We start from the raw sequence: 230,686 nt of genomic DNA on the forward strand, positions 1-230,686 counted from the left end.
CCCCGGATTGAACAAATTTTTGTGAATGCCCCTGCGGGCTGGCGTCCACGCGATATGGAACGCCGCCTATTTGTGGCGCGTCGCCGTATCGAGAAGCGGATTGCAAACGACAAGGATTTCTACGTTTGTAGCTTCTCTAATCTGGTTACGATCTATAAAGGCTTATGTATGCCTGCGGATCTGCCACGCTTTTATCTCGATTTGGCTGACCTGCGCCTTGAATCGGCAATCTGCCTGTTCCACCAGCGCTTCTCAACCAACACCGTGCCACGCTGGCCACTGGCTCAGCCGTTCCGCTATTTGGCACATAACGGCGAAATCAATACCATCGCCGGTAACCGTCAATGGGCGCGGGCACGTGCTTACAAATTCAAAACACCATTAATCCCCGATTTGCAGGATGCGGCCCCTTTCGTCAATGAAACCGGCTCTGACTCTAGTTCACTGGATAACATGCTGGAACTGTTCCTCAGCGGCGGTATGGACCTGATTCGTGCCATGCGTCTGTTAGTGCCACCGGCCTGGCAGAACAACCCGGATATGGACACCGACCTGCGCGCTTTCTTCGACTTCAATTCCATGCATATGGAGCCCTGGGATGGCCCTGCTGGGATCGTGATGTCAGATGGCCGTTATGCTGCCTGTAATCTTGACCGTAATGGCCTACGCCCTGCGCGCTACGTTATCACCAAAGATAAGCTGATTACCTGCGCCTCTGAAGTCGGTATCTGGGATTACCAGCCCGATGAAGTGGTAGAAAAAGGCCGTGTCGGGCCGGGCGAGCTGATGGTGATTGATACCCGCAGCGGCAAAATCCTGCACTCAGCCGAAACTGATAACGATTTGAAAAGCCGCCACCCTTATAAAGAGTGGATGGAGAAGAACGTTAAGCGTTTGGTGCCGTTTGAAGATTTGCCAGAAGATCAGGTGGGTAGCCGCCAGCTAGATGATTCTCAGTTGGAAACCTATCAGAAACAGTTCGGTTACAGCAGTGAAGAGCTGGATCAAGTCATCCGCGTATTGGGTGAGATTGGTCAGGAGGCAACAGGCTCAATGGGTGATGATACCCCGTTCGCCGTGCTCTCCAGCGGCCCGCGCATTATTTACGATTACTTCCGCCAGCAGTTTGCGCAGGTGACTAACCCGCCAATCGATCCGCTGCGTGAAGCGCATGTCATGTCACTGGCGACCAGTATTGGCCGTGAAATGAACGTGTTTTGTGAAGCTGAAGGTCAAGCGCACCGTCTGAGCTTTAAATCGCCAATTTTGCTGTTCTCTGACTTCCAACAGTTAACCACTCTGGAAGGTGAACACTACCGCGCAGATCGGTTGGATCTGACTTTTGATCCGGCTGAAATTGACTTGGAGCAGGCGGTGCTGGCCCTGTGTGACGAAGCTGAGCGCAAAGTGCGTGATGGCGCCGTGATGCTGGTGCTGTCAGACCGTGCTATCGCGCCAAACCGCCTGCCAGTTCCAGCACCAATGGCAGTCGGTGCCGTGCAGACCCGTCTAGTAGAAAAAAATCTGCGTTGCGACGCCAACATCATTGTTGAAACCGCCAGCGCCCGTGACCCGCACCATTTCGCCGTATTGCTCGGTTTTGGTGCCACCGCAATTTACCCTTATTTAGCTTATGAATCATTGGCTAAATTGGTTGATAGCCAAGCGATTGATAAAAAGTATCGCGATGTGATGCTGAACTATCGTAACGGCATCAATAAAGGGCTGTACAAGATTATGTCCAAAATGGGCATCTCGACCGTGGCCTCATACCGTTGCGCCAAACTGTTTGAAGCCGTTGGCCTGCATCGTGATCTGTCCAACCTCTGCTTCCAAGGGGTTGTCAGCCGTATTGGTGGGGCGAGTTTCAGTGATTTCCAACAGGATTTACAGAATCTATCCAAACGTGCCTGGCTGAAACGTAAACCACTGGATCAAGGCGGGTTACTGAAATTTGTCCATAACGGCGAATACCATGCGTATAACCCTGATGTGGTCAGCAGCTTGCAAACTGCGGTTCACAGCGGCGAATACAGTGATTATCAAGCCTATGCCAAACTGGTTAATGAGCGCCCGGTAGCCACTCTGCGTGACTTGCTGGCCATTAAACCACAAGGCACCCCGATCCCTGTGGACCAGGTCGAGCCAGCGGAATCGCTGTTCACACGCTTTGATACCGCCGCGATGTCTATTGGTGCATTGAGCCCTGAAGCTCACGAATCCCTAGCTATCGCGATGAACAGCCTCGGTGGGTTCTCAAACTCCGGTGAAGGCGGCGAAGATCCTGCGCGTTACGGCACCAATAAGGTTTCCCGTATCAAGCAAGTTGCTTCTGGCCGTTTCGGTGTGACACCAGCGTATCTGGTAAATGCCGATGTCATCCAGATTAAAGTCGCTCAAGGTGCGAAGCCCGGCGAAGGGGGTCAATTACCGGGTGATAAAGTCACGCCGTATATTGCCAAACTGCGCTATTCCGTGCCGGGTGTGACCTTGATTTCCCCGCCACCGCACCATGATATTTACTCAATCGAAGACTTGGCACAGCTTATTTTCGACTTGAAACAGGTTAACCCGAAGGCATTGATTTCGGTAAAACTGGTTTCTGAGCCGGGTGTTGGCACCATTGCCACCGGTGTAGCGAAAGCTTACGCCGACCTGATTACCATTGCCGGTTATGACGGTGGGACCGGTGCCAGCCCACTCTCTTCGGTGAAATATGCCGGTTGTCCGTGGGAACTGGGGCTAGTTGAAACGCAACAAGCACTGGTTGCCAATGGCCTGCGCCATAAAATCCGCCTGCAAGTGGACGGCGGCCTGAAAACCGGCGTCGATATTGTTAAAGCAGCCATTCTGGGAGCTGAAAGCTTTGGTTTTGGCACTGGCCCTATGGTAGCGCTGGGTTGTAAATATCTGCGTATTTGCCACCTGAATAACTGTGCTACCGGTGTGGCAACTCAAGATGAAAAACTGCGTCGCGACCATTATCACGGCCTACCTGAGCGTGTGGTGAACTACTTCCAGTTTATCGCCCGTGAAACTCGTGAAATCATGGCTGAGCTGGGTGTTAGCCAACTGGTTGATTTGATTGGCCGTACTGACATGCTCCTTGAGCTTGACGGGATCTCTGCCAAACAGAATAAACTGGACTTGTCGCCAATGCTGAAAACAGCCACGCCACATCCAGGTAAAGCGCTCTATTGTACCGAAAGTAACCCTCCGTTCGATAAAGGCTTATTGAACAAAGAGTTGCTGGCACAAGCTGAACCACATATTGAAGCTAAACACAGCAAGACATTTTACTTCGATATTCGTAACACCGACCGCTCAGTGGGTGCAGCATTATCCGGTGCGATTGCCACTAAACATGGTGATCAAGGCCTGGCAACGGATCCTATCAAAGCTTACTTCTCCGGTACTGCCGGTCAGAGCTTTGGGGTCTGGAATGCTGGAGGGGTCGAACTGACACTGACCGGTGATGCTAACGATTACGTCGGCAAAGGTATGGCCGGTGGCCGCATCGCGGTACGCCCTCCTGTAGGGTCTAACTTCCGCAGCCACGAGGCCAGCATTGTCGGTAACACCTGCCTGTATGGTGCCACTGGCGGTAAATTGTTTGCCGCAGGCCGTGCCGGTGAGCGTTTCGCCGTACGTAACTCCGGTGCTATCACGGTAGTTGAAGGTATCGGCGATAACGGCTGTGAATATATGACTGGCGGGATTGTGTGCGTATTGGGCCGCACCGGGATTAACTTCGGTGCCGGTATGACCGGTGGCTTCGCTTACGTCCTTGATGAAGATGGCGAATTCCGTAAACGTGTTAACCCTGAGCTGGTAGAGGTCTTGGATGTCGATCAACTGGCAATCCATGAAGAACATCTGCGTGGGCTGATCACTGAGCATGTTCAGTTGACAGGTTCTAGCCGTGGCGAAGAAATTCTGGCTAACTGGCCAGAGTGGGTGACCAAGTTTGCTTTGGTTAAACCGAAATCCAGCGATGTGAAAGCACTGTTGGGCCACCGTAGCCGTTCCGCAGCTGAGCTGCGGGTTCAAGCGCAGTAAGGGGTTGAAATGAGTCAGAATGTTTATCAGTTTATCGACCTACAGCGCGTAGATCCGCCGAAAAAGCCGCTGAAGATCCGTAAAATTGAGTTTGTTGAGATTTACGAACCATTCTCGGAAACACAGGCGAAAGCACAGGCAGACCGCTGTCTGTCTTGCGGTAACCCTTACTGTGAATGGAAATGTCCGGTACATAACTACATCCCTAACTGGCTGAAGCTGGCCAATGAAGGGCGGATTATGGAAGCGGCGGACCTGGCTCACCAGACCAACAGCTTGCCGGAGGTTTGTGGCCGTGTGTGCCCACAAGACCGTCTGTGTGAAGGATCTTGCACCCTGAATGACGAGTTCGGTGCCGTCACCATTGGTAACATTGAGCGCTATATCAGTGACAAAGCCATCGAAATGGGCTGGAAACCTGATATGTCTCATGTTCACCCGACCGGTAAACGTGTCGCGGTCATTGGTGCAGGCCCTGCTGGGCTGGCCTGTGCCGACGTATTAGCCCGTAACGGCGTACAAGCGGTGGTATTTGATCGTCATCCCGAAATTGGTGGCCTGCTGACCTTTGGTATTCCGGCTTTTAAGCTGGAAAAAGAAGTGATGATTAAGCGCCGTAAAATCTTCTCCGAGATGGGCATTGAATTCCAGCTGAATACTGAAGTTGGCAAAGACATCCAAATGGATGCACTGCTTAAAGAGTATGACGCGGTGTTCCTCGGTGTCGGGACTTACCAATCAATGCGTGGTGGTCTAGAAAACGAAGATGCATCCGGCGTCTACGATGCGCTGCCATTCCTGATTGCCAATACCAAGCAGTTAATGGGCTATGAAGCCACACCACACGAACCTTACATCAGCATGCAAGGCAAACGCGTGGTGGTACTTGGCGGTGGTGATACCGCCATGGACTGTGTGCGCTCCTCAATCCGTCAGGGGGCAACAGATGTCGTCTGCGCCTACCGCCGTGACGAGGTCAACATGCCGGGCTCTAAACGGGAAGTGAAAAACGCCCGTGAGGAAGGGGTCGAATTTAAATTCAACCTGCAACCACTGAGTATCGAAGTCAACAGTAATGGCAAAGTCTGTGGCGTGAAGATGGTTCGTACCCAATTGGGCGCACCTGATGCACAGGGCCGCAGTATGGCTGAACAGATCCCAGGTTCAGAACATGTGTTGCCGGCAGATGCGGTGGTTATGGCATTTGGTTTCCGCCCACACAGCATGGAATGGTTAGCGGCTCACGACGTCGCACTGGATAAGCAAGGCCGTGTCGTTGCACCTGAACGCACAGATAACGCTTTCCAGACCAGTAACCCAAAAATCTTTGCCGGTGGCGATATTGTCCGTGGCTCTGATTTAGTGGTAACTGCCATTGCTGAAGGCCGTAAAGCCGCAGAAGGCATTATGAATTACCTGGAAGTCTAAAAACCAGATTCTGGGAAAGACGCAAAATAACCAAGGGCTGGCTATCCAGCCCTTTTTACTACTTTTTTCCCCCGCATCACTACTCCCACTCAAGATTTTGTAACAATCTCAATCTGCCTTAATTGCAGCATTTTATGCGTGAGGCGCTATAGTAAAGCCCGAGTTCATGTTCACTGATGTTTTTGGGCCTACTTATCTGGCCCCACACAGCTATTTTCTTGTCCATTTTTTACGCCTTGTTTTAAAGAAAGGATCATCTGTTATGAAATCTCACTTACTTTTCATGGCTGGCGGCTTGCTGGCTATTAGTAGCAGCGCATTTGCTATGTCTCTTAATTATCAAGAAGTTGGTTACAATATTGAAGCGCGTGGCGCACGTGCAGTGGTTGCAGAACTGGCTCGGGCCGGGCAACTGCCCGCAGTAGAGAATAATATTAAGCTGGGTGATGATAACTGGATTGCTATGGCCCCTAAACTGGCCGATGGTGGAAATGCGAATTTCACTGCTGGCATAAAATCGGCCCTCTCTTCCGCGCTGATTTATAACCCAGCCGCAGTACTCAAAGCAGTAAGTGATAGTAAGACACTGACACTGTCAGAAATTTGTACCGCGCCAGCCGATGCCAAAGACAGTGCAGCCAAAGCCAGTTTCCAGCAACGCGCGTCTCATACCTTATCGACTATCAGAAATAGCGACATGATGAGCCAACGTGATAGCTGCCTGGCAGAATTGAAAAAGATTGGTTGAGATAACGAGTTAGATAGAAATGATAAGGGCGGCTAATGCCGCCCTTTAAATATCTCATTTTTGCCCGAAAGCACAGGCGATTACTTCACCACCCGTAATGCCGGACGGCCACCACTGCGTGGCGGTTGCGGTGGTTCATCATCAGGTGAATGCCCACCACCTTCAGGTGCCTGAGTATCATCCGTTACCAATGTCAGGCTTTCAGTCGACGCAGTTTCGATGCCTTCCTCTTCGATGCCGACAAAATTGCCATCAGCATCAGAATCGTAAGCTTCTTCAGGCTCAAACATCGTGCCCGAGCCGTTCTCGCGTGCGTAGATTGCCATCACCGCCCCCATAGGTACGGTGACCTGACGAGGGACACCACCAAAACGGGCATTGAAGCTCACGCCATCGTTGCCCAGCTCTAGATTACCCACAGCACGCGGTGCCACATTCAATACAATTTGCCCATCACGAGCAAACTCCATCGGCACCGAGACACCTGGCCGGGTAACATCCACAACCAGATGCGGAGTCAGTTGATTATCAATCAACCACTCATAAAATGCGCGCAACAGGTAGGGACGGCGCGGAGACATATCAGACATCTCCATAACAATTAACCTCGAGTTTTCAGATGCATTTCACGCTCAGCTTCAGTCAAAGAAGCCAAGAATGCATCACGCTCAAACACACGGGTCATATAGCCTTTCAACTCTTTAGAACCCGCGCCAATGAACTCGATACCTAGCACCGGCAAACGCCACAGCAGCGGAGCCAGGTAGCAATCAACCAGGCTGAACTCTTCGCTCATGAAGTAAGGTGTTTCATTGAACACTGGAGCGATAGACAGCAGCTCTTCACGCAACTGCTTACGTGCTGATTCTGCTTCCTGAGCATTGCCTTGCTCGATTTTATGCAGCAGAGAATACCAATCATGCTCAATGCGGTGCATCATCAAACGGCTGCTACCACGCGCAACAGGGTATACCGGCATCAATGGCGGGTGAGGGAAACGCTCATCCAAATATTCCATGATGATGCGGGATTCATACAGCGTCAGCTCACGATCAACCAAAGTAGGGACGGTACGGTAGGGATTGAGGTCAATCAGGTCCTGCGGCAGATTATCAGCTTCAACCTGCTCAATCTCAACACTGACACCTTTTTCCGCCAGTACGATACGCACTTGATGGCTAAAGATGTCGGTCGGGCCGGAAAACAGCGTCATTACCGAACGTTTGTTGGCAGCGACAGCCATGAAAACCTCCAAGATTATCTAGAAAACAATGCGAATAGCCCACGGTTACGTTGCTATCCTGAGTCGTTTTACCGCCGGTTCGCAATCTCGACAGCTGCTGCCGTAAATAAGCCTTGGTCGAGAGAATAATTCAGCCAGGGAGATACACGGACGCCAACAGTTCGCCGAACAGGCACAAAAGTGGATGATAGTTTACCAGATTTTGCATGTTTTGTGGGGATGGCGCTGCGATTTCGTGATCAATTGTCTATCAGACAACAGTTTAGCGATAAAAATAGTGTGTATAAAATGGTGGAAAGCTATTTTTCAGACATAAAAAAACCCGGTGAAACACCGGGTTTTTACCATTAATCTGATGCCATAAAGGCAAAAAATTAACGTTTGGAGAACTGTGGACGACGACGTGCTTTACGCAGACCCACTTTCTTACGCTCAACTTCACGCGCATCACGCGTTACGAAGCCAGCTTTACGCAGTTCACCACGCAGAGACTCGTCATATTCCATCAGTGCACGGGTGATACCGTGACGGATAGCGCCAGCCTGACCTGAAATACCACCACCTTTAACAGTGATGTACATGTCAAACTTGGTAACCATGTCTACCAGTTCCAACGGTTGGTTAACTACCATGCGGGCAGTTTCACGACCGAAGTAAACTTCGAGGCTACGTTGGTTAATAACGATTTTACCGCTACCCGGCTTAAGAAAAACGCGTGCAGCAGAACTTTTGCGGCGACCAGTGCCGTAGTATTGATTTTCAGCCATTGCCATAATCCCGATTAAATGTCCAGAACTTGCGGTTGCTGCGCCGCATGATTGTGCTCAGTACCTGCATAAACTTTAAGTTTACGATACATTGCACGGCCCAGCGGACCCTTCGGCAGCATGCCTTTAACCGCGATTTCAATCACACGCTCAGGACTGCGGGCAATCATCTCTTCAAAGGTCGCTTGTTTGATACCACCGATGTGACCGGTGTGACGGTAATAAATCTTGTCTGTACGCTTGTTACCGGTTACAGCAACTTTTTCTGCGTTCAGAACGATGATGTAATCACCAGTATCAACGTGCGGGGTGTATTCCGCTTTATGCTTGCCGCGTAGGCGACTAGCCAGTTCAGTAGCGAGGCGACCTAAGGTCTTACCATTCGCGTCAACAACATACCAGTCGCGTTTTACAGTTTCTGGTTTAGCTGTGAAAGTTTTCATTATAAAAGCTTACCCAATTAATAAGTTACACGTTGGTGAACACCCAAACGTTCAAAAACAGTTGAGGCTCACACGACCATCAGTCCAGCAAACCTACCCCTTCGAATAGCCAATGCTGGCACTATCAAAGTTTTTGGGAAAAAAAAACTTTGTTGTAACGTGGGGTCGCAAGATTATAGAGAAGTCGACGTTAAAGATCGAACTGTTTTTGACGAGAAAGGTATAAATTAAACATGTTAAGTAAGGGCGAAGGACGATCGCCCACAACAGAGTAGCATTTTAACAGGTAAAAAGTGAATAACAGCAGTGCAGATATCGTTACGGCAAATGCGGTAAAGAGAGATATTCTTCACTCTGCATCTCTTGTAGCCTCGATAAACAGCGCTGATATTCAAATTTAAGACGTTCACCGCAATAGATCTCAAACATGGATGTTTCAGCAGCAATAATCAGTTTTACCCGCCGCTCATAAAACTCATCGACTAACGCCAGAAAACGTCGCGCGGTATTCTCATCTTTTGTCGCCATCCGGTGAACATTGTGCAGCAATACCGTGTGATAGAGCTTGGAGAGCGCAATATAATCCAGCTGGCTGCGCGCCTCTTCACATAAAGTATGAAAATCTACCGCCAGAACCCCTTGTGCCGAGCAAATCGCCGGTAAGGAACGGTGATTAACCTCAAGTACGGGGGCTTGTTCCCCTTCTTTACCAGCCAATTTGACGAAAATGTCCTTCATGGCTTGCTCGGTTTGCGAACTCAACGGAGTCAGATAGAGATTGGCTTGAGTCAAGGTGCGTAAGCGGTAATCGATTCCCGCATCAACATTCATTACATCACAATATTGCTTAATGAGTGCGATGGCGGGCAGAAAACGAGCTCGCTGCAAACCGTTATGGTACAGATCATCTGGCGGAATATTAGATGTAGCCACTAGTGTGATACCACGGGCAAAGAGTGCTTCCAACAGTGTTGCCAGCAACATGGCGTCAGTGATGTCTGAAACAAAAAACTCATCAAAACACAGCACATCAGTCTGTTCCTTGAAGCCATCCGCAATAATTTCTAATGGATCTTCATGCCCCTGCAACACCATCAACTCTTGCTGTACCCGCAACATAAAGCGGTGAAAATGCAGACGAAGTTTGCGCTCACCTGGCAAACTGTGGAAAAACATATCCATCAGCCAGGTTTTACCGCGCCCAACGCCGCCCCACATATATAAACCCTGAGCCGGGTGAATTAATGTTCGCGGGGTCGAACGGCCTAGCAAACGCCCCAAACGTCTGCGCAAACCAGCGCGGGCCGGTGGCGTATTCTGGCGTTGATTCAGCTCCTGATATAGGGTGTCGAGCCGTGTTACAGTGCGCCGCTGCACATCATCGGGTTGGTAATCACCGGCATCAAGTGCCTGCTGGTAAAGTGCTATAGGTGAACTCGGTTGCATGTTTATCAACAATCCCTGATAAAATAGTTATCTACTTTTTGCGGTACTTTCTTGCTGATTTATCGGACAATCGCAGCATTTACCGACGCTGATATTGCGGAAAAAGCCTGATAACCATAGGCAAAGTTGCATCAGGATTCCACTCGGACAAGGTTAACGGTTATAGTGGGTATTATTAAGTGAAAAAGTCCTGCTGAACAATGAAGTCAAAAAAGGAGTCATCATGACCTGGGAGTATGCGCTTATTGGGTTAGTTGTTGGTGTTGTGATTGGCGCGGTAGCTATGCGCTTTGGCAACCGCAAATTGCGTCAGCAGCAAGTGCTGCAAAATGAGCTGGAGAAGAGCAAAACAGATCTGGAAGAGTACCGTCAGGAACTGGTTGGGCACTTTGCCCGCAGTGCTGAGCTGTTGGATAACATGGCTCGTGACTATCGCCAGCTTTATCAGCATATGGCGAAAAGCTCTAATAACTTACTGCCGGACTTGCCGTTGCAGGATAATCCATTCCGCTATCGTCTGACAGAATCTGAAGCTGATAATGATCAGGCACCGGTTAAAATGCCACCTCGTGACTATTCTGAAGGGGCATCCGGTTTGTTACGCCCAGAGCATCAGACCCGCGATTAAGCACATACCTATCATGCTGACTACGGTAGAGCTCCCGCTCTATCGTGCTCAGCACATTTACACTTCTATACTTACCTCTCCTTGAATTGCTTTACCGCGGCCCTTATATCAAGCGATATCTTAGGATGCTTATTTTTAGAACAGCAGTAGCCTTTTGAAATAAGTGAATTTTTCAGCTAATTCAGAGTCTGAATTTACAATGGGCCTGTAACAGCCATCCACCCTATTCATTCACCGTTAGGTATTGAGAGAGTTTAAATCAATGAAGAAAAAGTCATTATTTCTTAGTGCGCTGGCAATGAGTGTCGGCTTAGGTCTCGCGTCGGTTCCTATGGTGAACGCAGCAGCACTCCCTGCAGCCGTGGCTGGGCAATCAGTCCCTAGCCTGGCACCGATGCTGGAAAAAGTTTTGCCTGCGGTAGTCAGTGTTCACGTCTCTGGTACTCAAGCCCAGCAGCAACGTTTGCCAGAAGAGTTCAAATTCTTCTTTGGCCCGAATGCACCGACGGGTAAAGAGAGCAACCGTCCTTTTGAAGGTTTGGGTTCTGGCGTCATCATTAACGCCGAGAAAGGCTATGTGTTGACGAACAATCACGTTATCAATAACGCCGATAAAATTCGTGTTCAGCTCAATGATGGCCGTGAATATGATGCCAAACTGCTTGGTCGTGACGAACAAACCGATATCGCGCTATTACAGCTAACTGATGCCAAAAATCTGACCGCGATCAAAATGGCAGACTCAGATAATCTGCGGGTAGGTGACTTTGCTGTTGCCGTAGGTAACCCATTTGGTCTGGGACAAACCGCAACCTCCGGTATTATTTCAGCTCTGGGCCGCAGTGGCCTGAATCTGGAAGGATTAGAAAACTTTATCCAGACCGATGCCTCTATCAACCGGGGTAATTCTGGTGGTGCTTTAGTTAACCTGAATGGCGAATTGATCGGGATTAACACCGCCATTCTGGCTCCAGGTGGCGGCAACATCGGTATCGGCTTCGCTATTCCAAGTAACATGGCGCAGAACCTTAGCCAGCAGTTGATTGAGTTTGGCGAAGTGAAACGCGGCCTGTTGGGCATCCGGGGTAGCGAAATGACCGCAGATATCGCGAAAGCCTTTAATATTGATGCTCAACGTGGTGCATTTGTCAGCGAAGTGTTGCCAAAATCAGCGGCTTCTAAAGCGGGTATTAAAGCTGGCGACGTACTGGTTTCCGTTGATGGTAAAGCTATCAGTAGCTTCGCAGAGTTGCGCGCCAAAGTTGGCACTACCGGTCCGGGTAAAGCCATTAAAGTTGGCTTACTCCGTGATGGGAAACCACTTGAAGTCACTGTAACGTTAGAGAACAGCAGCCCAACTTCAACCAGCGCTGATACTTTGTCGCCATCATTGCAGGGCGCATCCCTGAGCAATGGCGAAATCAAAGGTGGCAGCAAAGGAGTCAAAGTTGAAAGTGTGACAAAAGGCTCGCCTGCTGCCCAATCTGGCTTGCAGAAAGACGATGTCATTATCGCCGTAAACCGTGTACGGGTGCAGGATATCGCGGAGCTGCGCAAAACCATCGATACTAAACCTGCAGTGATTGCACTGAATATTGTGCGCGGTGAAGAGAATATTTATCTGTTAATACGTTAATTTGCAGAAAAATCGGACACAGCACAATGCTGTGTCCGCCAAACTCATGCTATCCTCGCGTTATCTATTCATTCATGCCTTAAACTTCATGTTTCTTAAGCTATTGCGTTCTATTATTTTGGGGCTAATTGTCGCCGGTATTTTGCTGGTCGCAATACCTATGCTCCGTAGTCCGGGTCACTTTTTTTCCGGCAACGCCAATAGTGTCGATGAAGAGGCTCCTGCCAGTTACAATCAGGCAGTGCGCCGGGCGGCTCCAGCGGTTGTTAACGTCTACAACCGTAGCCTAAGTCCCAATCAGGAAGGGTTAGCCATTCGAACATTGGGTTCTGGCGTAATCATGAGTGATAAGGGCTATATCCTAACTAACAAGCACGTTATCAATAATGCTGAACAGATCATTGTGGCATTACAAAATGGCCGCATTTCTGAAGCATTGCTGGTCGGTTCGGATAACTTGACTGATTTAGCTGTCTTGAAAATCGATGCCGTCAATCTACCTGTCATTCCCATCAATATTAATCGTACTCCCCATATTGGTGATGTTGTACTGGCAATCGGCAACCCTTACAACCTCGGGCAAACAGTGACTCAGGGGATTATCAGTGCCACTGGGCGTATTGGGTTAAGTGATTCCGGGCGGCAAAACTTCCTCCAGACCGATGCCTCCATCAACCAGGGGAACTCTGGTGGTGCGTTAGTCAATACCTTGGGTGAGTTGATGGGGATTAACACTTTATCCTTTGATAAAAGCAGCAACGGTGAGACACCGGAAGGTATTGGTTTTGCTATTCCGACCGCACTTGCCACTAAAGTGATGGAAAAGCTGATTCGTGATGGACGAGTCATTCGTGGCTATATCGGTATTACCGGTGAGGAATATCCACCATTCAATGCCAGCAGCAATGGCGGCGATCGAATTCATGGTATTAAGGTGAATAAAATATCCCCCAACGGCCCAGCTGCGAATGCTGATTTACAAGTGGGTGATATCATTCTCAGTGTGAATAACAAGCCAGCGACATCAGTAATAGAAACCATGGACCAAGTAGCAGAAATTCGCCCAGGGACCACTATTCCGGTGCTGTTGCTGCGCAATGGTCAGCAAATCACGGTACAAATTACTATCACCGAATTAGATCAAAATGAAGTTCTTGGCCAGCAGCCTGCACAGTAATCGCTCTGTTTTGCTGCGTGATAAATTCGCTATTAAAAACACTCTTACTATCTGCCCGCATAAAAAATGCCAGCTCGAAAATATCGGCTGGCATTCTTCACATATTCAGCGAGTTATACACCAAAAATAATGAATAAGGGGGTTATTCGCCTTTCACACGCTCAATCTTGGCACCTAACGCGCGCAGCTTATCTTCGATACGTTCATAACCACGATCGATGTGATAAATACGGTCAACAATAGTTACCCCGTCAGCGATACAGCCTGCTAATACCAAACTGGCAGAAGCACGTAGATCGGTTGCCATGACCTGAGCACCAGACAGTTGCTCAACACCATAGCAAATCACGGTATTGCTCTCGATTTCTGCATGTGCGCCCATACGAATCAGCTCTGGCACGTGCATAAAGCGGTTTTCAAAGATAGTTTCAGTGATAACACCAGTGCCTTCAGCCACCAAATTCAATAAGCTGAATTGCGCCTGCATATCTGTCGGGAAACCAGGATGCGGTGCCGTGCGGAATGTAACCGCTTTAGGCCGCTGGCCATGCATATCCAGACTGATCCAATCTTCACCAATTTCTATATCCGCACCAGCTTCGCGCAGCTTAGCCAACACCGCATCCAGCGTATCTGGGCGAGTCTGACGACAAACCACTTTACCACCAGAAATAGCCGCAGCAACCAGGAAAGTACCGGTTTCAATACGGTCAGGCAGTACACGATAAACACCACCACCTAAGCGGGCAACCCCCTCGATGGTAATACGGTCAGTCCCGGCGCCAGTGATTTTGGCACCCAACGTGTTCAGGAAGTTAGCTGTATCGACAATTTCTGGCTCACGAGCGGCGTTTTCAATTACCGTGGTCCCTTCAGCCAAAGTTGCCGCACTCATAATGGTCACGGTTGCGCCAACACTGACTTTATCCATCACGATATGCGCCGCTTTCAGACGGCCATTAACGGAAGCTTTAACGTAGCCTTCTTCCAGCTTGATTTCTGCACCCAGTTGTTCCAAACCCGTGATATGCAAATCAACCGGACGTGCACCGATAGCACAGCCGCCCGGTAAAGAGACTTGCCCTTTACCAAAACGAGCAACCAGCGGCCCCAGAGCCCAAATAGAAGCACGCATAGTTTTCACTAAATCGTAAGGCGCACAAAATTCATCCACACCGCTGGCATCAACAAAAACAGAGCCTGAAGCATCACGCTCAATTTTGGTGCCCAATTGGCTCAGCAATTTAATCGTGGTATCAATGTCTTTTAGCTTAGGGACATTTTGCAACTCGACCGGCTCTTCAGCCAACAACGCAGCGAACAATATAGGCAATGCGGCGTTTTTCGCTCCGGAAATAGTGACTTCACCGCTCAGGCGAGTCCGCCCCTGCACACGAAACTTATCCATTGTGACCACTCTCTGTTGTCAATTCGAATTCACTGCCCGCCTTCGTAACTGCCTATCAATACAGTAAAAAACTGACCTGATGACAATTCTGGAGCCAACAGCATTAAAAGCCGTTTAGTTTGCGATCCCGCTGCCACTCTTGTGGCGTATAGGCCTTGATGGATAAGGCATGAATACGGTTATCAGCAATATATTCCATTAAAGGCGCATACACCGCTTGCTGTTTTTTCACCCGACTCATATCAGCAAATAGCTCACCAACAGCAATCACCTGAAAGTGGCTGCCATCACCGGTAACATGCGCTTCTTGTAATGCCAATGCTTGCATCAGCACGTCTTTAATTTCGTTGGTATCCATAAGATTCATTCTATTTTAAGAGGATAGTAATCAGTTGAACATATTAGTGGAATACGGCTTTCTCTGAAACTAAAGAAAAGCCCCTGTTTTGCTATTATGCACAGGGGCTTGAAAACTTTAGCTTTTTAAAAAAAACGTTTTTTGCTTTGATCATAAACGGCACAAGAGAGAACCGGCTTAAATCCAAGGGCTATATGTTGGCTGTTTTTATTAAGGTTACTGTTTCCACCGGGATGACTTGCCGAAGATTATACAGCTCTATCAAGGTTGACAGCCGATCACTAACACCAGCAATAGCGAGTGAGACACCCTGCTGACTCCGCAACTCACGAAAGTGAACCAGCAGCGCCAAGCCGGAGGAGTCGACACGCTGTAATTGGCTGACATCAATGCGCGTCTTGTCTGACAATAAAGCTTCACGCTGTTGCCACAAAGGCAACAGGGTTTCACGGTCCAATTCACCTTGCAGTACCAGCGTTTCCTGCTGTGACTGCCAGCTCAGTTCACCTGACATAATATCCATCATTACTGTTTATCTAATGTGATTGGCTGTTTCGCTGCAATCAGCAGTTGCTGAGTTAAACCATCAACCCCTTTCTGGCGCAGGATAGATGCCCACTCATTCTGCTTGGTGCTGATCATGCTGACGCCTTCGGCAATCATGTCATAGGCCTGCCATGCACCCGTTTGGCTGTTCTTACGCCATTGGAAATCCAAACGTACTGGTGGGCGGCCATTAGGGTCAAAGATAGTGACGCGAATGGCGATAATGTTGGCATCACCCAGCGGTTGGTCTGGTGCAACGTCGTAAGTTTGACCGTGATACAACGCCAATGCCTGACCATAGGCTTGTTCCAGATATTGGCTGAAAGCATTGAAATACGCCTCGCGCTGTGCAGGTGTTGCCGCTTTGTAGTAACTGCCCAGAACCAGCGCTCCAGCATACTTAATCTGGACAAACGGTAGCAGTTCTTCACGGACGATAGTGCGCAAATAGTCAGGGTTTTGCTTAATTTTCGGCTGTTCGGTTTTCAGGCGCGTAAATGTTCTTTGCGCTGCTTCATCCATCAAACGGTATGGATTGGTTTGATCGACAGCATTTGCCAATGGTGCAACCACCAACAACGCGACCATAAGTAAACGTTTAAACATTCGATACCCTCTTAAGGATGTTGAGTTGCAGGCAAGCTACCCGTTGCTGCAGGTGCCGCAGCAGCTGTAGGTTGGCTCGCAGGTGCATCAGAATTACCATTACCGTCGCTTTTGTACAAGAACTGGCCGATAAGGTCTTCCAGAACCAATGCAGATTTGGTGTCTTGAATGACGCCACCATCTTTCAAGATACTGGTGCCCATATCTGGATCTTCAAAACCGACATTCAGCGCCAGAAACTGCTCACCCAATAAGCCGGAAGTACGCACTGCTAATGAGCTGGTATCCGGAATATGGTTATAACGTTGCTGAATATCCATTGCCACTCGTGGGCTATAATTTTGAGTGTCTAAGGTAATTTCCGCCACCCGACCCACTACAACACCACCAATTTTCACTGGAGAATTGCTTTTCAAGCCACCAATATTGTCAAAGTTTGCGTAAATCCGGTAAGTCGGCTGATTGCCCACTGATTTGATATCCGCAACTTTCAGGCAGAGGAATATGACTGCCAGAATAGCGATCAGTATAAACACTCCTACCCAAACTTCACTTTTCTTCGTTTGCATCGACTCAGTTCCCAAACATCAGTGCTGTCAGCACAAAATCTAATCCCAATACCGCCAGTGACGAATGCACGACAGTACGGGTCGTTGCCCGGCTAATCCCCTCAGATGTTGGGATCGCATCATAACCATTGAACAGCGCAATCCAGGTCACGGTAATAGCAAATACCAAGCTCTTAATCAGGCAGTTCAGTAAATCTGTGCGCCACTCAACGGCACTTTGCATGGCTGACCAGAAAAAGCCGCCATCAATTCCTTTCCAATCGACACCCACCACAGAACCGCCCCAGATACCCACGGCGACAAAGATAGCGGTCAATAATGGCATGCTGATAAGACCGGCCCAGAACCGAGGTGCAACCACGCGCCGCAGAGGGTCTATAGCCATCATCTCCAGACTGGAAATCTGCTCAGTGGCCTTCATCAGCCCAATCTCTGCCGTTAGGGCTGAACCGGCACGACCAGCAAATAACAGCGCCGTGACAACCGGCCCGAGCTCACGCAGCAGTGATAGAGAAACCATCATGCCAAGGCTGGCTTCTGCACTGTAGGTCGTTAGAATCAAAAAGCCCTGCAATCCCAGAACCATGCCGATAAACAGGCCAGAAACCACGATAATCAATAGGGATTGCACCCCAACGCTATATAGCTGCTTGAGCAGTAATGGCCATTGCTTTCGTGGTTCAGGCCGCCCGACCAGCGCATTAAACAGCATTAAACCTGCGCGACCAAAGGATGCGCAGACATTAATGCCCTTGCGTCCTAAAGACGCTAACGCCTGTACTAACATGAAGACTCCATCACTTTGCGTCTAACAATTCAGTTTTATAATCCCCAGCCGGGAAACGGAAAGGCACCGGCCCGTCGGCAATACCATCGAGGAACTGACGTACCCGCGGATCATCATTGGCTTGCAACTGCTCAGGTGTTCCTTCAGCAATAACATGTTGATCAGCAACGATATAAGCATAATCAGCAATGCTTAGCACTTCAGGCACATCATGGGACACCACCACGCAGGTGACACCCAGAGCATGATTCAGCTCATCAATCAGTTTTACCAAGACCCCCATGGTAATAGGGTCCTGACCGACAAACGGCTCATCAAACATAATCAATTCGGGATCAAGAGCAATTGCCCGCGCCAACGCCGCACGGCGTGCCATACCACCGGAAAGCTCGGCGGGCATCAAATTGGCAGCGCCACGAAGCCCAACAGCTTCTAGCTTCATCATTACCGTGCTGTGCAGCAACTCCTCCGGTAAACGACTATGTTCACGTAATGGAAAAGCCACGTTCTCAAACACGGTTAAATCGGTAAATAAAGCGCCAGATTGAAACAGCATGCTCATTTTCTTGCGCACATCATACAAACGCTGGCGTGAAAGCGTTGGAATATTATCACCATCAAACCAGATTTCACCGGTATCGGGTGTCAGTTGCCCACCAATCAGGCGCAGCAATGTAGTTTTACCAATCCCTGATGGCCCCATAATCGCGGTAACTTTGCCACGCGGGACTGTCAGGTTGATATCAGCGAATATTGGACGCTCACCACGGGTAAAACTCATCCCGCGGATCTCTATCAAATTTGGCGCCAGTTGGTTCATTATCATTCGTCCCTTAGGCCTTTTTTACTCATATAACTGCCAATGCTACAGCAAATGGCGGTAACGAGCGCAATTGGGAAGTATTTTGGCAACTTATTAACGTTTTTTCGTAGCCAAAGTTGCCATAAGTTTTACTTTTCTGGCACTCACGGTCAAAATTAGGATGTAATTAAAAAGAGCGTAAAGCATTTTCAATGATGTTGACCAACGGATCGGGATTATACCTAATAAAGGACTCTGCATGTTTCTTGCGATAACACTATTAATCATTGGCTTGGTTTTACTGGTATACGGTGCCGATCGATTAGTTTACGGCGCGGCCGTGTTATCCCGTTCTTTCGGTATTCCGCCACTTATCATCGGGATGACCATTGTCGGTATTGGCACGTCACTGCCAGAACTGATTGTTTCGGTTACTGCGGCACTGAATAACCAAACCGATATGGCGGTCGGTAATGTGCTGGGTTCCAATATTACCAATTTATTATTAATTGTTGGCGGTGCGGCTCTGATACGGCCACTTACCGTGCGTTCTGAGATTTTACGCCGCGAATTACCCTTAATGTTGGTCGTAACGGTACTGTGTGGTTTTCTGCTGGCTGATAATCATCTTAGCCGCGGGGATGGCGTTATTTTGCTGCTTGCGGCAGCCGCTTTTATTATCCTGATGCTAAAAATTGCCCGTCTGGCCCATGCCGAGGGAAATGATATTCTAACCCGAGAGCAGCTAGCTGAATTACCGCAAGACAGTAACAATACCGTCGCATTACTGTGGCTGGTGCTGGCATTCATTATTTTGCCTCTGTCAGCCAAAATGATTATCGACAATGCCACGGTGATTGCCCGAGTCGCTGGCGTCAGTGAACTGGTTATCGGGCTGACGGTGATTGCCATTGGTACCAGCTTACCAGAACTGGCTACTTTCATTGCCGGTGCATTGAAAGGGGAAGATGATATGGCAGTCGGCAATATCATCGGTTCAAATATTTTTAATATTGTTATTGTGTTAGGCGTTCCCGCACTGTTATCCCCAGGGGATATCAACCCCGAAGCTTTCCAACGTGACTATTGGGTCATGCTCGGAGTCAGTGTGGTATTCACTGTGCTTTGTCTGGGGCGTAAACATAGAATCGGTCATGTGGCGGGCGCTCTGTTATTATGTGGCTTTATCGCGTATCTCGCGGTGCTATTTTGGGCGCCATTGAGCGCAGCGTAACCCATGTTGTTTACCAACATTGAGCGGGAACCAAGTATGTCCTCTTTTAATTTACAGCCGGGCGTTAATTCACAGTCAGATGTTGATTCACAGCCAAAAATGAATTTTCAGCAGGCGGGTAAACAAGTATTACAAATTGAGCTCGAAGGGTTGGCACAACTCGATCAATATATTAATGACGATTTCGCCAAAGCCTGTGAGGCAATATTTAACTGCCACGGCAAAGTGGTGGTGATGGGGATGGGGAAATCAGGCCATATTGGGTGCAAAATTGCCGCGACCTTTGCCAGCACAGGCACGCCGTCGTTCTTTGTCCACCCCGGCGAAGCCAGTCATGGTGACCTCGGCATGATCACCTCACAAGATATCGTGTTGGCCATCTCCAACTCAGGGGAGTCCAACGAAATCCTTGCATTGATCCCAGTACTCAAACGTCAGAAAATCCAGCTGATCTGTATGAGTAGTAACCCAGACAGCACTATGGGTAAAGCTGCCGATATTCATATATGTATTAAAGTCCCGCAAGAAGCATGTTCACTGGGCTTGGCGCCAACCACCAGCACCACAGCCACACTGGTGATGGGCGATGCGCTTGCCGTTGCGTTGTTACAAGCGCGAGGTTTCACTCAAGAAGATTTTGCGCTCTCCCACCCCGGCGGCGCACTGGGGCGCAAGTTACTGCTACGAATCAGCGATATCATGCACACTGGCGCTGATATCCCACATGTCAGTCCCGACGCATCGTTACGAGATGCATTACTGGAAATCACTCGGAAAAATCTGGGTTTAACCGTAATCTGTGACGACTTGATGATGATTAAAGGCATCTTTACCGACGGTGATTTACGCCGGGTATTTGATATGGGCGTAGACTTGAATAACGCGAAAATTGCCGATGTGATGACCAGTGGCGGCATTCGAGTTCGTCCAACTATGTTGGCAGTCGATGCACTTAATCTGATGGAGTCACGTCATATTACCGCAGTGTTGGTTGCCGATGGCGATCAATTGCTGGGCGTGGTGCATATGCACGACATGCTGAGAGCTGGCGTGGTTTAATTAAGGGTAAATTATGAGCAGTACCGTTTATCTGGATACCTGTTATGGACCCGTAGCTAACAGCGTCATGCTGCGTGCGGCAAATATTCGCCTACTGATTTGTGATGTGGATGGAGTGATGTCCGATGGCCTGATTTATATGGGTAATCAGGGCGAAGAGCTGAAAGCATTCAACGTGCGCGATGGCTATGGTATCCGCTGCCTGATAACCTCAGGCATTGAAGTGGCCATTATTACCGGTCGCCGCGCCAAATTAGTGGAAGACCGCGCCAACACCTTAGGCATTACCCACCTTTATCAGGGGCAATCTGATAAGCTGGTCGCCTATAACGAGTTATTGACAGCATTAAAATGCCAGCCTGAGCAAGTGGCTTATATTGGTGATGACCTGATTGATTGGCCCGTCATGGCCCAAGTGGGGTTATCTGTCGCAGTAGCCGATGCCCATCCATTGCTCATTCCCAAGGCGCATTATGTTACGCATATTAATGGCGGACGCGGTGCAGTACGCGAGATATGTGATTTGATATTATTGGCCCAAGGTAAACTCGAAGGTGCCAAAGGATTGTCGATATGAGTAAAACAAGACTATGGATAACCCTATCCTTAGCACTGATTGCGTTAGCATTGATTGGCTGGAATATGTCAGGTTTTAATCAGCAAGCCACTCAAACTGTGGTTGATGATACGGAGCCCTCATCACAAAGCCAGCATACCGTGACCGTAGTCTTTAATCCGGTTGGGCAGCTCAATTATAAATTGGTGGCAGAAGAGGTTCAGAACTTCGCAACACAGGAACTAACCTGGTTTACCCGGCCAGTGATGACCATGTTTGATGAGAACGCTGTCGCCACCTGGACAGTTCGGGCGGATCGCGCCAAGCTGACCAATGATAAAATGCTTTATTTGTATGGTCACGTTGAGGTTGATAGCCTGACCCCAGACGCCCAGTTACAAAAAATTAGAACCGATAACGCCCAGGTTAATTTGATCACTCAGGATGTATCCTCAGACGATGAAGTTACCCTCTTTGGTGTTGGATTCACATCTAACGGCATGAAAATGCGTGGGAACTTGCGGGATAAAACCGCCGAGCTGATTGAAAAGGTTAAAACCTCTTATGAAATCCAAAAATAAAATTTGTCATTTTTTGCTTGCCAGCTCACTTTTGGCCGCAAGCTTGCCTGCATTGGCTTTAACCGGTGATTCAGACCAACCCGTTCTGGTCGACTCGGTCAAACAAGCATTAGATATGACGGCGAATACCGTCACATTTACTGATAATGTGGTTATCAAGCAAGGTACCATTGAGATTAAGGCTGATAAAGTTGTTGTGACTCGGCCGGGCGGTGATCAAAACAAAATGGTCATCGAAGGTTTTGGTAACCCGGTGACTTTTTATCAGATGCAAGACAGTGGTAAACCCGTCAAAGGCCACGGGCAGAAACTGCGTTACGAGGTCGCTAACGACTTAGTCATATTGACCGGTAATGCCTATCTGGAGCAGCTTGATAGCAATATCAAAGGTGATCGCATCACGTATCTGGTGAAAAAACAGCAGATGGAAGCCTTTAGTAACAAAGGCAATCGCGTCACTACCGTACTGTTACCGTCCCAATTACAAGACAAAGGGCCAGCAGCTTCAGGCCAAAAGAAGAGTAAGTAATCATTTATGGCAACATTAATCGCAGAAAAACTGGCTAAGGCGTACAAAGGCCGTAAAGTGGTCGAAGACGTTAGCCTGACAGTAAAGTCCGGTGAGATTGTCGGCCTGCTTGGGCCGAATGGGGCGGGTAAAACCACCACTTTTTACATGGTCGTCGGCATTGTCCAGCGTGACGCCGGGCGTATTGTGATTGATGACGAAGATATCAGCCTCTTGCCGCTCCATGAGCGCGCCCTGCGCGGGATTGGCTATTTACCGCAAGAAGCCTCTATCTTCCGCCGCCTGAGTGTATTTAACAATCTGATGGCGGTACTGGAAATCCGTAAAGATCTCTCATCTGAACAACGTCAAGAACGTGCTGATGAGTTGATGGAAGAGTTCCATATTACTCATTTACGTGACAGTCTGGGCCAATCGCTTTCCGGTGGTGAACGCCGCCGGGTTGAAATTGCCCGTGCACTGGCGGCAAATCCTAAGTTTATTCTGTTGGATGAGCCTTTCGCCGGGGTTGACCCGATTTCGGTTATTGATATCAAAAAAATTATTGAGCATCTGCGTGACAGCGGCCTTGGAGTACTGATTACCGACCATAACGTCCGTGAAACATTAGACGTTTGTGAGCGGGCTTATATTGTAAGTCAAGGGCATTTAATTGCTCACGGCACACCACAGGAAATTTTGGCTGACGAACAAGTTAAGCGTGTTTATCTGGGTGAAGAGTTCCGTCTCTAATCTTCACTCGAAAGCCGTTTCGTCACCCATTAAGGGAAATTGATACCGTATTATGAAGCAAGGTTTGCAACTCAAGTTTAGCCAACAACTGGCAATGACTCCGCAGCTTCAACAGGCTATTCGTCTGTTGCAGCTTTCTACGCTTGAGCTCCAGCAGGAGATTCAGTTAGCGCTGGAGAGTAACCCCCTGCTTGAGCAAACTGATCTTCATGAAGAGGTTGATGCCAAAGAAACGGTAGACAGTGAATCGCTCGACACTCGCGAGGCGCTGGAACAAAAAGATATGCCGGAAGAGCTACCGCTAGATGCCACCTGGGATGAGATTTACACCGCAGGTACGCCATCAGGTATGGGCAATGATTACAGTGATGACGAACTACCGGTCTATCAGGGGGAAACCACCCAAACACTGCAAGATTATCTGATGTGGCAAGTAGATTTGACTCCCTTCTCAGAAACGGATGCTGCGATTGCAACCTCTATCGTCGATGCAGTTGATGAAACGGGTTATCTTACTGTTCCATTGGAAGATATTCTGGAAAGTATGGGGGATGAAAACGTCGCGCTGGATGAAGTTGAGGCCGTGCTTAAACGCATACAACACTTTGATCCTATTGGTGTTGCAGCTCGCAATCTGCGCGAATGTTTATTGGTGCAGTTGTCGCAATATGCTAAAGATACCCCTTATCTTGCCGAAGCGCGCTTGGTCATTAGCGATTATCTGGACTTGCTGGGTAACCACGATTTCCGCACGATGATCCGCTTAAGTCGGCTAAAAGAAGATACACTTAAAGAAGCCATCGCCCTGATTCAGTCATTGGATCCGCGCCCAGGCCAGTCTATCAATACCGGAGAGTCAGAGTACGTCATTCCCGATGTTCTAGTGCGTAAAGACAAAGGGCACTGGACGGTCGAGCTTAATGCCGATAGCATTCCACGCCTGAAAATTAACCAGCAATATGCAGCAATGGGTAACAATACCCGCAATGATAGCGACGGACAGTTTATCCGCAGCAATCTGCAAGAAGCAAAATGGTTGATAAAAAGCCTTGAAAGCCGCAATGAAACGTTGCTGAAAGTAGCGCGTTGTATTGTCGAGCAGCAAGTGGCGTTCTTTGACAGTGGGCCTGAATTTATGAAACCTATGGTACTGGCTGACATTGCTCAGGCCGTGGATATGCATGAATCGACAATCTCCCGCGTGACCACGCAGAAGTTCCTGCACAGTCCTCGGGGGATTTTCGAGCTGAAATATTTCTTCTCCAGCCACGTTAATACCGATAGCGGAGGTGAAGCTTCTTCTACCGCGATTCGTGCGCTGGTGAAAAAATTGGTTGCGGCAGAAAATCCTGCCAAGCCACTGAGTGACAGTAAGCTGACCACACTATTATGTGAACAAGGCATTATGGTGGCACGCCGCACTGTTGCTAAGTACCGAGAGTCGTTATCCATCCCGCCGTCAAATCAACGTAAACAGTTGGTTTGACCTGAACTGAGAAGGAAGACACTATGCAGCTCAATATTACCGGACATCATGTCGAAATAACCGAAGCATTACGCGAGTTTGTTACCACTAAATTTGCCAAACTTGAGCAATATTTTGATCGAATTAACCAAGTGTATGTGGTTTTAAGTATCGAAAAAGTAAAACAAATTGCAGAAGCCACGGTGCATGTGAATGGGGGCGAGTTGCACGCAAGCTCAGAGCAGGAGGATATGTACGCCGCAATTGATATTTTGGTTGATAAACTGGCCCGCCAGTTGAACAAGCATAAAGATAAATTGAAACAACATTAACCGATAAAGGTTCTACACTCGCTACATAATCTGATCCGGCGGTGGAGAGAAAATTTCCCCGCTGGTATCAGGTCTAAAACAGCGCTTAAGTGAAAGATGAGATGATCAACGATCCAGCATTGCAATTAAGCTCGGTATTAAATATCGAGTGCACCAAAAGCTCCGTACATTGCTCAAGTAAAAAACGGGCTTTGGAAATTATCAGCGAGTTAGCTGCCAAACAGCTTAACCTGCCGTCACAGGTCGTTTTCGATGCTGTATTGACCCGCGAACGTATGGGCAGCACAGGTATTGGTAGTGGTATCGCGATACCTCATGGCAAGTTGGAAGAAGATACTCTGCGTGCCGTAGGTGTATTTATCCGTTTGGAACAGCCGATCGCTTTCGATGCGATTGATAACCAACCGGTTGACCTATTATTTGCCTTGTTGGTTCCAGCAGATCAATGTAAAACTCACTTACACACTTTGTCTTTAGTGGCCAAGCGATTAGCTGATAAAACAGTGTGTCGCCGTCTTCGTGCGGCACAAAGTGATGAAGAGCTTTATCAGATAATTACTGAGTTACCACCAGAGACGGCGTAATCGTGCGAAACACCCTGCACTTCAAGAACGCAGGATATTGCCTAAAGTAATTGAAGTCGCGGGTAGGCAGCAAGCAAATGAGTCCCAATGAGCTTACTCAAGTAAGTGATTCGGGTGAAAGAGTGCAGCTAACACCCCTGCGGCTTCAAGTACGCAGGGCACATAAGATACCAAGGGGAGTCACTCACATGGTGCTGATGATTGTCAGCGGCCGTTCCGGTTCAGGGAAGTCTGTTGCTTTGCGCGCATTAGAAGATATGGGCTTTTATTGCGTTGATAACTTGCCTGTGGTTCTGCTGCCGCAATTGGCTAGTACACTTGCCGAGAGGAATATCTCCGCCGCAGTGAGCATTGACGTGCGCAATATGCCTGAGTCTCCTGAGGTATTTGAACATGCTATGACTCAGTTGCCAGATAGCTTCTCACCGCAATTGCTGTTTTTGGATGCTGATCGCAATACCCTGATTCGTCGCTACAGTGATACCCGTCGTCTGCACCCGCTGTCGACTAAAAACCTGTCATTAGAAAGTGCTATTGATGAAGAGAGCGTTCTGCTAGAACCTTTACGCTCACGGGCTGATTTGATCATTGATACCTCAGAAATGTCAGTCCATGAGTTGGCTGAAATGTTGCGCACCCGTCTGTTGGGTAAACGCGAGCGCGAGCTGACAATGGTGTTTGAATCCTTTGGCTTTAAACATGGTATTCCCATTGATGCGGATTATGTCTTTGATGTGCGCTTCCTGCCAAACCCACATTGGGATCCCAAATTACGCCCAATGACAGGTTTAGATAAGCCGGTAATCTCCTTCCTTGATCGCCATACAGAAGTGCATAACTTTGTTTATCAAACTCGCAGCTATCTGGAACTGTGGCTGCCGATGCTGGAAACCAATAACCGTAGTTATCTGACGGTTGCTATCGGGTGTACCGGTGGTAAACACCGCTCAGTCTATGTTGCCGAACAATTAGCTGATTATTTCCGCGCCCGCGGCAAGAATGTCCAATCACGTCATCGTACTCTGGAAAAGCGTAAATAATGACCGTCAAACAGACCGTTGAGATCAAAAACAAGTTGGGAATGCACGCCAGACCCGCCATGAAATTGTTCGAGCTGGTTCAGAGTTTTGATGCTGAAGTGATGTTACGCAATGACAGTGGTACCGAAGCCGAAGCCAGCAGTGTGATTGCACTGCTGATGCTTGATTCCGCCAAAGGTCGCCAGATTGAAGTGGAAGCCACCGGGCCTGATGAGATTCAAGCACTGACTGCGGTTATTGAGTTGTTTAATTCCGGGTTTGATGAGGATTAAGGTTCTCCATTCACATAACCGGTGATGGGCGAGGTTAGTTCAGATTTCGGTTGCTATTAGTTTAGTGCGATGAGTGCTCGGTTCAGTTGTCCAAATACTGGATCACGTTTCCAAACCACCACAACCCACCTAATTAAATTTATTTAAAATCAAAACAGACTAAGTAATCGTTTGCTAATCATAAAAAATGCAGTGTTCCCCCCTTGCGGAGAAATCACACGCGAGTATAATTCGCCACAATTTGCCGGGAGATATGATGAAAAGCCAAGTGCGTTTTGTTGAAAATGACCCTATCTATGGTCGACAAAATTGCCTGCCAGCAGGCAGCCAGCTGCCGTTCTTTCTCCCGTTGCTAAACCGATCCTGTAAGGCCCCTCATTGAGGGGCTTTTTTTTGTCTACTGATCGGTGCCAAATTCAACACTATGACAACTGATTAAAAATTCAGGTAGCCCGAGACCACGGGCAGCCACAGAGGAGAGCGAAAATGGCCAACCCGTTGTATCACAAACATATCATCTCAATTAACGACTTATGTCGCGAGGAACTGGAACTGGTACTGCGCACTGCTGCCAGCCTAAAAAGCCATCCGCAACCTGAGTTGTTGAAACATAAAGTGATCGCCAGTTGCTTTTTCGAAGCCTCAACCCGCACCCGTTTGTCATTTGAAACTTCCATTCACCGCCTGGGCGCCTCGGTCGTGGGTTTTTCTGACAGCAGCAATACTTCGCTTGGGAAGAAAGGCGAAACCTTGGCAGATACCATGTCTGTCATCAGCACCTATGTTGATGCCATCGTCATGCGCCACCCACAAGAAGGCGCTTCTCGCCTGGCTGCCCAGTTCTCAGGTAATGTGCCAGTAGTGAATGCCGGTGATGGTGCAAACCAACATCCGACCCAAACGCTACTCGATTTATTCACCATTCAAGAAACTCAAGGGCGGCTGGATAACATCAATATCGCCATGGTCGGTGATCTAAAATATGGCCGCACGGTACACTCACTGACGCAAGCGCTGGCAAAATTCAACGGTAACCGCTTCTTCTTCATCGCCCCAGATGCTCTGGCAATGCCTGCTTATATCTTGCAAATGCTGGAGGAAAAAGGTATCGAATACAGCCTGCACGAAAGTATTGAAGAAGTGGTACCGGAATTAGACATTCTCTACATGACCCGCGTACAAAAAGAGCGCTTAGACCCATCAGAGTACGCCAACGTCAAAGCGCAGTTTGTCCTACGTGCCGCGGACTTGAATGGCGCACGGGATAATCTCAAAGTGCTGCACCCACTGCCGCGGATTGATGAAATCACCACCGATGTCGACAAAACCCCTTATGCCTACTATTTCCAACAGGCTGGTAATGGGATTTTTGCTCGTCAGGCGCTGCTGGCACTGGTATTAAACCAAGAATTGGCTCTTTAAGGGGGGATTGAATATGACTCAGGATTATAAACTACAGGTTGAAGCGATTAAATGCGGCACCGTGATTGACCACATTCCGGCGCAAATCGGGTTCAAATTGTTATCGCTGTTCAAATTGACCGCAACTGACCAGCGCATTACTATCGGGCTGAATCTGCCGTCAAAACGCTCAGGCCGTAAAGATTTGATTAAAATAGAAAATACCTTCCTGACAGAACAACAAGCCAACCAATTAGCAATGTATGCACCAGATGCGACCGTTAACCGCATCGACAACTACGAAGTGGTGAAGAAGCTAACACTTAGCCTGCCAGAACATATTGACGCAGTACTCACTTGCCCTAACAGCAACTGTATTAGCCATAATGAGCCGGTGGATTCCAGCTTCAAAGTGACTGCTAAGCAGGGTGACATCTACCTTAAATGCAAATATTGCGAGAAAGAGTTCGACCATCAGGTGGTGCTACAAGCCGATTAATCCCCAACCCGGATGAATACTGCTGCCCGTAAATATTTACAGTTACGGGCTATAAGCAAACTTAGCCCGAGTGGGTTGCCGTAATCCCCCTCATCTTTATAATGGTGGAGATAATTCTTACCCCCCTACCATTACACGTAAATCAGGAGTCTACATGTCACGCATTATCAGCACTGAGCTCGCCCCTGCAGCTATTGGCCCTTATGTTCAGGGTGTCGATCTGGGCAGCATGATCATCACTTCCGGTCAGATCCCGGTTGATCCAAAAACCGGTCTGGTCGCCGATGACGTTTCAGCTCAGGCGCGTCAGTCACTGGAAAACGTGAAAGCCATCGTCGAAGCGGCAGGCCTGAAAGTTGCCGATATCGTGAAAACCACGGTGTTCGTTAAAGATCTGAATGATTTCAGTACAGTTAACGCCACTTACGAAGCTTTCTTCACTGAACACAGTGCGCCATTCCCTGCGCGCTCATGTGTTGAAGTTGCTCGTCTGCCAAAAGATGTCAAAATCGAGATCGAAGCTATCGCAGTGCGTCGTTAATTCTGATGTCACAGGGCTGGTAATCTGATTACCAGCCATTTGCTAATATTTCCTCGCTACCTTTCTCAATGCGCTATTGCAGATCATAATGATCAGTATGTGGCAATTTCCTGCTCAGTAATAAAGCACCCTGCTCACTACATGCACCCTAATAGTGCTGAAATCGCCCTAATTCCCCTTATTTTGCCTGTTTGACGAGCTGGCACAGTTTATGCGTGATCCCGAATACAGCCTGTTCTGTTAGCGAGGTGAGAATGCTGAACATCGACCTTTCCGTATCCAGATTTTTCGATGAAATGTTACTGGCTGAAGGGAAACACCGAGGCCATTACGACGCCTACTGGCAATGGTTGCAACAGGCCGATCAGCTCACCATTGCGCGCAAACGCGAAGAAGCGGCGCTGCTGTTCCACCGGGTGGGCATTACCTTTAACGTGTACGGTGACGATGACGGTGCAGAGCGGTTAATCCCGTTCGACAGTGTGCCGCGCATTATTCCCGCCAGCGAATGGCAAATGCTTGACCGTGGCATTCGCCAACGTGTTCAGGCGCTCAATGCTTTTCTGCATGATATTTACCACGAACAGCATATTCTCAAAGCGGGCATTATTCCGGCCGAACAAGTCTTGGCTAATGACCAATATCAGCCCTGTATGCAGGGAGTGAATCTGCATCGCAACATCTATGCACATATTATTGGCGTGGATATGGTGCGTAATAGTGATGGCCTCTATTACGTGCTGGAAGATAACCTGCGCACGCCATCCGGCGTCTCTTATATGCTGGAAAACCGTAAAATGATGATGCGACTCTACCCGGAACTGTTCGCTGAACAGCGCATCGCACCGGTTGAACGCTACCCTTCTCATCTGTTGCAAACCCTGCGTGAAAGCACGCCAGTTAACTCACCGACCGTGGTAGTCCTGACTCCGGGGCGCTTTAATAGCGCTTACTTTGAGCACAGCTTCCTAGCACAACAGATGGGCGTCGAACTGGTTGAAAGTGCCGATCTGTTCGTCAAAGAAGGGGCGGTATTTATGCGCACCACCGCCGGCCCTTGTAAGATTGATGTTATCTATCGGCGAGTTGACGATGCCTTCCTTGATCCACTGGCCTTCCGCCCTGATTCGATGCTAGGGGTTCCCGGATTGTTATCGGTATATCGGGCTGGCGGGGTGGTATTAGCCAATGCTATAGGTACCGGTGTCGCAGATGATAAATCTATCTATCCTTATGTGCCGGAGATGATTCGTTTTTATCTTTCCGAAGAGCCTATTCTAGCGAATGTTCCCACCTGGCAATGCCGCCAACCTGCTGATCTTTCTTATGTATTAGCCAATCTTGAAACCATGGTCGTCAAAGAAGTTCATGGTGCCGGAGGCTATGGCATGTTGATTGGCCCAGCGGCAACACAAGCTGAAATTGCCCAATTCCGCCAATTGCTACTGGCACGGCCACAAAACTACATTGCACAAGAGACCCTTGCACTCTCCACCTGCCCCACATTTGTTAACAGCGGGCTGGCTCCGCGCCACATTGATTTACGTCCTTTTGCTCTGTCTGGTGCGGAGATTCGCCTGGTTCCAGGCGGCTTGACTCGCGTGGCGCTGGCGCAAGGTTCGCTGGTGGTTAACTCCTCGCAAGGCGGTGGAACTAAGGATACCTGGGTATTGGAGGACGATGCATGCTAAGCCGAACAGCCAGCGAGCTTTATTGGATGGCCCGTTATCTCGAGCGGGCAGAAAACATCACCCGGGTACTGGATGTCACCAACCGGCTGTCGATGATGCCCACCAGCAATCGCGTGAATTTTGATTTACTGGTGCCGCTTAGCTTGAGTAATACCCAAGCGCTTTTTGCCGAGCACTATCCGCAGGTCTCGATGACCCACCTGCTGAACTTTTTCGTGCTCGATAGCAATAATCCCAGCAGTATTTTCAGCTGTTTACAAATGGCGTGGAATAACGCCCATGCGGTGCGGGGTAGCTTGTCATCTGAAGTGTGGGAAAGCATTAACGCCACTTGGATTGAGATGAAGCAGTTACGTCGTCAAGGGATCAGCGCCGCCGGAATTGATGCCTTTTTTGATTGGGTTAAGGAGCGCTCACACCTGTTTCGTGGTGCGGTGTATGGCACCTTGCTGCGCAGCGATGCGCTCTATTTTATTCGTCTGGGTACCTTGATTGAGCGGGCTGACAGTACCGCCCGTCTGTTGGATGTGAAAAATCAATTGTTGGACAGTGACGATGATCCGGTGCGCGAATATTACCGAATGGACACCCTGCTGCGAGCTGTCAGTGCCCGTGAGGCTTACCACAGTTTGTATAAGCAACAACTGAGTCGGGAAGCCATTGCTGAGCTGCTGATTTTACGTAATGAAATCCCACGATCTCTGTTGGCCTGTATCAATGATATGGAGCAACAGTTGGCATTGATTGGTGGCAATCGTAGCAATCAGCCTCGGCGATTAGTCAGTATCTTGCTTGCTGAGTTACGTTTTAGCAGCATCACGGATGTCATGGCCGATGGCCTGCACGTCTATCTGATGGATTTTTTAGGCAAGATAAATGCTATTGCTGACAGTATTCGTCAAACCTATCTGGAGGTCCAATGAGACTGAATGTCGATCACAGCACCCATTACACTTATGCACAATTGGTGCAGCACAGTACTCAGTATTTGCGTCTAACTCCGCAGGATTCAGCCCATCAGCGAATTTTGTCTTGGCAATTAACCTTGCCGGAAGATGCTATTTGTACCACTGATGCTTTCGGCAATGTACTGCATGTGCTGACCTTGGATAAGCCACATCAGGCCATAACCATTCAAGCTCAGGGCGTAGTAGACATTGAAGACAATGTTGAGGATGACAGCGGCGACCATCTCTCCCCACTGGTCTTTTTACGCCATAGCCCACTAACTCAACCCGACTCGGCCATCCGTCAATTTGCCGCAGGTTATTGTCGGGGCGTCACCAGTGCAGATGCGCAATTGGATTGTCTGACCCAAATGATGGGAGAGCTGCTGGCTAAAATGCCCTACAGCCCAGGCACGACAACAGTGCAAGACAGTGCAGCTCAAGCTTTTGCTGCCGAACAGGGGGTCTGTCAGGATCACACCCACGTCTTTCTTGCCTGTTGCCGAAGTTTAAATATTCCAGCACGCTATGTTAGCGGCTATCTTTATACAGAATCCTCTAGTCATGTGGCGACCCATGCTTGGGCAGAAGTGTGGCTGAATGGGCATTGGCAGAGTTTTGATGTCACCAATAATACCTGCAAACCGAATCAGCATCTAAAGCTGGCGGTGGGCATAGATTATCTGGATGCTTGCCCAGTGCGCGGAATCCGCCGTGGCGGTGGTTATGAAGATATGCAAACCATTGCTGCTGTGCATATGTTATCTCACCCGCGACAAGATATGTCGCAATAAACGCGCTTCTGACGGCCAATAACCAAATAGAAAAGGGTATCGTATTATGACCTACTGTGTGGCCATGCGGCTGTCGTCCGGGTTAGTGTTTGCTTCAGATTCTCGCACCAATGCTGGAGTGGATCATATTTCCACTTTCCGCAAATTGCATCTCTTTCAGCAAGATGGGGAACGAACGCTGGTGGTGCAAAGTGCAGGTAATCTGGCCACCACACAGAGTATTATTAGCCTGCTACAACGTCGCTGTTTGGACTCAGAACAAACTAACCTGATGAACGTGCATTCTATATACGAAGCCGCCACATTGGTGGGCGAGACAGTGAGGGAGGTGATTAACCGTGACAGTGGTGCACAACAAAACAGCGGCGGGACAGATTTCAACTGTAACTTGTTGTTAGGTGGTCAGATTAAAGGTGAAGGGCTACGGCTATTTCATATTTATCCGCAAGGTAATTTTATTGAAGCCACGCAGGATACACCCTATTTTCAGATTGGCGAAAGCAAGTATGGCAAGCCGATTATTGACCGCGTGTTAGGCTATGACACCGACTTGGAGCAAGCAATGCAGTGCGCGTTGATCTCGATGGATTCAACCTTGCGCAGTAATTTGTCAGTGGGGTTGCCATTGGACGTGATGATCTACCCACTCGACAGCTTTAGCACCCACCAGCAGTATCGGATCACCGAAGATCACCCCTATTTTATGATGATCCGCAAAGGCTGGGGCGAGGGGCTGGTCAGTATCTTTTCTCAGTTACCGCCACTAAAACTGGGGGCGTGATAATGGACGAGGCCTCTAGAGTTTAGTGGTGGTGACCAAGTTCGATGGTTAAAGCTTCACGGCTCACCTTATCTAGGATGAAGCAACCGCCAAAGGGGCCGGCTTGCTCTCCTGTTCGATTGAGGCGACGAAGCCTGCAAAAAGAACCCACCTCACATCAACCGAAACCTGATCCGAGCTGAACGAATCAACCTCGAAGCCAATAAATCCCCTCATACGCCCGCAGTGTCATCTCTTGCGGCTGGAAAGCACTTTCGCCGTAGCTACTCATCAACAATTGCCAGTTACCATCCCGTTCAATCCCCTCTGGTAACCATTGCTGTGGTTGAGCACTCAGATTCGCCACCACCAACAGCTGCTTACCTTGCCAACTGCGTAAATAGCACCATAAATCAGGGTGCTGCGGGCAAAGATCCTGATAGTCACCCAAGGTGAACACATCATGCTGTTTGCGCAGGGCGATAAGATATTGGTAGGCATAAAACACCGAGTCAGCATCAGCCAGGGCGGCATCGACGTTAATCTCAGTATAATGACTGCAAGGTTCAATCCACGGTGTCCCTTGACTAAATCCAGCATTACGGCTGCGATCCCATTGCATTGGCGTACGGCCATTATCACGGGATTTCGTCGCCAAAATCGCCAGTAACTCGTCAGGATCGCGCCCTTGGGCACTTAACTCAGCAAACATATTCAAACTTTCAACATCACGGTATTGATCAATCGAGCTGAAGTTTGGATTGGTCATCCCAATCTCTTCGCCTTGATAAATATAGGGCGTGCCCTGCATCCCATGCAGCACCATCGCCAGCATCTTGGCCGCAGGTAGGCGCAGCGCCCCTTCATCACCAAAACGCGACACAATGCGCGGCTGGTCGTGGTTACACCAGAACAACGCATTCCATGCCCGGTTATGCATGCCCTGCTGCCACTGGTTAAAAATCTGTTTTAACTCAACACGATCCGGTGGCATCAACGACCATTTTTCGCCATTGAGATAGTCCACTTTCAAATGGTGGAAATTAAAAGTCATCGACAGCTCATCACCCCCTAAGGCAGCATACCGCTGACAATGTTCAAGGCGGGTGGAGGACATCTCGCCCACGGTCATCAGACCACGCGGTTGAAACACATCGCGGCTCATTTCTTGCAGAAATTCGTGGATACGTGGGCCATCGGTATAAAAACGGCGGCCATCTCCTTCAAAGTCGTCTGGGAAATCTTGCTGTTTAGACACCAGATTGATGACGTCTAACCGCAGGCCATCTACACCGATATCAGCCCAAAACTCACACACTTTTTTCAGTTCGTCGCGCACCGGCTGGTGCTCCCAGTTCAGATCAGCCTGCTCGGTGGCGAATAAATGCAGATAATATTGACCACTGGCGGCGTGCCATTGCCAGGCATTCCCCCCAAATTTTGAACGCCAGTTATTCGGTAAGTTATCGCCCTCACCATCACGCCAAATATAAAACTGGCGATAGGGGCTGTTGCGGTCTTGCGATGCTTTAAACCAGGCATGTTCCGTGGAGGTATGGTTAAACACCATATCCATCACGATCCGGATACCACGTTGATGGGCTTGTGCCACCAGATGTTTAAAATCATCTAAAGTACCGTACGCCGGATCAATCGCGCAGTAATCCGCAACGTCATAGCCATTATCCACTTGCGGCGAGACATAAACCGGTGTCAACCAAATGGCATCAATACCCAGTTTTTGCAGATAATCCAACCGTTGCGTCACTCCCGCCAGATCACCGAAACCATTGCCAGTACTGTCCTGAAAACTCTTCGGGTAAATTTGATAAATGACGCCGTTTTGCCACCAAGGGATAGGATTATTCATAGCAGACTCTTATTGGTAGAAAAAAATCCCTCCGTCAGGTCATGGCCACTGGCGGAGGTTCATAACTTAGACCGGCAATTCGCCGCGGCTATCTTTACGTTTATAAACCAAGATGGTCAGCACCAACGGCACCACAATGGCCACGAGCATCGCCAGAGCATAAATCGCCCAGAATTGCGGTTTGATGGACAAAATACCCGGCAGCCCACCCACACCAATCCCGTTAGCCATCACGCCAGTTAGCCCGCAAATCAGGCCAGCCAGGGCAGAACCAATCATGGCGCACAACATTGGGAAGCGGTATTTCAAATTAATACCGTACATGGCTGGCTCTGTCACACCGAGATAAGCCGAAATTGCCGCCGGAACAGAGATTTCGCGCTCATTAACCTTACGGCTGATAATGATAATGCCCAGTACTGCAGAAGCCTGCGCGATATTCGACAAGGCAATCAATGGCCAAACCGGTGTTCCGCCCATGCTCTGAATCATCTGCATATCAATGGCCAGCGTGGTTTGATGCACCCCAGTAATGACTAATGGCGCATACAGGAAGCCAAACAGTGCCGCCCCAATAGGTGCGAAACTGCCGGTCATCACCGCTTTCACGCCCCATGCCACGCCATCACCAATCATGCGGCCAAATGGCCCTATCAGAGTGTGGGCAAGGAACACCGCCAGTAGCAGGGAAACCACCGGCACTACGACCAGATACAGATAAGCGGGAATAATTTTTTTCAGATTGGTTTCAATCCAGCCCAGTGCTAAGCCCGCCAGAATCGAGGGGATAACCTGTGCCTGATAGCCCACTTTTTCAATGGTGAACCAGCCAAAATTCCACACCTCTGGAATTTGTTGCCCCAGCAGATAGGAGTTCATTAACTGTGGTGAAACCAAGGTGATACCCAGCACAATCCCTAATACTGGCGTGCCGCCCATTTTCTTCACTGTCGACCAGCAAATCGCAACAGGTAGGTAGAAGAAGATGGCTTCACCCAGTAACCAAAGGAAGTCGTAAATGGTTTTCCACGCCGGATACATTTGTGCCAGCGTTTTGCCATCAGACATGGGAATGTCGCCGATCACATTCCTGAAACCGAGAATCAAGCCCCCACTAATCAGTGCCGGTAACAGTGGGAAGAAGATCTCGGCAAAGTGAGATATACCGCGCTCAAACCACGTCATATTCTGCCGTGCAGCCAGTTTGGTCTGCTCTTTATCCACTTCATTCAAGCCAATTTTAGCAATCAATGCTTGGTAGTAATCATCGACCTCTGGCCCGATAACCACCTGAAATTGGCCGGCATTGGTAAAGCAACCTTTGACCATCGAGAGCTTTTCAATCTCTTTAGGAAAAGCTTTCGATGGGTCATTTAACACAAAACGTAACCGGGTAATACAGTGACTGACGGTGGCAATATTCTCTCTGCCCCCCACCAATACGATCAACTGATCGATGTCTTGTTGTTTTACTTTGCTCATTTCAACGTACCTTTCGTAAAGGTGGAGTAGCATGCTGAGTGGTAAGGTTCTTTTTGAAATCTATCTGTTCTGGCTTAAATAAAAACAAATTAAAAATAATGGCCGATTAAATATTCAGCTCATTAAAGATTAGCTATGTATTTATTTTTATGGAATGGGAACGTTCCCAACTTGAGTTGAAGATCACAATTTGACAATTTTTTGTACAATTCTTCATCGGAAACGTAGGGTTGCACGACCACCAGCCACTCCCACCACTCAGGATGGGACTGTCAGCAACTTCAGGCAGAGAAAAGAGCAATTAAGCCAGTTGGCCGGGAATGATAATCTGTTGAATTTCTTGTCTATTATTGAGTTGACCTAACAGCTGTTGCGCAGCTTTAACCCCAGCGCTGCCATAGCCTAGCTCGACGGACAGGCTATTGGGGAACAAAAAGTGCAATAGTGGTGTATTACCGATACCGCAAACCTGAATATGTTGTTGCCCTTGCTGCTGCAAGTACTTACTTACCCCCATGGCGATGGTGTCAGAGGCACAGACTAACGCCGAGGTATCCGGTTTTATCACTTGCGGCGCTAACTGAAAGCCACTCTGATAACTCAACTCACCCAGTGCAACTGTGGGTATTAGGCCATGTTGTTGACTGTAATTGAGATAAGATTGGTGACGGCGCATACCGGTAGTCGCATCAGTTGGCTGCACACCGATATAGCTAATATGGCGATGCCCAGCCTGACGCAGCTTATCCATCAACAAGCGCACCGCACCTTCATCGTCATAACAAACAGAAGAAAAACCCTCATATTCCCGCGCTAATACCACCATTTTTTCCTGCCACGGTGACAGCATTTCGGCAGTTAAACCAGTGAAACCAAATAGAATCACACCATCGACATTACGCTGTTGCAGCATATGCAGATGCTCGCTAACAAGAGCGGGATCAAATTGGCTCTCCATCAGAATCGGGTCGTAACCTTGCTGATAGAACAGCGGCAACATGGTGCGCACCGCCTGATTTTCGGAGGGAGAATCCAGACGGGAGACAATAATCCCCACCACTTTGTCGCTCTGCCCCCGCATAGCACGGGCCGATTTAGACGGCGTAAAACCCTGCTGGCGAATCACCGCCTCGACTCGCTCGCGCGTCTGCGGGCTGACACTGCCTTCATTATTGAGTACCCGCGAAACCGTGGATTTTCCAACTCCACTCATGCGAGCAATGTCCTTAATAGTCAAACGGTTTTGCATGGTTTACCTAATGTTTAGGTTTGGATGCATATAATAAACTGATTATTTAAATAGCCAAAGTCGCGGCAAGTCTCGAATGCGTAGAATCAGACCCAGCGCATGATATCCCAGCGACCAGCAACATGTTGTTACCCTAACGGATGATATTACCGTCAGGGTGATTTCTGCCGTAGCCGCTATAGTAATGCGGTTTAGAGTTTGTATAGCTGTTTGAGTGTTCTATCCCCAAACAACCTGTTTTTCACTTACCGGAGGTTAATGACCCAGTGGACCCTGTTCCCATAACCTACACCCTTTGGGTGGGCCGGTAAGGTCAATCCCCGCCTGACGTGGTTGCCTTATCGGATAACAATCTGATAGGCAGTCACTGCGCACTTCTCTCGCGTTGGTTTCTGCTGCTGATTTTTGCCCTTGCTACGGCAGGTTTGCCGTGGGCGCAACTTGAAATAGTCCAAAACACGATTTCAGGGAATGACAGTAAGGTTTGAACCATGCCAGTTAAAAATTTCACCCGGCAGTTGCTCAACGTATTGAGTCGTAACCTGCCCCGCCGCCTGATCCGCCGGGAAACCATGCTAGAAGGAGTTTCAGCGGGAAGTGCAGCTAAAGATATCCCCGCCGACCTGACTCGGCAGCGTTTGCTATGCGCCAATGCAACGCCACCGCAACTTTATCAACGTTTTCAAAGCCATCCGGAAGGGCTAACCGAGCAGGAAGCTGAAGCCATTCGCTTGGTCAGTGGCAGTAATCTGATTGAAAATCAGCAAGCTGTCAGTGGGTGGGTTCACCTATGGCACTGTTATCGCAACCCGTTTAACTTGCTATTGACTATTCTGGCACTGATTTCCTATGCCACTGAAGACCTCACTGCTGCGCTAGTGATTGGTGCCATGGTGCTAATTTCTACCCTAATGCATTTTATTCAGGAAGCTCGCTCCAACCGCGCAGCCGATGCCTTAAAAGCCATGGTCAGCAATACTGCCACGGTGATCCGCAGTGATGCCCATACCGGTAAGAGCGAGCACCACGAGCTGCCTATCTCCCAATTGGTGCCTGGCGATATTATCAAGCTCTCCGCTGGCGACATGATCCCGGCAGATTTACGGATTCTGTTTGCCAAAGACCTGTTTATCAGCCAGGCCGCCTTGACCGGTGAATCCCTGCCGGTGGAGAAAGTCGCGCAATGCCGTGAGTGTGACGAACAGAACCCACTTGAGCGAGATACGCTCTGCTTTATGGGCACCAATGTGGTGAGTGGCTCGGCACTGGCCATCGTTATCGGAACCGGTAACCAAACTTATTTTGGTTTATTGGCTGAGCGCGTGACTCATCAGGATGAGCAACCCAATGCCTTTCAAAGTGGCATCAGTAAAGTCAGTTGGTTGCTGATCCGATTTATGCTGGTCATGACGCCGATTGTGTTGCTGATCAATGGGTTTACCAAAGGTGACTGGTGGGAAGCGGCGCTATTTGCTCTCTCCGTCGCGGTAGGTTTGACCCCAGAAATGTTGCCAATGATTGTCACATCGACATTGGCAAAAGGGGCTGTAAAGCTGTCAAAACAGAAAGTTATCGTCAAACGGCTGGATGCTATCCAGAACTTTGGGGCGATGGATATTCTGTGTACCGATAAGACCGGAACTCTCACACAAGACAAAATCGTGTTGGAGAGCCATATCGACGTATTTGGTGCCAATTGTGAGCGAGTGCTGCGCTATGCCTGGCTCAATAGCTATTACCAAACCGGGCTAAAAAATCTTCTGGATGTGGCGGTGCTTTCTTCGATGACCGACTCCGACATCGCGAAATCTCAGTCGACCGATACTCTGGCGGGTTATCGTAAAATCGATGAGATTCCCTTCGATTTTGAGCGCCGTCGTATGTCCGTGGTCGTCAGCGATCAGTCTGATTATCATGAGCTTATCTGCAAAGGGGCGTTGGAAGAGATGCTGTCTATTTGCCGCCATGTCCGACAAGGGGATGACGTTATCCCAATGACGGATGCATTGATGGCCCGTATCCGTCGTATTACTGATGAGCAAAACCAGCAAGGGTTGCGAGTTGTGGCGGTTGCCACCCGAATTTTACCGGCTTATCAGCGAAATTATGCTGTTATCGACGAATATGACCTTATTCTTGAGGGATATATTGCCTTCCTTGACCCGCCCAAAGAGAGTACCGCACCGGCACTTCTGGCGTTGAAAAAGAATGGCATCAACGTCAAAATTCTTACTGGTGACAATGAGTTAGTAGCACGTAAAGTCTGTAAAGATGTTGGGCTATCGGTTGACCGAGTCTTGCGAGGCAATGATATTGAACAGATGAGCGAAGCTGAACTGACGCAAGCCACCCGCACCACAACCGTGTTCGCCAAGTTGACCCCAATGCACAAAGAACGCATCGTAAAAAACATGCGGGATGCGGGCCATGTGGTCGGCTTTATGGGGGACGGCATCAATGATGCCCCAGCCTTGCGGGCCGCGGATATTGGGATCTCAGTCGATTCCGCAGTCGATATCGCCAAGGAAGCCGCTGATATTATTTTGCTGGAAAAGAGCCTGATGGTGTTGGAACAAGGAGTGATAGAAGGCCGTCGCACCTTTGCCAACATGCTGAAATACATAAAAATGACCGCCAGTTCCAACTTTGGTAACGTCTTCAGCGTGTTGATTGCCAGTGCATTTTTACCCTTCCTGCCCATGCTGCCACTGCATCTGTTGATCCAGAACTTGCTGTACGATATTTCTCAGATTGCCATTCCGTTTGATAATGTCGACGAAGAGCAACTGACCAAACCACAGCGCTGGAACGCCGGTGATTTGGGGCGTTTTATGGTGTTCTTTGGCCCGATAAGCTCCATTTTTGACGTTTTGACCTTTAGCCTGATGTGGTGGGTATTTAAGGCTAATACACCAGAAATGCAGACACTGTTCCAATCTGGTTGGTTCGTCGAGGGGCTACTGTCTCAAACATTGATTGTGCATATGATTCGTACTCGTAAGATTCCATTTATCCAGAGCCGCGCCTCATGGCCACTGTGTCTGATGACACTGGCGGTCGTTGTCGTCGGTATCGGGCTGACCTTCTCACCACTGGCTGGGTTCCTGCAATTACAGGCGCTGCCACTCTCCTACTTCCCATGGCTGATTATGATTCTGGCGGGGTATATGGTAACAACGCAGTTAGTGAAGGGATGGTTTGTCAGGAGATATGGGTGGCAGTGATTTGAGTTTTATTTCAAATTTACAGGGAGAGACTCAGTTTAGTTATCTGGTTCGGTTGCTAGGTATTGGAGCTATTTTCGGTTGATATTCGTTTAGTGCTCAACATCAAAATCCAAAAACATGGTTTTGACCTTCATGTTTAAAAACACATTTGAGCAGCCGAGTGAAGAGTGTAGCTAGGGCAACCCGCCATGGACGGCGGGTTGAGGCATCAGAGGTGAGATAACCGCTAATCTTATGTCAACCGAAACAAAAATCTAAATTCGACTCAAACAATCAATCGCAATAGCCTTAAAACTATCAAAATGCTGGCTACTCAATAAACGGCTCATCGAGCGCTCGCGCACAAAGGTCACGAACAGATCGTAAATCGCCATGGCTTCTTCATAATCGGTTTTACTGATAGCCAGCAGGAAAATAACATGTGCGACTTCGCCATCCCCCCAGGCGATACCATTGGGAGCCAGTAAAGTGACGACCACGGTTTTCTTGGCTAATAGGCCCAGTGAATGTGGCAGCGCAATTCCCTCGCCTAACATGGTAGATACAATCGCCTCGCGCTCGACCACTGAGGGGTAAAAATCCGCATCGACAAACCCTTCTTCTTCCAACTGATGACAGACTTTTTTGAACAACTGCTCCTGAGTCATCGGCTGGTCGATAATCATAAAATGGTGACTATCAAAAAACTTTTCCAGCATGTAAGGCCGGGTGCGATCAACCAAAACTAGCTTACCCAACTGCTCCAACTGATATTCCGTCGGGAATGGCGACATCACCACCACCGGCTTGTTCTTTTCAGCTAAGCGAGAGTTAGAAATAATAAAATCTTCGTCGATATGGTCAAGATTTTCGTATTCACGCAGGGAAATAGTCTGTGTCATCACAATCTGCGGATACTTACGGGAAATCTGCGCCTGAATCATACGAGTGGTAGAATTGCCCGTGTCACACACCAACATCACCTGCGGATGGCGTTGATAACCAATATTATAATGACGCTCCAGCCCGACCCCGATATGTAACACCAGATAGCCAATTTCATTTTCACTCAGACTGTAAGGGGTATATTTCCCCCAACTGGAAACCGCTGCCAATGTCACATCATAAGCCATCGGATAGTGCTGTTTAATATTAGATAACAGTGGGTTGGGAATGGTAATTTGATATTTCACCCTAGTTATCATGGTCTTGATATGGGTGAGTAAATCAATCCGCAGTTGCTTATCGCCCTGCAAATTATAGTTATAGTGATCATTGATATACGAGAGGATGTAATCCACCAGCGTCTCTTCGTCATCGGCATTGATTTCACTGGGGCGGCTGGTACTGGCCTGACTGGCCTGCACCCGGCGAGCCGCAATATTGACACGCAGGTAAGCCTCTTCTGCCGCCGAAATATCTTTACCCGATAAGAGTTTGAGCTCATTAGCCAGACGGCCAGACGCCAACTTAACTGCTTCATCCACATCTTCTGCATCAAAATCAGATAATGGATAACCATCAGTGATGCGTTTTATCGCCACTGCGCAGTAGAAAATCAGGTATTGCTCACCTTCGTCGGTTAACCGTACGGCATATTGCGCTAATAATGCGTGCAATAATCCAGTCAATTCCGGGATGGTTTGGATACTGAGAAACTCATTTTTTAATAATGGGTTATCGGCGTCTTGCAGTTGCAATTGGAACAATAAATCTGTCAGGCAGGTCCGAATCGCCAATTCGGTACCAAACAATTTCATGCCATAACGTGGTTTAGTTTCAATTGTCAGATGGTAGCGGTTTAGCCTTTCTCTCACCTCAGCCATATCATTTTGTAATGTGCCACGGCTGACAAACCATTCATCGGCTAAATCTTCCAGCTTCAATGAAAAAGCAGAGGTCAGAAAACGAATTAACAGATAGTGAACCCGCTCATTGGCAGTGCGTGGAGTCAGGTGCATTTTGCGATTTTGTTGCTGTAAAGCACGAAAGCGCTCGGCGTCATCAACCCTTAGCCGGTAGCCGAAGCCCCGGTTATGCACAAAGTGCGCGCCATAATGCTCAAGGATCTCATTCAACGCCGTGATATCTGCCCGTACAGTACGTGTCGAGACCGCAAAACGTTTCGCCAACTCCTCCTGAGGCAGCGTTTCCGATTGCAGTGCATCGAACATATAGGCCAGACGTTGATAGGGAAATCTCACTGCTCCACTCCGTTGTTTAGAAAATCATTATTCAGAAGATAGCCCCTGCCAGCATCACTGTCGGGGGCGCATCTCTCATATCACTTTTTCTGCACCGGCGGCACAAACACCATTTGTGATGGACTGCCGACGGCGGTATAGCCTGGAACAAAGGTCAATTTGCCACTTTGCTGATCAACTTTAAAGCGGGTTATGTTATCGCTACGTTGATTCATCGCGTACAGGTAGTGGCCTGTCGGATCGAGTACCAATGTGCGTGGGTAATCGCCCCGCGTCCACACCTCTTCCACTGGTTTAAATTTACCGTCACCCGTCACCGCAAACTGGCCGATACTGTTGTGCAGACGGTTCGCCACGTATAAGAATTTTCCGTCTTTCGATAACGTCAAACCCGCAGCAAAGCTAGTCCCACGATAATCTGCCGGTAATGACGATACTGTATTTAACGGTTTCAACGTGCCTTTTTGTGGGTCTAGTTGATAGCTGGTCAGGGTTGAGGCTTCTTCATTAATTAAGAATAGCGTCTTGCCGTTAGGATGGAACACAAAATGACGTGGGCCAGCGCCCGCTGATGATGCACTGATATACGGTGGGTCATTAGCTATCAACTGGCCATTGTCTGCATCAAAGCGGTATTGATAAATCCTATCCAGCCCCAGATCGGTGGAAAATACAAATTTACCGTTGGGGGAGCTGGCAACCATATGTGCATGGGGGCCATTGTGATCACTGATGGCAAAACTCCCTTCCACTGCTGCTGCCGGTTTTGCTGCACCCGCCGGGCCTTCATCTTGCTGTACAGCGCTGGCATCAGACAGTTTACCGCCACTTTGCACCGGGAAAACGGCCACCGAACCACTGATATAGTTTGCCACCAACAAATGGCTGCCAGAGGGCGTCAACGAGAGGTATACCGGCCCCGCCCCTTGAGAATCCACCTGATTAATCAGTGTCAAACTACCATCGACAGGGTTAATGCTGTATGCCGCAATAGCACCGTGCTTACCGCCATTGTAGTCAGCCACTTCGCTGGCAACATATAGCGTCTTGCCCTGAGCATCCACCACTAACTGTGCCGGATTGGCCAATGAGCTGACCAAGGTTTTCCCGGTCAATTCACCGGTTTTGGTATCGACTTGTAGGCGATAAACGCCTTCACCATTCGGATTATAAGTACCGACATAAGCGAATGATTGATTAGCTGTTTGCTCGGCATGTGCCAGCGGATTAAACAATGCCACCGTTGCCAGTGCGATACCCGCTGATAGGCTTTTTAAGCCAGTCAGGTCGGTTAAACCAGAATCTGTTGAGCTGCTATGCATATGGATCCTTACTCATAGGGAATGGCTATCGAATGGTATGGAACTATCCAACCTCACAGTCAGGGCACCCGGTTGGGCACCCTGTGGACACTGACTTTCCGTCAAACTTTATTCTAATAAATCAAAATGTTATCGCCAGACAATCGCGCTACCAGAGCAGGCAGTTACGGCACAATCCGCTTCACGATATCCATTAGGGTTTTCACATCTTCCGGGCGAGTATTGCCAGTTTTACTATCAATAATGGAGCTATAAATATGTGGAATAATTTTTGTCACGCCGGCATCCAACGCGATTTGTAGGATTTGCTCGAAATTCTCCAGATCAATGCCACCGGTGGGCTCTAGCCAGAAACCGGTAGCGGCGCAAGCCTCGGCGACATAACGATATTCGTCGATAGAATCCAGCCCGTTCATTGGGAAGAATTTCACTGAGCTGCCGCCCATATCTTTCAGCATGGCAATCGCTGTGGTGATGGGTACAATGGCGTCTTTCTGTTGTGAACTGAGCGGGCCGGTAGAAATCTTCACGTAACCCACTTTAGTGGTCGGTGAAATCAGGCCATTGACGACAGTATCGTTCTGGCCCAGCAAGGCTCGACTCGCGCCAACACCGGTAAAAACCTGGTTCACATGTTGTGGTTGAACCTGCTGCGAAATCTGGCTGACCATTACCGATTGCTTAGGGTCACCGGCTCCCAGACCAACAGACAAAGCATTATCGATAAGTGCGGCATACTCGCGCATATCTTTGACAGCGCTGTCGACATCCGGGTAATTCTTCGATAACACACCCACCAACACATGGCCTTCAGCAGCCTGATAAATCTCGCGCGCATTCTCTTTTGAACCGGCCAGCACATTCAGGCATACCCGGTCACGATAATAATTTGGCGTCAATTTCATGACTCAGGCTCCCTTAACCAAATGGTTAATACAGGTATAAATCGTCTCAAGTTGCGGTGGCGTCACACTGCGCACATCGACTTCAATCTTGCCTTCGTTGGCTTTATAGGCGCGGAAATAAATCGCAATATCACCATTTTTGAGCGCCTCAACCAATTCTGGCGTTGAACGACCAATTTTGGCTTCATCAAAACTGATTTCAGTCCGCGCAATATCACGCCCAGCCGCATCCCAAACCACTTGGGCTGAAATACCGTCGATGGTATTTAACTGACTGATAAACGGTGTCATTTTCTCAACCATTTGCTGGCCAGTTTCTTTCTCCAATGTCATGTAACTTTCAATGGCGCGGGTTAGGCCAAGAATACCCTCTTTGCCCACTTTCATCGCCCGACCAATGCCACTGGATTGCAACTTCACCCATTCGACATAGGTTTTCTTGCCTAATACCAAGCCACTGGTTGGCCCTTCAATGGCTTTAGCGCCGCTGTATATCACTAAATCAGCACCCATTTGGTAGTAACACTGCAAGTCTTCTTCTGCTGCCGCATCGACAATTAATGGCAATTGATGTTTGCGTGCGATAACCACTGCTTGTTCGACTGATAAAATGCTTTTTTGTACCGAATGGTGGGATTTTATGTACAGGATCGCCGCAGTATTCGGCGTAATCGCAGCTTCTAGCTGTTCAGGCAGGCACTCATTGGCATAACCAGCTTCTACCACTTTACCGCCACCCAATGTCACCATAGTATCGACTGGCGCACCAAAGTTAACGTTATGGCCTTTCGGCAGCACGATTTCATGGGGCACAGTGCGAGGGGCTGCATGCAGATTAACCAGTAAATTCGCATTGTCTTTGATAATCACGGCGGCAACCGATTGGGCAATCCCGGCCGATGCACAGGACACGACCACCGCACTTTCAACATTCAGTAAACCCGCAATGTAAGCACCGGTTTTATTCACCAGATCTTTCATTTCAAAGTAATGATTCAGCCCCAATTCCATGGCCTCGATCACATCTTGTCGTGGCGTCGAAACGCCCAGCATTGTCATGCGGCCAGAAGCATTAATCACCTGCTTTAACTGGTATTTTTCATAGACTGAAGACATCTTTTAACTTCCCTTCGTCAGTTAATACTAAGTCACCGGCAACGACCGCAGCCAGTGGCACCAGATACTTTTCACCGGTTACCGATTTGCCTTCTGAATCATTGAATACCTGAGGCTGCTGTTTCAGCTCAAAAATAGTCAGATCAGCGTCATAGCCCACATCCAATACCCCTTTATGGGTGAGACGCAGTGCCTGGGCGGCATTTTCTGTTACACAACCAATGACTTGCTCAAGACTCAAGCCGATGGTGAAAAATTTGGACATCACAGTCGCGAGGCTATGCACCGGTCCGCTAATACGGTTGCGGCAATAGATGTCGGAACTGATGGTGTGTGGGTAAATACCTTGCTTGATAGCAAGTTCTGCGACCTCGAAACTGAAGCTGGCACTGCCATGGCCAACATCTAATAATACGCCGCGTTTAAGTGCGCGTTGGATAGACTCACGCAAGGTACCTGCGGGGGTTAAAATTCGATTTGGCTTGCCGTTGTAGCAGTGGGTAATAATGTCGCCCTGTGTCAATAAATCGGCAATTTCATCCAGATCCGGCGGGTTATTACCAATATGCACCATGAGCGGTAATTGATTATTTTCTTGCTGAATTTCTTTAGCGCGTACCAGTGGTTTGATGCCGTTTTTACCCACTACACTGCTGCTCATTCGCGCTTTTATCCCAATAATAAAACCGGGATTACGGGCTATCGCCTGACTGACCGCTTGCTTATCAATCTGCGCCATATCGGCTAATTCGTTTTGCGTAACAATGCCGGTTTTTGCAATATTCAGGAAAGCATAAACGTGAGTTTTGGCAGCCCGAGTTAAGCGGTAAAAATCATCCACATCGTTGGAACCAGTACTACCCGCATCAACAACCGTAGTGACGCCGCTGGCAACGCCGACTAAATCAGCTTCATCATGATAAATAGGCGAAGCGGGATAACAGTGAACATGAGAATCAATCCAACCCGCACTGAGGTAATATTTCCCGGCCAGATCCAGCACTTTCCTGGCCGAACAAATCGGAGATTTTGTTTGATTGTCTTTATCCGCAGAAATAACGGCATTGATTGCCACTATTTTTCCGTCATTAATTGCGATATCAACCTGACGACCGTCAACTAATACCGCCCCGGTGATAATAAAGTCATACATTATCTTATCCCTTTTTTACTTGACGCCGCAGCGGGGTAAATATCCAGTTATTTGAATATTTACCCCGTAGTTCAGGAGATCGCGACTGGGAAAATAGAGCCTAAAATCATAGCTCCCAAAATTGCACCACCGGTGATAGGTTTATTCCACAGATAAAACAGTAATGCGCCAGCTAAAGAACCAATCCCAATAGGAATAGATGCGGTAATAGCTGACAGAATAATCAGTGGACCTAAGAAACGACCAGATGAATTACCTGCACCCATCATGACATCCGCACCGTATGTCGAATTACTTTGGTTAATCGTGAATTTACGCGCCAAAATAATCAGATAACCGATTGCTAAACCAATAACCAGACCGGTTACCAAGGATGCAGCAAAGTTAGCCACCGGGAACACAAACCCTGCACCCAGTAATAATGCTGGCACACCCAGACCAACCCCAGTCTGAATTGCACCACCGATATCCAAAATACCAACCAGTGAACCTTCAATAATACGAGCAAATAAGAAACTGGCACCAAACGCAGCCACTGCGCCATAAACCCCAGTATCCATTCCTGCCCGTAACATTGAAACAAAGGCCACTTCGTTAAATGCGCCAATACCATATAGGTAGTACATATGGGTACCAGCAAATACGCCGGAGGATAATAATCCTACAAAGATCGGAAATGACCAGTCGGCATACCAGAAATTATTCTTGGTTTGTTCATCCATCATCAAGCTCCTCTCGCTGTGTTATTTTCCGCTCAATGCGTTATGAATAGTTTCAAGCCACACTGGTGCACTCAGACTGAATGACTCCAGGAATTTCATATCGAATCCGCGGAAGAAACCACTAAGCACGAATAACAAAACAATGACTGTCATCATGATTTTAGTGACTTTATTCCAGCCGCTTTCTTCAACACCTTTACCAATTAAAATACCTAAAACCAGGCCCGGTACTGCGTTGCCCATAATCAACTGTGCCAAGCCGCCAAAAATAGTGGCCCAGAAGCCGGAACGTCGCCCTGCATCAATGGCCGCCAGCCAGAAAATAACAGGCATCACAGTGTTAACCAGAATATTCGCCGCTGGGACCAATACTTTAATTGCAGTGACCTGTAATGCCGCCGGAACCGCCGATGCAGTGGTATTTAGGAAGCTAACAACAATGACCCCAATAATCCCACAAGCAATCGCCATTTTTTTCGGGTTATGCATTGTCTCCGCCACATTGCGATTTTTAATCATCAATGCTGCGGCACCCCAGTTAGGAATAATGCGGTGGTCAACGTCCTGAGTAAAAGCACCTGCAGCAACTGAAGAGGCCCAGGCGTTGAAGAAGAACCCTAATCCAAAGGAGAAATGCGAAGCTGGATCACCCTCACACGAGTTCAACTCGCCCAAGGTACGAAACGCCCCCATTCCCTGTATGGTGGGCGCATGGAACATACGGGCGGCCCCAACACCAACCCCCACGCCAACCAGTCCGCCGATAATAATCGACTTAAAAAGAATGATTAGAAACATCAGTATATCCTTTTCGCTAATCGCAATAATCCAATGTTTTGGAATTGCGGCTTCAAGAATGAAGGTTGCATTGTTTTTATTTAGAAACGAAAACAACCTTATCTGTATTAATGATTGTTACGTTCACGGTAATATCGAGTTCAACGCTGTACGTCTTTCTTTCCCGAGGCAGAAAAAAGAATAAAAACTTTTCATTTTTTACTGATAATTCTGCTTTTAATACTTTTACGTCTTGTGGTTCAATCCGCAGTAAAATATTTTGTGTCGACTTCAACACAGTATTCTGGACATTACCGAGTGCATTGGCGAAGGCTTTGGCTTTAGTATCGCCTTTGCCTTTGACCTGCACTTGGGTGGTATATTGCTCTTTCATTATGGCTGACCATATTTCTTGATATAGGCTTCCACTAACTTCTGTCCTAATTCCTCTTTATCCATAAAGCCAAAGCCCAGTACTTTGCAGCCTTCATTTATTGCCGTCACACCTTCTTCGACTGAACGCATGCCGTACTTTGCTTTGTAACCATATTTATTTTGGGCGGTAATAGCACCGGCACCACCACTGCCACAGAATGAAATACCGAAATCTGCTTTTTCGCTATTCATCACATCACCCAATTTCATATCTGCGGCAACACCGGGAATAACCACCACGCGGCCACCAGCTAATTCAACGCCTTGCCCAACTTTCTGGCCTTTTCCTAAACGGTCGCCAATCACAACGGTAATTTGACTCATAGTCTCTTCTCCAGATCAGTATTTTATGGGTTATTATCTTTCGCTACTTCAAAATGCACCGACAACAAATAAGCTTCTTCAATAGGTAAATTGGCAAATTTATCGACCACCTGCTGCGCCATTTGCATCGAATGTGCTGAAATCTCATCAAATAATGATTTCTCCACTTCAGGTAATGGTTCGCCAGTTATTGAACGCAGCACCATGGCCCGAATATGTGATGTCAACATTTGCTGCTGAACGGCATTAGTAAAAATATTCTCGGCATTTAACATCGCGGTAATTTCAGCTAATACCCGCTCGGTGATGATAATTGCTTCCTCCATTCCAGGGTTCTCGGCTGCATTCAATGCGGCTACATCATTCACGCTGGCAATCCTCTATTCCTTGCTGCTACCACTTTCTGACTACAAAGATAAGTTCAGTTATTTATCTGTCGTCCCTTGCCTCTGCGCTATAACATCACCCTACCCGCAAGCGGAATAGGTGTGTAGCGGCATTTTTTCCAGTTCAAAGTGGAAATGTAATGTACCGGTGGGATCACTTTCGCAAAATACAGATGTTAGATAGCTAACTTAATCATTAACAACAAAATAACTTTCATATAAATACCCGATGAAAGCTGGCAGCGGAAAAAAGTTCGTGATCCGGATCTCTTTCTTTTCTAGCCGGAAGCGCCTAATATCAGATTAACATTAAGCTATTTTCTAACACCCCCTCTCCTATGGCGTGGGGGTGTTGTTTTTATGTTTTGCTGAAATTGAATTGGAGAGTGGTATGACCAAGCCAACCATCACGATTAACGAGCTAGATGCTGAACGTTTGGATGCGTTACTGGCGCAACCGGCTTTTGCCGGTTCTGTGGTCGCAACAGCGCTCAATGAAGAACTGGATCGTGCAGAAATCCTACCACCTAACGCCATTCCGGCTGATGTGGTGACCATGAACAGTCGCGTTCGTTTTCGCGATCTGAACAGCCAGGAAGAGCATATTCGCACATTGGTTTATCCCGCATCGCTGAAAGACAGTAACGAGCAACTCTCAGTTATGGCCCCATTAGGTGCCGCACTGCTGGGGCTGCACGTCAATGACGAAATTAGCTGGAAACTGCCGGGTGGGGATGAAGCCCGTATTACCGTGCTGGAATTGCTGTATCAGCCGGAAGCCGCTGGCGAGTATCACCGCTAAATCTGGCAAGCTATGAGTAGAGGGAATATCTATCCTATTTATAGCCAGCTAAAGAAGGGTAATGGCGATTGCTATTACCCTTGATGGCTAGGCTAGATTGAGGTTAACGGTATTTTTTATGGTAGGTATCGCGAGTGACTTTAAAGCCCTGCGCCGCTTTTTTTGCTTCATCCAGTTTGCCTTGATCCGCTAATGCCTTCGCCTGATCAATTTCGCCAATCAACAGATCTAAACCATGACGAAAATCTTTCACCTCTGCACTGCCTTCACCCAAACTTTTTAACTTAGTTGGGATGCCTTTCTGTGCATCCAGAGCCGCAGCCCGCATCGCAGCTAAACCTTGCTTCATCACATCAGTGGAGTCGGCTTTAAGTACCTTGCCATAATTCTCGGCAATGGTATCCATATTATCGGCCACACTGGCCGCCATCGCTAAACTGCTGGCGCTGAGTAATACTGCCGCCATTAACGCCATCATTTTCTTACCCATGCTCACATTCCTTATATACCCTTCGCTTTGGCGCTACCTGATTGTGGCGCCAATGACTCTGGGTAGGGTTATTGTTATCAGATCATTGGTACATTGCTCATACTTAACATAGGCAATGGATGGCAAAACTGACAACGATTTTTTATTGCCAGTTGAAAACGAGGGAATTATACAAATGAGGCAAAAGGTGAGAGAGGAGTTAGATATCAGCAATAAGCAGCAATTTTTTCTCTATTTTCCGCGATTAAGATGACGCCCCATTGAGTTGTATCGGGATGCTTGCTCCAGATTTTATCTTCTGGAATGCTGGCCCCATTATAAGGAACTCGATCGCCGCTATAGGGGTAAAACTCGCCGACTTCAGAATCGAGAATAAACACTGCCAGCTTATCTGACTCCCGTGCAATTTTCTGCCACAGCGCCTGACCGGCTTCATATTGTTTATTGTCGCTCATTAAAATAATACCGCACTTAAGCACTAAGACTTCATAAAATAGTGTTGCAAGCCCTTGACCACGTTCCTCCAGCTCAACCACCATCCCTTCTACTTGAAAGAGCCTGGAATCCTCCCAAAACCGCTTAACAGCAAGGGTTTTTTCACCAAACTCTTGCCTGGCTACCAGATCAAGACCCGCAATAACCCGATGACGCGGTATACCGTTAAAATCCTCCATTTTCATACGGATAATGGCTGCTTTCGGTACTTTTTCGTCAAAAATAACGCCATATTCTGTATTAGATAACTCAAATTCATGAATTAACGTAAATTCTCTGGCAACGGTTGCTGGGCTATAAGTACTTGGCATCACAATCATATTTGAACTTCCCCGCATCAATACCGGCATAATCATTATCCCTTTGACTATAAAACATCCATTTAAGTTGGGGAAGATTAGCATGTCAGGGAAATGAACAAACAAAACCGCCAGTATTGCTACTGGCGGCATATGGCACGAGAATATGACAGATAGGTTATTATTCGCCTGCTATCTTCATGGCGGGTAATAAGATAGAACCGCACTGAATGTTACTGCGGGTTTCAATATCACTGCCTATGCTGACGATATTGCGCAGCATGTCTTTCAGATTACCGGCGATGGTTATCTCACTCACCGGATACTGAATTTCACCGTTTTCAACCCAGAAACCTGCCGCACCACGGGAATAATCACCGGTAACGGTGCTAACCCCCTGGCCCATTAGTTCAGTCACGACCAAGCCTTTATCGAGCTGCTTAAGCATACCCGCGAAATCCTGCCCTTGACCGGCAATGCGCCAATTATGGATGCCACCTGCGTGCCCAGTGCTTTGTAGCCCCAACTTACGGGCAGAATAGCTGGTTAGCAGATAAGTTTGCAGCACCCCGTCCTTGACGATTTCCCGCTGCACCGTGCGCACACCTTCACTGTCAAATGGCGTTGAGGCCAAGCCGCGCAGTAAATGTGGATGCTCTTCGATAGTTAACCACTCTGGCAGAATTTGCTTGCCGAGATGGTCGAGCAGGAAGGTTGATTTGCGATAGATATTGCCGCCGCTGATGGCCGAAACCAAGTGACCAAACAGCCCAGTGGCAACTTCAGCAGCAAACAGTACTGGCGACTGCATAGTCGGTAATTTACGCGGTGATAAGCGAGATAAGGTACGACGGGCGCACTCTTCACCAACCCATTCCGGGCTGGTTAAATCTTCTATCCGCCGACCAATGGTATAGGCGTAGTCGCGCTCCATATCACCATTGTGCTCGGCAATAACACTGCTAGACAGGGAATGGCGGCTCGAACAATAGCTCTGCAGCATGCCGTGGCTATTACCAAAGACCTTGATGCCATAGTGACTGTTAAAACTGCCACCTTCCGTATTGGTAATCCGCTTATCTGCTTGCAATGCCGCCTGCTCTGCTCGAGCAGCTAACAAGATACCTTGCTCGGCATCTAAATCGCTCGGATGGAACAAATCCAGATCCGGAGCATCAAAGGCCAGCAAAGATTTTTCAGCCGGGCCGGCATAAGGATCTGGTGAGGTATAGCGAGCAATATCTAATGCCGCCTGCACCGTACGAGCTACTGCGTCTGGGTTTAAATCAGTGGTAGACGCACTGCCTTTACGCTGCTGGTGATAAACGGTAATACCCAGCGCGCCATCGCTGTTGAACTCCACGTTTTCCACTTCACCAAAGCGAGTGCTGACGCTGATTCCGGTGGTTTTGCTTACGGCTACTTCGGCCGCATCAGAACCCGCGCGGGCCAATTCCAAAGCCTGTGCAACTGCTTGTTCCAGCGTTTTACGCTGTTGTGCAACTTGAGTGACTACTTTCATCAGTCTGCCATAATTAATGAGATAATCGTTCAGGAAAGTGTCGTAATACGACCACTTACACGGATAAAATAGAGAACACCATGGTTCTGAGTCTATCAGAGATCTTTGTACAATTTCGCAGAAAGCCAACAACCTGCTACGATTAGCCTCTTTTTAAGGAATTTGACCATGAACAAACAGCCCGAAGACTGGCTAGATGAAGTCCCAGAAGATAAAAACGACGATGACGATGAGATCATCTGGGTCAGTAAAAGTGAAATTAAACGTGATGCCGAAGCGCTAAAAGACTTGGGTACCGAGCTGGTTGAGCTAGGTAAAAACGCTCTGGAGAAGATCCCATTGGATGAGGATCTGCTCGCAGCTATTGAACTGGCGCAGAAGATTAAGAAAGAAGGTCGCCGTCGCCAGATCCAGCTCATTGGTAAAATGCTGCGCGCTCGTGATGTAGAACCGATTCAAACGGCATTGGATAAGCTGAAAAACCGCCATAACCAACAAGTTTCGCTGTTCCATAAACTGGAAACACTGCGCGACCGTTTGGTTGAAGAAGGTGATGATGCCATCCCAACTGTATTGGAATTGTATCCAGATGCTGACCGCCAGCAGCTGCGCAGCTTGGTACGTAATGCTCAGAAAGAGCAAGCCACCAACAAGCCGCCGAAATCATTCCGTCAGATCTTCCAGTATCTGCGTGAATTAGCAGAGAAGCAGCAGTAATTGGGCAACAGATAGAATCTATTTATTAGGCGCTATTTTCGCAGACAGCTTGGGCACGGACAGCGCGCAGAACCCAGAGCGTACATATGGTCTTATCAAACCTGAGTACGTGAGGCGTTCGAGCACTGCCCAAGCTCAAGAGGGTAAAAATAGGCTAATCAGGCAATATTAAACCGTAAACTGCCCGCCAACTCTTCTTCGGCTTCTTCCAACAGCAGCACAATGGCCCCAAAACGGCGTTTCCGGCGGTGATTGAAATGGATAAACTCAATCTCTACCGGTAAAGCTATCTCGCCGGTTACGACATCCCACAACGCATCCAGATTGGCACCAAAACCTTCGTTCAGCGCAAACTGTTGGGAAAATGCGCGGTAAAATGCAGGAAGGTCCGGTATATGGTCAAAATCGAATACCACCTTTACCATCTTTTCACTCCATCCGAATGAAATGCTTGTAGTGATCCTGAGTCAGATAAATCAGGCCGTCATTGGAGTAAAGCAAACGATCACTACCACGATGCCCACAACGATAATTCACATCAGCTTCACGCCAATTACGGCCTTTAGCTTCGGGTAATTGACGTTCACGATTAGAAAAACGATCACCGCCAATTGCTCTGCCCGGTAACACTTTGCACAAATTACCATCCTTGGGATTCCAGCCCTTTTCACGCGCTTGTTGCTTGGTAATATAAAAGTCCGGCAGGCGATGATGCGCTTGCAAATATTTTGCAACCTGCTGGTGCTGGGTGAGTTGCTCAATAGAAACCGGGACCGATGACCGCGAGCGCTCCAGATCCGGAGACTGGCCGATGTCACGTGCCGTGACACCGTCAATACCCTGAAATGCGGCCACCGCCAGCAGCAGTATTGCCCCCAGAATAGTGATAAGTCGCTTATTCATGGTTCTCCTTAACCCTCAAGCTGCTACTCATTGCCATAATCTATGCCGTATCATCTGATTTATAAATTGCCCAGATGCAGAGTTTTAACTTCCATAAATTCATCTAAACCCAGCACCGAACCTTCACGACCCAGACCAGATTCTTTCACACCGCCGAAAGGAGCCAGTTCGGTAGACACCGAGCTTTCATTGACACCAATCATACCGCTTTCCAACGCATCTGAAACCCGAAATACCCGCTGCAAGTTCTGAGTATAGAAGTAAGCCGCCAGCCCGAATGGCGTGTTATTTGCCCGCTTGATCACTTCATCTTCGGTCTTGAAACGGAAACAGGCCGCCAGCGGGCCAAATGTCTCTTCAGAAGCCACTTTCATTTGCTCTGTTGCATCGGCAATCACCGTCGGCTGGAAGAAGTTTCCACCTAACTCATGACGACTGCCACCGGCTAACAACCGGCCGCCCTTCTCCAAAGCATCTTTTACGTGGTCTTCCACCTTCTCAACACCTGCCAGGTTGATAAGTGGCCCCATGTTGACGTCTTGGTCCATGCCATTGCCCACTTTCAGCTTGTTAACTTCGGCTGCCAAGCGGTTAACAAACTCGTCGTAAATACCATCTTGAATATAGAAGCGGTTGACACAAACACAGACTTGCCCGGCATTGCGGAATTTACAGGCCATGGCTCCGGCAAGTGCGGCATCCAAATCGGCATCATCAAACACGATATAGGGAGCATTCCCACCCAGTTCCATGGAGATTTTCTTCATGGTAGCTGCGGCATTGCGCATCAGAGTTTTGCCCACTTCAGTCGAGCCGGTAAAGGAGATTTTACGCACTTCAGGGCTGGCCATGATGGCGTCGCTGATAGCCTGGGTATCACCGGCAACCCCATTCAGAACCCCCGCAGGTACGCCTGCCTGCTGTGCCAATGCCAGCAAAGCAAAAGCAGATAATGGCGTATTGTTGGCCGGTTTAATCAACCCGGTACAGCCAGCAGCCAGTGCAGGCCCTAATTTGCGGGTAAGCATCGCCAGTGGGAAATTCCAGGGAGTGATGGCAGCCACGACGCCAACTGGCTCACGAGTTGCCAGAATGCGGGCTCCTTCTTTGGCAGGTGGAATGATTTCACCATTGGCACGCTTAGCTTGCTCACTAAACCATTGAATAAAGCTGGCGGCATAAGCAACCTCGCCTAATGCTTCTTTCAATGGTTTACCTTGCTCAGAAACCATCAGCTCAGCCAATGATTGCTGGTGCTCCATGATCAGTAAATACCAACGCTGGAGAATCTCTGCCCGTTGTTTCGCTGGGGTTTTGCGCCAGGCGGGGAATGCCTCGCTGGCGGCTTTAATCGCGGCTTCTGTTTCTGTTTTACCGGATTTCGCCACTCTCGCCACCAATACGCCAGTGGCCGGATTGCGAACCTCGAAAGTGCCTTGCGCCTGATGCCAGGAACCTCCGACAAAATAGCCGATATGATAAACACCGTCGCTCTGTTGTTGGCTTTGTAATGGGTTTTGTGCTGACATCTTGTCGACCTCCTGAGGGAAATGATGCCCCCCATCAATGGAAGGCTAGGAAGGATGGTTCCAGATTCAGTATAGCCCTTGATAAAGCTATGGGAACAGCTTAGCCCCTGTCAATCCGCGATTATATCAGCGCACTCTGATAACGGTGCAGCATATCCGCCAGCCGTTTTACTGGACGAGTGACTGAGTCAGGAGTCTGATAATCAACCAATTTTTGCTGATACTGATCCAGCTCCTGCAGCAATCGGGCGAAGTAATAGCGCCGTTTCTGGGAGTTTTTCGCATTGATCACTCTATCAGCGGTATAGCGGATTTGCTTATGGAAAGCACTCAGTTCAGCATTAAGCGGAATTTCCGTCTTATTGAGCCGTTGATGAGCGATAATCAAGGTTAATGCCAGCCGATATTTGTCGATGTCGCCGGGAAACATCATTAATAACTGGTTGAGTTGCTGATACAAAGCCGGTAAATGATTTTCACTGCGCTGGGCTTTATTGGTGGTCAGAGCGGATACCGCGCTGTAAACAAAGCGGTTCAGTAAGGTTCTGCCAGTTCGCTCTTTGGCATTATCACGGATCAGCAGCAAAACAATCAGGGAAACGAAGCAGCCCACAATTTGGCCTAATGCGCTGTCGAGAAACAGACTGACATTGAACTCCATCGGGTTACTCAACACCATAATATTGATGGTGCTGGCTAATGTCCCCAGCGAACCCAAGCGCCGCTTTTGTACTTCAATACCAATAATGAACGCCAGCAACCCTAAACTAATACACAGCAATAACATGCTCTGTTGAGTAGCGGGAATGATAAACATAAAGTAAAGCGCCCCGATGGGCAGCGCCATAATCACGCCCAACAGGAAGTCTATCGCCACCATCCGCGGATTTGGGGTGCGCATCGCCAGCGATGTCACCACGGCGATCATCACCATACAACCCGCTCCTGATGTCCAGCCGGTCCATAACCAGAACAAACCGCCGATAGCGGTAGCGATACCGGTACGCAGGCCATTAATCATGGCGTGATGACCTTCTGCGGAGACATGCTTCACCGGGACATCTGAGGCCAGAATGTCTTCCTCTACCCGGCTGATACTACTGTTTGTGTGAATACCTTTCGATAGCAATAAATAGCGAGTTGCTGCGCCCACCCAGCTGCTGATGGTATGCGGGATAGCGTCACTGTGGCTGGCCCCTATAAACTGGCGCAGTTTTTTCATCCGCTGATGAATGTCCGCCGGTGTTTGTGCCGGTTCACTCAGCATCGACTTCAATTGTTCGGTTAATATGTCGGGATGATTGACTAGCACCAGATAAGTTTCGCACGCTTGGGTTATCAGCGTTAATGACTCGGCATGTAATACCCGCAAACGGCGATTACAGCGTTGCCAGCGGGAAGACTCCATCATTAAATAGCTGCGCATCCCGTTGAGTGCAGTGGTGTTTTTGACTAAATCATTCCAGGCACGATCAATATCGGTTTTCTCTGCTTGATGTATACACAGTTGCAGAAGCTGGTATTGATCCACCAAGACTTTGTCTACCAGCCGATCAATATCCTGCTTAATAGATCGCGGTGAAAACAGCAGGTCAGCCATAACTGCACAGACGATCCCCAACACAATCTCACTACAGCGCTCCACCGCAAATTGGGGAGTTAGCAGCGGAGTTTCGCCGGTCGTCACAATGATGATAAGTGCGGTATAACCTGCTAAACCAAAGGCATAAGAGTTTTCCACCCGCACCAATGATGAGATCCAAGTACACAGCCCAGCCCACAAGCAGCAGAGCATCAGCGTCAATACCGGCGCTCTGATGGTCAGAACAATGATAATCAAGCCGCCAATACAGCCGATAAATGTTCCGATAATACGCAACCAGCCACGGTGGCGGATCGCACCGGAGAAAGGTTCTCCGCCCGCGGCAAAAGCTGGGCCTGCAGCAACAATCGCCGCTGTTAGCACCGACCAACGCGGCGTTTCCAATTGCAAATGAAAGCCCAGAAACAGCGCGGCCACAATGGCAAAACTGAGCTTAAAAGCAAAACGCAGGCGAATGAAAGTCGGGCTGCTCATCTTAGCCAAACTCGCGCAGACGATGCATCAGCTTAATCATTGGCGATACCTGATTGGGATCGCGATCATTCGATCCGGTGATAACCACCGTTGCGGTCGTCCCTGCCGGATAGGGATGCTGTTGATCCTCATCATCCAAGCGGATCTTCACTGGCACACGCTGCGCCAGGCGAACCCATTCCAGATTATTATCAATAGTCGCCAGCCCTTTGCTATCTATACTGCTGCTGCTGTTGGTGACACCTGCAGAGATACTGTCGACGGTGCCATGCAGAATACGGTTACTACCAAGTGGGGTAATTTCTGCCCGATGCCCCGGTTTAACCCCTTCCAGCTTGGTTTCTTCCAGGTAGGCTAAAATATAGAAAGTATCTTTTTTCACCAAGGCAACGGCCGTTGCACCGCGGTTAATAAACTCGCCGGCATGAACATTCAGGTTGGTCACCCAGCCTTCTGCAGGCGCGCGCACCACAGTTCGCTCCAAATCAAGTTGAGCTAAATCACGCACCGCGATAGCTTTTGCCAGTTGATGACGGACGGTTTGCAGCACATTGCTAGATTGGTCAATCTCTTCTTGTGACAGAGCCTGAACCCCTAAACGTTGACGTCGGCCAGATTCACGCTGTTTTTCAGCCGCCAGTGTTTGGTAATAAGCCACATCAGCTTGCGCTTCGGCCAGAGCCTGTTTATAGCGCGGCTGGTCAATGACCAATAGGATTTGGCCTTTCTGCACCAATTGGTTGTCCTTAACCGGGACATCGGTCAGCAAGCCGCTGACGTCCGGTGCAATAGCAACAACATCTGCGGTAAATTTAGCATCACGGGTCCAGGGTGATTCGGTGTAAAAGGCCCAGACCTTGAAGACAGCAACAATAGCCAGTAAAACCACCAATAAGGTGATGCCGATGCGGATTATTTTTAATGAAAAAGTACTCACGGCGACCTCAGGAAAAAAGACGAGATATTAAGTAAAAAAGACAACCGTACAGTGCAGTATTAAAGAGTGCCGGATGCCAGACAAACTCATAAATACCGGTGGGTTGTAACACACGGCGCAGAACAAAAAAGAGTGCCAGCGAGAGCAGCAGCTCAACAAATATCGGTGGAAAAGAAAGGCCGAAAATCACCATCACCGGAAGCAAACTCATGTTTAAATCCTTTCTGTTGTAGGGTGTCGGTGAGTACGCCCAGATGAATAATCTGACAGCTAACTGAAACACATCCAACCACAATAGCCACGGCGAAAAGCACCAGCCATAAGACTGACTTATAGGTTAAACTTGGTTGATTAGTATGACTGCAGCTTGCCATGAGATGAGAAAACAGTTCGGCTACGTGGTTTTCAAGCTTTGGACACTTCTCCCGACAGCTGTATATTAGCCTGCTTATTATCAAGTTATCTACAATGTGTGATCTAAATCACTTTTAAGCCAGAGTTAACAATCCCTCTCGCTAACAATCCACATAGAGCAAACTATGGAAAGATTAAAACGAATGTCAGTCTTTGCCAAAGTTGTTGAGTGCGGTTCCTTTACCGGTGCAGCACGGCAACTGGCAATGAGTGTTTCGTCGATAAGTCAGACAGTGTCAAAGTTGGAAACGGAGCTGAATGTTAAGTTACTTAACCGCAGTACCCGACGTATTGGTTTAACCGAGGCTGGCCGCATTTACTATCAAGGGTGTCGGCGCATGCTGCAGGAAGTGCAGGAAGTCCATGAACAGCTGTATGCATTTAACAATACGCCGACAGGAACGCTGCGGATCGGTTGCTCATCGACGATGGCGCAAAACGTGCTCGCCACCATGACCGCGGAGATGCTGAAAGAATACCCTGGGCTATCGGTTAATTTGGTCACTGGTATACCGGCACCGGACCTGATTGCTGATGGTTTGGATGTGGTGATTCGTGTCGGGGCTTTGCAAGATTCAGGGTTGTTTTCCCGCCGTCTGGGTTCCATGCCAATGGTGGTGTGCGCGGCCAAATCCTATCTCGCACAGTACGGCACGCCAGAGAAACCCTCGGATATGGTCAATTTCTCCTGGCTGGAATACAGTGTCAGGCCGGACAGTAATTTTGAATTGATTGCGCCGGAAGGTATTACCACACAGATATCCCCGCAGGGGCGTTTTGTGACCAATGACTCGCAAACCATGATCCGTTGGCTCAACGCTGGCGCGGGTATTGCCTATGCGCCATTAATGTGGGTCATTGAGGAGATTAAACGTGGTGAAGTGGAAGTGCTTTTCAAAAAATATCATTCTGATCCGCGCCCAGTTTATGCACTGTATACCGAGAAAGACAAAATGCCGCTCAAAGTCCAAGTCTGTATCGACTACTTAACCGAATACTTTAAGCGGGTTGCAGAGGTATATCAGGGCTACCGATAAGATGAGCATAGTTATTGGGTGCTCAATTCGACTTAAACTGAACACCCAAAATGCTGTATCTCTTCTTACGCGGTACCACCCACGGTGAGATTATCCAACTTCAGAGTCGGTTGGCCGACACCCACCGGTAGGCTTTGGCCTTCTTTGCCGCAAACCCCAACACCCTTATCCAGCGCCAGATCGTTGCCGACCATAGAAATCTGCTGCATCGCTTCAATACCCGAGCCAATCAAAGTGGCACCTTTCACCGCATGGGTGATTTTGCCTTTTTCAATTAAGTAAGCTTCAGAAGTAGAGAAGACAAACTTGCCGGAGGTTATATCCACCTGACCGCCACCAAAATTAGGCGCATAAAGGCCATATTCCACACTGGCGATGATCTCTTCTGGCGTGGATTTACCGGCCAGCATATAAGTATTGGTCATGCGCGGCATCGGCAAATGTGCATAAGATTCACGGCGACCATTGCCGGTTGGTGCCACACCCATCAGGCGGGCATTGAGCTTATCCTGCATATAACCTTTCAGAATACCGTTTTCAATCAGCACGTTATATTGGCCAGGCACCCCTTCATCGTCGATGGCAAGAGAGCCACGGCGACCTTGCATGGTACCGTCATCAACCACGGTACACAGCTCAGAAGCCACTAACTTACCCATTTGCCCGCTGAATACGGAGCTACCACGACGGTTGAAATCACCTTCCAGTCCATGGCCAACGGCTTCGTGCAGCAACACGCCCGGCCAACCGGCCCCTAATACCACTGGCATGGCACCGGCCGGTGCTGCAATGGCAGACAAATTCACTAATGCCATTCTGACGGCTTCATTAGCAAAATTATCGGCACGCACTTCACCGTCAACCATCTCCAGGAAGTAGTCATAGCCAAAACGGCCGCCACCACCACTGGCACCGCGTTCGCGTTTGCCATTCTCTTCAACCAATACACTGACCGACAGGCGCACCAGTGGGCGCACATCTGCCGCTAGCGTACCATCAGTGGCTGCGACTAGAATCTGCTCATACACACCGGTCAGACTGGCACTCACCTCCTGCACTCGCTGGTCGGCAGCACGAGCCACTTTGTCTACCCGGTGCAGCAGTGCAATTTTGTCTTCTCGAGAGAGGCTTTGCAGTGGGTCGAGTAATGGATACAGCGCCTTATGGCTAATTTCACCCAAGGTATGCACTTTACCGTTGCCGCTATCACGCACAATGCTGCGCGCAGCATGGGCACTTTGCTGTAAAGCATTCAGGGTTATCTGGTCTGCATAGGCAAAACCGGTCTTTTCACCACTGACCGCCCGCACCCCTACACCCTGATCAATATTGTAAGAGCCATCTTTAATGATGCTGTCTTCCAACACCCAGGCCTCGTGGTAGCTGGACTGGAAATACAGGTCAGCATAATCGAGGCGGCGCTCTGCCAACTGCCCCAATACTGAGAACAAGTCCTGATGGTTCAGCTTGTTAGCAGCGAGTAACTGCTCACTGACAAACGAGAGGCTCATAGTTTTCACTCTTTATTTAGATGATTATCATGAAGTAGATGATAGCTTATTCGATGGCGGCACCAGCGACGCAAGGAAGCGATTATGCTGCAATACCGGCATCTGGTTACGAATAGTCTTCAAACCTGTGGTTTCAATTTTGACTTTTAAAGCAGCAACCGCATCTGGGTTTTGCCCAATAATTTTACCCCAGGCATCAACCGCCATGGTATGGCCCCAAGTCCGGCGAGTGGCACCATGACGCCCCACCTGTGCTGCGGCTAATATCACGCACTGATTTTCAATCGCCCGTGCGCGCAATAAAATTTCCCAGTGAGCTTCACCCGTGACTTTGGTAAAGGCCGAAGGTACTGAAATAATCTCTGCACCCTGCGCACGCAAAGCCTGGAACAAACCGGGGAAACGCAGATCATAGCAAATCGTCATACCAAGGCGGCCCACAGGCGTATCAACTACCGTCAATTGCTGGCCCGGCTGATAAGTATCAGACTCACGGTAATGGCTATGAAGGTCATTTATATCCACATCAAACATATGGATTTTATCGTAGCGGGCTTTAAGCTCACCCTGATCATCAAACAGCAAGCTGCTGGTGGTGATAAGGTCCGGCGATTCACGGCTGATCAGCGGCATCGAGCCTACTTGGATCCAGACCCCGTATCTACGCGCCATCTCACGCACTTCCTGCTGCAATGGCCCATCGTTGTGCTGTTCGGCATGGTGGCGATATGAGGCGGCATTAGCAAATAACAAGGCATTTTCCGGCGTCATAACCAGTTGAATACCTGAGTTTAACTGTTTGATCTGCTGCTCAATTTGAGCCAGATTGTCACGGGTATTTTCACCGCTACATAACTGTAATAATGCGACATTGGCATTTTTCATGGCGCCTTACTCTCCTTTAGCTGGCGTAATACTTCATGGATGGCTGGTTGATCCAGGCTACCGGTAATCTGATAGCGAATCAGCGAGACCTTACTCCATAACGGCCCTAAAATCTTGGAGGCAGCAAATACTGCCGCCCCCACCACCGGGTTAATCGCGAAAGCCGTTGCGACACCGACAGTGGCTGAAATTTCTGGGGTGATGACCGCTTCCATGGCTATCTGGCGTCTCACCAAATCAACATTTCCGCTCATGGCAATATCGGCCGCCAACCCATCAATCACTAAATCACTGGTATGCATCACGCCATTTTTGATATTGGCGCTGCCGCGAATAGAATCAAACGCGAAGTCACGACTAAACGTATCACTAAAATCGAGTTGGAGCTTACGTAATAGTGCGTCAAAACTCACTAAGCGCAATAACTGGCCCGCACGGCCACCACCAAGGTCAGTGAGTAACCCGCGACCCAGCCGGCTCTTTAACGTCCCATTTAGGCTATCAATTTGTGGTTGCCACGGGACGCCGCGCCAATGTACGTCAGCATTGATATCAAATGAAGCGTCTTTAATTGGGGTTATCAGGCCAAAAAACGAGAGAGTTTCATCTATTTTTGGCCCACTCAATGCAACATTAAGCGAAGTTTTGTCACCCAAATGGTCTTGTTGCCACTGCCCGGAAATCTTCGCCCGCCCATTACCGGCTTCAATCAACCCATTCGACAGCGTCAGCACCGAACCTTTAGGGGTGAGATCCGCGTTCACCCGCCCGACATTTTGCCCCAAAATCCAACAAGCTTTACATCGCAGTTGCAAAGCAGGCCAATTATTGAATGAGATAGCACTAGGGCTTTGCGGCTCCTGCAATGCCGCTTTTGCCAGCGGGTCATTCTTCTCACTCCCCGCCCATTGCGGATTGTAATAGAGGTAATCAATATCGGCATGCCATGGCCCACTGTCAGACATCAACAGACTACCATCCACTTCTTGCCCCTTGGCCGTGACTTTGGTACCTGCCAGTAAAGGTTCTAGCTGTAATGTCAGGTCATGCCAGGCTTGACCGCCGATTAGCAACTGCGGCGTTTGTAATATCAGCCGATTAGGGAAAATGACATTGGAGGTGTTCCCTTGCATTTTGGGCTGAACGCCCGAGGCAAAAGGCGCACTCCCGGCTGAAAATTCAGGGGCCAGCAACGTCAGCCAGCGCTCACCATCCAAATTAGGCAGCTTGAGGACTAGCCCTTTATCATCCGGTAATGACGGGATTTTTTTGCTATCGGTTTGCCAGATAGCCCGCGCCAGCTCCACCTGATCCTTTTGCAGCAGCCACTGACTATTAAACGTATTATTGCCACCGGCGCTACCCGACAGTGTAAAGTTATCCAGCCCACCGACCACTTTGACCTGCAATGGTAAGCTTTGACCGCTGGCTTTATCGAGCGGTGAAGGTAAGTGACTGCTCACTTTCTTAAGATCAGCCGTGACATCAATTTTGTAATCCGGCTTACCGTTTTTAGGCAACTGCACGGCAACTTTACCTTGCCAGTTGGCGCTACCACTCAGCAATTTAGCCACATCGTCCGGTACACCAGGCAATTTAGCTGGCAGCCAGTCGCCGTGTAACCCGACGTTTACCAAAAAGTTCTTAGGTTGTTCTTCGGTAGTAAAATCAACCGTTAACGGCTGCCCGAACCAGTTGGCTGACAGAGTATCACTATCCAGATTGCCATTATTGAAGCGGAATTTACCGCTGATATTTTCCAATTGGCTTTGTAATGGCTGGACCAACAGGCTGTTATTCTTCAACGTCACTTCACCGCTGGCATGAGTAATGCGGTTCTCTTCCAAGGGGATATCAAGGTGTAAGCGCCCACTAACTTTACCGCCCACCTGCAACTGTTCAAGTGTCTCAGCCACCGAATCATTGAGTGGTGTCTTGGTAAAGTAGTCATGGACATCACGCCCTTCGCCAGCCACTTCGGCATCGACATACAGTTTCTCTTTCAGATAATCCGGAATGATGGCGCTGATATTGCTGCCGGTGACCTTGCCCAACATGGCATGAGGCGCATTCATCCACAGACCTTCATTGAGGAAATCGAGGTCGATAGCTAAATTCTCTAATGCAGGCCAATCTGGCTGGAATGCAAAAGTCGCGTTACGTAGCGGCACATAGACTTGGAACTGGCCCTCTTTATGTTTATAAGGAAAATCATGAGGATTGCCGTTATAAATCAGCGTGGCATTATCCACTTGCCCACCCTGTAACGCCTCGGTCAGATAATCAGCCAGTTTATTGCCCATTAATGGCACGGGGAAATAGCGCCAGGCGTCGGTTGCATCATACAGGCGAATACCAGTCAGAATCTTAAGCCACGGTTGCCCTTTATCCGGTTGCATATAGCGGAAACTGCCATTGCCCCACAAGGATTTCGCCCTGACATCTAGCTGGTCGCTCCAGAGTTCCCAACCGTTATCATCAACCTGCCAGTTTACCGTGCCGCTGGCCTGACTCACCTCTAATGGGGCGCGGAACATCTCACCATAAGGCAATGTACTGTCTTTAAGATTGATATCCAGCTGCCCAAGCTCAGCAGTACCGCTCAACACACCCGCAAAGTTATTCACGCCAGGCAGCAAATCCCAATGCTGCCAGCTGATATTGTGCCATTTAGCTTGGAAACGTGTTCTTTGCAGTTGGTTGATAGGAATATCCAATGCGAGGGCATCGACAATCCCCTGCGGCCGTAAATCAGCCCAGCGTTTCATCAACTCAGGTGTAAAAAGTGACAGGGTTGGCAATAGCGGCCCAACACGTTCGAGCTGAATATTGGTGGCGCGAATACGTAATTCTTGGGATTGGTCTGGGCCGATGAATTGTGTATTTTCAGGTAGCCACAAAGCTGACAAGTGGCCTTTCGGCCAAGCCTGGCCATCCGTTTTGAGGCTCAACTCTGGCGCATCAATTTGCCAGCCATTGCCCTGACGGCGGCCTTCCAGTACAAAGTTATCCACTGCTAGCTGATGGGATTGCTCACCCACCGTCCAGTTAGCCTGCCCCTGACTGAGCAGAACATTGCCACTGTAGATTTCACCACTTTTAATGCTTAGCCAAGCGGCCAGACTGAATTCGGCACTGTCCAACCCGGTATTATTGTGCAACCAGCGGCTAATCCAAGGTTTCAGGTCGATATTGTCGGCCTGCATATAAACCGTGCCATTATTTAAAATGCCTTGATTATCATGTAGATCTATACGCACCATCACCACACCATGCTGGCCATTGATGGTCGAAAGGCTGATTTGACCTTCAGCGCGGTGCCGGCTAGGGGAGTTAAGCCAGGTCAGTTGTGGGATCTCTAATTCGGCACGTGGGCCTGATGGGGTCAAAAATGAAATGCGGCTGTTGCGCAGGTCAAAATGGTCTAATTGACGTAAGAAGATATCGGTAATGTTGCTGGCTTCAAGGCTACTGTTATTGCTCTGCTGCCTATCCAGTGTGGTGTGCAGGTCCAGCTGTAACTGATAAAAGGTCATATCACGGAATTGCCAGCGCCAATGCAGCAAGGATTGCCAGACATCGAGCGCAAGAGTCACCCGTTGCACCTGCCAGTCGGCTTTCGGCAATTGAGCTCGAATATCACGCAATTCCAACGTCGGACCAAAGGTTTCCCACGTCCCTTGCATGAACCCCACTTCCAATGGGATACCGCTAATGGACTGAACCTTGGTCACGATTTGCGAACGATAGTCGTTGATGAGAGGCAGCATCATGCGTAGCCCACTGACCAACAGTGCCACCACAACAATTATTGTGGCGCCTGTCGCAAACATTATCCTGGGCAGTCGCCTCACACTTCTCTCCTCGCCATCCCTGTAAGGCCGGGAGGCACTTACATCATCACCACATCAAACTGTTCTTGGTTATACAGTGGCTCAATCTGAACTTTCACCTGCTTACCGACGAAAATTTCCACTTCAGCCAGTGCGTGAGACTCTTCGCCTTTCAGCGCCTCACCGACAGCTGGAGAAGCATAGACCAAGAAGCGGTCAGAATCATAAGCATGGTGAACACGAACAATTTCACGCAAGATTTCATAGCACACGGTTTCGACCGATTTGACGGTGCCACGGCCACGACAGGTTGGGCATTCGTTGCATAGCACATGCTCGATGCTTTCCCGCGTGCGCTTGCGCGTCATTTCCACTAAGCCTAGCTGAGAGAAACCGTTAATACTGGTTTTTACTCGATCTTTACTCAGTGCCTGCTCCAGTGAATGTAATACGCGCCGACGATGCTCTTCATTACTCATGTCGATGAAATCAATAATGATAATCCCACCCAGATTGCGCATCCGCAGTTGGCGGGCAATAGCCTGAGTCGCCTCAATATTGGTATTGAAAATGGTCTCGTCAAGATTACGATGCCCGACAAAAGCCCCAGTATTGATATCTACTGTGGTCATGGCTTCGGTCTGGTCAATAATCAGGTAACCGCCTGATTTTAACTCAACTTTGCGCTCCAGGGATCGCTGAATTTCATTTTCGACATCATAGAGATCGAAAATCGGCTGTTTACCGGCATACAGCTCCAACTTTTCAGTCATTTCTGGAATATATTCGCTGGTAAACTCCACCAGCAAATCATAGGTCAATTTGGAGTCAACGCGGATTTTATCCAGTGCCGCACCGGCAAAATCACGTAGCACGCGCTGCGCCAGAGCCATCTCGCCATACAATTTATATTTAGTGATATTGCGTTTTTTCCGCTCCTGAACCTTGGTCCACAAGCGTTTGAGGAAAGCGGCATCAGCAGCAAGTTCCTCTTCGCCAATTCCCTCGGCAGCCGTGCGAATAATAAAACCGCCCTGCTCATCACAGTACTCTGCCACGGTTTTTTTCAGGCGTTCACGTTCCGCTTCACTTTCTATACGCTGAGAAACCCCCACATGGGCGGCCCCTGGCATTAACACCAGATAACGGGAAGGAAGGGTGATATCGGTGGTCAAACGTGCGCCTTTAGTGCCGAGCGGGTCTTTTACCACCTGCACCATTAAATCCTGCCCCTGACGAACCAGTTCAGCAATATCGCGCACATTGAAGTTTTTCTGCTCATCCCCAGCCACGCATTCGGTGTGGGGCATGATATCGGAAGCATGGAGGAAAGCTGCCTTATCCAAACCGATATCCACAAAAGCCGCTTGCATGCCCGGTAAAACTCGGCTGACACGACCCTTATAGATATTGCCAACAATCCCTCTTTTGGCTTCACGTTCGATATGTATCTCTTGCAGGATGCCACCGTCAATGTAGGCAACCCGCGTTTCAGACGGTGTAATATTGACCAGTAATTCAGCTGTCATGTATTCCTCTCACATTACGTAGCGCAATGAAATTACTTAGTAATTCATGGGTTTCTACCAACGGCAATCCCACCACCGCATGATAACTGCCGGTAATGGACCTGACGAAACAACCACCTTTCCCCTGAATACCGTACGCGCCCGCTTTGTCCATGGGTTCACCGGTAGCAATATAGTCACTGATTTCCAACTGGGATAACACGCGGAATGTCACATCTGTCACAACCATGGCAGATAATACGTCTTGTCGGTCAGCCAGTGACACCGCGGTAATAACTTGATGTTGTTGGCCGGACAATGCGCTCAATATTTGTTGCGCATGTACTTTATCTCGTGGCTTTTCTAATACTTGCCCATTTAGCACCACGATAGTATCTGCCCCTAAAACAGGCAAATCCTGTGGTGCGACCCTTACCCCTGCCTGTGCTTTATCTTGTGCCAAACGCCGGACATATTCTTGTGCACTCTCTTCAGGACGGCGTTGCTCTTCAACCTCAGTTTTTAGCACCTCAAAAGGTACATCGAGCAAGGTTAGTAATTCACGGCGACGCGGAGAGCCAGAAGCGAGGTACAGGGCGGTCATGAGTCTTAAGTCCTTATTGCACCGCAAATTGGCGGCGAATTTTACGCATTAACAAAAATAGCCAAGGCCATAAAATGCCGTTGACTACACTACTCCAGAATACTTCAGGTCGGAATGAGACATTACTGACTAAAAACTCGGACCAGAACACCACCACATCCATCGTCAGCGAAAGCAGCATCACAATGAGTGCCTGCTGCCACAATGCCATATTGCGGAATAGTTGAAATTTAAACGCCACCAGATAAGCGATAATGCTAAGCGCCAGAGCCCGGACCCCGAGTGTTGACCCCAAAATGAGGTCCATAATCAGCCCGAGAATAAAGCCAGTGCCAACATTCACCCGATGCGGTAATGCCATCACCCAATAAATTAAGACTAATGCCAGCCATGAAGGCCGGAACATATAAATCTGTTCAGGCCACGGCATAATTTGCAGCACCATGGCAATTAGGAAGGACAACCAGATAACCCAACGGCCATTGCTGCTGTAACGGTTCATGGTGATACTCCCGGAGCAGTCACTGCTGGTGGTGTTGTCGCCACAGGTGGCGCCGGTGGCCCCATAGCATCTGCGGCTGGCAATACTTGCGACATCATGGGAGCCAAGCGTTCATTTGCCACTCGGCGAACTTCATCTGGTGGCAACGGGATATCGCCATTACGATCAGCGCCCCACAAGAGCAACAGATAACGTAGGCGCTGCAAGTCGGCAGTTGGGTGGGCTTGAATCACCGTATAAGCACGCTGGTTGTCAACTTTGACCGACGAAACCACAGCAACAGGATAGCCTTCAGGGAAACGCCCCCCCAAGCCGGACGTCACTAATACATCGCCGACACGAATATCTGTATTGCTAGGCAAGTGCTCTAATAATAAGTCATCAGTACAACCACTACCGGCAGCAATGACCCGAATATCATTTCGCAGTACCTGAATAGGTAGCGCGTGGGAAGTATCGCAAATCAGTAATACACGGCTGGTTAATTTACTCACCGCAACCACCTGACCTACGACGCCACGGTCACTGATAACCGGCTGGCCTTCGTACACACCATTGTTAGAGCCTTTATCGATAACCACTTGGTCACTATATGGATCTGTCCCGCTGGACATCACCTGAGTAACCATTTTCTGTTCATCCTGACGCAGCGGAGATCCGAGCAATTCACGTAAGCGGTTATTTTCCTGCTTAAATTGCCCAAGTAACTGGAGATCAGTATTTTTCAGCAGCAGTTCTTGGCGCAATGCACGATTTTCCAGCTCCAATTGTTGATGGGTAGCCAGAGTTTCAGAAACATTGTCGAGAACTTTTCGTGGCCCGTTGGCCAGAAAATAGAAAGGGCTAACGGCGGTGTCCATATAAGTACGTATTTTAACAAATGTACCTAATCGACTATCCGCTATAACTAAAATAATGGCTGCAAGAACGGCAAAAAATAACCGCAGTTGCAGGGATGGACCCCGGCTAAAAATCGGCTTCATAAATTATGGGTATTCCTTGACGGCATGAAGGAGGAAGCGCCAAATCTGAATCACCCTGTCGTACTTGACGTTACAGCAGATGATGGCGACTCACCCGAATGACTGACTGATGTCAGCGCATTCGAATGTGCTTATTGCCTAGCTGTGACGCCAATAACTTCTTACCCTGGGTATCGATTTATACGACCGGCCCTTCTCCTTTTGGCTGACTATTCTTCGCTGAACAAATCGCCGCCATGCATGTCGATCATTTCCAGCGCTTTACCACCACCGCGGGCAACGCAGGTCAATGGATCTTCTGCCACCACCACCGGGATACCAGTCTCTTCCATCAGCAGGCGATCCAGGTTACGCAGCAATGCGCCACCACCGGTCAACACCATACCGCGTTCAGAGATGTCCGACGCCAGTTCTGGCGGACACTGTTCCAGCGCCACCATCACCGCACTGACAATACCGGTCAATGGTTCTTGCAGCGCTTCAAGGATCTCATTGGAATTCAGAGTAAAACCACGTGGTACACCTTCTGCAAGGTTACGGCCACGCACTTCAATTTCCAGAACTTCATCACCCGGATAAGCAGAACCGATGCTGTGTTTAATACGTTCAGCTGTTGCTTCACCAATCAATGAACCGTAGTTACGGCGCACATAATTAATGATAGCTTCATCAAAACGGTCACCACCGATACGTACGGAAGAAGAGTAAACCACACCGTTCAGAGAGATAACGGCCACTTCTGTGGTACCGCCACCAATATCCACAACCATTGAACCGGTTGCTTCAGAAACAGGTAAGCCTGCGCCAATTGCCGCAGCCATCGGTTCTTCAATCAGGAACACTTCACGAGCGCCTGCGCCCTGAGCAGATTCACGGATCGCACGGCGCTCAACCTGAGTTGCCCCGACCGGTACGCACACCAATACACGCGGACTTGGGCGCATAAAGCTGTTGCTGTGAACTTGCTTGATAAAGTGTTGCAGCATTTTTTCAGTGACAAAGAAGTCGGCGATAACACCATCTTTCATCGGACGAATAGCCGCGATATTGCCAGGGGTACGCCCCAGCATCTGTTTGGCATCATGGCCCACAGCCGCAACGCTCTTCGGTGAACCGGCACGATCCTGGCGAATAGCAACCACTGAAGGTTCATTCAGTACAATGCCTTGTCCTTTAACATATATAAGGGTATTGGCGGTACCCAAGTCGATGGACAAGTCGTTGGAAAACATGCCACGAAATTTCTTAAACATAACGAAAGGATAATCCTGCAAGCTGGGGGCGGAAAATAAAATCCGCCTACTTTACCAACCACACGAAGCAGCGACAAGGCGCAAAAACGTCCTGATTCGGTGAAAAAGTAGCTGCGTTATTGACATCTCGTTCCATTCAGAGCCCAGGTTGCTTGAAAAGGTTGAATAAACCCTCGACACAACACGGGTTCTGCGCAACGACCGGCGTAACACAGCACATAAAATCTAACATTTAACCTGATTCTCGTCGGAAGTAAGCGCCCACCAACGATTTACGGAAATGACTGACACATTCTACGTTAATTTTTGCTCAACGATCAGGCTAAACATGGCCCTAATACGAATATTTTTTCTTTCCAGGGTGTAAAAGCGTTGGCGGAGCAAAAAAATTGCCTTGACCACCGTAAACACCTTTCTCTTTCAGAGTTTGCCATTCTTCACGGGTCAGAACTTCTGCGGCGAAAACTTTCGCATGGGTTCCTGCACAAGCACCGGTCAGACTATCGACAAACAACTGATTTTCGTAACGTAAATTAATACTTCTTACCAATCCCGGATGAAGCTTGATCATTTCAACCCGTAGGGACTTAATATATGAGGTGCTTACCACCGTCAATCCGGCCTGTGACACCATAACTTTGCAGCCTACACCGAGTAGCAAACGCATCATCGGGCGGATTTGGCTGATATATTGACACACATCTGCCTCTGCAAGTTCAAAGATAATTCGCTCTCTATCAGATTTTCTACACTGTAGCAGTGTATCCCGCAGCCAGCGCTGGAAAGGACGTTGCAATAATGAAGCAACGCAGATAGAAAATGCCAGAGTTTCGTCCGGCCATAAAGCTAATAAAGGAATTATCCGATCAATTTTTTGACGATCGTAACGTTCGCCCAAACCGAACAATTGCACCAGTGGTATAAATTCAGCCGCTCGTAGCTCTTGTTCACCATCATATATACGGCTGATGATTTCACGATGGTGAATTTTTCCGTCAACCGTCACGACCGGTTTCTGATAAAGCCTAGGGCCACCGTTAGCCAGAGTCTGTTCCAGTAAAGTGCGCCACTTGACGCTACCGCGTCCTTTTTCTGATACTTGAGTATCGTAGACATACCAGCCATTCCCCCCATACATCGCCGCATTTTTGGTCGCTTGTCCAGCATTATCCATAATCTCATCAGCTGAATCGCCGCTGCGATAAGCCACAATGCCAATATGCAGTAATGACTCACGATCAATTACATGGGGGTCGGGCAGTGACCCCACGGCATGCACCAGTTGAGCCGCCATGACATCGGCATCTTTAAGCGTTTTATGCGGGAGTAATATAGCGATATCACTATGATGATAACGGGCTAACAATGCTGAGGGATGACGGGCAACAAATGTAGAAAGCAGGTTAATTAGCGAATGCATCAATTCTTGCACCTGCTGATGGTCATCAGTCTCAATTAAACCATCAAAATCAGGTAGCTGTACCATCATCACGACGCCGTGAGCTCCCGGTTCTTCCATTTGAGTCGTCAATTGATTATCAAAAAACTGGCGGTTACTGAAGCCAGTTTTGGCATCTTGGGCGGCAAAAGTCCGTATCAATGTATCAACACGATTACGCTCTTCCCTCACTTCGATTAATTCTGCCAATAGATGGTCAATGGCACGGCTGGCACAAGGTGGCCATTCATGGCCTTCGCTACGAATGGCATGTTCACGCTCGCCATTAAGGATTCGTTTCGCTCGCCACTCAAGCTTCTCTTGGCCTGCAGTTTGTTCACGCAGCCAACGGAAACTTAATAACAGTGTCATCGCGATCACCATGACCACCAATGACAAAATAGCCGCGGCATACAGGGAACGAGCATAACTGCTTAAGGGGTCGATATAGGTGAAATGCATTGAGGCTCCCGGTTGATGCAGCATCGGGACAGCCAGATTACGGTAACGGCTTTGGCTATTCCATGGTGCATAAATAGCGGGGAGCTTAAGATGATAAAGCGTGCTGTTTTCATTCTGGATGCTGACCTCCAACACACCCAGAGCCCGCATCATGAAAGGCAACCATTCACGTTCTTTATCAGCAGGTTGCTGCAGCAATGACTGATCATAAGCAGTCACAATACCTTGGAGGCGATGCTCCATTTTTTTCTGACATAGATAGAAGAAGCTCGCAGTGCTACCCAGTAACACCAGACACATAGCCACGACGACCAGCAGTGTCATAAACACAGATAATTTGGTTGTAAATCGCATCCCTTAGCCTTGCGAAGCGCAATTAAGTGAAAAACATGCCTCAGTTCCCTCGAGGAAAACACTATATGACAGAAAGGCACCATAATACTGATTTTTTACTTCATAATGCGACAAAAACGTAATAACTCAGCCTTTTTCCCTGAAGTTTGGTTAACTCTTCTTCAAGGATAGTCAGGGTCAGGATCAATAGCCTGATTTTTGTTTTTGATCAGACTAGAAGGTTGATGTTGTCGCTATATTGGCTCACTCTTAACTCATACTTCTTTTGAATTTTTGGAGTACTACATGCGAGCGCTGGTTCTTGAGCAAACTGAAGGTCGTACTACCGCAGAAGTGCGTGAAATATCGCCGTCACAACTCCCTGCCGGTAATGTCACCGTTGATGTCAATTGGTCTAGCCTGAATTATAAAGATGCACTGGCCATCACGGGGAAAGGGAAAATTATTCGCGAATTCCCTATGGTCCCAGGTATTGATTTTGCGGGCACTGTCCACTGCAGCGAAGATCCGCGTTTCCATGTTGGTCAATCCGTGTTGCTGACTGGCTGGGGAGTCGGCGAAAACCATTGGGGCGGTTTGGCGGAACAGGCCCGAGTGAATGGCGACTGGCTGGTACCTATGCCCGAAGGGCTAGAACCTCGCAAAGCGATGATTATTGGCACGGCTGGCTTCACGGCGATGTTGTGCGTCATGGCATTGGAAGAAGGTGGCGTGACACCAGAAAGCGGTGAAGTGGTCGTGAGTGGGGCCAGCGGGGGGGTGGGGAGCACCGCGATTGCCTTACTTTCAGCACTGGGTTATAAAATTGCGGCTATTTCTGGCCGTGACAGTAACAGCGAATACCTGAAAAGTCTGGGTGCTCACCGAGTGTTATCCCGTAATGATTATCTTGATGCTTCACGTCCCCTGGAGAAACAGCTGTGGGCTGGCGCAATAGATACTGTGGGTGACAAAATGCTGGCTAAAATCCTGGCGCAAATGAATTACAACAGTACAGTTGCCGCTTGTGGCCTGGCGGGCGGCTATACGCTACCCACTACCGTTATGCCATTTATTCTGCGTAATGTGCGCTTGCAAGGTGTGGATTCAGTCATGACACCACAACAAAGGCGCCTGCAAGCCTGGCAACGGCTACAGAAGATTCTACCTGAAAGCTTCTATCATCAAGCATCGCACTCCATCACATTGGCAGATGCACCCGCTATTGCCGAGCGCTTACTGGCAAACGATGTTACCGGTAGAACGTTGGTTAAAGTACGCTGATAATCTAATCAATAAACAGGGAATGAAACCCCCTGTTTCATCTGGCAACAATCAGAAATATGATATTTTCCTTTGTTTACTCGCACTTATTCTCATAACCCGCCATGATTATTACTATCAAAAGTGGCTCTCCAGCCTGACGGAGTAATGTTATGAGCAAGTTTTTATTCAATCCCAAGAGCAACGCTTCCAGCACTTATAATGTGCCGCGCAAACTGACTGAAGCTGATGTGACTCCTGAGAGCATTTTTTATCAGCGCCGCAAGGTATTGCAAGCCCTCGGCATTACTGCTGCGTCGCTCGCGCTACCGACATCTGCACAAGCCGATTTGTTAGCATGGTTTAAAGGTAATGACCGCCCCAAAGCCCCATCGGGCAAGCCTCTGGATTTCACCAAATCAACGGTTTACCACCCAGATTTGGCGATGACACCGGAAGATAAAGTCACCGGATACAATAACTTCTATGAATTCGGCCTGGATAAAGCCGACCCTGCTGCCAATGCCGGTACGCTGAAAACCGAAGGCTGGCAGATAAAAATCGACGGCGACGTTGCGAAACCGATGACCCTCGATATTGATGACCTGATAAAGCGCTTTCCTCTGGAGGAACGCATCTATCGCATGCGCTGCGTAGAAGCTTGGTCAATGGTGGTACCGTGGATTGGGTTCGAGTTGGGGAAATTGCTAAAACTGGTTGAACCGACCAGTAATGCTCGCTACGTCGCGTTTCAAACACTTTATGCTCCAGATCAGATGCCAGGGCAAGAAGACCGCTTTATCGGTGGTGGTCTGAAATACCCTTATGTAGAGGGGCTACGACTGGACGAGGCCATGCATCCGTTGGCCTTTATGACCCTCGGTGTCTATGGCAAGGCTCTTCCCCCCCAAAATGGTGCGCCGCTACGGCTTATCACACCGTGGAAATATGGCTTTAAAGGAATAAAATCTATCGTCCATATTCGCCTGACCCATGAACAGCCCCCGACCACCTGGAACCTAAGTGCGCCCGACGAGTATGGTTTTTATGCCAATGTGAATCCACATGTGAACCACCCGCGCTGGTCCCAGGCGACTGAACGCTTTATCGGCTCCGGCGGTATCCTTGATGTGCAGCGCCAACCGACCCTGTTGTTTAATGGTTATGCCGATCAAGTCGCCTCCCTTTATCGTGGCTTGGATCTACGGGAGAATTTCTAATGCGGCTTAGCTTGCAGCAAGTTAAATGGCTAAAAGTCGCTATCTGGTTGGCAGCTTCCCTGCCTTTTCTGTGGTTGGTGTTATCTGTGGATCAAGGCTGGTTCAGTGCCGATCCCGCCAAAGACATTCAGCACTTTACTGGTCGTATGACCCTTAAACTATTATTGGCAACCCTTGTGGTTACGCCACTAGCCCGCTATGGCAAACAGCCGCTGTTGATCCGCTGTCGCCGGCTCTTGGGATTATGGTGTTTTGCCTGGGGAACATTGCATCTGGTTAGTTATTCGGTACTGGAGTTAGGGCTGAGCAATATTGGCCTATTGGGCCGCGAATTGGTCACCCGCCCCTACCTGACATTGGGCATCACTAGTTGGTTATTGTTACTGTCACTGGCCGTGACATCCACCTTGTGGGCACAACGAAAAATGGGAGCCAACTGGCAAAAGCTGCATAATTTGGTGTATGTTGTCGCCATTCTCGCGCCGATTCATTATCTTTGGTCGGTGAAAACTCTGTCACCCTTACCCATTATTTACGCCGTGGCAGCAGCCATATTATTGGCACTACGTTATAAAAAATTTCGGCAATGGTGCCGCTAAAAGTCGGCACTTATCCACGTTCTTCCCGTTCTATAGCCAAAGTTCTCGGTATTATCGGCGAACGTCAGTTATTCGAGTCAGCGAACACAGTTAACCTCCGTGCAGCACCAAGTACGGAGGACATAATTAGGTAGTTAACGCACAATTCGTATTCTTTTCTATTGAATATCTTCGCTGATAAGACCAGTATTTAGCTGCTAATTGCTACGATATCATTATAATGCTCGACCTTAGTGCCGATCACAGTATCAAAATCGTCGTAAAAAGGTGACAAATCGGTGACATCAGGTTATTTTTTACGATGATGTACTAATTGCCGGAGATACCAGCACAATGTCGGATAAGTTTCACATTTTGCTTCTGAATGGCCCTAACTTGAATCTGCTTGGGACACGTGAACCGGAAAAGTACGGTTACACTACGTTGACTGATATTGTCAGCCAGTTAGAGACTCAGGCTCAGGGAATGGATGTGGTGCTGTCCCATTTGCAGTCAAATGCAGAACATGCGCTGATCGATAGGATTCACCAGGCTCGGGGTAATATCGATTTTATCCTGATCAACCCGGCGGCGTTTACGCACACCAGCGTAGCACTGCGTGATGCATTGTTAGGTGTGGAGATCCCGTTTATCGAGATCCACTTATCTAACGTGCATGCTCGGGAGTCATTCCGTCATCATTCATATCTCTCTGATATTGCAGTTGGCGTAATCTGCGGACTTGGCGCAGATGGCTACAATTTTGCTTTACAGGCAGCGGTAAATCGCTTGTCACAATCCAACTAGACCCGAAATAATTCGAGTTGTGGGAAGGCGGCAGCTGAGTGAATCCCCGTGAGCTTATTGATTTTAAGGTCAATGGCAGTAAGTGATTGGGATGAACGAAGGCAGTCAACACACATGCAACTCGAAGTATGATGGGTATAATTGCAACACATAAAGAGTACGGAATCACACTCATGGATATTCGTAAGATTAAGAAACTGATCGAACTGGTTGAAGAGTCCGGTATTTCAGAGCTGGAAATCTCAGAAGGCGAAGAGTCAGTACGTATCAGTCGTGCTCCCGCCGCACCAAACTACCCAATGATGCAACAGCCATATGCTTTTGCTGCACCGCAGCAACCCGCTTTGGCCGCCGCTGTAGCTCCAGCACCTGCTGCTGAAGCCGCAGCACCTGCAGCCATTAGTGGCCATATCGTGCGCTCCCCAATGGTCGGTACTTTCTACCGTACCCCGAGCCCTGATGCTAAAGCCTTCATTGAAGTAGGTCAGAAAGTTTCTGCTGGCGACACTCTTTGCATCGTTGAAGCGATGAAAATGATGAACCAAATCGAAGCAGATAAATCCGGTACTGTAAAAGCCATTCTGGTTGAAAACGGTCAACCGGTTGAATTCGACGAGCCTCTTGTCGTCATCGAGTAACGAGGCGTTCCATGCTTGATAAAATCGTAATCGCTAACCGCGGTGAGATTGCGCTGCGTATCCTGCGAGCTTGTAAAGAGCTGGGGATCAAAACTGTGGCAGTTCACTCCACAGCGGATCGTGATCTTAAACACGTGTTATTGGCTGACGAGACTGTCTGTATTGGTCCCGCGCCTTCTGTTAAAAGTTATCTGAATATCCCGGCAATCATTTCTGCTGCTGAGATCACCGGCGCGGTGGCTATTCACCCCGGCTATGGTTTCCTGTCCGAAAATGCTGATTTTGCCGAACAGGTAGAACGTTCAGGTTTCATCTTTATCGGGCCACGCGCCGAAACCATTCGCCTAATGGGTGATAAAGTTTCGGCTATCAGCGCGATGAAGAAAGCCGGTGTACCTTGTGTACCTGGTTCTGACGGCCCACTGAGCGACGATACAACCAAAAACAAAGCTTTTGCCAAACGAATCGGTTATCCGGTCATTATCAAGGCATCTGGCGGTGGTGGTGGTCGTGGTATGCGTGTGGTTCGTCACGATAAAGATCTTGAGCAATCCATCAACATGACGCGTGCGGAAGCCAAAGCGGCTTTCAATAACGACATGGTTTATATGGAAAAATACCTTGAAAATCCACGCCATATCGAAATTCAAATTTTGGCTGATGGTCAGGGTAATGCTATCTATCTGGCGGAGCGCGACTGTTCTATGCAGCGCCGTCACCAGAAAGTGGTTGAAGAGGCACCCGCACCCGGTATCACCAGCGAAATGCGCCGTTATATCGGTGATCGCTGTGCGAAAGCCTGTGTGGAAATCGGCTATCGTGGCGCAGGGACTTTCGAGTTCCTGTATGAAAACGGCGAGTTCTATTTCATCGAAATGAACACCCGTATTCAGGTTGAGCACCCGGTTACCGAAATGATCACCGGGGTCGACTTAATCAAAGAACAGCTACGTATTGCGGCTGGCCAACCTCTCTCCATCAAACAAGATGAAGTGAAAGTTCACGGCCACGCAGTGGAATGCCGTATCAACGCCGAAGACCCAAATACTTTCCTGCCAAGTCCGGGTAAAATTACCCGTTTCCACGCGCCGGGCGGTTTTGGTGTGCGTTGGGAGTCTCATATTTACGCCGGATATACTGTACCGCCGTATTATGACTCCATGATTGGCAAGCTAATCACTTATGGTGAAAACCGTGATGTGGCTATTGCCCGCATGAAAAATGCGCTGGCAGAACTCATTATCGACGGCATCAAAACCAACGTTGAGTTGCAGCAACGCATCATGAATGACGAAAACTTCCAGCACGGTGGAACCAATATCCACTATCTGGAGAAAAAACTCGGGTTACAAGAAACCTGATATTGCGTCTTTCATGCCAAGGCCGGTAAATTACCGGCCTTTTTCTTTTCATTTGTTTAATTTTCTTTTGATTGACGTAGCTGGCGTTTCAATAGATGCAGCTAACACCGCTGCAAAGCCAAATAAGAAGGGGAAAAATGGACACAAGGTTCCTACAGGCAAACAAAGAAGCACGCTGGGCCTTTGGTTTAACACTGGCATATCTGGTGGGCTGGATAATAATGGCCTATTTGCCGGGCAATACTCCTGGGTTAAGCGGCCTGCCCGCCTGGTTTGAAGCCGCTTGTATTGCACTGCCACTGCTGTTTATTGTGCTGTGCTACTTGATGGTACGCGTGATATTTCGCGATATTTCATTGGAGGATGACAATGCAAACTGATGTCATCCTGCCGCTCGTGGGTTATCTGGTCATGGTATTTGGCCTGTCTGTTTATGCTTATACCCGCCGCCAAACCGGGAATTTTCTCAACGAGTACTTTATCGGCAACCGCTCGATGGGGGGATTCGTACTGGCAATGACCCTGACCGCGACTTATATCAGCGCCAGTTCATTTATCGGTGGGCCGGGTGCTGCCTACAAGTATGGGTTGGGCTGGGTATTGCTGGCGATGATTCAGTTGCCCGCGGTCTGGTTATCGCTAGGCGTGTTAGGTAAGAAGTTTGCCATTCTGGCACGCCGTTATAATGCCGTAACCCTCAACGATATGCTGTATGCCCGCTATCAGAGCCGCTTATTGGTATGGTTGGCCAGCCTCAGCTTACTGGTGGCATTTGTCGGAGCCATGACAGTACAGTTTATCGGTGGCGCCCGCTTACTGGAAACTGCTGCCGGGATCCCTTACGACACCGGCTTATTGATCTTCGGAATCAGTATCGCGCTATATACCTCTTTTGGTGGCTTCCGAGCCAGTGTGCTCAACGATGCCCTACAAGGGCTGGTGATGTTGGTCGGCACCATTTTACTGTTAGTGGCGGTTATCCATACCGCGGGCGGGTTACATAAAGCGGTTGAGACTTTGCAGCATATTGATCCCGCTCTGGTCTCTGCGCAAGGAGGCGATCAGATCCTCGACCTGCCATTTATGGCCTCTTTCTGGATCCTGGTCTGCTTTGGGGTCATTGGCTTGCCACATACTGCGGTGCGTTGTATTTCATATCGTGATAGCAAAGCGGTGCATCGTGGCATTATTATTGGCACCATAGTGGTCGCCATTCTGATGTTCGGTATGCATTTGGCTGGAGCGCTGGGCCGGGCAATCTTACCGGACCTAAAGATCCCGGATCAGGTGATCCCAACACTGATGATCACCGTGCTGCCGCCTTTTGCTGCTGGGATCTTTCTGGCGGCTCCCATGGCGGCGATTATGTCGACCATTAATGCCCAACTGCTGCAATCATCCGCCACTATTGTGAAAGATTTATACCTCAATCTCAGACCACAAGAGCTGAAGAATGAACGCAAGCTGACGCGCATTTCCAGCATGTCGACACTGATCCTTGGGCTATTACTGCTGCTTGCTGCTTGGCGGCCACCAGAGATGATTATCTGGCTGAATCTATTGGCCTTTGGTGGCCTTGAAGCGGTATTCCTTTGGCCATTGGTGCTAGGGTTGTACTGGGAGCGCGCCAATGCCCACGGTGCTCTTAGCTCAATGATTGTCGGTGCGGTATGCTATACAGTACTGGCCAGTTTCGATATTAAGATAGCCGGTCTGCACCCGATAGTGCCATCGCTGGTACTGAATCTGCTGGCGTTTTACATCGGCAACCAGTTTGGTGACCGAGCAAAAACACGCCAGCCCGTAGTGGCCAGCGCTGATTAAAAACTAATTTAAATGGCCCCATTGATCGCCTTAGGCTAAACGGGGCCTTGAGAGAATTGCTATGCCTTGGATCCAACTCAAGTTAAATACCAGCGGTAATCAAGCCGAATCCCTTGGCGATGCGCTGGTGGAAAGTGGTGCAGTTTCAGTCACTTTTCAAGATACCCACGATAACCCGGTGTTTGAACCTTTGCCGGGGGAAACCCGCCTGTGGGGCGATACTGATGTCATTGGCCTGTATGATGCCGAGACCAACATGGCTGAAGTGGTTGCCATGCTGGAATACAATCCACAACTCGGTAAAGGCTTTATTCACAAAATTGAGCAGTTGGAAGATAAAGATTGGGAACGCGAATGGATGGATAACTTCCATCCAATGCGTTTTGGTGAGCGTCTGTGGATCTGCCCAAGCTGGCGTGATGTGCCCGACCCAACTGCCGTGAACGTGATGCTAGACCCAGGTTTGGCCTTTGGTACCGGTACCCATCCAACCACGGCATTGTGCTTGCAATGGCTTGATAGTCTAGACCTGGCAGGTAAAACCGTCATCGACTTCGGTTGTGGCTCTGGCATCCTGGCAATTGCGGCGCTAAAACTCGGTGCAACGCGCGCTATTGGCATCGATATCGATCCGCAGGCTATCCAAGCCAGTCGAGATAACGCGCAGCGTAATGGCGTTTCAGAGCGTTTGGAGCTGTATCTATCAAAAGACCAGCCAGCAGATTTATCTGCTGATGTGGTGGTGGCTAATATTCTGGCTGGCCCACTACGGGAATTGGCACCGCTGATCAGTGTCCTGCCGGTTGCTGGCGGCTATCTTGGGCTGTCAGGCGTGCTGGCGACACAAGCGGCTGGCGTAGCACAGGCCTATGAGGATAAATTCACCCTAGACCCTGTGGCCGAGAAAGAAGAGTGGTGCCGTATCACCGGCATCAAAAAATAATACTTCGCTAGCAAATTATTACATCGAAAGCTATTTGCAATGTCATTCACCGATTGAGTGAGCCTCAGTATCGAGGTTCACTCAATCGGTGAGAAACAGCTAGCATTTCTCTGCACCCACTCGCAATCCGTCAGGCACTATTTTTAACCGAAATGAGATGTCTGACTCATTTATATCTGCGCTTTATCTTTGATTTGATGAATAAATCAGCACTTTCAACCGATATTATGCTATGTCCGCAGTCAATAATTATGTTGTTTAATAGAAAATACTAAAGCGCACAAATTAACCAATCAGCACTAACATTATGTTATATATAAATAAATAATTAATTAACCAAGATTAGTCCGTTATTTATTGCTCTTTTTTCATCAATTGGTCAAAGTTTGGCCTTTCATCTGGGCGCAAAAATGCGTAATATACGCGCCCTTACGGACACAGTGTGGTCATTCTTTGTCTATGCGTATTGGACACTTCCAGCTTACAAATTGCCTGATTGCCGCCCCGATGGCGGGTATCACAGACCGCCCCTTCAGAGCGCTATGTCATGGCATGGGGGCTGGGATGGCTGTATCTGAAATGCTCTCCTCTAATCCAGAGGTATGGCGGACGGATAAGTCGCGTTTGCGCATGGTTCATAGTGATGAGCCTGGAATTCGTACCGTGCAAATTGCCGGTAACGACCCGGATGATATGGCAGCAGCCGCCAGAATTAATGTGGCGAATGGTGCCCAGATCATTGACATCAATATGGGATGTCCGGCCAAGAAAGTGAACCGCAAACTGGCAGGATCGGCATTATTGCAGCATCCTGATCTGGTCAAACAGATCCTCTCCGCAGTGGTTAATGCGGTAGATGTGCCGGTAACGTTGAAGATCCGGACTGGTTGGTCGCCAGAACACCGTAATTGTATAGAAATTGCCCAACTGGCTGAAAGCTGTGGTATACAAGCCCTGACAATTCATGGCCGAACCCGTTCTTGCCTGTTTAATGGTGAGGCGGAATACGACAGCATTCGGGCAGTTAAGCAGATTGTCTCCATTCCCGTTATCGCGAATGGGGACATCACTGACCCGCATAAAGCCAGAGCGGTGCTAGACTACACTGGGGCTGATGCCCTAATGATAGGACGTGCTGCTCAGGGAAGACCTTGGATCTTCCGGGAAATCCAGCATTACCTGGACACTGGGGAGTTGTTGCCACCGATGCCACTTGGCGAAGTGCAGCGCTTGTTAAATGGGCATATACGGGAATTGCACGACTTTTATGGTCCAGGCAAGGGATTTCGTATTGCACGTAAGCACGTCTCTTGGTATCTCCAGGAGCACGCCCCTAACGACCAGTTTCGGCGCACATTCAACGCCATTGAGGATGCCAGCGAACAGCTGGAGGCGTTGGAGGCATATTTCGAAAATCTTGCGTAAACAGAAAAAAGAGCTGACAGAACTATGTTCGAACAACGCGTAAATTCTGACGTACTGACCGTTGCAACCGTAAATTCACAAGATCAGGTGACTCAAAAGCCTTTGCGTGACTCGGTTAAACAAGCACTGAAGAACTATTTTGCTCAACTGAATGGTCAGGATGTGAGTGACCTGTATGAGTTGGTACTGGCTGAAGTTGAACAGCCATTGTTGGACATGGTGATGCAATACACCCGTGGCAACCAAACCCGTGCTGCCCTGATGATGGGCATCAACCGTGGCACGCTGCGTAAGAAATTGAAAAAATACGGCATGAACTGATACTAGTCAGTTAAAGTGTTGTTTAAAAAGGCGTACTCCACACGGAGCGCGCCTTTTTTATTAGCCAATCTCCACCCGATTACGACCCTGATCTTTCGCGCGATATAAAGCCTCATCCGCCCGCTTCAGTGCATCTTCTGGTATCCCATCGCCACTCCAATACGCCACACCCAATGAAATAGTAATAGGTCGAATGTTTGGTATCACCATCATTTCTACATTATGGCGTAGCCGATGAGCAACTTGTATCGCCACATCAGGTGTGGTGCCCGGCAGTAACATCAGGAACTCTTCCCCACCGCTACGGCACAGGATATCGGTATCACGAGAGCTTTCACGGATTTGTACCGCCAACTGCTTGATAACCTCATCACCAACATCATGGCCATAAGTGTCATTAATCGCTTTAAAATGGTCAATATCCAGCGCAATAACCGAGAAGTGCTGTTCCAATTGTGAGATTGGCTCAAGTGTCGTGGCCAGCCCACGTCGGTTATACAGCCCAGTCATAGGGTCGGTTTGTGCTTCAAACTTGAGTTTGCCAATTTTCTTTTGCAGCAGGCTGATACCAATCAATAGCGCCCGTTGCAGCTGTGTGGACTCGAAATACCATGAAGGTATTTCTTTGATACTGCTAGCAATATCGGGTTTGTCCATGTCGTTAGCACTGCCTGCAAGCAACCATAATGGACGGGCAATCAGCCGTGATAATAACCAAACCCCTATCAATGTGAGTAATGCCAGCGGCGTGATATGGCCCAACCCCTTCAGCATAAGTCCTTCCAGGGGTTTTAAAGTTGCGGCTTCTGGTCGTAGCGTAATGATTTGCCAGCCTGATGGCTCAACGATGGCATAACCCGCCAGCATAGATTCGCCATCCGTGTTCGTCACCATCAAACTGCCGTTAGTGGCAGTTTTCGCCATCTCGGTAAGGGGGCTAGATTCCAGTATCTCCCCGACACGATTCGTATTGCGGTGATACAGAATGCGCCGTTCATTGTTGAGCACTATGATGTAAGAACCATCGCGATAATAATGCTCACCCAGTAACTCATTTAAAATACTTTGCTTACGCAAATAAATGGTGCCACCGATATAACCGTGATAGTGCCCATCCGGCGTGATAATTGGTGTCGAAATATTGATAACCAGATTATTAGTCGCTGACATGTAAGGTCGGCTGATTATCGGGCGACGCAATTTGAGCGCTTCTACTGAACCAGGGGACGTCAGGGTATGACCCAATAACTGGAGGCTATCGGGTGATGTGGCGCGAACAATGCCATGAGCATCCGTCACGACCACCGAGTTGAAGCTGTCAGTTTGGTATTTTAACCGCGCAGTTTCGGCTTGCAGAATTGCCTGATCGTCAAAATGCCGTGCCGCAATCACGCTGCTGTAATGAAGCTGCCTTTGGGCACTTTTCAGGAAAATTTCGGTGCTGGACGCCAGCTTAGTGGCATAGACACGGTTAGCTTCTAAGGTGTTATCAATCAGTAGCTGCCGCTGTACCCGATAACTGGCATAAAAACTATTCGCCAGTGTCACAAAAGCACTCATCACAGCCAAAATGAGAATTAGGCGACCAAGGTCGAGGCGAAAAATTTTAGTAGTGAGAATCGAGCGTAACAAGACAACATTCCTGAAGCGATAGAGAGCCATAATTAGCATTGACGTTAGCACGAAAAGAAACTTGGAACTCGCCTATATTACATCTGCTTAATATTATCTCTTCAAATGAATCATTCTCACGCTATAGTCATAACTAACAACTATCTATACTCAATGTAGTTGGCGTATAAGTAAAAACAGTCAACACCACTGCGACATCAAATAAGAGGAGTATGGCTGGAGCATCACCAACATCTGACTTGTGCTAAACATAGGGGTTAAATATGAATAAACTGATTATTGCTGTAGCGCTCGCGGCTACCGTATTAAGTGGATGTGCCAACAACAGAACGGCATCTGGTGATACTTTCACTGCCTCTCAGGCACGGCAAGTACAAACAGTGACCTATGGCACTATCGTTTCTGCACGCCCAGTGACTATTCAGGGTGGCAGTGAAAATAACGTAGCCGGAGCCATTGGTGGTGCAGTGGTCGGTGGGTTCTTAGGTAATACCATCGGCGGTGGCCGTGGTAATAGTCTGGCAACAGCCGGTGGTGCGGTTGCCGGTGGTATGGCCGGTCAAGGTGTGCAGAGCGCAATGAACCGTAGTGAAGGTGTGCAATTGGAAATTCGTCGGGATGATGGTAGCAGTATCGTTGTCGTTCAGGCGCAGGGACCAACCCGCTTCAGTGCTGGTCAACGCGTTATCATTGCTAGTGATCGCAGCGGTACCGTTACTGTTTCTCCTCGCTAAATTCAAATGCCGGGGGGAGTAACACCTCCGGCATCTAACGACCAAACACCTAAAGTGACTAAAATTCATCACTGGTTTTTATCGGCGTAATTAGCTGTTTAGTCACATTAAAATCAATAATTACCGTCACCAAGCAGATGAAAAAACCATTGATGTTAGTTATGATAGTCAAATATTAGGTTGCCACGAGGAATGTGTTGTGGTTAAATAGCTTCATCGGTTTGGAACACAGACCTTATGAAAGCAGTTTTAGTAAAGCAGTCCTCAGTTCAAGCGTTATCCCTATAGATATCCCTTCTCCGTGAGTCTCCTCCTAAGTGCCCAAGTAAGTTATCCTCTGAAAGACAGACCACGTTCGCTACACAATTGTGGCAAAAATAATTGAAGGAAGTATCTCTATGTCTAATAAAATGACTGGTTTAGTAAAATGGTTTGACGCTGGTAAAGGTTTCGGTTTCATCACTCCTGCTGATGGCAGCAAAGATGTGTTCGTTCACTTCTCTGCCATCCAGAGCAATGATTTCAAAACCCTGGATGAAGGTCAAAAAGTGGAGTTCTCTATTGAGAACGGCGCTAAAGGCCCATCAGCGGTAAACGTAATCGCACTGTAATTAATACAGTATGATTCGGGGAGCAGGCTGCCGACAGCGATGACGGCCAGGCCCGAGCAGAGCAGCCGCTCCCCAAGTAACAAAGCAGTACCGGTTGACAGTAACATTTATGCCAAGCAGTTTTAGTAAAGCAGTTCCCCGTATTAGTGCTATCAGACAGATACCTCTTCTCCGTGAAATTCCTTCTAAGTGCCCCATAAGTTGTGCCCAAGCCTATTCGCTCGCCTATGGCGGCAATTAAATAATAATTGAAGGAAGTATCTCTATGTCTAATAAAATGACTGGTTTAGTAAAATGGTTTAACGCTGATAAAGGTTTCGGTTTCATCACTCCTGCTGACGGCAGTAAAGATGTGTTCGTTCACTTCTCTGCCATCCAGAGCAATGATTTCAAAACCCTGGATGAAGGTCAAAAAGTGGAGTTCTCTATCGAGAACGGCGCTAAAGGCCCATCAGCGGTAAACGTAATCGCACTGTAATTAATACAGTATGATTCGGGGAGCAGGCTGCCGACAGCGATGACGGCCAGGCCCGAGCAGAGCAGCCGCTCCCAAGTAACAAAGCAGTACCGGTTGACAGTAACATTTATGACCAAGCAGTTTTAGTAAAGCAGTTCCCCGTATTAGTGCTATCAGACAGATACCTCTTCTCCGTGAAATTCCTTCTAAGTGCCCCATAAGTTGTGCCCAAGCCTATTCGCTCGCCTATGGCGGCAATTAAATAATAATTGAAGGAAGTATCTCTATGTCTAATAAAATGACTGGTTTAGTAAAATGGTTTAACGCTGATAAAGGTTTCGGTTTCATCACTCCTGCTGACGGCAGCAAAGATGTGTTCGTTCACTTCTCTGCCATCCAGAGCAATGATTTCAAAACCCTGGATGAAGGCCAAAAAGTGGAGTTCTCTATCGAGAACGGCGCTAAAGGCCCATCAGCGGTAAATGTTATTGCTCTGTAAGAGTCAATAATACATACCCAACTCATTGGAGTTACAGCAAATATAGCTAAATCTTCAAGGGTACAGGGTATACCGGAGTAATTTACGATAGCGATGAAGGTGATAGCCCTGAGCAGTGAAATTATTCCAAAAAACAACCCGCATTCGTGCGGGTTTTTGTTATTTAGAATATAAACCTATCGATAATGGTATTAAGTATTTCCGACTCAAAACTAATACATTCACTACACTGAATTCATGCGTTATGTATTATTTCTCATTAGCATACGTAATATACAAGATTTATCCTAATCATTATCTAAATTGTCTTACCATCTCGTCTATTAATGCGAAATTATGTTGTTTCAACAGATAAAATCCCGCCAAATATAATTAAAAAAGTAAAGTAATCGATAAAATTTGTCTGAATTACTCTGTTCAGAACAATATATACTCCCGCTCCGCGTCCACACTCCTTAGAATATAAGAATGACTTTGATCAAAATGATTACGTTATTTTGCCGATACAGTTACTTCATATAATCACAGCCTTAATAATTGAATTATCAACTTCTTTTTACTGGCGATGATTAGCACTGTACATAAAATAACATCAGGGTAAATAATCATGTCGATATTCAAAACACGTATAGGAAGAATGCTACTCATCCTATTTATTGGGATAGGTATCTGGTTTAGTCCGGTACCGGAATCTGTCGATCCGCGCGCCTGGCACCTCATGGCGGTCTTTGCGGCGACGGTTATTGGCCTGATCCTATCGCCATATCCACTGGGTGCAATGGCCATATTCAGCCTGACGGTAGTGGCAGCAACCGGCCTGTTGAGCATCAAAGAAGTGTTAGTCGGCTTCGCTGACCCCACAATCTGGATGATCGCGTGTGCCTTCTTTATCTCACGCGGGTTTATCAAAACGGGTTTCGGTCGCCGAGTCGGCTATCTATTTATCCGTAAACTTGGCCATAGTTCACTAGGCCTGGCTTATGGTTTAGTGCTGACTGATTTACTGTTTGCCCCCGCCATGCCATCTACATCAGCACGTTGTGGTGGCATCATCACCCCATTGTTCCGTTCAATATCTGAAGCTTATGAGTCAACACCCGACCGAGGAACCGAGCGTAAAATCGGGGCTTTTCTGGTGCAATGTATCTTCCAGTGCAACGCCATTACCTGCGCAATGTTCCTGACCTCGATGGCCGGTAACCCAATGATTGCCAAGCTGGCCGGTGAGATGGGCATTACTATTACCTGGACCAGTTGGGCAATGGCCGCCATTGTTCCCGGTTTAATTTCTTTGGCGGTAATCCCGCTGCTGTTGTACCGCTTCTATCCACCGGAATTAAAGAAAACACCGGAGATGCGCGCACTGGCAATCGTAAAATTAAAAGAAATGGGGCCGATGAGCCGCAATGAGTGGATCGTATTATCCGTCTTCATCGGGCTGGTGACCTTATGGGTGTGCGGTTCAGCGCTGAATATTGATGCCACCATGACCGCTTTTATTGGCTTGGCCATCTTGTTATTAAGCGGCGCACTGGTGTGGGATGATGTGATTGCCGAGAAAGAAGCATGGCACACGGTGATTTGGTTTGCGGTGCTCCTCACTCTAGCTAGTCAACTGAATAAATTGGGCTTTATTAGCTGGTTTGGATCATCGATTGCCGGTTCAGTACAGGGCATGAACTGGATACCGATGATGGGTATTTTGCTGCTGGCGTACTATTACAGCCACTATATGATGGCCAGCGCCATTGCCCATATCAGCGCTATGTATGCAATTTTTGTATCTATTGCTATCGCCGCAGGTGCTCCACCAATGCTGACAGTATTGGTCTTTGGTATGTTCAGTAACTTGTATATGGCAACCACCCATTATTCTGGCGGCCCAGCGCCAATTCTGTTCGGTTGTAATTTTATTCCGCTGGCAACCTGGTGGAAAATCGGCTTCTTAATCAGTCTGGTCGTCATCCCTATCTGGTTGATTATTGGTAGTGCCTGGTGGAAAGTACTGGGCTTTTGGTAATCCGCTAGCAGAGAGAAGAGTAAAAATACCGCGCTGCTATCGTGGCGCGGTGTTGATTTTTTCTTTCATTAACTCCGGTTATGGTATAATGCAACGAAAGCTAGCCTCGCTTATCGATCACCCACCTTTTGTGACCATTCACTACGCGACCCCCGCTTTTAATGTAAATATTGCGTCAATTGTCGTTTCTACGAAAACGATAATCGACCAACGGTGTCTGAAGATATGTATCGCTATCGAGTTATTTCCATATGCGTTACAGGCTCGCACTTAACGCATAACGATAGAGTTCATATGATAAAGCCGCAGAAGTTCCATATTTCCCTACTTCACCCGCGCTATTGGCTAACTTGGTTTGGTCTTGGTGTCTTGTTTCTGCTAGTCCAACTGCCCTACCCGGTACTAAACAAATTGGGGATTTGGCTTGGGCGCACCTCAATGCGTTTTCTCAAACGTCGTGTTTCTATCGCCCGACGTAATCTGGAACTTTGCTTCCCAGATATGGACAAAAATACCCTTGAGCGCACTATCGTTGGTAATTTTGAATCCCTGGGCATGGGGTTGCTGGAAACCGGCATGGCATGGTTCTGGCCGGATGCACGAGTCAAACGCTGGTTTACAGTCTCCGGTTTGAATAACCTGAAAAAGGCACAAGAAGGCAACCGCGGTGTCTTGGTGATTGGCGTGCATTTTATGTCGCTGGAACTGGGTGGCCGCGTGATGGGTCAATGTCAGCCGATGATGGCAATGTACCGCCCACACAATAATAAAGTGATGGAGTTGGTACAGACGTGGGGCCGCATGCGATCCAATAAAGCAATGCTAGACCGCAAAGACCTCCGTGGCATGGTACAAGCCTTGAAAAAAGGTGAAGCGGTATGGTTCGCTCCGGATCAAGATTACGGCCCACGAGGCAGCGTTTTTGCGCCACTGTTTGCGGTTAATCAAGCCGCCACCACCAGCGGCACCTTTATGTTGGCGCGCTTGGCGAAACCGGCATTACTGCCATTAGTATTACTGCGCAAAACAGATGGCAGCGGTTATGACCTGCTGATTCAACCGGCGTTAGAAGATTATCCAATCGACGATGAAATAGCCGCCGCCCGTTATATGAATAAAGTGATTGAAAAAGAGATCATGCGAGCACCAGAGCAATATCTTTGGTTACATCGCCGCTTCAAAACTCGTCCTGCGGGTGAGCCGTCACTCTATTAAGTAGAAAGCATGATAAAAACCCGGTCTATGCCGGGTTTTTTTATACCCTAAATCCGCCCGGTATAACTTTCCTATGACGACATATTCATCTCCACAGCACTCGGCGTATTTTCTATGGCAATGGGCTTACGCCCCGGCAAGGTTTTGCATGCAGCCCCAATGGTCGGTGGTGCGGTGCTGGGATAACTCTCTTTCGGTAAGACATAAACCGGCGTCGTGGCAACAAAACCATCATCAAATGTCGCTTCAATAAAAGTGGCTTGCCAACCGGTGGTTGGTGCAGTGAGCGCCACCTCAATGGTCTTCTCCGGGGTTATTGCCAAAGGAAATTCGGTATATCGCACACCACAGGCATAGCGAAAATCACGGGCATCAGGATTTACCGCAACCCATAGCACGGCTTTCTCTGGTGCCTCGGACAACTGCACCGTCAATGTTTGTATCTTATCTTTCATCCCAATACTGGCATTGATTTGCGGCATTGACGTGGATTGGTGCAGGCGTTTAACAAAGGTAATCAGCGACTGCTCGCTGAAAGCAGTAATGCCATAGTGACTGGAATTAGGTGCCACCCGCAGTACTTTGACGCCGGGTAATTTGTCATAATAAAAATCTGTATTATCAGGCACGTAAAAATCATCACCACTGGCATTGATAATGTATTTCGGAATACTGAGCCGAGCCTGATACTCCGTGTCCAAATACTGTAAGGGATCGATAATCTGCATCAGTTTAGTAAAACCGGGTGTCTCCAGTTTTTTATCAATTTCGTCCTGATAATAGGGGGCAAAGGCTATTGGCCAGTTACCACCGTAAGATTGATACATATGTTCTAACCCAATGCGGGTATTCAGAAGATCAATAACAAAGGGCGCAATCGCACTCACACGTGAGTCAGTAATGGCCGTAAGCCAGGTTGTCCAGCCGCGTTTGGATAACCCGGTGACAACAAAACTGTCTAAAGATTTTTCCGGTAAAGCGTGCTGTACCATGGTCATGACCTGAGAAACCGCCGCAGTCATGGGTATATGCAATGGTAATGTAGAACGCTCTTCTGGTGCCGCCATAAATAAGCTCCAACTCCGGGCAACACTGTAATCCTCCTTCCGTGGCGTACCATCTTGTTGATATTCAAGATACTGATTGGGAATAGTGCTAATCGCTATCACCGGGGTATTGGTTGAGCGGGCAATATTTTGCAATGTTTCGATGGAAAAATCCGTCGGGCCAGAGGCTGGAACTGTCTCAGTTCCATGATTGATACCATTATTAATGACCACCAGCCCTTGCGTCGAAGTGCTCCCCTCAGGGATAAAGACTTCTACTTCATGCTGCCAGGCTGCGGGAGAAACTAAATCCTCAGGTGTCCAGTATTGAGAAGTTAATTGATAGCGACGCCATTCCAGCCCAGGCAGATTCTCTTGGCTCAATAAATTGTAGATAAGTGGCTTGGTTGCCAATTGATCTTTATAGCAAGATAAAACATGAGAAAAATCCGTATCGCTGCATTTTGTTGATTCAACATCCGCTTGTGCCAGGCAACTATTGCTAAGCAACCACGGCAATCCAAATATCAAGACCGTTAAATAATGAAGCATAATCCCTATCCTTTTATCTAATGTGTTTAGCCGAAAACACTCCCAAAGGAATTAGATAACGGATTCGCGATGTAAAAAATCCGAATTTCACCTGTATATGCCGCTTTTTATGTTATTCGATTGACCCAACACAGGCGGTAAACCCCTGTTAAAGCCCTCACTGCAGACACGCTAAGAAAATAAGAATTTTCTGCACTAAAAAGCATCAATACCCCCTCAAATGCGCCATTAAAGTGCATCTCACCCTGTCGGAATTTACCTACAAAGAGTTAACTCTGAGTAATGACTAAGATGATCAATGAAATGCAACTCTGGCATCCCATTTGCTAATACCAAACTGGCTACACGCCAACAGACAGCGACGGTGCATCACTCGTGCGCCACAAAATTAAAATAGGCTCGACTTTGCCTCACAGGACGCTTTCATGAAGAAAATAATGATTTCAACGCTGGTTGCTGCCGCCTCATTAGTGGCATTAGCGGGTCAAGCCCATGCGGGCACTACTTTGGATGCGGTGAAGAAAAAAGGTTTTGTGCAATGTGGTATCAGTGATGGGTTACCGGGCTTCTCTTATGCAGATGCTAGTGGCAAATTCTCAGGTCTTGATGTTGACGTCTGTCGTGGTGTAGCAGCCGCCATTTTCGGTGATGCAGAAAAAGTAAAATACACTCCGCTGACAGCGAAAGAGCGTTTCACCGCCCTGCAATCTGGTGAAGTGGATATTCTGTCGCGCAACACCACCTGGACCTCATCTCGTGATGCGGGCATGGGCATGTTGTTTACTGGTGTGAACTATTATGACGGTATCGGCTTCCTGACCCACAATAAAGCTGGGCTGAAAAGTGCTAAAGAGTTGGATGGTGCCACTGTTTGTATTCAAGCCGGTACCGACACTGAGTTAAACGTTGCTGACTACTTTAAAGCCAACAAAATGCAATACACCCCAGTCACCTTTGACCGTTCCGATGAAAGTGCCAAAGCGCTGGACTCCGGCCGCTGTGACACATTGGCTTCCGACCAATCCCAGTTGTACGCATTACGTATTAAGTTAGGTAAACCAGACGAATTTATCGTCTTACCCGAAGTTATCTCTAAAGAACCACTGGGGCCGGTGGTGCGTCGTGGCGATGAAGACTGGTTTGCTATCGTTCGCTGGACACTCTTTGCCATGCTGAATGCCGAAGAAATGGGGGTAACGTCGAAAAACGTCGAAGCTCTGGCGGCCAAACCAAGCACACCGGATATGGCGCATCTGCTAGGTCAAGAAGGTAACTACGGCAAAGATTTGAAAGTTCCTAACGATTGGGTAGTTAAAATCGTCAAACAAGTGGGTAACTACGGCGAAAGCTTCGACCGTAACGTCGGTATGGGTAGTGAGCTGAAAATCAAACGCGGCCAAAATGCGCTGTGGAACAAAGGTGGCCTCCAATACGCACCTCCGGTTCGCTGATTACAGACGACTTTCCGGCAGGCTAACCCTGCCGGATGAACTATCCAGACCGAGGCCCACACTATGTCACAACGCCCAACCGTTAAAGGTGCCTTTTCGCTGACCAATCCAGCGGTACGTGCCTGGCTGTATCAAATTATTGCACTCTTGATACTGATCGGATGCGGTGCGTACCTAATCCATAATACGTTGACTAACCTCTCAACCCGGGGCATCACCTCCGGTTTTGCCTTCCTGCATAACAGTGCCGGTTTTGGCATTGTTCAGCACCTTATTGACTACCAACAGGGCGATACCTATGGCCGGGTATTTCTGGTGGGGTTACTCAACACCTTGTTAGTGTCAGTCTTATGTATTTTCTTTGCCTCAATATTGGGTTTCTTTCTCGGATTGGCACGTTTGTCAGATAACTGGTTATTACGCAAACTGTCGACCATCTATATCGAGACATTCCGTAATATTCCGCCGCTGCTGCAAATATTCTTTTGGTATTTTGCAGTATTACGCAATTTACCGGGGCCAAGACAGAGTCTGGATGCCTTCGGGGTAGCTTTCCTGAGCAACCGCGGCTTGTATCTACCGTCGCCTGAATTTGCTGCTGGTTTTTTTCCAGCACTATTAGCCGTGCTGCTAGCCGCTGCTTTCATCATTGCATTAGCTCGCTATAACCATTTTCGCCAGTTACATACCGGGAAATTCCACCGTTCCTGGCCTATGGGTTTACTGTTATTAATCGTCCTGCCAGCATTGGCTCACTTGCTGTATGGCCCGGCGCTGCACTGGGATCTCCCGCAACTTAAAGGATTTAATTTTAAAGGCGGATTGGTGCTCATTCCTGAACTGGCCGCCTTAACACTGGCGTTGTCGGTTTATACCTCAACCTTTATTGCCGAAGTCATTCGCTCTGGCATTCAGTCAGTCCCTCATGGTCAACACGAAGCTGCACGCTCACTGGCGCTGCCCAATACGGTCACCTTACGTCAGGTCATTCTGCCACAAGCGTTGCGGGTCATCATTCCGCCACTGACTAGCCAATATTTGAATATCGTCAAAAACTCCTCACTGGCGGCAGCAATCGGCTACCCGGATATGGTGTCGCTGTTTGCCGGGACAGTGCTGAACCAAACCGGTCAGGCGATAGAAACCATTGCCATCACCATGTCGGTCTATTTGGTTATCAGTTTGTCGATTTCATTTTTAATGAATCTCTACAACCGGCGTATTGCGCTGGTAGAGCGCTAAGGGAAGCGAATGACGATGATATTAAGCCGCGAACCACCCAGCACTGTGCGGCCAGGCAATCCGTTGAGTCGGGTAGTATTTTGGGCCAGAAAAAACCTCTTTTCCAGTTGGACTAACAGTCTGCTGACCCTCTTATGCCTATGGCTGATGTGGCAATTAATCCCACCGTTGCTGAATTGGGCCATTTTTAATGCCAACTGGCGAGGGACAACACGCACGGATTGCACACGCGAAGGAGCCTGTTGGGTCTTTATTCATGCGCGCTTTGGCCAGTTTATGTATGGCCTTTATCCCATCGACCAGCGCTGGCGTATCAATACCACTTTAATCATTGGTTTGCTCACGTTGATACCCCTGCTTTGGCGCGCTATGCCACGTCGTGGTCGCTATCTGGCAGGATGGATGGTGACCTATCCATTATTCGTGTGGATGATGTTATATGGCGGTTTCTTCGGGTTGAGCCTGGTTGAAACCCGTCAATGGGGTGGGCTGACCCTGACCCTGATCATCGCCGCCGTTGGTATTGCGGGGGCATTGCCGCTCGGTATCTTGTTGGCACTGGCGCGGCGTTCCAGCATGCCAGTGGTACGTATTTTGTCTGTGGTATTTATTGAGTTCTGGCGTGGGGTGCCGTTAATCACCGTGCTGTTTATGTCCTCGGTCATGTTGCCGCTATTTATGACGGAAGGCACCAGTATCGACAAGCTAATTCGCGCCTTGGTGGGAGTGGTGTTGTTCCAATCCGCCTATGTGGCAGAAGTGGTGCGCGGCGGGCTACAGGCTTTGCCCAAAGGCCAGACTGAAGCCGCCGAGTCACTAGGGCTGGGCTACTGGAAAACGCAAGGGCTGGTTATCCTGCCACAGGCCCTGAAAATGGTCATCCCAGGGCTAGTAAACACTATTATTGCCCTGTTTAAAGACACCAGTTTGGTGATCATCATTGGTTTATTTGATCTGTTCAGCAGCGTGCAACAGGCCACCGTCGACCCAGCATGGCTGGGGATGTCGACTGAAGGCTATGTTTTTGCCGCCGCAGTTTACTGGATTTTCTGTTTCAGCATGTCGCGCTATAGCCAGCATCTGGAAAAGCGCTTTCACACCGGACGTTCCACACATTGAGGCCAAACATGAGCGACAATCAGCCAACCCAAGGCGATAACATGATGATTACGCTGGAAAACGTCAATAAGTGGTACGGGCAGTTCCACGTATTGAAAGATATCAATTTACATGTCCGCCCCGGCGAACGCATCGTGCTCTGTGGCCCTTCTGGCTCTGGAAAATCCACTACTATCCGCTGCATCAATCATTTGGAAGAACATCAGCAAGGGAAAATAATGGTCGATGGCATCGAGCTTAATGATGACTTACGTAATATCGAACGCGTGCGCACGGAGGTTGGCATGGTATTCCAACATTTCAATCTATTCCCGCACTTAACCGTCATACAGAACTGCACTTTAGCTCCAAGCTGGGTTCGCAAAATGCCCAAGAAAGAAGCCGATGAGTTGGCAATGCATTACTTGGAGCGGGTGCGAATTGCCGAGCATGCGCATAAGTTCCCCGGCCAGCTTTCCGGTGGGCAGCAGCAGCGGGTGGCCATTGCCCGTTCGCTGTGTATGAAGCCAAAAATTATGTTGTTTGACGAGCCCACTTCAGCCTTGGACCCTGAGATGGTCAAAGAAGTGCTGGATACCATGATAAGTCTGGCGCATGAGGGAATGACGATGCTGTGCGTCACCCACGAAATGGGTTTTGCCCGCACCGTTGCAGATCGGGTTATTTTTATGGACCGCGGGGAAATTGTTGAACAAGCGCCGCCCGCTGAATTCTTCTCTCATCCAAAATCTGAGCGCACCCAAGCATTTCTGGCACAAGTTATTCATTAGCAAAGAATTAGACGATATTCATTACGTTGGGCGTTTTCATTGAGTATTTACGGGTGAGGTTCCCTCACCCTTTTTTATATTCTTCAAATTTAACCCACTGAAATTTATTTCAGTCCATATCGTTCGCAATATCATCAAACAAAATTCGGTCATGAGAAATATGTGACTCTGGACATAAAAAGACAAATTCAACATCCGTCTTTGCAGTAAGTTGATGCACTGTATTAGGATATATACAAAATACAGTACCTTTAGAGAACTTATCGATAGCTTATTTTTTAACGTTCCGGCAATAACATCAGCGGTCCAAATAGCGCCTTCACCAGAGATAATAATATACCACTCTTCACCTTTAACATGGCTGTGACAACCGACTCGCTTCCCCTGTTTAACGCGAGTTCCATAGGCTCGCAAGCCATTCTTCTTAAACATCTCTGTAAATGCTATACCAACCATATTATCTTCTATAGCATTATTGCTATTAAATTCTGAGAAATTTATCATGCTACATATCCTTGTAGTAAATAGAGCAAATAATGCTCTAGACGACAGAGATTAATGTTTATTTAATGAATAAACAACCTTTGAACAAACAAGGCAATTCATAGAAAATAAAACACAATGAATTAACTAATGATTTATATTACCAATGAAAATAACATAATTATTACCACTGTGTTTTTTAAATACCAAACTATTAAACTTCAAAAGAGATAGACATAATGAAAAATAACTTATTACATTCAATTAATTCATTAATAAATTTTTGGGAACACAGTTCAGAACCTTGGGGTGCAAAAGATAATGAATCAAAGTTCATTTATGCGAATAAAAAATATCACGAATTATTAGCTTTACCTGATAAATTTAATGTAGAAGGACGATTTGATGGTGAACTCCCCGCATCGACATCAGAGTTTCAAACTGAATTTCAAGAACATGATCGTAAAGTTGAACGACTAAAAGATCGAGTAACATCAGTTGAAATACATGCATTCAATGGGTTATCGTACTTTCAACCTTGGTTTTTTGATAAATACCCACTAATAGATGACAATGGAGCATCTATAGGAACTATTTTTCATGGCCGAGCAGTCGATAACATGACACTGACACATTTAAATAAAATAAAAGTACCAAAATCACTTATTTTCACCCCTATTATCACCACAGCAAATGGCCGATTAATGGCGCGCCAATAACGGTAATGATACCGGCTAGCATCATTACCAGGCTGGATACGACCCCCTCCTGTTGCCCCATTTCGTAAGCTTTCGCGGTGCCCGCACCATGGGAAGAGGCTCCCAAGCCAGCGCCTTTTGCCAACCCACTGCGCACCGACAGTCGCAGGAACAGCAAATCCCCCACCGCCATGCCGAATACTCCGGTAATCACCACGAACAGCGCGACTAAATCTGGCTGCCCGCCCAATTGTTTGGCCGCTTCCAGTGCAAAAGGGGTGGTAATTGAGCGCACGGCCAAACTACGTTGCACTTCTTCCGAAAGTGTTAATAACTTCGCCAGCCACACCGAACTGACCACCGCAACCGCAATGGCAGTAATCACACCGGCAGTGAGAGAGAGCCAATGGCGGCGAATTATCGACAAATTCTCATAAACCGGCACAGCAAACGCAATGGTCGCAGGCCCCAATAGCCACAGTAACCAATGCGTCTCACCAATATAATCCTGATAAGAGATATGGGTGACCACCAGCAGTAACACCAATACCATTGGGGTCAACACCAAGGGCATCAGCAACAGTGAACGGCGGCGGCGATAGAGCTTTTTATTGGCGAAGTAGAGTGCCAGGGTTGCCAGAAAGCAAGCAATGCTGATAAGCAGATTATTCATGATGGTTAGATTTGCGGCGTTGCAGCCACACCTCAAAACGATAAACCCGGTCAACCACCAAACCAGTGACCGCGAGTGTCAAGGTTGTGCTAACCGCAATCACGGCGAAGATCTTCCAGCCATCCACCATGATCAATTGGGCATAATTCACCACCGCCACTACCGCAGGGACAAAAAACAATAGCATTTCGGCCAGCAGCCAACGCGATCCAGCCTGAACCCAACGTACCGGCAAGATGCGCAGCATAATCATGGCTAACAGTAATAACATGCCGACAATATTGGCGGGCAAGGGTAAATGGAAAACTCTAACTAACTGATCAGCAATGATAAATAACCCAGCATACAGTGCTACCTGAACCGGTGCCTGTAGGCGGGTGAGAACCGACGGCGCAAAACTACGTAACGCCAACAACATGGGAAACCTCAGCGGGAAATTGTGTCAGTGCTCAGTATAGGCCGCAGGCAATCTTGCAAAAAATGAATTAAAATCATCATAATCATGCCCAAATGGCATACTAATTACTCCCTCCTTTGACGCGACTCACTGACAGGAAAAACTGATGGATATTAGGACGCTACGTTATTTCGTCGAAGTGGTGCGTCAACAGAGTTTCACGCGAGCGGCCGAGAAACTGTTTGTCACTCAGCCCACCATTAGCAAAATGCTGCGCAATCTGGAAAACGAGCTGGACTGTAGCCTGATAACCCGTGAGGGTCGCCGCCTGCATTTGACCGACAGCGGGCAAGCTGTCTATCAGCGCGGGCTGGCAATACTTGACCAATTTCAACAGCTAGAAGCGGAGCTGGAAGATATTAGCTCGCTGAAGAAAGGCATGTTGCGGCTAGGCATTCCGCCAATGGTTGGCACACAAATGGCGGTGCTCATCAGTGAGTTTCGTCGCAGCTACCCCGGTGTAGAGTTGCAAATTGCCGAATTCGGCGGCTTAACCGTGCAACAGGCGGTGCTGTCTGGTGAATTGGATTTGGCTCTGACCGTTCTCCCTACCGATGCTGATTTGCCGCTCACGTCATTGCCACTCTTCAGCCACCCGCTGTGTGTCGTCGTTCCGCGCACGGCATTTTGGCTTAACCGCACGACGATCAGTATTCCCGAATTGGCAGACCAGCCTATCCTGATTTATAACGAGGATTTCGCCCTCTATCGCCAGTTAATGGATGCTTTCACTGCCGGAGGTTTTACCCCACAAATCGCCGTACGTAGCGGCCAGTGGGATTTTCTTGCCGCCATGGTACAAGCCAATATTGGCATCGCGATTTTGCCGGAACCGATCTGCCAACGACTGGATAAAAATACCCTATTATGGCTGCCATTGGAGCCACTGATGCTGTGGCAGCTAGGGCTGATTTGGCGTCAGGGAAGTTACCTTTCTCACAGTGCTCAGGCGTGGATTACCCGCTGCCGTGAATTTTGGCCTAATGGATCATTAGTGGAGATAAAAGCGGCCACTGAGCAGCAGCCGGATGAGGGGAATTAACCCTCTTTTTCGATTAACAGCGCTTCCAGTAGATCCAAATCATGCAGCAATTTTTGCAGAGTTTCGTTACTGATTTTCTGTGTCGCGCGCAGGTGATACAGCTCGCCACGCTCAGCCCGCAGGGCGGTTAAGCGAAAACGTCGCTCCAGATTTTCGATCAATAAGGTATTCTCGATTTCATCTTTACTGCCAGTACGTCGTCGCAGAGTACCGATGACTCGCGAGCTCACCTCTTTGAGCAATTCTGGGTCGATATTTTCTTCACTGCTGGCCGCCAGCCGCTCTTCCATCTTGTTCAAGCTGACAATCGCGACCTCTGCCGCAGCGGCGCGCGCTAAACGAATCTCTTCGCGGCTGGCACTCTTATCGGCCACAACCACACCACGCAGCAGCGGCGGCAAAGCAATCACCCCAACAATTACCGACAGCAGAATCACGCCAGTAGCGATAAACACCAATTGATAGCGAGATGGGAAGGCCGAACCATCACTGAGGAAAAGCGGGATAGACAGCACCCCCGCCAGAGTAATCGCCCCACGTACACCGGCAAATGACGCGACCCACAGCTCGCGCGTGGTGTAATTGCTAAACTCCAGTGGCCGCTTGCTCAATAAGCGTTTACTGATTTTTTTCATCGACCACAACCAGCTAAAACGCAGCACCAGCAGTGCGCCATAAATAATGGCGACATCGGCAAATAGATTCCAGGTTTGGATGGTTGGGTCCAGTTCAGCCTGCACGATTGAGGTTTCCAGAATCCCCGGTAATTGCAGCCCCAGCAAGATAAACACCATGCCGTTAAACACAAACTCCAGCATCGACCACACACTGTCCGCACGTAACCGCATCGTCAGTGGGGCATTACGAATCACACCTGATTGGCTGATGGTCATCCCCGCAGCCACTGCAGCCAAAATGCCGGAAACACCAATATGTTCAGCAATCAGATAAGAGGCAAAGGGTAACAACAGCAGCAAGACAATCTGTGTGGCCGGATCATCGCCACTCCAGCGGCTCATTAGGCGCAGCGACTTACTGTACAGCCACGTCACGGCCACACCCGCCAACAGCCCGCCAATCGCCACTTTCAGGAATTCCAATGTGGCCCCGGAAACCGTGAACACCATGGTGCCCATCGCCACCGCGATGGCAAACTTCAGTGCAACCAGACCAGAGGCATCATTCATCAATGCCTCCCCTTCCAGCACACCCATAATAGATTTAGGTATTCGCCCTTTCCCCACGATACCGGACAATGCCACGGCATCGGTTGGCGACAATACCGCAGCCAGCGCGAAAGCAGCTACTAACGGAATTCCCGGTACCATCCAGTAAATCAGATAGCCAATCCCCACCACAGTGACTAAGACTAAAGCTAGAGCCAAGCCAAAGATTTCCCGCCCATGGTGAATGAACTCCCGCGTCGGTGTTTTCCAGCCATCAGCAAATAGCAACGGAGGAATAAACAGCACCAAGAATAGTTCTGGGTCAAAATCGACATGCAAACCAAAGTGGGGAAAGGCCAATAAGGCACCACAGACAATCTGCATTAAAGGGAGAGGAACTTGAAACGGTAGCATCCTCGTGACAACGCCAGAAAGCGACACCACCAAAATCAGGATGAGGATTGTAAAAAAGATTTCCATGCTTTCCTTAGACTCAAATCAACACAACGTAAGACCTGACCGCACCCGCCCATAACCAAGGCTGGCTCACAGCGTTTGATAGTAGATCACTTTTTTATAAAGCGGGGAAAAAACCTGTTACTGAGAGCAGGAAAACACAAAGAAAGTAGGGACAGATAAAAAGTGGCAAGATTGGGGGTGAAGAGCTTATCCCAGTAGGCGTGATTGTTGCTGTCAGTTTGAGTTTGAACACGGACAGTGCGCAAGAACCGGAGCGTACACGTAGTACGTGAGGATTCTGAGCACTGCCCAAGTTCAAAATGGCAAATAAAATAGCCCTAATGGGGTTAGCTCTAAATTGCCCAACCGCCAGCATAGAATGCCACCAGCGCGACGGCGATAATCACGGTACCGAGATTCAGTTTACGCCATTCGCCAGAGCAAATACGGCCAATGACCAGTGAACTGAAGCCCAGCATAATGCCGGTGACGATATTGCAGGTCAGCACGATAAACACCGCACAAAGCAAGCCGGACATCGCATCGACGAAATCATCAAAATCCAGTTTGGATACGTTGCTCAGCATCAATAAACCGACGTACATCAGGGCCGGAGCGGTGGCATAAGCCGGAACCAAATAGGAAAGCGGGGAGAGGAACAGAATCAACAAGAACAGGATACCGACGACAGTTGCTGTCAGGCCAGTTTTACCACCAGCTGCAGTACCGGCAGCAGATTCAATATAAACCGCAGCGGGAGCCGCCCCTACCAAACCCGCAAAAATGCTGCTGACAGAGTCAGAAGTCAGGGCTTTGCCGCCACTGATAATCTGGCCATCTTTATCCAGCAAGTTAGCTTGCCCGGCGACTGCGCGGATGGTACCGGTAGCATCAAACACCGCCGTCATCACCAATGCCAATACACTTGGCAACACCACAGGTTTTAATGCCCCCATGATATCCAAACTGAAAATCAACGAGTTACCGTTAGCATCTGCCAGACTCGGCATCGCGAACAGCCCTTGATAGGTCACACTTGGGTCAAAAATCAGGCCGATAACCGAGATGGCAATAATCACTAACAGAATGCCACCCGGCACCCGCAGTTTTTCCAGACCGAAAATGACTGCCAAACCCAGTAAAGTCATCATTACCGGGAAAGAAGTGAATGCGCCCAGCGCGACAGGTAAACCTTCAATTGGGTTTTTGATAACCAAGCCGACACCGTTTGCCGCAATCAGCAGCAGAAACAGGCCGATACCAATGCCGGTGCCATGTGCCACACCCATGGGTAAGTTACGCAATATCCACGAACGAATACCGGTGACAGAAATAATGGTAAACAGCACCCCCATCAGGAATACCGCGCCCAATGCCACAGGAATGCTGATATGTTGGCCCAATACCAAACTGAAGGCCGTAAACGCGGTCAAGGAGATAGCGCAACCAATCGCCATCGGCAAGTTCGCCCACAAGCCCATCAACAAAGAACCCAAACCAGCAACCAGACAAGTCGCGACAAATACGGCTGTTGGCGGGAAGCCAGCTTTGCCCAGCATACTCGGTACAACAATCACCGAGTAAACCATGGCCAAGAAGGTCGTCAGACCGGCCAGCACTTCCTGGCGTACATTACTGCCACGTTCACTAAGCTTGAAAAATGCATCAAGCGAACCTTTTGGCTTTACTGCCTGGTTCGCTTGAGGATTGGTGCTAGACATGGTTATGTCCCCTGTGTGTCATTTTAAATGTAGTCAGCAAGTCACACGCCCTTTCCATACGTAATCGTTTCCGTCCCTGCCGATTAACTCGTTAATTCCTCCAGCACCGGAGTGAAAGAGAAAATAGCAAACGATTAGCTGGAAGCACGCATGACTGAAAAAAATCGAAGTTTAGGGCAGATGCCATTTAAGGCAAACGATTATCTAGCTATTTGCCGCGACTAATCAACATCAGATAGCGACATTTAATGCATTTTCTTACATTAATTTGTCCGGGAGCATTAATTGCAGCAGGAAACCAAAGTGTGAGCCGCCTCACACCCGTTTTCCTTCAGTGATTCTTGGTCTCCATCGGTGGGGATCACTTCTCTAACGTGAAAGCACCGCCCTTTGCAATCGCCTGCTGGTAAGCAGGTCGCTGATGAATACGCACTAAGAAATCTTGCAGTTTCGGAAACCCCTCCAGACCGCCACGGGTGTTTATTGCCTCGATAGGAAAACTCATTTGGATATCGGCGGCACTGAAATCTCGGCCCGCAAACCACAGATTTTGCGTTAAATGCTGCTCCAGATAATCGCGGTGCGTAGCAATTTGCTTATTCAGATAACTTTTCTGTACCCCATCACCCAAGGCTTTGGCAACTGGACGGATAATCCAGGGCACTGGTGGCCCGCCAAACCGGCTGAAGATAAGCTTCATCACCAACAATGGCATCAATGAACCTTCCGCATAATGCATCCAGTATCTAAATTGTTGGCGGTCATAATGACCTGTAGGCTTAAATTGCCCCTGTGCATCATAGGTTTCCTGTAAATACTCGATAATGGCACCCGACTCTGCCAATGTCAGATCGCCATCAGTAATCACCGGAGATTTCCCTAGTGGATGAATTTTTTTCAATTCTGGCGGTGCCAATAAACTGCCGGGGTCGCGCTGATAGCGCTTCAACTCATAGGGAACTTGTAACTCTTCCAGCATCCACAAAATACGCTGTGAACGTGAATTATTCAGATGGTGAACAATGACCATGATCGAGCTCCATATGATGAATATCAGAGTATTGATTATAGTGATAAAAGGATATTTTGGTTTACGGCACTGTGGATGCCGTTTTCGAGATGCAAAGCAGCCATACATCAGGGGTTGAGCCACGAACCACAAGATTGGCTTAAAAAGGCAATAAAAAAACCCTGCCGAGACAGGGTGTTATTTTTAGCACTATTCGTACTTAGCGAACCGCGGAATCAGAACGGGATGTCGTCGTCAAAATCCATTGGTGGCTCATTGCCGCCTTGGGGTTGTGCTGCTGGTGCAGACTGAGCCGGGCGTGAAGTCTGACCGCCGCTAAACTGGTTGCCACCTTGTGGCTGCTGAGGTTGACCCCATCCGCCTTGTGCGCCGCCCTCTTGTGGTGCACCGCCACCCGCTGGAGCACCGCCGCCTTGACGGCCACCCAGCATTTGCATGGTGCCACCCACGTTAACCACAACTTCTGTGGTGTATTTCTCAACACCCGCCTGATCTGTCCACTTACGGGTCTGTAGAGCGCCTTCAATATAGACCTGAGAGCCTTTGCGCAGATATTCACCAGCCACTTCAGCCAGTTTGCCGAATAACACGACACGGTGCCATTCCGTCTTTTCTTTCTGCTCGCCGGTTGCTTTATCACGCCAGCTTTCGGAAGTGGCCAGGGTGATATTGGCAACAGCGCCGCCGTTAGGCATGTAGCGGACTTCCGGGTCTTGGCCCAAATTCCCGACCAAAATCACTTTGTTTACGCCTCTGCTGGCCATGTGAACTCTCCTGATGAAGTAAATTTTGTACAGTATAAACGAGTAAGTTTAACACGCTAACCACCAAACGACACAACAGATCATAACTGCGGAATGCATTACAGATTTCTCGTGATAACTGTCTTAATTGCACTCAGATACTGGATATCCATTCAGGTTTTTTTGTGTCATAATTATCCGTTTCGTACTGGCTGTGTCCTTTTTTCGGCGTTGCGAAGTGCACCGATAACATTACCCAAAGTCATTGAAATTGCAGGTAGGCGGCAAGCAAACGATCCCCGATGAGCTGACATACAAGTCAGTGATTCAGGTGAGTAGAACGTAGCTAACAACCCTGCTGTTTCAAGCACGAAGGGTATAAACGCGATAAAGGCATGGTAAGAGGCTCAGTTTTAATCCGGGAAATGTTTGAATGGATAATATCGAAGTTCGGGGCGCTCGCACCCATAATCTTAAGAATATCAACCTGATTATCCCGCGCGACAAACTGATTGTTGTCACCGGCTTATCGGGTTCAGGCAAGTCCTCACTGGCTTTTGATACCTTGTATGCTGAAGGACAACGGCGCTATGTTGAGTCTCTCTCCGCCTATGCGCGCCAATTTTTATCGCTGATGGAAAAACCGGATGTTGACCATATTGAAGGTCTGTCTCCAGCTATCTCTATCGAGCAAAAATCGACTTCCCATAACCCGCGATCTACTGTGGGGACCATCACTGAAATCCATGATTATCTGCGCCTATTGTTTGCCCGTGTAGGTGAACCGCGCTGCCCGGACCACGATGTTCCGTTAGCGGCCCAAACGGTCAGCCAGATGGTGGATAACGTCATAAGCCAACCCGAAGGCCGCCGCCTGATGTTACTGGCGCCAGTGGTAAAAGATCGCAAAGGTGAGCATACCAAAACCCTGGAAAACCTGGCGATGCAGGGCTACATTCGGGCCAGGATCGACGGCGAAGTTTGTGATCTCTCTGATCCTCCGAAATTAGAATTGCAGAAAAAACATACCATTGAAGTGGTGGTCGATCGCTTTAAAGTACGTGAAGATCTGGCACAGCGCCTGGCTGAATCATTTGAAACTGCACTGGAGTTATCCGGCGGTACGGCCGTGGTTGCCGATATGGATGATCCACACGCCGAAGAGCTATTATTCTCCGCCAACTTTGCCTGCCCGATTTGCGGCTATAGCATGAGCGAGTTGGAACCACGCCTATTCTCCTTTAACAATCCGGCGGGTGCCTGTCCGACCTGTGATGGTCTGGGCGTGCAGCAGTTCTTTGACCCCGACCGCGTACTGCAAAATCCTGAACTGTCATTGGCGGGTGGCGCTATTCGTGGTTGGGATCGCCGTAATTTCTATTATTTCCAGATGCTGCGTTCACTGGCGGACCATTATAAATTTGATATTGAAGCGCCATTTAATTCGCTGAGTGCCGAGATACAGAAAGCAGTGCTGTATGGCTCCGGCAAAGACACCATCGAATTCAAATATATTAATGACCGAGGTGATACCACCGTTCGCCGCCACCCATTCGAGGGGGTGCTGCACAATATGGAACGCCGTTATAAAGAGACGGAATCCAGTGCTGTGCGTGAAGAGTTAGCCAAATTTATCAGCAACCGTTCCTGTGCTTCCTGTGAAGGTACCCGCCTGCGCAAAGAGGCGCGTTATGTCTTTGTGCAAAACACTCCTTTGCCGAAAATCTCCGATATGAGCATCGGCGATGCTCTCGAGTTTTTCCAGAACTTGAAATTGAGCGGCCAGAAAGCACAAATTGCCGATAAGATTTTGAAAGAAATTGGCGAGCGATTAACATTTTTGGTTAACGTCGGCCTGAATTATCTGTCACTGTCCCGCTCGGCGGAGACGTTATCTGGTGGCGAGGCGCAGCGTATCCGCCTGGCAAGCCAGATTGGTGCAGGTCTGGTTGGCGTCATGTACGTACTTGATGAGCCGTCCATCGGCTTGCATCAGCGCGATAATGAACGTTTGCTGGAAACCCTGATTCACCTACGTAATCTGGGTAATACCGTGATTGTGGTAGAGCATGATGAAGATGCCATCCGTGCTGCTGACCATGTGATTGATATCGGCCCTGGCGCCGGTGTGCATGGCGGTGAAGTGGTGGCAGAAGGTACCGTCGATGACATTATGGCCACGCCAGAATCATTAACGGGCCAGTTCCTGAGTGGAAAACGGGAAATTGCAATACCGGCGCAACGTGTCGCGGGTGATCCGAGCAAAGTATTAAAACTGATGGGGGCCAGTGGTAATAACCTGAAAGATGTCACGCTGACGCTACCTATCGGGCTGTTTACCTGTATTACCGGTGTTTCCGGCTCAGGCAAATCGACGCTGATTAACGACACTTTATACCCGATTGCGCAGCGCCAACTTAACGGCGCGACTATTACTGAACCAGCCCCATACCGCGATATTCATGGGCTGGAGCATTTCGATAAAGTTATCGATATTGACCAAAGTCCTATTGGTCGGACACCGCGCTCTAACCCGGCGACCTATACCGGCATCTTTACCCCTATTCGTGAACTCTTCGCTGGCGTGCCAGAGTCACGTACTCGTGGCTATACACCGGGCCGTTTTAGCTTCAATGTGAAGGGTGGCCGTTGCGAAGCTTGTCAGGGTGATGGGGTGATTAAAGTCGAAATGCATTTCCTGCCTGACATCTACGTACCTTGTGATCAGTGTAAAGGTAAGCGCTATAACCGCGAGACACTGGAAGTTAAATACAAGGGCAAGAGTATTCACGAAGTGCTGGCGATGACTATCGAAGAAGCGCGTGAGTTCTTTGATGCCGTGCCAGCATTGGCCCGCAAGCTGCAAACTTTGATGGATGTTGGTCTGTCCTATATTTGCCTGGGCCAGTCGGCAACCACCCTATCGGGCGGGGAAGCGCAGCGCGTGAAACTGTCGCGCGAATTGTCAAAACGCGGTACCGGTCAAACATTGTATATTCTGGACGAACCGACTACTGGCCTGCATTTTGCTGATATTCAGCAACTATTGGCGGTATTGCACCAGTTGCGAGATCAAGGCAACACCATTGTGGTCATTGAGCATAATCTGGATGTGATTAAGACGGCGGACTGGATTGTCGATCTTGGGCCCGAAGGCGGCAATGGTGGCGGTGAGATTTTAGTTTCTGGTACGCCGGAAACCGTCGCGGAATGCGCAGCATCCCATACAGCACGGTTCCTCAAACCTATGCTGCAACGCCAATAAGATGTTGAAATGAAGTGCTTTGGGGCAATCGTTACATTGCCCCAAAGGCTATTTTCTCTGTTCTCAAACAACTAACTCCTGCCGTCGCTGCACTGATAATCCCTGTAATACCAATTGATAAGAGCAGTCAATCAGAGAATAGAACTGTGAGTTCGGTAATTCTCCATCCAGAAACACCGTGTTCCAGTGCGCTTTATTCAAGTGTTCACTCGGCACGATCTCCGGATGTTGCTCGCGTAGGCTTTCGGCTAATTCAGGGCTGGTTTTCAATGAAATAGAGGGACGTCCGCCCGTTTCTCCCACCATAGCAAACATCACATCCGCGACTTTAATTTGATTTGCTTGCCACACCTCATGGTCACTCTGCTCAGCTCCAGGTTTGGACAGGCAGTATTCTAGTAATGCCGAATTATTCATGGGTATATCTCCTATCATGGGCCGGTACCGTCTAGCGAAACGGCCTCATAAAGATTTCATTCCATCAGAACAGTAACATGCTGAAAGGCCTAGCTTGCGCCTATGACAACAGACTTACTGTGAGCGATGAATGATCGTTTGGCATGAATCTACCGCACTAATTAGTATATTCTTTAATCTATTAACAGCCATGGGATAAGGTGAAAACATGTCGAAGATAGGAGTAAGTTGCGGAAATAAGGTAGAAAAAATAAAAGAAAAGGCGATATTGTCTATCGCCTTCAATGGTTATCGCCTCAGATGACTATCACCTGAATCTGACCTAGATTACTGCACCGCAGCAAAAGCCGCCGCGACGCGCTGAACATTACTGTGATTGACACCCGCCATACACATCCTGCCGCTGGCAATCAGATATACACCAAACTCTTCACGCAACCGGTCTACCTGTGCTGGGCTAAAACCGGTGTAACTGAACATCCCACGCTGTTGCAGCAAATAGTCAAAATTACGATTGGGCAGCGACGCTTTTAAGGCTTGTACCAAAGTGCATCGCATCTCAATAATACGCAGGCGCATTTCTTCGACTTCGGCCTGCCACTGCACTGTTAACTCACTGTCATGCAGGACCTTTGCAACAACTTGTGCCCCAAAGTTTGGCGGACTGGAATAGTTACGACGCACCGTGGCTTTTAATTGCCCCAGTACACGACCAGCCGCTTCTTCACTTTCACACACCACAGACAGGCCACCGACCCGCTCGTTATACAATGAGAAAATTTTCGAGAAGGAATTACTGATAAGGCACGGCAACTCAGCTGCGGCCATAGCTCGGATAGCATAAGCATCTTCATTCAGCCCGGCACCAAACCCCTGATAAGCAATATCAAGGAATGGGATTAAATCCCGGCCTTTAGCCACTTCAATAACCTGATCCCATTGTGTATTTGTCAGATCAGAACCCGTCGGGTTATGGCAACAAGGGTGTAATAACACAATGCTTTTGGCCGGTAACTGCTGCAAAGTTGCCAACATTTGGTCGAACTTCACGCCCAGCTTGTCGTTATCAAAATAGGGGTAAGTATTCACTTTAAAACCCGCGCCACTGAAAATAGCGACATGGTTTTCCCAAGTGGGATCACTGACCCAGACCTGTGAATCAGGAAAATAGCGATTCAGGAAGTCAGCCCCCACTTTCAATGCACCAGAACCACCGACGGTTTGGATTGTTGCTACTCGCTGCTGCGCCAGCATTGGGTGCTCTGCACCAAACAATAGTTGCTGGATAGCACCGCGATATGACTGCAAACCTTCCATCGGTAAATAGACTGGCGTCCCGTGTGGCTGAGCGCTTAACTGTGCTTCAGCTGTTTTCACTGCCTGCATTAACGGGATCTCACCCTGTTCATTGTAATAAAGCCCAATACTCAAGTTCACTTTGTGAGCTCGACTATCAGCCTTAAAACTTTCCATCAGTGACAGGATCGGATCACCTGCATAAGCGTCAACATTTTGGAACACGGCGCTGCACTCCTAGATTGATAATAATTGCCTAAACCCTAAATAATGCGAGTTGCCAGCTGCGGGCAATTTCCAGTATCACGGTTATAATATGGCAGTGAATGACTTATGCAGCTTACCTTATTCCCCCAGATATTCCATCGCTACACGGGAGGTCAGCTTAGTAATCAATTCATAGGCACTGATTCCGGTACGCGCCGCTATTTTTTCAACCGGTAATTCAGCGCCCCATAGCAGCACTTCGTCACCCACTTTATCCGTAGCATCCGGCCCCAGATCAACTGAAATCATATCCATTGAGACGCGGCCGACAATGCCGACTTCGCGGCCATTGATCCACATCGGTGTTCCCGATGGCGCGCTGCGCGGATAACCGTCGCCATAACCAATAGCCACCACACCCAAACGGGTATCCCGTTTACTGACCCAAGTGCCACCATAACCGACAGGTTCACCCGCTTTATGTTCACGAACAGCAATCAGACTGGATTTCAATTCCATTGCTGGAAGCAGATTAAAATGGCTACCATAAGGCTCGTCCATCGGTGAAACGCCATACAATATGATGCCTGGGCGAACCCAATCTCGGTGTGCCTCTGGCCACAGCAAAATGCCGCCAGACGCCGCAATAGATTGCTTGCCGGGTTTATCTTTCGCAAAAGTATCGAAACAGTCGAGTTGCTGGCGAGTGGTCTCCACTTTTGGCTCATCTGCCCGGCTAAAGTGGCTCATGATATTGACTGGCTGAATAACATTACGACACGCACTTAGGCGCTGGTAAAAAGCCTCGGCCTGTTCCGGGCGAACCCCCAGGCGATGCATTCCGGTATCCAGTTTCATCCAAACATTGATGGGAGCGGAGAGTGTTGCGGCTTCCAGTGCTTCCAACTGTTCAATACTATGTACCGCCGTTTCGATGCGGTTAGCCACCAGGATCGGCAGATCTTCGGCAGTAAAGAACCCTTCTAACAACAAAATCGGTTTGACGATCCCACCGGATCGCAACATCAGAGCTTCGCCGATCCGCGCGACACCATAGCAATCTGCATCCTGCAAGGTATGCGCTGTTTCTAATAACCCGTGGCCATAAGCGTTTGCTTTCACAACAGCGATCAGGCGACTTTGTGGCGCCATGCGCCGTACCTGTTGCAAGTTATGTCGCAGAGCGCGGCGGTCGATTACTGCTGTTGCCGCTTTCATTTCTTATCCTTAATTATCAATATTATACCCAGATAAATTGGTGCTACCGGAAGGCAACATCACACTCTAAGGGGTATTAATGACTCGCTATTCATCGTCGTATTGCGGGCCAGCATAGTTATCAAAACGTGACCATTGGCCATTAAATTTCAGCCGAACAGAACCGATCGGACCGTTACGCTGTTTACCCAAAATAATCTGAGCGATTCCTTTCTCATCACTGTTTTCGTGATAAACCTCATCACGGTAAATAAACATGATTAAGTCGGCATCCTGCTCAATAGAACCTGATTCACGTAAGTCGGAGTTTACCGGGCGCTTATCGGCACGTTGCTCCAAGCTACGGTTAAGCTGCGACAGTGCCACTACCGGCACTTGTAGCTCTTTCGCCAAGGCTTTCAGAGAGCGTGAAATTTCTGCGATTTCTAATGTACGGTTATCTGACAGTGACGGCACCCGCATCAATTGCAGGTAGTCAATCATAATCAAGCTCAAACCGCCGTGTTCGCGGAAAATACGCCGCGCACGGGAGCGCACCTCAGTCGGTGTCAGGCCGGAGGAGTCATCAATGTACATATTGCGCTTTTCCATCAATATGCCCATGGTGCTGGAGATCCGCGCCCAATCCTCATCATCAAGTTGGCCGGTACGGATACGGGTCTGATCGACATGTGACAACGAGGCCAACATACGCATCATGATCTGGTCGCCGGGCATCTCCAAACTGAAGATCAATACTGGTTTTTCCTGCATCATCGCGGCGTTTTCACATAAGTTCATCGCAAAGGTGGTTTTACCCATCGATGGACGTGCCGCCACAATGATCAAATCTGATTTCTGTAATCCGGCAGTTTTTTTATCCAGATCAGCAAAACCGGTTGAAACACCGGTGACACCATCATGTGGCCGCTGATAAAGCTGCTCAATTCGCGCCACAGTGGCTTCGAGGATTTGATCGACGCTTTTCGGGCCTTCATCTTTATTAGCCCGGCTTTCCGCGATCTGGAATACTTTGGATTCCGCCAGATCGAGAAGATCTTCACTGCTACGACCTTGGGGATCATAGCCGGCATCAGCTATCTCGTTAGCAACAGAGATCATTTCACGCACGACAGCACGTTCACGCACGATGTCAGCATAAGCACCGATATTCGCGGCACTTGGCGTATTTTTTGATAATTCAGCTAGATAAGCAAAGCCACCCACTGACTCCAAATCACCCTTTTGCTCCAGTGACTCAGATAAGGTGATCAAGTCGATCGGCTTGCTGTTTTCCAGCAAACGCTGCATTTCAGTAAAAATACGGCGATGCGGGCGGCTGAAAAAGTCCTTGCTGGCGACGCGCTCGGAAACGTTATCCCAGCGTTCATTATCCAGCATCAAACCGCCCAACACGGACTGCTCTGCCTCCAGTGAATGAGGCGGGAGTTTCAGCCCTTCCATCTGGCGGTCTCGTGGCTCTGTCATATTGTTGGTTGGTTTTTTCGCTGCCATGAAAAGTGTTCTTTACCTTTGTTACGAAGAGGAAAACGACGCATAAAAATTACAGTGGCTTAGTATACGCGATGATATCCGAAGGGTAATTATGAATTCCCTATTACTTATCGGTATTAGCAAGATCTTGGCTCTGCGTGTAGAACACTGTAGGGTGAAAATACACCAAATGCGAAGGAGCTAACATGGCAAAACATATTCAATTTAGCACCATTGGCGGACCAGAAGTGTTGCAATATCTTGATTTTACGCCGGTGGATCCCGCGGCTCATGAAGTTCAGGTAGAAAACAAAGCTATCGGTATTAACTACATTGATACCTATATCCGCAGTGGGCTCTATCCACCATCTCAGTTTCCAAGTGGGCTGGGGACTGAAGCCGCCGGGGTTGTGACCAAAGTCGGCTCATCGGTTAACACTCTAAAAGTCGGTGACCGGGTGGTTTATGCCCAGTCAACTCTTGGCGCTTATAGCGAAGTCCATAATGTCGCCGCTGAGAAAATTGCCCTACTTCCTGAGCAAATCTCTTTCGAACAAGCCGCAGCCTCATTTCTTAAGGGGCTGACAGTCCAGTATTTGTTACGCCAAACCCATGAAATCAAGCCCGGTGAAGTGTTCTTATTCCATGCGGCAGCAGGCGGTGTTGGATTAATTGCCTGCCAATGGGCAAAAGCACTCGGCGCAAAACTGATTGGCAGTGTCGGCTCGGATGAAAAAGCCGAGTTGGCAAAAGCCAATGGTGCCTGGGCCACTATCAACTACCGCACGGAAAGCATCGCTGAACGGGTGGCCGAGCTGACTCACGGTGAAAAAGTGGGCGTAGTGTATGATTCGGTAGGGAAAAGCACCTGGCAAGACTCACTCAATAGCCTAAAACGCCGAGGATTGCTGGTCAGTTTCGGCAATGCTTCCGGCCCGGTAACAGGCGTTGACCTTGCGATACTGAACCAAAAAGGCGCGCTGTATGTTACCCGCCCGTCACTGAATGTTTATGTTACTAATCGACAAGAGTTGGAAACAGCCAGTCATGAGCTGTTTTCATTGATTGCCAGTGGCGCGATTAAAGTGGATGTGGCGGAGGCCCAAAAATTCCCGCTGCGAGATGCTCGTCGCGCCCATGAAATATTAGAAAGCCGTCAGACTACAGGTTCCAGCCTACTAATTCCGTAAATCATCTTACTGAAAAAATGATAAAAAACAAAAGGCTCCGATTAAGGAGCCTTTTGTTTTAACGCTTTCTTTGATGCACATGTAGGGGTATAGCAGAGTATTCTGTCAGAGGCATATTCACTTAAATGACATTGCCGTTTATACGGCTATTTTATCCTCTGGCAGGGATGAAAATGGGATAACAAATCGTATCGGCTAGCATCCTAGCAAGCTGATTCGGGAAAAAATACGTTTTCCCAAGAATTATCCTGACTAAACTTTCAGCCTGTGATCGTTCCCGCAAGAAAACAAAATAATCAGTAACGCCTTACAACAGGTTTTTGCATCGAACGCCATATCCAGACCACGACGACAGCCAGAATCAACCATGGCAACAGCTTAATCATCATCACGAATAACCCACCCAGCATCATAAAAGCAGCGGCGACCATCAAAGCGGCGAATATGCCCAACAGAGAAATACCGGTCACCATCAACATGATAAAAAAGCCGATAACAAAGAGAATTTCGAACATGGTTGGCTCCTTAATAATTGTTTGTTCCCATGCATTACATCTAAACAGGGGCTTTATTAGGAGTATTACAAGAAACGTGCCAACCTGAAAATAAGGTTAACAGATTGAATTTACAAGCTATAGATAAAACACAGCCTGCCAGAAAACGGGCAGGCATGGCTAAATTGACTAATTTATAGTGAATTTTCCTACAGCGAACTGTGTTGTGGACGAGTCACCAGAGCCAGCGCCTGTTCTACCACGGAAACATCTGCTCCGGGCTTATGTGCATTCTCACTCAAATGACGACGCCATTGGCGCGCACCGGGGATCCCTTGGAAAATACCAAGGATATGCCGAGTTATATGACCCAAATAAGCACCACGCGACAATTCCTGTTCGATATAAGGATAAAGTGCTTCGATAGCCTTAACGCTATCAACCACCGGCGCATTGGGATCAAAGAGCTCGCGATCCACTTGCGTTAAAATGCTGGGGTTTTGATAGGCTTCACGCCCCATCATCACACCATCGAGATACTTAAGATGCTCTTTGGCTTCAGCCAATGTTTTGACACCGCCGTTGATGGCAATAGTCAGCGCTGGGAAGTCACGTTTGAGCTGATAAACCCGCTCGTAATCCAGTGGCGGGACTTCACGGTTCTCTTTCGGACTCAACCCTGAAAGCCAAGCTTTACGGGCATGGATCGTAAAAATATCACACTCGCCACGTTCCGCTACGGTTTGCACAAATTCACACAAGAACTCATAGCTATCTAATTGGTCAATCCCAATACGGGTTTTCACCGTGACCGGAATAGAAACCACATCACGCATGGCTTTAATACAATCCGCAACCAGACTGGCTTCAGCCATCAAACAGGCCCCAAAACGGCCATTTTGCACCCGATCAGAAGGGCAACCGACATTCAGGTTTACTTCATTGTAGCCGCGCTGCTCCGCCAACTTGGCACAATGGGCTAAGGCTTGCGGATCACTACCCCCAAGTTGCAAGGCAACCGGATGGTCTTGTTCGCTATAAGCAAGATAGTCGGCTTTGCCATGGATAATCGCCCCGGTGGTGACCATTTCGGTATACAGCAGCGCCTGTTTGGTTAACAAACGATGAAAGTAACGGCAATGGCGATCTGTCCAATCGAGCATCGGCGCGACGGAGAAACGCTGTAGGGGATAATCTGGCTTATCTGCCTGAGTACTGGAAAAAGTCTGAGCTTGGTGCATTTACTGTGATTTCATCGGTTATTACTGCATCAATTACCCATTGGTATTGCTTATTAAATACACAAGACCACGGGATGGAATGAGCGATTATACCATAGAACCTTGCTATGGCTGCCTGAGTGATAGTTGTGCCATAAAAAGGGAGATTATCCTGTCACTTACCAAAATTGTGACGCTCCGCTGCCCTGCACTTTTTCATCTATCGGCGATAGACCGTAAATATGATAAAATCTGTTCCATTCAAACGCTGCGGGATGAAACCATGAACTCAATCAATCAGGAAAAGCTGCTTGCTCAGGCTGAAAGCCTTTGCCAACAACGTAACGTCCGGCTGACACCGCAACGTCTTGAAGTATTACGCTTAATGGCACAACAACCCGGAGCAATTAGTGCTTATGATTTGTTGGATTTGCTACGCATATCTGAGCCACAAGCCAAACCACCAACCGTTTATCGCGCATTAGATTTTTTGCTGGAACAAGGGTTTATTCACCGTGTGGAGTCAGCAAACAGTTACGTATTGTGTCATCACTTTGAGGAACCCTCTCATACCTCGGCGCTATTTATCTGCGACCGCTGCAAAATTGTGACTGAACGTACCACTGTTGGTATTGAAGAAGCGCTGGCACAATTAGCGAAACAATCAGGTTTTACACTGCGCCATAGTGTGGTGGAAGCTCATGGCCTATGTGCTGAATGCGGGGAAGTTGAAGCCTGTGAAAGCCACGATCATTGTGATCATGACCATTCTATTGTGACTAAAAAGAAATAGTTCCCTGGCGATAAAGATTAGGCTGTCGTCCGAATGGCGGCAGCATAGTATTAAATTTATAATAATAAAATTTAATACTAACAATTTGAGTACAAATAATATACGTAGGGTAAGGTAGAAATAAGATTAGACACTTCCTTGTGTCTATCGATATTAGAACAGGAATAAATAGAATACCCTCATTATTAATATTACTACTTAATAATATATATTCTATAAAGTGAGAGACCCGATTAACTTATATAGATATCAGTTTAAGTCCCTTTAACGCTGTTACCAGCGATATTTGCTATGGTCTTCCCAGGCTTTAACTTCTTTCTCGGCTTGCTCTTTCTGATAGCCGTATTTCTCCTGGATCTTACCCACCAGCTGGTCACGCTTACCTTCAATCACCGTAAGGTCATCATCAGTTAGCTTGCCCCATTTCTCTTTAACTTTACCTTTAAACTGCTTCCAGTTACCATCGGCTTGATCTTTATTCATAATATCTCCGTTACCTTGGAATTAGTCAGTCTATTTATTTCAATACGGTAAAGATTCTTTCTTGATAAACAACCTTGACTTAAATTAGTCATACATAGTCATACATAGTCATAATTTAAATTAAATCAGGTTATTTCGCTTACCGTATGAATAACTATAGCAGCTGAGACTAATAATTAAAGCCAAGCTAATATTAATCACTATAATTTGGGCAAGGATTTAAAAATGAAGGAGAGTAATATTCAGTTAAAACAGTAAGTAATAGCTTATTATCGGATTGTTCTCAATATCAATATAAGGATAAATATATAGGTGAGAAACTCAATATACTGTATACCCCCCTTGTTAGAAGGGTATACATCAACAGCTAGGCTCAGATCCAGTCGCCATTGCGGATAACACCAACGGCCAACCCTTCGATAGTAAAGCTTTGCTCTCGCAAATCGACAATAATTGGCTGAAACTCGGTATTTTCGGGTAGAAGCTGTACGATATTCCCTTGTTTTTTCAAGCGTTTTACCGTTACTTCATCATCAATACGTGCAACAACGACTTGCCCGTTACGCACATCTTGTGTTTTATGCACCGCCAACAGGTCGCCATCCAGAATGCCGATATCTCTCATAGACATCCCATTCACCCGCAGTAGAAAATCTGCACTTGGCTTAAACATCGATGGGTCTACTTTGTAGTGCCCTTCAATATGCTGCTGTGCCAACAGTGGTTCACCCGCGGCAACACGGCCAATCAGCGGCAAGCCATCCTCTTCTTCCATCAGTAAACGAATACCACGGGAAGCGCCAGAGACAATCTCAATAACACCCTTGCGGGCCAGTGCTTTTAAATGCTCTTCAGCGGCGTTAGGAGAGCGGAATCCCAGACGCTGCGCAATTTCGGCACGGGTCGGCGGCATACCTGTTTGCGATAGGTGATCGCGCACCAGGTCATAAACCTCTTGCTGTCTGGTAGTAAGTGCTTTCATTTCGCCCCCTGTTTGTTTATACAGTCTTGCTGTGAGTATATACAGGTAAGCCAGTATAGGGAACCAAAGAGTGAATAAAAACAGGGATTAATCACAGCTTATTTTTATCCTGTCACTCGCTATGCTCAACGCCATCGTGGCTATGGGGAACATCACTAGCCAGCATGCTGCCAAAGTACAGTTACCCATATAAATAGTGCTAACAGAATGGTAAGAAATACCGCAGCAGAGCCCATATCTTTGGCCCGGCCTGAAAGTTCATGAAATTCACTGCCGATACGATCGACCACAGCTTCAATGGCACTGTTGATCACCTCAACAATGATCACTAACACCACACTTCCAACTAATAAAATACGCGCGAAAGCATCCACATCCAACCAGAAGGCCAGTATGATAGCCAGTATGGCAGCCACGGCTTCTTGGCGAAAAGCCGCCTCATTTTTCCAGGCAGCACTTAAGCCTTTCACAGAATATCCGGTCGCTTTATAGATTCGGCTTAGCCCTGTTGATTGATTCGCCATGATTTATTGCCTTTATCTTAAGTTAATGATGATTTTTGCCGCTTTCTGTTGTCTTATCACCACAGATCTCAAAACCAGTTTCTGGTATCCTTGCGACGAATTGCTAACAAGAGGCTTCATGTAGTTATGTCAGGTTGGCGTAAAATATATTATAAGTTACTGAATTTACCACTTAAATTGTTGGTAAAAAGCAAGGTTATTCCGGCAGATCCTGTGACTGAGTTAGGGTTAGACCCTTCTCGTCCTATTCTGTACGTTTTACCTTACAATTCTAAGGCCGATTTGCTGACTTTGCGAGCACAGTGTCAGGCACAAGATCTGCCCGACCCATTGATTCCACTGGAAATAGATGGTGTACAGCTGCCTAGTCATGTGTTTATCGATAATGGCCCGAGGGTCTTTCGTTATTACGCACCTAAGCAGGAATCGGTAAAACTATTCCATGATTATCTGGATCTGCACCGTAATAATCCAGAGCTGGATATCCAAATGCTGCCAGTCTCGGTGATGTTTGGTCGTTCTCCTGGGCGCGAAGGCCATGGTACACCCCATCTGCGTGTGCTGAATGGCGTGCAGAAATTCTTTGCCGTATTGTGGCTGGGCCGCGATAGTTTTGTCCGTTTCTCAACCACAGTATCATTGCGCCGAATGGCCAGCGAGCATGGTACCGATAAAACTATCGCCCATAAGTTGGCCCGAGTCGCGCGAATGCACTTCTCTCGCCAGCGCCTGGCCGCAGTAGGCCCAAGCTTACCGGATCGTCAAGACCTATTCAAAAAGCTGCTGGCATCCAAGGCGATTGAAAAAGCCGTGGCAGATGAAGCACGTACCAAGAAAATCTCCCACGAGAAAGCACAGCAAAATGCCATTACGCTGATGGAAGAGATTGCCGCAGATTTCTCCTATGAAGCTGTGCGTCTGTCTGACAGGGTATTAAGCTGGACGTGGAATCGCTTGTATCAGGGTATTAACGTCAATAATGCCGAGCGTGTGCGGCAATTGGCGCAAGATGGCCACGAAATTGTCTATGTGCCTTGCCATCGCAGCCATATGGATTACTTACTGCTTTCCTATGTGCTTTATCATCAAGGGTTGGTACCGCCGCATATTGCCGCCGGTATTAACCTTAACTTCTGGCCTGCCGGTCCGATTTTCCGTCGCTTGGGTGCCTTCTTTATCCGCCGCACCTTTAAAGGCAACAAACTCTATTCAACCGTATTTCGCGAATATCTGGGCGAACTGTTCACCCGGGGTTACTCAGTGGAATACTTTGTTGAAGGTGGCCGCTCGCGTACAGGCCGCCTGTTGGAGCCTAAAACCGGCACTCTGTCGATGACCATCCAAGCCATGTTGCGGGGCGGTTCACGGCCAATCACCTTAGTGCCAATCTATATCGGCTACGAACATGTGATGGAAGTGGGCACTTACGCCAAAGAGCTGAGAGGAGCCACCAAAGAGAAGGAAAACCTGTTGCAGATGGTGCGTGGCCTGCGTAAATTGCGCAATCTTGGTCAGGGTTACGTCAACTTTGGTGAACCAATTCCGCTAACCGCTTATCTGAACACCAATGTGCCGCAATGGCGGGATGCTATCGATCCCATCGAGGCACAGCGCCCAAGCTGGCTGACTCCGGCGGTCAATGACTTGGCCGGCAAGATTATGGTCAGAATTAACAATGCAGCGGCGGCAAATGCCATGAACCTGTGCTCTACTGCATTGTTAGCCTCACGTCAGCGCTCGCTAACCCGCGAGCAGCTACTTGAGCAGCTCGATTGCTATCTGCAACTGATGCGCAATGTGCCTTATGCGAAAGATGTCACTGTGCCGGATAAAACGCCGGAAGAGTTACTTAATCACGCCTTGAATATGAATAAGTTTGAGGTGGAGAAAGATAATATTGGTGACATTATCATCCTGCCACGGGAACAAGCCGTGCTGATGACCTATTATCGCAATAATATCCAGCACTTGCTGATGCTGCCGTCGCTGATTGCCAGTATGGTGATGTACCACCGCCGCATTACTCGCGCTGAGTTATTGCGCCAAATCAGCATGATTTATCCGATGTTAAAAGCCGAGCTGTTCCTGCATTACAGCAAAGAGCAACTGCCGCAAACACTAGATACCTTAATTGATGAACTGGCTCGCCAGCAGCTGATTTGCGATAAAGGGAATGAATTGGTGCTAAATCCTGCCCGTATTCGCCCTCTGCAATTATTGGCAGCAGGTGTGCGTGAGACACTGCAACGCTATGCGATTACGCTGTCATTACTCAGTGCTAACCCAAGTATCAATCGTGGGGCACTGGAGAAAGAGAGCCGTATTATGGCGCAGCGTTTGTCCGTGCTACATGGGATTAATGCTCCGGAATTCTTCGATAAAGCCGTGTTCTCAACCCTAGTGGGCACCTTGCGCGAAGAGGGCTATATCAGCGATAGCGGTGATGCCATTCAGGAACATACGCTGGAAGTTTACAATATGCTGAGCGCGTTGATGACACCGGAAGTGAAACTGACAATAGAGAGTGTCAGTATGCCGGCTGAAACCAACGAGCAGTTGCCAGCCCCTAAGGCTGAGGATGAATCGGAAGATTAATCCTTCAGGATAAGATGAAGAAGATAATGGCCAGATAAATCATCTGGCCATTTTTTTACATATAACTCACTAAAATGCCAAGGAACAACACCAAACCCACATAGTTATTGTTTAGGAAAGCGCGAAAGCATGGGTCGCGCTCACGCTGGGCAATCATTTTCTGTTGATGTACAAAGAGCGCGCCAGCCAGCAAGACGGACCAATAAAACGCGCCACCCAGATTCATCAGCCAACCGATCGCCACCATCAACACCAAGGTTGCCAATTGCAATAAGCCAATGATTAGCTTGTCATACTGACCAAATAAAATCGCCGTGGATTTAACGCCAATCTTCAAATCATCATCACGATCAACCATGGCATATTGAGTGTCATAAGCAACCGTCCAGCAGATATTGGCCAGCAAAAGCAGCCAACACGCCAGAGGTAAACTTTCACTCACGGCGGCAAATCCCATAGGAATTGACCAACCAAATGCAGCCCCCAGTACCACTTGCGGCAAGTGGGTGACCCGCTTCATAAAGGGATAAACCCATGCCAATGCCAGTGCTGCCAGTGATAGCCATATGGTCATGCTATTGAGCGTTAATACTAATCCAAACGACAATAACACCAAGACCACAAACAGGATTTTACTTTCTTTCTCACTGATGAGGCCGCTTGGTAACGGTCGGGATGCGGTGCGTTTCACAAAACCATCAATATGTCGGTCAGCATAATCATTGACGACACAACCGGCCGCGCGCATGAAAAAAACGCCCAGCACAAAGACAATCAGGATCTTGGTTTCGGGAATACCTTGCCCCGCCAACCACAGTGCCCACAATGTCGGCCATAATAGTAATAATGAGCCAATGGGTTTATCAATGCGCATCAAACGGCAATAAGCCAGCCATTTGCTCTGAACTGTACTTCCCTTCAATTTATCAGTCTCCAAAATCTCACCACCACATCACACTACTGAAGCGACATTATTTGGTATAAAGCGGCGAAGCCGGTAAAAAAACTTCAGTTAATAGCAGCGGTTTACCCGACAGACGGAGTAACGAACGGCGCGCCCATAGGGTATCCTGCCGCCCCACTTGAATATAATCCCGGGTTAAATTGTCACCACCAAATAAATAGCGCCCGAGGGGCAATGTCCCTAAATCCACCAGAGCTCTATCAGGGCCAGACAAGGTTTCTTCGGGGATAACGGTACGGCCAAGCAGCCACGGTTCATTATCACCACACAGCACGATTTCTCGTAGCCAATAACGTTCACTTATTGGCAAATGCTCCACATCCTCTCCCAACTCATTACGCGTAATAAAGCATTCTCGTTGCGGTTCGACGTGAACCCGTTGGCAATGTTGCTCAAAACGCCGGGTCATCGACCCCAACTCCATCAGCCAATCGGCGATGTTAGCAGGAAGGGTCGGGTGTTCAATGGCACACCAGTGGATAGGCTTTAAAATTGATGCATCGCCGGTAGACATGCGGCTCGCTCCCTGCCGAGGATAAAACATCCATCCCCGCAATTGGTAATTGGAATCAGTAAATAGAGAACCATTGTAGCGCAGAATCAGGTTCTGGCGGCACTAGGTTGCCTTTTTATTCAGACTAGTAAAATTATCCCTTAATCTAATTTTCAGTATATTTTTCAATTTGTTGTAAGATAATTTTAACCTTCATACTCACTCCTTGATTTTGAGCGTCATAATTCGCATCTCTTGGTGAGTAATATCCATCGAGAGCATTATCAAAATCGATAGGGTAAAAGGTGTTGGTTTTTTTGTCATATAAAACATTACGCAAGTTCAAATCATGATGGATGATATTGTAATACCCCAAATCATCCATCATGCTTAAAAATTGTTCTTTCGCATTGGGTGGGAAAATATGGCTCGTAATGTCTGCCAGTGTGTCCCCCGGCACTCTATACATTCTTATATAGTATTGATTTTTATCAATAACTAAGTCCGCAGAACCGTCACCATAGTACCGATTAAAAAACTCAACTTCTTTCGTGTGAACTTCAGTTATAAAAGCCTCATCTTGTGCTACCAATTTCTTTAACACAAAGCCTGGGTTGCCAGCATCAAAATAGACCTCCCCAGCCCTGCCACTGCCGATTTTTTTGCCTAATTTAACAGGACGTAAGCCTTTTGATTGAGATGGCCCGCCCCCCAACAACTTGCCCGGTTTGACAAATTGATGGCCATCTTTCAAGACAATACCCAACTCTTGACCGGTGACAATATCAACCTCCCAATAAGCACCGCCTCCTCCCTGTCTGACCCAAGCCTCACGCACCTTGTGCGGCAAGGCAGAGTCTTTAAGTTCAATCCGTTGCACTTCAATGGGTTTTCCATGCGGGTTTTGGATGGTACGACGGCTCGGCTCAATCGCCTCTTCTAATATGTCTATCTCAGCCGACAAAGTGGGAGACAACACGGGATCAACAGCTTGTGGGGCATTTTCTATCGTTACTACCCCTCTTTCCATTCCCCTTAGCAAACTTGTTTCCATCACCATTGCCGTCATACCTGCTGCCATATTCTCCTTTTCATTGCGGTAGCACGGCCCTTCTACTCTGGCGATAGTGCACATGGGGTTCGGTACTGGCAGCTTACAAGTCCAATCATTTTCCAGCGTTGTCCAGGCATTGCCCCAAAAACGCGAGTTCTCAGATTCTGGCTGGTAGTCCTTGGCAAGGTTATTGATTTTATCTTGCAGCGCACTGCCCTCTGGCCGCCGACCTTCATCAATTAATGTCTTAATGGCCTGCGCCCGGATGGCTGGATGAGATTTGATTTGGGCATAATATCCGGCTTTTTTTGCATCTAATGTGTCGAACACGTTAATTGGCCGGCCATTGTTGCCAGGCATCGACATATTGGCAACAAAGTGGCTGCTAGCATCCCGACGCCGTTTAAATTCATTCACCGGTGAGCCATATTCCTTCTGCGAAAAGCCAAACTGAGGATCTTGACGGTAAATATATTGCCGGGTGTCATCAATATTTTTTACCCCCTTCTCCGTCAGGATATCTCTTATCGCCTGATCCTCATCAAAAGCAGCAGGACGATGGCGATAGGCTAGACGCATATCAAGATAATCTAATTGCCGCTCTATTTTTTCTTGTTCAGTGTTGTAAGGTCTGCAAGACATCAGCGGATATAAGGAATGGTTTGGCTCAAAATATGCAGTTAATGCCTTAAGATCCAACTCAAATCTTTCACGCACAATATCAATTAAATTATCATTAATGTCTTTATTATCAATAATATAATCTGCTGATTGTTTTATTCTATTAAAGGTAATCTGAGCTGATTCAGGCAAATGGGAGATATCCATAGATCCAGCAATACGTTTTAATGCGCATGCCGTTTGCTCTAAAGTCAAAGGCTCGACTGCATTAGATTGGCTAAAATGAGATAAGAAGATCACCGTTGGGCTGTAGCCTCCCCCACCGGATTGACGCATTTGCTCTTCTTCTTGAAGTAATAAATTATACAGTTGCCGGGCATTTTTACCCTCCAACTTATCAAGGGCTTTGCCTTGCAATTGATAATGTAACTTAAGCGTACTTTTGAGCGAGAATTCAAGACTGCCGACGGCATATTCAAGATCGAGAAATTGCGTGAAATCTTGTTGGCTACAAGCATCAAACCCAATCTGGCTGCATCCAGCGATAATCATCAAATGCAATTCTGACGACTGGCTTTTCAGGTAGCGCCCTTGGGCATTTTTAGGTGCAAACCCATTAGCAAGATAAGCCTCATCCGACGTCACTTTCGCCGGTATGGCATTAATCCCTTCGTGGATAGCCCTTAATGCTCGGGCGGCTCGGGAAACCCGCTGCTTCGGCCCCCCGAGTTGGTTCACTCCCCAATCATTCAAATCCGCAGTAGGAACCCGTGTTATTTCACCATAGCGATTGCCATAATGGGAAAGGTTAAAAAGTATCGTCGCCTGAATCTTGAGCTCTTTATTTTCAGGCAGATAAACAGCTGTGGATAATTCAGCTAGCGTGGGTTGATGCTCTTGGTGCAGCCACCAGGTAAGGCTGAGGGCTGTAAGTGGGGTCAATTTTTCTTCTTGGGACAGTGTCAGGCCTTTTTGCGATAGCTTAAAAAGTATGTCGCGCTCCAGGCTGATGACCCGCGCTTTTTCATATCCTTGAGCTGCAGTTAATCCGGGCCTTAAACGTAATAAATTATCTAAACCATTCGTATGTTCAATGCCTTCTACATCATAAAGTTGTAGATAAAGGTCTACAATTCTTCCCACACTGGCATCACTGATTTCTGGAAATTGTTGTGTCCACGTTTTCTGATCCCATTCTCTGGTGCGATCAATGAGCCGCATTGCTTGGCCGAATACCGGATCCGCGGTAGAACTGACGTTGGGTAACTCCTTAGCTATTTTTTCTAATACTCGGTGATCCCTTGCGCTCACCTTTATTGGCAATCCTTGCTCTAATGACACACTTTTCTCTTCAAGCAGCAATGTATGCTGAACCAGCAGATAACTGATGCTGAGCAACGAGATATTATCTTCTGAAGTTTGGGGAGACCACGATGGTGCCGCAAAAGGAGTCGGCTGTACCACAGCCCATGAACAAGGTTGGGATTCCGTCAACATCAATCAATTCCTTTAACTGATTAGCTGAACAAGGAGGAATCGTTAACAACGACTCTTCGGCATCTGATCCAAGATACCGATACCGACGCCATTATTTGTCTGATAGAGCCTTATTTATCGTTTATATTCCTCCCCAAACAGGTTATGCGAATGGCGGCGTAACGAGTAACGCCTATTGGGCTATGGTCGGTGTGGTAAACCAAAAATAAGCACATAACCCGTGTGGAGCGCGAGCACAACCCAATCTCGCAAGATATATGCACAGTAACCGATGATAAAATCCCACGAAAAAAGGTGCGCCAAAGCGCACCAATCATCCAGCCATATTCAGCAGTGCCGGGATTTACCCCTTGCCTTTTACACTACTAATAAAGGTTTTTCGGGCTGAAGTTGAGCCCAAATGTTCCGCTTCGTTCAACAATTTCAGCGCCTTATCAACATCACCGGATTTCACCGCGTCTTTAATCGCCTGGTTGAAGTAGTTTTCCGTCTCACTCAGCATTGGCTCTGCAGGTTTTGCCGGTGCTGGTGCTGCTACCGCTGTCGGTTGGGCTGCATTGCCCACCACAACAGGAGTCGACTGCGCAGCTGGCTGTATCAAGCCAATCATAATGTTGCCCATACCTTGCTCAGCAGTTGCCTTAATCTTCAAGTTGCCGGTTGGTGTATGTTTGGCGATAGGGTCTGGGATATCTGGAACCGCATTACCCACCCCCATAGCATAAGCTTTGGCCGGATCCAGCAATGTAGTGGTCTTGGCTAAATCTTCACGAGTGGTATAAACCAGCAAATAGATCTGTTTTTGGCCCAGGGCTGGGGTCAGTTTCATCACCCCTTGCAGCCGGTCATTGACCATGATGCCCGCTTTTTCATAAGTGAAATAGCTGGACGGGTAATAAGCCGCCGGGCGCATCTGTTCATCTAAAACTAATACGCTCGGAGAAAATAGTTGATTATCAGCCACTAAGCTGCTGAGCGTAATCTCCATTGAGCCACGATCGGCGGGCAATGCAAAGGCGGCAACCGCGCCTTCAATATTCCCTTGAGAAATTTGTGGGCTAGCTGCAGTGAGCTTAATTTCCTCAGTTGCTGGCGGCACTAAGGGCTGCCATGGCAACTGCTGTAATGTTGCGGTGCTAATGGTCGGCGCGATGGAAACATTCGCCGGAGAAATCGTAGATGCGGCCTGAGCTGCCAAAGGTGTGGTCACCCCTAGAGCCAATGCCAGACAGAGTGTCAGAAGATTCTTTTTCATTGTTATACCCTCATACGTAACAGTGCCAGGCAAGGTCGGCAAAGTTAACCAATATATAACCTTTTTGGGTTGTCGCTTTATGGTGCGTTAAGCAAACAGCCGCCCGTAGGCGGCTGAAAAATTGCTGTTACCACCAGGCTTCGAATTGAGCACCGAAGGTCACTTCATTGCTCTTACCACGGCTATCAGTACCAATGGTGCCATTTTGCGCCATACCACGGTCTAAACTACCGTCCACATTGTTATAGCCCCACTTCTCATCCCAGTTCGCATACGTTGCGAAGACGCGGATTGCCGGACGAGACCAAATGCTGTCGCCTGCCTGCCACTGTTGTGCCAGTGTCAGTTTGTACTGACCATTGCGGTCGCCAGTACGCTGTGACTTAACATTGTCATAACCAACTTCTGCCAAGGTACTCATGATATTGGTCCATTTGTACATTGGGCGCACACCCACACTGTACCAAGTGGTCCCGTTGTTGCTATCCCAGTCAGTGTCCTGATACAGACCGACGTACATCAGATCCCACTTCTCAGCCAGATTGATGGCACCGTGGTCAATAATACGCAGCATATGGCCATTGTTATCCACTTTAGTACCTTGTGAATGGCCGCTGTTGTATGAAGTCATAGAGTCGGTGGCATACTGAACAACAAATTTGTTGAAGCCACCCATCATGCTTTGGGTATGTTCAGCAGTCAGCATCACGCCATCTTTAGATGCATTCGGTGCTAACGCGTAATCATCTTCAGGATTGGCGCGACCGTAATCCACACCAAACTCCAATGTACCGCCTGGGTTAGTTTCTAAACCAGCTAAACGGATATCGTACACATCGTTGACAGTGTGGTCGGCGTCTTTACGCTGATTGTCAATCCAAGCACTTGAACCACCCGCTTCAGAGTTACGGGTTGCTGCGATAGATAACTTACCGAAGCCCAAATCAATGGCTTCTACACCTGCCCCCGGGCCGGAAATATCCCAGTAGTAGAAGTCAATCATGTGGACATCATGACGTTGATAGAAACGCTTACCCGCCCACATAGTAGAGCCTGGTAACCATTCAATAAGATTTTTACCCTGCACGTTGGCTTCACGGAAAGCCGGTGATGTGGATTCCCAATCATCACGTTGTGAAACGGAATACGCCACGTTGGTGTCGAAGTAGAAGCTCTTATCGCCCTCTTTCCACAATTCTTGGCCTAATTTAATTTCCGCATACGTTTCACACTCGTTACCCAGACGGTATTTACTTTGAGCACCGGTTGCTTTGAAACATTGTTGTTCGCCACCACTTCCTGTCCAACCGATACCAGAACGTGCATACCCGTGGAAATCGACAGCCATAGCTTGAGTGGAAAGGACACCAGCGGCAACAGCCAGTGCTATCGGTAACTTGCGCAGAGTAGTCATCAGTAATCTCCTGTTATATTTGCCTATCGGCATGCGTGCTTTACATTTTCCAAAACCAGACGCCGTGGTAACTAGACGCCCAGTTCTTGGTACAGCCGCTTACAGGCAGTGCCATCTTCACGGAACAGATGGCAGCGTTGTGGCGGTAGACCGATGGCGAATGTTGCACCTTCTTCTACCAGCACCACGTCGTTCTGGCGGTAAACCAGGTTTTGACGTATTGCCGGGATTTGGATGTGAATTTGAGTCTCATTACCCAGTTGCTCTACCACCTGAATCTCGCCTTCCAGCGTGACTTCAGAGGCACTGCTTGGCAGCAGATGTTCCGGGCGAATACCCAAAGACAGATTTGCACCAACCTGAACCTGAGTACCTTCCACTGGTAGCCACACTAGCTGGCGATTTGGTAGTTCTATCTGTACCTGGCGAGGCTCAACGGCGGTCACTTTAACCGGTAAAAAATTCATTTTTGGCGAGCCGATAAAGCCCGCAACAAAGCGATTGGCTGGGTAGTGATACAACTCAAGCGGCTTGCCTACCTGCGCAACATTGCCGGCATCCAGCACCACAATTTTGTCGGCCAATGTCATGGCTTCGACCTGATCGTGGGTGACGTAAATCATGGTGCGTTCCAAGCGTTTATGAAGCCGGGATATCTCAATGCGCATCTGTACTCGCAGTGCAGCATCCAGGTTGGAAAGTGGCTCATCGAGCAAGAACACATCCGGTTCTGCAACCAAAGTACGACCGATCGCAACACGCTGACGCTGACCACCTGACAGTGCTTTTGGCCGCCGTTCCAGCAGGTGAGCCAGTTGCAACACTTCTGCTACCTGATTTACCCGTTGGTTAATTTCGGCTTTCTTCACACCGGCCAATTTCAGGCCAAAGGACATGTTCTCCGCCACTGACAAATGGGGATAAAGCGCATATGACTGGAACACCATACCGATGCCCCGTTCAGACGGCGGCACCTCGTTCATCCGCTTACCACCAATCAACAACTCACCTGAGGTAATGTCCTCAAGGCCGGCAATCATCCGCAGTAGCGTTGACTTTCCACACCCGGATGGCCCAACAAACACCACAAATTCACCGTCATCGATCTCCAGATTGATATCTCTGGAAATCACAGCCTCACCAAAGGCCTTATAAACGCCGCTCAGCGTTACATTAGCCATGTGTTACTCCTTTGCTTACGCAAACAACTTTTCATATGAACCTGACTGAAGAAAAATGGCGGAAGCAAATTCCGGCATGACCCATCGATTACTCCCAGTCCCCTGATGACTCTCTTGCAGCGCACCGTACCGTCAAGCTTTGAGCCTGGTTGCCTCGGACGACGTCGCGGCCTGAGTATAGGGCTGCACGTTGCATAACGCTTCAACGTATTGATCTGGCTGGGTAATAATTAACCGAACAACACCCTTTTATTGATGGCAATGTTTCAATGGTGCTTTTCAATGACGGTGCTGTTTTTCAATGACGGTGATAGTGCGGGAGTGGCACTATTAGGTAATCATCCGTAACAAAGTTTTTCATGGGGGAGGAGATGGGAGGATGAGGGAACGACCAATGCGGGCAGAAGTTCCACTGTAAATACAAATACGTGATCCAGCCTGCAAATTTCGACCTACATTATTGTGCCTGACACCACAGAATAGGCAGCAGTGTTAACTGGGTCACAATAACCGACAGGGGGGCGTAGACGGGGGGAGGATGATGGGGTATCGGGTTGTGACTCAATATGGCAGCGTAAAAATCGGTACCCACAAAATTGGATAAAAGGATTGGATTATGACTAGCAGCTTTACAAAATCCGGCATTGGTAAGACCGCACGTGTTTTGGCCCTTTCAGCGTTAACCACGCTGGTGCTCTCTTCCTCTGCTTTTGCCAAAATTGAAGAAGGCAAACTGGTTATCTGGATCAATGGCGATAAAGGCTATAACGGGCTGGCAGAAGTCGGTAAGAAATTTGAGAAAGATACTGGCATCAAAGTCACTATCGAGCACCCAGATAAACTGGAAGAAAAATTCCCACAAGTCGCAGCAACCGGTGATGGTCCAGACATCATCTTCTGGGCACATGACCGCTTTGGCGGCTATGCACAATCCGGTTTACTGGCAGAAATCAGCCCATCAAAAGCCTTCCAGGAAAAACTGTTCGCGTTCACATGGGACGCCGTTCGTTTCAATGGCAAACTGATTGGTTATCCAGTGGCGGTAGAAGCACTGTCGCTGATTTATAACAAAGACCTGGTGAAAGAAGCGCCGAAAACCTGGGAAGAAATTCCAGCGTTAGATAAAACACTGCGTGCCAATGGCAAAAGCGCCATCATGTGGAACCTGCAAGAACCGTACTTCACTTGGCCAGTCATTGCCGCTGACGGCGGTTATGCCTTCAAATTCGAAAACGGTGTTTATGATGTTAAAAACGTCGGCGTGAACAATGCCGGTGCGAAAGCCGGTCTGCAATTTATTGTCGATCTGGTGAAAAACAAACACATCAATGCTGATACCGATTATTCCATCGCGGAAGCGGCCTTTAATAAAGGCGAAACAGCGATGACCATCAATGGCCCATGGGCATGGAGCAACATTGATAAGAGCAAAATCAATTATGGCGTGACCCTGCTGCCAACCTTCCACGGCCAACCATCCAAGCCGTTCGTTGGTGTCCTGACTGCCGGTATCAATGCCGCCAGCCCGAATAAAGAACTGGCGACCGAGTTCCTGGAAAACTACCTGCTGACCGACCAGGGCTTGGCTGAAGTCAATAAAGACAAACCGCTGGGCGCAGTTGCACTGAAATCTTTCCAAGAGCAACTGGCAAAAGATCCACGTATTGCGGCAACCATGGAAAACGCCACCAAAGGCGAAATCATGCCGAATATTCCACAAATGGCCGCCTTCTGGTACGCAACCCGCAGTGCGGTGCTGAATGCCATCAGTGGTCGCCAAACCGTGGAAGCTGCCCTGAATGACGCAGCCGCCCGTATCGTCAAATAACAGATTCACCATACCTCGAGAATACTTGCTGTAACATTACTCAAAGTAATTGATGTTGCAGCAAGGCAGCCAATGAACAAATCCCGATGAGCTTACACAAGGTAAGTGATTCGGGTGAGTGAATGCAGCTAACCTCGCTGTAACATCAAGTGCGAAGAGTATGAAAGGGACCATTATGCAGTTATCCCACACCGAGTTTCAAAGCCGTAAAAAGAAGATTGCCTGGTGGCAAAGTGACGTCCTTAAATGGCTGATTATTGGCGCATTAAGTCTATTCACCTGCTATTTGATCATGTTGATGTATGCTCAGGGTGAATATCTTTTTGCCATCGTGACACTGATTCTGGTGAGCCTGGGGCTGTATGTTTTTGCCAATCGCCGTGCTTATGCCTGGCGCTATGTTTATCCCGGAGTCGCCGGGATGGGGCTGTTTGTTCTGTTCCCCTTGATTTGCACTATCGCCATTGCCTTTACCAACTACAGCAGCACCAATCAGCTCACCTTTGAGCGCGCCCAATCCGTCTTAATGGACCGGCAATTCCAGACCGGTAAAACATTTGCCTTTGGTCTGTATCCAAGCAACGACCAATGGCGCTTGCAGCTCACGGCACCTGATGACAATACCTTACTCATTTCTGAGCCTTTCAGCTTAAATGAGGCTGTCGGACAAAAAATAAAAGTCACACCAACCAGCACGGAACAAAACGGTGAGCGAGCCTCACTGCGTATTATTACCCAAAATCGCCAGGCACTGAGCGGGCTGGTCGCGGTTCTGCCAAATGGCGGCGAGCTGCGCATGAGTTCACTGCGCCAATTCGCCGAAACCAGCCCACTTTATAAGTTGGGTGCTGATGGCAATGAATTGATTAATAAACAAACTGGCGTGATTTATCGGCCAAATCTTGATGTCGGTTTTTATCAGGCCGTTAATACCAATGGTCAGTGGGAAAACGAGAAACTCAGCCCCGGCTTTACCATCACTATCGGCTGGAAAAACTTCCTGAGGGTGCTGCAAGATGAAGGTATCCAAAAGCCGTTTATCTCAATTTTTATTTGGACCATTATCTTTTCGGTCATGAGTGTCATTCTGACGGTTGCCGTCGGCATGGTATTGGCTTGCGTAGTGCAATGGGAGGCCCTGAAAGGCAAAGCTATCTATCGGGTACTGTTGATTCTGCCTTATGCCGTGCCATCCTTTATTTCGATATTGATTTTCAAAGGGTTATTTAACCAAAGCTTTGGCGAAATCAACTTGATGCTCAATCAGTTATTTGGCATCAAACCGGAGTGGTTCAGTGACCCGCTCACTGCCAAGAGCATGATTTTGATTGTGAATACCTGGCTCGGTTACCCTTACATGATGATCTTATGTATGGGGCTGCTGAAAGCCATTCCAGATGACTTATATGAAGCATCCGCAATGGATGGTGCTGGGCCATTCCAGAACTTTTTCCGCATTACCTTCCCATTGCTGATTAAGCCGCTGGCCCCGCTGATGATTGCCAGCTTTGCCTTTAACTTTAATAACTTCGTGCTGATTCAGTTATTAACTCGCGGTGGCCCGGATATGATTGGCACCAGCACCCCGGCGGGATATACCGATTTACTGGTCAACTACACCTATCGCGTGGCCTTTGAAGGGGGCGGCGGACAAGACTTTGGCCTGGCTGCCGCTATCGCCACTCTGATTTTCATTTTGGTAGGCGCACTCGCGATACTGAATTTGAAAGCCAGCAAAATGAATTTTGACTAAGGAGGAGAGGCAGATGGCCATGGTTCAACCTAAATCCCAGCGTTTGCGTCTATTAAGCACTCACTTTCTGATGTTGTGCTTTATCGCGCTGATTATGTTCCCGCTGCTGATGGTTATTGCCATTTCACTGCGGCCCGGTAACTTCGCCACCGGCAGCCTTATCCCAGACCAAATCTCCTGGGAACACTGGAAGCTGGCTCTGGGCATGAGTGTGACGCATGCCGATGGTTCGGTGACGCCGCCGCCATTCCCAGTGATGCTGTGGTTATGGAACTCAATAAAAATCGCGGTGATCACCGCCATCGGTATTGTTTCGCTTTCCACAACTTGTGCTTACGCTTTTGCCCGCATGCGTTTTCGCGGCAAAAGCACCTTACTGAAAGGCATGTTGATCTTCCAAATGTTCCCGGCGGTGCTATCACTGGTGGCATTGTATGCCTTGTTTGACCGCCTTGGGCAATATATGCCGTTTATTGGTTTGAACACCCATGGCGGGGTAATTTTTGCCTATATGGGCGGGATTGCCCTGCACGTCTGGACTATCAAAGGCTATTTCGAAACCATTGATAACTCACTGGAAGAAGCCGCCGCCTTGGATGGAGCCACTCCATGGCAAGCTTTCCGACTGGTGCTGTTGCCACTGTCAGTGCCTATTTTAGCTGTGGTATTTATTCTGTCGTTTATTGCTGCCATCACTGAAGTGCCGGTCGCCTCATTGCTATTACGCGATGTGGACAGCTACACCTTGGCGGTAGGTATGCAGCAGTATCTGAACCCGCAAAACTATTTGTGGGGCGATTTTGCCGCAGCAGCCGTATTGTCTGCTATCCCGATCACCACGGTCTTCCTGCTGGCACAGCGCTGGTTGGTGGGTGGCCTAACGGCCGGTGGGGTGAAGGGCTAAATATTTCTCGTTCGTTTATGTCGTTGATATTGATTATGCCGCTGCTTAACTTGCTGTATTTTCCCTCTGGTACTGTGTCTTTGAGGCGGCCTTAATGGCCGCCATTTTTCTTTTTTATCAATGAGTAAAACCCAAAGTCATTGTCGTTACAGCCAGGCAGTAAACGAACAAATCCCGATGAGCTGACATCAGCCAGTGATTCGAGTGCAAGAGTGTAGCTAACACCGCGGCAGCGCCAAGGACGAAGGGTTACTCGCGCTTTAGCCTGTCGGTATTGGCTAAATACAGAGTTACCACCAGCAATAATATGGATGCTGAATAAATCAGGGTATCAATTGGATTTTCATGATCGACAATGATTAGCCGGATAATCGCGGTAATCCCGATATAGATAAAATAGCGCAATGGGAAGTGATAGCCAGACTCAAAGTATTTAACAATCAAGGCAATAAATTCAAAATAAAGGAAATAAATCACAATGCCTTCAATCAGCATATAGGATGAAGTTTCCTGATTATTCACAAACAGCATCTGCCCCAAATGAATGGTTTCTTTTACCAGAAAGACCACCAAAATAGCCGCAAGTACAATCAACCCGAGATTCAACAAACGCTGTAGATTTTTAGCGACCCACTGAGAACGCGAATTTTTGGCCATAAATACCCCATAAAAAATAGGTGAAACAGCCTGAGCCTATCACAGCAATGCTGCGCTCGAGCCAAAAAAAAAGCCCCTTACCCAAGTAAGAGGCTAATAAGCACGGATCAAGGAGCTTCAGCCTGTAAGCTTAACGCCAGTTCTTGAAACGGTTAATCAACGCATTGGTTGAACTGTCGTGACTGGTCACGTCTTTATCATCTGCCAACTCAGGCAAAATGCGATTAGCCAGTTGTTTACCCAGTTCGACACCCCATTGGTCAAAGGTGTAAATGTTCAGGATAATCCCTTGCGTGAAGATCTTGTGCTCATACAGTGCAATCAAGGCACCCAAGCTGAATGGGGTAATTTCACGCAGCAGGATAGAGTTGGTTGGACGATTACCTTCGAACACTTTGAACGGCGCAACATGAGCCACTTGTTCCGGAGTTTTACCCGCCGCAGCAAATTCAGCTTCAACTTCAGCCAGTGATTTACCAAAGGCCAGAGCTTCGGTTTGCGCGAAGAAGTTAGACAGCAGTTTCGCGTGGTGGTCACTCAGTGGATTATGACTGATAGCCGGAGCGATAAAATCACAAGGAACCAATTTGGTACCCTGATGAATCAACTGATAAAACGCATGCTGCCCATTGGTGCCTGGTTCGCCCCAGATAATTGGGCCCGTCTGGTAATCAACCGGGTTGCCGTTACGGTCAACATACTTACCGTTGGATTCCATATTGCCCTGCTGGAAGTAAGCCGGGAAACGATGCATATATTGGTCATAAGGCAGGATAGCTTCGGTTTCAGCACCAAAGAAATTGTTATACCAGATACCAATCAATGCCAACAGGATCGGCAGGTTCTGCTCCGCCGGGGTATTGGCGAAGTGTTTGTCCATGGCATGTGCGCCGCTGAGCAACTGTTCGAAATGCTCAAAACCAACAGACAGCGCGATAGACAAGCCGATAGCAGACCACAGGGAATAGCGGCCACCGACCCAATCCCAAAACTCAAACATATTGTCGGTATCAATACCAAACTCACCCACGGCTTTAGCATTGGTTGATAGCGCTGCAAAATGTTTGGCGACATGAGCAGGATCTTGCGCCGTCGCCAAGAACCAATCACGCGCACTGTGGGCGTTGGTCATGGTTTCTTGGGTGGTAAAGGTTTTTGACGCCACCAGAACCAACGTAGTTTCTGGGTTCAATGATTTCAACGCTTCAGCAATATGAGTGCCATCAACGTTAGAAACAAAATGCATATTCAGGTGATTTTTGTAAGGGCGTAGTGCTTCGGTCACCATGTAAGGGCCGAGGTCTGAACCACCGATACCGATATTCACCACATCAGTAATGGCTTTGCCGGTATAGCCTTTCCAGTCACCGCTTATCACACGGTCACAGAACTGTTTCATTTTGGCCAGAACCGCATTAACTTCTGGCATCACATCCTTACCATCAACCACAATTGGCGTATTGCTGCGGTTACGCAGAGCAACATGTAACACTGCGCGGTCTTCGGTGCGGTTGATTTTCTCACCCGAAAACATAGATTTGATCGCGCCCGCCAGGTCAGTTTCTTTGGCCAGTGCTTGCAGCTTTTCCATGGTTTCGCTGGTAATGCGGTTTTTGGAGAAATCCACCAGCATTTGATCATCAAAAGTCGCGGAGAATTTCTCAAAACGCTGCTTGTCCTCGGCAAACAGATCGCGGATTTGCACATCTTTCATCTGTTCAAAGTGTTGCTGTAACGCTTTCCAGGCAGCGGTTTGACTAGGATTAATATTTTTCATAGCGGCGCTCTTCTAGGCTTAAGGATTAATGAAACGAATACATTGATTGTATCCTGTTACCCTGTGATTGAGATCTCTTTTCTTGCGATAGGTGATATCTCTCGAAACAACTTTTGATCTGCTTCCTGTTTTCTCTCTTTCCCTTGTTCTCAGTCCCCACCATGAGGTAAACGCCGCATTGTCAGTCGATATCCAGTTAAATTAGTTATATGAAGTGACAATTTATTAAATATGAAAATACCTCATGGTCATATCGTTGACAGCAAGCCGATAACCCGTTATTCCTAAACACCTACTTGCGTACCCGGTGCGTAAGCCAGAAGAGGTGCGTCGCCCAGGTAAAGTGTCAGAGGAGCCGTGATCCGCTGAAGACATTCGAGGGGGAGCGACGCCGAGACACGGTGATTTCGGCCATCAGCGTGTCGACTGCAGGGGCTGAATCCCCTGGGTTGTCACCAGTGCCGTTCCTTTAGGGCGGTCAACAAGGTGGAGCGCTTCTGGGTGTAACGTAGTGTTATTGCTACGCCTGCCCCCTGATTTACCGCTCTTTCCTTGTGCCAAGGCTAATACAGATGACCACCCAAGATGGCATCCCTGACACGAGGTTTTTTTAGATGATTCAAGTAGCATCCCAACAGACTGACCGCTCCCCTGCCCCAATAGTGGTTGCCAAATTTGGTGGCACCAGCGTGGCTGATTTTGATGCCATGAGTCGCAGTGCTGATGTGGTTTTATCGAACCCGGACGTTCGTTTGGTGATTTTGTCGGCGTCAGCCGGTATTACCAATCTGTTGGTCGCCCTGGCTGAGGGTTGTGAGTTGGAAACCCGCACCCGGCATTTAGATGAAATCCGTCGCATTCAATATAATATTCTCGCTAATCTTTCTGATTCGGTGGTTATTCGCGAAGAAATTGATCGCATGCTGGAAAACATGGCCATGTTGTCTGAAGCTGCCAGTCTGGCGACCTCAGCAGCACTGACCGATGAGTTGGTCAGCCACGGCGAATTGATGTCGACATTGCTATTTGTCGAACTGCTGCGTCAGCGTCAGGTAGCAGTGGAATGGTTTGATGTGCGTAAAATTATGCGCACTAATGATCGTTTTGGCCGCGCGGAACCCGATACCCAAGTCTTGTCTGAACTGGCTCAAACCCAGTTAGCACCGCGCATCCAGCACGCCATTGTGGTCACACAAGGTTTTATCGGCAGTGAAAGTAAAGGCCGCACCACGACCCTTGGCCGTGGTGGCAGTGATTACACCGCCGCCCTACTGGGTGAAGCACTGAATGTCAGCCGTATTGACATCTGGACAGATGTGCCGGGGATTTATACCACTGACCCGCGCGTGGTTCCGGGCGCAAAACGCATTGATAAAATCGCTTTCGAAGAAGCCGCTGAAATGGCGACCTTTGGGGCCAAAGTACTGCACCCGGCGACCTTATTACCGGCAGTACGCAGTGATATTCCAGTGTTTGTTGGCTCCAGCAAAGATCCCGCCGCCGGTGGCACGCTGGTGTGTAATGAAACCAAAAATCCACCGTTGTTCCGTGCCTTGGCACTGCGCCGTAAGCAAACGCTGGTCACCCTGCATAGCTTAAACATGTTGCATGCTCGCGGTTTTCTGGCTGAGGTGTTTAACATTCTGGCGCGCCACAATATTTCGGTGGATTTGATTACTACCTCAGAAGTGAGTGTGGCCCTCACTCTGGATACCACCGGCTCCACGTCGACCGGCGACAGCCTATTGACGACTTCATTGTTGACGGAGCTCTCCTCGCTGTGCCGGGTGGAAGTGGAAGAGAATCTGGCATTGGTGGCAATTATTGGTAATCACTTGTCGCAAGCCTGTGGCGTCGGCAAAGAAGTGTTCGGCGTGCTCGACCCATTCAATATTCGTATGATTTGCTACGGAGCCAGCAGTCACAACCTGTGTTTCTTGATTCCAGGTCACGACGCGGAGAAAGTGGTGCAAACATTGCATCACAATCTATTTGAGTAAAACCACCGACATCATGACAAAACCTGCAAAGTAATTGCATCACAAACCGGGCGTTTTCGTCCGGTTTTCATCTATCTGACACTGACGATTAAGGATTCTCGCCTCATGTTGGTAAAAATCACGCGCCTGTTCCCTGTATGGGCACTGCTGCTCTCCGTGGCAGCCTATTTCCGCCCGACCACGTTTACCGGCATTGGCCCTTATGTCGGTCCACTATTGATGCTGATTATGTTTGCCATGGGCGTCACACTACGGCTGGATGATTTCAAACGAGTGCTTTCACGCCCGGCCCCAGTTGCAGCAGCAACTTTTCTGCATTATCTGATTATGCCGCTCACTGCATGGATTCTGGCCATGCTATTCCGGATGCCACCGGACTTGTCTGCCGGTATGGTGTTGGTTGGCAGTGTTGCCAGCGGCACGGCATCCAATGTAATGATTTATCTGGCAAAAGGTGACGTGGCACTGTCTGTCACTATCTCTGCGGTCTCCACGCTGGTCGGTGTTTTTGCCACCCCACTACTGACCCGGTTATATGTCGATGCCACCATCAGTGTGGATGTGGTCGGGATGCTAAAAAGTATTCTGCAAATCGTGGTTATCCCGATTACTGCCGGGTTGGTTATCCATCATACCTTTACCAAAACGGTTAAGCGCATTGAACCTTATCTGCCCGCCATGTCGATGGTCTGCATTTTAGCCATCATCAGCGCCGTGGTGGCAGGCAGCCAAAGCCATATCGCTTCCGTCGGCTTTGTAGTGATTATCGCGGTTATTTTGCACAACGGTATCGGCTTACTCAGTGGTTATTGGGGTGGAAAGCTATTCGGTTTTGATGAATCAACCTGCCGGACACTGGCTATCGAAGTGGGGATGCAAAACTCAGGATTGGCCGCCACCTTGGGTAAAATTTACTTCTCACCACTGGCAGCCCTGCCCGGCGCTCTGTTCTCTGTTTGGCATAACCTTTCCGGTTCCTTGCTGGCTGGCTATTGGTCAGGTAAACCGGTTAAAAAAGACCAAGAATAATTCGCAATATCTATCATGCCCGGTTTAGCCGGGCATTCGCACCTAAAGCCCCTATTGATTAAATTAATTAGAATCCGCTATTCGCCTGAATATACTTTAATTAATTCTCACCAATCGTATTTCACATCCAATAAACATCAAATTTTTATTATATTTCTTCAATTCCTGAAAATTTCTTAATTCTTGAGATTACCTGCCGTTTCTATTCATCAGGGACGGTAATCATGCCGCCCGGCATTTGACTCAAGGAGGCGAGAACTGACCCGTGCATTTCTCAATCAAACATTATGATCCCAAAACGCACCGCATTATGGTTTTTATTGAGTACTGGTGCACACGCCAGTCCCGCTCCGGGGATAGATATTCCCTCGCCGATGAATGAGTCACGCCAGAATTTACAGAACAGCAGCAATGAAATTAATCAGCTAATAGAAGAACGCCGCCAATCACATTCAGAGCCACGTGGGTTATCACCTGAAACGGAAAACCATGCACCTGAGCTAGAAAATGCCTCACAGTGCCTGCCTATCAGTGGTGTCTATATTCAGGGAATTACCTTATTAAGCATTAAAGAATTAGATAATCTCAGCGCTATACCCGAGCAGTGTATTCATAGTGATAATATCAATCTACTCGCTCGCGAGTTAACACAGATTTATCTTACCAAAGGTTATATCACAGCGCGCATTCAATTTATTCCACCTGACGCCGATGGCGAACTCGGTTTGGATATCACTGAAGGATTTATCGAAAAAATTGAAAGTGACGATCCTCAGTTAGAGGTTGAAAGTATTTTTCCCAATATGACGGGAAAACCACTGAATATTACTCAGCTTGATCAAGGATTAGATCAGGCGAATCGCTTACCATCAAATAAAATAACTGTAGATATTTTACCTGGTAGCCAACCGGGTGGGTCTATTCTTAAACTCAGTAATTCCCGTTCAAAACCTTGGCGTCTAACAACATCACTTGATAATTACGGCAATAAAAGTACTGGTAACTGGCTAAGCCGAAGTTCATTTTCTCTCGATAATCCCTTTGGATTATCAGATTCCATTAATTTAAGTATTTCCAGCACCACGGATAATGCCGAAAAAAATCATAGTCGCGCCTATTCACTCTTTTATTCTATTCCCTACGGGGCTTTAACCTTTAGTGGTTTTGGCAGTTATTCTGAGTACCTTTATCCGGTGAAATTACAATTTAATACCATTGAACTTCATGGAAAAACACAGCAACATGGCTTACGCACAGATTATGTTTTCTATCGTGACCAAGACCAAATTAATGGCGTCAGTGCGCAACTGACTTATAAGCAAGCTGAAAACTATCTTAATGACCAGGAAATAACGGTCAGTAGCCCAACACTCACAATATTTGAGTTAGGGATTAATCATCTGCACATGCTGCCGAATGGTATTTTCAATATTAATTTCGGTATTGAACAAGGATTGCCGTGGTTGGGTGCCGATCAGGGTTATTCTTCCCGCCATCAAGATAGCCAATTTACTAAAGCCAAAACAACCATTATCTCCAGACAATACTTCAAATTGTTCGATGATACCTATCTGTTAAGTAATCAATTTTATGGCCAATATAGTCGTGATCGTCTACCGGGTATTGAGTGGCTCAGTATTACGGATAACAACGCTATTCGCGGTTTTAGCCGTAATACATTATCGGCGGATAATGGCTGGTATTTACAAAATACCTTGTCACGTAATTTCACTCTGGGCAATACCATAATAACGCCACGACTCGGCGCTGATGTTGGTCGTATTCAACAATCGTCACAAAATTGGAACAGTGCCATCGGGCTCAGTACCGGAATTAATGTCAGCTATCGTGATATCAAAGTGGATGTCGAAGCTAGCCGTGGTCATCTGTTGTCAGGAAAATCAGCGAGTAAAGATCCCATCAATATTCTGGCTCGCTTCTCTTATTCCTTTTAACTCACCCACATCGGTGCACGCTATTTTTTATTAATACTAACAATATGACAAATAGATGGAGAAATAAAAATGAAGCAAAATAAGTTCAAGCTTTCCCCTGCGGGGAAGTTAGTGGCGGCAGTTGCCATTATTTCAGTTTCAGTCGCGACCTGTTATGCCGCCGGAATTGTCAGTGCTGGCGACAGTGCCCATAAACCCGATATTAATTCAGCCAATGGTATACCAATCATTGATATCGTAAAGCCCACGGCATCCGGATTGTCACATAACCAATTTGATAGTTTCAATGTGGGTAATCAAGGAGCCGTACTGAATAATGCTATCAATGCGGGTAACTCTCAGTTAGCTGGACAATTAAGTGCTAACCAAAACTTAAATGGCCAAGCCGCTAATATTATTCTTAATGAGGTCATTAGTCGTAACCCTTCATTATTATTGGGACAGCAAGAAGTGTTTGGAATGGCCGCAGATTATATTCTAGCCAACCCTAATGGCATTACTTGTAATAGCTGTGGATTTATTAATACCAATAGAACTTCTTTGGTTGTCGGCAACCCATTAGTAGAACAAGGTAATTTGCAGGGTTTTGATACCCGAAATAACACTAATGCATTAGAAATAGGTGATGACTACTATCGTTTCAAGGGCTCATTAGATTTAATTTCACCACGAATTAATATATTAGGGGCCATTGATTCTTGGCAAGATATCAATATCATACTAGGTCAAAATGAAGTCAGCACAGACGGCCGCGTAATCAAGTCAGCTAATTATATTGGCGCGGCATATGACAGTAAACTCTTTGGCAGCATGACGGCAAATAGGATTAGAATTATTAACACCGCCGAAGGTAATGGCGTCAATATGTCGAAATTTAATAAGGCCCTTGAGTCAATAGAAATCTCAACACCGGGCAGGCTGAATCTTGATGTTGACTCTGATCCTGATATTAATGACAACCCTGCTCCTGCCAGTTTAATGGGTAAAGATATAACCATAAATGCAGGCGATATTTTTACTTCTGGCGATATTGCCGAAACCACTTCTGGTGGTGCGACAAAACAGACACTCATGCGTACCAGAATCGAAGGCAGTAATATTTCTATTATCGCCAAGAAAAAAAATCATCTTGATGCTGCAATTATTGATGGCAAGAACATCGAGATGCAAGGGAATAATATTCAATTAGGTAGCGAAAAACTGACCGATACAGAATCAGATGGTTACTCTGAAAGTGGCGGATGGGGGCTGCATAATTGGAGTAAATCCTCAGACAATAAAAAAGAAAAGCAGACGACATTTGGCACCACTATTACCGCAAATAATAATGTTTCTATTCAGTCCACCAGAGGAGATATAAAGCTATCCGGTTCTTCTGTTAAGGCTGGTAATAATCTATCAATCAAAGCAAAAAAAGATTTAAAACTGGAAGGTGTGATTGTTCAAAATTCAGATCATGAAAAAGGCCATCACTATGTACAAATGCAGAAAGATAAAACCTGGGATAACAAAGAGACTACACAAAAACTGAATAAAACCACGCTGCAAGCTGACGGAAATTTGGGTCTAACTGCAGGAGGAAAAATAACCACCAGCGGGGCCAAAGCTAGCGCGAAGGGTGATTTATTCATTAATGCTAATGAAGTCAAAATTGATGTACAAAAGACTCGAGATCAGAAAACGACCAACGGTAAGCATGAGCAAAATCTTGGGTTAGGCGGTATCGACCACAATAATAATGACAAAAATGCGGAAACTAGCCACGGCTCTGAAATAACCGCTGATGGTAAAATTTTTGTCAGTGGCCGTGATAGCGTTGCAATTACCGGCAGCAAAGTGAAAGGTATCGACGATGGTTTTGTTCAGTCAGATAAAGGCGGGATTAAGATTGATAACGCCATTAGTACCACCACAACCAAAATTGATGAGCGCAATGGTGTCGCCTTTAATATTACCGGCAGTTCACACAAGGCCAATAATCGTGATGAAGAGGTTACCGGCAGCGAATTAGTTTCTGACGCTAACCTAAAGATAATCAGTAAAGATAATGTGGAAGTCATTGGCAGTCTGGTAAAAAGTGCCGGGGAACTGGGGATTGAAACTCTGGGCGAAATTAATGTTAAAGCGGCAGTAGAACAACAAAAAATAGATGAACAAAAAACGAAATTAACTCTTGAAGGTTTTACCAGTGACAATGACGAAGGTCAGTATCAGGCCGGGCTGAAACTGGAGCACACCAGCGAAAGTGAAAAAACAGAGAATATTAAGCACCACGGCGCAACCCTCGAGGGAGGTGCTGTCAAACTGGATGCTCAAAAAGACGTCACATTTATCGGCTCTGACCTCACTACCACCAAAGGCGACGCTGATATTAAAGGCGAAAATGTTTCGTTTATTGCAGCCAACGACACCACCTCTAGCCAGAAAGAAAAAGAAACTGTTGGCGTCGATGTCCACTACGACGGTGGTATGGATAAAGCGGGCAGTGGGGCAAATGTCAGTTATGAAGACACCGAAACCAGCAGTGATAAATCAACCGCCGTGGTCTCTGGTTCCAAAGTTGCGGGCAACCTAAATATTACTGCGGCCAAAGATATGACTAACCAAGGGAGCGCTCATAGCGTCGAAGGTATTTATCAGGTTAGCGCTGACAATGTGAATAATTTAGCAGCAGAAAACAGTGAAAAAACAGTCACTGAAACGACAAATCTTGATGCTGGTTTTGGCGTTAATATTGCTTATGACAAGATAACCCGCCCAATTGAAGAGATGGTCAATAAAGCTAAAGAGCAAGATATAGGTGGCATGATTGATGCCGTGGATGACATTGGCTCACCTAATGCAGGGGTTGATATCTATGCAAAAGGAGGGACGAAAGAAACCAGTCTGACCAGCAATCAATCCATCGGAACGTCAATAAAAGGGGGCGATATTGCTATCAATGCCACGGGTGCATTAAAAGATCAGGGAACTGAATATCAGGCAGATAAAGGGGCTATTACGTTGAATGCTGCCAGCCATAACTTTGAAGCCGCCGTTGATCGTGATGATCAACAAACTCAAGAAACCTCAGGTGAAGCTGGTATTCGGATTTATACCACCACAGGCAAAGACGTTACCGTGGATGGCAAAGGCAAAGGTGGCTCAACCGAGCAGCATGCAAAAGGTGAAAGTGCGCAGGTTGGTAGCATGAATGCCGCCAATGGAATCAATATTAATATAAAAGAAGATGCTATTTATCAAGGCACTAATATTAATGCTGGAGATGGCAAAGTGACGATTAATGCAGGAGGGAATATCCACATTGATCAGGCAACCCATCATATCAGCGAAAGCCATAATAATGTTGAGGCCAATGCCCAGTTGAACCTCGGCACCAATACTAATAGTAAAGAGTTCGGCGCAGGATTGGGGGGTGGGCACAGTAAGGGTGAAATTGATGCTTCGATAGCCCAGGTCAGTACCCTACAAGGTCAGCAGGGGATTGAATTGAATGCAGGAAAAGATTTAACCCTAACCGGTACCGCCTTTGGTAGCAAAGAGAAACCTACAGGGGATATTCAACTGACGGCTGATGGCAAAGTGGATATCCAAGCGGCCAAATCTGAAGGTTCAAAGCAGGACATGACATGGTCCGCCGGTGCCAATGCCGGTATCAGCAAAGGCCAGGATGGCAACAGCAAAGGGATGCAGGCCGATGCTGATATTAAGCTCGCCAAGACAGACGAGTCTGCGGTGATACATCAAGGTAGCGTAATCCATAGCGATGGGCACTTTATGGTTCAGGCTGATAGTGACGACAAAGAGGCTATTCATATGCAAAATGCCACTATTAACAGCCCAAAAACGACGTTGAATGCCAATAATGGCGGCATTTTGCTGGAATCAGCTCAGGACGAACAACACAAGAATAACTGGAGCTTTGAAGCCGCAGCCAATGGCAGTCAAAGTCATCAGTTTAGTAAAGATGACCAGGGGGTTATTGATAAACAAAGCAGTGAGAAGAATCATGATGTGGGGGCCAAGATTGATGTGGCCGTGAATAAATTAGATTCAGTCACACAGCAAAACAGCCATATCAACAGCAATAATATCACCCTAAACACCGCTAAAGATATGGTTCTGGCCGGAGCTAAACTCGAGGCCGACAATATTAAAGGCAATATTGGTGGCAATCTGACCGTCGAAAGCCGCATCGATGAATTACATAAAATTGACGTCACAACCCACTTTGGCGCGAGCCACAGTAACGAAAAGCAGGACAGTCTGGTTAATCAAATAGCGAATGCCAGCCCAATGGGTTCAGACAAGGTCAAGAACAAGCTCAATACCCACTCCGACAAGTTGTTCGACAAAATCAAAAAGCAATATGACCAAATATCGAGCAAATTTACCACCAAAGAAGAGGATAACATCGAACTGCTCAGTTACACCAAAGAGGGCAAAAAAAGCGAGCAGGACGCAGTAAAAGACCCGAAAGACGAAAAAGAAACCAAGGATAAATGGTGGCAAAAAGGTGCGAAAGCCATTGGTAACAAAGTCAAAAATAAGGTGCAAAATGACTCGGTTAAAGGGGGGGCTGGCAATGCTAACGTTGAGGTTGAGGTGGTAAACAACCAAGCCGTCGCAGAGCAATCAGCCATTATCGGCAAGCAAAATGTTGAGTTAAACGTTAATGGCAAAACTGAATTGATAGGTGGAAATATTGCCAATCAGGGAGGAAAAGTCGATTTGCAAACCAATGGCCTTGAACTGCAGGATGTTAACGGCAAACATACCCAAGGTGGGGCTAGAGTCAATGGTGCTTCATCGGTGATGAAGATGCTGGGGAACGGAGCCAGTGACCTTATGGAGGGGAAAACCCCGTTGATAGGTGCCCATGGCGGATCAGAGCAGAAAAATGCCGTTGCTGGCATTACCCACGGTCAGCCTTAGCAGTTAGTCAAAAATCATTGAGATTGCAGGGGGCGGCTAGCGCCCTCTGCAACTTCAACAACAAAGTATATATCAATCCGCGTCGTAACCCAGATTAGGTGCTAACCAGCGCTCAACTTCAGCCACCGGCATCCCTTTGCGTGCGGCATAATCCTCCACTTGATCACGTTGAATCTGTGCCACAGCAAAGTATTTGCTATCTGGATGACTAAAGTACCAGCCCGATACTGAAGCCCCTGGCCACATGGCATAGGATTCCGTCAGCTTCATGCCAGTGTGGGTTTCCACATCCAGCAACTGCCAGATTTGGCCTTTTTCCGTATGTTCTGGACAGGCCGGATACCCCGGAGCCGGGCGGATCCCTTGATAATTCTCCCGCACTAGCTCTTCATTGCTCAGATTTTCATTAGGAGCAAAACCCCAATACACTTTACGCACTCGCTCATGCAGATATTCAGCAAAGGCTTCGGCCAGACGGTCAGACAGCGCCTTAATCATAATTTTATTGTAATCATCATGTTGGGCATCATAGGCCTCGGCCAGCGCATCCTCTTCCAGACCACCGGTAACGGCAAAAGCACCATAATAATCAGCTTTACCACTAGATTTAGGCGCGATGTAATCCGCCAGGCAATAGTTCGCGAAGTCGGTTTTTTCTGTTTGCTGGCGTAAATGGTGGCTGACCACCAGCACTTCATCTCGCCGCTCATCACGGTAAATCTCGATATCATCCCCAACACTGTTGGCAGGAAACAACCCGACCACACCTTTGGGATGCAGCAAATCTTCTGCTGAAAGCTTATCCAGCATCTCATTAGCATCGGCAAACAGGCGTTTGGCTTCTTCCCCAACCACCTCATCTTCCAGAATGCGTGGATACTTGCCCGCCAACGACCAGGTCATAAAGAATGGCGTCCAGTCGATGTAATTGCGCAAGGTTTCAATGCTGGCCTCGACCTGTTGCACACCCAACTTGTGCACGGCTGGCGGAGTATAATTCTCCCAATCAATCACTGTGCGGTTGTCCCGGGCGGCTTGCAAACTCACCGGAGGAGTGCGTGGTTTCTTACGCGCATGCTGAATGCGTACGGTTTCATATTCCTTACGCGTTTTCGCCACAAACGCATCGCGTTGAGTATCAGATAACAGGGCCGACACCACGCCAACACTGCGTGAGGCATTCGAAACATAAGTGGTGGAACCACTGTAGTTCTGCTCGATTTTCACTGCGGTATGAGCCTTGGAAGTGGTTGCGCCACCAATCAGCAAAGGCAGCGTAAAACCCTGACGCTCCATCTCTTTGGCAACGTTAACCATCTCATCCAGCGACGGGGTGATAAGGCCAGATAAGCCGATAATATCAACTTTCTCTTCCCGCGCGGTGCGCAAGATTTTCTCCGTCGGCACCATCACACCCAAATCGATAATTTCATAGTTATTGCACTGCAACACCACACCCACAATATTTTTGCCGATGTCATGCACATCACCTTTAACCGTCGCCAGTAGGATCTTACCTGCGGTACTGCCCTTCTGTTTGCTGGCTTCAATATATGGTTCAAGATAGGCAACCGCCTGTTTCATGACTCGGGCGGATTTCACCACCTGCGGCAGGAACATTTTCCCTTCACCGAACAAATCCCCGACGACATTCATACCGGCCATCAGTGGCCCTTCGATAACCTCAATCGGCCGGTCTGCTTCCTGTCGAGCTTCTTCCGTATCCAGCTCAATAAATTCGGTAATGCCTTTAACCAGTGAATATTCCAGCCGCTTCACCACTGGCCAACTGCGCCATTCCGCTTGTTGAACTGCCACCTCATCACTTTTACTGCCACGGTATTTTTCGGCTAGATCCAACAGGCGCTCAGTGCTGTCATCACGGCGGTTAAGAATCACATCTTCAACTGCATTCCGCAGCTCATCTGACAGGTCATCATAGATAGCCAACTGCCCGGCGTTGACGATCCCCATATCCATGCCACTACGAATAGCGTAGTAGAGGAACACTGCGTGAATAGCTTCTCGCACCGGATCATTGCCCCGGAAGGAGAAAGAAACGTTGGAAACACCACCAGAAATCATGGCGTAAGGCAGTTCGGCTTTGATATCCGCACAAGCTTCAATAAAGTCGACAGCATAGTTGTTATGCTCTTCAATCCCGGTAGCAACAGCAAAAATATTCGGGTCGAAAATAATATCTTCCGGCGGGAAGCCGACGGTTTCGGTCAAAATCTTATAGGCGCGACGGCAGATTTCGATTTTACGAGCGCGAGTATCAGCCTGCCCCTTTTCATCAAAGGCCATCACCACCATGGCAGCACCATAGCGGCGAACCAGTTTGGCATGATGAATAAAGGCATCGACACCCTCTTTCATCGAAATAGAGTTGACGATGCCCTTGCCCTGAATACATTTAAGGCCCTTTTCGATGACATCCCACTTTGAGGAGTCAATCATAATCGGCACCCGCGCGATATCTGGTTCACCGGCAATCAGATTGAGAAAACGCACCATGGCGGCCTCGGCGTCGAGCATCCCCTCATCCATATTGATATCGATGATCTGCGCGCCACTCTCAACCTGCTGGCGAGCAACATCCAGCGCCTCGCCATATTTTTCTTCTTTTATCAGCCGCTTGAAACGTGCCGAACCCGTAACGTTAGTGCGCTCACCAACGTTAACAAACAGGGTATTGGCATCAATCGTCAATGGTTCCAGTCCTGCCAGGCGGCAAGCTACTGGGATATCCGGCAATGGTCGTGGCGCGACGCCAGAAACGGCTTTAACCATTGCCGCAATATGCCGTGGTGTCGTACCACAGCAGCCACCGACGATATTCAAAAATCCAGCCCGCGCCCACTCGCCAATCTGCTCTGCCATCTCTTTGGCTTCCAGATCATATTCACCAAAAGCATTCGGTAAACCGGCATTTGGGTGCGCACTGACATAATATTCAGAAATACGCGATAATTCAGCGACATATTGACGTAACTCATCTGGCCCCAAGGCACAGTTCAAGCCAAAAGAGAGCGGCTTCACGTGGCGCAGCGAGTTATAAAAAGCTTCGGTGGTTTGGCCGGATAATGTACGGCCAGAGGCATCGGTAATTGTGCCGGAAATCATCACCGGCAGTAGCACACCCATGGCTTCAAATTCAGATTCAACGGCAAATGTCGCCGCTTTGGCATTGAGGGTATCGAAGACGGTTTCAATCATAATTAGATCGACACCGCCCTCAATCAACGCACGGGTGGATTCCCGGTAAGCCTCAACCAATTGATCAAAACTGACGTTACGAAACGCCGGATCGTTAACTTTAGGTGAGATAGACGCGGTACGGTTGGTCGGGCCAAGTACCCCGGCAACATAACGCGGTTTTTCAGGCGTGCGAGCCGTCCATTCATCAGCACAGATACGGGCCAAACGGGCAGCTTCATAGTTAATTTCAGCTGACAGCGACTCCATTTGATAATCCGCCATGGCAATGGGGGTGGAGTTGAATGTGTTGGTTTCGAGAATATCAGCACCGGCTTCAAGATAAGCATTATGAATGGCAATAATGACTTCCGGCTTAGAAAGTACCAGTAAGTCGTTGTTGCCCTTCAGATCACTGGGCCAGTCGGCAAAACGAGCACCTCGATAATCGGCCTCTTCCAACCGATAACTCTGGATCATGGTGCCCATGCCACCATCCAGCACCAAAATTCTTTGTGCCAGTTGCTGGTGTAATTCCTTAACCTTATTATTTGTTACTGTATCCACCACTGTCGCCTCTTCACCCTGTTGCCTTGCCATTGCCCGACGTATTTTTACGTTTTCTTAGTATCAGATATGCTGAAAAATAATCCATTCACAAATCAGTCTGCCATCCTAGCACAAGTTACCGGCGTAATGAGTCCACTCCCAGTTGAGACTTTTTCAGGTAGCTAAAGTCACTCATCGGATGAGCATTTTTTACGGTTTGCATGCATAATTGAAAAACGAAAATGAATTCCATAAAAATATCTGAGGGGCTGATTTATGGCGTTACCGATTCCAATTAAACGGGGAAAGAAACCCAAGGCAGCCGCGCAAACTACCACAGCGGCAACGGGTCAGGTTCAGTCATTAACTCGCGGGCTTAAATTACTGGAATATATTTCCGAAGCTCAAGGGAGTGTGGCACTGACCGATTTAGCCCAACAGGCGGGTTTACCAAACTCAACCACTCATCGCCTGTTGACCACCATGCAACAACAAGGTTTTGTTCGCCAAGTGGGGGATTTAGGCCTTTGGACCATGGGCGCTCACGCCTTTATTGTTGGCAGCAGCTTTTTGCAAAGCCGCAATTTACTGGCAATGGTTCACCCGATGCTGCGCCGCTTAATGGATGAATCTGGCGAAACCGTCAATCTGGCGGTGCTCGATCACAGTGATTATCAAGCCATTATTATCGACCAAGTGCAATGTACCGCACTGATGCGCATGTCCGCACCCATTGGTGGCAAGCTGCCAATGCATGCTTCTGGTGCGGGCAAAGCCTTTCTTTCAACCTTGTCGGACGATCAGTTGGTACAACTTTTACATAAAAAAGGGCTGCATGCCTATACCCAGCATACTCGTACCAACCCAGCCAGTCTGAAAGAGAATTTGGCATTAATCCGCAAGCAAGGTTATTCATTCGATGATGAAGAGCATGCCCTCGGCCTACGTTGTATCGCCGCGTGTTTGTTCGATGAACATCACGAAGCCTTTGCGGCGATCTCCATCTCCGGCCCGGTATCGCGCATTACCGACGATCGCGTCACAGAACTTGGTGCGCTAGTCATTCATGCTGCGAAAGAAATTACTCAATCTTACGGCGGCGGCAATCGTAATTAGCTTACCAATAACCTTGCGCTGACCGACTGACGATAACGCCAGGATTTGGTCTGTATGTATTCATTATTGCCAGGTTTAAAGACATTTATCCCCAAATTGCTCCCCCATACGTTGCGGAGCAAAATGATTGTTCTGGCAATAATTATGGTTTCTCTGCCGACCTTAGTCATCGGTTATCTGGTCGAGGCAGAGGGACGCGATGCCCTGCTACAGGAGAAGAAAGCCAAGCTGTTTGCCGTCACAACCTTGCTGGATAATGCGCTGGCAGATAGTTTTTCCCTCTATCCTGACCTGCCCAGAGAGCAGCGCATTCAAGCTTTGAACCAGCACCTGGCGCCGGTTACCGATGAAATCACCCGGGCTTTTTCGGGGGTCGGTGCCGGTTACTATAATAAAGCCTTAGACGCCATTATTACCTACGCCCCACAGGCGCAATACGGCAATGCCGTCGGTATTACGATTAATCTTGATCACCCCGGCCATGAAGTGATGGCGAGCGGCAAGCCGCTGGTCAGCAGCGGTACTCAGGTTCGTGGCAACATTATGAATGCCATGATACCTATCAAGCGTGATAACCAAATCCTGGGTTATATCTGGGCCAACGAACTGTCAAATGACATTGACCGCCAAGCGCTGTCCATGGATATCAAAATCATCGCGGTGATCAGTATTGGCTTATTGCTGAGCTTATGGCTGATTATTGCCTTTTCACGCCGTTTTGCCTCAGATATCGATATTATCAAATCCAGTTTGACCAATTTGTCTCTGAATTTAAATACCGAACTCCCCGCCATGAAGGGCGAAATGGGGGAAATATCTGACAGTGTTAATGCCTTATCCCGAGCACTGCGAGAGACTAAGACCCTCAATGAATTAATTCTTGAAAGTGCAGCCGACGGTGTTATTTCGGTGGATATAAAAGGCTGCGTCACCATGATAAACCCGGCAGGTGAAATCATCACCGGTTACAGCCGCAAAGAACTGATAGGTAAGCCTTATGCCGAGGTATTTGAGAAAGTCGATTTCGACAGCCCGGTACTGGACACCCTATTTCGTGGCATCAAACATGTGGCGCTGGAAATTGACTATCCCGGTAAAAACCGCACCATTCAGCTCAGCATCAGTACCAGTCAGTTACGTAATGCACAAGGTGAAACGCTAGGAGCGCTAGCTATATTCACGGATTTAACGGCGAAAAAAGAGGTGCAACGTCGCATTGAACAAGCCGAACGGCTGGCCACTTTAGGGGAGTTAATGGCTGGGGTCGCTCATGAAGTTCGCAACCCACTCACCGCCATTAGCGGGTTTGTTCAGATCCTTAAAGACAGTGAAAAAGATCCACAACGGCTGGAATATACCCATATCATTTTAAAAGAAGTGCAATCGATTAATCGGGTGATTCAGCAATTGCTCGACTTCTCCCGCCCGCGTATTGGCCGCTATCATCAGGTTAATTTGAATCAGATTATTAGAGAAAGTCTGATTTTGGTAAAAACTAAAGGCGTGGAAGCCAGAGTTGATTTTCATGTTCAGTTAGATGAAAACTTAAGTGATATTGAAGCCGATGGCGAGTTATTAAAACAAGTTTTACTGAATATACTGATTAATGCGGTTCAGTCTATTGTAGCCAGAGGGGAAATTATTATCTCTACCCAAGCTCTGGATGATAACTATCAACAAATAACTATTCAGGATAATGGCTGCGGTATTGCAGAGGATATTAAAGCGAAAGTTTTCGATCCTTTTTATACCACTAAACCTTCGGGAACCGGATTGGGATTATCCATCAGTCAGCGCATTATTGCTTCCCACGACGGCGATATTAGGTTAGAAAGTCAGCCTAATAAAGGAACCACATTTATAATTATACTGCCAGTGAAGCATGGCGCAGGAAATCTATTATGAAAAAATCCTATCGTATTCTGATTGTTGATGATGAAGAAAATGTTCGCCGCATGTTAACTACCGTTTTTAGTCTGGATGGTCATCAACCCCTCTGTGCCGCTGACGGTCAGCATGCATTGGAGTTATTCAAACAGCAAGCCCCAGATATTGTGCTCATGGATATCCGAATGCCAAAAGTCAGTGGGCTTGAAGCGCTGCAAGTCATGCGGCAAATCCGACAAGAAACACCGGTCATACTGATGACCGCTTATGCCGCAGTCGAAACCGCAGTTGAAGCCCTGCGGCTGGGGGCATTCGACTATGTGATTAAGCCATTTGATTTGGATGAGCTGAAAATTATTATCAGCCGTGCCATGCAGTTGCAGGAGATGAAACAAGAAATCAATCGCCTGCATCGAGCCCTATCAGACAGTTATCAGTGGGGCAGGTTACTGACGAATAGTGCCAAAATGATGGAGCTTTGCCGCGACACAGCAAAAATCGCCATGAGCCATGCCAGTGTTTTGATAACCGGTGAAAGTGGCACCGGTAAGGAATTGATTGCTAAAGCTATTCACTATAATAGCCCACGAGCTAAAGGGCCATTCATCAAAATTAACTGCGGCGCGTTGCCAGAATCCTTATTAGAAAGTGAACTGTTCGGTCATGAGAAAGGGGCTTTTACTGGCGCGCATATGCAACGTCAAGGTCTGTTTGAGCGGGCAAACCAAGGAACATTGTTACTTGATGAAGTGGGTGAAATGCCGCCCAACCTGCAAGTCAAACTGCTGCGGGTACTGCAAGAGAAAGAGTTTGAGCGACTGGGCGGCAGTCAGACCATTAAAACAGACATCCGTCTTATTGCTGCAACCAACCGGAATTTAGCCGCCATGGTCGAACAGGGGGAATTCCGCCAAGACCTCTTTTACCGCCTGAATGTCATCCATCTTTCCCCTCTCCCGCTGCGGGAAAGACCGGAAGATATCCCCTTGTTAGCTCGACATTTCTTACAAAAATTTAATGCTGAAAATAGCAAAGAAATCATTGAGATAGATGCCAGCGCGCAAGCAATATTAGATGCTTATCCATGGCCGGGTAATATCAGAGAGCTATCTAATGCCATTGAGCGGGCAGTGATCATGAGTACTGGATTTATCATCTTCCCTGATGATTTACCGGAACATTTGCAGCAAAAACAGCAAACCCAACCCAATATCAGCCGCGGCATCTTTGCCGAGCAGGGATTAAATTTAAAAGAAAATATGAAAGCTTATGAACGCGAGCTTATCTGTGCCGCACTGCAAAACAATCAGGATAATCGAGTGCAAACTGCACGAGCATTAGGCATCAGCCGGCGGGCGCTGATGTATAAACTACAAGAGTATCGCATTGGTTCACAATCCCAGCAGTCTCAGGATAATATATAAATAAATATTAACTGTGCCATTTATATTTATTTTATTCAAAATTAGAGAAACAAAATGTGCACCCCTGTGCAAGAAATTGCACACCTCCTTGTTAATTACACTCACATTTTATTAACTATTTAAATAATATTTAAATTAACCCAACCGATATCAGCGAGTTAATTATTTTCTATCCAATATAAATAATAACATATTGATTGGCATGGTCGTTGCAATTCCTTAATTGAAACTATTTTTTAGTATCAAATATAAGGGATAACCATGAAAAGAAAACTCATTGATATTGAGCAAGCAGCTGAATATTTCCGTGATGGCATGACCATTATGATTGGCGGTTTTATGGGAGTTGGCGCGCCACCCCGCCTTATTTCGGCATTGCTGAATTCGCATGTTAAAGATCTGACCCTCATTACTACCGATACCGCTTTCGTCGATACCGGCGTCGGGCCGTTAGTGGCCAGTGGCAGAGTGAAGAAAGTCATTGCTTCACACATCGGCACCAACCCGGAAACCGGTCGCCGGATGATCTCGGGTGAAATGGACGTTGAGTTAGTCCCACAAGGTTCACTGGCGGAGCGCATCCGTTGCGGCGGTGCTGGTCTTGGCGGCTTTCTGACGCCGACCGGGGTGGGAACCGTGGTCGAAGAAGGGAAACAAAAGATAGTCCTGAATGATATTGAATATCTGCTGGAGCTGCCTTTGCGAGCCGACTTGGCACTGGTGCGCGCCCATCTTAGCGACTATCAGGGCAACCTGACCTACCAATTAAGTGCCCGTAACTTCAACCCACTGATGGCGCTGGCCGCTGACATTGTTATTGCCGAACCTGAGTCTGTAGTTGATATCGGCAGTATTCCCCCTGATTGCGTCATCACCCCCGCCGCATTAATTGACCACATTGTCTGCCCGCAGGAGAACCAATAATGAACGCTAAAGAACTTATCGCTCGCCGCGTTGCCCTTGAGCTGCATGATGGGGACATTGTGAATTTGGGGATTGGGCTACCGACTCAGGTGGTCAATTATTTACCTACTGATATTCATATAACCCTGCAATCTGAGAATGGTTTTCTCGGCTTAGCCCCGGTTACCGAAGCACACCCCAACCTGGTCAATGCTGGCGGCTTACCTTGTGGCATTTTACCGGGCGGTGCTGCCTTCGACAGCGCATTTTCCTTTGCTCTGATTCGCGGCGGCCATGTTGATGTCAGTGTGCTCGGCGGCTTGCAAGTTGATCAAAAGGCCAACCTCGCTAACTGGATGGTTCCAGGGAAAATGGTCCCCGGCATGGGTGGCGCGATGGATCTGGTCACTGGGGCGCGCAGGGTCATCATTGCCATGGAACATAGTGCAAAAGATGGCTCATCCAAACTTCTCAAACACTGCTCACTGCCACTCACTGCTAAAAACAAAGTCAGCATGGTCGTCACCGAACTGGCCGTTTTCAGCTTTGAACAAGGCAAGTTGGTACTGAAAGAACATGCACCGGGCGTCTCACTGGAGACTATTTCAGCCAAGACGGATGCTGAGTTCTCAGTCGCACCGGACTTCAAAGTGATGCCGGTCGCGGTAGAGGAAGGTGCTGTATGATTGGCCGTATCTCCCGCTTTTTAACCGGTTTTGTTAGCCGTTATCTGCCCGATCCACTGATTTTCGCCATGCTGCTGACGATGCTGACTTTTGGTATCGCGCTGGCATTAACCCCACATACGCCGGTTGAAATGGTGCATATGTGGGGTGATGGCTTCTGGAATCTACTGGGCTTCGGCATGCAGATGGCACTGATCATCGTCACCGGCCATGCGTTGGCAACCTCGGCACCGGTCAAGCGAATCCTGACACTCACTGCCTCCGTCGCTAAAACACCGGCTCAGGGGGTAATGTTAGTGACCTTCCTCGGTTCGGTGGCCTGCGTCATCAACTGGGGGTTTGGTTTAGTGGTCGGCGCGATGTTCGCCCGTGAAGTGGCGCGCCGTGTTCCTGGCTCTGATTATCCGCTACTAATTGCCTGTGCATATATCGGCTTTCTGACCTGGGGGGGAGGCTTCTCTGGCTCCATGCCATTACTGGCTGCCACGCCGGGTAACCCAGTAGAACATATCGCCGGCTTGATTCCCGTTTCAGACACACTTTTCACCGGTTACAACCTGTTCATCACGCTAGGGCTGATCCTCGTCATGCCTTTCGTGACCCGCATGATGGTGCCAAAACCACATGAAGTCGTCAGTGTTGACCCGGCGTTACTGGCAGAAGAACCCAGCTTCCAGAAAACCTTATCTGCTGATGCGCCGATTGCGGAAAAGATGGAAGAGAGCCGCATTATTGCCTTTATTATCGGTGCGCTGGGTATTGCCTATCTGGGGATGAACTTCTGGGAAAAAGGCTTCAATATCACCATTAATACCGTGAACATGATGTTTATGATTGCCGGTATTTTGCTGCACAAAACCCCGATGGCCTATATGCGCGCTATCTCTGCGGCGGCCAAAAGTACGGCGGGAATCTTGGTTCAGTTCCCATTCTATGCCGGTATCCAACTCATGATGGAGCACTCCGGGCTTGGTGGCCTGATTACCGAGTTCTTCATCAACGTCGCCAACAAAGACACCTTCCCGATTATGACCTTCTTTAGCTCGGCACTGATTAACTTCGCCGTGCCATCCGGTGGCGGTCACTGGGTCATTCAAGGGCCATTCGTGATGCCTGCGGCGCAAGCTCTGGGGGCTGATTTAGGTAAATCCGTGATGGCGATTGCCTATGGCGAGCAGTGGATGAACATGGCGCAACCTTTCTGGGCGCTTCCCGCATTGGCCATTGCCGGTTTGGGGGTCCGGGACATCATGGGCTACTGCGTCACCGCCCTGCTGTTCTCGGGCGTCATCTTCATTATCGGCCTCACCCTATTCTAGCGTCGTCATATAAGGAATTGATTTATGGACAGTATCGTTATTGTCAGTGCCGTTCGTACCGCAATTGGCAGCTTCAATGGTGCATTAGCGCCGGTCAGCGCGGTGGATTTAGGTGCCATCGTACTGCGTGAAGCCATGACTCGCGCCGGTATCAGTGGCGACCATGTTGATGAAGTTATCTTAGGCAATGTGCTTCAGGCAGGATTGGGGCAAAACCCGGCGCGCCAAGCCCTGCTAAAAAGCGGCATACCTGACAGCGTCAGCGCTTATACCGTGAATAAAGTTTGTGGCTCAGGTTTGAAAAGCGTGGCATTAGCGGCTCAGGCTATTCTGGCGGGTGATGCACAAACCATTCTTGCTGGCGGTATGGAGAATATGAGCCAGGCACCTTATCTGATGGATAGTAAGGCGCGTTGGGGTTATCGGCTAGGTGACGGCCAGTTATTTGATGTGATCTTAAAAGACGGTTTGATGTGCGCCACCCATGATTACCACATGGGTATCACGGCGGAGAATGTCGCGCAGGAGTATGACATTACCCGTGAGGCACAAGATGCACTGGCGCTCGCCTCACAGCAGAAAGCTGTGGCCGCAATCTCAAACGGTGCTTTTGCCAAAGAGATCGTGCCGGTGACGGTGAAAAACAGGAAAGGCGATATTATCGTCGCTACCGATGAGTTCCCGAAAGCCGGGACTACGGCGGAAGGTCTGGCTAAATTACGCCCAGCGTTTAGCAAAGAGGGCAGCGTAACCGCAGGTAATGCTTCCGGTATCAATGATGGAGCAGCAGCATTGGTGGTGATGTCGGAAAGCCGCGCCAAACAGCTAGGCTTAACACCACTGGCTCGCATCCGTGGCTATGCCAGCGGCGGCGTCGCTCCAGCCCTAATGGGAATGGGGCCAGTACCGGCAACACTGAATGTGCTGAAGAAAACCGGGCTGACACTATCAGATATTGATTTGATTGAAGCCAACGAAGCTTTCGCCGCACAATTTTTGGCGGTGGGGAAAACGCTAGGATTCGAGGCAGAAAAAGTAAACGTCAATGGCGGTGCAATCGCGCTGGGCCACCCTATTGGGGCCAGTGGCGCGCGTATTCTGGTCACGTTGCTCCATGCCTTGCAAGCCCGCGATAAAACCTTGGGGCTTGCCACACTGTGCATTGGTGGAGGACAAGGTACGGCGATGATTATTGAGCGCCTGAATTAATAATTAATCTAATCGTAGACAACGGAGAGAATAGGCAGAGAGTAAAAACGCCGTAAATACAGCCTTGTAGGCGCTGGCGCTTTACTTTTCTGCCTATCCTCACCACTATGAATGAGCCTACATACGGAGTACGTGAGGATTTTGAGCACAGCCCAATTCTAAAATGGTAAAGCGCAGTAACCGCTAATTTAACACCCGCTGTGAGAAACGTTTTTTCTTCCGATAGGCAAAAACATCCTCCACATGCCCATCCCGAATACGCTGCTGTAAACCGCGCCAATAACTGGCATGGAACAGGTCGCTGTGCATCTCTTCAAAAAAATGTCGGACTTTCCGATCGTTACAGAGGAAATGACGAAACTCCTCCGGGAAGACATCATTGGGTGACACGCTATACCACGGCTCACTGGCCATCTCATCTTCCGGATAGCGCGGAGGAGGGATATCGCGGAAATTCACCTCAGTCATATAACAAATTTCATCATAATCGTAGAACACCACGCGCCCATGACGAGTCACGCCGAAGTTCTTAAACAACATGTCTCCGGGGAAGATATTTGCCGCCGCCAATTGCTTAATGGCATTGCCATATTCTTCGATAGCATCTTTCAACTGCTGATCATCCGCCAGCTCCATATAGAGATTTAATGGCGTCATCCGCCGCTCCATATACAGGTGCTTAATGATGATTTGGTCACCTAAATCTTCCAGTTTTTCCGGCACTTCCCGCTGTAATTCCGCCAGCAATTCGGGGCTAATACGATGCTTATCAATGACAAAATTCTCATACTCTTGAGTATCCGCCATGCGTCCTACCCGATCATGCTCTTTCACCAATTGATAGCATTCTAACACTCGTGCCTGACTGACCTCTTTTTGCGGTGCAAACTGATCTTTTATCACCTTAAACACTCGGTCAAATGACGGCAGGGTAAACACCAACATCACCATACCTTTGACTCCGGGTGCAATAATAAACTGCTCACTGGACTGATGAACAAATGTTAGGTATTCACGATAACTTTCGGTTTTACCGTGCTTCTGGCAACCAATCGCCATATACAGCTCAGCGGTTGATTTACCGGGTAATATTTCCCGCAGCCACTCCACCATTGCCGCGGGCAGTGGCGCATACACCATGAAATAAGAGCGGGCAAAACCAAATACAATGCTGGCCTCTGCCTTGCTGGTTAAACAGGTATCAATAAATAGCGCACCAGACTCATTGTGATGGATAGGCAGCAGGAATGGATAAATGTCCTCCGCCAGTCGTAGCTTCCCTACCAGCCAGGCAGCTTTATTGCGGTAAAACAGCTCATTAGCAATTTGAAACTGCGCATCAACCAGTTGATTATCCGTAAAATTTTGCCGCAGTGCCGCAACAATATAATCAATATCACGCGGGAGATTTTCCCACGGTAAACGTAGAGGTAAGTCATTGAGTACCATCTGTAACATGTCACTCAAATTACCGTTCGGGGAGAAATCTCGCGCTAAAGGACGTGGAATCTCGCGAAAACGCCGCTCGGGTTGCGAGCTAAAAACAAATAATTTATCGGGTGTTAAATCTCGATGCTTGAACAACCGGCAATAAACCGAATTAAAAAAGCTCTCGGCTATCTCAAAGCGCGGATAATCCGGTAATAGTCCGGTATAAATTTCTTTTACCCGAGCCAAAAACGCCACATCAAAGCAGCGTTGGTCGGTGATATGTTTCAGTTGTTCAACCACCAGACCGACATGGTGATCATAGAGGTGAATTCGCTTTTTCATCGCCTGTTGTACTGCTTGCCAGTCGGCTTGCTCGAAGCGATGCTGAGCACCGGCTGTGACCTCTAAAAAGCGGCCATATTGCGCATCGAATCCCTGCAAAATTGTCTGAGCGATTAATTGTTCCAACTTTGCCACCATGCTCACCCCCGCCATACGGAACAGAGCCTGCATAAGCAGGCTCTCGATAACGCCACACCCTCACTTCGTCAGCAAATTAAAACTGCTGCTCTTCCGTCGAACCGGTCAATGCTGTGACTGATGATTCGCCACCCTGAATGATATTGGTAACTTTATCAAAGTAGCCGGTACCGACTTCTTGCTGATGGGATGCGAATGTATAGCCGCGCTCAACAGAAGCAAACTCTGGCTGTTGTACTTTCTCAACATAGTGTTTCATGCCCTCACCCTGTGCATAAGCATGGGCCAGGTCGAACATGTTGAACCACATGCTGTGGATGCCTGCCAGTGTAATAAACTGGTATTTGTAACCCATGGCAGACAGGTCATCCTGGAAGCTGGCAATCTGCTGATCAGTCAGATTCTTCTTCCAGTTAAATGATGGCGAGCAGTTATAAGCCAATAACTTACCTGGGAATTTAGCGTGGACAGCCTCAGCAAAACGTTTGGCCAGCGCCAAATCTGGCGTTGAGGTTTCACACCATACCAAATCGGCATAAGGGGCATAGGCCAGACCACGGCTGATAGCTTGCTCAATGCCGGCATGAGTCCGGAAGAAGCCTTCAGCAGTGCGACCGCCCGTAATAAATTCGCTGTCATAAGGGTCACAATCAGATGTCAGTAAATCAGCCGCATCGGCATCAGTGCGTGCAATCAGCAAAGTCGGGACACCCAGAACATCAGCTGCTAAGCGGGCAGCAACCAGCTTCTGAATCGCCTCTTGGGTAGGAACCAAAACTTTACCCCCCATATGACCACATTTCTTCACCGCGGCCAGTTGGTCTTCAAAATGCACACCAGCAGCGCCCGCCTCAATCATCGTTTTCATCAATTCAAATGCATTCAGTACCCCACCAAAACCGGCCTCGGCATCCGCGACAATTGGCAGGAAATAGTCGGTATAGCCTTTGCTGCCCGGCTCAATATTATTCGACCACTGAATCTGATCTGCGCGACGGAAACTGTTATTAATACGTTTAACCACCGCAGGAACAGAGTCGACCGGGTATAAGGACTGGTCTGGATACATGCTGGAGGCGGTATTGGCATCCGCCGCCACCTGCCAACCCGACAGATAGATTGCTTCAACACCGGCTTTCGCCTGTTGCAATGCCTGACCGCCGGTTAATGCCCCCAGGCAGTTGATATAGCCTTTACGCGATTTGCCGTGCAGCAATTCCCATAATCTTTTAGCGCCGTGCTGCGCCAGTGTGCATTCCGGGTTAACTGAACCGCGTAACTTGATCACTTCTTCTGCACTATAGGGGCGGGTAATGCCTTTCCAGCGCGGTGATTTCCATTCTTCTTCCAACTGCTGAATTTGTTGAGTACGAGAGGTAGTCATGGTGATATTCCTTATTATTTAATTTTGTAGGGTTAAATAGGCTGTCGTCTCAGGCTAACAATGCGTAGCCTGGCAACGTCAGGAAGTCGATAAGCTCGTCTTGTGTTGTAATTCGCTCCATCAGACGCGCGGCCTCTTCAAACCGCCCACCATCAAAACGCTCTGCGCCAAGTTCAAGCTTCACTACCTGCATTTCTTCACTCAACATGCTGCGGAACAGTTCTTTGGTCACCGTCTGACCATTACTGAGGCTCTTCTGGTGATGTATCCATTGCCAGATAGAAGTACGGGAAATCTCTGCCGTCGCTGCATCTTCCATCAGGCCATAAATCGGTACGCAGCCATTGCCGGATATCCATGCTTCGATGTATTGCACCGCTACCCGGATATTGGCTCGCATTCCTTCTTCAGTGCGCTCGCCGCTACAAGGCTCAAGTAACTCAGCGGCAGTGATGGGTTTGTCTTGCTCGCGAGTCACTTCTAATTGATTAGGCCGGTCGCCCAAAACCTGGTTAAACACCGCCATCACAGTGTCGGCTAGCCCCGGATGAGCGACCCATGTGCCGTCGTGACCATTGCTGGCTTCTAACTCTTTGTCGGCACGGACTTTATCCAACACCAACGCATTTTGAACCGGATCTTTATTAGGGATAAAAGCTGCCATGCCACCCATCGCCAAAGCGCCGCGTTTATGGCAGGTTTTAATCAGCAAGCGGGAATATGCACTCAGGAACGGTTTGGTCATGGTGACCGACTGACGGTCAGGCAGGACACGATCACTGTGGTTCTTCAACGTTTTGATATAGCTGAAAATATAGTCCCAGCGGCCGCAATTCAGCCCCACAATATGATGGCGCAAGTGATAAAGAATCTCGTCCATCTGGAATACCGCTGGCAAGGTTTCAATTAACACCGTGGCTTTAATGGTGCCTTGCGGCAGATCGAAACGCTGCTCGGTAAAGGTGAAAACATCACTCCACCAAGCGGCTTCTTGATAAGACTGCATCTTCGGCAAATAGAAATAAGGGCCGCTGCCATTGGCCAGTAATTGCTTATAGTTATGGTAGAAATACAAAGCGAAATCGAACAAGCCACCAGGAATAGCTTCTCCCTGCCACTTCACATGTTTTTCTGGCAAATGCAGACCGCGAACACGAGCAATCAATACCGCTGGGTTAGGCTTTAATTGATAAATTTTGCCGGATTCATTGGCATATGAAATAGTGCCTTTTACCGCATCGTGCAGGTTAATCTGACCATCGATAACTTTGTCCCAACTTGGAGCCAGCGAATCTTCAAAATCAGCCATAAAAACTTTTACATTAGCATTGAGAGCGTTAATGACCATTTTGCGCTCAACTGGCCCTGTGATCTCGACCCGACGATCGCGTAAGTCAGCGGGAATCCCTTGAATTCTCCAGTCACCTTCACGAATGGAATTGGTTTCCGAAATGAAATCAGGTAATGCGCCTTGATCAATGGCCTGCTGCCAGGATGCCCGTGCAGCAAGGAGTTTGCTACGGGGCTCTGCAAATTTCACCACTAATTCAGTTAAGAATTCGATGGCCTCATCCGGCAAAACCTGTCGCTCTGCAGCATTAAAATGCTGGGTGAAAACTAACTCCGTGCCGACTAACTGTTGTGTCATTGCCCTTCCCCTTCCCAATCTCACGACTTTCACATCAACGCTAATGTAGCGTCACTCTTGGATTCGTATCAGGTAATGCGTTCTAACCGGAAATTGAAGGTCAGATTTTATGGTCATTTTTCACCCCGACAGCACTAAGAATAATCAATTAATTATGAAAATACAAAAACGATTTCCTATTTTTATTTAAAATATTTTTTTAATCTTTATTTATCATATTGTTAACATGATATCGTTAATTGGATAGACAGGAATCAGCTTCCATTACTTCTATTTTTTCAAGGTAACTTATTGTTTCACAAAGAGATCAGACCAGTTAAGACTAGGAAGAATGGGGTATATCAGAAGGGGAAATAGGCCGGCGGCCTCGATTCAGCCGCCTTTGTTAACATTTGGAGGGGGATAAAATCAGTCGAGAGTGGGGTTCATGTGGCGCAAATCAAATGGCGTGATTTGGTAAACGTAGTAGTTCAGCCAGTTGGCAAATAACAGATGCCCGTGGCTACGCCAGGATGCTTTTGGTGGCAAAGAGGCATCGTCATTTGGAAAATAATTGAGAGGAACTTGTGGGTTTAGGCCTGCGACCAGATCTCGCTGATATTCACCTGCCAGAGTGTCGACATCATATTCAGGATGACCCGTGACAAAAGCAACTCGCTTGTCTTTACTGGCAAACAGGTAAGCTCCGGCCTCTTCAGAAGAGACCAAAATATCCAAGTCGGTATATTGCTCAAGTACCCCAACCGGGAAATCCGCATAGCGCGAGTGAGGGGCTAGGAATGTCTCATCGAAGCCGCGCGTCAACAGTGCTAAAGGCTTATCTGTTTGGTGTTGGTAAATGCCCGAGAGCTTTGTCTCACGCGTCATCTTAGGGATACCATATAAGATGTTTAATGCCGCTTGTACCGCCCAACACACAAATAAGGTCGAGGTAACGTGAGCTTTTGCCCAGGCGATAATACGTTCAATCTGTGGCCAATAGGCAACATCACAGAAATCAACCAAGCCCAAAGGTGCACCGGTTACAATCAGTCCATCGAAGTTTTGCTCTTGAATATCTTCAAAATCGCAATAGAAATTGTTTAGATGTTCAGCTGGCGTGTTTTTTGACTCACGACTATCAATTCGCAGCAACTGGATATCAATCTGCAGTGGGGAGTTAGAGAGTAAACGTAGGAATTGATTTTCCGTCTCAATTTTTTTAGGCATCAGATTCAAAACCAACACCTTCAGGGGACGAATTTCCTGAGTTTTCGCACGTGATGAGGTCATAACAAAGACATTCTCATTGCGTAAGAAACTCACCGCTGGTAATTCATCAGGGACCCGAATTGGCATGCCTATATCCTCAATATATCCGCTTATACGTTTAGACTTCTAGATGCCCGAAGATAGCGGTTTTTTGATAAAAAGTCGAGCGTTCTACAACAATCTGAAAATGTTTCATTGCTGAAACTTCTGCATATACAGTATAGGAAATAGCCATCATATGATTTTAGATGCCGAAAAGCACAAAAACCCACTGTAGATACAGTGGGTTTGCTTTGGATTACCAATAGAATTTTACTCGATAGCAGAAAAGCAAAAACCCCACGCTTTTGGCATGGGGTCTTTACTTGATTTGATACCTGGCAGTGTCCTACTCTCGCATGGGGAGACCCCACACTACCATCGGCGCTACGGCGTTTCACTTCTGAGTTCGGCATGGGGTCAGGTGGGACCACCGCGCTATTGCCGCCAGGTAAATTCTTTTCTACAACTACCGAACTTTAACCCATGTAACTGGTGCTGATACCCAGAGTCGAACTGGGGACCTCACCCTTACCAAGGGTGCGCTCTACCAACTGAGCCATATCAGCACGCTAAATTTGATGCCTGGCAGTGTCCTACTCTCGCATGGGGAGACCCCACACTACCATCGGCGCTACGGCGTTTCACTTCTGAGTTCGGCATGGGTTCAGGTGGGTCCACCGCGCTATGGCCGCCAGGCAAATTCTGTTTCAATCAACCCGCCACATGATGTCTATCACGCAGCCAGCCAATTCAATCTGTAAACATCGCTGAAAATCAATTCTCAAATAACAAAAACACCTTTGGTGTTGTAAGGTTAAGCCTCACGGATCATTAGTACTGGTTAGCTCAATGCATCGCTGCACTTACACACCCAGCCTATCAACGTCATAGTCTTTAACGTTCCTTCAGGGGGCTTAAAGCCCCAGGGAAGACTCATCTCGAGGCAAGTTTCCCGCTTAGATGCTTTCAGCGGTTATCTCTTCCGAATTTAGCTACCGGGCAGTGCCATTGGCATGACAACCCGAACACCAGTGATTCGTCCACTCCGGTCCTCTCGTACTAGGAGCAGCCCCTCTCAATCTTCCAACGCCCACGGCAGATAGGGACCGAACTGTCTCACGACGTTCTAAACCCAGCTCGCGTACCACTTTAAATGGCGAACAGCCATACCCTTGGGACCTACTTCAGCCCCAGGATGTGATGAGCCGACATCGAGGTGCCAAACACCGCCGTCGATATGAACTCTTGGGCGGTATCAGCCTGTTATCCCCGGAGTACCTTTTATCCGTTGAGCGATGGCCCTTCCATTCAGAACCACCGGATCACTAAGACCTACTTTCGTACCTGCTCGAGCCGTCACTCTCGCAGTCAAGCTAGCTTATGCCTTTGCACTAACCTCACGATGTCCGACCGTGATTAGCTAACCTTCGTGCTCCTCCGTTACTCTTTGGGAGGAGACCGCCCCAGTCAAACTACCCACCAGACACTGTCCTCACCCCGGATCACGGGGCCGAGTTAGAACATCAAACATTAAAGGGTGGTATTTCAAGGTTGGCTCCATGCAGACTGGCGTCCACACTTCGATGCCTCCCACCTATCCTACACATCAAGGCTCAATGTTCAGTGTCAAGCTATAGTAAAGGTTCACGGGGTCTTTCCGTCTTGCCGCGGGTACACTGCATCTTCACAGCGAGTTCAATTTCACTGAGTCTCGGGTGGAGACAGCCTGGCCATCATTACGCCATTCGTGCAGGTCGGAACTTACCCGACAAGGAATTTCGCTACCTTAGGACCGTTATAGTTACGGCCGCCGTTTACTGGGGCTTCGATCAAGAGCTTCGCCTTGCGGCTGACCCCATCAATTAACCTTCCAGCACCGGGCAGGCGTCACACCGTATACGTCCACTTTCGTGTTTGCACAGTGCTGTGTTTTTATTAAACAGTTGCAGCCAGCTGGTATCTGCGACTGGCTTCGGCTACGAGAGCAAGTCTCTTTACCTAATGCCAGCGTGCCTTCTCCCGAAGTTACGGCACCATTTTGCCTAGTTCCTTCACCCGAGTTCTCTCAAGCGCCTGAGTATTCTCTACCTGACCACCTGTGTCGGTTTGGGGTACGATTCAATGTTACCTGATGCTTAGAGGCTTTTCCTGGAAGCTTGGCATCAACTACTTCTGCACCGTAGTGCATCGTCATCACACCTCAGCGTTGATAAGCAACCGGATTTACCAGGTCACTCCGCCTACATGCTTAAACCGGGACAACCGTCGCCCGGCTAGCCTAGCCTTCTCCGTCCCCCCTTCGCAGTAACACCGAGTACAGGAATATTAACCTGTTTCCCATCGACTACGCTTTTCAGCCTCGCCTTAGGGGTCGACTCACCCTGCCCCGATTAACGTTGGACAGGAACCCTTGGTCTTCCGGCGTGCGGGTTTTTCACCCGCATTATCGTTACTTATGTCAGCATTCGCACTTCTGATACCTCCAGCAGACCTCACAGTCCACCTTCAACGGCTTACAGAACGCTCCCCTACCCAACAACACCTAAGTGTCGCTGCCGCAGCTTCGGTGCATGGTTTAGCCCCGTTACATCTTCCGCGCAGGCCGACTCGACCAGTGAGCTATTACGCTTTCTTTAAATGATGGCTGCTTCTAAGCCAACATCCTGGCTGTCTATGCCTTCCCACATCGTTTCCCACTTAACCATGACTTTGGGACCTTAGCTGGCGGTCTGGGTTGTTTCCCTCTTCACGACGGACGTTAGCACCCGCCGTGTGTCTCCCGTGATAACATTCTTCGGTATTCGGAGTTTGCATCGGTTTGGTAAGTCGGGATGACCCCCTAGCCGAAACAGTGCTCTACCCCCGAAGATGAGTTCACGAGGCGCTACCTAAATAGCTTTCGGGGAGAACCAGCTATCTCCCGGTTTGATTGGCCTTTCACCCCCAGCCACAAGTCATCCGCTAATTTTTCAACATTAGTCGGTTCGGTCCTCCAGTTAGTGTTACCCAACCTTCAACCTGCCCATGGCTAGATCACCGGGTTTCGGGTCTATACCTTGCAACTAGACGCCCAGTTAAGACTCGGTTTCCCTACGGCTCCCCTATACGGTTAACCTTGCTACAAAATATAAGTCGCTGACCCATTATACAAAAGGTACGCAGTCACACCACGAAGGTGCTCCCACTGCTTGTACGTACACGGTTTCAGGTTCTATTTCACTCCCCTCGCCGGGGTTCTTTTCGCCTTTCCCTCACGGTACTGGTTCACTATCGGTCAGTCAGGAGTATTTAGCCTTGGAGGATGGTCCCCCCATATTCAGACAGGATGTCACGTGTCCCGCCCTACTCATCGAGTTCACAGTAAGTGTGTTTTTGTGTACGGGAGTATCACCCTGTACCCTGCGACTTTCCAGACGCTTCCACTAACACACAGACTGATTCAGACTCTGGGCTCCTCCCCGTTCGCTCGCCGCTACTGGGGGAATCTCGGTTGATTTCTTTTCCTCGGGGTACTTAGATGTTTCAGTTCCCCCGGTTCGCCTTGCATGGCTATGTATTCACCATGCAATAGTGCAACGAATTGCACTGGGTTTCCCCATTCGGGTATCGTCGGTTGTAACGCTTCATATCAGCTTACCGACGCTTTTCGCAGATTAGCACGCCCTTCATCGCCTCTGACTGCCTAGGCATCCACCGTGTACGCTTAGTCGCTTAACCTCACAACCCGAAGGTGTCTTTCGACAACTTGCGTTGTGATTATTTGAGAGACTCTATTACAGGTTACTTCTTATCTCAGTACAGCTACGGAGAGATAAGTTTCAGCTGTAATGTTTCAATTTTCAGCTTGTTCCAGATTGTTAAAGAGCAATATCTTAAACACGACTCGTTAAAGTCATCTTTAAGATACTTTGTGGTTCATCAAGAACCGGTGATAATGTCTTTCACACATTATCGGATTGGCGTCCCCAAGGGGATTCGAACCCCTGTTACAGCCGTGAAAGGGCAGTGTCCTAGGCCTCTAGACGATGGGGACACGAAATTCCGATTAAACCGAAATCTAACCGTTTCGTATCAGCATGAGTCGAAACTCACGACATCAACAGGTGCGCTTGCTCGTTTACATTCATCAGACAATCTGTGTGGACACTACGCAATGCGTATCGTTAGGTAAGGAGGTGATCCAACCGCAGGTTCCCCTACGGTTACCTTGTTACGACTTCACCCCAGTCATGAATCACAAAGTGGTAAGCGCCCTCCCGAAGGTTAAGCTACCTACTTCTTTTGCAACCCACTCCCATGGTGTGACGGGCGGTGTGTACAAGGCCCGGGAACGTATTCACCGTAGCATTCTGATCTACGATTACTAGCGATTCCGACTTCATGGAGTCGAGTTGCAGACTCCAATCCGGACTACGACAGACTTTATGTGGTCCGCTTGCTCTCGCGAGTTCGCTTCACTTTGTATCTGCCATTGTAGCACGTGTGTAGCCCTACTCGTAAGGGCCATGATGACTTGACGTCATCCCCACCTTCCTCCGGTTTGTCACCGGCAGTCTCCTTTGAGTTCCCACCATTACGTGCTGGCAACAAAGGATAAGGGTTGCGCTCGTTGCGGGACTTAACCCAACATTTCACAACACGAGCTGACGACAGCCATGCAGCACCTGTCTCACAGTTCCCGAAGGCACCGAAGCATCTCTGCTAAGTTCTGTGGATGTCAAGAGTAGGTAAGGTTCTTCGCGTTGCATCGAATTAAACCACATGCTCCACCGCTTGTGCGGGCCCCCGTCAATTCATTTGAGTTTTAACCTTGCGGCCGTACTCCCCAGGCGGTCGACTTAACGCGTTAGCTCCGGAAGCCACGCCTCAAGGGCACAACCTCCAAGTCGACATCGTTTACAGCGTGGACTACCAGGGTATCTAATCCTGTTTGCTCCCCACGCTTTCGCACCTGAGCGTCAGTCTTTGTCCAGGGGGCCGCCTTCGCCACCGGTATTCCTCCAGATCTCTACGCATTTCACCGCTACACCTGGAATTCTACCCCCCTCTACAAGACTCTAGCTTGCCAGTTTCAAATGCAGTTCCCACGTTAAGCGCGGGGATTTCACATCTGACTTAACAAACCGCCTGCGTGCGCTTTACGCCCAGTAATTCCGATTAACGCTTGCACCCTCCGTATTACCGCGGCTGCTGGCACGGAGTTAGCCGGTGCTTCTTCTGCGAGTAACGTCAATGATTGAGCGTATTAAACTCAACCCCTTCCTCCTCGCTGAAAGTGCTTTACAACCCGAAGGCCTTCTTCACACACGCGGCATGGCTGCATCAGGCTTGCGCCCATTGTGCAATATTCCCCACTGCTGCCTCCCGTAGGAGTCTGGACCGTGTCTCAGTTCCAGTGTGGCTGGTCATCCTCTCAGACCAGCTAGGGATCGTCGCCTAGGTGAGCCATTACCCCACCTACTAGCTAATCCCATCTGGGCACATCCGATGGCGTGAGGCCCGAAGGTCCCCCACTTTGCTCTTGCGAGGTCATGCGGTATTAGCTACCGTTTCCAGTAGTTATCCCCCTCCATCAGGCAGTTTCCCAGACATTACTCACCCGTCCGCCGCTCGCCGGCAAAGTAGTAAACTACTTTCCGCTGCCGCTCGACTTGCATGTGTTAGGCCTGCCGCCAGCGTTCAATCTGAGCCATGATCAAACTCTTCAATTTAAGATTTGTTTGATTTGCTTAATTAAAAGCGATGCTCAAAGATTACTTTCTGCAAATATGCATTCGAACCGAAGTTCAAATGTGTACTGCTTTGGTCACTCTTCAAGACTTTGATATTACTTCTGCCTGCCGAAACAGGCTTCGATATCGTCTTGCGAGTGCCCACACAGATTGTCTGATAAATTGTTAAAGAGCAGTGCGTTAGCAACCGGTGGTTGGTAACGCGAGGTGCGCATATTACGCTTTCCTCATTCAGAGTCAACTACTAATTTCGTTGAATTTCTCTGTTTTCTTTGCCGGTCACTTAACTACTTGATTCGTTGTGTGCCGTCTCGATGGATGCGCATTATAGGGAGTCGAATTTTTTGCACAACTCTTTTTTCGCCTTTTTCTACTGTTTGAATACTTTTCACTCCTTACGTGCAGATCTTGGTCGATCCACTGCATTTTCACGACGATCCCACCGCCTGATTGGTTGTAATTCCATCAGCAAAGGCTAGTATTGCCGGTAAAGTACTTTCTTATTAAGAGGCTATTACTATGTCCGATGCTATTCGCCCCTATCTTCATCATTTGCCTACGCTAGGTGAACGCGTCATGGTCGATAGATCCAGTGTGATCATTGGTAAGGTTACTTTGGGTGATGATGTCAGTGTCTGGCCGTTAGTTGCTATTCGAGGTGATGTTCATGAGGTTATCATTGGTGCCCGCTCTAATATTCAGGATGGCAGTGTATTACATGTCACCCATCAGTCTGAGTATAACCCTGAGGGGTATCCGTTGATTATTGGCGAAGATGTGACTGTGGGGCATAAAGCCATGCTGCATGGTTGCACTATCGGCAATCGGGTATTAGTGGGTATGGGCTCTATTGTATTAGACGGGGCAGTTGTAGAAGATGATGTGATGATTGGCGCAGGTAGTTTGGTGTCTCCTGGAAAACGCTTAGCTAGCGGCCATCTCTATATGGGTAGCCCTGCCAGACAAGTTCGCTCTTTGACACCGGCGGAGGTGGAAGGCCTGCGTTATTCTGCAAGTAACTATGTGCGCTGGAAAGATGATTATCTGACAGAGAATAAATAGAGCGTGATAACTGATGCAGGGAATAGCCCGTTGCTCTCCCTGCATTGCTGGTCGCTTACCTAAATTTAATGCCTTTCTATCTACCTAATTCATTCCGAAGCTGATTTAGTACCGGCGTGATATCAGGCATCACACCATGCCATAGCTGAAAAGCATGCGCAGCCTGCCCCACCAGCATACCCAAACCATCAGTATAGTTCGTCACTCCTAGCTGCCTGCTCCAAGCTAAAAACGTAGTGATATCTGCTTGGTAGAACATATCGTAACAGCGAGTTTGTGGGCTGATGATATCAGTCGGTAAGTTTGGCATCTCACCATGAATCCCCGAAGCTGTCGCATTGATGATTAAATCAAATTGCTGACCAATAAGATCCTGCATTTCTACAGCATCGATCTGGCCTAAATGATGGAATACCTCAGCAAGCTGCTGCGCACGGGCATAAGTCCGATTAGTGATAACAATTTTGCACCCATATGAAAGCAAAGGGAGGATCACTCCACGAGCCGCGCCACCAGCCCCCACCAATAAGATACGATCAGAGGCTTGGATCAAATGCCGTTGTTGAAGATCACTGAGCAAACCAATGCCGTCTGTATTGTCGCCTAATAAGCGCCCATCTTCTAATCGCTTGATAGTATTGACTGCCCCCGCCAGTGACGCGCGTTCAGTCCGTTCGTCGCACTTGGCATAAGCTCGCTCTTTGAACGGGGTAGTGATGTTCGCGCCTATCGCCCCATCAGCAAAAAAAGACGTTAATACCTCCTCAAAGGTATCGTGAGGAGCCAATACTTTACCGTATTGATGCTCAATGCCTGTTTGCTCGGCAAAAAGTGCATGGATCCTCGGTGACTTACTGTGCTCAATGGGGTTACCAAACACTGCGAACTTCTGAACCATGCTATTTCCTACCCTTGACGAAATTGCTTACCGGTTAAGGCATCTCTGATTTCTGATGGATTCAAGCGACCACCCACTTGGCCGACAAGTACCGGTAATGAAGGGCCAAATTGCATTCTGACCTCTTCAACCGTACGACAAGGCTCTTGCCCACTTAAATTGGCACTGGTTGAAACCAACGGCTTACCATATTGCAAGCAAAGTTGCTGCACCAGTGGATGATTACTCACCCTGACTGCCAATGAATCAAAACTCCCCGTTAACCAGCGCGGTGTATTAGGATGGGCAGGGATGACCCAAGTTACCGGCCCTGGCCAACAGGAAAAAATAGTTGCTCGTTGCTCATCACTTAACATCGCATCATCTACATAAGGTTTTAGCTGCTCATAATTGGCAGCAATAAGGATCAAACCTTTCTGCCATGGGCGCTGCTTTAACACTAATAAGGCGTTTACTGCTTTTTCACTATCAGGGTCACAACCTAAACCAAAAACAGCCTCTGTCGGATAGGCGATAACCGCTTCTTGTTGTAATGCCAGTAACACGTCGGCAAAAACAATACTATTTTCTTGTCTACTCACGTTGTTATTACTCACTGACAACTGCCTTCCCACATAACTTGCTGGCGCAAAAACGTTTTACACCTTGTGCTGTTCTCTTTTCCATTAATAATGGATAGTGGCAATAAGCACACTCTCCGACAATGGGTTGCTGATTAATCGTAAACTGGCAATCAGGATAACGATTACAGGCGTGGAAAACCTTGCCAAACCTAGACTTACGCTGTAGCAACTTCCCTTGCCCACATTGCGGACAATCAATTGATGTCTCATCTGGTTTATCAATGACTTCGGTATGAACACATTGCGGATATTGGCTACAGCCAATAAACATGCCAAAGCGCCCTTGCCGCAACACCATCTCTGAACCACATTCAGGACAATGTTGCCCTTCCAGAACTTTCACGATATGACCATCAGATTGCGCTTTCAGCGGACGCATATATTGGCAGTCTGGATAATGTGAACAACCAAGGAATGGGCCATGACCGCCGCTGCGAATGACTAACGCCGATCCACATTCCGGACACGACCCATTATCCTTGGCTGTAACTGTTTTTGTCATAACGCCTTCTATATAAAGTTATTGGCCCGTGATACTACCACTTAGTGCAAATAACCTTCATTGACTTCAAAAAGTAACTCTTCCATCTGCTGATAAGCACTTTCATAACCCGGAATGTTAAATAGCACCATCAACACAACCCACTTGAGATCCTCCAGGTCAATCTCATTAGAATCCAACGCCATAATACGATCGATAACCATCTCACGGGTATCAAGGTGCAATACCTGAATTTGTTCAAGAAATAGGATAAAACCACGACAAGTGGCATCCAGACGTTGGGACTCTTCAGCAGTATAGATGCGCAATGCTTGCGGATCAGCAGCATAGAGATAAGGTGCTTTCTGCCCTTCTTGTAGGTCAGCCAGAGCCTCTAACCAGTTCAGGGCGTTGTTGATATCCTCACGATAGAAACCAGCTTCAGCAAGATCGTCGGTAATTTTGTCTTGATCAACAAGCATATCCGACTCGTTATGCATATAAGTTTCAAATAAGTAAATTAGAACGTCGAACATGGCCTGCCCTCCTTAATCGGACATAGCCGCCGGGTACAGCTGCGATCCACCCTGCTAACTCCAGCTCGAGCAATTTGCTAACGATATCTGGCACAGGTTGGCCGGCGCGTTCGGCGACGACATCAACGGGTGTCACCTCATCTCCTACGTTAGCCAACACATCGACAAATGGCAATTCAACTTGCCCCTCGGATGAAGAAATAATTACTTTCTCGGGTAATGGTATCCATTGTAATGACCCCCCCACCTGTTCAGCGACCTCACGGGGAGACCTTGCCAAATAAGCACCCTGCTGAATTAACCAATGAACACCGTCACTGGTTGTACTGCCCAATGGCCCCGGTAAGGCAAAAACATCTCGCCCTTGTTCCATAGCATAGCGGGCAGTAATTAAAGAGCCACTTTTCAGCGTTGCCTCAACAACTAAGACGGCAGAACTTAGCCCACTGATTATACGGTTTCTTCTGGGGAAATGAGCCGCGATAGGCAATGCTGTCGTCAAAAACTCAGAAACTAATACACCGCCTTGGGATTCAATTTCTCGAGCTAAATGGTTATGGCGACGTGGGTATATATTCTCCAAACCACTGCCCAAGACAGCAATCGTTCTTCCTTTCACATCCAAGGCTGCCCTATGGCATATCCCGTCAATCCCCATAGCCAAGCCGCTGGTGATGGCCAACCCCATCAGAGCCAGTTCTGAAGCAAAATGCCGTCCCCATTGCTCGCCATAATGGCTAAAGTGGCGACTTCCAACCATGGCAACCTGAGGGTGATAGAGAGCATCAAGCTCACCAGAGGCAAAAATCACGAGTGGCGCAGCTGAAATATGAATTAAGCGGGGTGGATAATCAGTTTCACCATAGGCTAGTAGATGGTGAGAGGGGGAATCCAACCATCTCAGTGTGGCCTCAATATCACCGGAGTCAGCTTGGAAGAATTGCTGACATTGTTGTGAATCTAATCCATAGGCCGCTAACCTCCCAGGATGGATATCACCACGGGCAAGCAGCCGCTTGACCAATGCACGGCATTTTATTGTGCCTAGCCCCTTGACTTTGCTCATCCTGAGCCATATTTCTGCCGCTAGCATATCGCCTCCCTGGCTTACTTTCTAAGCTGACACCGATTTGTTCAATTGGTAGCCGATGCTGTCAATCAGGGCAGGAAATGTCTACAATAGAGATTGAATATCATTCACTACTCGGACGCAGATCTAGATATTTATGTCAGTATTACAAGTATTACATTACCCAGATGAGCGGCTGCGCAAAATTGCTGCGCCGGTAAAAGAAGTCAATGGTGAAATCCAGCGTATCGTGGACGACATGTTCGAAACCATGTATGCAGAGGAAGGCATTGGTCTTGCTGCAACCCAAGTGGATGTTCACCTGCAAATTATCGTCATTGATGTTTCGGAAAATCGTGACCAACGTCTGGTGTTAATTAACCCAGAACTGTTGGAAAAAAGCGGTGAAACCGGCATTGAAGAAGGTTGCCTGTCAATTCCTGAACAACGTGCATTAGTTCCGCGGGCTGAAAAAGTAAAAATCAGAGCACTGGATCGGGACGGTAAACCGTTCGAACTGGAAGCTGATGATTTATTAGCAATTTGTATCCAGCATGAAATGGATCACTTGGTTGGTAAACTGTTTGTCGACTATCTGTCACCGCTGAAACGTCAGCGTATCCGCCAAAAGCTGGAGAAAATGGCCAAGTTGAATGCTCGTGCCAACTAACCCCTTCTAATGCAGGAAACCAATGTGTCTGATTCTTTGCGGATTATTTTTGCCGGAACTCCTGACTTTGCAGCGCGCCACTTAGGCGCGTTGTTGTCTTCTCAACATCAGATTGTGGGAGTTTTCACTCAACCTGATCGCCCAGCGGGCCGAGGCAATAAGCTAACACCAAGCCCGGTTAAAGTACTTGCAGAACAACAGGGTATTCCCGTTTTTCAGCCAAAATCCTTACGACCGGAAGAAAACCAACATTTAGTTGCTGATCTGAAGGCCGATATTATGGTTGTGGTTGCCTATGGCTTGATTCTGCCGGCCTCAGTATTGGCAATGCCTCGACTAGGCTGCATTAATGTTCATGGTTCTCTGTTACCGCGCTGGCGTGGTGCTGCACCGATCCAACGTTCATTATGGGCTGGTGATGCAAAAACCGGTGTCACCATCATGCAGATGGATGTTGGGTTAGATACCGGTGATATGCTGCATAAAATTGAGTGTGACATTCAGCCACAAGATACCAGTGCGACACTGTACGATAAATTGGCGCAACTTGGTCCTCAGGGCTTATTGGTCACACTGCAACAGTTAGCTGAAGGCCGCGCCCAACCTGAAGTACAAGATGAAGCGCAAGTTACCTATGCAGAAAAACTCAGTAAAGAGGAGGCCAAATTAGATTGGTCACTTTCTGCTGTTCAGTTAGAACGTTGTATTCGTGCCTTTAATCCTTGGCCAGTCAGCTATTTTGTCGTTGATGAACAACCGGTCAAAGTCTGGCAAGCGCAAGTACTTGCTGCGGTTGATAATGTGGCACCAGGAACCATCATCCATGCGGATAAACATGGCATTCAAGTGGCCACGGCTAAGGGTGTTTTGAATATTACCCAACTGCAACCCGCCGGGAAAAAAGCCATGTCAGCGGCAGACTTATTAAATTCACGACGTGAATGGTTTACACCGGGTAGCCAACTAGCATAATAGCTCAGGTCTAACGGATAGATTTCATCGCCCGATACTTCATCATCGGGCCACTTTCCCTTTATTTGCTGACGTTTGTCGGCTTTTTTGGTTATGAAAAACACATACAATCTCCGCAGCATCGCTGCTAAAGCAATTAGCCAGGTATTGGATCAGGGGCAATCGCTCAGTACTGTTCTGCCTGGGCTACATAAAAGTATTTCCGACAAAGATCGCGCATTGCTGCAGGAGTTGTGTTTTGGCACTTTGCGTGTCCTGCCGCAACTTGAGTGGTGTATCCAGCAGTTAATGGCGCGCCCGATGACCGGAAAACAACGTGTATTCCATTATCTGATTATGGTTGGGCTTTATCAGCTGATATACACACGCATTCCTCCGCATGCAGCTTTGGCCGAAACGGTTGAAGGCGCTACTGCACTGAAACGCCCACAATTGAAAGGGTTAATCAACGGAGTACTGCGCCAGTTCCAGCGCCAACAAGTTGAGTTACTGGAACGAGCAGCAAATAACGATAGCCGCTATCTACATCCAAGCTGGTTATTAGCACGGATTAAACAGACTTATCCTGCTCAATGGCAGCAGATTTTGGATGCGAATAACCAGAAACCACCAATGTGGCTACGGGTAAGTCGGTTACACCATTCGCGCAATGAATATCTAGATCTGTTAAAGCAAGCCAACATTGATGCCCTACCACATGACGTTTACCCCGATGCAGTTCGTCTTATCACACCTTGCGCCGTTAGTGATCTCCCCGGCTTTGAACTTGGCTGGGTAACAGTGCAAGATGCGTCGGCACAAGGTTGTGTTGATCTGCTTGATCCACAAAATGGCGAGCAGATCCTTGATCTCTGCGCAGCCCCTGGCGGCAAAACAACTCATATCCTGGAAGCTGCGCCAAAGACCCACGTATTGGCAGTTGATATTGATGAGCAGCGCCTGAACCGGGTTAAAGAAAATTTACAGCGCCTGAAATTAAATGCCGTTGTACGAGTCGGTGATGGGCGGACCCCAGATACATGGTGCGGCGATCAACAGTTTGATCGGATACTATTAGATGCGCCATGCTCCGCAACCGGCGTCATTCGTCGACACCCTGATATCAAATGGCTGCGTCGTGACAGCGATATTGCCGAGTTGGCCAAACTACAATCTGAGATAATAGAAGCTATCTGGCCTAAACTGAAAAAAGGTGGCGTAATGGTTTATGCTACCTGCTCTATATTGCCCGAAGAGAATCAGCAGCAGATTACAGCTTTCCTGCAACGGCATGATGAAGCTGAGTTGGTTGAAACCGGCACGGCCTCAGCACCAGGTAGACAAAATCTGCCACACCCTGAGGATGGCGATGGTTTCTTCTATGCGAAGTTGATCAAAAGATAGTCGTGGCTTTACTGCCTCAAAACCTAATTTCAGTGTGAAACAGAGAACGCTATGAAAATAATTATTCTTGGGGCGGGGCAAGTTGGCGGAACCCTTGCAGAAAATCTGGTGGGCGAGAACAACGACATTACCGTGGTTGATGTCGACTCAGGCCGGTTGCGTCAGCTGCAAGATAAATTTGACCTACGAGTGGTTCAAGGGCACGGTTCACATCCTCGAGTTTTGCGGGAAGCTGGAGCAGAAGATGCAGATATGTTGGTTGCAGTAACGAATTCCGACGAAACCAATATGATCGCCTGCCAAATTGCTTACTCACTCTTTAATACCCCAAATCGCATTGCGCGTATCCGTTCAGCTGAATATATCCGTGAGGCAGATAAGCTTTTTCTACCGGAAGCCGTACCCATTGACCATTTAATCTCGCCAGAACAGCTAGTTATCGATTACATCTATAAATTAATCGAATATCCTGGGGCTTTGCAAGTGGTCAACTTTGCCGAGGGTAAAGTGAGCATTGCCGCGGTCAAAGCCTATTATGGCGGGCCATTAGTCGGCAATGCATTATCATCTTTGCGCGAACATATGCCGCACATTGATACCCGTGTAGCCGCAATATTCCGTCAAGACAGGCCGATTCGTCCGCAAGGCTCAACGATCATAGAAGCAGGCGATGAAGTCTTTTTTGTTGCCGCTTCACAGCATATCCGAGCCGTGATGAGTGAATTGCAGCGCCTGGAAAAACCCTATAAGCGCATTATGATTGTCGGCGGTGGTAATGTCGGCGCGGGTTTAGCTCTGCGATTAGAAAAAGATTACAGTGTAAAATTGATTGAGCGCGACCAGCAGCGCGCCGCTGAATTAGCTGAAATGTTACATGACACCATCGTATTTTATGGCGATGCATCAGACCAGGAATTACTAGCAGAAGAGCATATTGAGCAGGTTGATGTCTTTATTGCCATTACCAATGACGATGAAGCAAATATTATGTCGGCTATGCTGGCAAAACGCATGGGTGCGAAAAAAGCGATGGTATTAATCCAGCGCAGCGCCTATGTCGATCTGGTTCAGGGAAGTGTTATTGATATTGTTATTTCACCACAGCAAGCCACTATTTCTGCCTTATTAGGTCATGTACGTAAAGCTGATATTGTTAGTGTTTCCTCATTGAGACGTGGTGTGGCAGAAGCAATAGAAGCCATTGCTCACGGCGATGAAAGCACATCAAAAGTTGTCGGTCGAATGGTAGAAGATATCAAGCTACCGCCTGGTACAACGATTGGAGCCATTGTTCGGGGTGACGAAGTTATCATTGCTAATGGTAATTCAATCATTAAGCAGGGCGATCATGTGGTGATGTTTATTACCCACAAGAAATTTGTTCCTGATGTGGAGCGTTTGTTCCAACCAAGCCCATTCTTCTTGTAATCAATAGCGATTAAATTAACTGACCTAAGTTATCAATTAAAACTATTCCCATGGGGAATAGGAAAAATTCGCCTATAATTCTGGTTGTATCGAGTTTTATTTAGCTAAGATTAAGTAGTTCATTTTTAAATGGAGTATTGGTTATGAGTTTTATGAAGGAATTTCGTGAGTTTGCCATGCGTGGCAACGTTGTCGACTTAGCGGTCGGGGTTATTATTGGTGCTGCATTCGGTAGAATTGTTTCCTCACTCGTCGCCGATATCATCATGCCACCATTAGGCTTATTACTCGGTGGAGTCGATTTCAAACAATTTCATTTTATATTACGAGCAGCCGAAGGAACTATACCTGCGGTTGTCATGAATTACGGTACATTTATTCAGAGCATTTTTGATTTTGTTATTGTGGCCCTCGCGATTTTCTCTGCCGTTAAACTGATGAACAAACTACGCCGTGAAAAAGCAGAAGAAACCGCAGCACCACCGGCACCAACAGCAGAAGAAACCTTATTAGCAGAAATCCGTGATTTACTAAAAGCACAGCAATCAAAATAATTTCGATCTGGTAGAACGTTAAAAGCCATCAAACAGATGGCTTTTTATTAAGCTAAAATCAGAAGGCCAGTGGTAAAGAATCGCTTAATTGCTTACCACTGGCCTCCCAGTCACCTCCTTTTGCATGTTTTTCTTTTCGCTGATAACTCCCTTTGCCTTTAATATTCTTCTCAATACGCTGTCTGAAAAGTGGGTCATGAAGTAGAGCTTCTAGCGCGTTGTCTTTAATTTTCCCTTTGGTATGTCGATACGTCGTCATAATATTGCCTCACTAATGAAGTATTGATTAAAAATCCCACGAATAATACTGCTTGTCTGAACTGATTAAAACTACTTACCTAAAAAATTTAGTCTTTGGCTAATTCCTCCGTCGCCCCCTGCTCCAAAGCTTCTAAAATAGAGCAATAGGTCGTGGCATGCGTGCTCCCACAACAGGCATCACTCAGCCGTTTCAATGAATCACGCATCTTTTTTAGCTCAGTAATCTTGCTTTCTACATCATGCAAACGAGAGTCTACAATTGCCTTTGACTCCTGGCAGGTATGATGTTCAGGATCGACACGGATCGATAATAATTCAGCGATAGTTTCTAATGTAAAACCCAACTGTTTTGCATAACGGATAAACCTTAAACGCTGCAAATCTTGTTCGCTATAAAGCCTATAGCCTCCCTCTGTTCGCTCGCCATGATCCATAATTCCTTGTTTTTCATAATAGCGAATAGTGTCTGGCGTAACATCCGCGAGCTTTGCGAGTTGCCCAATTTTTAACATTTAGTCACTCTCTTTAGACAGCTTATCTGCCAATTTATGTTGATACTCTTTGCGTAGAAAATCAGTGCTAAGCCCCGCTTGCTTCAATCTCAATTCCAACAGAGCAAGACGCTTATCCAAATTGGCATAATCATCATGCTGTTTATCTAGTTGTGAGAGCAAATCCACGATAGTGAGTGCCTCCTGCCTATCCTGCAACTCAGGAGGAAGATAGCCTGCATTCTTCAACAATCTATAGCTGACTCTCACATCAACGGGAATAAAGCTATCATCATCAAGCAGCAATGGCTTGCCATTTCCCGGTAAATTATCGAGTTCGCCTTTCTCTTGAGCCTTAGTAATATGCCTTTCAGCCCATTCATCAATGAGTCCCATATCGTTCCCTAGAGGTCTGAACCCACAAGATCGAATAATAGTTAAGATTAATGGATTAGAAGATAAATAATAAGGGGATAAAGGAAAGATACGGAGGGTGGAAATTCATGTTACTGAGTTATGGACGTAAAAAAACCGGGCAAGCCCGGTTTTTTTACGCGTTTACAGATTACTCTGCAGCAACTACTTCTGCTTGCGATGCAGCACGATCAACTAACTCGATGTAAGCCATCGGTGCGTTGTCGCCTGCACGGAAGCCACACTTCAGAATGCGAGTGTAACCACCGGCGCGGCTCGCGAAACGCGGGCCTAGCTCGTTAAACAGTTTTGCCACGATCTCGTTATCACGAGTACGGGCGAATGCCAGACGACGATTAGCTACGCTGTCGGTCTTGGCAAGAGTAATCAGCGGCTCAACAACGCGACGCAGCTCTTTCGCTTTCGGCAGGGTCGTCTTGATTATCTCATGACGAACCAAAGAGCCGGCCATGTTACGGAACATAGCCTGGCGATGGCTGCTGTTACGGTTCAGTTGACGACCACTCTTACGATGGCGCATGACCTTATCCTTCTCAGTAAAACCTTAACCTGTGATCCGGTTACTCGTTGTCAGCAATGCTAGCCGGTGGCCAATTTTCTAGGCGCATGCCTAAAGAAAGACCACGTGATGCGAGCACGTCTTTAATCTCAGTAAGAGATTTTTTACCCAAGTTCGGCGTTTTCAACAGCTCAACTTCGGTACGCTGTACCAGATCACCGATGTAGTGGATAGCTTCTGCCTTGAGGCAGTTAGCAGAGCGGACAGTCAATTCCAGATCGTCAACAGGGCGCAGCAGGATCGGATCAAACTCTGGCTTCTCTTCTTTAACTTCCGGCTGACGTACATCACGTAGGTCAACGAAAGCTTCAAGCTGTTCAGCCAAGATAGTTGCCGCACGGCGGATCGCCTCTTCAGGATCGATCGTACCATTGGTTTCCATCTCGATAACCAACTTGTCCAGGTCGGTACGCTGTTCTACACGCGCTGCTTCAACATTGTAGGCAATACGCTCTACAGGGCTATAGCATGCGTCTACTAACAGACGACCAATCGGGCGCTCATCTTCTTCCGAATGAATTCGGGCAGAAGCCGGCACATAACCACGACCACGTTGAACTTTGATACGCATACTAATAGATGCGTTTTCATCGGTCAGGTGGCAGATAACGTGCTGCGGCTTGACGATTTCGACATCACCATCATGGGTGATATCGGCTGCAGTCACAGGGCCAATGCCAGACTTATTCAGGGTAAGAATAACTTCATCTTTACCCTGAACTCTCACCGCCAGCCCTTTCAGGTTGAGCAGGATCTCCAGGATATCTTCCTGTACGCCTTCTTTGGTGCTGTACTCATGCAGTACACCATCAATCTCAACCTCGGTCACCGCGCAACCCGGCATAGATGAAAGCAGAATACGGCGCAGTGCGTTGCCGAGAGTATGGCCAAAGCCACGCTCTAACGGCTCAAGGGTCACCTTGGCGTGCGTCGAACTGACTTGCTCGATATCTACCAGGCGCGGTTTTAGAAACTCTGTCACAGAACCCTGCATTGTGTCCTCTCTTTGGTACTAAGCTTTACTTGGAGTAAAGCTCGACGATCAGGTGTTCGTTAATGTCCGCAGACAGATCAGTACGTTCAGGAATACGTTTGAACACACCTTCCATCTTAACAGCATCAACTTCCAGCCAAGTCGGCTTTTCACGCTGCTCAGCCAGCTCCAAAGCTGCCTTAACACGAGACTGCTTTTTAGCTTTCTCACGGATGCTGACTACGTCATTCGGAGATACCTGATAAGAAGCGATGTTAACAACGCGACCATTTACCATGATAGCTTTATGACTAACCAGCTGACGTGATTCAGCACGAGTTGCGCCAAAGCCCATACGGTAAACTACGTTATCCAGACGGCCTTCCAGCAATTGCAACAGGTTTGCACCAGTGTTGCCTTTCAGACGTGCCGCTTCTTTATAGTAGTTACGGAATTGACGTTCTAGAACACCATAGATACGGCGAACTTTTTGCTTTTCACGTAACTGCACACCGTAGTCAGACAGACGCGGTTTACGCGCACCGTGCTGGCCAGGTGGTTGTTCAATCTTACACTTGGTGTCAATCGCGCGAACGCCAGACTTAAGGAACAGGTCTGTGCCCTCACGACGGCTCAGCTTGAGCTTAGGACCCAAATATCTTGCCATTTTCTCTCTCCAACAAACCTAAAAGCAGCGTTATACGCGGCGCTTTTTCGGCGGACGACAACCGTTATGAGGGATCGGAGTCACATCAGTAATATTAGTGATGCGGAAACCAGCCGCGTTTAACGCACGGATAGTAGACTCACGGCCCGGACCAGGTCCTTTAACCATAACTTCCAGATTCTTGATACCGTATTCTTTCACTGCGTCAGCGCAGCGCTCTGCTGCAACTTGCGCTGCAAACGGAGTAGACTTACGAGATCCACGGAAACCGGAACCACCTGCTGTTGCCCAACCCAATGCGTTACCTTGACGATCTGTAATGGTAACGATGGTGTTGTTGAAAGAAGCATGGATATGAGCCACACCGTCAGAGACTGTCTTTCTTACACGCTTGCGTGCACGAATAGGTGCCTTTGCCATTATTCAATCACCCCGATTATTTCTTGATCGGTTTACGCGGACCCTTACGGGTACGTGCGTTGGTCTTAGTACGCTGACCGCGAACTGGTAGACCACGACGATGACGCAAACCACGATAAGTCCCAAGGTCCATCAGACGCTTGATGCTCAGGGTCACCTCACGACGCAGATCACCTTCTACAACGTACTTGGCAACTTCGTCACGCAGCTTCTCGATTTGCTCTTCAGACAGCTCACTGATCTTAACATTTTCAGCAATACCCGCAGCAACACAGATAGCCTGTGAGCGAGTCTTACCGATGCCGTAGATCGCAGTCAAAGCGATAACGGTATGTTTCTGATCAGGAATGTTAATGCCTGCTATACGGGCCACTATGCACTCCTACTATTTTATACAGCAATACCATTCTGAAAAGCCCGTTTTCAGGATACTCAAATAGCATTGCAGTCACATACAAAAGATTGGCTGGCTAATCTAGCCAGCTCAACCCAACTTTGCAAGAAAAATATGCAAGATAATCAGCCTTGACGCTGTTTATGCTTTGGTTCGGCACTGCAGATTACGCGAACGACACCGTTACGCTTAACAATTTTGCAGTTACGACATAATTTCTTGACGGAAGCACGAACTTTCATTTTTACTCTCCGTAACTTCTCAAACATCCCTGAATTAGCGGTTATAGCCTTTCAGGTTTGCTTTCTTCAATGCAGACTCGTATTGACTTGACATCATCAGAGTTTGCACTTGAGCCATAAAGTCCATGATGACCACCACTACAATAAGTAGGGAGGTACCACCAAAGTAAAATGGTACTTTCATCGCGTCACGCATGAACTCCGGGATCAGGCAGATGAAAGTAATATACATCGCACCAATTAAGGTTAGACGCGTCATTACTTTATCGATGTACTTCGCCGTTTGCTCTCCCGGACGAATTCCTGGCACGAATGCACCGGACTTCTTCAGGTTATCTGCTGTTTCACGCGGGTTAAACACCAACGCCGTGTAGAAGAAACAGAAGAAGATGATTGCAGACGCATAGAGTAACACATAAAGCGGCTGTCCCGGCTGCAAATACATCGAAATAGTCGTCAGCCAGTTCCAACCTGTCCCACCCCCAAACCATGATGCAATCGTGGCAGGGAATAGAATTATGCTGGAAGCGAAGATTGCTGGGATTACCCCGGCCATATTCACTTTCAACGGTAAGTGTGTGCTCTGTGCTGCATAAACACGACGACCTTGTTGACGTTTAGCATAGTTAACGACGATACGACGCTGACCACGTTCAATGAAAACAACGAAGAAGGTTACTGCAAACACTAATACTGCAACCAACAGCAACAGGAGGAAGTGCAGGTCGCCTTGCCGAGCTTGCTCGATGGTATGGGCTATTGCAGGTGGAAGACCCGCAACAATACCAGCAAAGATTATGATTGAGATACCGTTACCGATACCACGCTCAGTAATCTGTTCGCCAAGCCACATCAGGAACATAGTCCCGGTGACCAAGCTAACAACAGCGGTAAAATAGAAGGCAAAGCCTGGATTGATTACCAGACCTTGCATCCCAGGCATATTCGGTAGACCGGTAGCAATACCAATCGACTGGAATATCGCCAGTACCAACGTGCCATAGCGGGTATACTGACTAATCTTACGACGGCCAGCTTCCCCTTCTTTCTTTATTTCTGCCAGCGCTGGATGAACCACCGTTAACAGTTGGATAATAATGGATGCCGAAATATACGGCATGATACCCAAGGCAAAGATAGAAGCACGACTGAGAGCACCACCAGAGAACATGTTAAACATTTCAATGATGGTCCCTCTCTGCTGCTCGAGCAATTTAGCAAGCACAGTGGCATCGATACCAGGAATCGGAATAAAAGAGCCGATACGGAAAACAATAAGCGCACCGATAACAAACAAAAGTCTGCGCTTCAGTTCGCCTAATCCGCCTTTAGCACTTTGAAAATCTAATCCTGGTTGCTTAGCCATCTGCTACTTATTCCTCAATTTTACCGCCAGCAGCTTCGATAGCAGCACGAGCGCCTTTGGTGACACGCAGACCACGAAGAGTTACCGCACGAGTGATTTCGCCTGAAAGCATAACTTTCGCGAACTCAATCTGGGTACCAACAACGTTAGCGGCTTTCAGCGTGTTCAGGTCGATTACGTCGCCTTCCACTAAAGCCAGTTCAGACAGACGAACTTCTGCCGTGATCATAGCTTTGCGAGAGGTGAAGCCGAATTTCGGCAAACGACGATATAAAGGCATCTGACCACCTTCAAAACCACGACGTACGCCACCACCAGAACGTGAGTTCTGACCTTTGTGACCACGACCAGCAGTTTTACCCAGGCCAGAACCGATACCACGACCTACACGCTTCGGCGCATGCTTGGCACCATCAGCCGGAGACAGAGTATTTAAACGCATCTGTTACTCCTCAACTTTAACCATGTAGGAAACCAAGTTGACCATACCACGTACAGCAGGAGTATCCTCACGCTCTACAGTATGACCAATACGACGCAGACCTAAACCGATCAGGGTTGCCTTATGTTTTGGCAAACGACCGATACTGCTTTTTGTTTGAGTTACTTTAATAGTCTTTGCCATGGTTATTTCCCTAGAATTTCTTCGACGGATTTACCACGCTTAGCAGCGACCATTTCTGGGGATTTCATATCTTCTAAAGCAGCGATAGTTGCACGAACCACGTTGATCGGGTTAGTAGAACCATATGCTTTAGCTAATACGTTATGAACCCCTGCAACTTCCAAGACGGCGCGCATTGCACCACCGGCGATAATACCGGTACCTTCAGAAGCTGGTTGCATGAATACACGGGAACCTGTGTGAGCACCTTTTACTGGGTGCTGCAGAGTGCCGTTATTCAAAGCAACATTAATCATAGCGCGACGGGCTTTTTCCATCGCTTTCTGGATCGCTGCCGGAACTTCGCGTGCTTTGCCGTAGCCAAAACCAACGCGACCGTTACCATCACCAACTACTGTCAGTGCGGTAAAGCTGAAAATACGGCCACCTTTTACGGTTTTAGATACGCGGTTTACCGCGATCAGCTTTTCCTGCAGTTCGCCAGCTTGTTTTTCGATGTGAGACATCTTACACCTCTACCTTAGAACTGAAGGCCAGCTTCACGGGCAGCATCTGCCAGTGCCTGGACTCGACCATGATATTGGAAACCGGAACGGTCAAAGGATACTTTCGTGATCCCTTTTTCCAATGCGCGCTCAGCAATAGTTTTGCCTACAGCTGCTGCGGCATCTTTGTTGCCGGCGTACTTCAATTGCTCATTGATAGCTTTTTCTACAGTAGAAGCTGCTACCAAAATTTCAGAACCGTTTGGTGCTATAACCTGCGCGTAAATATGGCGTGGGGTACGATGTACCACCAGGCGAGTCGCACCCAGTTCTTTGAGCTTGCGGCGTGCGCGGGTCGCACGACGGATACGAGCTGCTTTCTTATCCATAGTGTTACCTTACTTCTTCTTAGCCTCTTTGGTACGCACGACTTCGTCGGCGTAACGGACACCCTTGCCTTTATAAGGCTCAGGACGACGGTAGGCACGTAAATCTGCTGCAACCTGACCAATCACCTGCTTATCAGCGCCTTTCAGCACGATTTCAGTTTGAGTTGGGCATTCAGCAGTGATGCCAGCCGGCAATTCATGGTCAACTGGATGAGAGAAGCCTAAAGCTAAATTCACCACGTTGCCTTTAACTGCGGCACGGTAACCTACACCTACCAATTGAAGCTTCTTAGTGAAGCCTTCGGTAACACCAACGACCATTGCATTAAGCAGTGCACGAGTGGTACCCGCTTGGGCCCAACCGTCTACAGCGCCTTCGCGTGGAGCGAAAGTCAGTGTATTTTCTTCTTGCTTAACTTCAACAGCGCTATGGACGGTACGAGTCAGCTCGCCGTTCTTACCCTTTATCGAAATAACCTGACCGTTGAGTTTTACCTCTACGCCGGCAGGAATGACGACGGGTGCTTTTGCAACACGAGACATTCTTTCCTCCCGAATTAAGCTACGTAGCAGATAATCTCGCCACCAAGACCAGCTTGGCGAGCTGCACGATCGGTCATAACACCTTTAGAGGTAGAAATAACAGCGATACCCAAACCGGCCATAACTTTTGGCAGCTCATCTTTTTTCTTATAGATGCGCAGACCTGGACGGCTGATACGTTGAATGCTTTCTACCACTGCCTTGCCCTGGAAATACTTAAGTGCTAATTCCAGTACAGGCTTGGTGTCGCCTTCGACTTTAAAATCTTCAATAAAACCTTCTTCCTTCAGAACGTTGGCAATTGCCACTTTCAGCTTGGAGGAAGGCATGGTGACCGCAACTTTGTTTGCGGCTTGACCGTTACGGATACGGGTCAGCATATCCGCGATCGGATCTTGCATGCTCATCTGTCTTTACTCCCGTGATTCAATTGGTGACAATTACCAGCTAGCCTTTTTAAGGCCCGGGATTTCACCGCGCATTGCGGTTTCACGGACTTTAATACGGCTCAACCCGAACTTCCGCAGGAAACCATGCGGACGACCAGTTTGGTTGCAGCGGTTACGCTGACGGGACGGGCTGGAATCACGCGGCAGAGACTGCAGCTTCAGAACAGCATTCCAACGATCTTCGTCGGATGAGTTCACACCAGAGATAATAGCTTTTAATTCCTCGCGTTGAGCGCGGTATTTGTTAGCTAGTTTCACGCGAACGACTTCGCGTGCTTTCATTGATTGCTTAGCCATCAGTAACCCTACCTTACTTGCGGAATGGGAATTTAAAAGCAGCCAATAATGCACGGCCTTCATCATCGGATTTCGCAGTAGTGGTAATGGTAATATCCAAACCACGTACACGATCGACTTTATCGTAGTCGATTTCCGGGAAGATGATCTGCTCGCGCACACCCATGCTGTAGTTACCACGACCATCGAATGACTTAGCGGACAAGCCACGGAAGTCACGGATACGAGGTACAGCAATGGAAATCAGACGCTCAAGGAATTCCCACATGCGTTCGCCACGCAGGGTCACTTTACAGCCGATCGGATAGCCCTGACGGATTTTGAAGCCTGCAACAGATTTGCGTGCTTTGGTGATAAACGGCTTTTGACCGGAGATTGCTGCCAAGTCAGCTGCTGCATTGTCCAGCAGTTTCTTGTCAGCGATCGCTTCACCAACACCCATGTTCAGGGTGATCTTCTCGACCCGAGGGACTTGCATGACAGAGTTGTAGCCAAACTGAGACATCAGTTGTTTGACCACCTCGTCTTTGTAGTAATCATGCAGTTTCGCCATCGTATTACTCCAAATTACTTGATAGTTTCGCTATTAGATTTAAAGAAACGGACTTTTTTGCCGTCTTCGAATCTAAAGCCTACACGGTCAGCCTTACCGGTTGTCGCGTTGAACAGCGCAATGTTGGAAACTTGAATTGCAGCTTCTTTTTCAACAATGCCACCTGGTTGGTTCAGGGCCGGAACCGGCTTCTGATGTTTTTTAACCAGGTTGATACCTTCAACAATGACCTTACCAGCAGACAGGACATTCTTTACTTTACCGCGCTTACCTTTGTCTTTCCCGGTTAGCACGATAACTTCGTCATCACGACGGATTTTCGCTGCCATGGTTCGCTCCTTAGAGTACTTCTGGTGCCAGAGAGATAATTTTCATGAACTTCTCATTACGCAGTTCACGAGTTACCGGCCCAAAAATACGCGTGCCGATTGGCTGCTCGCTGTTATTATTTAAAATAACACAAGCGTTACCATCGAAGCGAATGACAGAACCGTCCGGGCGACGTACACCCTTCTTGGTGCGCACCACTACCGCCTTCAGAACATCGCCTTTCTTCACCTTGCCACGAGGAATTGCTTCCTTGATGGTGATCTTGATGATGTCGCCGATGCCTGCGTAGCGACGGTGCGAGCCACCTAGAACCTTGATACACATTACGCGACGTGCACCGGAGTTGTCGGCCACGTTCAGCATAGTCTGTTCTTGGATCATGTTAGTGCTCCGCTAATGTCAACTACTACTTTAGGACCCAGAATAGGTCGTTTAAAAGCCCCAAGAATGAGGGCGCAGCATTATAACACCGCTTCCAGATTATGGGTAGAAAAAATAAACGGCCCACTTTCTGAGCCGTTTATTATGTTCGAGTTGGCTACTCTATTACAGAATCGCTTTCTCTACAACGCGAACAAGAGTCCAAGACTTAGTCTTTGACAATGGACGGCATTCGTGGATTTCTACCACGTCACCGATACCACATTCGTTGTTCTCGTCATGTACATGCAGCTTGGTCGTACGTTTGATGAATTTACCATAGATTGGATGTTTCACCACACGTTCGATAGCAACAACCATGGATTTCTCCATTTTGTTGCTAATCACACGACCTTGCAAAGTACGGATTTGGTCAGTCATTACGCACCCGCCTTTTCAGTCAGTAAAGTCTTAACACGTGCGATATTACGACGCACTTGTTTCGACAGGTGAGTTTGTTGCAGCTGGCCACTAGCCGCCTGCATGCGCAAATTAAATTGCTCACGCAGCAGGTTGAGCAGCTCAGTGTTCAGCTCTTCAACGCTTTTTTCACGCAGCTCTTGTGCTTTCATTACATCACCGTCTTAGTTACAAAGGTGGTTCCTACAGGCAGTTTCGCTGCTGCGAGCTTAAATGCTTCGCGAGCAGTTTCTTCCGGCACACCAGCCATTTCAAATAAAACTTTTCCTGGCTGGATCAGGGCAACCCAATACTCTACGTTACCCTTACCTTTACCCATACGTACTTCGAGCGGCTTCTCGGTGATCGGTTTGTCCGGGAATACACGGATCCAGACCTTACCTTGACGCTTAATTGCACGTGTCATCGCACGACGGGCTGCTTCGATTTGACGAGCCGTCAGGCGGCAACGGCCACAAGCTTTCAGGCCGAACTCACCGAAGCTAACATCCGTACCTTGCGCAAGGCCACGGTTACGGCCTTTGTGCATCTTACGGAATTTTGTACGCTTTGGTTGTAACATCAGCGATTCTCCTTACTTGCGGCCTTTACGCTGCTGCTTTTTAGGTTGAGCAGCCGGTTCCGGTTGTTCAACAGCAGCCATACCACCCAAGATCTCACCTTTGAAGATCCATACCTTAACGCCGATTACACCATAAGTGGTGTGCGCTTCAGATGTGTTGTAATCGATATCCGCACGCAGTGTATGCAACGGAACACGACCTTCACGGTACCATTCGGTACGCGCGATTTCAGCACCGCCAAGACGGCCGCTTACTTCAACTTTGATACCTTTAGCGCCAAGACGCATTGCGTTCTGTACTGCACGCTTCATAGCACGACGGAACATAACGCGACGTTCCAGCTGTGAAGTGATGCTGTCAGCAACCAATTTTGCGTCCAGTTCCGGTTTACGGACTTCGGCGATGTTAATCTGTGCAGGAACGCCAGCGATATCCGCTACGACCTTACGCAGTTTTTCGACATCTTCACCTTTCTTGCCGATAACGATGCCAGGGCGAGCGGTGTGAATAGTCACACGGATGCTCTTCGCTGGACGCTCGATAACGATGCGAGAAACGGAAGCTTTCGCTAATTCCTTAGTCAGGAATTGGCGAACTTTAAAGTCGCTGTCCAGGTTGTCAGCGAATTCTTTGGTATTTGCGTACCAGGTAGAGTTCCAAGCTTTGACAATACCTAGTCGAATACCATTAGGATGTACTTTCTGACCCATTGCTAGTCTCCAGAGTCTCAGCGATCGGACACAACCACAGTAATGTGGCTGGTGCGCTTCAGGATGCGATCTGCACGACCTTTTGCACGCGGCATAATGCGCTTCATGCTAGGGCCTTCGTCTACGAAGATCTTCGTGACTTTCAGATCATCGATGTCAGCGCCATCGTTGTGTTCTGCGTTAGCAATGGCAGACTCCAGTACCTTCTTAACCAAACCAGCAGCTTTCTTGTTGGTGTAGGCTAGAGTTTCCAGAGCTTGCGACACTTTCTTACCGCGAATCAGGTCCGCTACCAAGCGAACCTTCTGAGCAGAAGAACGAGCGTGGCGATGTTTAGCGATAGTTTCCATCTCTTCCTCCTACCTTAGCGCTTTTTAGCCTTTTTATCGGCCGCATGGCCGCGATAAGTACGGGTCGGCGCGAATTCACCCAGTTTGTGACCGACCATTTCATCGGAAACGAATACTGGAACGTGCTGACGACCATTATGGACAGCGATGGTCAAACCGATCATATTTGGAAAGACCGTTGAACGACGGGACCAAGTCCGAATTGGCTTCTTGTCTCCGCTTTCCACCGCTTTCTCTACCTTCTTCAGCAAGTGCAGGTCAATGAAGGGACCTTTCTTGAGAGAACGTGGCATGGCTTATCCTCTAATTATTTTTTACTACGGCGACGTACGATGAACTTATCAGTACGCTTGTTGCTACGGGTCTTCTTACCTTTGGTCTGAACGCCCCACGGGGTTACCGGGTGCTTACCAAAGTTACGACCTTCACCACCACCGTGCGGGTGATCTACCGGGTTCATCGCCGTACCGCGAACGGTAGGACGAATACCACGCCAACGACTGGCACCTGCTTTACCCAGGACACGCAGCATGTGTTCAGCGTTACCGACTTCACCTAAGGTGGCGCGGCAATCAGCTAGAACCTTGCGCATTTCGCCGGAGCGCAGACGCAGAGTAACGTAGGAACCGTCACGAGCAACGATCTGAACGTATGCACCAGCAGAACGAGCCAGTTGGCCGCCTTTACCTGGTTTCATTTCTACGTTATGAACCGTTGAACCAACTGGGATGTTACGCATAGGCAGGGTGTTACCTGCTTTAATTGCAGCATCAACGCCAGATTGAATCTGGTCACCAGCTTTCAGGCCTTTAGGCGCCAGGATATAACGGCGTTCGCCGTCTTTGTACAGAACCAGCGCGATATTCGCGGAACGGTTCGGATCGTACTCCAGACGCTCTACCACAGCAGGGATACCATCTTTGTTGCGTTTGAAGTCAACCAGACGATAATGTTGCTTGTGGCCACCACCGATATGACGGGTGGTGATACGGCCATTGTTGTTACGGCCACCGCTTTTGCTTAATTTCTCAAGCAACGGGGCATAAGGCTTACCCTTGTGCAGCTCAGGGTTAACCACTTTAACAACGTGGCGACGACCCGGAGATGTAGGTTTACATTTAACAATTGCCATTGTTTACTCCTCCGACTTACTCTGCGCCGCCGATGAAGTCCAGATTCTGGCCTTCTTTCAGGGTGACGTAAGCTTTTTTCCAGTCGCTACGACGACCAACACGCTGACCGTGACGCTTACTCTTGCCTTTAACCAGCAAGGTGTTAACGTCTTCGACTTCGACTTCAAACAGTTTCTGCACTGCAGCTTTAATTTCTGCTTTGGTCGCGTCTTTGGCAACTTTGAGAACGATGGTGTTATTCTTTTCCATCGCAGCGGACGCTTTTTCAGATACATGCGGCGCGCGCAGTACTTTCAGCAGACGTTCTTCACGAATCATGCCAGCATCTCCTCAACTTGCTTCACAGCATCAGCAGTCATAACCACTTTGTCGAAGGCGATCAGGCTAACTGGGTCGATACCGGCTACATCGCGAACGTCAACCTTGTACAGGTTGCGAGCTGCCAAGAACAAGTTCTCGTCCAGTTCACTCGTTACGATCAGCACATCTTCCAGAGCCATATCTTTCAATTTCTGCGCCAGCAACTTAGTTTTAGGTGCTTCAACAGAGAATTTTTCGACAATGATCAGACGATCTTGACGTACCAATTCGGACAGAATGCTTTTCAGCGCGCCGCGGTACATCTTTTTATTTACTTTCTGACTGTGGTCCTGAGGCTTCGCAGCAAAGGTCACACCACCTGAACGCCAGATCGGGCTCTTTACAGAACCTGCTCGCGCACGGCCAGTACCTTTCTGGCGCCACGGTTTTTTACCGGAACCAGTCACTTCAGCGCGGGTCTTCTGAGCACGAGTACCTTGACGGGCACCTGCTGCATAAGCAACAACAACCTGATGTACCAGCGCTTCGTTGAAATCACGACCGAAGGTAGTTTCGGAAACAGTCAGCGCGCCTTGCGCGTCTTTCAATACTAATTCCATTGCTATCCCCTTACGCCTTCACAGCTGGTTTAACGATCAGGTTGCCACCGGTAGCGCCCGGTACAGCACCCTTAACCAACAGCAGGTTGCGCTCAGCGTCAACACGTACTACGTCCAGGCTTTGAACAGTTACACGTTCGTCACCCAGGTGGCCAGCCATTTTCTTGCCTTTGAACACTTTGCCCGGAGTCTGGTTTTGACCGATAGAACCCGGAACACGGTGAGACAAGGAGTTACCATGGGTAGCATCTTGGGTACGGAAGTTCCAGCGCTTAACAGTACCGGCAAAACCTTTACCTTTAGACGTACCTGTAACGTCGACTTTCTTAACGTCTGCAAAAATTTCGACGCTAATTTCTTGACCAGCAGTAAATTCTTGACCTTCTGGAAGGCGGAATTCCCACAGACCACGGCCAGCTTCTACGCCAGCTTTAGCGAAATGACCCGCTTCTGGTTTGGTAACGCGGTTAGCTTTTTTAGCACCGGTAGTTACTTGCACAGCACGGTATCCGTCGTTCTCCAGGCTTTTGACCTGAGTTACGCGGTTCGCTTCAATTTCGATAACAGTTACTGGGATTGAAACGCCATCTTCAGTGAAGATACGAGTCATGCCCACTTTTTTACCGACTAAACCAATCATTGTTTCAACCTCTCAATCGCTCAATGACCTGATTAACCCAGGCTGATCTGCACGTCTACACCGGCAGCCAGATCCAGACGCATCAGAGCATCAACGGTTTTCTCGGTTGGCTCAACGATGTCAACCAGACGCTTGTGAGTGCGAATCTCGTACTGATCACGCGCATCTTTATTGACGTGCGGAGAGATCAGAACGGTAAAGCGCTCTTTGCGAGTTGGCAGCGGGATCGGACCACGAACCTGCGCACCAGTGCGCTTGGCAGTCTCGACGATTTCCGCAGTTGATTGATCGATCAAACGATGATCAAACGCTTTCAGGCGGATACGGATTCTTTGGTTCTGCATGAGACCAGAGCTCCAATTATTTATAAACGTAAATGATTACTCCTCGCACCCATTTCGATTGATGGGGGAGTGTAATCGTTCAACATATAACCCCCATATCGGGAGTATTGTTCAGTCACAACACTAAGTCGTAACCGACAGATTAGTATCAATCTGACCTATCAAGATTAGGTAGGCCCGCGCATTATACGTAAATACCAGCAGGAAGCAAGCTGGTGTTGAAAATCTATGCGAAAACTTACCAGATAATTTAATTAGGAGGGAATAAAGCCATTCGTGGGGATTCTAGTGAACAAGAGTGAGGCCAATATAGCCCTCACTCCCTTGACCCAGATACGTTATAGCTGAACTCTATCGAGTGATTTGTGAGTCAGTCTTTTGCCAGCTGGGCCTGAGAATAATTCTGAATTCCCAAACGGTCAATCAGGCTAAGCTCGGTTTCAAGCCAATCAATGTGCCCTTCTTCTTCAGCCAGAATCTCTTTCAATAAATCACGACTGACATAGTCATGGATAGAATCTGCATAGGCAATGCCTTCACGCAGATCTTTCGCGCCGGCGAGTTCAAGCGCTAAATCAGATTTCAGAATTTCTTCGACATCCTCACCAATATTCAGCTTGCCTAAATCCTGCAAGTTGGGAATACCTTCAAGGAATAGAATGCGTTCGATATACTTATCTGCATGCTTCATTTCATCAATGGATTCGTGATACTCCTTATCATTAAGGCGCATCAGTCCCCAGTTTTTAAACATTCGGGCATGGAGAAAATATTGATTGATAGCAACCAGCTCGTTTCCGAGTAGTTTATTGAGATGTGCAATTATCTTTTTATCGCCTTTCATAGATATACCCTCCGCTTCCAGTACTAAAAGTGTAGTACCAGATGGCAAAGTGTGGGGAAAACTTATCCCTGCTAACTATTAGGCAACATCATTCATTTCTGGAATGTTAGCGCGCTCCTCGATCAAGATCTCTCTAGCCTGTCGAATGCACTTCCCGCAGTCTGTACCTATGGGTACAAGTTGACGTAATTGTTGAATGGTATGTGGATGGTGCTGACGTACGACTTTACGAATAACTTTGTCAGATATCGCATTACACAGGCAAACATACATAAAATGACTCACTTCTTAACCGATATTTCAAGTGTAAATAAGAATGCGAGTTATTTCAATTAAGATTATTCATCTTGGGCAATAAAAAAGGGCGCCGAAGCGCCCTTTTAACTTAATCAATAAAGCAATTAAGCGATAACTTTAGCAACAACACCAGCGCCAACAGTACGGCCGCCTTCACGGATTGCGAAACGCAGACCGTCGTCCATTGCGATTGGGTGGATCAAAGTCACAACCATGTTAACGTTGTCACCAGGCATTACCATTTCGATGCCTTCTGGCAGTTCGATGGTACCAGTCACGTCAGTTGTACGGAAGTAGAACTGTGGACGGTAACCTTTGAAGAACGGAGTATGACGGCCGCCTTCTTCTTTGCTCAGAATATAAACTTCTGAATCAAAGGTAGTGTGTGGTTTGATTGAGCCTGGTTTAGCCAGAACTTGACCACGTTCGATGTCTTCACGTTTGATACCACGCAGCAGAACACCAACGTTCTCGCCTGCACGGCCTTCGTCCAGCAGTTTGCGGAACATTTCAACGCCAGTACAAGTAGATTTAACAGTATCTTTGATACCAACGATCTCTACTTCTTCACCAACTTTAACGATACCGCGCTCTACACGACCAGTTACAACAGTACCACGGCCTGAGATAGAGAATACGTCTTCGATAGGCAGCAAGAATGGCTTATCGATAGCACGTTCTGGCAGTGGAATGTAGCTATCCAGTGCTTCAGCCAGTTCAATGATTTTAGCTTCCCACTCAGGAGCGCCTTCCAGTGCTTTCAGAGCTGAGCCTTTGATTACTGGGATGTCGTCGCCTGGGAAATCGTAAGCAGAAAGAAGTTCACGAACTTCCATTTCTACCAATTCCAGCAGCTCTTCATCATCAACCATGTCGCATTTGTTCATGAATACGATCATGTATGGAACGCCAACCTGACGGCCCAACAGGATGTGCTCACGAGTCTGTGGCATAGGGCCATCAGTTGCAGCAACAACCAGGATAGCGCCGTCCATCTGAGCAGCACCGGTGATCATGTTTTTAACGTAGTCGGCGTGCCCTGGGCAGTCAACGTGCGCATAGTGACGAGTCGGGGTGTCATATTCAACGTGAGAAGTGTTGATGGTGATACCACGTGCTTTTTCTTCTGGTGCGTTATCGATCTGATCGAAAGCACGAGCGCTACCGCCGTAGGTTTTAGCCAGTACGGTGGTGATTGCAGCAGTCAGGGTAGTTTTACCATGGTCAACGTGGCCGATAGTACCGACGTTTACATGGGGTTTGTTACGTTCAAATTTTTCTTTAGACACGACTATATTCCTTACTCTTGTGCTCTCCCACTGATGAGAGAGCACTGGATCATTGTTTTAAACCCGAAAGCTTATTTGCCACGGGCTTCGATAACGGCTTTAGCGACGTTACTAGGTGCTTCTGCATACTCCAGGAATTCCATAGAGTAAGAAGCACGGCCCTGAGTCTGAGAACGCAGGTCAGTAGCATAACCGAACATTTCAGACAACGGAACCTTGACGCGAACGGTTTTACCGGTAGCTGTATCTTCCATACCTTCGATGATACCGCGACGACGGTTAAGGTCGCCCATTACGTCACCCATGTAATCTTCAGGGGTTTCGACTTCAACCTTCATGATTGGCTCAAGCAGAACTGGTTTAGCTCGTTTGAAACCTTCTTTAAAGGCGATAGAACCGGCTAATTTAAACGCCAATTCTGAGGAGTCAACGTCATGGTAAGAACCGTAATGCAGACGAATTTTAACGTCAACAACCGGATAACCAGCCAGAGGACCGGCTTTCAGTTGTTCCTGGATGCCTTTATCAACAGCAGGGATGAACTCTTTAGGAATAGAACCACCAACGATTTCGTTGACGAATTCATACCCAACGCCACCCGGTGGCAACGGAGACATGTCGATAACAACATGACCGTACTGACCACGACCGCCTGATTGCTTAGCGTGCTTACCTTCCACGTCCTTAACGGTATCGCGGATAGTTTCACGGTATGCAACCTGAGGTTTACCGACGTTTGCTTCCACGTTAAATTCGCGGCGCATACGGTCAACCAGGATATCCAAGTGCAACTCACCCATACCTGCGATGATAGTCTGACCAGATTCTTCGTCAGTCCAAACGCGGAATGATGGATCTTCTTTTGCCAGACGACCCAGAGCCATACCCATTTTTTCTTGGTCGGCTTTGGTTTTTGGTTCAACGGCAACAGAGATTACTGGCTCTGGGAACTCCATACGTTCCAAGATGATCGGATTAGCTGGGTCACACAGGGTGTCACCAGTCGTCACGTCTTTCAGACCAATCGCTGCTGCGATGTCGCCAGCATGAACTTCTTTGATCTCTTCACGTTTGTTGGCGTGCATCTGTACGATACGGCCCAAACGCTCACGCTGTGAACGCACTGAGTTCAGCACGGTGTCACCGGAATTTACAACACCAGAGTACACACGGAAGAACGTCAAGTTACCCACAAACGGGTCGGTAGCAATTTTGAATGCCAGTGCAGAGAACGGCTCTTTGTCGTCAGAGTGACGAACTGCCGGAGTATCTTTACCGTCATCCAGAATACCGTTGATAGCTTCAACATCAGTTGGTGCTGGCAGGTATTCGATAACCGCATCCAGCATTGCCTGTACGCCTTTGTTTTTAAACGCAGAACCACAGGTAACCAAGATAATTTCGTTGCGCAGAACGCGTTGACGCAGAGCTTTCTTGATTTCTTCTTCGGTCAGCTCTTCGCCGCCCAAATATTTGTCCATCAGCTCTTCTGACGCTTCAGCAGCAGATTCAACCAGATTCTGGTGCCATTCAGCAGCCAGCTCAGCCATATCAGCCGGGATCTCTTCGTATTCGAAGGTCACGCCCTGATCAGCTTCGTTCCAGTTGATCGCTTTCATTTTTACCAGGTCGATAATACCGGTAAATTTCTCTTCCGCGCCGATAGCCAGTTGCAATGGAACTGGATTCGCGCCCAGACGAGATTTAATCTGACCAACAACTTTCAGGAAATTCGCACCCATACGGTCCATTTTGTTAACGAACGCGATACGTGGAACTTTATACTTGTTAGCCTGACGCCATACGGTTTCAGACTGTGGCTGAACACCACCAACTGCACAGTAAACCATTACCGCGCCGTCAAGAACACGCATGGAACGTTCTACTTCGATGGTGAAGTCAACGTGCCCAGGGGTGTCAATGATATTGACGTGATGTGGTTCGAACTGTTTAGCCATACCAGACCAGAAGCAGGTAGTAGCTGCAGAAGTAATGGTAATACCACGCTCCTGCTCCTGTTCCATCCAGTCCATGGTGGCTGCGCCGTCATGAACTTCACCGATCTTATGGTTTACACCGGTGTAAAACAGGATACGTTCGGTAGTGGTTGTCTTACCGGCGTCGATGTGAGCGCTGATACCGATATTACGATAGCGCTCAATGGGTGTTTTACGAGCCATTTGATTCCTCTATTCCTAGGGCGTTCATTCGGTTAACCCATGCGGGTTGGCTGTTGAGCGCCCGCATGGTTATTCCCGCTTTTTCGTTTAGCCAAGATTGGCGTCTGCGCTGTGCGGCTACTCGCCGTACTGATGTACCGTCTCGTAGCTGCTCGCTGGCTTTCGCCTTGTCCTGTCGAAAAAACAGGAATACACAAACTACTACGTGGTAATTACCAGCGGTAGTGGGCGAACGCCTTGTTAGCTTCGGCCATACGGTGAACGTCTTCACGTTTCTTAACAGCAGAACCTTTGTTCTCTGCTGCGTCAGACAGTTCATTCGCCAAGCGCAAAGCCATGGATTTATCACCGCGTTTACGAGCAGCATCAACGATCCAACGCATTGCCAAGGCATTACGACGAACCGGACGAACTTCAACTGGTACCTGATAAGTAGAACCACCAACGCGGCGAGACTTAACTTCGACAGTCGGGCGCACGTTATCCAGAGCTACTTCGAAAGCTTCCAGAAAATCTTTACCAGAACGCTGAGCCAGGGTCTCCAGCGCGGTATAGACGATTGCTTCTGCAGTAGATTTTTTACCATCTACCATCAGGATATTTACAAATTTAGCCAACAGTTCAGATCCGAACTTAGGATCTGGTAAAATTTTACGTTGGCCAATTACACGACGACGTGGCATGGAAATACTCCGTTGTTAATTCAGGGTTGTCCAAAACTCTAAGAGTTTATTTTGACATTAATGTGAAAATGTTTGGCCTTACTTAACGGAGAACCATTAAGCCTTTGGCTTCTTCACGCCGTACTTAGAACGTGATTGCTTACGGTCTTTAACACCTGAGCAGTCAAGCGCGCCGCGAACGGTGTGGTAACGCACACCTGGCAAGTCTTTAACACGACCGCCACGGATCAGGATCACGGAGTGTTCCTGTAGGTTATGACCTTCACCGCCGATGTAGGAGGTGACTTCAAAACCGTTAGTTAAACGCACACGACAAACTTTACGCAGTGCGGAGTTAGGTTTTTTCGGGGTGGTTGTATATACGCGGGTACATACACCACGTTTCTGCGGGCATGCTTCCAGCGCAGGAACGTTGCTTTTAGCAACCTTCATGCTGCGTGGCTTGCGAACCAGCTGGTTAATCGTTGCCATTATTAAAAAAGCTCCTGGTTTTTTGCTTCGTAAACACGTGATAAATCCCCCTCGTTTGCACTACTGGCAGAGAACGAGGACGCAGAATTTTATGGCTGACTATCTAAGGTGTCAAGAAATATACAGCATTGACTGCATTACCATGCCAGTTGTTGCTGATGTTTTAGGGTCAAATCCACGAAGTGAGTATAGCCGATTAGCGATACATTGTCTGAAATTTGACCGGATAGGCCGCGCGCAGTAACGTCATCTTCCAATACAAATAGCGAAGCTGGGTTATTTAACAATAGCTTAAGGCTTTCACTGTTTTTCAAAACACTCATGACGCCATCTTGCAGAAATAAAATCTCATCTTCAGATGTGGCCAATCTCAGCAAAGCAGATAAATCGCAGTGATAAGGTGAATGACTGACGGTATACAGCATTATGGCTACCTAAATCCCATTAAAAAGTCAGCACAACATCATAAGTTGCCAATTGGTGGCGCAAATTTACCGGAGATAATACCTCAACATCAAGTACCCAATCCGTCATTTTGTTCAATCCACGTTGCTGCAATGATGCTTCGCAGATATAACAATTCTCGACATCGTACAGGGGTAAGACACCGAAAGTCGCAATATAGTTTCTGGAGAGAATTTTTTCTGGTTGCTGCTGGGGTAGCAATTGCAAAACACCGTCAGAAATGAAGAATACACCTAAATCTTCACTCAATGCCGATGTCGCCAGTAAGGCATCTAGTCCTTCTCGGCCTGCTGAGTTGCCATGAGGGCCTTGGGTGAAAACAAAAGCAATACGTTTCATGGCCATTAAAATTGCACCATACGATCGCAGGTCAATGCGGCTTCAGCCAATGACCCTAAACCACTCAGAGTAAATCCCGGCTGCAGATTAGCGGCTGCCAGATTGAGTTGTTTTGCTTCATGCTGGTCTGTCACACCTCGGCGCAATGCTGCTGCCACACAAACATTCAGCGTAACTGCATGTTCAGCGGCCAGTTTTTGCCATGCCCGTACCAAATCAAACTCATCATTCGCCGGCGCGGTCAGCTGGTTGGCATTCAGCACACCTTCACGGTAGAAGAACACGCTGGTTAAAGTATGGCCGGCCTGGATAAGGGCTTGCGCAAACTGATAGGCACTGCTTGATTGCTGGGTGCCATATGCAGGCCCGGTAACCATCAGGCAATATTTCGCGACATTTACCTCGGACATTAACGATCGTGCCCGACGAGATCACCGCTTTTAAACTGGCGAATGTAGAGATAAACCGTGTGTTTAGAGATATTGAGCCGCTCTGCCACCTGATTAATGGCATCTTTGATATCAAAAATCCCTTTTTCGTAAAGATTGAGTACCACCTGACGATTCTTCGCATTATTGGAAACATTGCGGTCGGCATTCACTTCCTCGATGGTGAACTCCAGTGTCTGAGCCACCAGGTCATCAACCGATGATGCAAAGTTTACTGAGGAAGGGACTTCTTGTGTTTCTGGCGGCATGAAAGTCTGAATGATTTGCGAGAAAGGCACATCCAGATTCATGTTAATGCATAGCAGACCAATCACCCGCTGATCACGATTACGGATAGCGATAGTGACAGACTTCATCAACACTCCGCTTTTGGCACGCGTGAAATAAGCCTTTGAAACACTGCTGTCGGCACCCGCCATATCATGCAGCATCCGTAGAGCCAAGTCGGTTATTGGTGAACCAATCTGCCTTCCTGTATGTTCGCCATTAGCAATTCTTACCGCAGAGCTTTTTAGGTCTTCCAGTGAATGCAGGACAATTTCACAGTGGTTGCCAATAAGCATAGCCAAGCCATCAACGATAGCTTCGTATGATTTTAGTATTTCATGGTCCGTCTGACTGAACGGACGTTCATCCAGTAAATCCAGTTCACTGGTTTCGCTACTGAGAAGCGAATTAGACATCGAAGACACCATCCTCTACGTAAAGCCTGTCTCAATATCGTTGGCAGACTAATAACTCAATATCTTAGATTTTAAGTCTAGCAAAAATGCCGAGATAAAATCCTTGCGTTTGCGCGTGATATTGACGTTAAGCCCACAAGCCATAAACCGTCAAGTTATCAACGAGCAGAAGTGTAAATTGATAGATATACCGCAAAAAAAACCGCCACGACAAATATCGCGGCGGTTATCAGTATAACCGGGTAACTAAGCTAAATTACTTCTTAGCTTTTGCGTCCGCAGCGGCAGCAGGCTGTTCTTCAGCAGCATCTGCTTTAGGCGCCGCTTTTATATCCAGCAGTTCTACATCGAATACCAAAGTAGAGTTAGCAGGGATACCAGGGACGCCTGTTTTGCCGTAAGCCAGCTCTGGCGGGATAACCAGAGTGATCTTGCCGCCTTTCTTAATTTGCTTCAGGCCTTCGGTCCAGCCTGGGATAACACCGTCCAAGCGGAAGGACAGTGGCTCACCACGTTTGTAAGAGTTATCAAACTCAGTACCATCAGTCAGTGTCCCTTTGTAGTTGACCACAACGGTATCGCTGTCTTTTGGTGCATCACCGGTACCGGCTTTCTCTACTTTGTATAGCAAGCCAGACTCGGTTTTCTTCACATCTTTTTCTTTAGCGAAGGTTTCACGATACTTAGCGCCTTTATCGGCATTTTCTTTAGCGTCCTGCTCCATTTTGGCCTGAGCAGAAGCTTTTACGCGTGCTTCAAAACCTTGCAAGGTTTTTTCAATTTCTTCGTCAGTCAGTTTACTTTTGCTAGCAAAAGCATCTTGTACACCAGCGATCAACTGGTCTTTATCCAGTTTGATACCCAGCTTTTCTTGCTCTTTTAGGGAGTTATCCATGTAACGTCCTAATGAAGCACCTAATGCATACGCTGCTTGCTGGTCATCATTCTTAAATGCGCTATTGGTCGTTGCTGCCGCATCAGCAGCTTTAGCTGTTTCTGCAGCAAAGGTCGCAGAGGTATTCAGGGTCAGCGCCATGGTGGTAGCCAGTAGCGTTACTTTAAACAGTGATTTCATCCATTTCTCCATTGGCTTAAGGACACTTACCCCAAGCAACGATTATAAGTGTAACTTGTACTATAACTGCCTGTGCGAACACAAAACAATCTCTATGCTCATGCTATTAAGTGATATTGAGACTTTTTTTACTACAAGAAGTTTCGTTTTATCGATATCTTGACCCTCGCAGAGCAATCACGGGGTTTTACAGGTAGAATCTGCCCTCCCTTGCCAATTTCCCTATGACCATCGGGTGGAAAGTGGCCTAAAGGTCTGATTTGCAGTCATGAGAGGTAATTAAGATGGAACAATCCCTGTTTGAGCAACGGCTGGAAATGCTGGAAAGTCGTCTGGCATTTCAGGAAGTGACGATTGATGAACTCAATTTGATCGTGACGGAACATCAGATGGAAATGAGTAAACTGCGGGAGCATCTGCGTCTATTGACCGATAAACTGCGGGCATCCCAGCCTTCAATGCTGGTAGCAGAATCGGATGAAACACCGCCTCCGCACTATTAGCATCACATTGGCAGTAAGTGGCGCTGACAGAAACATCCCGTCGCGCTGATAGCAAAAAGCCAGCCGCAAGGCTGGCTTTTGACTGAACCCGGTTAACTCACCAAGTCAGATTTTAGTGGCAGCCGCAGCCGCCGCCTTTACCACAACCGCCTTTGCCGTGCTCATGACCGTGCTCACCTTCATCATGGCCATGGCCGCCGCAGCAACCGTCACCATGTTCGTGGTGATGATCATGCTCACCATGTACGTGACCATGTTGCAGCTCTTCTTCTGTTGCTTCACGGATAGCAACCACTTCAACGTGGAAGTTCAAATCCTGACCCGCCAGCATATGGTTACCATCAACCACCACGTGCTCATCTTCAACAGCAGTGATTTCTACTGGTACTGGACCTTGATCGGTATCAGCCAGGAAACGCATGCCAACTTCCAGCTCGTCAACACCCATGAAAACGTCTTTCGGTACACGCTGCACCAGATTTTCATCATAGCTGCCGTAACCTTCATCTGCGTTTACACGCACATCAAAGCTGTCACCAGCTTCGTGGCCTTCGAGCGCTTTTTCCAAACCAGCGATCAGGGAACCGTGTCCGTGCAGGTAGTCCAACGGCGCGCTCACCGGAGACTCATCAACTAAAACACCGTCTTCTGTACGTACCTGGTAAGCCAGGCTGACCACCAAGTCTTTTGCTACTTTCATGATATCTCCTACCCTTGGAACAAAAATTGGCACAGATTGTAGCGGAAATCTGCACCGCTGTACCCTCCAGCATAAAAAATCGCGAAGGATAACGCTACTCCGGATGGAAAATACCGATCACTTGTTCATTGGCGCGAACATGTTGACTGACTTGTTCATCCGTCTGACGCTGATGGTGACCGCACTTCACACACTCCACCACTTCAACCTGATCCTCACGCCATAACGCTAGTGTATCCAATGCCTTACATTGAGGACAAACGGCTCCGGCGATAAATCTCTTACGTGTTCTCGTCTGGTTATTTGACGTCATTTTACCGTTTTCTCCGCCATTATTCATATTCATCCCACCCATCTAATTGCCGACTTTCATGCAGCATTTCTCGTTGGAAAATATCTTCCAGCTCGCGACGGGCTTCTTTGATTCTGGAAATTTGCGCCACATCCCCATGATGCTGTGGCACCAATTCACGTAACATGCGCATATCAAGACGGCGGAAATGTTGTTGCGCCCGGTAGGCCTGATGTGGATGCATACCCAATTCCAACAATGTTTTCCGCCCCAGTTCCAGCGCACTGGAGAAGGTCTCACGGGTAAAATCTTTGACCCCATTTTGCAGCAATTCATGCGCTTCAACACGCCCTCTGGCCCGGGCAAGAATGTGTAAATTAGGGAAATGCTGTTGGCACAGATGCACCAACGTCATGGTGTCTTCTGGTTCATTACAGGTAATTACAATCGCTTTGGCTTTTTCTGCCCCGGCAGCCCGCAAAAGTTCCAGCTCGGTGGCATCACCATAATAGACTTTATAGCCATATTTGCGCATCACACTGACAGCACTGACGTCGCGCTCCAGCACAGTAATGCGCATTTTGTTCGCCATGAGTAAACGGCCAATCACCTGACCAAATCGCCCAAAGCCAACAATAATCACCTGTGGGTCATTATCTTCAACAAACGGCTTTTCATCACTCTCTTCTTGCGCGTTGTAGCGGCGAATCAAAATGCGATCGATAAGCTGCATCAGCAGAGGCGTCGTCATCATCGACAGCGTTACCACGACCAACAGTAAGGCCAGTTGTTCGGCATTCAAAACATGCTGAGAGAAGGCGGCAGAGAACAAGACGAAAGCAAATTCACCGCCCTGACTCAATACTCCAGCAAATTGTAGGCGTACCGAACGACGTAAGCCGAATGTACGAGCCAGCCCATACAGCACAGTGCCTTTGATAAACACTAATGCGACCACACCCAACAAGACATCCAGTAGATGCGTGAAGAGCACACCAAGGTTCAGCGCCATACCGACAGAGATGAAAAATAGCCCCAGTAGTAGCCCTTTAAAGGGTTCAATGGCAATTTCCAGCTCGTGTTGGAATTCACTTTCAGCCAGTAAAATACCCGCGATGAATGTCCCTAATGCCATCGACAAGCCCAATGCATCCATAAACAGCGCAGATCCCAACACCACTAGCAAAGCTGCTGCCGTGAACACTTCCCGCACGCCAGAGGCCACGATATAGCGAAACAGAGGGCGCAACAGATAGCGGCCACCAATCAACATGCCGGCGAAAGCGGCAACTTTGATACCAATTTTGACCCAGTCATTGGCCGCCCCGCCCCCACCAGCCAGGATAGGAATCAGTGCTAATGCCGGGATAACCGCCATGTCCTGGAACAGCAAAACCGAGAACCCTAATTGACCGCCCTCATTGCGGTTCATCCCTTTTTCCCGCATCAGTTGCAAGGCCATTGCGGTGGAAGACATGGCCAAACCGACACCGCCGATAAGCGCGGCCTGCCAGGCAAATTGGGTGAAATAGAGTAATGCCCCCAGCACTGCGGCCGTTATCACCACCTGACAGGCCCCCACACCAAAGATAGAGCGCCGCAGCTGCCAGAGCTTGGCTGGATTCAACTCCAAGCCAATGATAAACATCAGGAAGACGACACCGAGCTCTGAGAAGTGGAGGATTTCGTCAACATCACGTATAAAACCTAGCCCCCACGGGCCGATGGCAATACCCGCAATCAGGTAGCCCAATACCGCGCCGATACCGAGGCGTTGAGCAATAGGAACGGCCACCACAGCCGCGAAAAGAAATAATAAAATAGCCGTGAGTAGAGGCGAGCCTTCCATATATCAGTGCCCTCCCGTTGGCAGCGGTGACTGTAGCCACTGCGCATAAGCTTGCGCATGACTGGCTAAGACTTCCGGCTTTTGGCGCCGCGCCCAGTAAATAATCATCGGATTCATCCAATGCATATGGCACATAGCTGCCGTCAATTCAAAAGGTCGCAGAATATCTTCCATTGGGTAGCGATTATATCCCCCAGTCCGATAAGCGCCTTCCGGCTCACCGGTGGTAATCACCGAACGCCAATATTTCCCCGTCAGAGCATGTCCACCGACGCCATTGGCAAAGCCACGCGCCAGGACACGATCCAGCCATTCTTTCAACAAGGCTGGGCAACTGTAGGTATAAAGTGGGTGTTGAAATACAATAACTTGATGTTCACGTAGCAATTGCTGCTCATGGTGAATATCAATAAAAAAGTCCGGATAATGTGCATAAAGATCGTGCACAGTGACATGTTCTAATTGCTGCACCGGTTGCAGTAAAACCCGGTTTGCCACCGAGTCTTGTGATTCCGGATGGGCATACAACAGCAAAACCTTCGGCAGCTGCGACATCATTCCCCTCCAAAGCGTCGTCAGGGTCCGGTTTTTCCGTTACCATGCTCCGCAAAGACTAAAAAAGACTGAAATGGGTACTCTATTACTCTAAATAATTCGAGTTGCAGGTAGGCGGCAAGAGTGCGAATCCCCAGGAGCTTGAGTCAGTGACTAGGGTAAGAACGCGCAACCAACGCCCCTGTGGCTTGAAGTATGACGAGTATATACCCTATTAACATACTCTAAACATACGGCACTCTATGATTGTTTTTTCCTCGTTACAAATCCGACGTGGTACTCGCGTCTTGCTGGACAATGCAACAGCAACGATTAATCCTGGCCAGAAGGTCGGGCTGGTCGGCAAAAACGGTTGTGGTAAATCCACTTTGCTGGCGCTGCTCAAAGGCGAATTAAGCGCCGATGGGGGCAATGTCACGTTTCCCAGTAACTGGGCACTGGCTTGGGTTAACCAAGAGACCCCGGCACTGGATATACCGGCGATAGAGTATGTTATCGACGGTGACCGCGAATATCGCCAGTTGGAGGCCGAACTTCAGGCCGCCAACGAGAAGAATGACGGCCATGCCATTGCGACGGTGCATGGCAAGCTGGACGCCATCCATGCCTGGACAATTCAGTCGCGTGCTGCCAGTTTGCTGCACGGGCTGGGCTTTTCTCAAGATCAATTACAACAGCCGGTGCGCTCATTTTCTGGTGGCTGGCGCATGCGACTTAATTTGGCGCAGGCGTTGATTTGTCGCTCCGATTTACTGCTGCTGGATGAACCCACCAACCACTTGGATTTGGATGCCGTGATCTGGCTGGAGAAGTGGCTGAAAAGCTACTCCGGGACATTGGTGTTGATTTCCCATGACCGCGATTTCCTTGATCCTATTATTGATAAGATTTTACATATTGAACAGCAGACGCTGAATGAATATACCGGTAACTATTCATCCTTCGAACGCCAGCGCGCCACCAAACTGGCGCAGCAACAGTCGATGTATCAACATCAGCAAGAGAAAGTCGCGCATCTGCAAAGTTATATTGACCGTTTCCGTGCACAAGCCACCAAAGCCAAGCAGGCCCAAAGCCGAATTAAAATGCTAGAGCGCATGGAGCTGATTGCCCCCGCTCATGTGGATAACCCATTCCACTTCAGTTTCCGAACACCCGAGAGCCTGCCTGATCCACTGCTACGGATGGATAAAGTCAGTGCCGGTTATGGCGACCGCACGATTTTAGAGTCCATCAAACTCAATCTGGTACCGGGCTCGCGTATTGGTTTGTTAGGCCGCAATGGTGCCGGTAAATCAACCCTCATTAAGCTGTTGGCAGGGACTCTAGAGCCACAAAGTGGTGAAATCGGTCTGTCCAAAGGGATTAAGCTGGGTTACTTCGCTCAGCATCAGCTTGAATTCTTACGGGCCGATGAGTCTCCGCTACAGCATATGAGCCGCCTGGCCCCTAAAGAGCCGGAACAGCAACTACGTGATTATCTCGGTGGCTACGGTTTTCAGGGAGATCAGGTGACCGACCCTACCGCGCGCTTCTCTGGCGGCGAGAAAGCGCGTCTGGTGCTGGCGCTAATTATCTGGCAGCGACCTAATCTGTTGCTACTGGATGAACCGACCAACCACCTTGACCTTGATATGCGCCAAGCTCTAACCGAAGCATTAATTGATTTCGAGGGCGCATTGGTGGTGGTTTCCCATGATCGCCATTTATTGCGATCCACCACCGACGATCTTTATCTGGTGCACGATGGCAAAGTAGAGCAATTCGACGGTGATCTAGAAGATTATCAACAGTTTTTGGTGGATTTGCAGCGTCAGCAAAGCCAGCAAGATAACCCCGCTAAAGAATTATCTGGCAACAGTGCACAGCAACGTAAAGATCAAAAACGTCGTGATGCCGAGTTTCGTAGTCAGACTCAGCCACTGCGTAAGCAGATTATGGCGCTGGAAAAACAGATGGATAAACTCAGTGCAGAACTGACCGCCATCGAAGAGCAATTGGCTGACTCTGCCTTATACGATATTGCCCGTAAAACGGATTTGACCCAATGTCTACAACAGCAGACGCAGGTAAAATCCAAGCTGGAAGAGACCGAAATGCAGTGGTTAGACGCACAAGAGCAGTTGGAGAATATCACCAAGATATTTGAAGCAGAGTAACTAGCCGTGTCGTCAATTTTATTGAGGAGCAGGAGAGTAGCGAGTGCCAGAACGGCACAAACTGCTCACTGATTTTCTTGCTTTTATGCAGTAAAAAAATTTATTACCTCAATATAGACTAAATTAATGCTTATTTTTGTTATTGCTCTGAAGGTTTTAATGTTTAATAAGGCATAAAATTATTTCTGGGAAGAAGTATAAATGCAGCGCATTTTGGTCATCCGAATTGATTTCCTTGGCGATATGATATGCACCACTGCTTTTTTACATGCACTGAAACAGCGTTGGCCTGCGGCTGAAATTCACGTATTAGCCAATAAATACAATCGGGAAGCACTGTCGCGTAACCCTGATGTCAGTGTCGTCCACACTTATGTTTACAGTAAACAATGTGAACGAAATCAAAAGGCAGGAAGGATTCAGGCTATTTTTGACCGGCTGGCTCTGATTTGGCAATTGCGACGTTTGCGCTTTGACCTGCTAGTGATTCCGAACGGTGGCATGAACAAAAATAGCATTCAGTTCGCCAAACAGCTGAATGTGGTCGATAGCCGCTGGCATACCCTTGCCACTGAGTTTGATGACCGCAATCCTGAGCATGTTGCCAACCGTCCAATTCGCCATGAGGCACTCTCCGGCTTTGCACTGCTGCCCGAACTGGGGTCGGTAGATATCAATAAACTTAAGTTGTTTATCTATCCCGAACCCTCATTGCAGGCAAAATGGCAGGCCGAATTAGGTGAAAAGATCCGGCCTCGTGTCGGGTTATTCGTCTCTAATAAGTCCCCACAGCGACGTTGGAGTTGGGCAAAGTGGCAACAGTTGGCACTGAATCTCAGCGAGCGGGCCGATATCGTGGTGTTGTATGATCCCAAAGAGCCGCCAAGTGAACAGCAACTGGCGACCATGAAAGGGCGCTATTTGTTAACCCCTTCTGTCGATGAGTTTGTTGCTGCAATAAGCCAATTAGATGTGGTTATTTCAGCCGACAGTGCGCCGGTTCATATCAGCTCTGCATTGCAGATACCCGTGGTCGCTTTGTTTGAGTCACGGCCAGAAAAGTATCTGCGCTGGTATCCATTAGTGCGCCATGTTTTATTGCATGCCGGGCCGCAAGTTGAAGACATCACCGTCGATGCTGTTGAAACCGCAGCCCGCACACTACTGGATAACAAATAAAATAGCCTATTAAGGTCGATATACTGGCCTATCCCCCAAAATAGTCGCACGGTGCATAATACGCCGCTGCGGCAGATAATCAGCATTGGCATAGTGCTGGGTGACGCGGTTATCCCAAATTGCGACGTCATCTTGTTGCCAGCGCCAGCGCACTTGGAATTCGGGTTTGGTGGTATGAGCAAAGAGAAAATGCAGCAGCGCATCACTCTCCTTATCACTCAGATCAACAATTCTGGTGGTGAATCCTTCATTGACGAACAATGCCTGACGCCCACTCACCGGGTGGGTGCGCACGACCGGATGCAGCAGCGGCGGGTTCTTCTCTTTGGCTAATAGCCAGCGCTGATGCTCTTCTGGCGTATCACGATGTTTATGTTCAGGGAAAGAGTGCGTGAAATCATGCTCGGCCTGTAGCCCTGCCAAGAGCTGTTTAAATGGCGCAGAAAGTGCTTCATACGCGGCTATCCCACTGCTCCATAAGGTATCCCCACCGGTGGGGGGTAACTGCTTAGCAGCCAGAATGGCACCCAATGGAGGATTTTCGATGAAGGTCACATCAGTGTGCCAGTTATCATTATCTGGCGGATTATTATCGTGGGTATCCAATACAATAATCTCTTCACACTCTTTGGTATGCGGATAAACCGGATGAATATGTAAGTCGCCAAACCGGCTAGCCAGCAAGCGCTGCTGTATCGGCGTGATCGGCTGATTGCGGAAAAACAGCACTTGATGCTTGAGTAAAGCATGATAAAGCTGCTCAAACTGGCCGTCTCCCAACGGGCGGGCGATATTAATATTCTCAACCAGAGCGCCGATATGCGGCCCTAATGGTGTCACTACCAGACGTTCATTCATTGTTGTGCTCCATACCAAGGCGTTAATCGACGTTGAATCGCCCGCAAACTTAATTCCATGCCAAAAGCAATAATGGCAATCACACTGATCCCGGCAATCACCACGTCGGTGGCGAGAAACTCGCCAGCCGATTGCACCATAAAACCCAATCCTCGCGTGGCGGCAATTAACTCAGCAGCCACCAGCGTCGACCAACCGACACCCAGTCCAATACGAATACCCGTTAAGATTTCCGGTAATGCGCTGGGGAGTATCACAAACCATAAGACCTGCCAGTGGCTAGCGCCCAATGCGCGAGCGGCTCTGACCCTAACCTGTGCCACACTACGTACCCCCGCAACGGCGGCCAGGGTAATGGGGGCAAATATCGCCAGATAAATCAGCAAAATTTTTGAGGTTTCGCCGATACCGAACCAGATAACCATTAGCGGTAAATAAGCCAAAGGTGGTACCGGGCGATATATCTCAATAAGCGGGTCCAGCACGCCACGCACCGTGCTGCTCAGCCCCATGGCAATCCCGGTCGGAACTCCGAGGGCCACCGCGGCTAATAATGCGACCAATATCCGCCCTAAACTGGCGGCCAGATGCTGCCATAGCGTAGCATCCATAAACCCCTGCGGGCTGGCGATCACCAACAACTGATGCAGCACTTGCTGCGGGGCGGGCAAAAATAGCGGGCTGATAAGCTGTAATGCCGTGACTGTCCACCACAACAATATGACACTAACCACGGTGGCGATACTGAGCCAAAAACCTTTGGCTACCGGCAAACGGCGAGAGGTTTTTGGGCGGTCAGTCGGTGCTGAATTCGGTGTATCCAGCCCAGCTTGATGATGCAACCCGCTGTCGCGTAACGTACCGTGCAAGCTCATATCATCGCCTCCCGCTGTTGGAAGACTTTGCCCAGCACATATTCGCGACGAGCAATAAATTCCGGGTCAGATTTGATGCTGCGACAAGCTTCCCCCTCGGTATAGCGCTGACCAAAATTCAGAGACAACCGCTCGACGACTTGGCCCGGCCCCGGTGACAGCAACAACAGTTCACTGGCCAGAAATACCGCTTCTTCAATATCGTGGGTAATCAGCAGGATTTGTTTGCCGGTATCGCGCCAGATAGTCAGCAGCAGTTCTTGCATCTGCTCACGTGTGAAAGCATCCAGCGCACCAAAAGGCTCATCCAACAATAATAAGCGTGGGTCAACCGCTAAAGCGCGAGCAATCCCCACCCGCTGGCGCATCCCGCCAGAGAGTTGCCAAATATAGTGATGTTCAAACCCGGCTAATCCAACCCGATGCAGCATTTTTAGCGCGGCTTTGCGCCGCTGCGACTTGCTTAACCCAGCCAATTGCAAACCAAACTCGACATTACTGACTACATCGCGCCACGGCAGTAAACCCTCATGCTGGAACACCACTCCCCGCTCGGCGCTGGGGCCGTAAACCGGAATATCATCCAGAGTGATGCTGCCAGCTGAAGGCTCCATAAACCCAGCAATCAAATTCAATAATGTGGTTTTGCCACAGCCTGATGGCCCCAATACCACGACCAACTGTCCGGATGCGATGTGTAATGACACATCCTGTAAGGCAGGTTTGCCCTGATATTCGGCCCACAGGCCGTGCACATTTAGCATGATGGCTCCTAGGACTGTGGTGTTGCCTGAACTTGTTTCACAAAGCGGTCAGTGACGAAAGCGCGATAATCACTGGCAACCTGGGGGATTTTGCCTTGCTCTTTCAGGAACGCAGCAGTATCACGAATAGCCTGGTCTACTGGCTGACCTAGCTGTGTTATCTGCTGTGCCACCGGCAGGTAAGTATTGCCTTTCACCAGCTCTGGCACTTGTTTGCTAGGAACACCACTTAAACGCGCCAGTTGCCCCAGATGCTCTGCGTTTTTGAGCCATTGCTCCGGTTGCGCCAAATAAGCCCCTTGAGCGGCCAATGCACTGCGGGCAAAGGCGGTGACAACTTCAGGATGCGCTGTGGCGAAGTCTTTACGAACCACCCAGACATCCAACGTTGGTGCCCCCCATTGACCCACTTGTGCCGAATCGGTCAGAACCGTACCGGTTTTGGCTAATTCATTAACCGCGGGAGCCCAAACATAAGCGCCATCAATATCTCCCCGCAGCCAGGCCGCGGCGATAGCTGGGGGTTGTAAATTGAGGATAGTGAGCTGATCTGGCTTGATCCCCCAATGTTTCAGGGCCGCCAGTAAGCTGTAATGGGTGGTCGAGATAAAAGGCACGGCAATACGTTTACCAATCAAATCCTGCGGGGTTTTGATCTCTTTTTTGACCACCAGCGCTTCTGAGCTACCTAACTGCGAAGCCAGCAGGAAAACTTCAATCGGGACATTTTGGCTGGCGGCCACCGCCAGTGGGCTAGAGCCAATATTGCCAATCTGCACATCACCCGAAGCTAATGCCCTGACGACACTGGAGCCACTATCAAACTTGCGCCAATCAACCTTAGCGCCGGAAAGCTTGGCAAAGCTGTTATCCGCCTGAGCCACTTTTGCCGGCTCAGCGGACGTCTGATAAGCCACCGTCACATCAACGGCATGCGCGCTGGTCACCACCAGTGACAGGGCCAAGAGGGCACCAGCAGATCGTAAGAGACCGCGGGTTGCGGTAGAAGAAAAAGTTATCGCCATGATTCACTCCGCTCATTTAACTCGGTCATTCGCTATTGTTGCGACCCTAAGCGCACCCGGCGCTCTGAGATGACAGTGTTACCTGAAGCAGGAATATGACAAAAGGAATAAAAAAATATTCTTTATTCCTTTCCGTGATAAGAAGAGTCTGAATGGATAGTCTACGACATCAAGTTAGAGAGAGATTTCGCCTTTTAAAAATATGCGGGCATCACCGGCAATCAAGGTGCGATCACCGGCTAACGTGCAGAATAACTCGCCTCCGCGCGCAGAGATCTGCCGGGCATGCAGTGAGGCTCTTCCCAAGCGAGCCACCCAATACGGCATCAAGGTACAATGAGCAGAACCCGTCACCGGATCTTCGTTGCTGCCAAGGGTAAAGTAGCGCGAGACAAAATCGACTTGATCACCCGGAGCGGTCACAATCACGCCACGGCCAGTGTAGGCAATCAGTGCGGCAATATCAGGCTGTAATTGCTGAACCTGTTGTTCATTTGCCAGTATTACCAGCAGGGACTTTGCTTGCCAGAGCTGCTCGATTGCAACCCCGAGTAGCGTTTCTAACTGAGCTGAAATAGCGATTTGTTCAGCAGGCAATGAAGGGAAATCCAGCGACAATCGGCCAAAACTATCGTCATCACGCTTAACATGCAAATCACCGCTGGCACTGCGGAAACAGATATCGTGCAACGCGGGGTTAACCACACTGAATATCACATGCGCCGCCGCCAAAGTACCGTGACCACATAAATCCACTTCACGTTCTGGTGTAAACCAACGGATCGCCGATTTATCCCCTTCATCCCAGACAAAACTGGTTTCTGGCAAATTAATCTCAGCGGCGATACTTTGCATCTCTGCAGTCGGGAGCGGCTTTTTCAGCAAGTAGACCCCGGCTGGGTTACCGGATAGCCCTGCACCGACAAAAGCATCAACATGAAAATAGTTATAAGCCATCAATAAGCCCCGGAGGTGACTAATGCCAAATTAATAACACACAGGCTGCCGTCAGCAAGCCCATCGAAATATTAAAGGTAAACCAGGCACGGCGGCTACGTAGCAGGCGGCCAATTAAAGTGCCAAACCCCAACCAAATAATCCCAGCGACCAGATTCACCATAAACATGCCAAGGCTGATCATGACGATAGAATCATTATATTTATCATCCGCCATGCTGAAACTGGCGACCGAACCTAATCCCATTAACCAGGCTTTGGGGTTAAGGAATTGCAATAACCAGCCTTGATACAAACGCAGCGGCTTTGGCGGGGCGACGTTGGTTTCCAATTTTTCATAGGCCGAAGTGGCAATTTTCCATGCCAACCACAGCAGATAAAGGCTACCCAGAGCTTTGAGTATCCAGTGGATGGCTGGATAGATAAGAATCAGCCCGCCGACTCCAAATGCCACCATTAACAGCATACTCTGCATACCCAACATAATGCCCAGCATCAGCCAGATAGAGCGCATAAAGCCAAAATTGGCCCCGGCAGAGGTCAGTAGCATATTGTTAGGACCGGGGGTAATAGCGGCAACCCAAAGAAAACCTATCATTGAAAGAAATAAACTCAGTTCCATGAGACGGGTGCCTCTCACCCAAAATGATGCGCGATATACCCATGAAGCTAACAGTGTGCTATTGATCGCACAAGAGCAACTACATGATTTTCATTCACCATATGCATGAAAAATTCCGTCCACTGGCCGGTGCCAGTAACCCACATCTACAAACGCTACTGCCACGGCTGGTCAGGCGGCGCGTACAACTGCAACCTTTTTGGCAACGGTTGGAATTACCCGATGGGGATTTTGTCGATCTGGCCTGGAGTGAAAACCCTGAGCTGGCGCGGGATAAGCCTAGACTGGTGTTATTCCACGGTCTGGAAGGAAACTTTTACAGCCCCTATGCCCATGGTTTGCTGCGGGCATCTCAGGCCCAAGGGTGGCTGGGTGTAGTGATGCATTTTCGCGGGTGTAGCGGAGAGCCAAATCGTAAGTCACGTATCTATCACTCCGGTGAAACAGAAGATGCGCGCTTCTTCCTGCATTGGTTACGAGAAAGCTATGGTCAGGTGCCCACCGCTGCTGTTGGCATCTCTTTAGGCGGTAATATGCTGGCCTATTACTTAGCTGAACAAGGGCGGCTGGGGCCACAGAGACCAGATAGTTTGCTACAGGCCGCCGTTGTGGTTTCAGCCCCCCTGATGCTTGAACCTTGCGCAAACCGCATGGAGCAAGGATTCTCTCGCGTCTATCAGCACTATCTTTTAAACCAGTTGAAATTAAATGCTACCCGTAAGCTGTTACATTACCCCGGTAGCTTGCCGCTGGATCTGGCACAGTTAAAAGGACTGCGACGGATCAGAGATTTCGATGATGTTATAACAGCTAAAATACATGGCTTTAATGATGCAGTGGATTATTATCGCCGTTGCAGCGCACTACCGTTATTACCACAAATCACGACCCCATTACTGATCATTCACGCCAAAGATGATCCATTCATGACAGCCGAGGTTATCCCGAATCTCAGTGAATTACCGGCCAATATCGATTATCAGTTAACCGAGCATGGCGGCCATGTCGGTTTTGTTGGCGGCTCATTAAAACACCCACAAATGTGGTTGGAACAACGTATTCCAGCCTGGCTTTCCCCCTATTTGGAGCAGCAGTCATGATGATCCCCTGGCAGCAAATCGACCGTGAAACGCTGGATAATTTGCTTGAAGCCTTTGTACTACGTGAAGGTACTGATTACGGCGAACACGAGCGCTCATTGGCACAAAAAGTCGAAGATGTTCGCCGCCAGTTGGTCAATGGTGACGCGGTATTAGTGTGGTCCGAGTTACACGAAACCATCAATATTATGCCACGTGGCGCATTTCGTGCCGGAGCAGAAGAGTCCCAATAACCCTTGCCCTGTCACGTGAACCTTTAAGTAAAATCAGAGTGACAAGTCGGAGACTTTGCCCTAAAAATAATCATTAACAATAAAAAAAACAGGCAGTTTCAGTCTGTCCACTGAGTTAACTAACCCCATGGAGTTACAGCTAATATGTCAACTAAACATCCGGTTATAGCCGTTACCGGCTCAAGTGGCGCAGGGACGACGACCACCAGCCTGGCGTTTCGCAAGATTTTTCAGCAATTGAATATTCGCGCGGCGCAAATTGAAGGTGACAGCTTCCATCGCTACACCCGCCCCGAAATGGATGCCGCTATCCGTAAGGCTCGGGATCAAGGCCGGCATATTAGTTATTTTGGCCCAGAGGCCAATGACTTTGGTCAGTTAGAAGAGAGTGTGTCGCAATATGGCGCGTTGGGTACTGGGCGCTCACGTAAGTATTTGCACACCTATGATGAAGCGGTGCCCTATAACCAGATTCCGGGCACTTTCACCCCATGGGAAGCACTGCCAGAGCCCACCGACGTGCTGTTTTATGAAGGGCTGCACGGCGGCGTCGTGACCGAGCATCATGATGTGGCAAAACATGTGGATTTGCTGGTCGGCGTAGTGCCAATTGTTAATCTGGAATGGATTCAAAAACTGGTGCGAGATACTGGCGAACGTGGTCATTCTCGTGAGGCAGTGATGGATTCAGTGGTGCGTTCTATGGACGACTATATCAATTACATTACGCCCCAATTCTCTCGCACTCACATTAACTTCCAGCGCGTACCCACTGTCGACACTTCAAACCCTTTTGCCGCCAAAGCAATTCCATCGCTGGATGAAAGCTTTGTTGTCATTCACTTTAGAGGCTTGGATCAAATCGATTTCCCTTACTTGCTGGCAATGCTGCAAGGGTCATTTATATCGAATATCAATACGTTGGTGGTGCCCGGTGGGAAGATGGGGCTGGCAATGGAGTTGATCATGGCCCCGCTGGTCCAGCAACTGTTGGAAGGTAAGAAAATTATTTAATCTCCCTCGTACTTGAAGTGGCAACCAACATCTCCGCTGCTTCAAGTACGTAGGGTTTGCTTAGGCGATTTCGCGGATTTCAAAACTGTGGGTAATCTTTGCTGCTTTCCCCAACATCAAAGAAACCGAGCAATATTTTTCAGCTGACAGCTCAACCGCCCGCTCAACGATTTTATCGGTCAAACCTTTGCCACTGACAATAAAGTGCAGGTTGATTTGCGTAAATAAGCGCGGCGCTTCTTCCCGGCGCTGTGACGTTAACGTCACTTCGCAATCACGCACATCATTACGTCCTTTTTGTAAAATAGACACGACATCAATGGCACTACAGCCGCCTGCCGACATTAACAACATTTCCATCGGGCTTGGTGCTTTGTCTCCGGCATTGCCATCCATCAATACTTGATGACCTGATGCGGATTCACCCAAAAATGTCAGTCCCTCAACCCACTTCACACGTGCCTGCATAACTGTTGCTCCCGGTTAAATTTTCTGATTCAGACTACCCTTTCATTTACAAACTCGCAATGTAACCCGATGTTCATCATGCTGAAGCGATACAACACAAGACAGTAGCCTCATCCTGTGCTACAAACAGAACCGAAAGTGTTGTTTCTAGAATTAAATGGGATAGTGATCAATACTCAGTGAAGGGTTTCTATCCGGTACGTATCTTGGCTATACCTTTCGGCAGTTGAGCAAATTAATATGCTAAGAGAAAGTGTATTTTATAAGCACGCCGTGCAGGGAACTCTGAGCCCTGTTAAGTTAGGCAGCGATAACAACAGAGGATAACAGCGAATGGTTCTCGGCAAGCCACAAACAGACCCGACTCTCGAATGGTTCCTGTCTCATTGCCATATCCACAAATATCCATCGAAGAGTACGCTGATTCACCAAGGTGAAAAGGCCGAAACGCTTTACTACATCGTGAAAGGCTCCGTTGCGGTGCTTATCAAAGATGAAGAAGGTAAAGAGATGATTCTCTCCTATCTAAACCAGGGAGATTTCATCGGCGAACTTGGATTATTTGAAGAAGGCCAAGAACGTAGTGCCTGGGTCAGAGCAAAAACCGCCTGTGAAGTGGCTGAAATTTCTTACAAAAAATTCCGTCAGTTGATTCAGGTAAATCCAGATATCTTGATGCGCCTGTCTTCACAAATGGCGAATCGCCTACAAATTACATCAGAGAAAGTGGGTAACCTCGCCTTCCTTGATGTGACTGGGCGCATTGCACAAACGCTGCTTAATCTGGCAAAACAACCTGATGCCATGACCCACCCAGATGGGATGCAGATTAAAATTACCCGCCAGGAAATTGGTCAAATAGTTGGCTGCTCCCGCGAAACTGTGGGGCGCATACTAAAAATGCTGGAAGATCAAAACTTGATCTCCGCACATGGTAAGACGATTGTCGTTTACGGCACCCGTTAATTCCCTATAAACCCGTGCCGGGTATCCTCGGCACGGGTTTTCTTCAACTGTGTGATCAATAAATTCTGGGGCCTACATGAAGTGGCAACGGCTTATTTATCATCCTGAAGTTAACTATGCACTCCGCCAAACTTTGGTACTCTGCCTACCTGCAGCCCTGGGCTTTGCCATTGGTGATTTGCGGATGGGATTAATGTTTTCCCTGATACCCGCATGTTGCAATATTGCCTCGCTAGATACCCCACACCAACATTTTTTCCGACGTCTGATCACGGGGGGCGCACTTTTTACTCTGAGCAGCTTTATCACCCAACAGTTATTACTGTGGCATATCCCATTACATTGGATAATGTTGGGGCTGGCGCTAACTTTCGGTGTCACCGGTGCCATCAGTCCACTCAATGGTCGTATGTTACCTGCCGCGCTAATTGCCGCCATCTTTAGCCTCAGCATGGTAGGCAAAGCTCCTATTTGGCAAGCGCCTCTGCTATGTGCGGTGGGAACCCTCTGGTACGGTGGTTTTACCTGGCTGTGGTTTCGGTTATGCAAAGACCAACCTATCCGCGAGCTTCTGAGCCAGCTTTATCATTTACTGGCTGACTATTGCGAAGCTAAATACAGTTTGTTTGACCAGCATCTTGAGCCTGAAAAGGCTATGCCGCCGTTGCTCGACAAACAACAAAGCATAATGGATAAAATTAATCAGCTTTATCAACAATTTAATCTGTTATCCAATGCAAGCGAAACTGAACAAAAGCGGCTACTGAGCCTGTTCCAGATGGCACTCGATTTACAAGAGCACATTACTTCGGCACTCAATCAGCCAGAAAAAGTGCAAGAACTAATTGACCAGAGCCCGATTATTACGGTTCTTCACCGCAATATAGAGCATATCGCGACTCAAATGCGTACCATCGCCGACGATATTCTCTATCACCACCGCGCCGTAGCACATTTCAGCGCCGATGATGCGCTAGCAGAACTGAAAAAAATCGCCCAACAGCAGCCAGACAATTCGGTGGCGCAATTCTGTTATTACCATATTAGCCACGTTACTCAGATCCTAAGCGACCGCCACCCGCAATATGAGCGTGATTTAATATCCAGCCAGTTACCCCAACCTCTTTGGCCAGCACTCATTAGTTATTTGTCGTTTAAATCCAGTCCACTGCGTGACGCCGCTCGCATGGGGGTGACTCTGGCTGCGGGCAGTTATATTGGCATTTTGATCCACCTGCCTAAACCTTACTGGATCTTGCTTACCGTGATGTTAGTGACACAAAACGGGTATAACGCTACCAAGATACGTATTCACCACCGTGCCTTGGGCACCTTTATTGGGCTGATATTGGCGGCGGGTTTATTACATTTGCGCATGCCAGAAGGAACAACATTGAGCATCATGTTGCTCATTGTCCTGCTGTGTTATTTGGTTCAACGCAAAAACTACGGCTTGTCTGTTATCGGCAGAACCATAACTACGGTGTATATCTTGCAGTTGTTGACCGGAGAGGGTGTGGACTTTTTAGTTCCGCGTTTGCTCGACACATTAATAGGCTGTGCCCTAGCTTTTGCCAGTACTTTATGGCTGTGGCCCCAGTGGCAAAGCGGCTTACTACGTAAAAATGCGCATCAAGCATTGGAAAAATACCAGGAAATCCTACGATTATTATTGACCCCTCACCCCGATATTAAGCAACTGGACTATGAACGACTTCAGGTCAATAAAGCCAGCAACGCCGTACTAAGCTCACTAAATCAGGCAATGCAAGAGCCGGGGTTTAACTCTAGATATCTGGTCGACATGCAGCTTTGGGCCACCCATAGCGAGCTTATTGTAGGGCATATCAATGAGATGACTATCTTGACGCGGGAACATCCGTTAACAGAATCAATCACCACTTCCGAAAATAATCATAGCCAGATGAACATCAACTTGGCGCAGGATTACTTACAGTTATGTGAGATTGCGATTCAGCAATGCCAGCAGCGGCTGGAGTCGGATAACAGTGAGGGGAATAACGATTTTGTCCAAATGCCCGACGTCGATGCTGATACACAACTTTCTGAACTGGAACGTAATTTACGTCGAATTTTGTCGCATCTCAGTGTGATGCACACGGTTTCATCGTTAGCCTGGCAACAGCAGCCGCACCACGGTATTTGGCGCAGCCGGAAGTTATGAGATTCTGAAGAGAGTTAATAAGGCGTAAAAACAAAAAGAGAGGCTAAGTGCCTCTCTGTTACTATTTCTTGTGGCAAAACTCAGTGCGCATTAACCAAACTGGCGATGGCTGTTTCCAAACGCGCCATTCCTTGCTTGATATCCTCTAGCTCAACCACCAGTGAAGGCGCTAAGCGCAACACATCTGGCCCAGCATTGAGGATCATCAAACCATTCGCCGCGGCTGCAGTCAGGAACTCGCGGGCACGACCACGGTATACCGGCGTTAATTCTGCACCAATCAATAACCCCATGCCACGAATGTCACTGAACACATGATAGCGACTGTTGATATCTTGCAGAGCCTGCACAAACAGGCCGTGGCGCTGTTCAATACCATCTAGTACCTCAGGGGTGTTAATCACATCTAGCGCCGCCTCTGCGACCGCACAAGCCAGCGGATTGCCACCATAGGTGGTGCCGTGAGTGCCAACAGCCATGACTGAGGCAATCTCTTCCGTGGTGAGCATTGCACTGATAGGAAAACCGCCCCCCAGTGCTTTGGCTGTGGTGAGGATATCTGGTGTCACGCCATAATGCATATAGGTAAACAGCTTACCGCTGCGGCCCATACCACTTTGGACTTCATCAAACACCAGCAAGGCTTTATATTGATCGCACAGTGCGCGTACGCCTTGCAGAAACTCTGGAGTGGCTGAAGTAATGCCCCCTTCACCTTGAATTGGCTCAAGTACCACGGCACAAGTGTGGTCATCCATCACGGCTTTTACCGCAGCCAGATCATTGAATGGCACATGGACAATATCAGCCGGTTTTGGGCCAAAACCATCAGAATACTTTGGCTGACCACCGACAGAAACCGTGAAGAAAGTGCGCCCATGGAATGCATGGTGGAACGCAATAATTTTGGTTTTATAAGGGCTATAGCGCTCAATGGCATAATGGCGGGCCAGCTTAAAAGCCGCTTCATTTGCTTCGCCACCGGAGTTGGCAAAGAAAACCCGATCAGCAAAGGTGGCATCAATCAGTTTTTTCGCTAAGCGCAATGCCGGTTCATTGGTGAAAACATTGCTGGTATGCCAGAGAGTTTCTCCTTGCTGGTGTAAAGCTTCAACCAGTTTAGGATGACAATGACCGAGGGCAGTGACTGCAATTCCACCTGAAAAATCAATGTATTCGGTGCCTTGTTGATCCCATACACGGCTACCTTTCCCTTTTATCGGGATAAATTGCGCTGGTGCATAAACAGGCAAAATCACCTGATCGAATGTACTGCGATCTACTGCTAACTTATCTGCCATTGCGCTGTCCACCCTGATAAATCATTAAGCCACCAATTATTGGTGAGTGAAAATATAATCACAAAATATGCATAAAAAATCACAATCAGGCAAACAAAAACACGCTTAATTAATCAATTAAATTTAACCGACTAATTTTTAAGGAAATTATCCAATAATTGGTGACCTTGCTCACTGAGAATACTTTCAGGATGGAACTGCACTCCCTCCAAGGGCAATGTACGATGGCGAATGCCCATAATCTCATCCATAACCCCATCGTTTTCCGTCCAGGCAGTCAATTCAAAGCAGTCTGGCAATGAATCGGGGGCAATGACCAGAGAGTGATAGCGAGTCACCGTCAGCGGCTGATTCAACCCACGGAAAACTCCCTGACCAGTATGGCGAATTGCAGTGGTTTTACCGTGCATCACCTGCCGCGCCCGCACAATGCGTGCACCAAAGGCCTGTCCCAGCGCCTGATGGCCTAGACAGACACCCAATATCGGCAATTTACCAGCAAAGTGATGAATAGCCGCCAATGAGATCCCGGCCTCATTGGGAGTACAGGGGCCGGGAGAGATCACCAGATGTGAAGGTGAGAGTTTTTCAATATCAGTTAGTTGTATTTTATCATTACGTTTAACTATTACCTCTGCACCCAATTCACAAAAATATTGGTACAGGTTGTAGGTAAATGAATCGTAATTATCGATCAATAACAGCATTTCATATCCAAAAAATCAGGTTAACGCTTGCGCCCACCGGTAATTGATCCCAGAACACCACGCAAAATTTGTCGGCCCAAATCACGCGCCATACTTTTAGCCGCAGTCTGAACAATACCATCACGTTTCCCACCACGCGGGCCGGTTGATCCAAACAACAAATCATTCAACCCATCCATCAAACCGCCTCCCTGACTGGTCGGTGCCGATTGCTGAGATGTGGGCGTTTCTCCTGCTGCCGCCCCTCCCAGAGTAGAGAATCCATCGGCAGATAATTTCTCATACGCCGATTCACGATCGACCATCTCTTCGTAGCGGCCATAAAGCGGCGAATGATTGATGGCGTGATTACGTGCGGCGACATCCAGTGCACCCATTTTGGATTGCGGAGCAATCACCATGGCACGCTCAACAATATTGGGCCGCCCTTTCTCATCAAGGAAAGAAATGAGTGCTTCACCCACACCCAGTTCGGTAATCACCTGTTCAGCACTGAATGCCGGATTTGCTCGCATGGTTTGTGCCGCGGCTTTCACTGCTTTTTGGTCCCGTGGAGTAAAAGCACGCAGCGCATGCTGCACTCGATTGCCCAGTTGGCCGAGGATCTTATCTGGAATATCCAATGGATTTTGCGTGACAAAATAGATGCCGACCCCTTTGGAGCGAATCAGCCGCACCACTTGTTCAACTTTATCCACCAGCGCTGTCGGGGCATCGGTGAATAACAAATGGGCCTCATCAAAGAAAAAGACCAGTTTAGGCTGCTCGACATCACCCACTTCCGGCAATTGCTCGAAAAGTTCTGCCAGTAACCACAGCAAGAAAATGGCATACAGCTTGGGCTGATTAATTAACCGATCAGCCGCCAGAAGATTGATAACCCCCTGCCCATTGCTATCGGTCTGCATTAAATCGTGAATATCCAGCATCGGTTCGCCAAAGAATTGATTGGCACCCTGTTCTTCCAGGGTCAGTAAACCACGCTGAATAGCCCCAATTGAGGCTGGGGTAATATTGCCGTATTGCGTGCGGAACTGTTTCGCATTGTCGCCCACGAATTGCACGATGGCGCGCAAGTCTTTCATATCCAGGAGCAGTAGGCCGTTGTCGTCAGCAATTTTAAAGACCAATTGCAAGACACCGCTTTGCACCTCATTAAGATCAAGCAAGCGCCCCAACAACAGTGGGCCAAGATCAGAAATGGTGGCCCGGATGGGGTGGCCTTTTTCAGCGAAAATATCCCAAGGCACAATGGGGCAAGCTTGTGGTTGCCAGTCGGTGACACCAATAGCCGCCAACCGCGACAGTAGCTTTTCGGACCCGACACCTTCAGCGCCAATACCCGATAAATCGCCTTTCACATCGGCCAGAAATACCGGCACACCAATGCGAGAAAATTGCTCAGCCATTTTTTGTAAAGTGACAGTTTTACCGGTACCGGTCGCCCCAGTAATTAAACCATGGCGGTTTGCCAGTGCCGATAAAATGACTAGATCCTGTGTTGGCTGCGCTTTCGCGATAAGCAATGCTTCACTCATGGATATTTACCCCAAGCTGAGTCAGATATTTGATTATAAGCAACCTATTTGGGTAGACGAGCTAATTTTTGGCGGGGATAGAATATTTACCCAAAGCCATTGGCGTTGCAGGTAGGCAGCAAGTGAACTTATCCCGATGAGCTTACTGAAGTAAGTGATTCGGGTAAGTGAGCGTAGCTAACACCCCTGCAACGTCAAGGACGAAGGGTAATTTAAGGTAATACTTTTGCGGATAAAATCGTGATCGGCTTAACCGGCACATTCTGATACGGGCCCGCATTTTCAGTCGGAACCTGAGAGATTTTCTCTACTACATCCATGCCTTTAACCACTTTACCGAACACCGCATAGCCAAAGTCACGTTGACCATGATCGAGGAAAGCATTGTCTGCTACGTTAATGAAAAATTGGCTAGTGGCGCTGTCTTTATCTGCGGTACGGGCCATGGAGATAGTGCCACGCAAGTTACGCAGGCCATTATCCGCTTCATTTTTGATGGGTGTTTTAGCGGTTTTCTGTTTGAAATCGGCAGTGAATCCCCCGCCCTGAATCATAAAGCCGGGGATAACACGGTGGAAAATAGTGTTGTTGTAATAGCCGTTGTTGACGTAATCAACAAAATTCTGTGTTGAAACCGGTGCCTTCTGGCTATTGAGCTCCAACTCAATATTCCCAGCCGACGTTGTTAACAACACATGAGGCTCACCAGCGGCTAAAGCAGCAGGCGCCACGGCGCTTAGGGAACAAAGGGCGACGAAGGTCACTAAAGTACGTTTGAACATTAACGGTTCCTTTCTGTGGGATGCGAACAACGGAAAAGCGCTTTGATTCTAGAGAGCTGACCCGCTCAATGCCACCCATTTACGGATATTTACGTAACAGAATGCACATTTTCACTGAAAACCTACCGCTTCGGCAGACAAACAGCACCATGGCGATTAATTAGCCAAATTAAACCATACTGCCAATTCCAGACAACAGTTAAATTCTGCGACCAAGATCACGTCTTGCTTATTTTCTTATTTGCCACCCGCCATTTTTGCGAGAAACATCGCATTTTGTTTTTGGTTAATCGTTAGTCTTCCTTCAAATGAGAGCGCTCTCATTTCTACTTTACTCATTTGGATGCCAAATATGAAAACCTTTAAAATTGCCATTGTTGGTGGCGGTAGCAGCTATACCCCAGAATTAGTTGATGGATTAATTCAACGTATTGATCAATTACCGGTCACTGAACTGGCTCTGGCTGATGTCGAACTGGGCCGTCAAAAAGTAGAAATCATTGCGGCACTGACTCGAAGAATGCTGGATCGCCATGGTTTGGAACACGTCAAAGTCAGTGTTCACTTTTCGCTCGATACTGCCATTGAAGGTGCCAGTTTTGTTTTGACACAATTCCGGGTCGGCCAACTGCCTGCGCGGGCCGCCGATGAGCGCCTTGGGCTAAAATATAATCTACTGGGTCAGGAAACGACCGGCGTGGGTGGTTTTGCCAAGGCACTACGGACGATTCCGGTGATGCTGGATATCGCGGCTCGAGTCGAAAAACTGGCTCCAGATGCCTGGATAATTAACTTCACCAATCCAGCCGGGATCGTCACTGAGGCTGTCACTCGCTACAGCAAAGCGAAAATTATAGGCCTGTGTAATGTTCCTATCAGCATGCATCATATGATTGCTAACTTGCTGAAAGCGCCTTATGAAGATATCCAACTGCGCTTTGCTGGGCTAAACCATATGGTATGGGTGCACGAAGTCCTGCAACAGGGTAAAGATGTCACCGCAGATGTACTGGATATGCTGTGTGACGGTGCTTCACTGACCATGAACAATATTAAAGAAGCACCATGGCCGCCAGAGTTCCTGCGGGCAATGGGGGCGATCCCTTGCCCATACCATCGCTATTTCTACCAAACACAAGATATGCTGGCGGAAGAGATGGCTGCCGCTGCTGAGCGTGGTACCCGTGCAGAACAAGTGATGCAGGTAGAAAAAGAGCTGTTTGATCTGTACGCTGACCCACATCTGGACAGTAAACCTGAGCAACTCAGCTTCCGTGGCGGATCATTTTATTCTGAAGTCGCACTGGAACTTATTCGTGCAATTCATAATAATTTAGG

General features: G+C 48.3%; 220 protein-coding genes, 2 tRNA genes, 4 rRNA genes, 2 pseudogenes and 1 riboswitch (2 of these 229 running past the window's edge). Of the genes and pseudogenes, 85 read left to right on the forward strand and 143 right to left on the reverse strand.

From position 1 onward, the window contains the following. The 3 genes from gltB to DJ58_RS11385 all read left to right on the forward strand — a co-directional run. A protein-coding gene (gene gltB / locus DJ58_RS11395) for a glutamate synthase large subunit (RefSeq protein WP_032911541.1) crosses the window boundary here: on the forward strand, nt 1–4,059 show its 3' portion. It extends 402 nt beyond the left edge of the window; 4,059 of the gene's 4,461 nt are visible here — the last part of the coding sequence; the start codon falls outside the window, past its left edge; the stop codon is at nt 4,057–4,059. Between the two features lie 9 nt (nt 4,060–4,068). After that, the gene (locus tag DJ58_RS11390) at nt 4,069–5,487 is read left to right on the forward strand and encodes a glutamate synthase small subunit (RefSeq protein WP_004710895.1); all 1,419 of its coding nucleotides are present in this window, start codon (nt 4,069–4,071) and stop codon (nt 5,485–5,487) included. A gap of 262 nt (nt 5,488–5,749) precedes the next feature. Further along, nucleotides 5,750–6,235 (forward strand): hypothetical protein, encoded by a 486-nt coding sequence (locus tag DJ58_RS11385; protein WP_032911542.1) that lies wholly within the window; start codon nt 5,750–5,752, stop codon nt 6,233–6,235. 80 nt (nt 6,236–6,315) lie between these two features. Here DJ58_RS11385 and sspB read toward each other — a convergent pair whose 3' ends face one another. Both sspB and sspA read right to left on the reverse strand, forming a co-directional pair. Next, on the reverse strand, nt 6,316–6,831 hold the full coding sequence (gene sspB / locus DJ58_RS11380; protein ID WP_004710898.1) for a ClpXP protease specificity-enhancing factor: 516 nt from the start codon (nt 6,829–6,831) through the stop codon (nt 6,316–6,318). 5 nt (nt 6,832–6,836) lie between these two features. Continuing rightward, nucleotides 6,837–7,478: a stringent starvation protein SspA gene (gene sspA, locus DJ58_RS11375; protein WP_004710899.1), complete on the reverse strand. Its 642-nt coding sequence runs from the start codon at nt 7,476–7,478 to the stop codon at nt 6,837–6,839. A 180-nt stretch (nt 7,479–7,658) separates the two neighbouring features. On the opposite strand from sspA, the gene DJ58_RS23640 reads away from it, so the two are divergent. Then, entirely contained in the window at nt 7,659–7,829 is a 171-nt protein-coding gene (locus DJ58_RS23640; protein WP_004710902.1) for a hypothetical protein, read from the forward strand. A 23-nt stretch (nt 7,830–7,852) separates the two neighbouring features. On the opposite strand, the gene rpsI is transcribed toward DJ58_RS23640, so the two are convergent. The 3 genes from rpsI to zapE all read right to left on the reverse strand — a co-directional run bounded on the left by rpsI (nt 7,853) and on the right by zapE (nt 10,134). Continuing rightward, nucleotides 7,853–8,245 carry a 30S ribosomal protein S9 gene (rpsI, locus tag DJ58_RS11370; protein WP_005162424.1) on the reverse strand — a complete coding sequence of 131 codons (393 nt, stop codon included), beginning with the start codon at nt 8,243–8,245 and terminating at the stop codon, nt 7,853–7,855. A gap of 14 nt (nt 8,246–8,259) precedes the next feature. After that, nucleotides 8,260–8,688 (reverse strand): 50S ribosomal protein L13, encoded by a 429-nt coding sequence (gene rplM, locus DJ58_RS11365; RefSeq protein ID WP_004710905.1) that lies wholly within the window; start codon nt 8,686–8,688, stop codon nt 8,260–8,262. A gap of 318 nt (nt 8,689–9,006) precedes the next feature. Continuing rightward, on the reverse strand, nt 9,007–10,134 hold the full coding sequence (zapE, locus tag DJ58_RS11360; RefSeq protein ID WP_004710906.1) for a cell division protein ZapE: 1,128 nt from the start codon (nt 10,132–10,134) through the stop codon (nt 9,007–9,009). A 223-nt stretch (nt 10,135–10,357) separates the two neighbouring features. Here zapE and zapG point away from each other — a divergent pair, with 223 nt between their 5' ends. From zapG to degS, 3 genes are all read left to right on the forward strand, one after another. Beyond that, entirely contained in the window at nt 10,358–10,762 is a 405-nt protein-coding gene (gene zapG / locus DJ58_RS11355; protein WP_004710908.1) for a Z-ring associated protein ZapG, read from the forward strand. A gap of 262 nt (nt 10,763–11,024) precedes the next feature. Beyond that, nucleotides 11,025–12,398 (forward strand): serine endoprotease DegQ, encoded by a 1,374-nt coding sequence (gene degQ / locus DJ58_RS11350; RefSeq protein WP_004710909.1) that lies wholly within the window; start codon nt 11,025–11,027, stop codon nt 12,396–12,398. An 88-nt stretch (nt 12,399–12,486) separates the two neighbouring features. Next, entirely contained in the window at nt 12,487–13,575 is a 1,089-nt protein-coding gene (degS, locus tag DJ58_RS11345) for an outer membrane-stress sensor serine endopeptidase DegS (RefSeq protein ID WP_004710911.1), read from the forward strand. 142 nt (nt 13,576–13,717) lie between these two features. Here the strand turns inward: degS and murA are convergent, their stop codons facing one another. The 7 genes from murA to mlaF all read right to left on the reverse strand — a co-directional run bounded on the left by murA (nt 13,718) and on the right by mlaF (nt 18,669). Then, nucleotides 13,718–14,983 (reverse strand): UDP-N-acetylglucosamine 1-carboxyvinyltransferase, encoded by a 1,266-nt coding sequence (gene murA, locus DJ58_RS11340; RefSeq protein ID WP_004710913.1) that lies wholly within the window; start codon nt 14,981–14,983, stop codon nt 13,718–13,720. Between the two features lie 103 nt (nt 14,984–15,086). Continuing rightward, nucleotides 15,087–15,341 (reverse strand): BolA family iron metabolism protein IbaG, encoded by a 255-nt coding sequence (gene ibaG, locus DJ58_RS11335; RefSeq protein ID WP_004710915.1) that lies wholly within the window; start codon nt 15,339–15,341, stop codon nt 15,087–15,089. A gap of 190 nt (nt 15,342–15,531) precedes the next feature. Continuing rightward, nucleotides 15,532–15,855, reverse strand: a complete 324-nt coding sequence (gene mlaB, locus DJ58_RS11330; protein WP_032911573.1) for a lipid asymmetry maintenance protein MlaB — start codon at nt 15,853–15,855, stop codon at nt 15,532–15,534. Nucleotides 15,856–15,866: 11 nt separating this feature from the next. Then, nucleotides 15,867–16,493 (reverse strand): phospholipid-binding protein MlaC, encoded by a 627-nt coding sequence (mlaC, locus tag DJ58_RS11325; RefSeq protein ID WP_004710916.1) that lies wholly within the window; start codon nt 16,491–16,493, stop codon nt 15,867–15,869. A gap of 11 nt (nt 16,494–16,504) precedes the next feature. Beyond that, nucleotides 16,505–17,062, reverse strand: a complete 558-nt coding sequence (mlaD, locus tag DJ58_RS11320) for an outer membrane lipid asymmetry maintenance protein MlaD (RefSeq protein ID WP_004710918.1) — start codon at nt 17,060–17,062, stop codon at nt 16,505–16,507. A 4-nt stretch (nt 17,063–17,066) separates the two neighbouring features. Continuing rightward, nucleotides 17,067–17,849: a lipid asymmetry maintenance ABC transporter permease subunit MlaE gene (gene mlaE / locus DJ58_RS11315; RefSeq protein WP_032911543.1), complete on the reverse strand. Its 783-nt coding sequence runs from the start codon at nt 17,847–17,849 to the stop codon at nt 17,067–17,069. 10 nt (nt 17,850–17,859) lie between these two features. Continuing rightward, on the reverse strand, nt 17,860–18,669 hold the full coding sequence (mlaF, locus tag DJ58_RS11310; RefSeq protein ID WP_004710923.1) for a phospholipid ABC transporter ATP-binding protein MlaF: 810 nt from the start codon (nt 18,667–18,669) through the stop codon (nt 17,860–17,862). Between the two features lie 241 nt (nt 18,670–18,910). Here mlaF and DJ58_RS11305 point away from each other — a divergent pair, with 241 nt between their 5' ends. The 18 genes from DJ58_RS11305 (at nt 18,911) to DJ58_RS11220 (ending at nt 33,689) form a co-directional block, all read left to right on the forward strand. After that, entirely contained in the window at nt 18,911–19,885 is a 975-nt protein-coding gene (locus tag DJ58_RS11305; protein ID WP_004710925.1) for a calcium/sodium antiporter, read from the forward strand. 36 nt (nt 19,886–19,921) lie between these two features. Next, entirely contained in the window at nt 19,922–20,944 is a 1,023-nt protein-coding gene (gene kdsD / locus DJ58_RS11300) for an arabinose-5-phosphate isomerase KdsD (protein ID WP_032913243.1), read from the forward strand. 13 nt (nt 20,945–20,957) lie between these two features. Next, entirely contained in the window at nt 20,958–21,521 is a 564-nt protein-coding gene (gene kdsC / locus DJ58_RS11295; protein WP_004710929.1) for a 3-deoxy-manno-octulosonate-8-phosphatase KdsC, read from the forward strand. After that, nucleotides 21,518–22,081, forward strand: coding sequence for an LPS export ABC transporter periplasmic protein LptC (gene lptC / locus DJ58_RS11290; protein ID WP_032911544.1), 564 nt, complete (start codon nt 21,518–21,520; stop codon nt 22,079–22,081). The genes kdsC and lptC overlap by 4 nt, the downstream gene beginning before the upstream one ends. Next, nucleotides 22,065–22,610: a lipopolysaccharide ABC transporter substrate-binding protein LptA gene (lptA, locus tag DJ58_RS11285; RefSeq protein WP_032911545.1), complete on the forward strand. Its 546-nt coding sequence runs from the start codon at nt 22,065–22,067 to the stop codon at nt 22,608–22,610. Before lptC ends, lptA begins: the two co-directional genes overlap by 17 nt. 6 nt (nt 22,611–22,616) lie before the next feature. Continuing rightward, entirely contained in the window at nt 22,617–23,342 is a 726-nt protein-coding gene (lptB, locus tag DJ58_RS11280) for an LPS export ABC transporter ATP-binding protein (protein WP_004710935.1), read from the forward strand. A 52-nt stretch (nt 23,343–23,394) separates the two neighbouring features. Beyond that, nucleotides 23,395–24,828, forward strand: a complete 1,434-nt coding sequence (gene rpoN / locus DJ58_RS11275; RefSeq protein WP_004710936.1) for an RNA polymerase factor sigma-54 — start codon at nt 23,395–23,397, stop codon at nt 24,826–24,828. Between the two features lie 23 nt (nt 24,829–24,851). Next, the gene (gene hpf / locus DJ58_RS11270) at nt 24,852–25,139 is read left to right on the forward strand and encodes a ribosome hibernation promoting factor (RefSeq protein ID WP_004710938.1); all 288 of its coding nucleotides are present in this window, start codon (nt 24,852–24,854) and stop codon (nt 25,137–25,139) included. A gap of 101 nt (nt 25,140–25,240) precedes the next feature. Beyond that, complete coding sequence (gene ptsN, locus DJ58_RS11265) at nt 25,241–25,723, forward strand: PTS IIA-like nitrogen regulatory protein PtsN (protein WP_032911575.1); 483 nt, start codon at nt 25,241–25,243, stop codon at nt 25,721–25,723. A gap of 188 nt (nt 25,724–25,911) precedes the next feature. Then, a complete protein-coding gene (gene rapZ / locus DJ58_RS11260) occupies nt 25,912–26,763 on the forward strand; it encodes an RNase adapter RapZ (protein WP_004710942.1) in 852 nt (283 codons plus the stop codon). Next, a complete protein-coding gene (gene npr / locus DJ58_RS11255; RefSeq protein WP_032911546.1) occupies nt 26,763–27,035 on the forward strand; it encodes a PTS phosphocarrier protein NPr in 273 nt (90 codons plus the stop codon). The genes rapZ and npr overlap by 1 nt, the downstream gene beginning before the upstream one ends. Nucleotides 27,036–27,521: 486 nt before the next feature. Next, complete coding sequence (pyrB, locus tag DJ58_RS11250; RefSeq protein WP_004710944.1) at nt 27,522–28,457, forward strand: aspartate carbamoyltransferase; 936 nt, start codon at nt 27,522–27,524, stop codon at nt 28,455–28,457. Nucleotides 28,458–28,470: 13 nt separating this feature from the next. Continuing rightward, nucleotides 28,471–28,935 carry an aspartate carbamoyltransferase regulatory subunit gene (pyrI, locus tag DJ58_RS11245; RefSeq protein ID WP_004710945.1) on the forward strand — a complete coding sequence of 155 codons (465 nt, stop codon included), beginning with the start codon at nt 28,471–28,473 and terminating at the stop codon, nt 28,933–28,935. Nucleotides 28,936–29,089: 154 nt separating this feature from the next. Then, nucleotides 29,090–29,476, forward strand: coding sequence for a 2-iminobutanoate/2-iminopropanoate deaminase (ridA, locus tag DJ58_RS11240; protein WP_004710947.1), 387 nt, complete (start codon nt 29,090–29,092; stop codon nt 29,474–29,476). Nucleotides 29,477–29,730: 254 nt separating this feature from the next. Further along, nucleotides 29,731–31,167: a circularly permuted type 2 ATP-grasp protein gene (locus DJ58_RS11235; protein ID WP_032911547.1), complete on the forward strand. Its 1,437-nt coding sequence runs from the start codon at nt 29,731–29,733 to the stop codon at nt 31,165–31,167. Further along, a complete protein-coding gene (locus DJ58_RS11230; protein ID WP_032911548.1) occupies nt 31,161–32,090 on the forward strand; it encodes an alpha-E domain-containing protein in 930 nt (309 codons plus the stop codon). The genes DJ58_RS11235 and DJ58_RS11230 overlap by 7 nt, the downstream gene beginning before the upstream one ends. Next, nucleotides 32,087–32,908 carry a transglutaminase family protein gene (locus DJ58_RS11225; protein ID WP_032911549.1) on the forward strand — a complete coding sequence of 274 codons (822 nt, stop codon included), beginning with the start codon at nt 32,087–32,089 and terminating at the stop codon, nt 32,906–32,908. Before DJ58_RS11230 ends, DJ58_RS11225 begins: the two co-directional genes overlap by 4 nt. Nucleotides 32,909–32,954: 46 nt before the next feature. Then, on the forward strand, nt 32,955–33,689 hold the full coding sequence (locus DJ58_RS11220) for a proteasome-type protease (RefSeq protein WP_032911550.1): 735 nt from the start codon (nt 32,955–32,957) through the stop codon (nt 33,687–33,689). Between the two features lie 187 nt (nt 33,690–33,876). Here DJ58_RS11220 and treC read toward each other — a convergent pair whose 3' ends face one another. The 3 genes from treC to treR form a co-directional block, all read right to left on the reverse strand. Then, nucleotides 33,877–35,538 carry an alpha,alpha-phosphotrehalase gene (treC, locus tag DJ58_RS11215; RefSeq protein ID WP_004710956.1) on the reverse strand — a complete coding sequence of 554 codons (1,662 nt, stop codon included), beginning with the start codon at nt 35,536–35,538 and terminating at the stop codon, nt 33,877–33,879. 66 nt (nt 35,539–35,604) lie between these two features. After that, a complete protein-coding gene (gene treB / locus DJ58_RS11210; RefSeq protein ID WP_004710958.1) occupies nt 35,605–37,020 on the reverse strand; it encodes a PTS trehalose transporter subunit IIBC in 1,416 nt (471 codons plus the stop codon). Between the two features lie 301 nt (nt 37,021–37,321). Further along, on the reverse strand, nt 37,322–38,269 hold the full coding sequence (treR, locus tag DJ58_RS11205) for a trehalose operon repressor TreR (protein WP_004710960.1): 948 nt from the start codon (nt 38,267–38,269) through the stop codon (nt 37,322–37,324). A gap of 491 nt (nt 38,270–38,760) precedes the next feature. Between treR and mgtA the strand changes: the two genes are divergently transcribed. Continuing rightward, nucleotides 38,761–41,493, forward strand: a complete 2,733-nt coding sequence (mgtA, locus tag DJ58_RS11200) for a magnesium-translocating P-type ATPase (RefSeq protein WP_004710963.1) — start codon at nt 38,761–38,763, stop codon at nt 41,491–41,493. A gap of 257 nt (nt 41,494–41,750) precedes the next feature. Here the strand turns inward: mgtA and DJ58_RS11195 are convergent, their stop codons facing one another. The 10 genes from DJ58_RS11195 to DJ58_RS11150 form a co-directional block, all read right to left on the reverse strand. Next, nucleotides 41,751–43,679 (reverse strand): BglG family transcription antiterminator, encoded by a 1,929-nt coding sequence (locus tag DJ58_RS11195; RefSeq protein WP_004710965.1) that lies wholly within the window; start codon nt 43,677–43,679, stop codon nt 41,751–41,753. A gap of 80 nt (nt 43,680–43,759) precedes the next feature. Further along, the gene (locus DJ58_RS11190) at nt 43,760–45,001 is read right to left on the reverse strand and encodes a lactonase family protein (RefSeq protein WP_004710966.1); all 1,242 of its coding nucleotides are present in this window, start codon (nt 44,999–45,001) and stop codon (nt 43,760–43,762) included. Nucleotides 45,002–45,165: 164 nt separating this feature from the next. Next, entirely contained in the window at nt 45,166–45,906 is a 741-nt protein-coding gene (gene dagF, locus DJ58_RS11185; protein ID WP_004710967.1) for a 2-dehydro-3-deoxy-phosphogluconate aldolase, read from the reverse strand. 3 nt (nt 45,907–45,909) lie between these two features. Next, on the reverse strand, nt 45,910–47,022 hold the full coding sequence (locus tag DJ58_RS11180) for a DgaE family pyridoxal phosphate-dependent ammonia lyase (RefSeq protein WP_032911552.1): 1,113 nt from the start codon (nt 47,020–47,022) through the stop codon (nt 45,910–45,912). Further along, entirely contained in the window at nt 47,006–48,175 is a 1,170-nt protein-coding gene (locus tag DJ58_RS11175) for an amidohydrolase/deacetylase family metallohydrolase (RefSeq protein WP_004710971.1), read from the reverse strand. The genes DJ58_RS11180 and DJ58_RS11175 overlap by 17 nt, the downstream gene beginning before the upstream one ends. Nucleotides 48,176–48,246: 71 nt before the next feature. Continuing rightward, a complete protein-coding gene (locus tag DJ58_RS11170; protein ID WP_032911553.1) occupies nt 48,247–48,897 on the reverse strand; it encodes a DUF4310 family protein in 651 nt (216 codons plus the stop codon). A 21-nt stretch (nt 48,898–48,918) separates the two neighbouring features. After that, on the reverse strand, nt 48,919–49,695 hold the full coding sequence (locus tag DJ58_RS11165) for a DUF4311 domain-containing protein (protein ID WP_004710975.1): 777 nt from the start codon (nt 49,693–49,695) through the stop codon (nt 48,919–48,921). 76 nt (nt 49,696–49,771) lie between these two features. Beyond that, on the reverse strand, nt 49,772–50,068 hold the full coding sequence (locus DJ58_RS11160) for a DUF4312 family protein (protein WP_032911554.1): 297 nt from the start codon (nt 50,066–50,068) through the stop codon (nt 49,772–49,774). Continuing rightward, nucleotides 50,068–50,433, reverse strand: coding sequence for a glycine-rich SFCGS family protein (locus tag DJ58_RS11155; RefSeq protein ID WP_004392359.1), 366 nt, complete (start codon nt 50,431–50,433; stop codon nt 50,068–50,070). Before DJ58_RS11155 ends, DJ58_RS11160 begins: the two co-directional genes overlap by 1 nt. 23 nt (nt 50,434–50,456) lie before the next feature. Further along, a complete protein-coding gene (locus tag DJ58_RS11150; protein WP_004710977.1) occupies nt 50,457–50,801 on the reverse strand; it encodes a PRD domain-containing protein in 345 nt (114 codons plus the stop codon). 409 nt (nt 50,802–51,210) lie between these two features. Here DJ58_RS11150 and rnk point away from each other — a divergent pair, with 409 nt between their 5' ends. Then, nucleotides 51,211–51,621: a nucleoside diphosphate kinase regulator gene (rnk, locus tag DJ58_RS11145; protein WP_005174306.1), complete on the forward strand. Its 411-nt coding sequence runs from the start codon at nt 51,211–51,213 to the stop codon at nt 51,619–51,621. Between the two features lie 103 nt (nt 51,622–51,724). On the opposite strand, the gene cybC is transcribed toward rnk, so the two are convergent. From cybC to pmbA, 3 genes are all read right to left on the reverse strand, one after another. Continuing rightward, nucleotides 51,725–52,111, reverse strand: a complete 387-nt coding sequence (gene cybC / locus DJ58_RS11140; RefSeq protein WP_004710981.1) for a cytochrome b562 — start codon at nt 52,109–52,111, stop codon at nt 51,725–51,727. A 206-nt stretch (nt 52,112–52,317) separates the two neighbouring features. Then, entirely contained in the window at nt 52,318–52,962 is a 645-nt protein-coding gene (locus DJ58_RS11135) for a hypothetical protein (protein ID WP_071985046.1), read from the reverse strand. A 124-nt stretch (nt 52,963–53,086) separates the two neighbouring features. After that, entirely contained in the window at nt 53,087–54,427 is a 1,341-nt protein-coding gene (gene pmbA, locus DJ58_RS11130) for a metalloprotease PmbA (RefSeq protein ID WP_004710983.1), read from the reverse strand. Between the two features lie 168 nt (nt 54,428–54,595). Here pmbA and yjgA point away from each other — a divergent pair, with 168 nt between their 5' ends. Next, complete coding sequence (gene yjgA / locus DJ58_RS11125) at nt 54,596–55,144, forward strand: ribosome biogenesis factor YjgA (protein ID WP_004710987.1); 549 nt, start codon at nt 54,596–54,598, stop codon at nt 55,142–55,144. 158 nt (nt 55,145–55,302) lie between these two features. Here the strand turns inward: yjgA and DJ58_RS11120 are convergent, their stop codons facing one another. From DJ58_RS11120 to aaeX, 6 genes are all read right to left on the reverse strand, one after another. After that, nucleotides 55,303–55,569 (reverse strand): barstar family protein, encoded by a 267-nt coding sequence (locus tag DJ58_RS11120; protein WP_032911556.1) that lies wholly within the window; start codon nt 55,567–55,569, stop codon nt 55,303–55,305. 4 nt (nt 55,570–55,573) lie between these two features. Continuing rightward, entirely contained in the window at nt 55,574–56,047 is a 474-nt protein-coding gene (locus tag DJ58_RS11115; protein ID WP_004710991.1) for a ribonuclease, read from the reverse strand. Between the two features lie 59 nt (nt 56,048–56,106). After that, complete coding sequence (locus DJ58_RS11110; RefSeq protein ID WP_004710993.1) at nt 56,107–57,576, reverse strand: NAD-dependent succinate-semialdehyde dehydrogenase; 1,470 nt, start codon at nt 57,574–57,576, stop codon at nt 56,107–56,109. A 121-nt stretch (nt 57,577–57,697) separates the two neighbouring features. Continuing rightward, complete coding sequence (gene aaeB, locus DJ58_RS11105) at nt 57,698–59,653, reverse strand: p-hydroxybenzoic acid efflux pump subunit AaeB (RefSeq protein WP_004710995.1); 1,956 nt, start codon at nt 59,651–59,653, stop codon at nt 57,698–57,700. A 1-nt stretch (nt 59,654) separates the two neighbouring features. Beyond that, nucleotides 59,655–60,590, reverse strand: a complete 936-nt coding sequence (aaeA, locus tag DJ58_RS11100) for a p-hydroxybenzoic acid efflux pump subunit AaeA (RefSeq protein ID WP_004710997.1) — start codon at nt 60,588–60,590, stop codon at nt 59,655–59,657. Between the two features lie 7 nt (nt 60,591–60,597). Next, nucleotides 60,598–60,801: a p-hydroxybenzoic acid efflux pump operon protein AaeX gene (gene aaeX / locus DJ58_RS11095; RefSeq protein ID WP_004710999.1), complete on the reverse strand. Its 204-nt coding sequence runs from the start codon at nt 60,799–60,801 to the stop codon at nt 60,598–60,600. A 328-nt stretch (nt 60,802–61,129) separates the two neighbouring features. Between aaeX and aaeR the strand changes: the two genes are divergently transcribed. Continuing rightward, complete coding sequence (gene aaeR, locus DJ58_RS11090; RefSeq protein WP_004711000.1) at nt 61,130–62,041, forward strand: HTH-type transcriptional activator AaeR; 912 nt, start codon at nt 61,130–61,132, stop codon at nt 62,039–62,041. A 65-nt stretch (nt 62,042–62,106) separates the two neighbouring features. Here aaeR and tldD read toward each other — a convergent pair whose 3' ends face one another. The 9 genes from tldD to csrD all read right to left on the reverse strand — a co-directional run bounded on the left by tldD (nt 62,107) and on the right by csrD (nt 75,374). Next, nucleotides 62,107–63,552: a metalloprotease TldD gene (gene tldD / locus DJ58_RS11085; protein ID WP_004711001.1), complete on the reverse strand. Its 1,446-nt coding sequence runs from the start codon at nt 63,550–63,552 to the stop codon at nt 62,107–62,109. A gap of 27 nt (nt 63,553–63,579) precedes the next feature. After that, on the reverse strand, nt 63,580–64,437 hold the full coding sequence (gene nit1, locus DJ58_RS11080; protein ID WP_032911557.1) for a deaminated glutathione amidase: 858 nt from the start codon (nt 64,435–64,437) through the stop codon (nt 63,580–63,582). Then, nucleotides 64,434–68,291: an AsmA2 domain-containing protein YhdP gene (gene yhdP / locus DJ58_RS11075; RefSeq protein ID WP_071985047.1), complete on the reverse strand. Its 3,858-nt coding sequence runs from the start codon at nt 68,289–68,291 to the stop codon at nt 64,434–64,436. The genes nit1 and yhdP overlap by 4 nt, the downstream gene beginning before the upstream one ends. A 38-nt stretch (nt 68,292–68,329) precedes the next feature. Continuing rightward, a complete protein-coding gene (gene rng / locus DJ58_RS11070) occupies nt 68,330–69,799 on the reverse strand; it encodes a ribonuclease G (RefSeq protein ID WP_032911560.1) in 1,470 nt (489 codons plus the stop codon). Next, nucleotides 69,789–70,382 carry a Maf family protein gene (locus DJ58_RS11065; RefSeq protein WP_004711010.1) on the reverse strand — a complete coding sequence of 198 codons (594 nt, stop codon included), beginning with the start codon at nt 70,380–70,382 and terminating at the stop codon, nt 69,789–69,791. The genes rng and DJ58_RS11065 overlap by 11 nt, the downstream gene beginning before the upstream one ends. A 13-nt stretch (nt 70,383–70,395) precedes the next feature. Further along, nucleotides 70,396–70,884: a rod shape-determining protein MreD gene (gene mreD / locus DJ58_RS11060; RefSeq protein WP_032911561.1), complete on the reverse strand. Its 489-nt coding sequence runs from the start codon at nt 70,882–70,884 to the stop codon at nt 70,396–70,398. Next, a complete protein-coding gene (gene mreC, locus DJ58_RS11055; RefSeq protein WP_032911562.1) occupies nt 70,881–71,867 on the reverse strand; it encodes a rod shape-determining protein MreC in 987 nt (328 codons plus the stop codon). The genes mreD and mreC overlap by 4 nt, the downstream gene beginning before the upstream one ends. 209 nt (nt 71,868–72,076) lie before the next feature. Continuing rightward, the gene (gene mreB / locus DJ58_RS11050; protein WP_002228205.1) at nt 72,077–73,120 is read right to left on the reverse strand and encodes a rod shape-determining protein MreB; all 1,044 of its coding nucleotides are present in this window, start codon (nt 73,118–73,120) and stop codon (nt 72,077–72,079) included. A gap of 334 nt (nt 73,121–73,454) precedes the next feature. Then, nucleotides 73,455–75,374 (reverse strand): RNase E specificity factor CsrD, encoded by a 1,920-nt coding sequence (csrD, locus tag DJ58_RS11045; protein ID WP_032911563.1) that lies wholly within the window; start codon nt 75,372–75,374, stop codon nt 73,455–73,457. Nucleotides 75,375–75,659: 285 nt separating this feature from the next. Between csrD and acuI the strand changes: the two genes are divergently transcribed. The 11 genes from acuI to fis all read left to right on the forward strand — a co-directional run bounded on the left by acuI (nt 75,660) and on the right by fis (nt 85,733). Next, the gene (gene acuI, locus DJ58_RS11040; RefSeq protein ID WP_004711018.1) at nt 75,660–76,637 is read left to right on the forward strand and encodes an acrylyl-CoA reductase (NADPH); all 978 of its coding nucleotides are present in this window, start codon (nt 75,660–75,662) and stop codon (nt 76,635–76,637) included. 152 nt (nt 76,638–76,789) lie between these two features. After that, nucleotides 76,790–77,836, forward strand: coding sequence for a protein-methionine-sulfoxide reductase catalytic subunit MsrP (gene msrP / locus DJ58_RS11035; protein WP_004711021.1), 1,047 nt, complete (start codon nt 76,790–76,792; stop codon nt 77,834–77,836). Then, nucleotides 77,836–78,435: a protein-methionine-sulfoxide reductase heme-binding subunit MsrQ gene (gene msrQ / locus DJ58_RS11030; protein ID WP_032911564.1), complete on the forward strand. Its 600-nt coding sequence runs from the start codon at nt 77,836–77,838 to the stop codon at nt 78,433–78,435. The genes msrP and msrQ overlap by 1 nt, the downstream gene beginning before the upstream one ends. 333 nt (nt 78,436–78,768) lie before the next feature. Then, nucleotides 78,769–79,221, forward strand: coding sequence for a type II 3-dehydroquinate dehydratase (gene aroQ, locus DJ58_RS11025; RefSeq protein WP_004711023.1), 453 nt, complete (start codon nt 78,769–78,771; stop codon nt 79,219–79,221). Nucleotides 79,222–79,394: 173 nt separating this feature from the next. Next, nucleotides 79,395–79,859: an acetyl-CoA carboxylase biotin carboxyl carrier protein gene (gene accB, locus DJ58_RS11020; RefSeq protein ID WP_004711025.1), complete on the forward strand. Its 465-nt coding sequence runs from the start codon at nt 79,395–79,397 to the stop codon at nt 79,857–79,859. An 11-nt stretch (nt 79,860–79,870) separates the two neighbouring features. After that, a complete protein-coding gene (gene accC, locus DJ58_RS11015) occupies nt 79,871–81,220 on the forward strand; it encodes an acetyl-CoA carboxylase biotin carboxylase subunit (protein WP_004711027.1) in 1,350 nt (449 codons plus the stop codon). A 137-nt stretch (nt 81,221–81,357) separates the two neighbouring features. After that, nucleotides 81,358–81,600, forward strand: coding sequence for a YhdT family protein (locus DJ58_RS11010; protein ID WP_032911565.1), 243 nt, complete (start codon nt 81,358–81,360; stop codon nt 81,598–81,600). Next, a complete protein-coding gene (gene panF / locus DJ58_RS11005) occupies nt 81,590–83,044 on the forward strand; it encodes a sodium/pantothenate symporter (protein WP_032911566.1) in 1,455 nt (484 codons plus the stop codon). Before DJ58_RS11010 ends, panF begins: the two co-directional genes overlap by 11 nt. Before the next feature lie 61 nt (nt 83,045–83,105). Continuing rightward, nucleotides 83,106–83,987 (forward strand): 50S ribosomal protein L11 methyltransferase, encoded by an 882-nt coding sequence (gene prmA / locus DJ58_RS11000; protein WP_004711031.1) that lies wholly within the window; start codon nt 83,106–83,108, stop codon nt 83,985–83,987. Between the two features lie 459 nt (nt 83,988–84,446). Then, nucleotides 84,447–85,412, forward strand: a complete 966-nt coding sequence (dusB, locus tag DJ58_RS10995; protein ID WP_032911567.1) for a tRNA dihydrouridine synthase DusB — start codon at nt 84,447–84,449, stop codon at nt 85,410–85,412. A 24-nt stretch (nt 85,413–85,436) separates the two neighbouring features. Next, on the forward strand, nt 85,437–85,733 hold the full coding sequence (gene fis, locus DJ58_RS10990) for a DNA-binding transcriptional regulator Fis (protein WP_002210061.1): 297 nt from the start codon (nt 85,437–85,439) through the stop codon (nt 85,731–85,733). A 60-nt stretch (nt 85,734–85,793) separates the two neighbouring features. On the opposite strand, the gene DJ58_RS10985 is transcribed toward fis, so the two are convergent. Then, nucleotides 85,794–87,353: a sensor domain-containing diguanylate cyclase gene (locus DJ58_RS10985; RefSeq protein WP_050413908.1), complete on the reverse strand. Its 1,560-nt coding sequence runs from the start codon at nt 87,351–87,353 to the stop codon at nt 85,794–85,796. A 275-nt stretch (nt 87,354–87,628) separates the two neighbouring features. Here DJ58_RS10985 and DJ58_RS10980 point away from each other — a divergent pair, with 275 nt between their 5' ends. The 6 genes from DJ58_RS10980 to lpxP all read left to right on the forward strand — a co-directional run bounded on the left by DJ58_RS10980 (nt 87,629) and on the right by lpxP (nt 92,901). Then, nucleotides 87,629–88,099 carry an outer membrane lipoprotein gene (locus DJ58_RS10980; RefSeq protein ID WP_004711037.1) on the forward strand — a complete coding sequence of 157 codons (471 nt, stop codon included), beginning with the start codon at nt 87,629–87,631 and terminating at the stop codon, nt 88,097–88,099. 398 nt (nt 88,100–88,497) lie between these two features. Continuing rightward, nucleotides 88,498–88,710: a transcription antiterminator/RNA stability regulator CspE gene (gene cspE / locus DJ58_RS10975; protein WP_005174354.1), complete on the forward strand. Its 213-nt coding sequence runs from the start codon at nt 88,498–88,500 to the stop codon at nt 88,708–88,710. Nucleotides 88,711–88,975: 265 nt separating this feature from the next. After that, nucleotides 88,976–89,188 carry a cold shock protein CspG gene (gene cspG, locus DJ58_RS10970; protein WP_005163087.1) on the forward strand — a complete coding sequence of 71 codons (213 nt, stop codon included), beginning with the start codon at nt 88,976–88,978 and terminating at the stop codon, nt 89,186–89,188. A 265-nt stretch (nt 89,189–89,453) separates the two neighbouring features. Next, the gene (gene cspG / locus DJ58_RS10965) at nt 89,454–89,666 is read left to right on the forward strand and encodes a cold shock protein CspG (RefSeq protein WP_005163087.1); all 213 of its coding nucleotides are present in this window, start codon (nt 89,454–89,456) and stop codon (nt 89,664–89,666) included. A gap of 607 nt (nt 89,667–90,273) precedes the next feature. Further along, nucleotides 90,274–91,686: an anion permease gene (locus DJ58_RS10960; protein ID WP_032911618.1), complete on the forward strand. Its 1,413-nt coding sequence runs from the start codon at nt 90,274–90,276 to the stop codon at nt 91,684–91,686. 294 nt (nt 91,687–91,980) lie between these two features. After that, entirely contained in the window at nt 91,981–92,901 is a 921-nt protein-coding gene (gene lpxP / locus DJ58_RS10955; protein ID WP_004711175.1) for a kdo(2)-lipid IV(A) palmitoleoyltransferase, read from the forward strand. Between the two features lie 71 nt (nt 92,902–92,972). Here lpxP and DJ58_RS10950 read toward each other — a convergent pair whose 3' ends face one another. Beyond that, nucleotides 92,973–94,499, reverse strand: coding sequence for a PhoPQ-activated pathogenicity-related family protein (locus DJ58_RS10950; RefSeq protein ID WP_004711176.1), 1,527 nt, complete (start codon nt 94,497–94,499; stop codon nt 92,973–92,975). 425 nt (nt 94,500–94,924) lie between these two features. Here DJ58_RS10950 and DJ58_RS10945 point away from each other — a divergent pair, with 425 nt between their 5' ends. From DJ58_RS10945 to DJ58_RS10930, 4 genes are all read left to right on the forward strand, one after another. Further along, nucleotides 94,925–95,950 (forward strand): amino acid ABC transporter substrate-binding protein, encoded by a 1,026-nt coding sequence (locus tag DJ58_RS10945; protein ID WP_004711177.1) that lies wholly within the window; start codon nt 94,925–94,927, stop codon nt 95,948–95,950. Nucleotides 95,951–96,013: 63 nt separating this feature from the next. Then, nucleotides 96,014–97,192 (forward strand): amino acid ABC transporter permease, encoded by a 1,179-nt coding sequence (locus DJ58_RS10940; RefSeq protein ID WP_004711178.1) that lies wholly within the window; start codon nt 96,014–96,016, stop codon nt 97,190–97,192. 9 nt (nt 97,193–97,201) lie between these two features. Then, the gene (locus tag DJ58_RS10935; RefSeq protein ID WP_032911619.1) at nt 97,202–98,311 is read left to right on the forward strand and encodes an amino acid ABC transporter permease; all 1,110 of its coding nucleotides are present in this window, start codon (nt 97,202–97,204) and stop codon (nt 98,309–98,311) included. 8 nt (nt 98,312–98,319) lie between these two features. Further along, nucleotides 98,320–99,081: an amino acid ABC transporter ATP-binding protein gene (locus DJ58_RS10930; RefSeq protein ID WP_004711181.1), complete on the forward strand. Its 762-nt coding sequence runs from the start codon at nt 98,320–98,322 to the stop codon at nt 99,079–99,081. Nucleotides 99,082–99,117: 36 nt separating this feature from the next. On the opposite strand, the gene DJ58_RS10925 is transcribed toward DJ58_RS10930, so the two are convergent. Continuing rightward, nucleotides 99,118–99,585: a cupin domain-containing protein gene (locus DJ58_RS10925; protein ID WP_226977644.1), complete on the reverse strand. Its 468-nt coding sequence runs from the start codon at nt 99,583–99,585 to the stop codon at nt 99,118–99,120. A gap of 218 nt (nt 99,586–99,803) precedes the next feature. Between DJ58_RS10925 and DJ58_RS10920 the strand changes: the two are divergent. Beyond that, nucleotides 99,804–100,241, forward strand: a pseudogene (locus tag DJ58_RS10920) (PAS domain-containing protein); the annotation flags it as partial. Between the two features lie 4 nt (nt 100,242–100,245). On the opposite strand, the gene DJ58_RS10915 reads toward DJ58_RS10920, so the two are convergent. Together DJ58_RS10915 and DJ58_RS10910 are read right to left on the reverse strand one after the other, a co-directional pair. Further along, nucleotides 100,246–100,935 (reverse strand): LrgB family protein, encoded by a 690-nt coding sequence (locus tag DJ58_RS10915; protein WP_032911620.1) that lies wholly within the window; start codon nt 100,933–100,935, stop codon nt 100,246–100,248. Then, a complete protein-coding gene (locus DJ58_RS10910) occupies nt 100,928–101,353 on the reverse strand; it encodes a CidA/LrgA family protein (RefSeq protein ID WP_004711186.1) in 426 nt (141 codons plus the stop codon). The genes DJ58_RS10915 and DJ58_RS10910 overlap by 8 nt, the downstream gene beginning before the upstream one ends. Before the next feature lie 145 nt (nt 101,354–101,498). Between DJ58_RS10910 and DJ58_RS10905 the strand changes: the two genes are divergently transcribed. Continuing rightward, nucleotides 101,499–102,434, forward strand: coding sequence for a LysR family transcriptional regulator (locus DJ58_RS10905; protein ID WP_032911621.1), 936 nt, complete (start codon nt 101,499–101,501; stop codon nt 102,432–102,434). Here the strand turns inward: DJ58_RS10905 and DJ58_RS10900 are convergent. The 4 genes from DJ58_RS10900 to ssb1 all read right to left on the reverse strand — a co-directional run bounded on the left by DJ58_RS10900 (nt 102,431) and on the right by ssb1 (nt 107,574). Continuing rightward, nucleotides 102,431–104,080, reverse strand: coding sequence for a Na+/H+ antiporter (locus DJ58_RS10900; protein WP_032911622.1), 1,650 nt, complete (start codon nt 104,078–104,080; stop codon nt 102,431–102,433). The two genes, DJ58_RS10905 and DJ58_RS10900, sit on opposite strands and share 4 nt — an antisense overlap. Nucleotides 104,081–104,412: 332 nt before the next feature. After that, complete coding sequence (locus DJ58_RS10895; RefSeq protein WP_004711189.1) at nt 104,413–105,780, reverse strand: NCS2 family permease; 1,368 nt, start codon at nt 105,778–105,780, stop codon at nt 104,413–104,415. A gap of 361 nt (nt 105,781–106,141) precedes the next feature. Then, nucleotides 106,142–106,810, reverse strand: a complete 669-nt coding sequence (locus tag DJ58_RS10890) for a glutathione S-transferase family protein (protein ID WP_004711191.1) — start codon at nt 106,808–106,810, stop codon at nt 106,142–106,144. Nucleotides 106,811–107,025: 215 nt separating this feature from the next. Beyond that, a complete protein-coding gene (ssb1, locus tag DJ58_RS10885) occupies nt 107,026–107,574 on the reverse strand; it encodes a single-stranded DNA-binding protein SSB1 (protein WP_004711194.1) in 549 nt (182 codons plus the stop codon). A 412-nt stretch (nt 107,575–107,986) separates the two neighbouring features. Between ssb1 and uvrA the strand changes: the two genes are divergently transcribed. After that, nucleotides 107,987–110,818, forward strand: coding sequence for an excinuclease ABC subunit UvrA (gene uvrA, locus DJ58_RS10880; RefSeq protein WP_004711198.1), 2,832 nt, complete (start codon nt 107,987–107,989; stop codon nt 110,816–110,818). A 63-nt stretch (nt 110,819–110,881) separates the two neighbouring features. On the opposite strand, the gene DJ58_RS10875 is transcribed toward uvrA, so the two are convergent. The 4 genes from DJ58_RS10875 to dnaB all read right to left on the reverse strand — a co-directional run bounded on the left by DJ58_RS10875 (nt 110,882) and on the right by dnaB (nt 115,450). Beyond that, nucleotides 110,882–111,235: an MmcQ/YjbR family DNA-binding protein gene (locus tag DJ58_RS10875; protein WP_032911623.1), complete on the reverse strand. Its 354-nt coding sequence runs from the start codon at nt 111,233–111,235 to the stop codon at nt 110,882–110,884. A 327-nt stretch (nt 111,236–111,562) separates the two neighbouring features. Then, on the reverse strand, nt 111,563–112,756 hold the full coding sequence (locus tag DJ58_RS10870; protein ID WP_004711202.1) for an amino acid aminotransferase: 1,194 nt from the start codon (nt 112,754–112,756) through the stop codon (nt 111,563–111,565). A gap of 120 nt (nt 112,757–112,876) precedes the next feature. After that, nucleotides 112,877–113,956, reverse strand: a complete 1,080-nt coding sequence (alr, locus tag DJ58_RS10865) for an alanine racemase (protein WP_004711203.1) — start codon at nt 113,954–113,956, stop codon at nt 112,877–112,879. A gap of 87 nt (nt 113,957–114,043) precedes the next feature. Continuing rightward, complete coding sequence (dnaB, locus tag DJ58_RS10860) at nt 114,044–115,450, reverse strand: replicative DNA helicase (RefSeq protein WP_004711204.1); 1,407 nt, start codon at nt 115,448–115,450, stop codon at nt 114,044–114,046. 185 nt (nt 115,451–115,635) lie between these two features. Between dnaB and DJ58_RS10855 the strand changes: the two genes are divergently transcribed. Next, entirely contained in the window at nt 115,636–116,619 is a 984-nt protein-coding gene (locus DJ58_RS10855; RefSeq protein WP_004711205.1) for a quinone oxidoreductase, read from the forward strand. Nucleotides 116,620–116,915: 296 nt separating this feature from the next. Here DJ58_RS10855 and pspG read toward each other — a convergent pair whose 3' ends face one another. Together pspG and dusA are read right to left on the reverse strand one after the other, a co-directional pair. After that, nucleotides 116,916–117,134 (reverse strand): envelope stress response protein PspG, encoded by a 219-nt coding sequence (pspG, locus tag DJ58_RS10850; protein ID WP_004711207.1) that lies wholly within the window; start codon nt 117,132–117,134, stop codon nt 116,916–116,918. Nucleotides 117,135–117,322: 188 nt separating this feature from the next. Next, entirely contained in the window at nt 117,323–118,354 is a 1,032-nt protein-coding gene (gene dusA, locus DJ58_RS10845; RefSeq protein ID WP_004711209.1) for a tRNA dihydrouridine(20/20a) synthase DusA, read from the reverse strand. Between the two features lie 262 nt (nt 118,355–118,616). On the opposite strand from dusA, the gene zur reads away from it, so the two are divergent. Further along, complete coding sequence (gene zur, locus DJ58_RS10840; protein ID WP_032911630.1) at nt 118,617–119,126, forward strand: zinc uptake transcriptional repressor Zur; 510 nt, start codon at nt 118,617–118,619, stop codon at nt 119,124–119,126. A gap of 273 nt (nt 119,127–119,399) precedes the next feature. On the opposite strand, the gene DJ58_RS10835 is transcribed toward zur, so the two are convergent. The 3 genes from DJ58_RS10835 to DJ58_RS10825 form a co-directional block, all read right to left on the reverse strand. Then, nucleotides 119,400–119,609: a CsbD family protein gene (locus DJ58_RS10835; RefSeq protein ID WP_004391853.1), complete on the reverse strand. Its 210-nt coding sequence runs from the start codon at nt 119,607–119,609 to the stop codon at nt 119,400–119,402. Nucleotides 119,610–119,982: 373 nt separating this feature from the next. After that, nucleotides 119,983–120,591: a transcriptional repressor LexA gene (gene lexA / locus DJ58_RS10830; protein ID WP_004711213.1), complete on the reverse strand. Its 609-nt coding sequence runs from the start codon at nt 120,589–120,591 to the stop codon at nt 119,983–119,985. Between the two features lie 155 nt (nt 120,592–120,746). After that, entirely contained in the window at nt 120,747–121,115 is a 369-nt protein-coding gene (locus tag DJ58_RS10825; RefSeq protein ID WP_004711215.1) for a diacylglycerol kinase, read from the reverse strand. Between the two features lie 126 nt (nt 121,116–121,241). On the opposite strand from DJ58_RS10825, the gene plsB reads away from it, so the two are divergent. Beyond that, nucleotides 121,242–123,710: a glycerol-3-phosphate 1-O-acyltransferase PlsB gene (gene plsB / locus DJ58_RS10820; protein WP_004711217.1), complete on the forward strand. Its 2,469-nt coding sequence runs from the start codon at nt 121,242–121,244 to the stop codon at nt 123,708–123,710. Between the two features lie 55 nt (nt 123,711–123,765). On the opposite strand, the gene ubiA is transcribed toward plsB, so the two are convergent. The 7 genes and pseudogenes from ubiA to DJ58_RS23895 form a co-directional block, all read right to left on the reverse strand. Next, nucleotides 123,766–124,632, reverse strand: a complete 867-nt coding sequence (gene ubiA, locus DJ58_RS10815) for a 4-hydroxybenzoate octaprenyltransferase (RefSeq protein WP_032911631.1) — start codon at nt 124,630–124,632, stop codon at nt 123,766–123,768. A gap of 49 nt (nt 124,633–124,681) precedes the next feature. Then, nucleotides 124,682–125,188, reverse strand: a complete 507-nt coding sequence (gene ubiC / locus DJ58_RS10810) for a chorismate lyase (RefSeq protein ID WP_004711220.1) — start codon at nt 125,186–125,188, stop codon at nt 124,682–124,684. A gap of 145 nt (nt 125,189–125,333) precedes the next feature. Then, nucleotides 125,334–128,339, reverse strand: a complete 3,006-nt coding sequence (locus DJ58_RS10805) for an OspG family effector kinase (RefSeq protein ID WP_004711222.1) — start codon at nt 128,337–128,339, stop codon at nt 125,334–125,336. Nucleotides 128,340–128,682: 343 nt separating this feature from the next. Beyond that, nucleotides 128,683–129,594, reverse strand: coding sequence for a maltose operon protein MalM (gene malM, locus DJ58_RS10800; protein WP_004711224.1), 912 nt, complete (start codon nt 129,592–129,594; stop codon nt 128,683–128,685). 127 nt (nt 129,595–129,721) lie between these two features. Beyond that, nucleotides 129,722–131,011, reverse strand: a complete 1,290-nt coding sequence (locus tag DJ58_RS10795; protein WP_204365713.1) for a maltoporin — start codon at nt 131,009–131,011, stop codon at nt 129,722–129,724. Nucleotides 131,012–131,079: 68 nt separating this feature from the next. Beyond that, a complete protein-coding gene (gene malK, locus DJ58_RS10790; protein WP_004711228.1) occupies nt 131,080–132,189 on the reverse strand; it encodes a maltose/maltodextrin ABC transporter ATP-binding protein MalK in 1,110 nt (369 codons plus the stop codon). Between the two features lie 15 nt (nt 132,190–132,204). Further along, nucleotides 132,205–132,420, reverse strand: a pseudogene (locus tag DJ58_RS23895) (hypothetical protein). A gap of 385 nt (nt 132,421–132,805) precedes the next feature. On the opposite strand from DJ58_RS23895, the gene malE reads away from it, so the two are divergent. The 3 genes from malE (at nt 132,806) to malG (ending at nt 136,674) form a co-directional block, all read left to right on the forward strand. Beyond that, complete coding sequence (gene malE / locus DJ58_RS10785; RefSeq protein WP_004711229.1) at nt 132,806–134,017, forward strand: maltose/maltodextrin ABC transporter substrate-binding protein MalE; 1,212 nt, start codon at nt 132,806–132,808, stop codon at nt 134,015–134,017. Nucleotides 134,018–134,192: 175 nt separating this feature from the next. Next, the gene (gene malF, locus DJ58_RS10780; protein WP_032911624.1) at nt 134,193–135,770 is read left to right on the forward strand and encodes a maltose ABC transporter permease MalF; all 1,578 of its coding nucleotides are present in this window, start codon (nt 134,193–134,195) and stop codon (nt 135,768–135,770) included. 13 nt (nt 135,771–135,783) lie between these two features. After that, nucleotides 135,784–136,674 carry a maltose ABC transporter permease MalG gene (gene malG / locus DJ58_RS10775; protein WP_004711233.1) on the forward strand — a complete coding sequence of 297 codons (891 nt, stop codon included), beginning with the start codon at nt 135,784–135,786 and terminating at the stop codon, nt 136,672–136,674. A gap of 249 nt (nt 136,675–136,923) precedes the next feature. Here malG and psiE read toward each other — a convergent pair whose 3' ends face one another. Both psiE and pgi read right to left on the reverse strand, forming a co-directional pair. Beyond that, the gene (gene psiE, locus DJ58_RS10770; RefSeq protein ID WP_004711234.1) at nt 136,924–137,331 is read right to left on the reverse strand and encodes a phosphate-starvation-inducible protein PsiE; all 408 of its coding nucleotides are present in this window, start codon (nt 137,329–137,331) and stop codon (nt 136,924–136,926) included. Between the two features lie 130 nt (nt 137,332–137,461). Next, complete coding sequence (gene pgi / locus DJ58_RS10765) at nt 137,462–139,108, reverse strand: glucose-6-phosphate isomerase (RefSeq protein WP_004711236.1); 1,647 nt, start codon at nt 139,106–139,108, stop codon at nt 137,462–137,464. Nucleotides 139,109–139,420: 312 nt separating this feature from the next. Then, nucleotides 139,421–139,613, forward strand: a riboswitch (Lysine riboswitch). A 109-nt stretch (nt 139,614–139,722) separates the two neighbouring features. Between pgi and lysC the strand changes: the two genes are divergently transcribed. From lysC to DJ58_RS10745, 4 genes are all read left to right on the forward strand, one after another. Then, nucleotides 139,723–141,108, forward strand: a complete 1,386-nt coding sequence (lysC, locus tag DJ58_RS10760; protein ID WP_004711238.1) for a lysine-sensitive aspartokinase 3 — start codon at nt 139,723–139,725, stop codon at nt 141,106–141,108. 105 nt (nt 141,109–141,213) lie between these two features. Beyond that, nucleotides 141,214–142,137: a ketopantoate/pantoate/pantothenate transporter PanS gene (gene panS / locus DJ58_RS10755; protein WP_004711241.1), complete on the forward strand. Its 924-nt coding sequence runs from the start codon at nt 141,214–141,216 to the stop codon at nt 142,135–142,137. 287 nt (nt 142,138–142,424) lie between these two features. Continuing rightward, nucleotides 142,425–144,092 (forward strand): ShlB/FhaC/HecB family hemolysin secretion/activation protein, encoded by a 1,668-nt coding sequence (locus tag DJ58_RS10750; protein ID WP_004711243.1) that lies wholly within the window; start codon nt 142,425–142,427, stop codon nt 144,090–144,092. A 69-nt stretch (nt 144,093–144,161) separates the two neighbouring features. Then, on the forward strand, nt 144,162–149,027 hold the full coding sequence (locus tag DJ58_RS10745; protein ID WP_004711245.1) for a hemagglutinin repeat-containing protein: 4,866 nt from the start codon (nt 144,162–144,164) through the stop codon (nt 149,025–149,027). A gap of 72 nt (nt 149,028–149,099) precedes the next feature. On the opposite strand, the gene metH is transcribed toward DJ58_RS10745, so the two are convergent. Beyond that, a complete protein-coding gene (gene metH, locus DJ58_RS10740) occupies nt 149,100–152,795 on the reverse strand; it encodes a methionine synthase (RefSeq protein ID WP_032911632.1) in 3,696 nt (1,231 codons plus the stop codon). Nucleotides 152,796–153,050: 255 nt separating this feature from the next. Between metH and iclR the strand changes: the two genes are divergently transcribed. The 7 genes from iclR to DJ58_RS10705 all read left to right on the forward strand — a co-directional run bounded on the left by iclR (nt 153,051) and on the right by DJ58_RS10705 (nt 161,318). Further along, on the forward strand, nt 153,051–153,890 hold the full coding sequence (gene iclR, locus DJ58_RS10735; protein ID WP_004711249.1) for a glyoxylate bypass operon transcriptional repressor IclR: 840 nt from the start codon (nt 153,051–153,053) through the stop codon (nt 153,888–153,890). A gap of 54 nt (nt 153,891–153,944) precedes the next feature. Next, on the forward strand, nt 153,945–155,795 hold the full coding sequence (gene atoS, locus DJ58_RS10730) for a two-component system sensor histidine kinase AtoS (RefSeq protein WP_032911625.1): 1,851 nt from the start codon (nt 153,945–153,947) through the stop codon (nt 155,793–155,795). Then, a complete protein-coding gene (gene atoC / locus DJ58_RS10725) occupies nt 155,792–157,201 on the forward strand; it encodes an acetoacetate metabolism transcriptional regulator AtoC (RefSeq protein ID WP_032911626.1) in 1,410 nt (469 codons plus the stop codon). The genes atoS and atoC overlap by 4 nt, the downstream gene beginning before the upstream one ends. 261 nt (nt 157,202–157,462) lie before the next feature. Next, nucleotides 157,463–158,125, forward strand: coding sequence for an acetate CoA-transferase subunit alpha (atoD, locus tag DJ58_RS10720; protein ID WP_032911627.1), 663 nt, complete (start codon nt 157,463–157,465; stop codon nt 158,123–158,125). Next, nucleotides 158,125–158,790, forward strand: coding sequence for a 3-oxoacid CoA-transferase subunit B (locus DJ58_RS10715; RefSeq protein ID WP_004711254.1), 666 nt, complete (start codon nt 158,125–158,127; stop codon nt 158,788–158,790). The genes atoD and DJ58_RS10715 overlap by 1 nt, the downstream gene beginning before the upstream one ends. Next, nucleotides 158,787–160,109 (forward strand): TIGR00366 family protein, encoded by a 1,323-nt coding sequence (locus tag DJ58_RS10710; RefSeq protein ID WP_032911628.1) that lies wholly within the window; start codon nt 158,787–158,789, stop codon nt 160,107–160,109. Before DJ58_RS10715 ends, DJ58_RS10710 begins: the two co-directional genes overlap by 4 nt. A gap of 24 nt (nt 160,110–160,133) precedes the next feature. Continuing rightward, on the forward strand, nt 160,134–161,318 hold the full coding sequence (locus DJ58_RS10705) for an acetyl-CoA C-acetyltransferase (protein ID WP_004711258.1): 1,185 nt from the start codon (nt 160,134–160,136) through the stop codon (nt 161,316–161,318). Nucleotides 161,319–161,501: 183 nt separating this feature from the next. On the opposite strand, the gene aceK is transcribed toward DJ58_RS10705, so the two are convergent. The 10 genes from aceK to DJ58_RS10655 form a co-directional block, all read right to left on the reverse strand. Then, nucleotides 161,502–163,229, reverse strand: coding sequence for a bifunctional isocitrate dehydrogenase kinase/phosphatase (gene aceK, locus DJ58_RS10700; protein WP_032911633.1), 1,728 nt, complete (start codon nt 163,227–163,229; stop codon nt 161,502–161,504). 76 nt (nt 163,230–163,305) lie between these two features. After that, nucleotides 163,306–164,613 (reverse strand): isocitrate lyase, encoded by a 1,308-nt coding sequence (gene aceA / locus DJ58_RS10695; protein ID WP_004711263.1) that lies wholly within the window; start codon nt 164,611–164,613, stop codon nt 163,306–163,308. A 49-nt stretch (nt 164,614–164,662) separates the two neighbouring features. Further along, nucleotides 164,663–166,261 carry a malate synthase A gene (aceB, locus tag DJ58_RS10690; RefSeq protein WP_004711264.1) on the reverse strand — a complete coding sequence of 533 codons (1,599 nt, stop codon included), beginning with the start codon at nt 166,259–166,261 and terminating at the stop codon, nt 164,663–164,665. Nucleotides 166,262–166,669: 408 nt separating this feature from the next. Continuing rightward, nucleotides 166,670–167,599, reverse strand: a complete 930-nt coding sequence (metA, locus tag DJ58_RS10685; protein WP_004711266.1) for a homoserine O-acetyltransferase MetA — start codon at nt 167,597–167,599, stop codon at nt 166,670–166,672. 288 nt (nt 167,600–167,887) lie between these two features. Next, nucleotides 167,888–168,003: ribosomal RNA gene (gene rrf / locus DJ58_RS10680) — 5S ribosomal RNA — on the reverse strand. A 41-nt stretch (nt 168,004–168,044) separates the two neighbouring features. After that, nucleotides 168,045–168,120: transfer RNA gene (locus tag DJ58_RS10675), tRNA-Thr, on the reverse strand. A 14-nt stretch (nt 168,121–168,134) separates the two neighbouring features. Next, nucleotides 168,135–168,250, reverse strand: a 5S ribosomal RNA gene (gene rrf / locus DJ58_RS10670). Between the two features lie 114 nt (nt 168,251–168,364). Then, nucleotides 168,365–171,271 (reverse strand): 23S ribosomal RNA (locus DJ58_RS10665). Between the two features lie 240 nt (nt 171,272–171,511). After that, nucleotides 171,512–171,587, reverse strand: a tRNA-Glu gene (locus tag DJ58_RS10660). A 135-nt stretch (nt 171,588–171,722) separates the two neighbouring features. Continuing rightward, nucleotides 171,723–173,265, reverse strand: a 16S ribosomal RNA gene (locus tag DJ58_RS10655). The 16S, 23S and 5S rRNA genes sit together here with 2 tRNA genes alongside, the layout of an rRNA operon. 540 nt (nt 173,266–173,805) lie before the next feature. Here DJ58_RS10655 and DJ58_RS10650 point away from each other — a divergent pair. Beyond that, a complete protein-coding gene (locus DJ58_RS10650) occupies nt 173,806–174,348 on the forward strand; it encodes a gamma carbonic anhydrase family protein (protein ID WP_004709204.1) in 543 nt (180 codons plus the stop codon). A 76-nt stretch (nt 174,349–174,424) separates the two neighbouring features. Here the strand turns inward: DJ58_RS10650 and aroE are convergent, their stop codons facing one another. Genes aroE through dprA form a run of 5 tightly spaced genes read right to left on the reverse strand, consistent with a single transcriptional unit; the run spans nt 174,425 to nt 177,979 of the window. Then, complete coding sequence (gene aroE, locus DJ58_RS10645) at nt 174,425–175,246, reverse strand: shikimate dehydrogenase (RefSeq protein ID WP_032911066.1); 822 nt, start codon at nt 175,244–175,246, stop codon at nt 174,425–174,427. Nucleotides 175,247–175,254: 8 nt separating this feature from the next. Continuing rightward, complete coding sequence (tsaC, locus tag DJ58_RS10640; RefSeq protein ID WP_032913310.1) at nt 175,255–175,827, reverse strand: L-threonylcarbamoyladenylate synthase type 1 TsaC; 573 nt, start codon at nt 175,825–175,827, stop codon at nt 175,255–175,257. 7 nt (nt 175,828–175,834) lie between these two features. Further along, a complete protein-coding gene (locus DJ58_RS10635; RefSeq protein ID WP_032911068.1) occupies nt 175,835–176,371 on the reverse strand; it encodes a DNA topoisomerase family protein in 537 nt (178 codons plus the stop codon). 41 nt (nt 176,372–176,412) lie between these two features. After that, nucleotides 176,413–176,886, reverse strand: coding sequence for a DUF494 family protein (locus DJ58_RS10630; protein WP_032911069.1), 474 nt, complete (start codon nt 176,884–176,886; stop codon nt 176,413–176,415). Beyond that, nucleotides 176,858–177,979 carry a DNA-protecting protein DprA gene (dprA, locus tag DJ58_RS10625; RefSeq protein WP_004709215.1) on the reverse strand — a complete coding sequence of 374 codons (1,122 nt, stop codon included), beginning with the start codon at nt 177,977–177,979 and terminating at the stop codon, nt 176,858–176,860. The genes DJ58_RS10630 and dprA overlap by 29 nt, the downstream gene beginning before the upstream one ends. Nucleotides 177,980–178,112: 133 nt before the next feature. Here dprA and def point away from each other — a divergent pair, with 133 nt between their 5' ends. From def to mscL, 5 genes are all read left to right on the forward strand, one after another. Continuing rightward, nucleotides 178,113–178,625, forward strand: coding sequence for a peptide deformylase (def, locus tag DJ58_RS10620; RefSeq protein WP_004709217.1), 513 nt, complete (start codon nt 178,113–178,115; stop codon nt 178,623–178,625). Between the two features lie 24 nt (nt 178,626–178,649). Further along, nucleotides 178,650–179,597: a methionyl-tRNA formyltransferase gene (gene fmt, locus DJ58_RS10615; RefSeq protein WP_032911070.1), complete on the forward strand. Its 948-nt coding sequence runs from the start codon at nt 178,650–178,652 to the stop codon at nt 179,595–179,597. A gap of 93 nt (nt 179,598–179,690) precedes the next feature. Beyond that, nucleotides 179,691–180,980: a 16S rRNA (cytosine(967)-C(5))-methyltransferase RsmB gene (rsmB, locus tag DJ58_RS10610; protein ID WP_004709222.1), complete on the forward strand. Its 1,290-nt coding sequence runs from the start codon at nt 179,691–179,693 to the stop codon at nt 180,978–180,980. 51 nt (nt 180,981–181,031) lie between these two features. Then, nucleotides 181,032–182,408, forward strand: coding sequence for a Trk system potassium transporter TrkA (gene trkA / locus DJ58_RS10605; RefSeq protein ID WP_004709224.1), 1,377 nt, complete (start codon nt 181,032–181,034; stop codon nt 182,406–182,408). A gap of 143 nt (nt 182,409–182,551) precedes the next feature. Further along, nucleotides 182,552–182,962, forward strand: coding sequence for a large-conductance mechanosensitive channel protein MscL (mscL, locus tag DJ58_RS10600; protein ID WP_004709225.1), 411 nt, complete (start codon nt 182,552–182,554; stop codon nt 182,960–182,962). 58 nt (nt 182,963–183,020) lie between these two features. On the opposite strand, the gene DJ58_RS10595 is transcribed toward mscL, so the two are convergent. The 42 genes from DJ58_RS10595 to fkpA all read right to left on the reverse strand — a co-directional run bounded on the left by DJ58_RS10595 (nt 183,021) and on the right by fkpA (nt 206,716). Continuing rightward, entirely contained in the window at nt 183,021–183,221 is a 201-nt protein-coding gene (locus DJ58_RS10595; RefSeq protein WP_004709227.1) for an alternative ribosome-rescue factor A, read from the reverse strand. A gap of 88 nt (nt 183,222–183,309) precedes the next feature. Then, on the reverse strand, nt 183,310–183,735 hold the full coding sequence (gene zntR / locus DJ58_RS10590) for a Zn(2+)-responsive transcriptional regulator (protein WP_004709229.1): 426 nt from the start codon (nt 183,733–183,735) through the stop codon (nt 183,310–183,312). Further along, complete coding sequence (locus DJ58_RS10585; RefSeq protein ID WP_004709230.1) at nt 183,736–184,110, reverse strand: DnaJ family domain-containing protein; 375 nt, start codon at nt 184,108–184,110, stop codon at nt 183,736–183,738. Nucleotides 184,111–184,279: 169 nt separating this feature from the next. Further along, nucleotides 184,280–184,669: a 50S ribosomal protein L17 gene (gene rplQ, locus DJ58_RS10580; protein WP_004391407.1), complete on the reverse strand. Its 390-nt coding sequence runs from the start codon at nt 184,667–184,669 to the stop codon at nt 184,280–184,282. A 40-nt stretch (nt 184,670–184,709) separates the two neighbouring features. Continuing rightward, nucleotides 184,710–185,702 (reverse strand): DNA-directed RNA polymerase subunit alpha, encoded by a 993-nt coding sequence (locus DJ58_RS10575; protein ID WP_004709232.1) that lies wholly within the window; start codon nt 185,700–185,702, stop codon nt 184,710–184,712. A gap of 25 nt (nt 185,703–185,727) precedes the next feature. Next, nucleotides 185,728–186,348 carry a 30S ribosomal protein S4 gene (gene rpsD, locus DJ58_RS10570; protein WP_002218949.1) on the reverse strand — a complete coding sequence of 207 codons (621 nt, stop codon included), beginning with the start codon at nt 186,346–186,348 and terminating at the stop codon, nt 185,728–185,730. Between the two features lie 30 nt (nt 186,349–186,378). Next, nucleotides 186,379–186,768 (reverse strand): 30S ribosomal protein S11, encoded by a 390-nt coding sequence (rpsK, locus tag DJ58_RS10565; RefSeq protein WP_004709234.1) that lies wholly within the window; start codon nt 186,766–186,768, stop codon nt 186,379–186,381. 16 nt (nt 186,769–186,784) lie between these two features. Further along, nucleotides 186,785–187,141 (reverse strand): 30S ribosomal protein S13, encoded by a 357-nt coding sequence (rpsM, locus tag DJ58_RS10560; protein WP_004702348.1) that lies wholly within the window; start codon nt 187,139–187,141, stop codon nt 186,785–186,787. A 146-nt stretch (nt 187,142–187,287) separates the two neighbouring features. Beyond that, nucleotides 187,288–187,404, reverse strand: a complete 117-nt coding sequence (gene rpmJ, locus DJ58_RS10555; protein WP_002227352.1) for a 50S ribosomal protein L36 — start codon at nt 187,402–187,404, stop codon at nt 187,288–187,290. Between the two features lie 34 nt (nt 187,405–187,438). Continuing rightward, nucleotides 187,439–188,770 carry a preprotein translocase subunit SecY gene (secY, locus tag DJ58_RS10550; protein ID WP_002213344.1) on the reverse strand — a complete coding sequence of 444 codons (1,332 nt, stop codon included), beginning with the start codon at nt 188,768–188,770 and terminating at the stop codon, nt 187,439–187,441. 7 nt (nt 188,771–188,777) lie between these two features. Next, nucleotides 188,778–189,212 (reverse strand): 50S ribosomal protein L15, encoded by a 435-nt coding sequence (gene rplO, locus DJ58_RS10545; protein WP_004709236.1) that lies wholly within the window; start codon nt 189,210–189,212, stop codon nt 188,778–188,780. Nucleotides 189,213–189,215: 3 nt separating this feature from the next. Then, nucleotides 189,216–189,395, reverse strand: a complete 180-nt coding sequence (gene rpmD / locus DJ58_RS10540; RefSeq protein ID WP_002213339.1) for a 50S ribosomal protein L30 — start codon at nt 189,393–189,395, stop codon at nt 189,216–189,218. 2 nt (nt 189,396–189,397) lie between these two features. Then, nucleotides 189,398–189,901 carry a 30S ribosomal protein S5 gene (gene rpsE, locus DJ58_RS10535; RefSeq protein ID WP_002213337.1) on the reverse strand — a complete coding sequence of 168 codons (504 nt, stop codon included), beginning with the start codon at nt 189,899–189,901 and terminating at the stop codon, nt 189,398–189,400. Between the two features lie 14 nt (nt 189,902–189,915). After that, entirely contained in the window at nt 189,916–190,269 is a 354-nt protein-coding gene (rplR, locus tag DJ58_RS10530; protein WP_002213336.1) for a 50S ribosomal protein L18, read from the reverse strand. A gap of 9 nt (nt 190,270–190,278) precedes the next feature. Then, nucleotides 190,279–190,812, reverse strand: coding sequence for a 50S ribosomal protein L6 (rplF, locus tag DJ58_RS10525; RefSeq protein ID WP_004391415.1), 534 nt, complete (start codon nt 190,810–190,812; stop codon nt 190,279–190,281). A gap of 14 nt (nt 190,813–190,826) precedes the next feature. Further along, nucleotides 190,827–191,219 (reverse strand): 30S ribosomal protein S8, encoded by a 393-nt coding sequence (rpsH, locus tag DJ58_RS10520; protein WP_004709239.1) that lies wholly within the window; start codon nt 191,217–191,219, stop codon nt 190,827–190,829. A 33-nt stretch (nt 191,220–191,252) separates the two neighbouring features. After that, nucleotides 191,253–191,558: a 30S ribosomal protein S14 gene (gene rpsN, locus DJ58_RS10515; protein ID WP_004391418.1), complete on the reverse strand. Its 306-nt coding sequence runs from the start codon at nt 191,556–191,558 to the stop codon at nt 191,253–191,255. Nucleotides 191,559–191,571: 13 nt separating this feature from the next. Then, nucleotides 191,572–192,111, reverse strand: a complete 540-nt coding sequence (gene rplE / locus DJ58_RS10510) for a 50S ribosomal protein L5 (RefSeq protein ID WP_004709241.1) — start codon at nt 192,109–192,111, stop codon at nt 191,572–191,574. 14 nt (nt 192,112–192,125) lie between these two features. Further along, nucleotides 192,126–192,440, reverse strand: a complete 315-nt coding sequence (gene rplX, locus DJ58_RS10505; RefSeq protein WP_004709242.1) for a 50S ribosomal protein L24 — start codon at nt 192,438–192,440, stop codon at nt 192,126–192,128. 10 nt (nt 192,441–192,450) lie between these two features. Further along, nucleotides 192,451–192,822, reverse strand: a complete 372-nt coding sequence (gene rplN / locus DJ58_RS10500) for a 50S ribosomal protein L14 (protein ID WP_002213325.1) — start codon at nt 192,820–192,822, stop codon at nt 192,451–192,453. A gap of 165 nt (nt 192,823–192,987) precedes the next feature. After that, entirely contained in the window at nt 192,988–193,242 is a 255-nt protein-coding gene (rpsQ, locus tag DJ58_RS10495) for a 30S ribosomal protein S17 (RefSeq protein WP_004709243.1), read from the reverse strand. Continuing rightward, nucleotides 193,242–193,433: a 50S ribosomal protein L29 gene (gene rpmC, locus DJ58_RS10490; RefSeq protein ID WP_005159843.1), complete on the reverse strand. Its 192-nt coding sequence runs from the start codon at nt 193,431–193,433 to the stop codon at nt 193,242–193,244. Before rpmC ends, rpsQ begins: the two co-directional genes overlap by 1 nt. Beyond that, entirely contained in the window at nt 193,433–193,843 is a 411-nt protein-coding gene (rplP, locus tag DJ58_RS10485) for a 50S ribosomal protein L16 (protein ID WP_002218940.1), read from the reverse strand. The genes rpmC and rplP overlap by 1 nt, the downstream gene beginning before the upstream one ends. Before the next feature lie 12 nt (nt 193,844–193,855). Then, nucleotides 193,856–194,554: a 30S ribosomal protein S3 gene (gene rpsC, locus DJ58_RS10480; RefSeq protein ID WP_002221644.1), complete on the reverse strand. Its 699-nt coding sequence runs from the start codon at nt 194,552–194,554 to the stop codon at nt 193,856–193,858. Nucleotides 194,555–194,571: 17 nt separating this feature from the next. Further along, a complete protein-coding gene (gene rplV / locus DJ58_RS10475) occupies nt 194,572–194,904 on the reverse strand; it encodes a 50S ribosomal protein L22 (protein ID WP_004391423.1) in 333 nt (110 codons plus the stop codon). 14 nt (nt 194,905–194,918) lie between these two features. Continuing rightward, nucleotides 194,919–195,197, reverse strand: coding sequence for a 30S ribosomal protein S19 (rpsS, locus tag DJ58_RS10470; RefSeq protein ID WP_002213430.1), 279 nt, complete (start codon nt 195,195–195,197; stop codon nt 194,919–194,921). A 14-nt stretch (nt 195,198–195,211) separates the two neighbouring features. Then, nucleotides 195,212–196,036 carry a 50S ribosomal protein L2 gene (gene rplB / locus DJ58_RS10465; protein WP_004709246.1) on the reverse strand — a complete coding sequence of 275 codons (825 nt, stop codon included), beginning with the start codon at nt 196,034–196,036 and terminating at the stop codon, nt 195,212–195,214. Between the two features lie 16 nt (nt 196,037–196,052). Next, nucleotides 196,053–196,355, reverse strand: a complete 303-nt coding sequence (rplW, locus tag DJ58_RS10460) for a 50S ribosomal protein L23 (RefSeq protein WP_005159841.1) — start codon at nt 196,353–196,355, stop codon at nt 196,053–196,055. After that, the gene (gene rplD / locus DJ58_RS10455) at nt 196,352–196,957 is read right to left on the reverse strand and encodes a 50S ribosomal protein L4 (protein WP_004709248.1); all 606 of its coding nucleotides are present in this window, start codon (nt 196,955–196,957) and stop codon (nt 196,352–196,354) included. Before rplD ends, rplW begins: the two co-directional genes overlap by 4 nt. Before the next feature lie 10 nt (nt 196,958–196,967). Further along, nucleotides 196,968–197,597, reverse strand: coding sequence for a 50S ribosomal protein L3 (rplC, locus tag DJ58_RS10450; protein WP_004709250.1), 630 nt, complete (start codon nt 197,595–197,597; stop codon nt 196,968–196,970). Between the two features lie 32 nt (nt 197,598–197,629). Beyond that, complete coding sequence (gene rpsJ / locus DJ58_RS10445; protein ID WP_001181005.1) at nt 197,630–197,941, reverse strand: 30S ribosomal protein S10; 312 nt, start codon at nt 197,939–197,941, stop codon at nt 197,630–197,632. Between the two features lie 370 nt (nt 197,942–198,311). Next, a complete protein-coding gene (gene bfr, locus DJ58_RS10440; protein ID WP_004709252.1) occupies nt 198,312–198,785 on the reverse strand; it encodes a bacterioferritin in 474 nt (157 codons plus the stop codon). 78 nt (nt 198,786–198,863) lie between these two features. Continuing rightward, nucleotides 198,864–199,058, reverse strand: a complete 195-nt coding sequence (gene bfd / locus DJ58_RS10435; RefSeq protein WP_032911071.1) for a bacterioferritin-associated ferredoxin — start codon at nt 199,056–199,058, stop codon at nt 198,864–198,866. A 128-nt stretch (nt 199,059–199,186) separates the two neighbouring features. Continuing rightward, on the reverse strand, nt 199,187–200,371 hold the full coding sequence (gene tuf / locus DJ58_RS10430) for an elongation factor Tu (protein WP_004709254.1): 1,185 nt from the start codon (nt 200,369–200,371) through the stop codon (nt 199,187–199,189). 71 nt (nt 200,372–200,442) lie between these two features. Then, on the reverse strand, nt 200,443–202,551 hold the full coding sequence (gene fusA / locus DJ58_RS10425) for an elongation factor G (protein ID WP_004709255.1): 2,109 nt from the start codon (nt 202,549–202,551) through the stop codon (nt 200,443–200,445). A gap of 212 nt (nt 202,552–202,763) precedes the next feature. Then, nucleotides 202,764–203,234, reverse strand: a complete 471-nt coding sequence (rpsG, locus tag DJ58_RS10420; protein WP_002212324.1) for a 30S ribosomal protein S7 — start codon at nt 203,232–203,234, stop codon at nt 202,764–202,766. Nucleotides 203,235–203,330: 96 nt separating this feature from the next. Beyond that, nucleotides 203,331–203,705 carry a 30S ribosomal protein S12 gene (gene rpsL / locus DJ58_RS10415; RefSeq protein WP_002212323.1) on the reverse strand — a complete coding sequence of 125 codons (375 nt, stop codon included), beginning with the start codon at nt 203,703–203,705 and terminating at the stop codon, nt 203,331–203,333. A gap of 137 nt (nt 203,706–203,842) precedes the next feature. Then, the gene (gene tusB / locus DJ58_RS10410) at nt 203,843–204,130 is read right to left on the reverse strand and encodes a sulfurtransferase complex subunit TusB (RefSeq protein ID WP_004709258.1); all 288 of its coding nucleotides are present in this window, start codon (nt 204,128–204,130) and stop codon (nt 203,843–203,845) included. A gap of 19 nt (nt 204,131–204,149) precedes the next feature. Then, nucleotides 204,150–204,515: a sulfurtransferase complex subunit TusC gene (gene tusC / locus DJ58_RS10405; protein WP_072186960.1), complete on the reverse strand. Its 366-nt coding sequence runs from the start codon at nt 204,513–204,515 to the stop codon at nt 204,150–204,152. Beyond that, a complete protein-coding gene (gene tusD, locus DJ58_RS10400) occupies nt 204,515–204,919 on the reverse strand; it encodes a sulfurtransferase complex subunit TusD (RefSeq protein WP_032911072.1) in 405 nt (134 codons plus the stop codon). Before tusD ends, tusC begins: the two co-directional genes overlap by 1 nt. After that, nucleotides 204,919–205,641, reverse strand: a complete 723-nt coding sequence (locus DJ58_RS10395) for a helix-turn-helix transcriptional regulator (protein ID WP_004709261.1) — start codon at nt 205,639–205,641, stop codon at nt 204,919–204,921. The genes tusD and DJ58_RS10395 overlap by 1 nt, the downstream gene beginning before the upstream one ends. A 256-nt stretch (nt 205,642–205,897) precedes the next feature. After that, nucleotides 205,898–206,716 carry an FKBP-type peptidyl-prolyl cis-trans isomerase gene (gene fkpA / locus DJ58_RS10390; RefSeq protein WP_032911073.1) on the reverse strand — a complete coding sequence of 273 codons (819 nt, stop codon included), beginning with the start codon at nt 206,714–206,716 and terminating at the stop codon, nt 205,898–205,900. A 284-nt stretch (nt 206,717–207,000) separates the two neighbouring features. Between fkpA and DJ58_RS10385 the strand changes: the two genes are divergently transcribed. Further along, a complete protein-coding gene (locus DJ58_RS10385; RefSeq protein WP_004709265.1) occupies nt 207,001–207,219 on the forward strand; it encodes a protein SlyX in 219 nt (72 codons plus the stop codon). Nucleotides 207,220–207,331: 112 nt separating this feature from the next. Here the strand turns inward: DJ58_RS10385 and slyD are convergent, their stop codons facing one another. From slyD to kefG, 4 genes are all read right to left on the reverse strand, one after another. Continuing rightward, entirely contained in the window at nt 207,332–207,919 is a 588-nt protein-coding gene (slyD, locus tag DJ58_RS10380) for a peptidylprolyl isomerase (RefSeq protein ID WP_004709267.1), read from the reverse strand. 94 nt (nt 207,920–208,013) lie between these two features. Continuing rightward, complete coding sequence (locus tag DJ58_RS10375) at nt 208,014–208,232, reverse strand: YheV family putative zinc ribbon protein (protein ID WP_032911117.1); 219 nt, start codon at nt 208,230–208,232, stop codon at nt 208,014–208,016. Between the two features lie 19 nt (nt 208,233–208,251). Further along, nucleotides 208,252–210,060, reverse strand: coding sequence for a glutathione-regulated potassium-efflux system protein KefB (gene kefB / locus DJ58_RS10370; RefSeq protein ID WP_004709270.1), 1,809 nt, complete (start codon nt 210,058–210,060; stop codon nt 208,252–208,254). A 3-nt stretch (nt 210,061–210,063) separates the two neighbouring features. Further along, entirely contained in the window at nt 210,064–210,615 is a 552-nt protein-coding gene (gene kefG / locus DJ58_RS10365) for a glutathione-regulated potassium-efflux system ancillary protein KefG (RefSeq protein WP_032911074.1), read from the reverse strand. 242 nt (nt 210,616–210,857) lie between these two features. Between kefG and DJ58_RS10360 the strand changes: the two genes are divergently transcribed. Beyond that, nucleotides 210,858–212,774 (forward strand): ABC transporter ATP-binding protein, encoded by a 1,917-nt coding sequence (locus DJ58_RS10360; protein WP_004709274.1) that lies wholly within the window; start codon nt 210,858–210,860, stop codon nt 212,772–212,774. Nucleotides 212,775–212,975: 201 nt separating this feature from the next. Further along, on the forward strand, nt 212,976–213,953 hold the full coding sequence (locus tag DJ58_RS10355; protein WP_004709276.1) for a glycosyltransferase family 9 protein: 978 nt from the start codon (nt 212,976–212,978) through the stop codon (nt 213,951–213,953). Between the two features lie 9 nt (nt 213,954–213,962). Here DJ58_RS10355 and tauD read toward each other — a convergent pair whose 3' ends face one another. The 6 genes from tauD to DJ58_RS10325 form a co-directional block, all read right to left on the reverse strand. Further along, nucleotides 213,963–214,811: a taurine dioxygenase gene (gene tauD, locus DJ58_RS10350; protein WP_032911075.1), complete on the reverse strand. Its 849-nt coding sequence runs from the start codon at nt 214,809–214,811 to the stop codon at nt 213,963–213,965. Beyond that, nucleotides 214,808–215,686: a taurine ABC transporter permease TauC gene (tauC, locus tag DJ58_RS10345; RefSeq protein WP_032911076.1), complete on the reverse strand. Its 879-nt coding sequence runs from the start codon at nt 215,684–215,686 to the stop codon at nt 214,808–214,810. Before tauC ends, tauD begins: the two co-directional genes overlap by 4 nt. Beyond that, nucleotides 215,683–216,450 carry a taurine ABC transporter ATP-binding subunit gene (gene tauB, locus DJ58_RS10340; protein WP_004709281.1) on the reverse strand — a complete coding sequence of 256 codons (768 nt, stop codon included), beginning with the start codon at nt 216,448–216,450 and terminating at the stop codon, nt 215,683–215,685. Before tauB ends, tauC begins: the two co-directional genes overlap by 4 nt. 8 nt (nt 216,451–216,458) lie before the next feature. Continuing rightward, nucleotides 216,459–217,475, reverse strand: coding sequence for a taurine ABC transporter substrate-binding protein (gene tauA, locus DJ58_RS10335; RefSeq protein ID WP_032911077.1), 1,017 nt, complete (start codon nt 217,473–217,475; stop codon nt 216,459–216,461). Nucleotides 217,476–217,649: 174 nt separating this feature from the next. Continuing rightward, complete coding sequence (locus tag DJ58_RS10330; RefSeq protein WP_004709284.1) at nt 217,650–218,432, reverse strand: PhzF family phenazine biosynthesis protein; 783 nt, start codon at nt 218,430–218,432, stop codon at nt 217,650–217,652. 19 nt (nt 218,433–218,451) lie between these two features. Next, the gene (locus DJ58_RS10325; protein WP_004709286.1) at nt 218,452–219,054 is read right to left on the reverse strand and encodes a LysE family translocator; all 603 of its coding nucleotides are present in this window, start codon (nt 219,052–219,054) and stop codon (nt 218,452–218,454) included. Between the two features lie 101 nt (nt 219,055–219,155). Here DJ58_RS10325 and DJ58_RS10320 point away from each other — a divergent pair, with 101 nt between their 5' ends. The 3 genes from DJ58_RS10320 (at nt 219,156) to DJ58_RS10310 (ending at nt 221,401) form a co-directional block, all read left to right on the forward strand. Further along, nucleotides 219,156–220,154, forward strand: a complete 999-nt coding sequence (locus tag DJ58_RS10320) for a hydrolase (protein WP_032911120.1) — start codon at nt 219,156–219,158, stop codon at nt 220,152–220,154. Further along, nucleotides 220,151–220,387, forward strand: coding sequence for a YheU family protein (locus tag DJ58_RS10315; protein WP_032911078.1), 237 nt, complete (start codon nt 220,151–220,153; stop codon nt 220,385–220,387). Before DJ58_RS10320 ends, DJ58_RS10315 begins: the two co-directional genes overlap by 4 nt. A 144-nt stretch (nt 220,388–220,531) precedes the next feature. After that, the gene (locus tag DJ58_RS10310) at nt 220,532–221,401 is read left to right on the forward strand and encodes a phosphoribulokinase (RefSeq protein ID WP_004709290.1); all 870 of its coding nucleotides are present in this window, start codon (nt 220,532–220,534) and stop codon (nt 221,399–221,401) included. Between the two features lie 60 nt (nt 221,402–221,461). Here the strand turns inward: DJ58_RS10310 and DJ58_RS10305 are convergent, their stop codons facing one another. Continuing rightward, nucleotides 221,462–221,869, reverse strand: a complete 408-nt coding sequence (locus DJ58_RS10305) for an OsmC family protein (protein WP_004709292.1) — start codon at nt 221,867–221,869, stop codon at nt 221,462–221,464. Nucleotides 221,870–222,202: 333 nt separating this feature from the next. Between DJ58_RS10305 and crp the strand changes: the two genes are divergently transcribed. After that, nucleotides 222,203–222,835, forward strand: coding sequence for a cAMP-activated global transcriptional regulator CRP (crp, locus tag DJ58_RS10300; RefSeq protein WP_002212297.1), 633 nt, complete (start codon nt 222,203–222,205; stop codon nt 222,833–222,835). 76 nt (nt 222,836–222,911) lie between these two features. After that, a complete protein-coding gene (locus tag DJ58_RS10295) occupies nt 222,912–225,020 on the forward strand; it encodes a YccS/YhfK family putative transporter (protein WP_004709293.1) in 2,109 nt (702 codons plus the stop codon). Between the two features lie 80 nt (nt 225,021–225,100). On the opposite strand, the gene argD is transcribed toward DJ58_RS10295, so the two are convergent. From argD to ppiA, 4 genes are all read right to left on the reverse strand, one after another. Then, complete coding sequence (gene argD, locus DJ58_RS10290; RefSeq protein ID WP_032911080.1) at nt 225,101–226,321, reverse strand: bifunctional acetylornithine/succinyldiaminopimelate transaminase; 1,221 nt, start codon at nt 226,319–226,321, stop codon at nt 225,101–225,103. A gap of 131 nt (nt 226,322–226,452) precedes the next feature. Beyond that, nucleotides 226,453–227,028 carry an aminodeoxychorismate synthase component II gene (locus DJ58_RS10285; RefSeq protein ID WP_004709298.1) on the reverse strand — a complete coding sequence of 192 codons (576 nt, stop codon included), beginning with the start codon at nt 227,026–227,028 and terminating at the stop codon, nt 226,453–226,455. Between the two features lie 20 nt (nt 227,029–227,048). Beyond that, nucleotides 227,049–228,566 (reverse strand): helicase HerA-like domain-containing protein, encoded by a 1,518-nt coding sequence (locus tag DJ58_RS10280; protein WP_004709300.1) that lies wholly within the window; start codon nt 228,564–228,566, stop codon nt 227,049–227,051. Between the two features lie 212 nt (nt 228,567–228,778). Continuing rightward, complete coding sequence (gene ppiA / locus DJ58_RS10275) at nt 228,779–229,348, reverse strand: peptidylprolyl isomerase A (RefSeq protein ID WP_032911082.1); 570 nt, start codon at nt 229,346–229,348, stop codon at nt 228,779–228,781. A 352-nt stretch (nt 229,349–229,700) separates the two neighbouring features. Between ppiA and DJ58_RS10270 the strand changes: the two genes are divergently transcribed. Then, nucleotides 229,701–230,686 carry the 5' portion of a 6-phospho-beta-glucosidase gene (locus tag DJ58_RS10270; RefSeq protein ID WP_032911083.1) on the forward strand. The gene runs 328 nt beyond the window's last position, so the window shows 986 of its 1,314 coding nt (coding positions 1–986); the start codon lies at nt 229,701–229,703; its stop codon lies off the right edge, out of view.

The sequence above is a fragment of the Yersinia frederiksenii ATCC 33641 genome, from assembly GCF_000754805.1.
Taxonomy (GTDB): Bacteria; Pseudomonadota; Gammaproteobacteria; order Enterobacterales; family Enterobacteriaceae; genus Yersinia; species Yersinia frederiksenii.

Coding starts and splice junctions, on each gene's coding strand:
- DJ58_RS11065 (WP_004711010.1), bottom strand. CDS start 70,382: ATGACCGCCCTGTACCTCGCTTCTGGCTCTCCGCGTCGCCGTGAATTA.
- rplD (WP_004709248.1), bottom strand. CDS start 196,957: ATGGAATTAGTATTGAAAGACGCGCAAGGCGCGCTGACTGTTTCCGAA.
- dnaB (WP_004711204.1), bottom strand. CDS start 115,450: ATGGCAGCGAAAAAACCAACCAACAATATGACAGAGCCACGAGACCGC.
- tauA (WP_032911077.1), bottom strand. CDS start 217,475: ATGGCGATAACTTTTTCTTCTACCGCAACCCGCGGTCTCTTACGATCT.
- rpoN (WP_004710936.1), top strand. CDS start 23,395: ATGAAGCAAGGTTTGCAACTCAAGTTTAGCCAACAACTGGCAATGACT.
- rsmB (WP_004709222.1), top strand. CDS start 179,691: ATGAAAAACACATACAATCTCCGCAGCATCGCTGCTAAAGCAATTAGC.
- aaeR (WP_004711000.1), top strand. CDS start 61,130: ATGGAAAGATTAAAACGAATGTCAGTCTTTGCCAAAGTTGTTGAGTGC.
- DJ58_RS10635 (WP_032911068.1), bottom strand. CDS start 176,371: ATGACAAAAACAGTTACAGCCAAGGATAATGGGTCGTGTCCGGAATGT.
- accB (WP_004711025.1), top strand. CDS start 79,395: ATGGATATTCGTAAGATTAAGAAACTGATCGAACTGGTTGAAGAGTCC.
- DJ58_RS10930 (WP_004711181.1), top strand. CDS start 98,320: ATGAGCGACAATCAGCCAACCCAAGGCGATAACATGATGATTACGCTG.
- dusA (WP_004711209.1), bottom strand. CDS start 118,354: ATGCACCAAGCTCAGACTTTTTCCAGTACTCAGGCAGATAAGCCAGAT.
- rpsE (WP_002213337.1), bottom strand. CDS start 189,901: ATGTCTCACATCGAAAAACAAGCTGGCGAACTGCAGGAAAAGCTGATC.
- tusD (WP_032911072.1), bottom strand. CDS start 204,919: ATGTCCGAGGTAAATGTCGCGAAATATTGCCTGATGGTTACCGGGCCT.
- DJ58_RS10330 (WP_004709284.1), bottom strand. CDS start 218,432: ATGGCTTATAACTATTTTCATGTTGATGCTTTTGTCGGTGCAGGGCTA.
- DJ58_RS10375 (WP_032911117.1), bottom strand. CDS start 208,232: ATGACGTCAAATAACCAGACGAGAACACGTAAGAGATTTATCGCCGGA.
- rplR (WP_002213336.1), bottom strand. CDS start 190,269: ATGGATAAGAAAGCAGCTCGTATCCGTCGTGCGACCCGCGCACGCCGC.
- ptsN (WP_032911575.1), top strand. CDS start 25,241: ATGATCAACGATCCAGCATTGCAATTAAGCTCGGTATTAAATATCGAG.
- lysC (WP_004711238.1), top strand. CDS start 139,723: ATGATTCAAGTAGCATCCCAACAGACTGACCGCTCCCCTGCCCCAATA.
- mscL (WP_004709225.1), top strand. CDS start 182,552: ATGAGTTTTATGAAGGAATTTCGTGAGTTTGCCATGCGTGGCAACGTT.
- tusB (WP_004709258.1), bottom strand. CDS start 204,130: ATGCTGTATACCGTCAGTCATTCACCTTATCACTGCGATTTATCTGCT.
- DJ58_RS11115 (WP_004710991.1), bottom strand. CDS start 56,047: ATGAATAAGCGACTTATCACTATTCTGGGGGCAATACTGCTGCTGGCG.
- DJ58_RS10945 (WP_004711177.1), top strand. CDS start 94,925: ATGAAGAAAATAATGATTTCAACGCTGGTTGCTGCCGCCTCATTAGTG.
- DJ58_RS10585 (WP_004709230.1), bottom strand. CDS start 184,110: ATGGGACTCATTGATGAATGGGCTGAAAGGCATATTACTAAGGCTCAA.
- crp (WP_002212297.1), top strand. CDS start 222,203: ATGGTTCTCGGCAAGCCACAAACAGACCCGACTCTCGAATGGTTCCTG.
- sspB (WP_004710898.1), bottom strand. CDS start 6,831: ATGGAGATGTCTGATATGTCTCCGCGCCGTCCCTACCTGTTGCGCGCA.
- treB (WP_004710958.1), bottom strand. CDS start 37,020: ATGAGCAAAGTAAAACAACAAGACATCGATCAGTTGATCGTATTGGTG.
- DJ58_RS10900 (WP_032911622.1), bottom strand. CDS start 104,080: ATGGAAATCTTTTTTACAATCCTCATCCTGATTTTGGTGGTGTCGCTT.
- iclR (WP_004711249.1), top strand. CDS start 153,051: ATGGCGTTACCGATTCCAATTAAACGGGGAAAGAAACCCAAGGCAGCC.
- pspG (WP_004711207.1), bottom strand. CDS start 117,134: ATGTTCGAAATTCTCTTTGTTATCGGCTTTTTTATCATGTTGATGGTG.
- DJ58_RS11190 (WP_004710966.1), bottom strand. CDS start 45,001: ATGCATAGCAGCTCAACAGATTCTGGTTTAACCGACCTGACTGGCTTA.
- mlaF (WP_004710923.1), bottom strand. CDS start 18,669: ATGAACCAACTGGCGCCAAATTTGATAGAGATCCGCGGGATGAGTTTT.
- metA (WP_004711266.1), bottom strand. CDS start 167,599: ATGCCAATTCGGGTCCCTGATGAATTACCAGCGGTGAGTTTCTTACGC.
- atoD (WP_032911627.1), top strand. CDS start 157,463: ATGAAAAGAAAACTCATTGATATTGAGCAAGCAGCTGAATATTTCCGT.
- aceB (WP_004711264.1), bottom strand. CDS start 166,261: ATGACACAACAGTTAGTCGGCACGGAGTTAGTTTTCACCCAGCATTTT.
- mgtA (WP_004710963.1), top strand. CDS start 38,761: ATGCCAGTTAAAAATTTCACCCGGCAGTTGCTCAACGTATTGAGTCGT.
- DJ58_RS10835 (WP_004391853.1), bottom strand. CDS start 119,609: ATGAATAAAGATCAAGCCGATGGTAACTGGAAGCAGTTTAAAGGTAAA.
- bfd (WP_032911071.1), bottom strand. CDS start 199,058: ATGTATGTTTGCCTGTGTAATGCGATATCTGACAAAGTTATTCGTAAA.
- mreC (WP_032911562.1), bottom strand. CDS start 71,867: ATGAAGCCGATTTTTAGCCGGGGTCCATCCCTGCAACTGCGGTTATTT.
- secY (WP_002213344.1), bottom strand. CDS start 188,770: ATGGCTAAGCAACCAGGATTAGATTTTCAAAGTGCTAAAGGCGGATTA.
- msrQ (WP_032911564.1), top strand. CDS start 77,836: ATGCGGCTTAGCTTGCAGCAAGTTAAATGGCTAAAAGTCGCTATCTGG.
- psiE (WP_004711234.1), bottom strand. CDS start 137,331: ATGGCCAAAAATTCGCGTTCTCAGTGGGTCGCTAAAAATCTACAGCGT.
- rpsD (WP_002218949.1), bottom strand. CDS start 186,348: ATGGCAAGATATTTGGGTCCTAAGCTCAAGCTGAGCCGTCGTGAGGGC.
- DJ58_RS11165 (WP_004710975.1), bottom strand. CDS start 49,695: ATGTTTCTAATCATTCTTTTTAAGTCGATTATTATCGGCGGACTGGTT.
- msrP (WP_004711021.1), top strand. CDS start 76,790: ATGAGCAAGTTTTTATTCAATCCCAAGAGCAACGCTTCCAGCACTTAT.
- pyrI (WP_004710945.1), top strand. CDS start 28,471: ATGACTCAGGATTATAAACTACAGGTTGAAGCGATTAAATGCGGCACC.
- uvrA (WP_004711198.1), top strand. CDS start 107,987: ATGGATAATATCGAAGTTCGGGGCGCTCGCACCCATAATCTTAAGAAT.
- alr (WP_004711203.1), bottom strand. CDS start 113,956: ATGAAAGCGGCAACAGCAGTAATCGACCGCCGCGCTCTGCGACATAAC.
- panS (WP_004711241.1), top strand. CDS start 141,214: ATGTTGGTAAAAATCACGCGCCTGTTCCCTGTATGGGCACTGCTGCTC.
- rplF (WP_004391415.1), bottom strand. CDS start 190,812: ATGTCTCGTGTTGCAAAAGCACCCGTCGTCATTCCTGCCGGCGTAGAG.
- lptC (WP_032911544.1), top strand. CDS start 21,518: ATGAGTAAAACAAGACTATGGATAACCCTATCCTTAGCACTGATTGCG.
- yjgA (WP_004710987.1), top strand. CDS start 54,596: ATGAACAAACAGCCCGAAGACTGGCTAGATGAAGTCCCAGAAGATAAA.
- rpsN (WP_004391418.1), bottom strand. CDS start 191,558: ATGGCTAAGCAATCAATGAAAGCACGCGAAGTCGTTCGCGTGAAACTA.
- cspE (WP_005174354.1), top strand. CDS start 88,498: ATGTCTAATAAAATGACTGGTTTAGTAAAATGGTTTGACGCTGGTAAA.
- zapE (WP_004710906.1), bottom strand. CDS start 10,134: ATGCAACCGAGTTCACCTATAGCACTTTACCAGCAGGCACTTGATGCC.
- DJ58_RS10705 (WP_004711258.1), top strand. CDS start 160,134: ATGGACAGTATCGTTATTGTCAGTGCCGTTCGTACCGCAATTGGCAGC.
- aaeB (WP_004710995.1), bottom strand. CDS start 59,653: ATGAGCAGCCCGACTTTCATTCGCCTGCGTTTTGCTTTTAAGCTCAGT.
- DJ58_RS11390 (WP_004710895.1), top strand. CDS start 4,069: ATGAGTCAGAATGTTTATCAGTTTATCGACCTACAGCGCGTAGATCCG.
- kdsC (WP_004710929.1), top strand. CDS start 20,958: ATGAGCAGTACCGTTTATCTGGATACCTGTTATGGACCCGTAGCTAAC.
- rpsI (WP_005162424.1), bottom strand. CDS start 8,245: ATGGCTGAAAATCAATACTACGGCACTGGTCGCCGCAAAAGTTCTGCT.
- rpmD (WP_002213339.1), bottom strand. CDS start 189,395: ATGGCAAAGACTATTAAAGTAACTCAAACAAAAAGCAGTATCGGTCGT.
- rplV (WP_004391423.1), bottom strand. CDS start 194,904: ATGGAAACTATCGCTAAACATCGCCACGCTCGTTCTTCTGCTCAGAAG.
- csrD (WP_032911563.1), bottom strand. CDS start 75,374: ATGCGATTTACAACCAAATTATCTGTGTTTATGACACTGCTGGTCGTC.
- DJ58_RS10595 (WP_004709227.1), bottom strand. CDS start 183,221: ATGACGACGTATCGACATACCAAAGGGAAAATTAAAGACAACGCGCTA.
- aceK (WP_032911633.1), bottom strand. CDS start 163,229: ATGGTGGCAAAGTTGGAACAATTAATCGCTCAGACAATTTTGCAGGGA.
- DJ58_RS10650 (WP_004709204.1), top strand. CDS start 173,806: ATGTCCGATGCTATTCGCCCCTATCTTCATCATTTGCCTACGCTAGGT.
- DJ58_RS10630 (WP_032911069.1), bottom strand. CDS start 176,886: ATGTTCGACGTTCTAATTTACTTATTTGAAACTTATATGCATAACGAG.
- DJ58_RS10875 (WP_032911623.1), bottom strand. CDS start 111,235: ATGAATAATTCGGCATTACTAGAATACTGCCTGTCCAAACCTGGAGCT.
- DJ58_RS10935 (WP_032911619.1), top strand. CDS start 97,202: ATGACGATGATATTAAGCCGCGAACCACCCAGCACTGTGCGGCCAGGC.
- DJ58_RS10395 (WP_004709261.1), bottom strand. CDS start 205,641: ATGTCTAATTCGCTTCTCAGTAGCGAAACCAGTGAACTGGATTTACTG.
- fusA (WP_004709255.1), bottom strand. CDS start 202,551: ATGGCTCGTAAAACACCCATTGAGCGCTATCGTAATATCGGTATCAGC.
- aroE (WP_032911066.1), bottom strand. CDS start 175,246: ATGGTTCAGAAGTTCGCAGTGTTTGGTAACCCCATTGAGCACAGTAAG.
- rplW (WP_005159841.1), bottom strand. CDS start 196,355: ATGATTCGTGAAGAACGTCTGCTGAAAGTACTGCGCGCGCCGCATGTA.
- mreD (WP_032911561.1), bottom strand. CDS start 70,884: ATGAACCGTTACAGCAGCAATGGCCGTTGGGTTATCTGGTTGTCCTTC.
- malM (WP_004711224.1), bottom strand. CDS start 129,594: ATGAAAAAGAATCTTCTGACACTCTGTCTGGCATTGGCTCTAGGGGTG.
- cspG (WP_005163087.1), top strand. CDS start 89,454: ATGTCTAATAAAATGACTGGTTTAGTAAAATGGTTTAACGCTGATAAA.
- malF (WP_032911624.1), top strand. CDS start 134,193: ATGCAGTTATCCCACACCGAGTTTCAAAGCCGTAAAAAGAAGATTGCC.
- DJ58_RS10360 (WP_004709274.1), top strand. CDS start 210,858: ATGATTGTTTTTTCCTCGTTACAAATCCGACGTGGTACTCGCGTCTTG.
- fis (WP_002210061.1), top strand. CDS start 85,437: ATGTTCGAACAACGCGTAAATTCTGACGTACTGACCGTTGCAACCGTA.
- plsB (WP_004711217.1), top strand. CDS start 121,242: ATGTCAGGTTGGCGTAAAATATATTATAAGTTACTGAATTTACCACTT.
- DJ58_RS10355 (WP_004709276.1), top strand. CDS start 212,976: ATGCAGCGCATTTTGGTCATCCGAATTGATTTCCTTGGCGATATGATA.
- ssb1 (WP_004711194.1), bottom strand. CDS start 107,574: ATGGCCAGCAGAGGCGTAAACAAAGTGATTTTGGTCGGGAATTTGGGC.
- DJ58_RS10320 (WP_032911120.1), top strand. CDS start 219,156: ATGCATGAAAAATTCCGTCCACTGGCCGGTGCCAGTAACCCACATCTA.
- mlaC (WP_004710916.1), bottom strand. CDS start 16,493: ATGTTTAAACGTTTACTTATGGTCGCGTTGTTGGTGGTTGCACCATTG.
- tauB (WP_004709281.1), bottom strand. CDS start 216,450: ATGCTAAATGTGCACGGCCTGTGGGCCGAATATCAGGGCAAACCTGCC.
- ibaG (WP_004710915.1), bottom strand. CDS start 15,341: ATGGATACCAACGAAATTAAAGACGTGCTGATGCAAGCATTGGCATTA.
- mlaE (WP_032911543.1), bottom strand. CDS start 17,849: ATGTTAGTACAGGCGTTAGCGTCTTTAGGACGCAAGGGCATTAATGTC.
- rpsH (WP_004709239.1), bottom strand. CDS start 191,219: ATGAGCATGCAAGATCCGATCGCGGATATGCTGACCCGTATCCGTAAC.
- DJ58_RS10295 (WP_004709293.1), top strand. CDS start 222,912: ATGAAGTGGCAACGGCTTATTTATCATCCTGAAGTTAACTATGCACTC.
- accC (WP_004711027.1), top strand. CDS start 79,871: ATGCTTGATAAAATCGTAATCGCTAACCGCGGTGAGATTGCGCTGCGT.
- DJ58_RS10980 (WP_004711037.1), top strand. CDS start 87,629: ATGAATAAACTGATTATTGCTGTAGCGCTCGCGGCTACCGTATTAAGT.
- rplM (WP_004710905.1), bottom strand. CDS start 8,688: ATGAAAACTTTCACAGCTAAACCAGAAACTGTAAAACGCGACTGGTAT.
- aceA (WP_004711263.1), bottom strand. CDS start 164,613: ATGACTACCTCTCGTACTCAACAAATTCAGCAGTTGGAAGAAGAATGG.
- DJ58_RS11155 (WP_004392359.1), bottom strand. CDS start 50,433: ATGAGTCAAATTACCGTTGTGATTGGCGACCGTTTAGGAAAAGGCCAG.
- ridA (WP_004710947.1), top strand. CDS start 29,090: ATGTCACGCATTATCAGCACTGAGCTCGCCCCTGCAGCTATTGGCCCT.
- DJ58_RS11180 (WP_032911552.1), bottom strand. CDS start 47,022: ATGTCTTCAGTCTATGAAAAATACCAGTTAAAGCAGGTGATTAATGCT.
- prmA (WP_004711031.1), top strand. CDS start 83,106: ATGCCTTGGATCCAACTCAAGTTAAATACCAGCGGTAATCAAGCCGAA.
- DJ58_RS10925 (WP_226977644.1), bottom strand. CDS start 99,585: ATGATAAATTTCTCAGAATTTAATAGCAATAATGCTATAGAAGATAAT.
- rplB (WP_004709246.1), bottom strand. CDS start 196,036: ATGGCAATTGTTAAATGTAAACCTACATCTCCGGGTCGTCGCCACGTT.
- DJ58_RS10280 (WP_004709300.1), bottom strand. CDS start 228,566: ATGAGTGAAGCATTGCTTATCGCGAAAGCGCAGCCAACACAGGATCTA.
- malE (WP_004711229.1), top strand. CDS start 132,806: ATGACTAGCAGCTTTACAAAATCCGGCATTGGTAAGACCGCACGTGTT.
- degS (WP_004710911.1), top strand. CDS start 12,487: ATGTTTCTTAAGCTATTGCGTTCTATTATTTTGGGGCTAATTGTCGCC.
- DJ58_RS10285 (WP_004709298.1), bottom strand. CDS start 227,028: ATGCTGTTATTGATCGATAATTACGATTCATTTACCTACAACCTGTAC.
- aroQ (WP_004711023.1), top strand. CDS start 78,769: ATGTCGGATAAGTTTCACATTTTGCTTCTGAATGGCCCTAACTTGAAT.
- DJ58_RS10910 (WP_004711186.1), bottom strand. CDS start 101,353: ATGTTGTTGGCGTTACGTAGTTTTGCGCCGTCGGTTCTCACCCGCCTA.
- DJ58_RS11225 (WP_032911549.1), top strand. CDS start 32,087: ATGAGACTGAATGTCGATCACAGCACCCATTACACTTATGCACAATTG.
- kefB (WP_004709270.1), bottom strand. CDS start 210,060: ATGGAAGGCTCGCCTCTACTCACGGCTATTTTATTATTTCTTTTCGCG.
- DJ58_RS10915 (WP_032911620.1), bottom strand. CDS start 100,935: ATGAATAATCTGCTTATCAGCATTGCTTGCTTTCTGGCAACCCTGGCA.
- murA (WP_004710913.1), bottom strand. CDS start 14,983: ATGGATAAGTTTCGTGTGCAGGGGCGGACTCGCCTGAGCGGTGAAGTC.
- DJ58_RS10745 (WP_004711245.1), top strand. CDS start 144,162: ATGAAGCAAAATAAGTTCAAGCTTTCCCCTGCGGGGAAGTTAGTGGCG.
- tauD (WP_032911075.1), bottom strand. CDS start 214,811: ATGAATGAACGTCTGGTAGTGACACCATTAGGGCCGCATATCGGCGCT.
- pgi (WP_004711236.1), bottom strand. CDS start 139,108: ATGAAAAATATTAATCCTAGTCAAACCGCTGCCTGGAAAGCGTTACAG.
- ubiC (WP_004711220.1), bottom strand. CDS start 125,188: ATGTCTACCGGCGATGCATCAATTTTAAAGCCTATCCACTGGTGTGCC.
- malG (WP_004711233.1), top strand. CDS start 135,784: ATGGCCATGGTTCAACCTAAATCCCAGCGTTTGCGTCTATTAAGCACT.
- trkA (WP_004709224.1), top strand. CDS start 181,032: ATGAAAATAATTATTCTTGGGGCGGGGCAAGTTGGCGGAACCCTTGCA.
- rpsC (WP_002221644.1), bottom strand. CDS start 194,554: ATGGGTCAGAAAGTACATCCTAATGGTATTCGACTAGGTATTGTCAAA.
- cspG (WP_005163087.1), top strand. CDS start 88,976: ATGTCTAATAAAATGACTGGTTTAGTAAAATGGTTTAACGCTGATAAA.
- DJ58_RS11160 (WP_032911554.1), bottom strand. CDS start 50,068: ATGAAAGAGCAATATACCACCCAAGTGCAGGTCAAAGGCAAAGGCGAT.
- DJ58_RS11175 (WP_004710971.1), bottom strand. CDS start 48,175: ATGTATGACTTTATTATCACCGGGGCGGTATTAGTTGACGGTCGTCAG.
- rng (WP_032911560.1), bottom strand. CDS start 69,799: ATGACAGCTGAATTACTGGTCAATATTACACCGTCTGAAACGCGGGTT.
- malK (WP_004711228.1), bottom strand. CDS start 132,189: ATGGCTAATGTAACGCTGAGCGGCGTTTATAAGGCCTTTGGTGAGGCT.
- kdsD (WP_032913243.1), top strand. CDS start 19,922: ATGTCCTCTTTTAATTTACAGCCGGGCGTTAATTCACAGTCAGATGTT.
- zntR (WP_004709229.1), bottom strand. CDS start 183,735: ATGTTAAAAATTGGGCAACTCGCAAAGCTCGCGGATGTTACGCCAGAC.
- zur (WP_032911630.1), top strand. CDS start 118,617: ATGAACTCAATCAATCAGGAAAAGCTGCTTGCTCAGGCTGAAAGCCTT.
- DJ58_RS10385 (WP_004709265.1), top strand. CDS start 207,001: ATGGAACAATCCCTGTTTGAGCAACGGCTGGAAATGCTGGAAAGTCGT.
- dagF (WP_004710967.1), bottom strand. CDS start 45,906: ATGAAATTGACGCCAAATTATTATCGTGACCGGGTATGCCTGAATGTG.
- npr (WP_032911546.1), top strand. CDS start 26,763: ATGACCGTCAAACAGACCGTTGAGATCAAAAACAAGTTGGGAATGCAC.
- DJ58_RS10905 (WP_032911621.1), top strand. CDS start 101,499: ATGGATATTAGGACGCTACGTTATTTCGTCGAAGTGGTGCGTCAACAG.
- nit1 (WP_032911557.1), bottom strand. CDS start 64,437: ATGAAAAATGCCAATGTCGCATTATTACAGTTATGTAGCGGTGAAAAT.
- rplO (WP_004709236.1), bottom strand. CDS start 189,212: ATGCGTTTAAATACTCTGTCTCCGGCTGATGGTGCCAAGCATGCGCCG.
- DJ58_RS10325 (WP_004709286.1), bottom strand. CDS start 219,054: ATGGAACTGAGTTTATTTCTTTCAATGATAGGTTTTCTTTGGGTTGCC.
- ppiA (WP_032911082.1), bottom strand. CDS start 229,348: ATGTTCAAACGTACTTTAGTGACCTTCGTCGCCCTTTGTTCCCTAAGC.
- DJ58_RS11305 (WP_004710925.1), top strand. CDS start 18,911: ATGTTTCTTGCGATAACACTATTAATCATTGGCTTGGTTTTACTGGTA.
- lptA (WP_032911545.1), top strand. CDS start 22,065: ATGAAATCCAAAAATAAAATTTGTCATTTTTTGCTTGCCAGCTCACTT.
- DJ58_RS11220 (WP_032911550.1), top strand. CDS start 32,955: ATGACCTACTGTGTGGCCATGCGGCTGTCGTCCGGGTTAGTGTTTGCT.
- dusB (WP_032911567.1), top strand. CDS start 84,447: ATGCGTATTGGACACTTCCAGCTTACAAATTGCCTGATTGCCGCCCCG.
- acuI (WP_004711018.1), top strand. CDS start 75,660: ATGCGAGCGCTGGTTCTTGAGCAAACTGAAGGTCGTACTACCGCAGAA.
- DJ58_RS10805 (WP_004711222.1), bottom strand. CDS start 128,339: ATGTTGACGGAATCCCAACCTTGTTCATGGGCTGTGGTACAGCCGACT.
- rplN (WP_002213325.1), bottom strand. CDS start 192,822: ATGATCCAAGAACAGACTATGCTGAACGTGGCCGACAACTCCGGTGCA.
- DJ58_RS10825 (WP_004711215.1), bottom strand. CDS start 121,115: ATGGCGAATCAATCAACAGGGCTAAGCCGAATCTATAAAGCGACCGGA.
- panF (WP_032911566.1), top strand. CDS start 81,590: ATGCAAACTGATGTCATCCTGCCGCTCGTGGGTTATCTGGTCATGGTA.
- tldD (WP_004711001.1), bottom strand. CDS start 63,552: ATGAGCCTCTCGTTTGTCAGTGAGCAGTTACTCGCTGCTAACAAGCTG.
- rapZ (WP_004710942.1), top strand. CDS start 25,912: ATGGTGCTGATGATTGTCAGCGGCCGTTCCGGTTCAGGGAAGTCTGTT.
- DJ58_RS10315 (WP_032911078.1), top strand. CDS start 220,151: ATGATGATCCCCTGGCAGCAAATCGACCGTGAAACGCTGGATAATTTG.
- DJ58_RS11235 (WP_032911547.1), top strand. CDS start 29,731: ATGCTGAACATCGACCTTTCCGTATCCAGATTTTTCGATGAAATGTTA.
- DJ58_RS10855 (WP_004711205.1), top strand. CDS start 115,636: ATGGCAAAACATATTCAATTTAGCACCATTGGCGGACCAGAAGTGTTG.
- rpsJ (WP_001181005.1), bottom strand. CDS start 197,941: ATGCAGAACCAAAGAATCCGTATCCGCCTGAAAGCGTTTGATCATCGT.
- rpmC (WP_005159843.1), bottom strand. CDS start 193,433: ATGAAAGCACAAGAGCTGCGTGAAAAAAGCGTTGAAGAGCTGAACACT.
- tauC (WP_032911076.1), bottom strand. CDS start 215,686: ATGAGCTTGCACGGTACGTTACGCGACAGCGGGTTGCATCATCAAGCT.
- mlaD (WP_004710918.1), bottom strand. CDS start 17,062: ATGCAAACGAAGAAAAGTGAAGTTTGGGTAGGAGTGTTTATACTGATC.
- DJ58_RS10305 (WP_004709292.1), bottom strand. CDS start 221,869: ATGCAGGCACGTGTGAAGTGGGTTGAGGGACTGACATTTTTGGGTGAA.
- DJ58_RS10750 (WP_004711243.1), top strand. CDS start 142,425: ATGATCCCAAAACGCACCGCATTATGGTTTTTATTGAGTACTGGTGCA.
- rplQ (WP_004391407.1), bottom strand. CDS start 184,669: ATGCGCCATCGTAAGAGTGGTCGTCAACTGAACCGTAACAGCAGCCAT.
- lpxP (WP_004711175.1), top strand. CDS start 91,981: ATGATAAAGCCGCAGAAGTTCCATATTTCCCTACTTCACCCGCGCTAT.
- DJ58_RS10710 (WP_032911628.1), top strand. CDS start 158,787: ATGATTGGCCGTATCTCCCGCTTTTTAACCGGTTTTGTTAGCCGTTAT.
- rplC (WP_004709250.1), bottom strand. CDS start 197,597: ATGATTGGTTTAGTCGGTAAAAAAGTGGGCATGACTCGTATCTTCACT.
- rpsK (WP_004709234.1), bottom strand. CDS start 186,768: ATGGCAAAGGCACCTATTCGTGCACGCAAGCGTGTAAGAAAGACAGTC.
- DJ58_RS10960 (WP_032911618.1), top strand. CDS start 90,274: ATGTCGATATTCAAAACACGTATAGGAAGAATGCTACTCATCCTATTT.
- rpsS (WP_002213430.1), bottom strand. CDS start 195,197: ATGCCACGTTCTCTCAAGAAAGGTCCCTTCATTGACCTGCACTTGCTG.
- rpsL (WP_002212323.1), bottom strand. CDS start 203,705: ATGGCAACGATTAACCAGCTGGTTCGCAAGCCACGCAGCATGAAGGTT.
- kefG (WP_032911074.1), bottom strand. CDS start 210,615: ATGTCGCAGCTGCCGAAGGTTTTGCTGTTGTATGCCCATCCGGAATCA.
- mreB (WP_002228205.1), bottom strand. CDS start 73,120: ATGTTTAAGAAATTTCGTGGCATGTTTTCCAACGACTTGTCCATCGAC.
- rpmJ (WP_002227352.1), bottom strand. CDS start 187,404: ATGAAAGTTCGTGCTTCCGTCAAGAAATTATGTCGTAACTGCAAAATT.
- hpf (WP_004710938.1), top strand. CDS start 24,852: ATGCAGCTCAATATTACCGGACATCATGTCGAAATAACCGAAGCATTA.
- DJ58_RS11170 (WP_032911553.1), bottom strand. CDS start 48,897: ATGGATGAACAAACCAAGAATAATTTCTGGTATGCCGACTGGTCATTT.
- pmbA (WP_004710983.1), bottom strand. CDS start 54,427: ATGAAAGTAGTCACTCAAGTTGCACAACAGCGTAAAACGCTGGAACAA.
- dprA (WP_004709215.1), bottom strand. CDS start 177,979: ATGCTAGCGGCAGAAATATGGCTCAGGATGAGCAAAGTCAAGGGGCTA.
- DJ58_RS10890 (WP_004711191.1), bottom strand. CDS start 106,810: ATGGTCATTGTTCACCATCTGAATAATTCACGTTCACAGCGTATTTTG.
- DJ58_RS11120 (WP_032911556.1), bottom strand. CDS start 55,569: ATGGTAAAGGTGGTATTCGATTTTGACCATATACCGGACCTTCCTGCA.
- atoC (WP_032911626.1), top strand. CDS start 155,792: ATGAAAAAATCCTATCGTATTCTGATTGTTGATGATGAAGAAAATGTT.
- rplP (WP_002218940.1), bottom strand. CDS start 193,843: ATGTTACAACCAAAGCGTACAAAATTCCGTAAGATGCACAAAGGCCGT.
- DJ58_RS10950 (WP_004711176.1), bottom strand. CDS start 94,499: ATGCTTCATTATTTAACGGTCTTGATATTTGGATTGCCGTGGTTGCTT.
- mlaB (WP_032911573.1), bottom strand. CDS start 15,855: ATGTCAGGTGAACTGAGCTGGCAGTCACAGCAGGAAACGCTGGTACTG.
- DJ58_RS11135 (WP_071985046.1), bottom strand. CDS start 52,962: ATGATTATGCCGGTATTGATGCGGGGAAGTTCAAATATGATTGTGATG.
- DJ58_RS10575 (WP_004709232.1), bottom strand. CDS start 185,702: ATGCAGGGTTCTGTGACAGAGTTTCTAAAACCGCGCCTGGTAGATATC.
- rnk (WP_005174306.1), top strand. CDS start 51,211: ATGACCAAGCCAACCATCACGATTAACGAGCTAGATGCTGAACGTTTG.
- pyrB (WP_004710944.1), top strand. CDS start 27,522: ATGGCCAACCCGTTGTATCACAAACATATCATCTCAATTAACGACTTA.
- DJ58_RS11230 (WP_032911548.1), top strand. CDS start 31,161: ATGCTAAGCCGAACAGCCAGCGAGCTTTATTGGATGGCCCGTTATCTC.
- atoS (WP_032911625.1), top strand. CDS start 153,945: ATGTATTCATTATTGCCAGGTTTAAAGACATTTATCCCCAAATTGCTC.
- rpsG (WP_002212324.1), bottom strand. CDS start 203,234: ATGCCACGTCGTCGTGTAATTGGCCAACGTAAAATTTTACCAGATCCT.
- DJ58_RS11010 (WP_032911565.1), top strand. CDS start 81,358: ATGGACACAAGGTTCCTACAGGCAAACAAAGAAGCACGCTGGGCCTTT.
- argD (WP_032911080.1), bottom strand. CDS start 226,321: ATGGCAGATAAGTTAGCAGTAGATCGCAGTACATTCGATCAGGTGATT.
- bfr (WP_004709252.1), bottom strand. CDS start 198,785: ATGAAAGGCGATAAAAAGATAATTGCACATCTCAATAAACTACTCGGA.
- slyD (WP_004709267.1), bottom strand. CDS start 207,919: ATGAAAGTAGCAAAAGACTTGGTGGTCAGCCTGGCTTACCAGGTACGT.
- tusC (WP_072186960.1), bottom strand. CDS start 204,515: ATGGCCATGAAACGTATTGCTTTTGTTTTCACCCAAGGCCCTCATGGC.
- zapG (WP_004710908.1), top strand. CDS start 10,358: ATGACCTGGGAGTATGCGCTTATTGGGTTAGTTGTTGGTGTTGTGATT.
- DJ58_RS11110 (WP_004710993.1), bottom strand. CDS start 57,576: ATGTCAGCACAAAACCCATTACAAAGCCAACAACAGAGCGACGGTGTT.
- rplE (WP_004709241.1), bottom strand. CDS start 192,111: ATGGCGAAACTGCATGATTACTACAAAGACGAGGTGGTCAAACAACTG.
- DJ58_RS10715 (WP_004711254.1), top strand. CDS start 158,125: ATGAACGCTAAAGAACTTATCGCTCGCCGCGTTGCCCTTGAGCTGCAT.
- def (WP_004709217.1), top strand. CDS start 178,113: ATGTCAGTATTACAAGTATTACATTACCCAGATGAGCGGCTGCGCAAA.
- treC (WP_004710956.1), bottom strand. CDS start 35,538: ATGAATAATCCTATCCCTTGGTGGCAAAACGGCGTCATTTATCAAATT.
- lptB (WP_004710935.1), top strand. CDS start 22,617: ATGGCAACATTAATCGCAGAAAAACTGGCTAAGGCGTACAAAGGCCGT.
- aaeX (WP_004710999.1), bottom strand. CDS start 60,801: ATGAGTTTGCTTCCGGTGATGGTGATTTTCGGCCTTTCTTTTCCACCG.
- DJ58_RS10310 (WP_004709290.1), top strand. CDS start 220,532: ATGTCAACTAAACATCCGGTTATAGCCGTTACCGGCTCAAGTGGCGCA.
- rplX (WP_004709242.1), bottom strand. CDS start 192,440: ATGGCAGCGAAAATCCGTCGTGATGACGAAGTTATCGTGCTAACCGGG.
- DJ58_RS10895 (WP_004711189.1), bottom strand. CDS start 105,780: ATGTCTAGCACCAATCCTCAAGCGAACCAGGCAGTAAAGCCAAAAGGT.
- cybC (WP_004710981.1), bottom strand. CDS start 52,111: ATGGGTAAGAAAATGATGGCGTTAATGGCGGCAGTATTACTCAGCGCC.
- rpsQ (WP_004709243.1), bottom strand. CDS start 193,242: ATGACTGACCAAATCCGTACTTTGCAAGGTCGTGTGATTAGCAACAAA.
- DJ58_RS10940 (WP_004711178.1), top strand. CDS start 96,014: ATGTCACAACGCCCAACCGTTAAAGGTGCCTTTTCGCTGACCAATCCA.
- lexA (WP_004711213.1), bottom strand. CDS start 120,591: ATGAAAGCACTTACTACCAGACAGCAAGAGGTTTATGACCTGGTGCGC.
- degQ (WP_004710909.1), top strand. CDS start 11,025: ATGAAGAAAAAGTCATTATTTCTTAGTGCGCTGGCAATGAGTGTCGGC.
- fkpA (WP_032911073.1), bottom strand. CDS start 206,716: ATGAAATCACTGTTTAAAGTAACGCTACTGGCTACCACCATGGCGCTG.
- sspA (WP_004710899.1), bottom strand. CDS start 7,478: ATGGCTGTCGCTGCCAACAAACGTTCGGTAATGACGCTGTTTTCCGGC.
- DJ58_RS11385 (WP_032911542.1), top strand. CDS start 5,750: ATGAAATCTCACTTACTTTTCATGGCTGGCGGCTTGCTGGCTATTAGT.
- treR (WP_004710960.1), bottom strand. CDS start 38,269: ATGCAAAACCGTTTGACTATTAAGGACATTGCTCGCATGAGTGGAGTT.